At 44.5% G+C, this 230,686-nt stretch carries 220 protein-coding genes, 4 tRNA genes and 1 riboswitch (2 of these 225 running past the window's edge); of the genes, 122 read left to right on the top strand and 102 right to left on the bottom strand.

The window, feature by feature from the left end:
* Together QE357_RS13960 and QE357_RS13955 are read left to right on the top strand one after the other, a co-directional pair.
* Positions 1-88, top strand: partial view of a S9 family peptidase gene (locus QE357_RS13960; RefSeq protein ID WP_309708498.1) — the final stretch only. The gene continues 2,108 nt to the left of window position 1, outside the view; the window shows 88 of its 2,196 coding nt (coding positions 2,109-2,196); the start codon falls outside the window, past its left edge; it ends in the stop codon at positions 86-88.
* A 181-nt stretch (positions 89-269) separates the two neighbouring features.
* On the top strand, positions 270-1,181 hold the full coding sequence (locus QE357_RS13955) for a phosphodiester glycosidase family protein (protein ID WP_309708495.1): 912 nt from the start codon (positions 270-272) through the stop codon (positions 1,179-1,181).
* Between the two features lie 68 nt (positions 1,182-1,249).
* Here the strand turns inward: QE357_RS13955 and QE357_RS13950 are convergent, their stop codons facing one another.
* The 6 genes from QE357_RS13950 to QE357_RS13925 all read right to left on the bottom strand — a co-directional run bounded on the left by QE357_RS13950 (position 1,250) and on the right by QE357_RS13925 (position 9,615).
* The gene (locus QE357_RS13950; RefSeq protein WP_309708491.1) at positions 1,250-2,077 is read right to left on the bottom strand and encodes a tyrosine-protein phosphatase; all 828 of its coding nucleotides are present in this window, start codon (positions 2,075-2,077) and stop codon (positions 1,250-1,252) included.
* Positions 2,078-2,115: 38 nt separating this feature from the next.
* Positions 2,116-4,998, bottom strand: a complete 2,883-nt coding sequence (locus QE357_RS13945; RefSeq protein ID WP_309708488.1) for a TonB-dependent receptor — start codon at positions 4,996-4,998, stop codon at positions 2,116-2,118.
* Positions 4,999-5,152: 154 nt separating this feature from the next.
* A complete protein-coding gene (locus QE357_RS13940) occupies positions 5,153-6,229 on the bottom strand; it encodes a helix-turn-helix domain-containing protein (protein WP_309708484.1) in 1,077 nt (358 codons plus the stop codon).
* A gap of 154 nt (positions 6,230-6,383) precedes the next feature.
* Complete coding sequence (locus QE357_RS13935; RefSeq protein ID WP_106635835.1) at positions 6,384-8,090, bottom strand: FAD-dependent oxidoreductase; 1,707 nt, start codon at positions 8,088-8,090, stop codon at positions 6,384-6,386.
* A 7-nt stretch (positions 8,091-8,097) separates the two neighbouring features.
* Positions 8,098-8,637, bottom strand: a complete 540-nt coding sequence (locus QE357_RS13930; RefSeq protein ID WP_309708480.1) for a gluconate 2-dehydrogenase subunit 3 family protein — start codon at positions 8,635-8,637, stop codon at positions 8,098-8,100.
* A gap of 105 nt (positions 8,638-8,742) precedes the next feature.
* Positions 8,743-9,615 carry an AraC family transcriptional regulator gene (locus tag QE357_RS13925; protein ID WP_106635837.1) on the bottom strand — a complete coding sequence of 291 codons (873 nt, stop codon included), beginning with the start codon at positions 9,613-9,615 and terminating at the stop codon, positions 8,743-8,745.
* 258 nt (positions 9,616-9,873) lie between these two features.
* Here QE357_RS13925 and QE357_RS13920 point away from each other — a divergent pair, with 258 nt between their 5' ends.
* The 4 genes from QE357_RS13920 to QE357_RS13905 all read left to right on the top strand — a co-directional run bounded on the left by QE357_RS13920 (position 9,874) and on the right by QE357_RS13905 (position 18,037).
* On the top strand, positions 9,874-12,942 hold the full coding sequence (locus QE357_RS13920; protein WP_106635838.1) for a TonB-dependent receptor: 3,069 nt from the start codon (positions 9,874-9,876) through the stop codon (positions 12,940-12,942).
* A gap of 131 nt (positions 12,943-13,073) precedes the next feature.
* Entirely contained in the window at positions 13,074-14,675 is a 1,602-nt protein-coding gene (locus tag QE357_RS13915) for a RagB/SusD family nutrient uptake outer membrane protein (protein WP_309708477.1), read from the top strand.
* A gap of 193 nt (positions 14,676-14,868) precedes the next feature.
* Positions 14,869-15,972, top strand: a complete 1,104-nt coding sequence (locus tag QE357_RS13910; RefSeq protein ID WP_309708474.1) for a glycosyl hydrolase — start codon at positions 14,869-14,871, stop codon at positions 15,970-15,972.
* A gap of 181 nt (positions 15,973-16,153) precedes the next feature.
* The gene (locus QE357_RS13905; protein WP_309708472.1) at positions 16,154-18,037 is read left to right on the top strand and encodes a sodium:solute symporter family protein; all 1,884 of its coding nucleotides are present in this window, start codon (positions 16,154-16,156) and stop codon (positions 18,035-18,037) included.
* A gap of 340 nt (positions 18,038-18,377) precedes the next feature.
* Here the strand turns inward: QE357_RS13905 and QE357_RS13900 are convergent, their stop codons facing one another.
* Entirely contained in the window at positions 18,378-19,616 is a 1,239-nt protein-coding gene (locus QE357_RS13900) for an MFS transporter (protein ID WP_309708469.1), read from the bottom strand.
* Positions 19,617-19,730: 114 nt separating this feature from the next.
* Positions 19,731-20,111, bottom strand: a complete 381-nt coding sequence (locus QE357_RS13895; protein WP_106635841.1) for a VOC family protein — start codon at positions 20,109-20,111, stop codon at positions 19,731-19,733.
* 301 nt (positions 20,112-20,412) lie between these two features.
* Here QE357_RS13895 and QE357_RS13890 point away from each other — a divergent pair, with 301 nt between their 5' ends.
* Together QE357_RS13890 and QE357_RS13885 are read left to right on the top strand one after the other, a co-directional pair.
* On the top strand, positions 20,413-20,973 hold the full coding sequence (locus QE357_RS13890; RefSeq protein ID WP_106635842.1) for a type 1 glutamine amidotransferase domain-containing protein: 561 nt from the start codon (positions 20,413-20,415) through the stop codon (positions 20,971-20,973).
* Between the two features lie 139 nt (positions 20,974-21,112).
* Positions 21,113-21,388: a hypothetical protein gene (locus QE357_RS13885; protein ID WP_106635843.1), complete on the top strand. Its 276-nt coding sequence runs from the start codon at positions 21,113-21,115 to the stop codon at positions 21,386-21,388.
* A gap of 229 nt (positions 21,389-21,617) precedes the next feature.
* Here the strand turns inward: QE357_RS13885 and mog are convergent, their stop codons facing one another.
* The gene (mog, locus tag QE357_RS13880) at positions 21,618-22,151 is read right to left on the bottom strand and encodes a molybdopterin adenylyltransferase (protein WP_309711390.1); all 534 of its coding nucleotides are present in this window, start codon (positions 22,149-22,151) and stop codon (positions 21,618-21,620) included.
* Between the two features lie 111 nt (positions 22,152-22,262).
* Entirely contained in the window at positions 22,263-24,305 is a 2,043-nt protein-coding gene (gene metG, locus QE357_RS13875; RefSeq protein WP_309708462.1) for a methionine--tRNA ligase, read from the bottom strand.
* Between the two features lie 226 nt (positions 24,306-24,531).
* On the opposite strand from metG, the gene QE357_RS13870 reads away from it, so the two are divergent.
* The 3 genes from QE357_RS13870 (at position 24,532) to QE357_RS13860 (ending at position 27,401) form a co-directional block, all read left to right on the top strand.
* On the top strand, positions 24,532-25,536 hold the full coding sequence (locus QE357_RS13870) for an NAD-dependent epimerase/dehydratase family protein (protein WP_309708459.1): 1,005 nt from the start codon (positions 24,532-24,534) through the stop codon (positions 25,534-25,536).
* Positions 25,537-25,616: 80 nt separating this feature from the next.
* The gene (locus QE357_RS13865) at positions 25,617-26,117 is read left to right on the top strand and encodes a nuclear transport factor 2 family protein (protein ID WP_106635846.1); all 501 of its coding nucleotides are present in this window, start codon (positions 25,617-25,619) and stop codon (positions 26,115-26,117) included.
* A 30-nt stretch (positions 26,118-26,147) separates the two neighbouring features.
* Positions 26,148-27,401, top strand: a complete 1,254-nt coding sequence (locus tag QE357_RS13860; protein ID WP_106635847.1) for a DUF937 domain-containing protein — start codon at positions 26,148-26,150, stop codon at positions 27,399-27,401.
* Between the two features lie 52 nt (positions 27,402-27,453).
* Here the strand turns inward: QE357_RS13860 and QE357_RS13855 are convergent, their stop codons facing one another.
* From QE357_RS13855 to QE357_RS13845, 3 genes are all read right to left on the bottom strand, one after another.
* Positions 27,454-28,716 (bottom strand): HAMP domain-containing sensor histidine kinase, encoded by a 1,263-nt coding sequence (locus tag QE357_RS13855; RefSeq protein WP_309708451.1) that lies wholly within the window; start codon positions 28,714-28,716, stop codon positions 27,454-27,456.
* On the bottom strand, positions 28,713-29,390 hold the full coding sequence (locus QE357_RS13850) for a response regulator transcription factor (RefSeq protein ID WP_307143459.1): 678 nt from the start codon (positions 29,388-29,390) through the stop codon (positions 28,713-28,715). The genes QE357_RS13855 and QE357_RS13850 overlap by 4 nt, the downstream gene beginning before the upstream one ends.
* Before the next feature lie 630 nt (positions 29,391-30,020).
* A complete protein-coding gene (locus tag QE357_RS13845; RefSeq protein WP_106635849.1) occupies positions 30,021-30,656 on the bottom strand; it encodes an HAD-IA family hydrolase in 636 nt (211 codons plus the stop codon).
* A gap of 524 nt (positions 30,657-31,180) precedes the next feature.
* Between QE357_RS13845 and QE357_RS13840 the strand changes: the two genes are divergently transcribed.
* The 7 genes from QE357_RS13840 (at position 31,181) to QE357_RS13810 (ending at position 36,841) form a co-directional block, all read left to right on the top strand.
* The gene (locus QE357_RS13840) at positions 31,181-31,627 is read left to right on the top strand and encodes a hypothetical protein (protein WP_309708445.1); all 447 of its coding nucleotides are present in this window, start codon (positions 31,181-31,183) and stop codon (positions 31,625-31,627) included.
* A 100-nt stretch (positions 31,628-31,727) separates the two neighbouring features.
* Positions 31,728-32,774, top strand: coding sequence for a TonB-dependent receptor (locus QE357_RS13835; RefSeq protein WP_309708442.1), 1,047 nt, complete (start codon positions 31,728-31,730; stop codon positions 32,772-32,774).
* Entirely contained in the window at positions 32,758-33,948 is a 1,191-nt protein-coding gene (locus QE357_RS13830) for a TonB-dependent receptor (protein WP_309711387.1), read from the top strand. The genes QE357_RS13835 and QE357_RS13830 overlap by 17 nt, the downstream gene beginning before the upstream one ends.
* A 15-nt stretch (positions 33,949-33,963) precedes the next feature.
* On the top strand, positions 33,964-34,518 hold the full coding sequence (locus tag QE357_RS13825) for an AraC family transcriptional regulator (RefSeq protein WP_106635852.1): 555 nt from the start codon (positions 33,964-33,966) through the stop codon (positions 34,516-34,518).
* Positions 34,519-34,599: 81 nt separating this feature from the next.
* Positions 34,600-35,943 carry a hypothetical protein gene (locus QE357_RS13820; RefSeq protein WP_309708437.1) on the top strand — a complete coding sequence of 448 codons (1,344 nt, stop codon included), beginning with the start codon at positions 34,600-34,602 and terminating at the stop codon, positions 35,941-35,943.
* Between the two features lie 31 nt (positions 35,944-35,974).
* Positions 35,975-36,313, top strand: coding sequence for a four-helix bundle copper-binding protein (locus QE357_RS13815; RefSeq protein ID WP_307143453.1), 339 nt, complete (start codon positions 35,975-35,977; stop codon positions 36,311-36,313).
* Positions 36,314-36,496: 183 nt separating this feature from the next.
* Positions 36,497-36,841 carry a heavy-metal-associated domain-containing protein gene (locus QE357_RS13810; RefSeq protein ID WP_106635854.1) on the top strand — a complete coding sequence of 115 codons (345 nt, stop codon included), beginning with the start codon at positions 36,497-36,499 and terminating at the stop codon, positions 36,839-36,841.
* 253 nt (positions 36,842-37,094) lie between these two features.
* Here the strand turns inward: QE357_RS13810 and QE357_RS13805 are convergent, their stop codons facing one another.
* Both QE357_RS13805 and QE357_RS13800 read right to left on the bottom strand, forming a co-directional pair.
* Positions 37,095-38,267 carry a glutathionylspermidine synthase family protein gene (locus QE357_RS13805; protein WP_309708432.1) on the bottom strand — a complete coding sequence of 391 codons (1,173 nt, stop codon included), beginning with the start codon at positions 38,265-38,267 and terminating at the stop codon, positions 37,095-37,097.
* Between the two features lie 94 nt (positions 38,268-38,361).
* Positions 38,362-38,988 (bottom strand): hypothetical protein, encoded by a 627-nt coding sequence (locus tag QE357_RS13800; protein WP_309708428.1) that lies wholly within the window; start codon positions 38,986-38,988, stop codon positions 38,362-38,364.
* Positions 38,989-39,189: 201 nt separating this feature from the next.
* On the opposite strand from QE357_RS13800, the gene QE357_RS13795 reads away from it, so the two are divergent.
* Positions 39,190-40,254: a hypothetical protein gene (locus QE357_RS13795; protein WP_309708425.1), complete on the top strand. Its 1,065-nt coding sequence runs from the start codon at positions 39,190-39,192 to the stop codon at positions 40,252-40,254.
* A gap of 131 nt (positions 40,255-40,385) precedes the next feature.
* On the opposite strand, the gene QE357_RS13790 is transcribed toward QE357_RS13795, so the two are convergent.
* From QE357_RS13790 to QE357_RS13760, 7 genes are all read right to left on the bottom strand, one after another.
* Positions 40,386-41,306, bottom strand: a complete 921-nt coding sequence (locus QE357_RS13790) for a sugar phosphate isomerase/epimerase family protein (RefSeq protein ID WP_309708422.1) — start codon at positions 41,304-41,306, stop codon at positions 40,386-40,388.
* Between the two features lie 174 nt (positions 41,307-41,480).
* Positions 41,481-42,161, bottom strand: a complete 681-nt coding sequence (deoC, locus tag QE357_RS13785) for a deoxyribose-phosphate aldolase (protein ID WP_106635858.1) — start codon at positions 42,159-42,161, stop codon at positions 41,481-41,483.
* A 175-nt stretch (positions 42,162-42,336) separates the two neighbouring features.
* Positions 42,337-43,341 carry a YpdA family putative bacillithiol disulfide reductase gene (locus tag QE357_RS13780; RefSeq protein ID WP_309708416.1) on the bottom strand — a complete coding sequence of 335 codons (1,005 nt, stop codon included), beginning with the start codon at positions 43,339-43,341 and terminating at the stop codon, positions 42,337-42,339.
* Positions 43,342-43,405: 64 nt separating this feature from the next.
* Positions 43,406-44,020 (bottom strand): hypothetical protein, encoded by a 615-nt coding sequence (locus QE357_RS13775; protein ID WP_106635859.1) that lies wholly within the window; start codon positions 44,018-44,020, stop codon positions 43,406-43,408.
* Between the two features lie 106 nt (positions 44,021-44,126).
* Positions 44,127-44,663 carry a hypothetical protein gene (locus QE357_RS13770; RefSeq protein ID WP_309708410.1) on the bottom strand — a complete coding sequence of 179 codons (537 nt, stop codon included), beginning with the start codon at positions 44,661-44,663 and terminating at the stop codon, positions 44,127-44,129.
* A 308-nt stretch (positions 44,664-44,971) separates the two neighbouring features.
* Positions 44,972-45,640, bottom strand: a complete 669-nt coding sequence (locus tag QE357_RS13765; RefSeq protein ID WP_309708407.1) for a hypothetical protein — start codon at positions 45,638-45,640, stop codon at positions 44,972-44,974.
* A 490-nt stretch (positions 45,641-46,130) separates the two neighbouring features.
* On the bottom strand, positions 46,131-48,266 hold the full coding sequence (locus tag QE357_RS13760; RefSeq protein ID WP_369804093.1) for a M3 family metallopeptidase: 2,136 nt from the start codon (positions 48,264-48,266) through the stop codon (positions 46,131-46,133).
* A 188-nt stretch (positions 48,267-48,454) separates the two neighbouring features.
* On the opposite strand from QE357_RS13760, the gene QE357_RS13755 reads away from it, so the two are divergent.
* Complete coding sequence (locus QE357_RS13755) at positions 48,455-48,970, top strand: DUF1877 family protein (RefSeq protein ID WP_309708404.1); 516 nt, start codon at positions 48,455-48,457, stop codon at positions 48,968-48,970.
* 56 nt (positions 48,971-49,026) lie between these two features.
* On the opposite strand, the gene QE357_RS13750 is transcribed toward QE357_RS13755, so the two are convergent.
* On the bottom strand, positions 49,027-50,547 hold the full coding sequence (locus QE357_RS13750) for a DUF4394 domain-containing protein (protein ID WP_307143442.1): 1,521 nt from the start codon (positions 50,545-50,547) through the stop codon (positions 49,027-49,029).
* Positions 50,548-51,205: 658 nt separating this feature from the next.
* Here QE357_RS13750 and QE357_RS13745 point away from each other — a divergent pair.
* On the top strand, positions 51,206-52,942 hold the full coding sequence (locus QE357_RS13745) for an alpha-glucosidase (protein WP_309708400.1): 1,737 nt from the start codon (positions 51,206-51,208) through the stop codon (positions 52,940-52,942).
* Here QE357_RS13745 and QE357_RS13740 read toward each other — a convergent pair.
* Positions 52,934-53,128, bottom strand: a complete 195-nt coding sequence (locus tag QE357_RS13740; RefSeq protein WP_309708398.1) for a hypothetical protein — start codon at positions 53,126-53,128, stop codon at positions 52,934-52,936. The two genes, QE357_RS13745 and QE357_RS13740, sit on opposite strands and share 9 nt — an antisense overlap.
* A 119-nt stretch (positions 53,129-53,247) precedes the next feature.
* Between QE357_RS13740 and QE357_RS13735 the strand changes: the two genes are divergently transcribed.
* Positions 53,248-54,285, top strand: coding sequence for a hypothetical protein (locus tag QE357_RS13735; protein WP_309708395.1), 1,038 nt, complete (start codon positions 53,248-53,250; stop codon positions 54,283-54,285).
* Here QE357_RS13735 and QE357_RS13730 read toward each other — a convergent pair.
* Together QE357_RS13730 and pyrF are read right to left on the bottom strand one after the other, a co-directional pair.
* Positions 54,257-55,489, bottom strand: coding sequence for a glycosyltransferase family 39 protein (locus tag QE357_RS13730; protein ID WP_309708393.1), 1,233 nt, complete (start codon positions 55,487-55,489; stop codon positions 54,257-54,259). The two genes, QE357_RS13735 and QE357_RS13730, sit on opposite strands and share 29 nt — an antisense overlap.
* A 6-nt stretch (positions 55,490-55,495) precedes the next feature.
* Positions 55,496-56,341 carry an orotidine-5'-phosphate decarboxylase gene (gene pyrF, locus QE357_RS13725; RefSeq protein ID WP_309708390.1) on the bottom strand — a complete coding sequence of 282 codons (846 nt, stop codon included), beginning with the start codon at positions 56,339-56,341 and terminating at the stop codon, positions 55,496-55,498.
* 188 nt (positions 56,342-56,529) lie between these two features.
* On the opposite strand from pyrF, the gene rfbC reads away from it, so the two are divergent.
* The 3 genes from rfbC (at position 56,530) to QE357_RS13710 (ending at position 58,251) form a co-directional block, all read left to right on the top strand.
* Entirely contained in the window at positions 56,530-57,099 is a 570-nt protein-coding gene (gene rfbC, locus QE357_RS13720) for a dTDP-4-dehydrorhamnose 3,5-epimerase (protein WP_309708387.1), read from the top strand.
* A gap of 65 nt (positions 57,100-57,164) precedes the next feature.
* Positions 57,165-57,686, top strand: coding sequence for a hypothetical protein (locus QE357_RS13715; RefSeq protein WP_309708384.1), 522 nt, complete (start codon positions 57,165-57,167; stop codon positions 57,684-57,686).
* Position 57,687: 1 nt separating this feature from the next.
* Positions 57,688-58,251, top strand: a complete 564-nt coding sequence (locus QE357_RS13710) for a thiamine phosphate synthase (protein WP_309708381.1) — start codon at positions 57,688-57,690, stop codon at positions 58,249-58,251.
* On the opposite strand, the gene moeB is transcribed toward QE357_RS13710, so the two are convergent.
* The 7 genes from moeB to thiS are packed head-to-tail and all read right to left on the bottom strand — an operon-like array spanning position 58,240 to position 64,664.
* Positions 58,240-59,301, bottom strand: a complete 1,062-nt coding sequence (gene moeB / locus QE357_RS13705) for a molybdopterin-synthase adenylyltransferase MoeB (protein ID WP_309708378.1) — start codon at positions 59,299-59,301, stop codon at positions 58,240-58,242. The genes QE357_RS13710 and moeB overlap by 12 nt on opposite strands.
* Positions 59,298-60,416 carry a 2-iminoacetate synthase ThiH gene (gene thiH, locus QE357_RS13700; protein WP_309708375.1) on the bottom strand — a complete coding sequence of 373 codons (1,119 nt, stop codon included), beginning with the start codon at positions 60,414-60,416 and terminating at the stop codon, positions 59,298-59,300. Before thiH ends, moeB begins: the two co-directional genes overlap by 4 nt.
* A gap of 24 nt (positions 60,417-60,440) precedes the next feature.
* Positions 60,441-61,211: a thiazole synthase gene (locus tag QE357_RS13695; protein WP_309708373.1), complete on the bottom strand. Its 771-nt coding sequence runs from the start codon at positions 61,209-61,211 to the stop codon at positions 60,441-60,443.
* Positions 61,186-61,821 carry a thiamine phosphate synthase gene (locus QE357_RS13690; RefSeq protein ID WP_309708370.1) on the bottom strand — a complete coding sequence of 212 codons (636 nt, stop codon included), beginning with the start codon at positions 61,819-61,821 and terminating at the stop codon, positions 61,186-61,188. Before QE357_RS13690 ends, QE357_RS13695 begins: the two co-directional genes overlap by 26 nt.
* Positions 61,818-62,585 carry a hydroxymethylpyrimidine/phosphomethylpyrimidine kinase gene (locus QE357_RS13685; RefSeq protein WP_309708367.1) on the bottom strand — a complete coding sequence of 256 codons (768 nt, stop codon included), beginning with the start codon at positions 62,583-62,585 and terminating at the stop codon, positions 61,818-61,820. Before QE357_RS13685 ends, QE357_RS13690 begins: the two co-directional genes overlap by 4 nt.
* Positions 62,582-64,447: a phosphomethylpyrimidine synthase ThiC gene (gene thiC / locus QE357_RS13680; RefSeq protein ID WP_106635875.1), complete on the bottom strand. Its 1,866-nt coding sequence runs from the start codon at positions 64,445-64,447 to the stop codon at positions 62,582-62,584. The genes QE357_RS13685 and thiC overlap by 4 nt, the downstream gene beginning before the upstream one ends.
* A 1-nt stretch (position 64,448) precedes the next feature.
* On the bottom strand, positions 64,449-64,664 hold the full coding sequence (gene thiS / locus QE357_RS13675) for a sulfur carrier protein ThiS (RefSeq protein ID WP_232793604.1): 216 nt from the start codon (positions 64,662-64,664) through the stop codon (positions 64,449-64,451).
* Positions 64,665-64,755: 91 nt separating this feature from the next.
* A riboswitch (TPP riboswitch) is annotated at positions 64,756-64,850 on the bottom strand.
* A 144-nt stretch (positions 64,851-64,994) separates the two neighbouring features.
* Between thiS and QE357_RS13670 the strand changes: the two genes are divergently transcribed.
* On the top strand, positions 64,995-65,333 hold the full coding sequence (locus QE357_RS13670) for a hypothetical protein (RefSeq protein ID WP_106635877.1): 339 nt from the start codon (positions 64,995-64,997) through the stop codon (positions 65,331-65,333).
* Positions 65,334-65,415: 82 nt separating this feature from the next.
* On the opposite strand, the gene rplI is transcribed toward QE357_RS13670, so the two are convergent.
* The 4 genes from rplI to QE357_RS13650 form a co-directional block, all read right to left on the bottom strand.
* Positions 65,416-65,859, bottom strand: coding sequence for a 50S ribosomal protein L9 (gene rplI / locus QE357_RS13665; protein WP_307143426.1), 444 nt, complete (start codon positions 65,857-65,859; stop codon positions 65,416-65,418).
* Between the two features lie 87 nt (positions 65,860-65,946).
* A complete protein-coding gene (gene rpsR, locus QE357_RS13660; RefSeq protein ID WP_106635878.1) occupies positions 65,947-66,198 on the bottom strand; it encodes a 30S ribosomal protein S18 in 252 nt (83 codons plus the stop codon).
* Between the two features lie 84 nt (positions 66,199-66,282).
* The gene (rpsF, locus tag QE357_RS13655) at positions 66,283-66,645 is read right to left on the bottom strand and encodes a 30S ribosomal protein S6 (RefSeq protein WP_106635879.1); all 363 of its coding nucleotides are present in this window, start codon (positions 66,643-66,645) and stop codon (positions 66,283-66,285) included.
* A 212-nt stretch (positions 66,646-66,857) separates the two neighbouring features.
* Positions 66,858-67,832 (bottom strand): hypothetical protein, encoded by a 975-nt coding sequence (locus tag QE357_RS13650; protein WP_307143424.1) that lies wholly within the window; start codon positions 67,830-67,832, stop codon positions 66,858-66,860.
* Between the two features lie 161 nt (positions 67,833-67,993).
* Between QE357_RS13650 and QE357_RS13645 the strand changes: the two genes are divergently transcribed.
* From QE357_RS13645 to QE357_RS13630, 4 genes are all read left to right on the top strand, one after another.
* Entirely contained in the window at positions 67,994-68,674 is a 681-nt protein-coding gene (locus tag QE357_RS13645; RefSeq protein ID WP_106635881.1) for a YggS family pyridoxal phosphate-dependent enzyme, read from the top strand.
* Between the two features lie 53 nt (positions 68,675-68,727).
* Positions 68,728-69,708, top strand: a complete 981-nt coding sequence (locus tag QE357_RS13640) for a GSCFA domain-containing protein (RefSeq protein WP_309708352.1) — start codon at positions 68,728-68,730, stop codon at positions 69,706-69,708.
* A 123-nt stretch (positions 69,709-69,831) separates the two neighbouring features.
* Positions 69,832-70,941, top strand: coding sequence for an Mrp/NBP35 family ATP-binding protein (locus QE357_RS13635; protein ID WP_106635883.1), 1,110 nt, complete (start codon positions 69,832-69,834; stop codon positions 70,939-70,941).
* Between the two features lie 90 nt (positions 70,942-71,031).
* A complete protein-coding gene (locus QE357_RS13630; RefSeq protein ID WP_106635884.1) occupies positions 71,032-71,283 on the top strand; it encodes a NifU family protein in 252 nt (83 codons plus the stop codon).
* Positions 71,284-71,288: 5 nt separating this feature from the next.
* Here the strand turns inward: QE357_RS13630 and QE357_RS13625 are convergent, their stop codons facing one another.
* From QE357_RS13625 to atpA, 5 genes are all read right to left on the bottom strand, one after another.
* On the bottom strand, positions 71,289-72,140 hold the full coding sequence (locus QE357_RS13625) for a transglutaminase family protein (protein WP_106635885.1): 852 nt from the start codon (positions 72,138-72,140) through the stop codon (positions 71,289-71,291).
* Between the two features lie 222 nt (positions 72,141-72,362).
* Positions 72,363-73,109 carry a peptidase gene (locus QE357_RS13620; protein ID WP_307143421.1) on the bottom strand — a complete coding sequence of 249 codons (747 nt, stop codon included), beginning with the start codon at positions 73,107-73,109 and terminating at the stop codon, positions 72,363-72,365.
* A 141-nt stretch (positions 73,110-73,250) separates the two neighbouring features.
* Positions 73,251-74,213 (bottom strand): alpha-E domain-containing protein, encoded by a 963-nt coding sequence (locus QE357_RS13615; protein WP_106635886.1) that lies wholly within the window; start codon positions 74,211-74,213, stop codon positions 73,251-73,253.
* A 224-nt stretch (positions 74,214-74,437) separates the two neighbouring features.
* Positions 74,438-75,319: an ATP synthase F1 subunit gamma gene (gene atpG / locus QE357_RS13610; RefSeq protein ID WP_106635887.1), complete on the bottom strand. Its 882-nt coding sequence runs from the start codon at positions 75,317-75,319 to the stop codon at positions 74,438-74,440.
* An 80-nt stretch (positions 75,320-75,399) separates the two neighbouring features.
* A complete protein-coding gene (gene atpA, locus QE357_RS13605; protein ID WP_106635888.1) occupies positions 75,400-76,989 on the bottom strand; it encodes a F0F1 ATP synthase subunit alpha in 1,590 nt (529 codons plus the stop codon).
* A 457-nt stretch (positions 76,990-77,446) separates the two neighbouring features.
* Here atpA and QE357_RS13600 point away from each other — a divergent pair, with 457 nt between their 5' ends.
* The 5 genes from QE357_RS13600 to QE357_RS13580 all read left to right on the top strand — a co-directional run bounded on the left by QE357_RS13600 (position 77,447) and on the right by QE357_RS13580 (position 86,360).
* Entirely contained in the window at positions 77,447-80,428 is a 2,982-nt protein-coding gene (locus tag QE357_RS13600) for a DUF5689 domain-containing protein (RefSeq protein WP_309708343.1), read from the top strand.
* A 455-nt stretch (positions 80,429-80,883) separates the two neighbouring features.
* Positions 80,884-82,182: a sialate O-acetylesterase gene (locus QE357_RS13595; protein WP_198555160.1), complete on the top strand. Its 1,299-nt coding sequence runs from the start codon at positions 80,884-80,886 to the stop codon at positions 82,180-82,182.
* Between the two features lie 262 nt (positions 82,183-82,444).
* Positions 82,445-83,215, top strand: coding sequence for an FKBP-type peptidyl-prolyl cis-trans isomerase (locus tag QE357_RS13590; protein WP_106635891.1), 771 nt, complete (start codon positions 82,445-82,447; stop codon positions 83,213-83,215).
* 144 nt (positions 83,216-83,359) lie between these two features.
* The gene (locus QE357_RS13585) at positions 83,360-85,504 is read left to right on the top strand and encodes a carboxy terminal-processing peptidase (RefSeq protein ID WP_309708338.1); all 2,145 of its coding nucleotides are present in this window, start codon (positions 83,360-83,362) and stop codon (positions 85,502-85,504) included.
* Positions 85,505-85,613: 109 nt separating this feature from the next.
* The gene (locus tag QE357_RS13580) at positions 85,614-86,360 is read left to right on the top strand and encodes an NIPSNAP family protein (RefSeq protein ID WP_309708335.1); all 747 of its coding nucleotides are present in this window, start codon (positions 85,614-85,616) and stop codon (positions 86,358-86,360) included.
* A gap of 209 nt (positions 86,361-86,569) precedes the next feature.
* Here the strand turns inward: QE357_RS13580 and QE357_RS13575 are convergent, their stop codons facing one another.
* The 3 genes from QE357_RS13575 to QE357_RS13565 form a co-directional block, all read right to left on the bottom strand.
* Positions 86,570-87,544 (bottom strand): polysaccharide deacetylase family protein, encoded by a 975-nt coding sequence (locus QE357_RS13575; protein ID WP_309708332.1) that lies wholly within the window; start codon positions 87,542-87,544, stop codon positions 86,570-86,572.
* Between the two features lie 84 nt (positions 87,545-87,628).
* Positions 87,629-88,936 (bottom strand): UDP-N-acetylglucosamine 1-carboxyvinyltransferase, encoded by a 1,308-nt coding sequence (gene murA, locus QE357_RS13570; RefSeq protein ID WP_106635894.1) that lies wholly within the window; start codon positions 88,934-88,936, stop codon positions 87,629-87,631.
* A gap of 82 nt (positions 88,937-89,018) precedes the next feature.
* Positions 89,019-89,792, bottom strand: a complete 774-nt coding sequence (locus QE357_RS13565; RefSeq protein ID WP_307143557.1) for a DUF4290 domain-containing protein — start codon at positions 89,790-89,792, stop codon at positions 89,019-89,021.
* 1,489 nt (positions 89,793-91,281) lie between these two features.
* Here QE357_RS13565 and QE357_RS13560 point away from each other — a divergent pair.
* Both QE357_RS13560 and QE357_RS13555 read left to right on the top strand, forming a co-directional pair.
* Positions 91,282-92,130: an SPFH domain-containing protein gene (locus QE357_RS13560; RefSeq protein WP_106635896.1), complete on the top strand. Its 849-nt coding sequence runs from the start codon at positions 91,282-91,284 to the stop codon at positions 92,128-92,130.
* A 67-nt stretch (positions 92,131-92,197) separates the two neighbouring features.
* On the top strand, positions 92,198-92,371 hold the full coding sequence (locus QE357_RS13555) for an Arc family DNA-binding protein (RefSeq protein ID WP_106635897.1): 174 nt from the start codon (positions 92,198-92,200) through the stop codon (positions 92,369-92,371).
* A 72-nt stretch (positions 92,372-92,443) separates the two neighbouring features.
* Here QE357_RS13555 and QE357_RS13550 read toward each other — a convergent pair whose 3' ends face one another.
* Both QE357_RS13550 and QE357_RS13545 read right to left on the bottom strand, forming a co-directional pair.
* The gene (locus QE357_RS13550) at positions 92,444-94,081 is read right to left on the bottom strand and encodes a M1 family metallopeptidase (protein ID WP_309708324.1); all 1,638 of its coding nucleotides are present in this window, start codon (positions 94,079-94,081) and stop codon (positions 92,444-92,446) included.
* 171 nt (positions 94,082-94,252) lie between these two features.
* A complete protein-coding gene (locus QE357_RS13545) occupies positions 94,253-94,879 on the bottom strand; it encodes a DUF1080 domain-containing protein (RefSeq protein ID WP_106635899.1) in 627 nt (208 codons plus the stop codon).
* 341 nt (positions 94,880-95,220) lie between these two features.
* Between QE357_RS13545 and QE357_RS13540 the strand changes: the two genes are divergently transcribed.
* On the top strand, positions 95,221-95,652 hold the full coding sequence (locus tag QE357_RS13540; protein WP_309708319.1) for a hypothetical protein: 432 nt from the start codon (positions 95,221-95,223) through the stop codon (positions 95,650-95,652).
* Positions 95,653-95,656: 4 nt separating this feature from the next.
* Here the strand turns inward: QE357_RS13540 and QE357_RS13535 are convergent, their stop codons facing one another.
* Positions 95,657-96,181 carry a GNAT family N-acetyltransferase gene (locus QE357_RS13535; protein WP_309708316.1) on the bottom strand — a complete coding sequence of 175 codons (525 nt, stop codon included), beginning with the start codon at positions 96,179-96,181 and terminating at the stop codon, positions 95,657-95,659.
* A 233-nt stretch (positions 96,182-96,414) separates the two neighbouring features.
* Here QE357_RS13535 and QE357_RS13530 point away from each other — a divergent pair, with 233 nt between their 5' ends.
* Positions 96,415-96,801, top strand: coding sequence for a DoxX family protein (locus tag QE357_RS13530; RefSeq protein ID WP_307143413.1), 387 nt, complete (start codon positions 96,415-96,417; stop codon positions 96,799-96,801).
* A gap of 74 nt (positions 96,802-96,875) precedes the next feature.
* Positions 96,876-98,045 carry an MFS transporter gene (locus QE357_RS13525; protein WP_309708313.1) on the top strand — a complete coding sequence of 390 codons (1,170 nt, stop codon included), beginning with the start codon at positions 96,876-96,878 and terminating at the stop codon, positions 98,043-98,045.
* Between the two features lie 51 nt (positions 98,046-98,096).
* Here QE357_RS13525 and QE357_RS13520 read toward each other — a convergent pair whose 3' ends face one another.
* The 3 genes from QE357_RS13520 to QE357_RS13510 form a co-directional block, all read right to left on the bottom strand.
* Positions 98,097-98,561: a methylglyoxal synthase gene (locus QE357_RS13520; RefSeq protein ID WP_106635903.1), complete on the bottom strand. Its 465-nt coding sequence runs from the start codon at positions 98,559-98,561 to the stop codon at positions 98,097-98,099.
* Positions 98,562-98,570: 9 nt separating this feature from the next.
* Positions 98,571-99,068: an AAA family ATPase gene (locus tag QE357_RS13515; RefSeq protein WP_106635904.1), complete on the bottom strand. Its 498-nt coding sequence runs from the start codon at positions 99,066-99,068 to the stop codon at positions 98,571-98,573.
* 301 nt (positions 99,069-99,369) lie between these two features.
* Positions 99,370-100,407, bottom strand: a complete 1,038-nt coding sequence (locus QE357_RS13510) for a PmoA family protein (RefSeq protein ID WP_307143410.1) — start codon at positions 100,405-100,407, stop codon at positions 99,370-99,372.
* 1,242 nt (positions 100,408-101,649) lie between these two features.
* Between QE357_RS13510 and QE357_RS13505 the strand changes: the two genes are divergently transcribed.
* Both QE357_RS13505 and QE357_RS13500 read left to right on the top strand, forming a co-directional pair.
* Positions 101,650-102,423: a response regulator gene (locus QE357_RS13505; RefSeq protein ID WP_309708306.1), complete on the top strand. Its 774-nt coding sequence runs from the start codon at positions 101,650-101,652 to the stop codon at positions 102,421-102,423.
* Between the two features lie 30 nt (positions 102,424-102,453).
* A complete protein-coding gene (locus QE357_RS13500) occupies positions 102,454-104,265 on the top strand; it encodes a histidine kinase dimerization/phosphoacceptor domain -containing protein (RefSeq protein ID WP_309708303.1) in 1,812 nt (603 codons plus the stop codon).
* A 39-nt stretch (positions 104,266-104,304) separates the two neighbouring features.
* On the opposite strand, the gene QE357_RS13495 is transcribed toward QE357_RS13500, so the two are convergent.
* Positions 104,305-105,765 carry an MFS transporter gene (locus tag QE357_RS13495; protein ID WP_309708300.1) on the bottom strand — a complete coding sequence of 487 codons (1,461 nt, stop codon included), beginning with the start codon at positions 105,763-105,765 and terminating at the stop codon, positions 104,305-104,307.
* Between the two features lie 111 nt (positions 105,766-105,876).
* Between QE357_RS13495 and QE357_RS13490 the strand changes: the two genes are divergently transcribed.
* Positions 105,877-107,082, top strand: a complete 1,206-nt coding sequence (locus QE357_RS13490; RefSeq protein ID WP_106635909.1) for a class I SAM-dependent methyltransferase — start codon at positions 105,877-105,879, stop codon at positions 107,080-107,082.
* Positions 107,083-107,190: 108 nt separating this feature from the next.
* Positions 107,191-107,868: a hypothetical protein gene (locus QE357_RS13485; protein ID WP_309708297.1), complete on the top strand. Its 678-nt coding sequence runs from the start codon at positions 107,191-107,193 to the stop codon at positions 107,866-107,868.
* A gap of 294 nt (positions 107,869-108,162) precedes the next feature.
* Here the strand turns inward: QE357_RS13485 and QE357_RS13480 are convergent, their stop codons facing one another.
* From QE357_RS13480 to corA, 3 genes are all read right to left on the bottom strand, one after another.
* Entirely contained in the window at positions 108,163-109,089 is a 927-nt protein-coding gene (locus QE357_RS13480) for a fasciclin domain-containing protein (protein WP_309708292.1), read from the bottom strand.
* A 104-nt stretch (positions 109,090-109,193) separates the two neighbouring features.
* Positions 109,194-111,545 carry a bifunctional UDP-N-acetylmuramoyl-tripeptide:D-alanyl-D-alanine ligase/alanine racemase gene (locus QE357_RS13475; RefSeq protein WP_309708288.1) on the bottom strand — a complete coding sequence of 784 codons (2,352 nt, stop codon included), beginning with the start codon at positions 111,543-111,545 and terminating at the stop codon, positions 109,194-109,196.
* A gap of 175 nt (positions 111,546-111,720) precedes the next feature.
* On the bottom strand, positions 111,721-112,806 hold the full coding sequence (gene corA / locus QE357_RS13470) for a magnesium/cobalt transporter CorA (protein ID WP_309708286.1): 1,086 nt from the start codon (positions 112,804-112,806) through the stop codon (positions 111,721-111,723).
* Positions 112,807-112,998: 192 nt separating this feature from the next.
* Here corA and msrB point away from each other — a divergent pair, with 192 nt between their 5' ends.
* The gene (msrB, locus tag QE357_RS13465) at positions 112,999-113,547 is read left to right on the top strand and encodes a peptide-methionine (R)-S-oxide reductase MsrB (RefSeq protein WP_106635914.1); all 549 of its coding nucleotides are present in this window, start codon (positions 112,999-113,001) and stop codon (positions 113,545-113,547) included.
* Positions 113,548-113,632: 85 nt separating this feature from the next.
* Here the strand turns inward: msrB and QE357_RS13460 are convergent, their stop codons facing one another.
* Positions 113,633-114,349: a YebC/PmpR family DNA-binding transcriptional regulator gene (locus tag QE357_RS13460; RefSeq protein ID WP_106635915.1), complete on the bottom strand. Its 717-nt coding sequence runs from the start codon at positions 114,347-114,349 to the stop codon at positions 113,633-113,635.
* Between the two features lie 179 nt (positions 114,350-114,528).
* On the opposite strand from QE357_RS13460, the gene QE357_RS13455 reads away from it, so the two are divergent.
* Complete coding sequence (locus tag QE357_RS13455) at positions 114,529-114,894, top strand: hypothetical protein (RefSeq protein WP_106635916.1); 366 nt, start codon at positions 114,529-114,531, stop codon at positions 114,892-114,894.
* 419 nt (positions 114,895-115,313) lie between these two features.
* Here the strand turns inward: QE357_RS13455 and QE357_RS13450 are convergent, their stop codons facing one another.
* From QE357_RS13450 to QE357_RS13410, 9 genes are all read right to left on the bottom strand, one after another.
* On the bottom strand, positions 115,314-115,715 hold the full coding sequence (locus tag QE357_RS13450) for an Hsp20/alpha crystallin family protein (protein ID WP_106635917.1): 402 nt from the start codon (positions 115,713-115,715) through the stop codon (positions 115,314-115,316).
* Between the two features lie 193 nt (positions 115,716-115,908).
* A complete protein-coding gene (locus tag QE357_RS13445) occupies positions 115,909-116,697 on the bottom strand; it encodes a carboxypeptidase-like regulatory domain-containing protein (protein WP_309708277.1) in 789 nt (262 codons plus the stop codon).
* 220 nt (positions 116,698-116,917) lie between these two features.
* Positions 116,918-117,514, bottom strand: a complete 597-nt coding sequence (locus tag QE357_RS13440) for an outer membrane protein (protein WP_106635919.1) — start codon at positions 117,512-117,514, stop codon at positions 116,918-116,920.
* A gap of 322 nt (positions 117,515-117,836) precedes the next feature.
* Complete coding sequence (locus QE357_RS13435) at positions 117,837-118,016, bottom strand: hypothetical protein (RefSeq protein WP_309708273.1); 180 nt, start codon at positions 118,014-118,016, stop codon at positions 117,837-117,839.
* 165 nt (positions 118,017-118,181) lie between these two features.
* On the bottom strand, positions 118,182-118,844 hold the full coding sequence (locus QE357_RS13430; protein ID WP_309708270.1) for a hypothetical protein: 663 nt from the start codon (positions 118,842-118,844) through the stop codon (positions 118,182-118,184).
* 120 nt (positions 118,845-118,964) lie between these two features.
* Positions 118,965-119,462 carry a hypothetical protein gene (locus QE357_RS13425; protein ID WP_309708267.1) on the bottom strand — a complete coding sequence of 166 codons (498 nt, stop codon included), beginning with the start codon at positions 119,460-119,462 and terminating at the stop codon, positions 118,965-118,967.
* Between the two features lie 229 nt (positions 119,463-119,691).
* Complete coding sequence (locus QE357_RS13420; RefSeq protein WP_309708264.1) at positions 119,692-120,702, bottom strand: hypothetical protein; 1,011 nt, start codon at positions 120,700-120,702, stop codon at positions 119,692-119,694.
* Between the two features lie 61 nt (positions 120,703-120,763).
* On the bottom strand, positions 120,764-121,507 hold the full coding sequence (locus QE357_RS13415; protein ID WP_309711383.1) for a toll/interleukin-1 receptor domain-containing protein: 744 nt from the start codon (positions 121,505-121,507) through the stop codon (positions 120,764-120,766).
* On the bottom strand, positions 121,508-122,143 hold the full coding sequence (locus tag QE357_RS13410) for a hypothetical protein (RefSeq protein WP_309708261.1): 636 nt from the start codon (positions 122,141-122,143) through the stop codon (positions 121,508-121,510).
* A 746-nt stretch (positions 122,144-122,889) separates the two neighbouring features.
* Here QE357_RS13410 and QE357_RS13405 point away from each other — a divergent pair.
* From QE357_RS13405 to QE357_RS13390, 4 genes are all read left to right on the top strand, one after another.
* Positions 122,890-124,251 (top strand): FAD-binding domain-containing protein, encoded by a 1,362-nt coding sequence (locus QE357_RS13405; RefSeq protein ID WP_309708258.1) that lies wholly within the window; start codon positions 122,890-122,892, stop codon positions 124,249-124,251.
* A gap of 143 nt (positions 124,252-124,394) precedes the next feature.
* Positions 124,395-124,967, top strand: a complete 573-nt coding sequence (locus tag QE357_RS13400; protein ID WP_309708254.1) for a hypothetical protein — start codon at positions 124,395-124,397, stop codon at positions 124,965-124,967.
* A 21-nt stretch (positions 124,968-124,988) separates the two neighbouring features.
* Positions 124,989-125,309, top strand: coding sequence for a hypothetical protein (locus QE357_RS13395; protein ID WP_309708251.1), 321 nt, complete (start codon positions 124,989-124,991; stop codon positions 125,307-125,309).
* Positions 125,310-125,483: 174 nt separating this feature from the next.
* Positions 125,484-125,933 (top strand): response regulator, encoded by a 450-nt coding sequence (locus tag QE357_RS13390; RefSeq protein ID WP_198555167.1) that lies wholly within the window; start codon positions 125,484-125,486, stop codon positions 125,931-125,933.
* A 49-nt stretch (positions 125,934-125,982) separates the two neighbouring features.
* Here QE357_RS13390 and QE357_RS13385 read toward each other — a convergent pair whose 3' ends face one another.
* A complete protein-coding gene (locus tag QE357_RS13385; RefSeq protein WP_255400637.1) occupies positions 125,983-126,864 on the bottom strand; it encodes an SDR family oxidoreductase in 882 nt (293 codons plus the stop codon).
* A gap of 232 nt (positions 126,865-127,096) precedes the next feature.
* On the opposite strand from QE357_RS13385, the gene QE357_RS13380 reads away from it, so the two are divergent.
* From QE357_RS13380 to QE357_RS13345, 8 genes are all read left to right on the top strand, one after another.
* Positions 127,097-129,394, top strand: coding sequence for a glycosyltransferase family 4 protein (locus QE357_RS13380; RefSeq protein ID WP_307143396.1), 2,298 nt, complete (start codon positions 127,097-127,099; stop codon positions 129,392-129,394).
* Between the two features lie 105 nt (positions 129,395-129,499).
* Positions 129,500-130,999, top strand: a complete 1,500-nt coding sequence (locus tag QE357_RS13375) for a glycoside hydrolase family 130 protein (protein WP_198555168.1) — start codon at positions 129,500-129,502, stop codon at positions 130,997-130,999.
* Positions 131,000-131,108: 109 nt separating this feature from the next.
* Positions 131,109-131,549 (top strand): hypothetical protein, encoded by a 441-nt coding sequence (locus QE357_RS13370; protein ID WP_307143395.1) that lies wholly within the window; start codon positions 131,109-131,111, stop codon positions 131,547-131,549.
* A gap of 156 nt (positions 131,550-131,705) precedes the next feature.
* Positions 131,706-132,185, top strand: coding sequence for a MarR family winged helix-turn-helix transcriptional regulator (locus QE357_RS13365; protein ID WP_157830248.1), 480 nt, complete (start codon positions 131,706-131,708; stop codon positions 132,183-132,185).
* Between the two features lie 41 nt (positions 132,186-132,226).
* On the top strand, positions 132,227-133,567 hold the full coding sequence (locus QE357_RS13360; protein WP_309708238.1) for a TolC family protein: 1,341 nt from the start codon (positions 132,227-132,229) through the stop codon (positions 133,565-133,567).
* 18 nt (positions 133,568-133,585) lie between these two features.
* The gene (locus QE357_RS13355; RefSeq protein ID WP_106635936.1) at positions 133,586-134,641 is read left to right on the top strand and encodes an efflux RND transporter periplasmic adaptor subunit; all 1,056 of its coding nucleotides are present in this window, start codon (positions 133,586-133,588) and stop codon (positions 134,639-134,641) included.
* A gap of 102 nt (positions 134,642-134,743) precedes the next feature.
* Complete coding sequence (locus tag QE357_RS13350; RefSeq protein WP_309708232.1) at positions 134,744-137,878, top strand: efflux RND transporter permease subunit; 3,135 nt, start codon at positions 134,744-134,746, stop codon at positions 137,876-137,878.
* Between the two features lie 157 nt (positions 137,879-138,035).
* Complete coding sequence (locus tag QE357_RS13345; RefSeq protein WP_309708229.1) at positions 138,036-138,566, top strand: ferritin-like domain-containing protein; 531 nt, start codon at positions 138,036-138,038, stop codon at positions 138,564-138,566.
* 310 nt (positions 138,567-138,876) lie between these two features.
* Here the strand turns inward: QE357_RS13345 and QE357_RS13340 are convergent, their stop codons facing one another.
* Together QE357_RS13340 and QE357_RS13335 are read right to left on the bottom strand one after the other, a co-directional pair.
* Positions 138,877-139,911, bottom strand: coding sequence for a T9SS type A sorting domain-containing protein (locus QE357_RS13340; RefSeq protein ID WP_309708226.1), 1,035 nt, complete (start codon positions 139,909-139,911; stop codon positions 138,877-138,879).
* Between the two features lie 9 nt (positions 139,912-139,920).
* Positions 139,921-141,351, bottom strand: coding sequence for a hypothetical protein (locus tag QE357_RS13335; RefSeq protein ID WP_309708223.1), 1,431 nt, complete (start codon positions 141,349-141,351; stop codon positions 139,921-139,923).
* 111 nt (positions 141,352-141,462) lie between these two features.
* Here QE357_RS13335 and QE357_RS13330 point away from each other — a divergent pair, with 111 nt between their 5' ends.
* Positions 141,463-142,260 (top strand): hypothetical protein, encoded by a 798-nt coding sequence (locus QE357_RS13330; RefSeq protein WP_309708221.1) that lies wholly within the window; start codon positions 141,463-141,465, stop codon positions 142,258-142,260.
* A gap of 88 nt (positions 142,261-142,348) precedes the next feature.
* Here the strand turns inward: QE357_RS13330 and QE357_RS13325 are convergent, their stop codons facing one another.
* On the bottom strand, positions 142,349-145,447 hold the full coding sequence (locus QE357_RS13325) for an SIR2 family protein (RefSeq protein WP_309708217.1): 3,099 nt from the start codon (positions 145,445-145,447) through the stop codon (positions 142,349-142,351).
* A 188-nt stretch (positions 145,448-145,635) separates the two neighbouring features.
* Positions 145,636-146,163, bottom strand: a complete 528-nt coding sequence (locus tag QE357_RS13320; RefSeq protein ID WP_309708214.1) for a helix-turn-helix domain-containing protein — start codon at positions 146,161-146,163, stop codon at positions 145,636-145,638.
* Positions 146,164-146,276: 113 nt separating this feature from the next.
* On the opposite strand from QE357_RS13320, the gene QE357_RS13315 reads away from it, so the two are divergent.
* The 18 genes from QE357_RS13315 (at position 146,277) to QE357_RS13230 (ending at position 157,259) form a co-directional block, all read left to right on the top strand.
* The gene (locus QE357_RS13315; protein ID WP_309708211.1) at positions 146,277-146,564 is read left to right on the top strand and encodes a hypothetical protein; all 288 of its coding nucleotides are present in this window, start codon (positions 146,277-146,279) and stop codon (positions 146,562-146,564) included.
* Between the two features lie 469 nt (positions 146,565-147,033).
* A tRNA-Ala gene (locus QE357_RS13310) sits at positions 147,034-147,107 on the top strand.
* Positions 147,108-147,245: 138 nt separating this feature from the next.
* Positions 147,246-147,326: transfer RNA gene (locus QE357_RS13305), tRNA-OTHER, on the top strand.
* A 143-nt stretch (positions 147,327-147,469) separates the two neighbouring features.
* A complete protein-coding gene (locus QE357_RS13300; RefSeq protein ID WP_309708208.1) occupies positions 147,470-148,018 on the top strand; it encodes a hypothetical protein in 549 nt (182 codons plus the stop codon).
* Positions 148,019-148,021: 3 nt separating this feature from the next.
* Positions 148,022-149,389 carry a hypothetical protein gene (locus tag QE357_RS13295; RefSeq protein ID WP_309708205.1) on the top strand — a complete coding sequence of 456 codons (1,368 nt, stop codon included), beginning with the start codon at positions 148,022-148,024 and terminating at the stop codon, positions 149,387-149,389.
* A 12-nt stretch (positions 149,390-149,401) separates the two neighbouring features.
* The gene (locus QE357_RS13290) at positions 149,402-149,719 is read left to right on the top strand and encodes a hypothetical protein (RefSeq protein WP_309708202.1); all 318 of its coding nucleotides are present in this window, start codon (positions 149,402-149,404) and stop codon (positions 149,717-149,719) included.
* Positions 149,720-149,739: 20 nt separating this feature from the next.
* Positions 149,740-150,255: a hypothetical protein gene (locus QE357_RS13285; RefSeq protein ID WP_309708199.1), complete on the top strand. Its 516-nt coding sequence runs from the start codon at positions 149,740-149,742 to the stop codon at positions 150,253-150,255.
* A gap of 303 nt (positions 150,256-150,558) precedes the next feature.
* Positions 150,559-150,765, top strand: a complete 207-nt coding sequence (locus QE357_RS13280; RefSeq protein WP_309708196.1) for a hypothetical protein — start codon at positions 150,559-150,561, stop codon at positions 150,763-150,765.
* Positions 150,766-151,504: 739 nt separating this feature from the next.
* Positions 151,505-151,723, top strand: a complete 219-nt coding sequence (locus QE357_RS13275; RefSeq protein WP_309708193.1) for a hypothetical protein — start codon at positions 151,505-151,507, stop codon at positions 151,721-151,723.
* A 168-nt stretch (positions 151,724-151,891) separates the two neighbouring features.
* Positions 151,892-152,674, top strand: coding sequence for a phosphoadenosine phosphosulfate reductase family protein (locus QE357_RS13270; protein WP_309708190.1), 783 nt, complete (start codon positions 151,892-151,894; stop codon positions 152,672-152,674).
* A gap of 12 nt (positions 152,675-152,686) precedes the next feature.
* Positions 152,687-153,061, top strand: a complete 375-nt coding sequence (locus QE357_RS13265) for a hypothetical protein (RefSeq protein ID WP_309708187.1) — start codon at positions 152,687-152,689, stop codon at positions 153,059-153,061.
* A gap of 331 nt (positions 153,062-153,392) precedes the next feature.
* Positions 153,393-153,857 (top strand): translesion error-prone DNA polymerase V autoproteolytic subunit, encoded by a 465-nt coding sequence (locus tag QE357_RS13260; protein ID WP_309708185.1) that lies wholly within the window; start codon positions 153,393-153,395, stop codon positions 153,855-153,857.
* Position 153,858: 1 nt separating this feature from the next.
* Complete coding sequence (locus tag QE357_RS13255) at positions 153,859-155,130, top strand: Y-family DNA polymerase (protein WP_309708183.1); 1,272 nt, start codon at positions 153,859-153,861, stop codon at positions 155,128-155,130.
* A 51-nt stretch (positions 155,131-155,181) separates the two neighbouring features.
* Positions 155,182-155,397: a hypothetical protein gene (locus tag QE357_RS13250; RefSeq protein ID WP_309708181.1), complete on the top strand. Its 216-nt coding sequence runs from the start codon at positions 155,182-155,184 to the stop codon at positions 155,395-155,397.
* Between the two features lie 117 nt (positions 155,398-155,514).
* Entirely contained in the window at positions 155,515-155,676 is a 162-nt protein-coding gene (locus tag QE357_RS13245) for a hypothetical protein (RefSeq protein WP_309708178.1), read from the top strand.
* Between the two features lie 120 nt (positions 155,677-155,796).
* The gene (locus QE357_RS13240) at positions 155,797-156,717 is read left to right on the top strand and encodes an amidoligase family protein (RefSeq protein WP_309708175.1); all 921 of its coding nucleotides are present in this window, start codon (positions 155,797-155,799) and stop codon (positions 156,715-156,717) included.
* Positions 156,718-156,948 (top strand): hypothetical protein, encoded by a 231-nt coding sequence (locus QE357_RS13235; RefSeq protein WP_309708172.1) that lies wholly within the window; start codon positions 156,718-156,720, stop codon positions 156,946-156,948.
* 71 nt (positions 156,949-157,019) lie between these two features.
* On the top strand, positions 157,020-157,259 hold the full coding sequence (locus tag QE357_RS13230) for a hypothetical protein (protein WP_309708169.1): 240 nt from the start codon (positions 157,020-157,022) through the stop codon (positions 157,257-157,259).
* Here the strand turns inward: QE357_RS13230 and QE357_RS13225 are convergent.
* Positions 157,237-157,530 (bottom strand): hypothetical protein, encoded by a 294-nt coding sequence (locus tag QE357_RS13225; protein ID WP_309708166.1) that lies wholly within the window; start codon positions 157,528-157,530, stop codon positions 157,237-157,239. The genes QE357_RS13230 and QE357_RS13225 overlap by 23 nt on opposite strands.
* A 71-nt stretch (positions 157,531-157,601) precedes the next feature.
* Between QE357_RS13225 and QE357_RS13220 the strand changes: the two genes are divergently transcribed.
* From QE357_RS13220 to QE357_RS13085, 28 genes are all read left to right on the top strand, one after another.
* The gene (locus QE357_RS13220; RefSeq protein WP_309708163.1) at positions 157,602-158,063 is read left to right on the top strand and encodes a hypothetical protein; all 462 of its coding nucleotides are present in this window, start codon (positions 157,602-157,604) and stop codon (positions 158,061-158,063) included.
* Entirely contained in the window at positions 158,063-158,404 is a 342-nt protein-coding gene (locus QE357_RS13215; protein WP_309708160.1) for a hypothetical protein, read from the top strand. Before QE357_RS13220 ends, QE357_RS13215 begins: the two co-directional genes overlap by 1 nt.
* A gap of 22 nt (positions 158,405-158,426) precedes the next feature.
* Positions 158,427-158,726, top strand: a complete 300-nt coding sequence (locus tag QE357_RS13210) for a hypothetical protein (RefSeq protein ID WP_309708157.1) — start codon at positions 158,427-158,429, stop codon at positions 158,724-158,726.
* 6 nt (positions 158,727-158,732) lie between these two features.
* Positions 158,733-159,344 carry a hypothetical protein gene (locus tag QE357_RS13205; RefSeq protein WP_309708154.1) on the top strand — a complete coding sequence of 204 codons (612 nt, stop codon included), beginning with the start codon at positions 158,733-158,735 and terminating at the stop codon, positions 159,342-159,344.
* A complete protein-coding gene (locus tag QE357_RS13200) occupies positions 159,262-160,782 on the top strand; it encodes a hypothetical protein (RefSeq protein WP_309708151.1) in 1,521 nt (506 codons plus the stop codon). Before QE357_RS13205 ends, QE357_RS13200 begins: the two co-directional genes overlap by 83 nt.
* A gap of 121 nt (positions 160,783-160,903) precedes the next feature.
* Complete coding sequence (locus tag QE357_RS13195; RefSeq protein WP_309708148.1) at positions 160,904-161,110, top strand: hypothetical protein; 207 nt, start codon at positions 160,904-160,906, stop codon at positions 161,108-161,110.
* Positions 161,111-161,173: 63 nt separating this feature from the next.
* A complete protein-coding gene (locus QE357_RS13190; RefSeq protein WP_309708145.1) occupies positions 161,174-164,446 on the top strand; it encodes a hypothetical protein in 3,273 nt (1,090 codons plus the stop codon).
* A 103-nt stretch (positions 164,447-164,549) separates the two neighbouring features.
* Positions 164,550-164,915, top strand: coding sequence for a hypothetical protein (locus tag QE357_RS13185; RefSeq protein ID WP_309708142.1), 366 nt, complete (start codon positions 164,550-164,552; stop codon positions 164,913-164,915).
* Positions 164,915-166,219 (top strand): hypothetical protein, encoded by a 1,305-nt coding sequence (locus QE357_RS13180; protein WP_309708139.1) that lies wholly within the window; start codon positions 164,915-164,917, stop codon positions 166,217-166,219. Before QE357_RS13185 ends, QE357_RS13180 begins: the two co-directional genes overlap by 1 nt.
* Positions 166,219-167,193, top strand: coding sequence for a DUF6712 family protein (locus QE357_RS13175; RefSeq protein WP_309708136.1), 975 nt, complete (start codon positions 166,219-166,221; stop codon positions 167,191-167,193). Before QE357_RS13180 ends, QE357_RS13175 begins: the two co-directional genes overlap by 1 nt.
* Positions 167,194-167,198: 5 nt before the next feature.
* Positions 167,199-167,972: a hypothetical protein gene (locus QE357_RS13170; RefSeq protein WP_309708133.1), complete on the top strand. Its 774-nt coding sequence runs from the start codon at positions 167,199-167,201 to the stop codon at positions 167,970-167,972.
* Positions 167,930-168,553: a hypothetical protein gene (locus QE357_RS13165; protein WP_309708129.1), complete on the top strand. Its 624-nt coding sequence runs from the start codon at positions 167,930-167,932 to the stop codon at positions 168,551-168,553. Before QE357_RS13170 ends, QE357_RS13165 begins: the two co-directional genes overlap by 43 nt.
* Positions 168,516-168,947 (top strand): hypothetical protein, encoded by a 432-nt coding sequence (locus QE357_RS13160; RefSeq protein ID WP_309708127.1) that lies wholly within the window; start codon positions 168,516-168,518, stop codon positions 168,945-168,947. Before QE357_RS13165 ends, QE357_RS13160 begins: the two co-directional genes overlap by 38 nt.
* Before the next feature lie 66 nt (positions 168,948-169,013).
* Complete coding sequence (locus tag QE357_RS13155) at positions 169,014-169,865, top strand: hypothetical protein (protein WP_309708124.1); 852 nt, start codon at positions 169,014-169,016, stop codon at positions 169,863-169,865.
* Between the two features lie 41 nt (positions 169,866-169,906).
* Positions 169,907-170,359, top strand: coding sequence for a hypothetical protein (locus tag QE357_RS13150; RefSeq protein ID WP_309708121.1), 453 nt, complete (start codon positions 169,907-169,909; stop codon positions 170,357-170,359).
* Positions 170,360-170,361: 2 nt separating this feature from the next.
* Positions 170,362-172,443, top strand: a complete 2,082-nt coding sequence (locus tag QE357_RS13145) for a DUF5977 domain-containing protein (RefSeq protein ID WP_309708118.1) — start codon at positions 170,362-170,364, stop codon at positions 172,441-172,443.
* Positions 172,443-173,846, top strand: coding sequence for a hypothetical protein (locus QE357_RS13140; RefSeq protein ID WP_309708115.1), 1,404 nt, complete (start codon positions 172,443-172,445; stop codon positions 173,844-173,846). The genes QE357_RS13145 and QE357_RS13140 overlap by 1 nt, the downstream gene beginning before the upstream one ends.
* Positions 173,847-173,929: 83 nt before the next feature.
* Positions 173,930-174,244: a hypothetical protein gene (locus QE357_RS13135; RefSeq protein ID WP_309708112.1), complete on the top strand. Its 315-nt coding sequence runs from the start codon at positions 173,930-173,932 to the stop codon at positions 174,242-174,244.
* Between the two features lie 53 nt (positions 174,245-174,297).
* Positions 174,298-174,819 (top strand): hypothetical protein, encoded by a 522-nt coding sequence (locus QE357_RS13130; protein WP_309708109.1) that lies wholly within the window; start codon positions 174,298-174,300, stop codon positions 174,817-174,819.
* Positions 174,820-174,822: 3 nt separating this feature from the next.
* Entirely contained in the window at positions 174,823-179,802 is a 4,980-nt protein-coding gene (locus QE357_RS13125; RefSeq protein ID WP_309708106.1) for a hypothetical protein, read from the top strand.
* A 312-nt stretch (positions 179,803-180,114) separates the two neighbouring features.
* Positions 180,115-180,612, top strand: coding sequence for a hypothetical protein (locus QE357_RS13120; protein ID WP_309708104.1), 498 nt, complete (start codon positions 180,115-180,117; stop codon positions 180,610-180,612).
* Between the two features lie 188 nt (positions 180,613-180,800).
* Complete coding sequence (locus tag QE357_RS13115) at positions 180,801-181,352, top strand: hypothetical protein (protein ID WP_309708101.1); 552 nt, start codon at positions 180,801-180,803, stop codon at positions 181,350-181,352.
* A gap of 134 nt (positions 181,353-181,486) precedes the next feature.
* Entirely contained in the window at positions 181,487-182,317 is an 831-nt protein-coding gene (locus QE357_RS13110; protein WP_309708098.1) for a S49 family peptidase, read from the top strand.
* Positions 182,318-182,333: 16 nt separating this feature from the next.
* Positions 182,334-182,792, top strand: coding sequence for a hypothetical protein (locus QE357_RS13105; protein ID WP_309708095.1), 459 nt, complete (start codon positions 182,334-182,336; stop codon positions 182,790-182,792).
* Positions 182,793-182,898: 106 nt separating this feature from the next.
* Positions 182,899-183,876, top strand: a complete 978-nt coding sequence (locus QE357_RS13100) for a hypothetical protein (RefSeq protein ID WP_309708093.1) — start codon at positions 182,899-182,901, stop codon at positions 183,874-183,876.
* 90 nt (positions 183,877-183,966) lie between these two features.
* On the top strand, positions 183,967-184,629 hold the full coding sequence (locus tag QE357_RS13095) for a hypothetical protein (RefSeq protein WP_309708090.1): 663 nt from the start codon (positions 183,967-183,969) through the stop codon (positions 184,627-184,629).
* Between the two features lie 70 nt (positions 184,630-184,699).
* Complete coding sequence (locus QE357_RS13090) at positions 184,700-184,987, top strand: hypothetical protein (RefSeq protein WP_309708087.1); 288 nt, start codon at positions 184,700-184,702, stop codon at positions 184,985-184,987.
* A 92-nt stretch (positions 184,988-185,079) separates the two neighbouring features.
* Positions 185,080-185,529 carry a hypothetical protein gene (locus QE357_RS13085; RefSeq protein WP_309708084.1) on the top strand — a complete coding sequence of 150 codons (450 nt, stop codon included), beginning with the start codon at positions 185,080-185,082 and terminating at the stop codon, positions 185,527-185,529.
* 704 nt (positions 185,530-186,233) lie between these two features.
* Here QE357_RS13085 and QE357_RS13080 read toward each other — a convergent pair.
* Positions 186,234-186,473, bottom strand: coding sequence for a hypothetical protein (locus QE357_RS13080; protein ID WP_309708081.1), 240 nt, complete (start codon positions 186,471-186,473; stop codon positions 186,234-186,236).
* Positions 186,474-186,631: 158 nt separating this feature from the next.
* Here QE357_RS13080 and QE357_RS13075 point away from each other — a divergent pair, with 158 nt between their 5' ends.
* On the top strand, positions 186,632-187,432 hold the full coding sequence (locus QE357_RS13075) for a DNA adenine methylase (protein WP_309708078.1): 801 nt from the start codon (positions 186,632-186,634) through the stop codon (positions 187,430-187,432).
* A gap of 58 nt (positions 187,433-187,490) precedes the next feature.
* Positions 187,491-188,351, top strand: coding sequence for a hypothetical protein (locus QE357_RS13070; protein ID WP_309708075.1), 861 nt, complete (start codon positions 187,491-187,493; stop codon positions 188,349-188,351).
* A 32-nt stretch (positions 188,352-188,383) separates the two neighbouring features.
* On the opposite strand, the gene QE357_RS13065 is transcribed toward QE357_RS13070, so the two are convergent.
* The 3 genes from QE357_RS13065 to QE357_RS13055 all read right to left on the bottom strand — a co-directional run bounded on the left by QE357_RS13065 (position 188,384) and on the right by QE357_RS13055 (position 191,217).
* Positions 188,384-189,580: a phage integrase SAM-like domain-containing protein gene (locus QE357_RS13065; RefSeq protein ID WP_309708072.1), complete on the bottom strand. Its 1,197-nt coding sequence runs from the start codon at positions 189,578-189,580 to the stop codon at positions 188,384-188,386.
* A gap of 314 nt (positions 189,581-189,894) precedes the next feature.
* Positions 189,895-189,967, bottom strand: a tRNA-Thr gene (locus QE357_RS13060).
* Between the two features lie 65 nt (positions 189,968-190,032).
* Positions 190,033-191,217, bottom strand: a complete 1,185-nt coding sequence (locus QE357_RS13055; protein ID WP_309708069.1) for a PQQ-dependent sugar dehydrogenase — start codon at positions 191,215-191,217, stop codon at positions 190,033-190,035.
* Positions 191,218-191,383: 166 nt separating this feature from the next.
* On the opposite strand from QE357_RS13055, the gene QE357_RS13050 reads away from it, so the two are divergent.
* Complete coding sequence (locus QE357_RS13050; RefSeq protein ID WP_309708066.1) at positions 191,384-191,539, top strand: hypothetical protein; 156 nt, start codon at positions 191,384-191,386, stop codon at positions 191,537-191,539.
* A gap of 248 nt (positions 191,540-191,787) precedes the next feature.
* Positions 191,788-193,515 carry a diadenylate cyclase gene (locus QE357_RS13045; RefSeq protein WP_309708061.1) on the top strand — a complete coding sequence of 576 codons (1,728 nt, stop codon included), beginning with the start codon at positions 191,788-191,790 and terminating at the stop codon, positions 193,513-193,515.
* Positions 193,516-193,863: 348 nt separating this feature from the next.
* Here the strand turns inward: QE357_RS13045 and QE357_RS13040 are convergent, their stop codons facing one another.
* The 4 genes from QE357_RS13040 to QE357_RS13025 all read right to left on the bottom strand — a co-directional run bounded on the left by QE357_RS13040 (position 193,864) and on the right by QE357_RS13025 (position 196,979).
* The gene (locus tag QE357_RS13040) at positions 193,864-194,457 is read right to left on the bottom strand and encodes a site-specific integrase (protein ID WP_309711380.1); all 594 of its coding nucleotides are present in this window, start codon (positions 194,455-194,457) and stop codon (positions 193,864-193,866) included.
* Between the two features lie 72 nt (positions 194,458-194,529).
* Positions 194,530-195,090 (bottom strand): phage integrase SAM-like domain-containing protein, encoded by a 561-nt coding sequence (locus tag QE357_RS13035; RefSeq protein WP_309708057.1) that lies wholly within the window; start codon positions 195,088-195,090, stop codon positions 194,530-194,532.
* A gap of 13 nt (positions 195,091-195,103) precedes the next feature.
* Entirely contained in the window at positions 195,104-196,072 is a 969-nt protein-coding gene (locus QE357_RS13030) for a DUF2806 domain-containing protein (RefSeq protein ID WP_309708054.1), read from the bottom strand.
* Positions 196,073-196,085: 13 nt separating this feature from the next.
* Positions 196,086-196,979 carry a hypothetical protein gene (locus tag QE357_RS13025; RefSeq protein ID WP_309708051.1) on the bottom strand — a complete coding sequence of 298 codons (894 nt, stop codon included), beginning with the start codon at positions 196,977-196,979 and terminating at the stop codon, positions 196,086-196,088.
* 431 nt (positions 196,980-197,410) lie between these two features.
* Between QE357_RS13025 and QE357_RS13020 the strand changes: the two genes are divergently transcribed.
* Positions 197,411-197,614 carry a hypothetical protein gene (locus QE357_RS13020; protein ID WP_309708048.1) on the top strand — a complete coding sequence of 68 codons (204 nt, stop codon included), beginning with the start codon at positions 197,411-197,413 and terminating at the stop codon, positions 197,612-197,614.
* 35 nt (positions 197,615-197,649) lie between these two features.
* On the opposite strand, the gene QE357_RS13015 is transcribed toward QE357_RS13020, so the two are convergent.
* From QE357_RS13015 to hflX, 3 genes are all read right to left on the bottom strand, one after another.
* Positions 197,650-197,778: a hypothetical protein gene (locus QE357_RS13015; RefSeq protein WP_309708045.1), complete on the bottom strand. Its 129-nt coding sequence runs from the start codon at positions 197,776-197,778 to the stop codon at positions 197,650-197,652.
* Between the two features lie 677 nt (positions 197,779-198,455).
* A tRNA-Arg gene (locus QE357_RS13010) sits at positions 198,456-198,527 on the bottom strand.
* A gap of 60 nt (positions 198,528-198,587) precedes the next feature.
* Entirely contained in the window at positions 198,588-199,745 is a 1,158-nt protein-coding gene (hflX, locus tag QE357_RS13005) for a GTPase HflX (protein WP_409050242.1), read from the bottom strand.
* Positions 199,746-200,163: 418 nt separating this feature from the next.
* On the opposite strand from hflX, the gene metF reads away from it, so the two are divergent.
* Positions 200,164-201,117 (top strand): methylenetetrahydrofolate reductase [NAD(P)H], encoded by a 954-nt coding sequence (gene metF / locus QE357_RS13000; protein WP_106637803.1) that lies wholly within the window; start codon positions 200,164-200,166, stop codon positions 201,115-201,117.
* A gap of 114 nt (positions 201,118-201,231) precedes the next feature.
* Here the strand turns inward: metF and QE357_RS12995 are convergent, their stop codons facing one another.
* On the bottom strand, positions 201,232-201,759 hold the full coding sequence (locus tag QE357_RS12995; protein ID WP_307143374.1) for a hypothetical protein: 528 nt from the start codon (positions 201,757-201,759) through the stop codon (positions 201,232-201,234).
* Positions 201,760-201,957: 198 nt separating this feature from the next.
* On the opposite strand from QE357_RS12995, the gene QE357_RS12990 reads away from it, so the two are divergent.
* A complete protein-coding gene (locus QE357_RS12990; protein ID WP_309708037.1) occupies positions 201,958-202,254 on the top strand; it encodes an iron-sulfur cluster biosynthesis family protein in 297 nt (98 codons plus the stop codon).
* A 70-nt stretch (positions 202,255-202,324) separates the two neighbouring features.
* Here QE357_RS12990 and QE357_RS12985 read toward each other — a convergent pair whose 3' ends face one another.
* Positions 202,325-202,903: an NUMOD4 domain-containing protein gene (locus tag QE357_RS12985; protein ID WP_106637806.1), complete on the bottom strand. Its 579-nt coding sequence runs from the start codon at positions 202,901-202,903 to the stop codon at positions 202,325-202,327.
* A gap of 206 nt (positions 202,904-203,109) precedes the next feature.
* On the opposite strand from QE357_RS12985, the gene QE357_RS12980 reads away from it, so the two are divergent.
* The gene (locus tag QE357_RS12980) at positions 203,110-203,466 is read left to right on the top strand and encodes a CoA-binding protein (protein WP_106637807.1); all 357 of its coding nucleotides are present in this window, start codon (positions 203,110-203,112) and stop codon (positions 203,464-203,466) included.
* Between the two features lie 252 nt (positions 203,467-203,718).
* Here QE357_RS12980 and pssA read toward each other — a convergent pair whose 3' ends face one another.
* From pssA to QE357_RS12960, 4 genes are read right to left on the bottom strand one after another with little or no spacing between them, the layout of a single operon-like run.
* A complete protein-coding gene (gene pssA / locus QE357_RS12975) occupies positions 203,719-204,417 on the bottom strand; it encodes a CDP-diacylglycerol--serine O-phosphatidyltransferase (protein ID WP_307143370.1) in 699 nt (232 codons plus the stop codon).
* Between the two features lie 27 nt (positions 204,418-204,444).
* Complete coding sequence (locus tag QE357_RS12970; RefSeq protein ID WP_309708030.1) at positions 204,445-205,101, bottom strand: MBL fold metallo-hydrolase; 657 nt, start codon at positions 205,099-205,101, stop codon at positions 204,445-204,447.
* 28 nt (positions 205,102-205,129) lie between these two features.
* Complete coding sequence (locus tag QE357_RS12965; RefSeq protein WP_309708028.1) at positions 205,130-205,852, bottom strand: SAM-dependent methyltransferase; 723 nt, start codon at positions 205,850-205,852, stop codon at positions 205,130-205,132.
* Positions 205,852-206,622, bottom strand: a complete 771-nt coding sequence (locus QE357_RS12960) for an alpha/beta fold hydrolase (protein WP_309708025.1) — start codon at positions 206,620-206,622, stop codon at positions 205,852-205,854. The genes QE357_RS12965 and QE357_RS12960 overlap by 1 nt, the downstream gene beginning before the upstream one ends.
* Before the next feature lie 186 nt (positions 206,623-206,808).
* Between QE357_RS12960 and QE357_RS12955 the strand changes: the two genes are divergently transcribed.
* The gene (locus QE357_RS12955) at positions 206,809-207,783 is read left to right on the top strand and encodes a polyprenyl synthetase family protein (protein ID WP_106637811.1); all 975 of its coding nucleotides are present in this window, start codon (positions 206,809-206,811) and stop codon (positions 207,781-207,783) included.
* A gap of 51 nt (positions 207,784-207,834) precedes the next feature.
* Here the strand turns inward: QE357_RS12955 and QE357_RS12950 are convergent, their stop codons facing one another.
* Entirely contained in the window at positions 207,835-208,431 is a 597-nt protein-coding gene (locus tag QE357_RS12950) for a DUF4082 domain-containing protein (RefSeq protein ID WP_106637812.1), read from the bottom strand.
* A 187-nt stretch (positions 208,432-208,618) separates the two neighbouring features.
* Here QE357_RS12950 and QE357_RS12945 point away from each other — a divergent pair, with 187 nt between their 5' ends.
* Both QE357_RS12945 and QE357_RS12940 read left to right on the top strand, forming a co-directional pair.
* The gene (locus QE357_RS12945; RefSeq protein WP_309708021.1) at positions 208,619-209,038 is read left to right on the top strand and encodes an OsmC family protein; all 420 of its coding nucleotides are present in this window, start codon (positions 208,619-208,621) and stop codon (positions 209,036-209,038) included.
* 403 nt (positions 209,039-209,441) lie between these two features.
* Complete coding sequence (locus tag QE357_RS12940) at positions 209,442-209,996, top strand: hypothetical protein (RefSeq protein ID WP_106637813.1); 555 nt, start codon at positions 209,442-209,444, stop codon at positions 209,994-209,996.
* On the opposite strand, the gene QE357_RS12935 is transcribed toward QE357_RS12940, so the two are convergent.
* From QE357_RS12935 to dusB, 12 genes are all read right to left on the bottom strand, one after another.
* A complete protein-coding gene (locus QE357_RS12935) occupies positions 209,993-210,901 on the bottom strand; it encodes a Ppx/GppA phosphatase family protein (RefSeq protein ID WP_106637814.1) in 909 nt (302 codons plus the stop codon). The two genes, QE357_RS12940 and QE357_RS12935, sit on opposite strands and share 4 nt — an antisense overlap.
* Before the next feature lie 117 nt (positions 210,902-211,018).
* Positions 211,019-212,653 (bottom strand): glycosyltransferase family 39 protein, encoded by a 1,635-nt coding sequence (locus QE357_RS12930; RefSeq protein ID WP_309708015.1) that lies wholly within the window; start codon positions 212,651-212,653, stop codon positions 211,019-211,021.
* Between the two features lie 47 nt (positions 212,654-212,700).
* Positions 212,701-213,573, bottom strand: coding sequence for a lysylphosphatidylglycerol synthase transmembrane domain-containing protein (locus QE357_RS12925; protein WP_309708012.1), 873 nt, complete (start codon positions 213,571-213,573; stop codon positions 212,701-212,703).
* Positions 213,570-214,529 carry a glycosyltransferase family 2 protein gene (locus tag QE357_RS12920; protein WP_307143360.1) on the bottom strand — a complete coding sequence of 320 codons (960 nt, stop codon included), beginning with the start codon at positions 214,527-214,529 and terminating at the stop codon, positions 213,570-213,572. Before QE357_RS12920 ends, QE357_RS12925 begins: the two co-directional genes overlap by 4 nt.
* A gap of 114 nt (positions 214,530-214,643) precedes the next feature.
* Entirely contained in the window at positions 214,644-215,612 is a 969-nt protein-coding gene (locus tag QE357_RS12915; protein WP_309708008.1) for a GDP-mannose 4,6-dehydratase, read from the bottom strand.
* A gap of 204 nt (positions 215,613-215,816) precedes the next feature.
* Entirely contained in the window at positions 215,817-217,412 is a 1,596-nt protein-coding gene (locus QE357_RS12910) for a glycosyltransferase family 39 protein (RefSeq protein ID WP_309708005.1), read from the bottom strand.
* A 33-nt stretch (positions 217,413-217,445) separates the two neighbouring features.
* Positions 217,446-217,757: a hypothetical protein gene (locus QE357_RS12905; RefSeq protein ID WP_106637820.1), complete on the bottom strand. Its 312-nt coding sequence runs from the start codon at positions 217,755-217,757 to the stop codon at positions 217,446-217,448.
* 151 nt (positions 217,758-217,908) lie between these two features.
* Positions 217,909-218,505: a TetR/AcrR family transcriptional regulator gene (locus QE357_RS12900; RefSeq protein ID WP_106637821.1), complete on the bottom strand. Its 597-nt coding sequence runs from the start codon at positions 218,503-218,505 to the stop codon at positions 217,909-217,911.
* Between the two features lie 501 nt (positions 218,506-219,006).
* On the bottom strand, positions 219,007-219,567 hold the full coding sequence (gene frr / locus QE357_RS12895) for a ribosome recycling factor (RefSeq protein ID WP_106637823.1): 561 nt from the start codon (positions 219,565-219,567) through the stop codon (positions 219,007-219,009).
* Positions 219,568-219,639: 72 nt separating this feature from the next.
* Positions 219,640-220,359 carry a UMP kinase gene (gene pyrH, locus QE357_RS12890; RefSeq protein WP_106637824.1) on the bottom strand — a complete coding sequence of 240 codons (720 nt, stop codon included), beginning with the start codon at positions 220,357-220,359 and terminating at the stop codon, positions 219,640-219,642.
* Between the two features lie 131 nt (positions 220,360-220,490).
* Positions 220,491-221,381: a DMT family transporter gene (locus QE357_RS12885; RefSeq protein WP_309707998.1), complete on the bottom strand. Its 891-nt coding sequence runs from the start codon at positions 221,379-221,381 to the stop codon at positions 220,491-220,493.
* A gap of 262 nt (positions 221,382-221,643) precedes the next feature.
* Positions 221,644-222,636 carry a tRNA dihydrouridine synthase DusB gene (gene dusB / locus QE357_RS12880; RefSeq protein ID WP_106637826.1) on the bottom strand — a complete coding sequence of 331 codons (993 nt, stop codon included), beginning with the start codon at positions 222,634-222,636 and terminating at the stop codon, positions 221,644-221,646.
* 117 nt (positions 222,637-222,753) lie between these two features.
* On the opposite strand from dusB, the gene QE357_RS12875 reads away from it, so the two are divergent.
* The 6 genes from QE357_RS12875 (at position 222,754) to QE357_RS12850 (ending at position 228,193) form a co-directional block, all read left to right on the top strand.
* On the top strand, positions 222,754-223,671 hold the full coding sequence (locus QE357_RS12875; protein ID WP_309707991.1) for a CPBP family intramembrane glutamic endopeptidase: 918 nt from the start codon (positions 222,754-222,756) through the stop codon (positions 223,669-223,671).
* A gap of 158 nt (positions 223,672-223,829) precedes the next feature.
* The gene (locus tag QE357_RS12870; RefSeq protein WP_106637828.1) at positions 223,830-224,018 is read left to right on the top strand and encodes a hypothetical protein; all 189 of its coding nucleotides are present in this window, start codon (positions 223,830-223,832) and stop codon (positions 224,016-224,018) included.
* Entirely contained in the window at positions 223,987-224,832 is an 846-nt protein-coding gene (locus tag QE357_RS12865; protein ID WP_106637829.1) for a phosphatidate cytidylyltransferase, read from the top strand. The genes QE357_RS12870 and QE357_RS12865 overlap by 32 nt, the downstream gene beginning before the upstream one ends.
* A gap of 413 nt (positions 224,833-225,245) precedes the next feature.
* The gene (locus tag QE357_RS12860; protein ID WP_309707987.1) at positions 225,246-226,313 is read left to right on the top strand and encodes a histidine kinase; all 1,068 of its coding nucleotides are present in this window, start codon (positions 225,246-225,248) and stop codon (positions 226,311-226,313) included.
* A gap of 121 nt (positions 226,314-226,434) precedes the next feature.
* The gene (locus tag QE357_RS12855) at positions 226,435-227,184 is read left to right on the top strand and encodes a LytTR family DNA-binding domain-containing protein (RefSeq protein ID WP_307143352.1); all 750 of its coding nucleotides are present in this window, start codon (positions 226,435-226,437) and stop codon (positions 227,182-227,184) included.
* A 67-nt stretch (positions 227,185-227,251) separates the two neighbouring features.
* Positions 227,252-228,193 carry an aldose 1-epimerase gene (locus tag QE357_RS12850; RefSeq protein WP_309707985.1) on the top strand — a complete coding sequence of 314 codons (942 nt, stop codon included), beginning with the start codon at positions 227,252-227,254 and terminating at the stop codon, positions 228,191-228,193.
* A gap of 204 nt (positions 228,194-228,397) precedes the next feature.
* Here the strand turns inward: QE357_RS12850 and QE357_RS12845 are convergent, their stop codons facing one another.
* A protein-coding gene (locus QE357_RS12845) for a carboxypeptidase regulatory-like domain-containing protein (RefSeq protein ID WP_409050241.1) crosses the window boundary here: on the bottom strand, positions 228,398-230,686 show its 3' portion. The gene runs 1,059 nt beyond the window's last position; only the last 2,289 of its 3,348 coding nucleotides appear in the window; the start codon falls outside the window, past its right edge; its stop codon occupies positions 228,398-228,400.

Genomic DNA, 230,686 nt, shown 5'->3' with positions numbered 1-230,686 from the left:
ACTGAGCCGTTCGGGTAACGTTCGTCAACGCATCGACCGAATGCTGCGGATTTATGAATTCTTCGAACGTTACATCGGAGCCAAATAAGCAGGATGTTCTTGTAAGTAGTTAATAATAGACGGTTCGGTTGTAAAACGTTGACTATCCATCGATCGACGGACCACCCTTACTACCAATCTCCCGTGAGTTATCTTCCGGGAGATTGTTTGTTTGATAGGAATCCTGTCCTTTTTTGAGTTACTTATGGACATCAATAGCTAGTACTGCCATGAAATCTACCTCAATTCTTATTCTATGCTGGATCATGCTGACCTTACCGCCGGCAGTGGCTCAGCATCCTTTCTCCGCTGATTCTGTGGCCTTACTCAAAGCTACCTGGAATTTTCTGGATGTGGCTCCCGGAGTTACCTGGAAACAGGCTCATCTGAAAGAGAAAGAGTTATTTCATTCCAACCAGAACATCAATATTCTGGATACGAAGCTGAAAAATCGGCGAGTTAGTTTCGGTTTCGTGTCCGCGGATACGCCCGGTGATTCCGTGCGGAAGTTGATTCCGACGAGTGATTTACTGACGAAAGCCGGAGCAGTGGCCGCCGTCAATGGGACGTTCTTCTTCGTAAAACAGAAGGGTTCAGAAGATCAGATCAAGCTGGACGGGGTAGTGCTGGATAGCACTTTTTATACGCCCGGGAAACCATTAATGGAACATAAACAGGCGGCTATTACCATTCGGAAACGAAAGGTTACCATCGAGAGAGCACCTACGTCAGAGCCGGGTAGGCAGTATGGCTGGGACAAAAAATTGAATGCCCCTAACGTCATGGTAACGGGACCTTTATTAGTGTGGGATGGCGAAATAGTGCCCTTGCAGAAGAATGCATTCAATGATAACCGCCATCCCCGAACAGCAGCCTGTATTACCAGGGAAAAACATTTGATTTTATTAACTGCCGACGGTCGCAATGCCCAGGCAGAAGGGCTGTCTTTGCATGAACTCGCCTTTTTGTTGAAACAACTGCGTTGTGAGCGGGCCGTAAACCTCGACGGGGGCGGTTCCTCAACGATGGTGATTGCCGGTCAGCCGTATAAAGGGGTGGTGAATATGCCGTCGGATAATAAAATGTTCGATCACCTCGGTGAACGTCCAGTGAGTAATGCGATTTATATTCGGAAGAAATAAACAGTCATGGTAACGAAGCGGCCCGGTACCAATAGTACCGGGCCGCTTCGTTACAGAACGATCATCCATTACTTCAAAAACTGATCACGCAAGGCCTTCCGACTACGGGCCGTTAGCCCCATTTCTTTCTCCAGAAATCGATCCATGCTCCCGTATTTTTGGTCGATGGCCTGAAAGGTACTTTCCAGATAGGCCGGATTCGCATCCAGCAAAGAGCGGGCAGCCTCGGGGTTCAGCCCCTGCTGAGCCATGCCCTGAAGCATCCGTTCCCGGTCTGCTTTCCAGAACTGATTCGTTGCCTGATAATCCTTTAAAATCGTCTGTCGATCTACGTTCAGAGCGGAAAGAACCAAAGCTGCTCCAATACCCGTACGGTCTTTACCCGCGGTGCAGTGAAAGAGTAAGGATTCGTTCCCTTTCAGCGATAACAGGTGATCGAACAGCGGTTTGTACTTGGCTTTCAGGTGTTCAGTACTCCGGTACGTTTGCAACAGTAAAGTATCTTTCCGGGTGCTTTTCTGCATCGCCTCGTAAAACTTTGCCATCTGTATGTGTTCGCTACCCGCGGGCAAATGAACGTATTGCACGCCCGTCGGGATACGGTCGGGAGCCTTCTGCACTTCTTCGGGGCTCCGCAAATCGCAGTCGACGGCCAGGTGCACGGCTTCCAGTGTTTTCAAATCCTTATCACTAAGCTTGCTAATATCTGCCGAGCGATAAATCCGGCCCCATTGTACCCGACGCCCATCCCGCGTAGGATAGCCGCCCAGGTCACGAAAATTCGAGCTACCCTCCAGAGTTACGGCCCGGCGTGCGTTATACACAAGCGTATCTTGCTGAGCAGAAACGGTTCCCGAAACCAAGAGTGAAGCAAGGAGAATGAATGTCTTTTTCATACGTAAGAAAAAAGGAGTCAAAAAAGCGGATTAGGCGATTAGAAAATGTCCCAGCGAATACCCGCCTGCCCGCGTTGCGAATACCACTCGGTGCTGGTGGTTCGTCCGGGTTTGCCCATGTACATGCGAACGGGTTCGTTGGTGAGGTTATTGACTTCTACAAATACCCGGAGTTTTGGGTTGATCGTGTAGGCGGCTGAGCCGTCGAGTGTGAAGTTATCATCCGTCCAGGTATAGAAATCGGGTCCTAGCTGCTGGTTGATCGTTTCGACGGAACGGCCCCGGAAGTTCCCGGCCAGCCGAATGGTCAGGCCCTTGCGTTCGTAGAACAGAATGGAATTGAAGAGGAACTTCGACTGATTGGGTAACGAGGTTATTTCGTACTGCGTTTCATTATTCACCCGCCGGGGTACTCGTAACGACGATTGAATAGCTGTACCGTTCAGCTCAAGGCCCAGGCCACTTAGCAAGCCCGGCAGAAAGTTGAAGCGACGGAGAATACTCAATTCAATTCCTTTTAAAGAAGCATTTCCCAGATTTTGAGGCTGGGTAACCAAGGCCTGTACGCCGTTGTAGGTTTCTACCGTCTGGTTACTGAAACTATAGTCCTTGATTTTTTTGTAGAACAAGCCACCCGTTAGTAAGCCGATATTATCGAAGTAATATTCGCCCATCAGATCGAAATTACTGGCGAAGGTGGGTTTCAGGTTGATATTACCCCGCGTAATAGTAATCGGATTAGTAGTAGTATTAATATTTTCACCCGGATTCAGGTCCGAGAAGTTGGGACGAATGAAAGTACGCGTGAAGGCCGCCCGAATGACCGATTTCTGCGTCGGCGTGTACTTGAGGTGAAGCATCGGCAAAAAGGCATCGTAATTGTTCTTTACCGTAGTGGGAGTTACCGTTTCTACACTTTTCGACTGCCCGTTCGTTGTAACTGTTTCACGTTTGTACGAAGAGCCGTTCAGAGCGACTGCCGTATGTTCGTTACGCACGCCGCCAAACAGTTTTAGTTTGGGAGTAACGTTCCATTCACCCATCAGATACAGAGCCAGTACATTTTCGGTGCCATTGAAACGGCCGGTGGCATTGGAAACGGGGGTAACATCCCGGAATTGATTGGTCTGCTGAAACTGAGGGGAGAAAAGATCGAATAACTGATTTTTCGTCAGGCTATTGATGGCTAACGCATCGTAACCATTGCCCAGATTCTGGAAGAAATTCTGACGAACTGGAAATTCCGTACGCTCCAGCTGACTCAGTGAGACCAGGGGAGCGGCTCCGGGGATACCCAGTGCTGCATTGGGCAAGTACACCTGAGCTGCATTTTGCGATTCTTTGTACTTATGACGGAATTTACCACCCACCTTCAGCGAAAAACGTGACGAAAGGTCGTATTTCGCATTAACCTGAGCTATCTGATCTGCTTCTTTCGTTCCCAACTGATACAGCACTAACTGGCGTAAGGTCAGTTGATTGGGATTCATTAACTCGGTTGGATCGTTGAGACGGGGAAGAATATGCATAGGATCGTCGCCGACGCCGTTGGGAGAATCAAAAGACAGATACCGTTTTCCATCCGAAGCCAGACCGCCGAAGCCTTTGGTTAGTTTCTGTTTGAAAGTGGCAATGGGTAATCCGCGTTTATCTTTAGGCAACGTAGGAGGCGTATCCATGTAGTATTCGCTGACGTAATGGGAAGCCGACCAGTCCAGTTTCAAACGCGAAGCCAGTTGATGTTCGCCGCCGATTTCGCCCCCGTCAATTCGCGTTTGATAGTACGAGTAGCGATAGTTCAACTGATACTCATTAGTATTGAAAAGCAGATAGGATTCGTACACAGGGCGAATATCATTGAACTTGTCGTGCAAGGCCCGGCCAAAGAGGCGATGCTTTTCGTTGAAACGGTATTCCAGGCCAGCATTAAGGCCATACGTCTGGCGTTTGCCCATGTATCGTTTCAGCAATAAACTGTTGAGCGAATACCGTTGCTGCGGAACCGATAGAGCCGTATTGTAAGAAACCACATACTCATCCGTTCCCCATTGCCGATCCCAGATGGCCGCCGTCAGCATTACGCCCAGCTTGCCTTTCAGGAAGCGGTCGCCGTAGGTAATGGAGGCGTTATACGTCCCGTCTTTCGAGAAATGGTTATATCCACCCGCCGCACTTACACTCAGCTTACGAAACTCAGGAGCCACCCGTGTAACAAAATTGATCGAACCGCCAATGGCATCACCTTCCATGTCTGGCGTAAGAGCTTTGGCAACTTGTACGTACTGGATAATCTCGGAAGGAACGGCATCGAGTACCGCGTTTCGGCTACCACCCACGCTGGCACTCGGCATCCGGGTTCCATTGAGTAGGGTAGATGTCCAGCTAAAGGGCACGCCCCGTACGGTAGCCTGATCGGCCTCGCCGTGGTAGCGAGCAACCGCCACCCCGGGCATCCGCTGAACGGCTTCGGCGGCGTTACGGTCGGGTAATTTTCCGATGGCATCGGCGGCCATCACGTCCATCATGGCAAGGGAATTTCGTTTGATGCTGATCGCCTTGATTTGCGAAGCCGCCATCGTCCCCCGAACGACGACATCCGACAGGGCTTTTCCTTCGGGAGTCAGTTTAATGATGGGAACTACCACTTCGCCAGTAGTGGCCTGTACGGTTACTTCTACCGTTTTGTATCCGATATATCCGGCAGTCAGCGTAACAGAACCCGCAGGTATATTCGTTAGCCAGAAGGCCCCGCTTTGATCCGTTACGGTTCCCTGCGAAGTACCTTTTATACGAATGGCAGCTCCAGGTAAGGGACCGTTTTCGTCCTCAATACGTCCCGTCAATGAGCCTGAATGTTGCCCAAACGTGACAGATACGCTGAAGCATAGGAGCAGACTCAAGAGTAGTTGTTTCAATTTCATAGGGGTGTATGTGTGTTTCGACGGCGAAGCTAGGAACGTGCGAAAAGAAAAAAGTCCAAGCCGAACGGGCAGGTTCGCCCCGTTCGGCTTGGACTTTTGGTTCCTGTGATTTATTGAAAATCAGGAACTTGTGAATTTTAAGGAATTGTTAAATTTAGGATGCCTCTTGTACCGGATTACTCAGGAATTGCTGATACTGCGTGGGACTGTACCCAGTCACTTTTTTGAAGTAGGTATTTAGGGTAGTCTTCGATTGAAAGCCGACCTGATGAGCAAGCTCCGCAATTTTTTCTCCGGGATGCTTTTTTAACAAAACGATCATTTCCTGTACGCGGTAATCATTCACGTATGCGTAAAAATTTTTCTCGGCTTTCTGATTCAATACCTGTGATAATTGGTGGCGGGAAATTTTCAGAGCCTGGGATAAATCATCCAGAGAAAGTTCAGGATTACGAAAGGGTTTTTCCCGTCGCATGAACTGTTCCAGAGCTTCGAAATAGGCTTGTAGTTGCATCTCCGAAAGACCTGACTTTTCGTAGGTCTCACGAACAGACGCTACTGATTTGAAGCCTATCTGTGTAGCGGTGTGCTGTCTCAGAAAGAACCGCAGGCAGATCCAGCAAATGAAGCCAAAAGCGAGGTAAGGGAAAAAATGAGCATCCCACTGCGTACCCAGCCAGCTATTGAGAAACGACGTAATATACCCCATGAACACCGAGATCATGAAGAACGCACTGCATTGCAACAACAGACTGCGTTCGTGTGAGGGTAGGTGTGTATCCGGTATAAGTTTCCAGAGCAGATAGGCGGTATAGCTGGCTACGGAAAGCATCAACAGGTAAACAAATACCTCAAACACTTGATGAAACAGAGCTGGATTTTGGCTGGGAAGTTGTCCGATGAGACAGGACACGTACAGGAGAAAGGCCAGCAGGAAAGGAATCAGGTGCAGACCCTTGTGCATTCGGGACATCTTTTGACCCTTGAACTGCCTATACTGAAAGTACAGCAGCGGCCCGTAGGAAAAGGTCGTAAAGCTATTAAGCCGACCAAACAGATACGGGTCTTTCAGTACCGAGAGCAAAAACAGTTTAATGCCCAGGTGGATACTGATGAGAACAATTAAGGTTTTCAGGTATAAATAATGACGATTGAAGATGGTTTGCTTGGGTAGTACGTACAAACCAATCAGAGCCTGGGCAAAAGCGAACGTGGTAATGAGGGAAAGCATATCGCATGAATTTCCAGTAAATATATTGCGATACCCTGCTCAGCTTGAGGCCGTTCTCATTAAGAAATTATTATCATAACCAAGGCTGGATTAGTCAAAAAAAGGTCTGGCACGAACCGTACCAGACCTTAAAATCAGTGCTATCGTTGTAATATTACAGATTTTGCTTTTTCATTTCCTTCACTGCATAATCCACCGCACGAGCCGTCAGAGCCATATAGGTTAAGGAAGGATTTTGAGTCGATGTAGACGTCATGGCGGCTCCGTCCGTTACGAAGACGTTTTTACAGGCATGCAACTGGTTCCACTTGTTCAGCATCGACGTTTTAGGGTCTTTCCCCATGCGTGCTCCGCCCATTTCGTGAATATCCAGGCCGGGGGCCTGCTTCGAATCCCTGGTTTTGATGTTTTTAAAACCAGCAGCTTCGTACATTTCCGTAAACTGCTCGTAGAAATCCTTCATCATCTTCTCGTCATTATCATCATAGAACATGTTGATTTTGAGTTGAGGAATACCGAACGGATCTTTCAGGGTGCCATCCAGACTAACCGTGCTGTTTTCTTTTGGAATCGTTTCGCCCATCATGTGGGAACCTACGTGCCAGCCGCCCCAGGAAGGATTCAGCAGGCTTTTCTTCAGGTCCGCACCGATGCCTTCGTTATTGGTATAGGTACTGCGGCCCGCATTGAAACCAGCCGCGTATCCACGAAGGAAGTTGGTTTCCTGTTTGTGTAAATTCCGGAAACGGGGAATGTAAGGGCTGTTCGGACGGCGACCGGCAGTCGTCGAATCCAGATCGCCGTCGTATTGGGCCGAGATCGTAGCCCGGTAATTGTGGAAGGCGACGTATTTACCCAACACACCGCTGTCGTTACCCAAACCAGTAGGGAAACGATTGGAGGTAGAATTCAGCAGAATCAGGTTGGTATTCATCGCTGCGGCGTTCACGAAAATGATACGAGCATAATACTCTGTCATTTTCTTTGTGTTCGCATCCACCACCCGAACGCCCGTTGCTTTCCCTTTTTTCTCATCGTAAATGATGGAATGAACTACTGAATCAGGACGAAGCGTCATTTTCCCGGTTTTCATTGCCCAGGGAATAGTCGAAGCATTACTGCTGAAATAGCCTCCAAAGGGACAACCCCGCTCGCAAATCGTGCGGTGCTGGCACTGGGCACGACCCTGCTGGAAGTGAATGTCCTTGGGTTCGGTCAGGTGGGCACAACGACCCTGAATCACCTGACGATCTTTATATTTGCTGGCAATGGCTTTCTGAAAGTGAGTTTCCGCACAGTTCATTTCGTGTGGTTTCTGAAACTCACCATCCGGTAACTGGGCCAGGCCGTCTTTATTCCCGGAAATTCCGGCAAATTTTTCTACGTAACTATACCAGGGAGCCAGATCGGCATAACGAATGGGCCAGTCTACGGCAAAACCATCGCGGGCGGGCCCTTCAAAATCCAGGTCACTCCAGCGTTGCGTCTGCCGGGCCCAAAGTAAGGATTTTCCACCAACCTGATAGCCCCGAATCCAGTCAAAAGGTTTTTCCTGCACGTAAGGATGTTCGGCATCTTTCACGAAAAAATGCGTGGTTCCTTCGTAAAAAGCATAACACTTGCTCACCACCGGGTTGGCCTGTTTCACTTCCAGCGGAAGCTGATTGCGGTGTTCAAATTCCCAGGGGTTCATCACGCCCGTGGGATAATCGGTGACGTGCTTGACGTCGCGTCCACGTTCCAGCACTAAGGTTTTAAGCCCGTGTTTTGTTAACTCTTTCGCAGCCCAGCCACCGCTGATCCCCGAACCAATAACGATGGCATCGAACTGGTTACCCGCTGCTGTTTCCTGAATATACATACTGTCGTTATTTGCTAGTTGAAATGGGGACACATCCGTGGTAAAAGCCCGGAACAAGCTGGTAATGAGCTACATTGGTAAGGTAATATTCCGAAGTAGTAAAACCTTTGATCGTCAGCGTTTTCACGAGATTATAAAACGTTTTCGTCTCTTCGTCGGCACCCTGCGTGAGTAACTCATTGAGGAAAGCAGTCCGTTCGTCCTGATTCATAGCCACGAAGTCTTTGCCCTTACTTTTCTTGGAAATATCACCAACCGTATACAGGCCGTTTTCCAGAGCATCCTGAGCCTGCGTATCCATACAATCTTTTACGATTTTCTGAATGTAGGTGTGAACGCCCAGGCTTTTTGCTCCCGGAATATCGGTCTCGGGAATGATCGTTTCTGCAATCTCAGCCAGCAAGGCATCATCGGCAGCGGAGAGGTAGGAGCGGCTTGCCGTCTGTGCAGCAACAGACTCCGTCGTCCAGTTCTGAGCCCAGGAGGGGAGGCTCAGCAGACCGCCGAAGGCGACGGCCATGTTTTTAAGGGCAATTCTTCGTTCCACAAGTAAAGGAGTTAATAAATGTATATCGTGTTTAGAGGAAGCATTGAACTTTCGAATATAATCAAAGGAACTCGGGTGAGAGCTAACGTCATAAGCAGAATTCGCCTATACAAATACTCGTGAACCGGAATAATTACTTCTGAATTCCCGTGGCGTGCACCCATTCTTCTTTAGAAAGGTTCGATTGAAATAGGAGAGGTTATTGAACCCGCATTTGTAAGAGACTTCCGCAATGGTTTGAGAAGTATCAATCAACATGCGGGATGCGTGCCCCAGCCTGATTTCATTTAAACTATCTATAAACGTTTTACCAGTACTTCTTTTGATAAATCGGCTGAAGGAAACTTCCGGCATGTTGGCTACTTTGGCTACGTCGGCCAGGGTAATCTTCTTTTCGTAGTTTCCCTGCATGTATTCAAAGGCCTTTTCAATCCGGCGACTATTATAATGAATGGTATCGTTTGTGAACGATGCATTCGACAACGTACGCATATTCCGCGAGATGGACAGGTCGTGCAGAATAGACATTAAATCCAGCACGGAGTCAAATCCGCTCTTTTGCGTCAGGGCTTCCAGCCGGGGCCGAACCGCTTCAATGGTCTCGCGGGAAAAGAGCACGCCCTTCGAGGCCCGTTCGAGTAAGGCCCGGATGAAACTCAACTGGTTTCGGCGTAATAATCTCTCATCAAACAAATCCCGGTGAAACTGAATCGTTATTTCCCGAATTGCGGTATTAGGGCACTGATGATTGAACCACCCATGTGGCAAATTACTGCCTACCAGCACCAGCTCCAGGTTTTCAATCACGTCGGAATGATCCCCGATGATTCGCTTAATACCCTCACCATGAGCGATGAAATTCAATTCAAACTCATCATGGTAATGAAGTGGAAAGTCAAAATCTGACTTTACCCGGGCAAACAGTGTAAAACAGTCGTGCTGAGTAAGGGGCGTAATCTCCCGGTAAATGTTACTCATAAAGCAAAAGTAAAAGAAGTTTTAGGTAATAACAACAATCGATGATAACATAGTATTATAGCAAAGATAGATTTAATAGTGGATTTCATTAGAATAATCAAAGAAAAATACGCACTATAATCGTCAATTTAGTAATTAATCAATATTATATGATAATATATGGCTGATAAAAATATCAATCTGTTTTAAAAAATGATAAAATAGTATTATTCGGTTGATAAGATTGAAACATAATTTTGTTGCGAAAAAATTGACCTTATGAAACTATTGAAGCTTTATCTAATCTTCACCATATGCCTGCTTCTGGGGTGTATGGGTAACCTGTATGCTCAAACCAGGAGCATCTCCGGGACAGTCGCCGATGAAAAGGGCGAATTATTACCCGGCGTCAGTATTTCCGTGAAAGGCACGACGGTTGGGACCAATACCAATGCGGAGGGTCGTTTTACGTTAAATGTTCCCACCAATGGTACTACACTGCTGGTATCCTTCGTCGGAATGCAATCCAAAGAAATCCCATTAACCTCTGAATCTACCTATGCGATTGTACTGAACTCGGATACCAAAGCTTTAGATGAAGTAGTGGTAATCGGTTATGGTTCGGCTCGCAAGAGTGACCTGACCGGATCAGTGGCTTCGGTAAAGTCGGAACAGTTAACTCAGATCGCTACGCCTAACGTAACCCAGGCTTTGCAGGGCCGCGTAGCAGGGGTGGACGTAACGGCCAATTCGGGTGAGCCGGGTGGAGCCAGCCGGATTCGTATTCGGGGCGTGGGTACGATCAACAACTCCGATCCTCTGTACGTAGTAGATGGTTTCCAGACGGCTGATATCAGCTTCCTGGCTCCAACGGATATTTCGTCGATGGAAATTCTGAAGGACGCGTCGGCAACGGCTATTTATGGTTCTCGTGGAGCAAACGGGGTAGTATTGATCACTACGAAACGGGGTCGTTCAGGCCCGGCTAAATTTACGCTGGATGGTTATGCCGGGGTTCAGAATGCCTGGAGAAAACAAAGTCTGCTGAACGCCAGTCAGTACGCAACGCTGCGTCTGGAAGCGTATCGCAATGATGGAACCGTGCTGGACCCAACGGGCCAGGAATATCAGATACTGACCAACGCCGTTCAGTCCAACATGGTTGGTACCGATTGGCAGAAGGAAGTCATGCAATCGGGTTCGATCCAGAACTACACGCTGAACGTCATGGGTGGGTCGGATAAATCACGTTACAGCCTGACGGGAACGTATTTTGGTCAGGATGGTATCGTAAAAAACTCTTCATTGCGTAAGTATTTCCTGCGTTTCAACAACGATTATACGTTTACGAACTGGTTGACAGGTGGCGTTTCGGCAGCCTTCTCTCGCACGAACAAAACGTTCACCAATAATGACTTGTTTGCCGGGGTATTAACCACCGCTTTGCGGGCAGAACCTATTACTCCTGCCTGGAATAGCACGACGAATAACTGGGGCCGTACGATTGTTTCGCAGGAAAATAACCCTGCCCGTGCCGCCAGTGAAATGTCGGGTAACAAAGGTTACGAAAGTCTGCTGAACGCGAATGCCTACGCAGAAGCTTCATTCCTGAAGCACTTCAAACTTCGTTCGCAATTCGGGGTGAATTACAGGAACATTCACAACAAACAATATTTACCCGAATTCTTCCTGGATATTAAGGAGTTACGGGCCAATAGCCAGTTGACGGAATTACGTGGCGAGCAAACCCAGTGGGTTTCATCCACTTACCTGACTTACGATAACGATTTCGGTAAGCACCACGTAGGAGCGATGATCGGTACGGAGTCGCAACGGTTAACGTATGCTGATTTCGGAATCACGGCGTATGACGTGCCTTCGAATGCAGACTTACGTTACCTGTCTTCCAGCCGTAACGCCAATAGCTATAACGTAACCAGCACGCAGTCGGACGAATCCATTCTGTCTTTCTTTGGTCGGGCAAACTATAGTTACAATGATCGTTACATGTTAACGGCAACCTTGCGTTACGACGGTTCATCCCGCTTCCTGCCGAGCAATCGCTGGGGTTTGTTCCCTTCTTTCGCGGCGGGCTGGAACATCACGGATGAACCCTTTATGGCTAACCTTAATGCCATCAGCAACCTGAAATTACGGGCAGGCTGGGGCCAGGTGGGTAACCAGAACTCGGCTAATAACTACGGTTATGTAACGACGATTTCAGGGGGTAACCGTTACGTATTCGGAAACCAGATTGTGGAAGGCTTCGCTCCGACAATGGCGAGTAACCCCAATTTGAAATGGGAAACGACGACGAGCTCAAACATCGGTATCGACGCGGATTTCTTCAATCATAGCTTAAGTCTGACCGCTGATTACTTCGTGAAGACCACTACTGACATGATTGTGCGGGTTCCCGTTCCCGTATTCGTAGGGGTTGGACCTCCGTACGTGAACGCGGGTAGTATGCGTAACAACGGTATCGAGTTGGCTTTGAACTACCGCAATGAGGTAGGCGATTTCCGGTACGACTTGGGCGTGAACTTCACGAAAATCAAAAATGAAGTAACCAGCTTGGGCGGTGGAACGGGCATTGAATCGGCCAACGTGATTGGTAACTGGGGTAACATTACTCGTACATCAGTAGGTCGGGAGATTGCCTATTTCTACGGAATGAAAACGGATGGTATCCTCAGAACGCAGGAAGAAGCCAATGCCTATAATGCTCAGTACAAACCTGAAAATGCAGCACAGGCGGGCGATGTTCGTTTCGTGGATACGAACGGAGATGGGGTGATCAGCAGTGACGACCGGGTATACCTGGGAAGTGCCACGCCTAACTTCAGCTACGGGATCAATGCTAATTTCGGCTATAAAAACTTCGATCTGAAAATCTTCTTTCAGGGAGTTCAGGGCGTAGAAGTAGTGAATGCTCTGGATTACTTCACTCGAAACTCACAAGGTATCTGGAATTCCGTTCCTGATCGCCTCAACCGCTGGACGCCAGAAAATACGAATACAAACGAGCCCCGCATGACGGCAAAAGATGCGAATGCAAACTACCGTTTCAGCGATCGGTTCGTACAAAGCGGTGATTACCTCCGTCTGCGGAACGTAACGCTGGGGTATACCATTCCTAAAACGGTAACGGAACGCTGGAAAATGTCAACCGTTCGTGCGTATGTGTCAGTAGACAACCTCCTGACTGTAACGGGTTACAAAGGGCTGGATCCTGAAATTGGTGAGTACGGTTACAACCGCAGTTATAATCCGCTGGCCGTTGGCGTTGACGTAGGAACCTACCCCCAACCCCAAACCTGGCGTGCCGGATTGACGCTTAATTTCTAAGAATGTTTAGGGTTTAGAGTTTAAGGTTTTGGGTTTAGAGTAGGGAGTAATTTTAGAGTGGGTCATTCCAACTCCAAGCTCCAAACCCAAAACTCCAAACCCAAAACTCCAAACCGATTAACTCAACAAAAATGAAATTCAAATATATCATAGTTGCATTGTTGCTGGCTACGAGTGGCACGATGCAGAGCTGTAGCGATTTCCTTCAGAAAGATCCCCTCGGACAGGATACCGACGTTACCTATTATCAGGATGCCAACAATGCTATTCTGGCCATTAACGCCGCTTATGACGTGTTGGGTTATGACGAAGGAAACGACGGTTTAGGGAACTACGTCAATCATAATTACGAATGGATGTTTGGCGATGTACTTTCGGAAGATGCGGAGAAAGGCAGTACGCCGGGCGACATGCCTCCACTTCAGGAGCTGAAAGAATGGCGGGCCAATGGAAGCAATACCATCGCCCAGGCCGTTTGGCAGAACATGTTTCAGGGCGTGTACCGGGCTAACCTGGTTATTCAGAACTTGGCAAATTCACCGATTGAAGAAGCCCTGAAAAACCGTCTGTTGGGTGAAGCTTACTTCATCCGGGGGTATTGCTATTTCTACATGTTGCGTTTGTACGGCGGGCTTCCTCTGTTTGACAAGCCCGTGGAAACGTCTCAATATAGCACCAGCAAGAGAGCGACTTTAGGGGAAACGTATGCGTTCATTGAAGCGGATTTCAAACGGGCGTTGGATTTACTACCCGAGAAAAACGGATACGATGCCGCTGACGCTGGCCGTGCTACCAAAGGTGCGGCTCGCGGGTACCTGGCCCGTGCCATTATGTATCAGTTAGGAACGGATAATACCAATAACCACACCTGGCAGCAGGTATACGATTACGCGGATGCCATCGTAAAATCGGGTCAGTATAGTTTAACGACGAACTACGCGGCTATTCAGGAAGAGGAAAGCGAAAACAACGCGGAGTCGATCTTCGAAATTCAGTTTGCGGAGTCGAACGTAGGTTGGGGAATTCAACGCGTAGGAACGGAGAATAACATCATCCAGAACAACCGGAATACCTGGGGTTGGGGTTTTAATAATCCGACGCAAAGCCTGGTGGATGCCTTCGAAGCAAACGACCCTCGCAAGAATATAACGATTTATAAAACGGGTGATATTGTCACGGGCCTTTTGCAGGTGATTAATTATCCTTCCGAAAACTCAACGGGTTACCTGAACCGGAAAGCCGCCATTGTGAAGCCAACGACGCCTTCTCAGTCGCCGCAAAATATTCGTAAAATGCGTTATGCGGATGTGTTATTGATGAAAGCAGAAGCGGCAGCTCATCTGGGTATGGAAAGTGAAGCCCGCACCATTCTGAACCAGATTCGGACCCGGGCCCGTCAATCGACGTTAGGAAAAGGTTCGGTGTTGAATACCATGACTTACGAACCCGCGAATACACCTGCTTCGGCTTTACCCGCCATCGGTGCTTCGGTATCGGGAACTGCTCTGCTGAACGCGATTTACCATGAGCGTCGGGTCGAGCTGGGAATGGAATCTCTGCACTTCTGGGATCAGGTTCGTACCGGAACGTACATGAGTTCATTACCTACTTCCGTACGTGCCTCAGCCATGTCTCACAGCATTCAGGGATCAGTTAATCCGATTCCCGTACTGCCCATCCCACTGAACGAAGTACAATCCTGGGGACTGCAACAAAATCCTGGATACAACTAATAGTGGAGTTAGAGAAGTTTTGGGTTTAGGGTTTTGAGTTAAAGGTTCAGAGTTGATTACACAACTTGTTAACTCAAAACCCCAAACTCAAAACTCTTAATCCCAAACTCAATCGGGCTTCTATTCTAGATCATAGGATAGAAGCCCGTTTTTGTCTCTTTACTTCTTAGTTTTAGCAATTAATCAATGTTTTATGCTACGAACTGCTCTTATTTTGCTGGGGTTAACGACTGGAAGTCTGTTTGCTCAAAGCTTACCCATTGATCGTCAGGCCACCAAAGAAACCCGAAACCTGTACCGCAATCTTCAGAAGGCCTCGAAAAAAGGAACGATGTTCGGTCATCAGGATGATTTGGGGTATGGGGTAAACTGGCGGGCCGAGGCCGGTCGCTCGGATGTGAAAGACGTAACGGGTGAGTATCCTGCCGTTTTCGGTTGGGATTTGGGCCGAATTGAACTGGATAGCACGAAGGAAATTGACGGCATCCCGTTCGAAAGTCAGCGGAAAATGATTCAGCAGGTATATGCTCAGGGTGGGGTGAATACGTTTAGCTGGCATCTGAACAATCCGGTTGATCCCACTAAAACCAGTTGGGACGCCATGGATTTTAGCATTCGCAACATTTTCAGCGATAAGGAAATTCAAAATCGATATGATTCCTGGCTGGACCGGGTAGCCACCTATTTCCTCAGCCTGAAAGGCCCGAAAGGAGAGTTAATACCAGTCATTTTCCGGCCTTTTCACGAACATACCGGAAGCTGGTTCTGGTGGGGAAAAGACCACGCAACGGTGGACGAGTACGTGAAATTATGGCGTTATACCGTTGAATATCTGCGAGATAAAAAAGGTATTCATAACCTGTTATATGCGTATAGCACGGATCGTTTTACCTCGCGTGAAGAGTACCTGGAACGCTATCCCGGCGATGATGTGATTGATCTGGTAGGGTTTGACATTTACCACCGACCACAAACCGCCAAGCCGGATCGTTTTCTGGAGGATACCCGCAAAATGGTGGAGATCCTTAGAACGATTGGTAAAGAAAAAAAGAAAGTATACGCCATTACCGAAACCGGACTGGAGAAACTCCCCATGCCTGACTGGTGGTCGGAGGTATTAACCCCGATCATCAAAGACGCGGGATTGTCTTACGTCCTGGTGTGGCGAAATGGTAACCCCGGTCACTTTTATGCTCCGTATCCCGGGCAGGCAAGTGCCGAAGATTTTAAGAAGTTTGCCCGGCGTTCCGATGTCTTCCTGCAAAAGAAAGCCGCTGCCCAGAAGCTGTATAAGTGAGTTGGGAGTTTTGAGTTTAGGGTTAGGAGTTAATGAGAGCTGATGACTTGAACTGACGAAGAGAAGATGAATGCGTTTGCTCTTCTATTTTGAGTTGATGACAACCAACAACTTAAAACGCTAAACTCAAAACCCAAAACTTGTGGGTGGCAGGACGTTGGGCGGACGCAACGACGCACTCATGAAGTTATCAGTACTGGATATTTGCATTATTGTTTGTTACCTGCTAGCCGTTATTGTGTTGGGGCTGGTGCTCAAAAAAAGGGCCGCCAAAGACAAAGAAGCTTATATGTTGGGTGGTAAAACCTTGCCCTGGTATATGCTCGGCCTCTCGAATGCTTCGGATATGTTTGACATTTCCGGGACGATGTGGATGGTCTCGCTGGCCTTTGTTTATGGACTAAAAAGCCTCTGGATTCCCTGGCTCTGGCCGGTCTTCAATCAGGTTTTCATGATGATGTACCTGTCCGTCTGGTTGCGACGCTCGAACGTTACCACCGGGGCCGAATGGATCGGAACGCGATTCGGAAGAGGAAAGGGGGTCAAGGCTTCGCATACCATCGTGGTTGTTTTTGCCTTGTTGAGTTGTCTGGGTTTTTTGGCGTATGGCTTTGTGGGGCTGGGCAAATTTGTGGAGATATTCATTCCTTTTCAGAGTATCGCTCCCTATCTACCTTTCTCGGTTTCACCGGAATACGTAGCTCCTTTTTACGGAATCATTTTCACAGCCTTCGCGGTGTTTTATGCCATTCTGGGGGGGATGACTAGCATCGTCATCGGCGATGTTATGAAATACGTCATCATGACTATCTCGGCATTGGTAATCGCGGTCATTGCCATGGATAACCTTTCGGGAAAAACACTGGCGGTGCCGCAGGGATGGTATACCCCCTTTTTCAGTTGGCGGCTCGATGATTTGGACTGGACGGGAATGATGGAGGAAGTGAACGACAAAATTCAGTCAGACGGCTTTTCTTTGTTTGGGGTGTTTTTCATGATGATGCTGTTCAAGGGAGTGCTGGCCAGTCTGGCTGGGCCTGCCCCGAATTACGACATGCAGAAAATTCTTTCGACTAAGTCGCCCCAGGAAGCAGCCAGGATGAGTGGCTTCGTTTCAATCGTCCTGTTACCCGTTCGCTATGCCATGATTATGGGTTTGACAGTCCTGGCCTTGCTCAATTTCGATCACTTAAATCTGCATGGAACGCACGGAATTGATTTCGAGAAAATTCTTCCAGCGGCCATCTTGCACTTTGTTCCGGCAGGCCTGATGGGTTTGTTACTGGCGGGCTTACTGGCCGCCTTTATGGGCACTTTTGCCGGAACACTGAATGCCGCTCAGGCCTACATCGTCAATGACATCTACCTGAAATACGTTAATCCGGGAGCCTCCAACCATCGCATTTCCAGAATGAATTACCTCTCGGGTCTGACGGTGGCATTGATTGGCATTCTTTTGGGGTTATTTGCCAAAGACGTAAATAGTATTTTACAGTGGATTGTCTCGGCATTGTACGGCGGCTACATTGCGGCTAATGTGCTGAAATGGCACTGGTGGCGATTTAACGCCAGTGGTTTTTTCTGGGGAATGGTAGCCGGCATTATTCCAGCCCTGATTTTCCCGGTCGTTTTCCCGCACACGCTGAGTCTGTATTATTTCCCTTTGTTGTTCGTGATTTCACTCGCAGGCTGTGTGTATGGATCGTTGGTAACCCCTGCAACGAACATAGATACGCTGAAAACTTTTTACCGCACCGTTCGACCCTGGGGTTTCTGGAAACCCATTCAGGCATTAGTACAGCAGGAAGATCCTGATTTTCAGCCTAATCCCGATTTTAGAAAAGATGCTTTAAATGTCGTGGTTGGAATGATCGCTCAGTGTACTTTAACGCTCGCACCCATGTATTGGGTACTGAAAATGAATCTGGAACTGTCGGTTACGCTGCTGGCACTGGGGGTATGCATACTCATCCTAAAAAGAACCTGGTGGGATCATCTCTACGATGAACCACCACTGGTAAAGGGAAACCGTTTAACCAAAACCCTGGATGACTTTCCAAGATAAATACCAGATTCAGGAAGAATTGGCAACCTAGGCAACTAGATTCGTTAGTAGTCCAAATTAACATCCGAGTCAACTTCTCCAGCATTATTAATTCCATTAATAAATCTAAGAAGTCCAGCGGACTTCAATATGAATAGCCCCGGATGAAATCCGGGGAATGATGCCAGCTTACGAATGGCGTTCAGATCCCCGGATTAACATCCGGGGCTATCCGTATTCAACCCCTCCGGGGTTATGGAGTCAAACGATTATTCATAAAAATACCCCCCAAGTAGTATCTAACTTCTGGGGGGCACTCCACCTCGTTTGGGGGCTTTTTTATAGAAAACGCTGATCCTCATTAAACCGGCACGGCTGGATTGGTTACCTTTCGTTGTACCATCTTGTTCACCAGATACATCATTGCAATACCAACAATCATACCCAGGATAACGACGTAACTCAAAATATCGTAATGTTCAATGTATCCTGTCGGCGTTTCGGAAACGATCATTCCGGCGATGACTGCGGCGAGCCCACCGGCCATTTGTTGAACCGAAGAGTTAATACTCATAAACGCCCCCCGATCCTGCAAGGTAGGAATGGCCGTCATCAGGGCCGAAGAAGAAATAATGCGGGAAGTAATTCCCACGAACATGATAACATTAATAATAATGACTGTAGTCAGCGGAGTAGGGCCGAGGTTCCCATAAATTCCCGTCATAATCATCGCTAATACCGACCCTGCAAAGAACAAACGATATTTGCCAATACGGTCGCTGTATTTCCCAATTAAAGGTCCTGCAATCATAGAGCTGATACCCGTAATGACATATACCGTAGGTAAATCAGCAAACGGAATTTGCAGGTTATGCACACTATACGCACTGCCAAAGGGCATCAGCATGTAACCTCCCATGGCCAGTAACGTCGTGGTAGCAAAAGCGAGTAGGTAATTCGGTTTAGATAAGGTTTTCTGCAGGTGTACAAAGGCATTCTGTTTTTCCGTACTCTTCAAATGGGCATCAATCGGCTTTAGATACACCACAATTAAAATACCAATGATGATGCAAAAACCGACAATCATAGTAAAGGGCGAATGCCAACCGAAGTGGTTAGCCAGGTATAAGCCGATGGGAATTCCCAAAACCTGACTCGTAGCAAAGGCCATTTGCACAAAACCCATGACCCGACCGCGAACTTCCAGAGCAAATAAGTCGGTAATGATCGCCGCACAAATAGAGCCGATTACCCCGCCAAATAGTCCCGTGAAAATCCGGGCGAAAAGCAGAAAATGAAAATCAGTGGCGATGCTGCACAAGAACGTACCGATGGTAAAGCCAGTGTAAAAAAACAGAAGTAACTTCTTGCGGTCAAACTTATCAGCGAACCCCGCAGCTAATAAGCCCGATGCTCCGGCACTAAACGCATAGGCCGACACCACCCAGCCAAATTGAGCGGGAGAAATGTGCATGGTAGGCATAAGGATGGCTCCGAGGGGAGACAACACCATGAAATCCAGAATGATGGTAAATTGAAGAATCGCCAGAATGGCAATAACGAAGGTTTCGTATTTGGAAAACTTTTGGGAAGAATCCATGGGTATGATTAAGGAAAAATAGGTTAGCTCGTTGCAACGAGTAATAAATCAGCACCACTGATCAAGACACTCCTTGGAGTAGCTAGTCAAGTCCTGCTTCGTCAAATAATGCTTTTACTTGGATTGTAAACTATTGATCCACCAGACGTTACCGAAAGGGTCAATCACTCCACCACTGCGGCCATAAGACTGATCACTCACTTCCATCAAAATGGTACTACCTTGTTCTACGGCCTTGCGAACGGCTTCGTCGGCATTATCTACGTAGACAAATAAACTGCAGGATTGCGGTCGCCATTCTTCCGTGCTGTCGCAAAGCATAAGGGTACTTCGACCAATTTGATATTCAGCGTGCATAACCGTAGTGTCGTCCCGTTTCGCCAGATAGACTTCCTTGGCCTGAAACACATATTTAATGAAGTCAATGAACTGAAAAGCACCTTCCAGAATAAAGTACGGCATGACCGACTGGTGATGATGGGGAAATAGTTTCATTCGTGAGGACGTATTAAGCACGGAATTACTTCAAATGTAAAGAAAAAGAATGAGTGATAGCGGGTTTAATGAGGCATAGTTACCGCAAGGGTGCGGAGGCTTTTCTATAAAAAATCTATCTTTTGTTAGGACTGATTACGAGGATAGAATAGATCTAAGTATTACAAATGTCCTCTGTTAATCAGTGTTTTAAGAGAGTGTAAGTTGAATAATGGGCTTACTAAAGCACTAGAATAACTAGGTTGAAGGAATATGTTTTTCTACTTAAGAGGCATCACACAAGTATAAACTTACTTAAGTCATGGAACAGAAACTGCAAGGAAAAAAAGTAGCAATTTTACTTACCGATGGATTCGAACAAGTAGAATTAACCGAACCACAACAAGCATTAATAGATGCCGGTGCTGAAACAAAAATTATTTCTCCTAAAGAGGGTCAGGTAAAAGGTTGGGATCACACAGATTGGGGCGATTCATTCGCAGTAGATGTGCCTTTATCAGAGGCAAATCCCGAAGACTATGATGCCTTATTGTTGCCCGGTGGGGTAATGAATCCTGATAATCTACGGATGGATAAAGATGCCGTTGCTTTCGTAGAACACTTCTTTGAAGCTTCAAAACCCGTAGCAGCCATTTGCCACGCACCCATCATGCTGATTGAAGCAGATGTAGTGGAAGGTCGGAAATTGACTTCTTTTCCATCCTTACAGACGGATTTAAGAAATGCCGGAGCCGAATGGGTTGATGAAGAAGTAGTGACAGATAACGGTTTGGTAACCAGCCGCAAGCCCGATGATATTCCTGCATTTAATAAGAAAATGATCGAGGAAATTGCGGAAGGTCAACACGCAACGACTTATTAATAGTAGCATTTTCAATACGATAGTTCTTAACTGGTTTTGTAGAAAAAATTCTATAAAATATAATTGGAATACTATTTTATTTCATGTAATTTAGATAAGTCCGTCAGATGACGAGATAAAATGATAACCTGATAAATCTATGGAAAATAACCAGCAACAGGCAAATCAGCAGCAAGGCTCTGATACGCAAAATCAAGATCAACGCAACCAGAATCAAGGAAATCAACAAGCTCAGCAAGCGGGTCAACAACGCCAGCAACAGGGAGCAGAACCCAATCGGGGAGGTGGTAACCAAAACAGTCCTGGTAACGGGGGAGAAGGGTTAGGCACGGGTCGTTATGAAAACGAAGATCAGAATAACGAAACTCCACAGCAGGATCAATACGTAAAAGAAGAAAGAACCAGTCGATTATAAAATTGACAGAAATACATAAAAGAAGCCCAATCGTTAACCTGACGATTGGGCTTCTTTTATGTTCGGCATTCTAGCTTGCAACGAACTGGCTTGCTGCCAGCGAAAAAGCTGGCAGCATTAAGAAAACTAGTAAAAAGCTATCAGCAGTGTATTTCAGTAATGCTACTTTGACTAAAAGGATGCTAACAACCTGCTGCCAGCAATTGAAAAACTAATCGTAATCCCTTCCCTAACTCTGCTTAGGCCGAAAAGCTTTGATAACGGCTTCGTTCGTTTCCAGATAAGGCCCGCCGATTAAATCAATGCAGTAAGGAATAGCTGGAAATACAGCGTCCAGACATTGGCGAATGGCCGAAGGCTTGCCGGGTAGATTTACAATCAGACATTGCCCACGAATACCCGCGGTTTGCCGGGAAAGAATGGCCGTAGGCACGTATTCCAGACTTACCTTTCGCATCAATTCCCCAAAACCCGGCATCATTTTCTGACAAATCGCCTCGGTTGCTTCGGGAGTGACATCGCGGGGAGCGGGGCCCGTTCCACCCGAGGTTACTACCAGGCAGCAACCTTCCTGATCCACCAGTTCAATTAACGTCTGAGAAATGAGATCCTGCTCATCGGGGATAACCCGGTAGACGGGTTCCCACTGATTCACTAAATACTCGTTCAGGGTCGATACAATGGCTTTGCCCGGAATATCTTCATAAATACCCGCACTGGCCCGATCCGACACATTGATAATTCCAATCTTTACCCGGTTCATGAGGTTACTATTGAATGCGTGATTGATCAAAAGAGTGAATACATGGTACACTCATAACTGACAAAAAAGGCTGATGTTTCCACCAGCCTTCTTCCGCGTACTATTGAATACCTAAGAAACGGTTCCGCCGTTCCAGATGGGTTCGCCGGGGCGGATGAATTGCAGCTTGCCGTCGCGGTCTTCTGCCATCAAAATCATCCCTTGCGATTCGATGCCCATCATTTTTCGAGGGGCCAGATTCGCCAGTAAGGAAACCTGCTGACCAATAATAGCTTCGGGTGAAAAATGCTCAGCGATGCCACTAACTACCGTCCGGGTATCAATTCCTGTATTCAGCGTTAATTTCAATAATTTCTTAGATTTCGGAACGGCTTCAGCCGCCGTGATGGTGGCAATACGAATATCCAGTTTGCTGAAATCGTCGTAGGTAATGGCCTCTTTCTGAGGAGCTGGTGTTTTAGACGCCAGCTCGTTCATCTTTTTCGTATCCAGTAATTTCTGTACCTGAGCCTCGATGACTGCATCTTCAATTTTCTCAAATAATAAACCCTTATTCTGAATGGAATGACCTTCAGGCAGTAAAGACGCCGATCCGGCTTTACTCCAGTTAGTATCCGTCAGGTTCAGCATTTCACGCAGTTTGGTTGCCGTGAAAGGCAGGAAGGGTTCCGCCAGGATAGAAAGCGAAGCGGTAATTTGCAAACTCAGGTTCAGGATCGTAGCTGCACGCTCGGGGTTTTCCTTAATGACCTTCCAGGGTTCTGTAGAGGCCAGATACTGATTCCCCAGGCGAGCTACTTCTATAAATAGGCTCAGTCCTTCCCGGAAACGGAAATTATCGAGTGAGTCAGCAATTTTGGCGGGATACAGAGCCAGCTCTTCCAGCATTTTCTGATCGGCTTCGGTTAACTCGCTGAGAGCCGGAACTGCCGGGCCAAAGTTTTTCTCCGTTAATACAACAGCCCGGTTTACGAAGTTACCCAGAATTCCGACCAACTCGGAGTTGTTACGTGTTTGGTAATCTTTCCAGGTAAATTCCGAATCCTTAGTTTCGGGAGCGTTGGCAATCAGGGTATACCGAAGCACGTCCTGCTTACCGGGCATGTCTTCCAGATATTCGTGTAACCACACCGCCCAGTTCCGGGACGTGGAAATCTTGTCTCCTTCCAAATTCATGAATTCATTGGCCGGAACGTTATCCGCACCCGCGATGAAACGACCATCGGCCATCAGCATGGCGGGGAAAATCAGACAGTGAAAAACAATGTTATCCTTACCAATGAAGTGAATGAGACGGGTATCGTCGGCTTTCCACCATTTCTCCCAATCATCGCCTTTCAGTTCTTTCGTAAAGGTGATATAGCCAATCGGAGCGTCGAACCATACGTACATGACTTTACCTTCGGCGTTGGGCAAAGGTACTTTGATACCCCAATCCAGGTCGCGGGTCATGGCCCGTGGTTTCAGACCTTCGTTGAGCCAGGAACGAACCTGACCAGCCACGTTGGTTTTCCATTCGGGGTGGCTCGCTACGTATTTTTCCAGCTCTGGCTGCATCGCATCAAGCGGCAGGTTCCAGTTTTTGGTTTCTTTCAGAATCGGCGTTCCGCCGGATAGCATCGAGCGGGGGTTAATCAGCTCGCGAGGACTCAGGGTGCTGCCGCAACGCTCGCACTGATCGCCATACGCATTTTCGTTTCCACATACCGGACAGGTGCCTACGATGTAACGATCAGCCAGAAACTGACCCGCTTTTTCGTCGTAATACTGTTCGGTTACTTCTTCTACAAATTTTCCCTGGTTATATAACTGAAGGAAAATCTCCTGGGACATTTCGTGATGAATGGGCTTGGACGTCCGGGAATAAATGTCAAAATCGATTCCAAAATCCACAAACGACTGGTTGATTTGTGTGTAATACTTGTCAACCACCTCCTGCGGAGTGATGCCTTCTTTTTGAGCCCGGATGGTAATAGGGACACCGTGTTCATCGGTACCCGAAATAAAAGCGACGTCTTCTCCTTTCGCCCGGAGGTAACGTACATATACGTCTGCCGGAACGTAACATCCTGCCAGGTGACCAATGTGAATCGGACCGTTGGCATAAATGAGGGCTGCGGTGACGGTAGTGCGGTTGAATTTCTTCTCAGACATGAAAATCGGTAATTAAGGTCAGCAAAAGTAAGCATTTTTGGAGGATAGAGGGAAGAGTTTGCGGGATCGTTCGATCCGTTAAAAAATCCTTACTTTTGGCCTGTCAACGACGAAACGTAATTTTGTATCGTTTGGTCAAATTCAGAAGATCTGTTTGCAGAAGAGGCTGAATTAGATCGGAGAGAGGCGATCTTTCCGCAGAAAACAGGAAGCAAAGCGTAAAGAGATGGTATTTCTCACCGGGGCTAATGGCCTGATTGGTAGTGCGGTAGCAAGGAAATTTATTCTGGAAGGAGTACCGGTTCGGGCTCTTCGTCGAGCCAGTAGCGACCTCCGTTTAGTAAAAGATCTGGAAGATCTAATCGAGTGGATCGAAGGAGATGTGCTGGATGTAGCTATTCTGGAATCGGCCATTCGTGGCTGTACGTATGTCGTACATACGGCAGCGGTAGTCTCCTTTTCACCGAAAGAACGGGAAAAATTATACAAAATTAATGTAGAAGGGACGGCAAATGTCGTCAATATCTGCCTGAGCGAAGGCGTTCAGAAATTAGCCTACATTAGTTCCGTAGCGGCTTTAGGAAGACCTTCCCAGCAAAGTAAAAACCCAGAGGTACCGACGGTTGTGGATGAAAATCAGAAATGGGAAGAATCGCCGTTAAATTCACATTATGCCATCTCCAAGTATCAGGCCGAGCTGGAAGTCTGGCGGGGGGTATCGGAAGGGCTCAACAGCGTGATCGTAAATCCATCGGTAGTGATTGGGGAAGGCGACTGGGACAAAAGCAGCACGGCTTTGTTCAAGTATGTCCATGATGAAAAACCTTTTTATACCGACGGGACTTTCAATTACGTAGATGTTCAGGATGTGGCCGAAGCCATTTATCAGTTGCTCTACAGTACCATTAAAAACGAACGGTTCATTCTGAATGCCGGACGCACCACGTATCGTCAGTTTTTTGAGTTGATCGCTAAAGAAATGGGCAAGAAAGCTCCTTCCTATCGCGTTACTCCTTTAATTGCTGAAGTGGCCTGGCGATGGGAGGCATTTAAGAGTATTTTTACTAAAAAGCCGCCTTTGGTAACGAAGGAGACGGCCCAAAGCTCACAAACACACTTTACGTATCCGGGAACCAAGCTAGTATCAGCCTTACCTTTTAAATACCGCACACTAGAAGAAAGCACCCAGCGAATTGTTGCCTATTTAACAAATGCCTATTATAATAGTTGAAGTGTTTAGTGAAAGCTTTTTACTCTACTTAAAAAGATATTGTTTTGTCATTCAATCCAGCTTGTTTTAAGATTACTCACATGAAAAAGGTACTCCCCATTCTTTCGCTCGTGGTAGCCAGTTTTACTGCGGCTCAGGCTCAAAGTGAAGATGCTGCCATTAAAGAAACGTTACAGAATTACATTGACGGCGGAGCCACGGGTGATACTGCTAGTCTGAATCGGGCTTTTTACCCCACGGCTAACCTGAGAAGTTTGGCAAATGGACGGGTAACGAGTACGCCCGTAAAGGAATTTATTGGCAGAACGCCCAAGGGAGGAGCCAACTGGACTGGCCGTATCGTTTCTTACAGTTATTTAGGAACGGCAGGTTCGGCAGTGCTTGAAATGCAACTGGATGCTTTCAAATTTGTTGACTTTTTGTCGTTGATGAAAATCGGAAACGACTGGAAAATCGTAAGTAGAGTATTTACGCGGGCCGACAAAAATCAGCCCATTACCTCAGTTGGAGGAGGAAAAGCCGCTGTAACGCAGAAAAAATCTGCTGCGAAGCCTAAGCCAAAGTCAGATGATGGTTGGTGAGATTGAGAACTAACCTCCAAAGAACTACTAATGAATATTTTTTCGTATCTAAAAGATTCACTTTCTGTTGAGGTCGTAGAAGCCATTGCTTCGTATGTAAACGAAAATTCGGATCGGGTAAAGCAGGCGGCAGATCTGGCCGCTTTGTCCGTTGTTGCTGGATTTCTGAAACGATCATCAAGCGAAAGTGGAGCTAAAGCTTTATTTAAAGCGATTGAACGTGAGAACATTTCTCCGGAAAAATCAGCTCAGCTACCTCAATTGCTGAAAGACCGGGATCAGATCTCACAGATTGCTCAGAAGGGAAGTAATCTCTTTAGTCATTTGTTACCTGATAAACGGAGTGTGGTAATCACGATGATTACTGGTCAGGTTAAAATTCGGAATTCTTCGGCGACTAATGTGCTGGGGATCTTATCCTATTTGGGGGTCGATATCCTGGGTAAACAGATTAGGGATCAAAACCTGGATGCCGTTGGACTGGCGTTATTGCTTCGTAATCAGAAGGACAATTTAATTAAAGAAGTTGATCCTGAGTTATTTAATAGGGTAGCGGTTACGCTTTCCATTGAAGAGTTCGAACGGCTGGGTTACGTAACGCCCGCGGAAGAAGAAACCGTGGAAGTTCAGGAGCGTCCGCGTTCCAGAGGAAACGAAAATCCGTATGCGGATCTGACGGAAAGCTCCACTTTCCCCTGGAAAAGCGTCGTAGCTGGTTTGGGAATTCTGGCGGTTCTGGGCGGAGGTTATTATGCCTGGCAGAACTACGGAGACTCCATTAAAGCCAGCACCAGCCAGGATTCTACCTCGCTGGAAGAAGTAGCCGTTCCGGCTGATTCAACGGCTTTATATCCAGATACTTCGGCGGCAGCCAAGCCAGGGGTTACTCCCAATACAGCGACGTCGGCAACTTCGGCGGCGGGTGGTCTGGCGGATAAACTCACCAAACATCTGGCTGATCCGTTGGGTAAACCAGGAGCCTATTTCACGTTTGATGAGGTGAGCTTTGATCCGATTACAAATCAGCCTACGGCTCAGTCGACGCCGGCCCTGAACGCATTGGCAGAGGTTATGAAAAAGAATCCTAACCTGCAATTGAAGTTCACTGGAGTGACCAAGCAGTTGGGTAATAAGAAAAACGTTTTTAAGCAAGCCAATAGCATTAAATCCTTTTTAACCAACGCAGGTGTAGACATCATGCGACTGGATGCCGCAAGTTTCCTTTCTTCGGACTCAACCAAGCCTAACCGCAGCTACATTGCCGTGAAGGTGATACGTCAGTAATCCCTTATTGATAGAAGAACCTCCCGCAACGATACAATGGCGGGGGGGTCTTCTATGATTTTAAGCTCAAACAAAAGCTGTGGAGGCCGTTTACCTCGGTGTATTGAATCTGTAAGCCGTAGTTATCGCAGATTTCCTTCACGATGGCCAGGCCAAGTCCCAATGATTCGGAAGAACTGCCTTCTTTCTTGAACCGGGAAAAAAGCTCGTTCGGTGCGTGAAGAAGGACGTGCCCGGTATTGCTGAGACACAAACGATCTGAGGATGAATGCAAGCGGATTTCACCGCCGGCTACGTTGTGCCGTAATGCATTACTAACCAAATTGGTAATCAGACTTTCCGCCAGAACTGGGGGCAACACAACCATAAATGGAGATTCAATAGTAACGCTCAACTGAATCTTTTTATACTGCACCATTTCCTCCATATCCGCGAGTTTCTCGGTCAACTCTTCGCTCAGATCGATGGTCTGTTGATTCACAAATTGCCGATTTTCAATCTTCGCCAGTAATAATAAACCCTGATTCAGGCGTGACATTCGGAGCGAGGCTTCGTAAATCGTTTGAATCCAGTGCGTTTGGTTTTCCGTGAGTTGCTCGGCTTGAATCAATTGCTCGACTTTGGCATTAATCAGGGCTAGCGGCGTTTGTAACTCGTGGGAGGCATTCTCCGTAAACTCCTTGAGATTCAGATAATCATGCAAAATCTTATCCGACATCTTCTGAAGGACTTCGTTAAGTTCATTGAACTCGATAATCTCCGGCTGAGCGAGCTGAAGTTTCTGTTTTTGCGTTAAATCGAAATGTTTAATTCGGGAAAGGGTATCGTAAAAAGGCTGCCAAATGCGGCCTGAAAGCTGGTTTTGAAACCAATAGGTACCCAGCAATAATAACCCCAGCATCAGAGCCATGGTAAAAGTAATGGCCTCAATGAGCCGATACGACTGAATCATGGATTTGCGAATCGTTACCCGATGCTCAACGCGTTGAATGGGCACGTAAAAGGTAAGCTGCCGAAAAGGGATCATTTTCTGCGAATACCGATCCTGAATGAGCGTGTCCTTGAACGTTTCTTTGAAGTCAGTGGGTTCGTGGGCGGGTTCTACCTCAATTTTATTCTCGACGAAATACGAATCCTGCTTCCAGTTGTAATGATGGATGTAGACTAGAAAATCGCGTTTTTCAACCAGCAATCGGCTTTCCACTTCATCGTAAATCAGCCATTTGATAATGCCATACATGCTAAATGCCGCTATGACGTACAGACTTAGCGAAAAGAATAGATAAATGCGGTTGGTTTTTTCCAGTAATCTCATACTTCGCCGAATTTATAACCAATGCCGTAAATCGACCGAATGTAGTCGCGGCTGCCCTTTTCAATCAGTTTGCGACGCAGGTTTTTGATGTGCGAGTACACCATATCCAGCGAATCGGCGGAGTCCATGTGGTCACCCCAGAGGTGTTCGGCAATGGAAACTTTGGTTAATGCAACGTCAATATTAGAGAGAAAATAGAGTAATAAATCGTATTCTTTGCGGGATAATAGTGTTTCCTGTTCTTTCACGAATACTTTCCGGGAAAGCGATTGCACCACGATTTCGTGGTACTGAATTTCATTGTGCCCTCCAAAATTTCGGCGACGAATCAGGGATTTGACCCGGGCGTTGAGTTCTGATAAATGAAAAGGCTTGGTTAGGTAATCGTCCGAGCCCACTTCCAGTCCTTTGATCCGGTCTTCCAGAGCATTACGGGCTGAGATAATAATAATTCCCGTCGAAGCCGAGCGTTTTTTCAGGGTTTCAATCAATTGGAGTCCATCGCCGCCGGGTAGGGTTAAGTCAACAATGATACAATCGTATTCATAGAGATACAGTTTTTCGTCAGCCTCCTGATACGTAGCCGCCATCTCGCAACGGTACCCTTCTTTGCTCAGGTAAGCCGTTATACTCTCGGCTAAACCCTGCTCATCTTCAACCACTAACATTTTCATAATTCACCCATTTACTGATTTCGTCAGCGAAGATAAAGTACCAATTTGGGAAAGAAATGGGAGATTCTGCATTGAAATTCCAAAGCAGATACGCGGCTTCATCGCTTCTGGCCGGGAGATGAGTATAAATAAATGGGAAACAAAATTGCCTTTACCATCCGCCCTGGTTGGTGTCCTCACTAACCCCTACCTTTTAGTAATGGCTGGTGAAGACACCATCCAGGGTAGTAGAAAACCGCTTCTTATCCAGAAACATCCACCGTGGTTGGTGTCCTCACCAACCACTATACTTTTAGTAATGGCTGGTGAGACACCAGCCACGGCGGGAGGACTAGTTACAAAAGCCACCTCTTACCCAGACCCGATAAAGTCGCGTCTCCACACCGTGGTTGGTGTCCTCACCAACCACTATACTTTTAGTAATGGCTGGTGAGGCACCAGCCACGGCGGGAGGACTAGTTACAAAAGCCACCTCTTACCCAGACCCGATAAAGTCGCGTCTCCACACCCTGGTTGGTGTCCTCACCAACCACTATGCTTTTAGTAATGGCTGGTGAAGACACCAACCAGGGCGGGAGAATAAAAGGTAATAAAAACCAACTCATACCCTGACACAATGAATTCACATCCCTACAAAGGGGGATGCGTTAGTAAGGCCAGTAGTTCGTCCGTAGAATTTACGTAATAATCCGGCGGATTCTGATTGATTAATTCCATCGGATCATACCCCCAACTCACCCAGGCAATGGAAATCTGAGCGGCCCGGCAGGCGGTAATATCCCTTAATTCATCACCCACATAAAGAATCTCTTTTGGAGTTACCCGTAAATCTTTCATCAAGCGATTCATTACTTTATGTTTTCCGAACAAATTTCGAGACGTATAAATGTGTTGAATTGCGGTTATTTGATTGGATTGAAGGAAATTCTGAATGTTTGATTTAGCGTTGGAAGAAATAATGGCCAGCGTAAAACCCTGATTTTGGAGCTGATTTAACAGGGCTTTGATTCCTTCAAAACATTCCAGCCGATGCATGGCTCGTCCGTATTTTCTCAAAAAAAGAAAAGATATCCAGGGAATATGATACAGTGGAATTCGCATGATTTTAAAGCGTTCGCGAATGGAAAGCTTTCGTAGCTCATGGATGTTTTCGGAATCTAAGGAGAGGTAACCATATCTTCTGGCGATCTCGTTGTAGACCTCTACGAAAATGTATTTGGAATCAACTAAAGTGCCGTCGAAATCGAAAATGATGGTTTTATACATGAATGCATGGGTGGATAACAAAGAAAACTCAAGGTAATAAAATGCTTCGGCTGTTCATAAATCGCTCGATTATTATCCAGAAAATTAAGCCGAAGGGGTTTGAATAACTCAGTTCCAGAAATGAAAATACTAACCCAACAGACCACTGGCTTTCATCGCAATTATTCCCACCGGGTAAGAAAGCTACGCTTGATAAGTTCAGAACTGGTCAAGGGAATAAAAGAAACACTTTATTAAAAGTTGCCTAAAAGTTATAATCGAAGATATTATGGCGAATCAGGGCTTCTGAAATTTTAAGCGATGGGGTATGAGCTAACTTCCTCGCAGTGTCCCCGGAGGAAATCCGGGGAAGAAACGTGTGATAGATTGGAGCATAAACTTTTTCGCCAATGGTCATCTCAAAGAGGTGGAAGCCTATTTAACTCTTATTTTTAGACAGCCTCTTACATTTATATGGAAAAAATTTAAAAAGGTAGATTGGGGAAAAAATAGTAAATACCTTTGTGTCCAAACTTCTACGGTATATGAAACCGTCTATACTCTTTCGACTGTTTAACGTATTTATGGTATTGGTCGTCCTGACGACATCTACGGGTTTTGGACTCGTGGAGCACACTTGCCATATCCGTCACAAGAAGAAAGTTTCACTGGTTTCGTTTGATGAAAAGAAGTCTTGCCCCGCTTGCCTTCACAAGCAACATCCTAAATCCAGCCATCAGAGTCTTAAAAAACAGAGTTGCTGTCAGGAAGAAACCCGGTATGAACACGTTTCGTACACGTCTTCGATTACCAAGCTGGCGGCAAAGTTTGTTAAGATGGTCGTGGAATTCACGGCTCATGTGGCCTATTACTTCTTCCAGGTACTGCTCAGTGCCTTTCGCTCACTTCTTTCGAGTGCCTATGACGCACAGGCGGCCATTCCGCTTTCCGGGCGAAGTTTACTGGTTTTTGTGCAATCTTTCCTGATTTGATTGGCTCTGAATGATTCATTCTGAGGAAGTTACTGTCCTTGGATGGGCCTTGATGCTTGTGCATTAAGTCTTCATTCTGTATTCATTTAGCCATAATTTTATGCGTATTCAGCGATTCGTATTCACTGGAGCATTGCTTCTGTGGACCTGTTATACTTCCCTTGCTCAGACGTTAAACGGCCGTGTGGTCGAGAAGCAAAGTAATGGGAGCCTTGAACCTTTGGTAGGAGTAACCGTCTATTGGTTAGGAACTTCTATTAATACCCAGACCGACGGTCTGGGAAAATTTTCGATTACTAAACATTCGGATCAGCAAAAGCTGGTGTTTTCGCTGGTGGGGTATCGCTCGGATACCCTTCAGGTTAACTCACTGGATTCACTGACGGTTACTTTGGTAAATGCCAATCAGCTTCAGGAAGTAACCGTCACCAGTGCGGCCTCTTCCATTGACCGCATTAACCCGATTCATACGGAAATTATTACCTCAAAATCGCTGGCGAAAGCCGCCTGTTGTAATCTTTCCGAAAGCTTTGAGACCAATGCTTCGGTTTCGGTGAGTTACGGCGATGCCGTTACGGGAGCCAAACAGATTCAGTTGCTAGGTCTGGCCGGAACGTATGTACAGATCAATACCGAAAACATACCTAACATTCGGGGTTTGAATACGACGTTCGGACTGAACTATACACCGGGTACCTGGATCAGTTCGATTGATGTTTCCAAAGGCGTAGGCAGTGTAGTGAATGGCTACGAAGCCATGACCGGAGCGATTAATATCGAACTGGCTAAACCCGACGGTGACGACAAGCTTTTTCTGAACGGTTACGTGAATAGTTTTGGCCGGGCGGAGTTGAATCTGAATCTGGCTAAAAAACTGACCGATAAATGGTCGGTGGGGCTGTTAAGTCACGGGAGTACGCTGCAAACCCGGCTGGACAAAAACAAGGATGGATTTATAGATGTGCCGCTGTATTCGCAGGGCAATATCATTAACCGCTGGAAATACCAAAGTGACCGCTGGATGACGCAGTTTGGCGTAAAGGCTCTATACGAAGATCGTTTAGGCGGACAAATGGACGCGGGGCGGGACCGACCCAACGTGTACGAGTTTGGTAACGTAACCCGCGCGACTGGAATTCTTCAGTAAAACGGCCCAGCTTTTTCCTGAAAAGCCTTACAAGGGGTTAGCCTTAATCTTTAATGGCGTCTATCACGATGCTTCGGCTCGCTTTGGTTTTAAGCGTTATTCAGGAGTTGAGCAAACGCTTTATGGAAACCTGATTTACCAGAATATCATCGGTGATACCCGGCATACGTATAAGCTCGGAGCCAGTTTCATGCTGGATGATTTCAACGAGAAATTCCTGGATTCTGCTTTTGTAAGGAAAGAACTAGTTCCCGGAGCTTACGGAGAGTATACCTATACAATTCCCGAAAAAATGACGCTGGTCGCTGGTGGACGGGTAGATTTTCATAACCTCTATGGAACCCGCTTTACGCCTCGTTTACACGTATTAGTTCACTTGCCCGCCGAAATTGATGCCCGGTTGAGTGCCGGAAAAGGCTGGCGGGTGCCTAACCCAGTGGCCGAAAATTACGGGATGCTGGTTAACTCCCGGAATTGGACCATGCTCGATTCCCGCATTAATCCCGAACAAAGCTGGAACTATGGTTTGAGTCTGACGAAAGCCTTACCCTGGGGCGGTAAAAACAGCAGCTTCACGCTCGACTTTTATCGTACGGATTTCCAGAATCAACTGGTGGTAGATATGGAATCGGCGGATCGGATTGTGGTGTATAACCTGCGTGGCAAAAGCTATGCGAACAGTTTTCAGGCGGAATGGAACGTGCAACCCTTACCCCGTACGGAGATTAAGCTGGCCTATCGCTGGTTTGACGTGCAACAGACGGTTCGAACGCCGGGCGGCGACCAGACTTTGTTACCCAAAATGTTTGTGAACCGCGACCGGGTTCTCTTCAATATCGGCTGGGCTAGTGACCGATTTGAGAAATGGAAGTTTGACTTTACCTGGCAATGGAACGGTCGCCGACGCGTGCCTAATAGCGAAGCCGGGCATATTCATGACGTTACTTCACCACCCGTGTATGCTCCAGCCTTTTCGAATCTGAATGCTCAGGTAACCAAAAATTTCAGAACCTGGGCCTTGTACGTAGGAGGTGAAAACCTGGCCAACTTTACCCAGAAAAATCCAATCATCGGAGCAAATGATCCCTTCGGGAAAAACTTCGATGCCTCGATGGTATGGGGGCCGGTGATTGGCCGAATGATTTATGCTGGATTTAGATACAAGATTCAGTAAACGAAAACGCAAAGGATGACGACGGTATATATCAAAAATATGGTTTGCGACCGCTGTAAAATGGTGGTGCGGCAAACGTTCGAATCGCTGGGAATGAAACCCGAGCGGGTCGATTTAGGTGAAGTTGATCTTGCCAATGGCGTGTCTGATTGGGAGGTTCTTCAAACGCACTTAGAAAGCTTGGGCTTTGAGTTGCTGGAAGATCGGCGTCAGCAATTAGTAACCCAGATGAAGCGACTGATGCTCGAATACATCAGTCAGCCGGGACGGGCTAGGCTAAACATATCCAGTTATTTATCAGAAGAGCTAAACCGGGATTACAGTGCCTTAAGTAAGCTTTTCTCAGAGCTGGAAGGTCTGACTATCGAGCATTATCTGATACGGCTAAAGATTGAAAAGACCAAAGAGTTACTGACCTATAATGAACGTAACCTCAGTGAAATCGCGGATTTATTAGGGTACAGTAGCGTTGCTCATTTATCCAATCAATTCAAAAAAGTAACCGGGGTAACCCCCAGTCAGTTTCGGCAGGGTCATCAGTCTACCCGCCAGTCGCTGGATCAGATCTGAAATCGTAGGCACGCGATTGATTGCGTCTAGTACTAAGACAAGGTTAAAGAGAAACGAACCGAGTAACAAACAGTAAAAGCCATGAAAAACCTACTGATAACTGCCTTGCTATCTGGCTTATCCGTAACCTCGTATGCTCAGCATGAGCATCATCAAATGCAGGCGGATACGACCAAACCCGACCATGAAATGTCGCATGAAGGTATGAATCACGAACACCACGAAGGTCACCCTTCGATGACACATTCGTATTCGCTGAGTTTACCAATGAATCGAAATGGGTCAGGAACGGGCTGGCAGCCGGATGCTACGCCGTTGTATGCCTGGATGAAACATCAGTCGAAATGGATGTACATGGTTCACGGAAGTGTTTTTCTGAGGTATACGGGTCAGAATATAAACAATCCGGGCAAACGAGGGCAGGCGAGCCGATTATCAGCTCCGAACTGGGTAATGGGGATGGCCCAGCGGCCCGTAGGTAAGAATGGGTTATTCACGGCTTCTTTGATGGTATCGCTGGATCGTTTAACCGAAGGAGGTGGAGGTTACCCCTTGTTGTATCAAACCGGAGAAAGCTGGAAGGGAAGTCCTCTGATTGACCGTCAACACCCACACGATTTAATTTCGGGACTGACCGTCGGTTATACCCAGCGATTAAGTGCAAAAGTCGATATTTCGGGTTATGTGGGTTACCCGGGTGAACCAGCTTTGGGACCCGTGGCTTTCATGCACCGTTTTTCCTCCATGAATAACCCCGACGCCACCCTGAGTCACCACTGGCAGGATGCTACGCATATTACCTTTGGCGTAGCGACGCTGGGGGTTCGGATTGGTCAGGTAAAGCTGGAAGGATCCAGTTTTACGGGTCGGGAACCGAATGAAAATCGATACAATTTCGATAAGCCTCGTTTTGATTCGTATAGTTACCGTGTTTCCTGGAACCCATCTATGCATTGGTCTTTGCAGGCTTCCCGGGCTTACATTCATTCACCCGAAGGATTGCATCCTGAAGAAAACGTCAATCGAACCACGGCTTCGGTTCAGCACGTGATTCCAGCCGGAAAGAAAAGCTGGGTTGCTTCGACGGTTTCCTGGGGGTATAACCAGTCGGGAGATCATCATAACGAACATTCAGCTTTGGTGGAATCAAACTGGCAACATGAGACCTGGGCGGTCTATGGGCGTTATGAATTTGTTCAGAAATCAGCCGAGGAGTTAGTTTTGCCTACCCCTCTGATTTACAACGTCAATGCTCTGAGTTTAGGATATAATCATCAAGTAGCCCAGATGGGAAAATTATGGCTAGTAGCGGGTGTGCAAGGCACTGTTTTTTTGCAGGATAAGGCATTGAATTCGTTATACGGATCAACGCCCTTAGCCGGGCAGGTTTATCTGCGACTGATGCCGACCCGGTTAAAAATGTAAGATTCATTTTCCAACCAAATCCTTGATTGCTATGAATATGGAAGCCTGTATCGAGGCCTGTCTGGCCTGCGTAAAAACCTGTGAAGCCTGCGTTACCAATTGCGTAACCAAATCCGGGCACGAAATGGATCGTACGAAGTGTATTCAGTTATGCCGGGATTGTGCGGAAGTCTGTACCACCTGTGCTCGCTTGTGTGCCCGTGACTCAGACTTTGCTTTGGATATGTGTCGAATGTGTGCGGAAGTATGCAAAGCCTGTGCGGCAGAATGTGAAAAACACGCCACTCACGGCGATGAAGTATGTGCCCGTTGTGCCGAAGCTTGCCAATACTGTGCCGAAGTATGTGAAAATATGGCAGTTGCTGCTTAATTGATGGGTTTAAATAGGGTTTGATTGTTTGAGGTTTGAAAATATTGAATGACTAAACATTTTCAAACCTCAAACTTCTCAAACCTCATCTAACTATCAACCTCAAACGTATCAAACTTTTTCAACCCATTTTAAACTTTTAAAACTCCCTTTATTGTTTCATTACTAACCAATCAAAAAATCATGGTAAAATCTCTGGTATTAAGTTTCTGTTTGCTCCTTAGCGGAATGGTTTGGGCGAAGGACGAGCCTAAAACGGTGAAAATTAAAACTTCAGCCATTTGCGGCATGTGTAAAGCTCGAATCGAGAAAAATCTGGGATTTTCGAAAGGCGTGAAAGATGCCAACCTGGATTTGAAGGACAAAGTAGTAACCGTAACCTACGATGGTAAGAAGACCGACGAAGCTCAGATCATCGAAACCATTACAAAGACGGGTTACGACGCAAACGCAGTTCCTGCGGATCAGAAAGGCTACGATAAATTACCCGCCTGCTGCAAGAAGGACAGCAAAATGAAACATGAGTAATTAGTGTTCGGCGGCCGTCGCTACGGTTTGCCGTTTTCAGTTATACATGAAAAGAGGTTCGTTTGAAGAGTGAAACGAACCTCTTTTCGTGTAGAGACGCGACTTTATCGCGTCTGGGTAGAGGCGGTTTATGTTGCTGCTTGGGATTTGTAATCCAGAACCATTCTGTCAAGGATCTGTGATCATTGCGATTGTAAATTCCCGGCAGATGGCTTTCGGATTGCAAATCCGAAAGAGCGGTCACTGTAAAGTATTATTCGACCAAATGGCCGGAAAACTGGGCCGAGTTATCCAGAATTTTTCCGCCTCTTCTAAATCCTAGACCGCAGCCTTCTCCGGCAAAAAACACGCCAGCCTGGTAGCGATTCCCCTGAGCATCGGCGGGAAATTCGGTATATTCCTGATAAATAACCGCCTGCTCGCCGTATTCACCTTCCGCCTGTTCGGAGACGGCTCCGTTTGTATCCAGAATTTCAACATTTGCTCCTTCGCGGCCAAACAATACTTTCCGAACGGATGGTTTTCCAGTGGGAGCCTGATCAGTGGTGGGTAATAACAAAGGGTGATTCGGGTAAAGCTCCCATAACACTTTCAGGATTGCTTTCGACTGAAACAGTAAAGTATAAGCTGGGTTAATAATCACCGTTTTCCGATTCTTTACCATCTGAGTTAATAGATCGGCCAAATCGGGCTCGTCCCAGGCGATGTATTCCCAGGGAACGAGCTTGAACCAGAAGTCAAATTTCTCGAACGTACCATTTTGAGGATTTTGGCGGAATAACCCTTCGCTGGGGGAGAATTCCACTTCGTCTACATACGCATATTCAATGTCAAAGCCGGCTTCGCGGGCGGCTTCTCCGATGACCTGCACGTTCGCATCATCCTCGGGCGTATCTCGCATGGAAGAGATCAATAGGGTAGGCGTAAGGTCGGAGTTGAGGTTCCGAAGAATTTCGAAATTCTCAACCAGCGATTCGTACAAGGTATTAAACTGAGCCGCTTCATCCAAACCATTGGCCTTTAAATGGGCCCACTGCACAATGCCCGTTTCAGGAATGCAGGTAGCGGTGTCGGCGTTAAATTCAATGAGTTTAATGGGTAAACCACTAATTCCACCCGCCAGGTCAAATCGTCCGTACAGATGCAAATGACGGTCATCATTCCAGGACAATTTCACCAGATCAATCAGGTTTTCGGGAATGCCGAGTTCTGCAAAGCGATGCTGATCAATGACGGCCTGTCCGGCTTCGACGAACATTTCATAAAGATCATTCGCCGCGTCATAATAAGCCTGAGCTTCGGTCTGATTAACGCTGACTAGTTCGTGGGTAAGGTAAGGCAGGGTATCGGAACCAAGCATCCAGTCCCAGCCAATCTGACGAAGCTGCGTTTCTGGGGAGGTTGGTAACGTTTTTATTTTGATCATGAATTTTTAGTTTTCAGTTTACCATTTTCAGTTGTCAATTTTATGAGGCTCAGAATTTTAACTGAAAACAGTAAACTGACAACTGAAAACTAAATCATCCTCCATAGCTCCGGCTGCGGCTTCCGCCGAAGAAACCACTGCGACCACTGGATGGACGGGAGGTTTTGACGATTCTGGTACTGCGGGAGCTTTGTACTTCCTGACGAACATCGTTGGAACGGCGGAAGGCACTGCTATTACTGTAAAAACGCGAGCGTTGCTGTTCTTCATCGGGACGGCCGTAGTATTGCTGATAGCGGCGGTTGTTGAGTGAGTTGGCTAGAAAATAACCCATTCCCCCCCAAAGCAGGGCACTACCCAAGCCGCTATGTCCGGCGTGATACTGAGGGTTATTCACTACTTCCCGGTCAATTAAAGCCTTGGCCGACTGGGCATTTAAAGTATCCCGGTGCCCGTCGTAATACCGGACAATCGCCTGACTGCTGTCTGCCGCTACGGACACTTCGTCCGTAATTTTGAATTCTCCCGGACTTGTTTCAGTAATGTACGTACGTACGCCTTTACTAAACGTGGTTTCTCGTTTTTCCTCGTATTGTTGCTCATTAGAGCCGCCGCAACCCTGAAGGGCAACCGAGCCCGTTAGAAGAGCCAGAGCGATGGTACTGCCAATGGTAATGTCTTTGGTTTTCCTAACAAAACTTCCTTTTCGCGTGGGTGTCATGGATATAGATTTAGAATGATGGATGTAAAATTTTTCGATAGTTGTTCTTGAAAATGTGTTACAAAAATGGAGTTAATCCGCTCATAATTGGAAGAATGATTTAGTCCAGCGGTAAAAAATGACCCGCCTTACGGGCACTTTTCGTGATGAACTCCTGAAAAGTTAACGTATAAAACCGTTCTTTGTGTTCACATGAAAACCATGCTTGATTCACTTATTGAACGAATTGCAGTCCTACAATCAACGGGAGACGCTACTTATGTGGCAGGTCTTTTTCCTTCGCAGCGTCTCAAAAAAGAACTGAATTACCTTCGGGAAGATTCCAATATTTTCTTTACCGCCATTACCGTTTTTACACTTCAGGAAATCCGCTCTTCTTTGTCGGGGCGGAGCCAGCAAATCGTTGATGACATTACTGATAAGGCGGCTTCTACGTATCCCCTTTATCAGAATAAGCACGGTTTAGCGACGTATAACTTTTACCAGACCCAGCCTTCCCATCACTTCCCAAACGGTCGAATCATGCATCGGACGCAGCATTTTAAACTGCCTGATGATGTGGATGATACCGTCATGATTTACCTGATTACGCCGCGTTCGCAGGAAGAGCATCTGTGGCTAAAAGCGAAGTTAAGGGCTCATGCCAATACGATCAAAGGCTTATCCAAAACCGGGCCTTTGGCATTTCGGAAGCAAAAAATTTACTCCACCTGGTTTGGGGAAAAAATGCCAATTGATTTTGACGCCAGCACCCTGTCCAATGTGATGCTCTGGGTTTTTCGGAATCAGTTACCGCTGGACGAATTCGATCAAAATGTGCTGGAATTCATTGCGTACAGCATCCGTTCGGGTGACTATCGGGAGCGACCCCTGGAGGTTTCAGCGTATTATGCGACGACGCCCTTGATCATGTACCATGTCGGTCGATTACTGGCCGAAGTCCCAGTGCTAAGTGATTGTAAGCCCCTTTTAATCCGGGATATGAAAGCCTGGAAATCCGAGACGTTCATGGATCAGCTCATGCTGGCGACGACGCTTTTACGGCTAGGCGAAGATCCAGGTGAGGTAATTCCAGCCCACTGGACATTTGAGACCCTACTGGAACAATCCCGGCATCATTACTTTTCTATCGCCCCTATTCTGAATTATTACCCGCAAACCCGCTGGTTAACCCACTGGAAATTAAGCCATATTAACTGGGAGTGCCCCGCTCATTCGCTGGCTCTAGTGGCGGAGTATTTGGTTTTAAAACAGGGAATGGAGTAAGTTTTGAGTAGTTGATAGTTATTAGTTTAAAACACCGCTGCCAGCTTTTTCGCTGGCAGCGGTAGTATCCCCGACTCCTGAAAGTCTTAAGTCAAGACACTTAGTTTTCGGAAGTTGAATAGAAGAAATACTTACGCCAAAAATTGCTTCACATAATTTCTGGAAGTCAGAATGGCGGCCTGTACATCGCGAAGATTGCCTTCATAGGCTTTATCTTCCACTTCAATGACCACGGGGCCACGGTAACGAACGTCGGTAAGAGCAGCGAAGAAAGCCCGCCAGTTGACATCTCCCAGTCCGGGAAGTTTGGGTGAATGGTAGAGGGATGGATTTGCCATAATCCCCACTTCATTCAGCTTATCCCGATACACTTTTACGTCTTTCAGGTGAATATGATGCAGGCGATCCTTGAAGTCATAAATCGGACGAATCTCATCCATCATCTGCCAGATTAAATGGCTGGGATCGTAGTTCAGACCTAACGTCGGAGAGGGGATAATTTCAAACATTCGCTTCCAGATCGCGGGCGTAGTCGCCAGGTTTTTACCCCCGGGCCATTCGTCGTCCGTATACCACATCGGACAGTTTTCAATGCCGATTTTGATGTTATGCTCTTCCGCTTCTTTCACAATTGCGGGCCAGTGTTCGGCGTAGAGTTTTAAGTTTTCAGTAACCGTCAGCTTCGGATTCCGCCCAATAAACGTATTAACCACGGGCACTTTCAACTGAGCTGCCGCCCGGATGATTTTCTTGATGTGTTCGCGGTAATACTCCGCCTTCGCCGGATCAGGATCGAGGGGATTGGGATAATAACCCAAGCCTGAAATAGATACGCCGTACTCTTTCGTCCGGTTGTGAATATAGGCCACGGCCTGAGTATCCAGTTCATCCACGTCGATGTGCGTAACTCCGGCGTATCGGCGGGCTTCCGAGTTATCCTTGGGCCAGCACATCAGTTCTACGCACTTAAAATCGTGCTGAGAAGCAAACTTTAATACGTTTTCAAGATTATAGTCTGGCAAAATAGCCGAGACAAAGCCGAGGTCAAGCATGGTAATTTAATTTTTAATGAGGAAATCAATTTTGAATGTTTGAGTGAGAGAGCAATGTTGAAGGAGTGAATGAGAGAAGGAGTGAATAGTTGTAGGAATTTGATTTATCATTCAGTCATTATGGTAAAACGCAACTGATCTTTTGAGATTTAAATGATTCCTTCATTCTATCCTTCACTCATTCAAAATTGACTCCGTCGAGCTGGTACCGATGCGTTGGACTCCCATTGCTTTGAGTTTTAGGACCTGCTCCAGCGTACGGATGCCACCCGAAGCTTTAACTGCAACGGTAGGGCCGATGTGATCCAGCATGAGGCGTAAATCGTGTTCGGTAGCCCCTTGTGATTCAAACGCTCCCGTTGAGTTTTTAACGTATCCAAACCCTGTGGATGTTTTCACAAAGGCTACTCCAACTTCCGTACATATTTCGCAGAGTTTAATTTTATAGGAATCGCGGGGTAAGAAATCGTTCTCGAAAATAACTTTAAGAATGGCTCCGTGAATGACACAAACGTCCTGAATGGCCTGAATTTCAGACTTTACGTACGCCCAGTCTTCACTTAATACTTTGCCTATATTCACGACCATGTCAATCTCCGTAGCTCCTTCTTCGCAGGCTTGAATGGTTTCGGCAACTTTTACCTGAGTGCTAGGGCTGCCATGGGGAAAGCCAATGACTGTACAGACCAATACGCTGCTGCCGGATAACCATTCGGCGGCTTTTTTAACCGCATACGGCTTGATACACACCGAAGCTACATCATATTGAATCGCTAATCGACAGCCTGCTTCCAGTTCCGCATCCGTAAGCGTAGGGTGCAGTAAAGCATGGTCGATCATTTTAGAAACGGACATGATTTTAATTTTGGATGAGAGAAGGAGGGAGTCAATGTTGAAGGAGTGAATGAGCGAAGGAATGAATGAGTAAATAATTTAAATCTCAAAAGTTAAGTTGCGTTTTACCACAATGCCTAGACGATAAATCAAATTCCTATTCACTCCTTCCATCCTTCAACATTGATTCTCTCCTTCATGATTGCCTATCGGCACTGATTTTTTCGATGATCTTTTCGGCGTGAATGCGGGAGTTTTCGATGAACCAGACGTGCGTATCCATACCGCCGCAAACAACACCCGCCAGATAAACGCCGGGTTTATTACTCTCCTGATTTTCGGGATCGTAGGAGGGATAACGTTTTTCGTCATCCGACAAAGTAATTCCAGACCCGGTGAGGAAATCGAAATTGGGTTGATAACCCGTTGCTGCTACTACAAAGTCATTGGGGATGGTAACGAGGCCATCGGGTGTTTGAATATCAACTTCCGTTTCTCTAATTTCCATCAGGTTCGAATGGAAGTAGGCTTTGATTGAACCTTCCGCAATCCGGTTTTCGATGTCCGGTTTTACCCAATACTTCACCCGGCGACCAATTTCACCGTCTCGAATGACCATGGTTACCTCAGCTCCTTTGCGGTACGTTTCCAGAGCGGCGTCTACCGAAGAATTATTCGCACCGACCACCAGTACTTTCATTCCCGCATAAAAATGAGGCTCAGAATAGTAATGCGTTACCTTGGGCAAGTCTTCCCCCGGAATATGCATCAGGTTAGGTGTGTCATAAAAACCAATCGCAATGACTACGTTCGAAGTAAGATACGTTCCTTTGGAAGTTCGAACGATGTACTGGCGATTTTCAAGGCCGTCTATGCTTTGCGTATGATCCTCAATCGCATCTACTTTCTCAAATAACTTGATATGCAGTTGGTTGGACATCGCCACACGGCGATAATATTCCAGAGCTTCCGCCCGGGTTGGTTTGGCGTTATTGGAAACAAAGGGAACGCCACCGATTTCAAGGCGGTCACTGGTGGAGAAGAAGGTCATATTGGCTGGGTAATTGTAAATCGAATTAACCAGACAGCCTTTTTCCAGAATGACGTATCGCAGACCTTTTTGTTTGGCGTGCAGGCCGCAGGCTAAACCAATGGGGCCGCCGCCGATGATGATTACATCGTATAATTGATTATCTGCCATTTTCAAGAGAAGAACTAATGTAGTAAGTCAACAGAGCATTTTGTTGGAAAGGTTCAAACGAAAATTAATTCAAACGTTCAATTTCCCGACGGATGTTTGCTCTGGCCTGAGTTTCGTACTGATCCTGAAAAAGATGCGTCTTGTAAATATTAGCCATGGCCAGAAATACATTCAGAATTTTCTTACGGCCATCGGCGTAAATAGCCTCAGGGATAGCCTGAAATTCGGTTCTTATTTTCTGGGCATAGGCATCATAGGCTTCGGGAGATTCTCCCAGAATCGCCAGATCAAAGTCCAGCAAAAAATCCAGATCGCTGTCTTCTGTATGATTGGCGTGCGTCTTCGTCGAAAGAATGTACTCATAAATGGTACGAATGGATTCCGTACTTAAATCCGTTTTTGATAGCCATTCCTGAGCTCGTTCGGCACTCTGAAGTTCATTATTCGTGTAAAGAGGTTCGTAGATAACATCATGGAAGGCGATGCTCAGCAAAACAATATCCGGCTGGTGCAAATGTTCGCGGTGAGTTGAGAACAGGTCAAACATATGCTGGATATGCGTCCAGTTATGATACGGGCGAACGTCCGTATTGCTATAATATTGATCCAGAAAAGCCATTACCTTCTCGGCGTAGGACAGATCGGATACCGATTGCAAAAGTGCCTTCAATTCCTCCATAACTCAAACCTATAAAAAAGTATGCGTTTACAAAATGATATAGGTTATAAAAAGCAAACGACTCGCGGGTAGGCGAGTCGTCTGAAGGATAGGGTCAACGCATAAGCTACTTAGCTTTAAGGCCCAGAATAACGTCCATTTCTTTTGTCTTAACAGTGGTAAGATCAACATTCTTTTTTTCTAGAACTGCGAAACCTAAGACATAAGCAAGAAAATTTTCATTATCAAGTTCTAGATATTTTTCTGGACTTTTAGAAATATCCAATTTTTCTCCTAAGAATAGCTTTAAAGTTTGTCCATCAAGGCTAACAATTTTGAAACTGATATCTTCTTTATCGACAGTAACCTTTAAAATATTATCTGTAAGAGTCCATTTTCCTGTTTCTTTATCGCCGTTTTCGTCAGTACCTACATACTCGCCATTTTCTTTTAATAGCATCCCCGTAGAAGAGGCATCAGCATCACCATCTACCGAGTAAGTGTTACCGTCTACTTTTACATCAACGCTGTTTCCTACCCAATTTTTGTTAACCAGATCGGATTTTTTGATGGGATTAGAGGCATCTTTGTTATCTTTTGAACAACTAACTAAAGTGAAGATTGAAATAAATAAAAGGATGGTGGAAGATCGTAAAAAATTCATGGTTAGGATGAGTTTATAATGGTTGAGGTGGCAATATGCAATTTGTTTTAATGAGTGTGCAAGTCAATTTTAAAAATTCATGAAATTATAATATAAACCGATGTATGGCTATCTTTAGGTAAGAGCCTAGATGGTTGTTCAGGAATAAAGTAAAATATTGAGCTACCCTTACTTATCATTCATGATTATTATAGCGATTAAGCTATTTATATAAGTTAATAATTGTGTAGCTAACTATATAAATTAGTAGTCAATATATATTAGGTTAATTGTTTTATAAAAAATATCATAAGCGAACTAAAAACTAATTAAAAAATATTATCGCCAAATAGGATATCGTAAAAAGAAAATTTAATAGGCTCAAGTACTGTATCTAATCCTGTACCAAAAGGGATAACCCCTGTAATTGATTTTTGTAAAAAGCGATAATCAACGAAACTGTAATTTGGATAATAATAAGTAATATCTTTAATTATTTTAGATGTCCATGTGTGCTCCAGCTCCGAAATATTTTCTCGATGAAACGGCCCAAATGATTTCTTTCCATAATTATTTACTAAAGGTGCCTCATTAACAGTATATCTATAATCAGCTTCAGAAGTAAAGCTTTCAGTTATGAATACAGTAAAATAGGAAGACATTAGAGAAACAGAAATATTTATATAAGAATCTTGATATATTCTGTTATTTGATGATGAATAAAACTTTAAAGCCATTTTTAAACTTGGCTCTTGATAATAAGATAGATCTAAAAGCTCGAATTGGGGGAAGTCATTGTGAATAGCGTGCTTAAATAGGTTCCAATCCTTGGGGCCACTGTGACCATCTATAAGTGTATTGATTTTTTCCTCTACAATCTGCTCAAGTTTAGAATAGCCTATGTACCTATCTCTATAAAAGGGTAGACCGATTGGGTAATATTTACTTATAGCCTCTAATAAAAGAAATGCTAAGTTAGCTTGATTGGATGATCCCATGGTTACTAAATAATTGTTAACTTGGACATTCAATATATTGTAAAGGCTCAAGTTAATAATTATTTAGTAACCCTACTGAGCATTATTGATTTTTATACTTTCATTGTACAATATCATTTGCATGAATTAAATAGGGTGATAAAAATGAATACAAAAATTGAAAAAAGATTTATCTTAGAATTGATTTCATAACTTGTAAAGCTTATAAGCCAAGGTTTAAATATTTATCTAATGAGTGTAAAGTGGATATCTACATATTGTATATAATACTAAGAAAGAAAAGAAAGTATTTTACTGACTCTTTCTGTATGTTTATAGCTACTGTAGTATTAAAGATATTTGTCTTATTATCAATTAATTATATGTAGTTTGTTTTGTACAATGGGTAAAACAATTCTAATGGCAACAAAAAAGTGGTATTAATTAAGTGCATAAAAAAAGCCGCTTTCTTGCGACAAGAAAGCGGCTTTTTTTATGCACTTAATTAATCTTATTGAGCAATTAAACCAGCCCGGCGTAACATGGCATCGGGTTGAGGTTCGCGGCCCCGAAAACGTTTGTAGAGTTCCATGGGCTTTTCCGTACCTCCTTTCGATAAGATGTTATCGCGGAAAGATTTAGCGACTTGTTTGTTGAAAATACCTTTCTGTTTGAAGAGATCAAAAGCATCCGCATCCAGTACTTCACTCCACATGTACGAGTAATAACCGGCTGAATACCCCCCCGCAAAAATGTGAGCAAACGCTGGACTAAGGGCCGTACCTTCCACAATTGGGTATACTTCCGTCTGAGCAGCTACTTCTGCTTCTACCTGTGCCACCGTTTTTCCACTGGGAACTTGTCCGTGCCAGGCCATGTCGGTCAGGCCGAGGTTAATCTGACGAGCGGTACCTACGCCAGCCATGAAGTTGGAAGAAGCTTTCAGTTTCTCAATATATTCCTGCGGAATAACTTCTCCCGTTTGGTAGTGCTTGGCAAAGAGTTTCAGTACTTCTGGCTCAAGGCAGAAATTCTCCATGAACTGACTGGGTAACTCAACGAAATCCCAAGAGACACTGGTTCCGCTCAGGGCGTCATACTTCACGTGTGAGCTCATGGCGTGTAGGGCATGACCGAATTCGTGGAAAAGTGTTTCCACTTCCCGGAAAGTCAGTAAGGAAGGCGTCGTTTCGGTAGGACGGGTGAAGTTACACACGTTCAATACGTGCGGACGAACGTCTTTCCCATTGGCAAAATGCTGCGAACGCGTGCCCGAATTCCAAGCTCCAGCCCGTTTGCCGGGGCGGGGGAAGTAATCGCCGTACCAAATGGCTAATAACTGGCCTTTGTCGTCCAGAATTTCATAGGTTTTTACTTCTTCATTCCAGGTTGGAATATCTTTACGTTCCTTGAAAGTCAGGCCGTACAACTTATTCGTCAGCGTGAACAGACCCTCCAGAACGTTTTCAAGTTTGAAGTAAGGCTTCAGTAATTCGTCATTAATCGAGTACTTCTCTTTCTTCAGTTTTTCCGCGTAGTAACCCGCATCCCAACGTTGAAGAACGGGTTCAGCATATCCCTGTTTTCTGGCAAATTCAGTTAATTCCTTGATTTCCCGTTCGGCTGCGGGTTTGGCGTAGTTCAGCAGGTTTTTCTCAAACTCCATCACCTTCGCCGGATTTTCTGCCATGCGTTCTTCCAGCACGTAATCCGCCCAGGTTTTATAGCCTAGAAGCTTGGCTTTTTCGTAACGCAGCTTTACAATTTTCTGGATGATTTCCTGATTGTCGTTTTTGTCGCCTTTAAAACCGCGTTTATTATACGCTAACCAAAGTTCTTTCCGCAAAGCTGCGTCGTCGGCGTATTGCATGAACGGGCCGTAGCTGGGAGCCTGAAGCGTAAATACCCAACCTTCTTTATTCATCTTCTTCGCCGTTGCTTTGGCGGCTTCTTTTACGAAGTCAGGCAACCCAGAAAGACGTTTTTCGTCGGTTACCACAAGGCTGTATTCATTCGTTTCCGCGAGGTTATGCTCGTTAAACTCGATGGATAACTGCGATAACTCCTTATTAATTTCGCGAAGCTTGTTTTTGTCGGTTTCCGAAAGGTTCGCACCACTGCGGGCAAAACCCTTGTAGGTTTTCTCCAGCAACATCTGATCTTCCTTGTTGAGTTTCAGCTTGTCGCGTTCATCCCAGACGGCTTTCACCCGGGCAAAAAGCTTATCATTCAGAGAAATATCATTGCTGTAATCCGTTAACAGTGGCGAAGCTTCACGAACCGTTTTCTGGATTTCGGGTGTCGTTTCCGCACTGTTCAAGTGGAATAAAATGGGGGTTACGCGGCTTAGCAATTCTCCGGCATTTTCCAGAGCCACGATAGTGTTCTGAAAAGTGGGCTTTGCCGCGTTAGAAATGATGATATCAATGTCTTTCCGACCTTGCTTCATGCCTTCCTGAATGGCTGGGATGAAGTGTTCTACTTTGATTTTATCGTAAGCGGGCGTTTCAAAAGGAGTTTTAAACGCCTGTAAAAGAGGATTTTCTTCCATAGGTACAGACTTAACAGTAGCGTTAGGGCCCTGAGCGTGAATCAGCGAGGGACTAGCCGCCAGACTTAACAGCAGAGGGAGTTGTTTAAGTTTCATAGTCTATTGATGTTAGGTAAAACAAATAACGAATTTGCTAAGGAAACCGTGTTTTACCAAACCGCTCATGGAAAAAGCGGTAGACGGATTGACAAGTTATAGAGCTATGTTTGTATTCATTAATGAAAGAATAATCCCAAACACTCGTATCAGTTCATCTGATCTGATCGGTTAGTAACCTTATTATTATGAGCATGAATCTCTTTTTGCTTCGCGTCAGTGAAGCACGTTTAAAAGATTATCAGCTTAATGGCAAAGTTAGTGAACGTAATCCATTAGTAGAAGATCTGGATCATGCCAGTACCATTTTTACAAAAGGAGAATTTACGAGCATAAAAAAATCCTGGGAAGGAATTGTGTTTTTGATGACAGGAAAGCCCTTTGAAGAAGCTTTAACCGAGCCATTTACTACGGTCATTACAGGTAGAAAATCCTTGGAAGTAGCATTGCCGACTGCAACAGTTGCCCCACGTTACCTGACGAGCACAGAGGTTATTCGGGCCCATCAGATGTTAAGTTTAATCACGAATGAAATTCTGATGGATCGGTATAATGCAGGAGTAATGAATGATCTGGGTATTTATCCTGGAAACTGGGAAGCACCAGAAGCGAAAAGTTACCTTCTTCGGGGATTCGATCACCTGAAAGATTTTTACGCCGAAGCTGCCACTCAAAAGCAGGCAGTTATTATGTTTTTAGCCTAACAAAAAAGGTACGGCCCAAATGCACCGTACCTTTTTATCTATCAAAAACACAAAACTTAAAAACCAAGTCCTAAGGCAAAGCCGCGGGCAGATTTTAGCGGAGCAGAAACCTGCGTAGCTTTACCCGTTGTCAGATCAACTTTGTAAAGCAGCGTGCTGCCTCCTGACTGAAGAATGGCATAAGCCATACCCGTAGTGCCCCCAATGTCAAACCCATTATTACCTAAAGCGTCCACTCCAGAAGGACCTACAGGAACCAGCGTTCCATCATTAGGAGGAACCTGACGATAGAGTATATCCGTGTTGGTATCGAAGTTGTACAACGTTGTTGCGGTAGCTCCAGCGTAGTTATTAGTATAAGCAGAAGCCGTTACCGAAGGCGTACCAGGATTGATCGTACCATCAACTGTTGCTACCAGCGTAGAAGGTTCAACCCGTAAATTCTGACCCGTGTTACTAATGATTCGAATGCGGTCGGCTACCGGGTTGAAATCAAAACCGAAATCCGTTCCCTGTAAGGCAACACTTAACGCACCAGAACCTACGGGAGCTGCGGCTCCAGAAGACGTATTGATTACGTAAATCCGGCTGTTACTACCCAAAGCATATAACTGGCCCGTCGCTGGGCGGAAGTCGATGCCCAGCACACGTTCACCCGTTTGAAGACCTGTGATGGCTTTAGTTGTCACGGCACTGGCGTTGGCAGGATCAAAAATCAGCAATTCGTTGGTAACTGCATCGATAGAATACGCTACGGGTTGGGGTACTAAAGCAATACCGAGTAATTCACGGTCCAGATCGCCCAGCTTTTTCAGGCTGCCATTGCCCACATCCACCTGGGCAATTTCCCATTTCCCCTCCACTTTTACGGAAGCCAAGGTGAACGAGTTGTCGGGAGAAATATCGAAACCACCCACGGCTTCAACGTTTAAGCCCAGCGAACCCACGGGAACAAGCGTACCATTGTTCGGAGGGTCCTGCTTATACAAACGGTCGGTTACGGGATCAATGTCATACAGCGTGGTCGTGGTAACTCCGGCACGGCTGTTGGTATAAGCAGCAGCCGTAATCGTGGCTCCAGAAACACCGTTAATAGTACCGTCGATGGCCGCTACATCACCCGTCTCAGGGTGTAAACGTAAGTTCTGGCCGGTATTAGTAACCAGGCGAATTCGGTCTACTGTGGGATTGAAATCAAAAGCAACTTCAGTACCGTTAATGGCTGTAGATAAAGCCTTTACTAGCGTGGCTCTTCCCGCTGAACCGTCCGAAGCGAGGTTAATGGTATAAAGCTTGCTGGCATTGGTCACTGCATATAATTGACCCGTTGCCGGACGGAAGTCAATAGCTAATACTTTTTCACCGTCAGGCACTGCCACCTTGAAGGAGCGAAGCGGAGCATTGGGTGACAACGTGCTGATTTGCTGTAACTGGTTGTCGGTAGTTAAACCATAGAAAATCTGGTTGGGAAGTGGTGACGGAGGAGTCCGGTGGTCCATGCATGATTGCAGAGAAACCAAAGCGGCAAGTGTCACTACGGCACCCAACTGGCGGATGCCTCTGTACAGATGTACCATGAAACAGATAAGTTTATAGTGAAAATGAAAAAGGATTAGTAATGACAGCGTAATAAATTCGAACGAATTATTACCATCTGTTAACAGGGTAATAACTAATAATTTTGAATCTGGTTTTAATAAATATCAATTAACCTGATTTATGCAGGGAATTGAAAAGCTAAAGCCTTTAAAATCAGAATAATATCTAAATTGCTAAACAAAAAATATACTTGCCTTAAAGACTTTACCAGGGACATTTATTACCGCAATAGGTAGTCGGATTTCTGGATAATTGGGGGTTAAAAATAAACACGAATGCAGGGGCTGAACGCACTAAACGTACCGATACTCAGGTCATTAGTAAACTCATGCTGGCGACTAAGTTTTCCAGGGCAATCAAGCCGCCGCTTGTTGCTACCTCAAAAGTCATTAGAGCTTCAACCCGTTCTACAAGAGTAATTACATTTATCCTCAGCTGACAGCTTTAACTACTACGGAACTTGCCTTTTGTTCTAGGTTTACTTAGTAGGTTTGAACGGTAAAAATATGGATGAATATACCCATCTGATGTGTTTTTACGGTATTACACGATTTATGACTGTATATTGAAAAGCTGTATGTATATTTTCACTTTAGTGATATTTTTTTGCCTTTTAAATATACAATTACTTGCTGTATGATAAAGAAAACAATTCAACTAGTTACCATAATCTGGATGATGGGAATGCTGCATGCACAGGCTCAAGTGAACAAAAATTACAGTAAACAACGGAAATGGTGGAAAGAAGCGGTTGTCTATCAATTGTACCCCAGGAGTTTTAAGGATTCGGATGGTGATGGGGTCGGTGATTTGAAGGGAATTACCGAAAAACTGGATTACCTGAAAAGTCTAGGCGTTGACGTTGTATGGCTCAATCCCATCTACAGCTCCCCCAATGACGACAATGGCTATGACATCAGCGACTACCGCAACATCATGAAAGAGTTCGGTACCATGAAGGATTTTGATCAGATGTTAGAGGGAATGCATGAGCGTGGCATGCGGCTCGTTATGGACCTGGTCGTCAACCATAGCAGTGATGAGCACGAATGGTTTCGCCAGGCCCGAAGTTCAAGAGACAGCAAATATCGCAATTATTACCACTGGTGGCCGGAGGAAAAAGGTACGCCCCCTTACCGTTACAGCTTGTTTGACGTAAACCACGATGCCTGGAAATACGATACGCTGACCCGTTCCTATTACTTGCATTATTTCTCCCGCAAACAGCCCGATCTCAATTGGAGTAACCCGGATTTAAGAAAAGAGGTGTACGACATCATGAAATTCTGGGCCGATAAGGGGGTGGACGGTTTTCGTATGGATGCCTTTCAGTTCTGTGTGAAGGACACTTCGTTTCCCGTATTTGAAGGACTGAATGCTTCCAACTTCGTCCAGTTCTACGCTATGGTGCCTCCCATACACGATTATCTCCAAGAAATGCATAAGGAGGTGTACGCCAAATACAACTTGATGAGCGTGGCCGAGGGGGCGGGACGAAACATGCAGGACGCCCACGATCTGGTGGATACCCAACGAAAGGAATTGAATATGGCCTACGCATTCGATGCGGTAGACGTGTCTTCCAGTCCCGATTATAGTATGCTGAAGTTGAAGAAAACCTTCACCAAATGGGACAAAGAATTTCAAAATGACGGCTGGCTATCCATATTCATGGGCAACCACGACCAGTCCAGAGTCATTGACCGCATCGGCAATCCTTCGGAGCAATATCGGGAGGCATCCGCCAAGCTGATTTCTACATTTCTGCTCACTATGCGGGGCACGCCTTACATTTACAATGGCGACGAAATTGGTATGACGAATGCCGGATTTAAGGACATTTCGGAATTTAAAGACATCCAGACCATTAATGAATACAAATACCAACAAAGTCAAGGCGGTGACCTAGCGGCGTTCATGCAAAAAAACATTAAATACAGCCGGGACAATTCACGCACGCCTTTTCAGTGGAACGATGAAGACAATGCTGGATTTTCGACCAGCCAGCCCTGGATCAGGGTGGGTAACAGCTATAAGGAAATCAATTTGCAAAACCAGGAAAACAATCCGGAAAGTTGTGTCAATTATTTCAGGCAAATGGTAAAGTTCCGGAAAGACAACAAAGTTTTGGTGTATGGCGACTATACAGTTGTGGATGAAAACAATCCTAATATCTACGCCTATACCCGCATTGAAGGAAATCATAAACTCCTGGTTGTGTTAAACTTCAGCGACGTTACCTCCCAAGTGACCATCCCGAAAGCGATGCGGGTTTCAACCGTAGAAATCAATAACCTACTCACCAAACCGACCATTACAAACAATACCATTGCACTTCTCCCTTGGCAAGCCGTGATTTACAAACTAAACTAGGCAAGCGGGTATTTTTTTTTTAGCAAAGTCTTTGTATGGAATGGCAACCAAACCAGGCATAAAAGGCTTGGTTTGGTTAAAAGCCTGAGCTATGCTCTTACGTTTATTACATTCATTTGTAGCTAAGGTAGGAGCCAATGAGTAGTATACTATTTCTGAATGGTAGTTATTGATGTGGTTTTGCATAGGATTGCTGTTGTAAGTAGTCTATTGAATTAGATAAAAGAATACCTGAAATAAGCCTGAACGAAAGGTGAATTAAAAAAACCTAAGGCTTATTAGTGAGCGAATGATCAACAAAAATCATGAAGGAAGACGTTGTTATTCATAAAAAGAAACCCCTGTTTCCTATTAGTCAGGAGTTGCATAAGTACTTGCATACTTATCAGCGGGAGGCGAAGTTACCTTTGGGTTATGCGGATTTGATGAACTTTCAGGAGTCTATTCCACTGGTTGACAAACACGGAAAAGATACGCTGTGGGAGACACCCATTTATCCTTCGTATGACATTGATCGCATCCATAAGGGACTGAAGAAAATTTATGCGATGCTCAATACCTCGGGTAATCTTCACATTGTCGAACACAAGTACATCGACCGGATTGATTACTGTACGTTCGGTAATACGCATCCGTTTCGGGTTCGGATTGTGAATCGACTCAATGATGTTTATGATTATTTCTACGTCAAAAAGGCGGATGCCTCCCGGATTTACGGACTGGAACTGGAACATACGTTATCGCCCAATGACGTTAATTACCTGGTTGATCATACGACTCTCGTAGAAGAGCACATTGCGGGAATTCCCGGTGATGTATTCCCACAGAAATACATGCTCAAAATTGAGTATAACCCGATTCGAATTGCGAAGGAGTTTGTGAAGTTTAACGAACGCTGCCTGATTATGCTTTTGGGCGATATGCGTTCGTATAATTTCGTTTGGCAAATCACGCCCGATTTTGATGATTTTCAGTTTCGTATTCGTTGCATCGACTTTGACCAGCAGTTTTACGAAGGGAATCGGCGGGTGTATATGCCACAGTTTTTCAAGGAAAACTATCCTTACGTAAAGCTCGCGATGGAGCACCTTACCGACAAAACCGTCTGGCAGTACCAACAGGAAGAACGCTCCATGTTAATCCACCGCATACGAAGCGAAAGGTATCGATTGGCTCATCTACGCGATGTGGCCAATCGTCATCCCTTATCGACAGAGGCTAATATTGTGGAGCTAAAAAAGGGACTGGCGGATCATTACAAAAACAAGCTGTATCTGAAATGTAACAGCATGGTTGATATTGTAGAGCTCAATATTAAGAACGTGATTCGGCAGGTATTGTAGGTTTTTTAACGAAGAGAAAAGCGATGTAAAGCATTATGAAGGGCATGGCCGGAATCATGTATCGCAGCAGAGGAATAATGATAAGGGTAGTGCCCCAGTAATACAAAATCAGAAGCAGGGGAATGAAGAAAAACCAGGAAAAATAACGACGGGAGAAGCTTCGAATTATTCCTGCGGTGGCCGGAATCAGGTACAGAAACTGAAGAATCATCACTGATTTTTCATTCGGGTTATCCCAGAGGCCGTACCAGCTTCTCAAAAGTTTATACCCCAGTAACTGCAACAAAACCAGCGGTTGAGCTTCCGTTACTTTCTGGAAAAGAGAAGGTAAGGTAGGGGGATCAGAGGCAACTTTGTCCATGAAATCATACAAGTCTTTCGGAACCGAAATAGGCGAGCCGTGATACGCTCTATGCCCGAAAATTAAGCCTTCGTAAATGGCAAGAACGGATTTTCCCTGCACCATGATCCACTCGTGATTGTAATGATAGACATACAATTCCCAGGGTAATACGGTTAGACAAAATCCTGAAAGCCAAAGAGCTATGGCTGTTCCGAGAGAATGACGTCTGTTGACCTGCGGGTAGTTGTACCAAAGTACATAAATCACTAAAATGACAGCCAGATAGAGGGTGATCGGACGAAGCAGGCAGGAAATCCCTAACCAAAATCCGCCGATAGCCATTTGCGTTACCTGACCTTTTCTTAGATAAGTCAGGTAGTGGCTCAGGGCTGCGAGAAAGGTCAGCAGAAAAGGAATTTCGCTGTTAGGTTGCGTATACAGAAGGAGCTGAATGGGATAAGTCGCCCAGAGCAACGTTGCGATTTCAGCGGATACTTCTGGAAGAAAGTGACGGGCAATTTTTCGAAAATAAAGTAAGGAGAAAGCCCCTATCAGCAAATCGATGCCAATAACCGTTAGGGTACGTTCTAGCGAAAAAACATCCGCCAGAGCGTGAATTAACATGAGAAAGATTGGATAACCCGGAGGAAAAAAAGTAAAAGCCTGTCCCTGATCCAGGTACCCTTGCCCGCTGGCTAATACGTCAGCCATGCGGGCGTAAGTAATGTAATCGGGTGGGATGGGGCGTTTGCCCCACCACATGACAACGGTAAGTAACTCAATACCAGTAACAAAGAGAAACCAGAAACGGCGTTTTTGTTTTTCCGTTTGCTGGCTCCATTGTTTGAGTAAAGACCCCAACGTTTTCTAGTTAAGATATTCGTTTAGATACTTCGCCATTTCCTGCTGTACCAGACGAGCTTCGACGGCGGCCCGTTCAGCGAAGTCCGTACCTGAGGAGGCGTAAATAATGGCACGCGAGGAATTAACGAGCAGTCCGCACTGACGATTCATGCCGTACTTGGAAACCTCTTCCAGGCTGCCACCCTGAGCACCAACGCCGGGAACTAGCAGAAAATGCTCGGGTACTAATTCACGAATTCGCTGTAATTGATTAGCCTGGGTTGCCCCTACGACATACATCAACTGATCGCGGTTACCCCAGTTCTGGGAAGTCATCAAAACTTGTTCAAACAATGCTCTGGAATGAATTGCTTCGGCGTTTTTAACTTCCAGACGCTGGAAATCGCTGCTTCCGGCATTTGAAGTTAAGGCCAGCAGAATGACCCATTTGCCCGGAAAATTCAGAAAGGGCTTTACGGAATCTTCTCCCATGTAAGGAGCTACCGTTACGGAATCGAAATCCAGCCCCGATGCTTCTTTATCGAAAAACGCACGGGCATACAGTCCAGACGTATTTCCAATGTCTCCGCGTTTGGCATCGGCAATGGTAAAACATTCTTTGGGAATAATTTCCAGCGTTTTCTGCAAGCTCTCCCAGCCCCGAGGTCCCATGGCTTCGTAGAAAGCCAGATTGGGCTTATACGCAACAGCGTAGTGATGCGTCGCTTCAATAATGGCCCGGTTGAATGCAAAAATCGGATCCGACTCCGAGCGTAGGTGAGCCGGGATTTTTTGAATATCGGTATCTAAGCCTACGCACAAGTAAGAAGATTTAGATTTGATCTGGGCAAAAAGTTCGGAACGAGTCACGGGTAGTAGGGATAGTTAAATCGAAAGTTCAGTTAGGAAACCAGAGATATCGAGCTGGAACGGATGAATAATGAAAGCTAAAAAATAAACTTTCATCAACAAAAACCGATGGAGCATGAGGAAATCCCTATTTTTGTCCAGCAAAATTGTCTCGCTATTCTTTAACACGCAACCCTTTTATACTTTGCATGGAATTTCGTCCTGGCCAGCTAACCGGATTGGTTGAGTTATTTCCCCGAATTTTTGAAGATGAACGCGGCTTTTTTTGGGAGTCGTTCAATGAACCAGTTTTTCAACAGGCGGGCCTTCCTTCAGCCAGCCAATTTGTACAAGATAACCATTCTTGGTCTAAAAAAGGCGTTTTGCGTGGTCTTCACTGTCAGCATGAACCTTATGCTCAGGGTAAATTAGTGCGTTGTACGCAGGGGAAAGTGCTGGATGTTGTAGTTGACATTCGTCCGAATTCTCCAACGTTTGGACAGCACGAAAAATTTTTACTGGATTCGGCTGTTGGTAACATGCTTTGGGTTCCCGGCGGCTTTGCTCATGGGTTTATCGCTTTGGAAGAGGCGACGTTCATGTACAAGTGCACTAACCTCTATAACAAAGCAGCCGAATCAGGTTTGTTATGGAACGATCCCGAATTAGGCATTGACTGGGAATTTGAGAAATACGGCATCGAAGCCCCAATTGTTTCAGCCAAAGATCAGATTTTGCCTACCTGGAAAGAATTTCAGGAATCTTTAGCAGCGAAATAAGCTTCAAACCATACGTGAAAAGCCCGGCTTGTGTACCTGACAAGTCGGGCTTTTGTGTATAAAATATGGAATCGACGGCGATAGCAATAGCGGCGGTATTAAAAAAGTACCGTTTGCCCGCCTTATGGAATTACGCCCTGGCGACCCTTGAAATAAGTACGAAAGGGGGGGGCACTAGGGGCTTGCAATGGCGTAACTTCCCAAACCAGATGAAAGCGGCGGTTATTACCGAGTCGCTGACTCATGACCAATTAAAAGTAGTTTTATTACCCATCGTCCTCAAAGAACAAGATCCGATCCCGCACGCAGGAACGTATAGCTTTTCTGAAGAACAGGTTTTAAATTATCTGGAGGAAACGGGCGATGATAACCCTATTCATACAGGGAATCTGGCGATTGTACCGGGATTATTATTGCTTTCTTTTCTGGAAAAGAAAATCCTGCAGAAGCCTTTACAATCCGTTTCAGTTCGTTTTTATGAGGCTCTTTTAGTGAACGAAAATTTTGACGTAGAGCAACGAACTACGAGCGAATGGCGGGTAACGAAAGGATCGAAACAGATACTACTTACGTTGAAATTTAGCTGATATGGATTCTTTTTTATGCGTAGCCATCACTCCCGATTCAGTGACAGATCAGAACATAATTGAAGAATTGTGGGCGGAGGGGCTGGATTACCTGTATTGGCGAAAAACGGATGTACTAACGCAGCCACCGCCGATTCATCACCCGAATAAAATTCTACTGGCTTCTTCACAGCCAACGAGTTACCTCTGGCATTTGAAAGAAAAAGATCAACAGGTATTACCTGTAAATCAGCGGGCTTTTTCTACCAGCATTCATCAATTATCTGACTGGCCGTTGTGGACTAATAAAGTGGATCTGGTTTTTTACAGTCCCGTTTTCGAGAGTATCAGCAAACCCGGGTATGGACCGGTTCTTTCCTTAACGACAATTGAATATCAACTGAAAAAGCTTCGTTCCGAAGGTGAAAACCTGCCTAAGATTGTTGCTTTAGGAGGCGTTCATCAAGGTAATATCGCCGCCGTCCAACAGTCAGGATTTGATGGAGCCGCCTTGATGGGAAGTTTATGGAACAATGAAAATCCAGCGAATGCTTTGCGAGAATTACGTCAACAATTAAAGCTGTAATTGTCGAATGGCATGTAGTCCTCCACTGAGATGATGCACTTGGGTAAAGCCCTTTTCTTGTAATAACTGAACCGCTTTTTTGCTGCGTATTCCAGACTGGCAATGCACAATAATCGTTTGGTGAGCAGGAAGTTCGTGGTAACGAACCGCAAGTTCGGCTAGTGGAATTAACGCTCCTCCCAGATTATCCCGTTCGTATTCTTCTGCTTCGCGAACATCCAGTAAAAAAGGTTTATCATCCTGATTCATCCATTGCCAGAATTCTGAAACGGTTAATTCTGAAATAACTGCTTCGCAAGTTTGGGAAGCGTCTTGTAATGCAGTAATCCGAAGATTTTCAGGATTTAACTCGAATGAAAACGTTGAAAAACTGAACTGTAAGGTATTAAAACAGAGCAACGTGCCGCTTAAAGGTTCGCCTATATTCGTGATCAACTTAATGACTTCATTCGCCATTAGGCAGCCCGTGATACCCGGTAATACCCCCAGCACACCCACCACGCTACAGGCTTCAAGTTCGCTGGGTTCGGGGTATAGGCAGCGATACGTAGGGCCGCCCCGGTAATTAAACACACTGACTTGTCCTTCAAATTTAAAAATGGAGCCAAAAACCAGCGGGTTATTCAACAGGACACAGGCATCATTAACCAGGTAACGCGTCGCAAAATTGTCCGAACCATCGACGATAATATCATAGTTTCCGAGGAGGGTTAATGCATTCGCTGCGTTTAGAAATACGGGATGAGCAATCACCTCAATATGTGGATTCTGCTGACGTAATACATGAGCCGCCGTCTCAGCTTTTGACTGACCGATGTGTTCGGGTGAGAAAAGAATCTGACGTTGCAGGTTGCTCAGGGAAACCGTATCTCCATCAATAATCCCAATCGTGCCCACGCCCACGGCTGTTAAATACTGTAAAACAGGACAGCCTAAACCGCCCGCCCCTATAACCGCGACGTGGGCTTGTTTGAGTAGTTTTTGTCCTTGTAACCCAATCTCGGGCAGGCGGATGTGGCGATTGTATCGTTCTAATTCTTCCTGATTCATACGAATGAAGGGTCCCAGTCTTTCCAGACAGGTACGTACCCCTGATTTAAAATGACGGATGAAATCTGAGCGGGGGTACGTTCATCGGAGATTTCAAACTGCTCCAGCGATTCAGGTTCGACAACGTATCCACCGGGGTTCGTTTTCGATCCGGCACTCATGTGTGTAATGCCCAGCTTGACCAGGTGATCCCGAAAACGTGGTGTTTCGCGGGTTGACAACGATAACTCGACGTCTTCATTGAATAAGCGATAGGCACAGATTAACTGCACCAGTTCCTTGTCGCTCATGCAGGATTTAAACGTCTGAAAATGATCCGTCAACTGGATGGGACGGAGGCGGGGAAAAGAAATACTATACTTACTCTGCCAGTACGTTTTTTCGAGGTATTGTAAATGCAAAGCGGTAAAAAAACTATCCGTCCGCCAGTCTTCAAGGCCTAGTAATGCTCCCAGGCCAATCTTGTGAATTCCCGCCTGGCCCAACCGGTCGGGAGTTGCAAGCCGATAATGAAAGTTAGACTTTTTGCCTTTAGGATGGTGCGTTTTATACGTCTCCTCATGATACGTTTCCTGGTAAACCAGAACCGTGTGCAGCCCTTCGACTATTAACTCCTGATATTCTTCAAGATCAAGTGGCTGAACTTCCATCGAAATATTAGCAAAATGGGGCCGCAATAAACGGATGGCATTTTTAAGGTAGGGAACTCCAACCGCCTGATTAGCTTCGCCCGTTACCAGAAGCACATGCTCATAGCCCAGCTCTTTGATGGCTGCGGCTTCCCGTAGAATCTCCTCGTCCGTCAGCGTTTTGCGGCGGATTTTATTATCCAGACTAAAGGCACAATAGGTGCAGATGTTCTGACACTCGTTGGACAAATACAAGGGAGCATAAAGCTGAATGGTTTTGCCAAAACGCTTCTGGGTTAGCTGATGACTGAGCTGAGCCATCGGTTCCAGGTAGGCCAGAGCCGCCGGAGAAATCAGGGCTTTAAAATCCTCAACCGAACGTTTCTTAGCGGCTAAGGCTTGCTCCACGCGTCTCGGTGTCGTATCCTGAATTTCCTGAGTAACCGTATCCCAGTGATAATGATCAAACCAGGTTTTAAACATCATATTTCAATCGTTTAGAGCGTGGTTCTACAATTCATCCAGAAAAGCCGTTAGAGGACTGCTGGCATGAGCATAGACAGAAGTCGAGGCCAGTCGGGCTTCATAAGCCGTGCGTCCGGCTTCTACGGCCATTCTGAAAGCCTGAGCCATTCGCACGGGCTGTTCGGAGACGGCAATGGCCGTATTCACCAGTACAGCATCGGCACCCAATTCCATGGCGGCGGCAGCGTGGGAGGGAGCTCCCAAACCCGCATCCACTACCACCGGAACGTTGCTTTGTTCGATAATGATTTCCAGAAAATCGAGTGTGCGTAAGCCTTTATTGGTTCCGATGGGAGCCCCCAAAGGCATAACTGCGGCGACGCCTGCTTCTTCCAGCCGCTTGCATAAAACCGGGTCGGCGTGGATGTAAGGTAAGACGACAAAACCCAGCTTTACCAGTTCTTCGGCAGCCTTTAACGTTTCGATGGGGTCGGGTAATAAATATTTAGGATCGGGATGGATTTCCAGCTTTAACCAATTCGTTTCCAGAGCTTCACGAGCCATTTGAGCCGCGAAAACGGCTTCCCTTGCTGTGCGAACGCCGGAAGTGTTGGGCAACAAATGAGCATCGGGCAGGTGGGTTAACATTTCATCTTCAGCGTTACCCGCATCTACCCGTTTCAGAGCCACGGTAACCAGTTCTGTACCCGAGGCCGCCAGTGCTTCCTGCATGAGTTGAACCGAACCGAATTTTCCCGTTCCGGTAAAAAGCCGGGATTGAAACGTACGATCAGCGATAATCAGGGGTTGATTCATGAGATAGGCAACTTTGGATGAATAATCGGGTTTGTTCAGCAGGATTGGCAGCCTGAGTAATCGCCGAAGAAACAGCAATTCCATAAAGGCCCGTGTCCAGCAAGGCAGGAACGTCTGCCAGGGTAATCCCTCCGATGGCAATGACGGGGATGGTAATGGAACGCTGCTGCAACGCTTTCATAAGAGACTCATACCCAGCTAATCCAAGAATGGGACTTAGTTTTTCTTTGGTCTTTGTAAACCGGAAAGGTCCCAGACCAATGTAGTTGGCTCCCGCCTCGGCATGCATCAGAATATCTTCCAGCGTATTGGCTGTTCCGCCGATAATGATTTCCGTACCTAGTAATTGACGGGCTTCGGTAAGGGGCATATCCTCTTTGCCCAAATGCAATCCGTCAGAGCCAATTTCACCCGCCAGATGAGTATTATCGTTAATAATCAACCGGGATTGATGGGAATGGCAAACGGCCTGGGTTTCCAGAGCAATTGCTTTCCAATCTTCGTAACGTTTATTTTTCAGCCGAAGCTGAATCCAGTTCGCCCCCGCCGAACAGGCTTGCTCGGCCTGTTCGGGAGTGGTGACGATGTAATGTAATCGGCTTATAGTCATACGATTGTCTCGTGAAAACCTAATAAATAAGGCGTGCTGGCGAGGTAGCGATTCATGTATAATCGTGCTCTGGCACTGGCTTCTTTTTGCGAAAACCCTTTGGCTAAACCAGTTGCCAGAACCGCTGACAGGACACAACCGCTGCCGTGTTTCTCGCCGTTTGGAATAAAAGGAGCGGGATACGCGATTACCGTTTGATGGGTGTCAAATAGGTAATCGGTCACCTGCCCATTTTCGGAAGAACTATGCCCGCCTTTCAGGTAAACGTTACAGTAATTGCTCAAGGTTTGAGCCGCTTTCTGAGGGCTCTGTTCTCCAGTAATCTGCTGTATTTCGGGAATGTTGGGTGTAATTACCGTCAGCTTTTGCAGAATGGGTACCAGCTCATTCAGTGTTAACCGATGAAAATCAAATCCCGCCGAAGCCTTCAAAATGGGATCCCAGAGGAGGATAATCTTTGGGTTTTGAAGGACTAACCAATCCAGCAGTCCCGACAGAACCGACATCGATTCGATTAATCCAATCTTTACCACCTGAATCGGATAGCGTTCAAAAAGCGGCTCACATTGAGCAATGATTTCTTCCAGACTAACCCAATGAACCTTCCGAAACGAAGCATCGTGCTGAATCGTGAGAGCCGTAGCAACTGCGAGACCATAGGTTTGCTGAGCTTCAAAAACCTTGACATCCGCCAGAATTCCGGCCCCGGCACTGGGATCGAGCCCGGCTATGCTTAATACGTAAGGTCGTTCGGTCTGGATCATAAGTAAATTTCGCCGCCCTGCTGAACGAACTCTTCAGATTTGATCTTCATGGCTTTATCGAAAACCTCTTCCCCTTCAATCTCGTGCTGTTCGGCGAAGGCCCGTACTTCCTGCGTAATCTTCATTGAGCAGAAATGGGGTCCGCACATGGAGCAGAAGTGGGCGAGTTTAGCTCCTTCGGCGGGAAGCGTTTCATCGTGGAATTCGCGAGCAGTATCGGGGTCCAGTGAAAGATTGAACTGATCTTCCCAGCGGAACTCAAAGCGAGCTTTACTCAAGGCATTGTCCCGGTATTGAGCCCCCGGATGGCCCTTGGCTAAGTCGGCGGCGTGAGCGGCAATTTTATAGGTAATCACCCCATCTTTCACGTCCTTTTTATTGGGTAAGCCCAGGTGTTCTTTGGGGGTTACGTAACACAGCATGGCCGTACCAAACCAGCCAATCATGGCAGCACCAATACCCGAGGTAATGTGGTCATAACCCGGAGCAATATCCGTTGTCAGCGGGCCGAGGGTATAGAAAGGAGCTTCGTGACAATGTTCCAATTGTTTGTCCATGTTCTCTTTGATGAGATGCATGGGCACGTGACCAGGACCTTCAATCATCACCTGAACGTCGTGTTTCCAGGCAATTTTGGTTAATTCCCCGAGGGTTTCCAGTTCAGCAAACTGAGCCGCATCATTAGCATCGGCAATCGAACCGGGCCGTAAGCCGTCGCCGAGCGAAAAGCAAACGTCATACGCCTTCATAATCTCGCAGATTTCTTCAAAATGCGTGTAGAGAAAATTCTCTTTGTGGTGAGCCAGACACCATTTCGCCAGAATACTACCCCCACGGGATACAATACCCGTTACTCGCTTGGCAGTCAGGGGAATGTAGCGAAGTAATACACCCGCATGAATGGTAAAGTAATCCACGCCTTGCTCGGCTTGCTCGATGAGTGTATCCCGGAAAATCTCCCAGGTAAGGTCTTCAGCCTTTCCATTTACTTTTTCCAGAGCCTGATAAATGGGAACCGTTCCCACGGGTACGGGGCAGTTGCGAATAATCCATTCGCGGGTTTCGTGAATATTTTTTCCCGTCGATAAGTCCATGAGCGTATCACCACCCCACCGACAACTCCAGACTGCTTTTTCTACTTCTTCTTCAATGCTGGAGCTAACTACGGAGTTACCAATGTTGGTATTAATCTTCACCAGAAAATTGCGGCCAATAATCATCGGTTCGCTTTCCGGGTGGTTAATGTTGGACGGGATAACCGCCCGTCCGGCAGCAACTTCCTGACGGACAAATTCGGGAGTAATGAACTTTTGTGGCGTATTCGCTCCGAAACTGTTGCCCGGATGCTGGTGCTTCAGAGAGGCTTCCTGCTGTTCAATTCGCTGGTTTTCCCGAATGGCGATGTATTCCATTTCGGGAGTAATGATTCCCTGTTTGGCATAATGTAACTGGCTGACATTTAGCCCTTTTTTAGCCTTTAAAGGTAATCGGATATGCTCAAAACGCAGAGCATCCAGGCTACGGTTCGCTAATCGTTCGTTGCAGTATGCTGAAGAAAAAGAATCCAGTTGTTCAACGTCGGCCCGATCCTTAATCCATGCTTCCCGAAGTCGGGGTAGACCTTTTTGTAAATCAATAGTAGCATTGGGATCGGTGTATGGGCCGCTGGTATCATAGACCGTAACGGGAGCATTGGGTTGTCGGCTTTCTTTGCCGTTGAAATTCGTAACCGTATCCGAAAGGGTGATTTCCCGCATGGCTACCTGAATGTTATGCAGCGTACCGGGAACATAGACTTTCCGTGAACCTGTCAGTGGAGCACGGGTAATGGTTTGGGGCGATGGCAGTTTTTCGTTTTTCATGTTAACCTCCCTGAGTGGCTTGAAGAATGGTGATTTTCTCGTTCTCGGATACGATAAAATGTTCCCAGGCAAGACGGGGAACAATGGCATTGTTAACGGCAACGGCAATGCCTTTTTTTTCGGCGAGGGCCAGTTGCGTCAACAGCGAACGCAGAGACGTAGCCTCTGGCGTAAGAACGGCTTGGTTGTTGACAAATACGGTCATAATGCGTTTCATGTCGCATGAAAGCACAAGCCCAGGGGAGACAGAAAATTTGCGAGGAGAGCAACGAAAACACCCGTGCATACGGACGTGTTTCCAGAAAGAATGTAAGATCCTCACTTTTCCCTACGCAGGTCCTAACCTGGTCAGGTTCAAAGGGTATGTCTCAGCCCAATTCAACGGGCACCCCTAAAGTTTGGCTTTTCAGCGAGGCAAAGGTAGAAAGACTTATTAGCTTTCAAAGAATGAACGTAATTTTTTAACTAAAAAGGCCAGGTGTGTCTAGGGCTTAGCAATGCTACGGCCAGCGTGGTTCGATTAGTTTTTACTGGTAGTAATTAGGTTATGGGAAGCCGAGAAGATTTGAGATGGAAGGGGAGAAATGCTGCCAGCGGAAAAGCTGGCAGCGGCAACCGAGATGAAAGTGGGTTAAAAGCGGGCCGGATTACGTTGCTTAAAATGTCGCTGCCAGCTTTTTCGCTGGCAGCCAATAAGTCAATAGGAAGCCGAGAAGCTTTGGAATGGAAGGGGAGAAATGCTGCCAGCAGAAGAGCTGGCAGCGGCAACCGAGATGAAAGTGGGTTAAAAGCGGGCCGGACTACGTTGCTTAAAATGTCGCTGCCAGCTTTTTCGCTGGCAGCAATAAGTCATAGGAAGCCAAGAAAATCTGGAATGAAAGTATAAAAATACTGCCGGTAAAAATATAACGCAGAAAGCCCCCACCAGTATAAACCAGTGGGGGCTTTCATATATGAAGAGCTAAAGCTTATTCGCCTACGATAACGAAAGCTACTTTGTGCTTCACTTCTTTGTGAAGATCAAGCGTAGCAGAGTAATCGCCGAGTGACTTAACTTCAGAGTCAAGCGTGATTTTCTTACGATCTACTTCAAAACCTTTTGCTTTCAGAGCGTCAGAGATTTGAGTGTTCGTTACACGACCGAAGATACGTCCGCTTTCACCTACTTTAGCAGGAATTTCCAGCGTCAGATCACCGATAGAAGCTGCTAATTCTTCAGCATCTTTTTTCAGTTTCTCGGCTTTGTGAGCAGCTTGCTTAATGTTTTCAGCAAGGATTTTTTTGTTGGCTTCGCTGGCCATTACCGCGAATCCTTGGGGAATGAGGTAGTTACGACCGTAGCCAGCTTTCACTGCTACTAAATCGTTCTTATAACCCAATCCCGCGATATCGGTTTTGAGAATAACTTCCATTTCTTTAAATTAAATGAGTTTTATGAGTTTCCAGTTTTCGGTTGTCCGTGGTCAGTTTTTCTGAAAACTGTAGACAGACAACGGCAACTACTTCAGAGAATCGCCAACGTATGGTAATAACCCAATGTGACGGGCACGCTTCACAGCCTGAGCTACTTTGCGTTGGTTCTTCAGCGTAGTACCAGTAATACGACGGGGAAGAATCTTGCCTTGCTCATTCAATAACTTGAGAAGGAAGTTAGGATCCTTGTAATCAATGTATTTAATGCCGGCTTTCTTGAAGCGGTCATATTTTTTGCGGTTCTGGTTTTTATCCAGAGGTTCGTTTTGTAATGACATGGTCGTGAAATGATTTTAGTTGATGGTTATTAGTTGATAGTTGTTAGATCAAACAACCAGCAACGAATAACTACTAACGATTAACTATTCAGCGGAAGCTTCTTGTTTCTTACCTACCAGACCTTTACGCTTGCGTTCGTTGTAAGCAATCGCGTGTTTGTCCAGAGAGATAGTAAGGAAACGCATCACTCGCTCATCACGACGGTATTCTGTTTCGAGAGTAGCGATTACGTCTGGGTTCGCTTTGAATTCTACCAGGAAATAAAAGCCAGTTCCTTTTCCTTGAATAGGGTAAGCCAGTTTTTTCAGGCCCCAAGACTCTTCGTGGATCAGTTCTGAACCGTTATCCGTAAGAATTTTTTTGAATTTGTCGACAGCATCCTTCGTCTGGACGTCAGACAAAACGGGAGTAAGGATGAATACTGTCTCGTACTGTTTTTGTGACATGTGTTAGTACGGAAAATGTGAAAAAATTAATATTAATCGAAAATCGAGCCGCAAAAGTACATACTTTATCTATAATAATAAAACCCTCCCCTTAAATATTTTATAATTAATTGTAGGAGAGAAGATTAACGCAGATACACGGTATAACTTAAGTCAAAAAAAGCTTCAACCGGAAAGGTTGAAGCTTTGAGATTTCTGAATTGAACAAGACCTTAAAACAAACCGCTACGCACTTCAAACGTGCCTTCGCCAATTTTTACGCCTTCCGAGAACAGCTCAATCTGGTGTTTACCTTTTTTGAATGGAATGCCACGTTTATAAATGACATCCACCTGCTGCCCATTGCCCTGGTAGGTAATGTCTTTCTTGGTGGTAAAAATCATCTCCTTGTTCTGATACATAAAAGTGCCGGAGCCCGTCGCCATATCAGAAATAATAGCTCCCGAAGGATCCAGCACTCGTACGTAAATTTCCTTTTCGTTTTTCTCGGTCAGGGCATTATCGCCCAAACCAAAAGCAATTCGAATCTGATCAATCTTATCCGCTTTGATTTTTTCCCGCTGCTTGCCGTTCGAGTTAATGGCATACACCATCACGTTCTGAGCTTTCAGAGCGGCAGCAATGTTAATTTTATCAGTCAGTTCCTTATTGTTATTCTTCAAGGTGCTGAGCGAATCACCGTAAGACTGTTTGGTCTTTTCGATTTCCGTTTTCAGTCCTTCGTTATTGGTCGTCAGTTCCTGATTTTGAGTAGTGAGGAGTCCGTTTTCTTCTCGAAGTTTAACAATGTCTTTGTCCTTTTGGGCCAGAATTACGTTGTATTCCTTGATCTTCGCTTCGTACTTTTTGATATCGGCTTCAGTGGCGTTGATGATGTTTTGTTTATCGATTTCGAGTTTGGTTTTCAGTTGCATTAACTCGTCGATATTACCACCCAGCATACGGATTTCAGCAATTTTAGCATCCAGTTGCGTCGAGATGGAGTCGAGCTTGGTATTGGTCTTGATGATCTCGCGTTGTTGAGCTACTGTCCGGGACGAAAGCGTCTCCCGTTCATTCCTTTCGTTAAAGTACAGGAAGCCCAGAATGGCCACAAGTCCACCCATAACAACAAGGGCAGCAATGAAGTAATTTTTTTTGTCAGAGTCTTTCTGTGGTGTTGAGCGGGTATAATCGTAAGGTTCCATGCGTTTGTAATAAAATGGAGGTACGGGTAGACAAAACTACGGCTAAGACGGAACAAGTCAACAACTTATCCAGGAAAACCGAATTAGAAATTTAACGTTGTCCCCTAAAAGTGGTAGGCCGTTGACGAGTTTACCACTACTTTTGTGGAAACAATTATAGAATGAGCGTAGCTGAAAATCTGAATACAATTAAAAAAAACATGGCTGGTTATCCAGCTCGTTTGATTGCCGTTACCAAAACTCACCCCGTAGAAACGCTTCGTGAAGCTTACGAAGCTGGAGCCCGAATTTTTGGAGAAAACAAAGTGCAGGAGATGGTAGATAAGTGGAAGCAACTTCCCGAAGACATCCAGTGGCACATGATTGGCCACCTGCAAACAAATAAAGTCAAGCCGATTGCTCCCTTTGTATCCTTGATTCATTCCGTAGATAGTTTCAAATTATTGCTGGAGATTAACAAGCAGGCTGGAAAAGCTAAACGGGTGATTGACTGCTTATTGCAAATTCATATTGCCACCGAAGAAACAAAATTTGGATTCAGTTTTCAGGAGGCAGAGGCGGCCCTGCATTCAGAAGCTCTGAATGGTTTACAGAATGTGCGGATTGTAGGGTTAATGGGGATGGCTTCGAATACCGAAGATAACATTCAGGTACGAATGGAATTCCGGGGATTGAAGCAGTTTTTTGATCGTATGAAGGCAACGGTTCCGCAGACGGATCGTTGTCAGTTGCAGGAACTTTCCATGGGAATGAGCGGTGATTACGAAGCTGCCCTACAGGAAGGAAGCACGCTGATTCGCGTAGGTAGTGCCATTTTTGGAGCCCGCGAATACGCCGAATAATCAACCGGAAGGTTTTCAGAAAAAGGCTGGAGACCTTCCTTTTTTTCTTTCCCATGAACTTCAGAACCGAATTCACTATTCCTGCTTCTGACTGGAAAATCAACCTGGATTCGAGCGTCGTTTCGATGGGTTCCTGTTTCGCTGAAGTCGTCGGAACGCGTTTGCAACAGTATAAAATGGCAGGTTTGTATCAGCCGTTTGGTACGCTGTTTAGCCCAGTGGCCTTATTTAAAATCCTGTCCAATGCCTTGAAAGACCAGCCTGCGGATCCTCGGTTATTTTTGGAAAGGGAGGGACAGTGGTTGCATTATGATTTCCATTCCTCGATATCTGCTTCTAATCAGGAAGAGCTTAATCGGCTAATTACTAATCAGTTAGTGTCTTTAAAAGAATGTCTATCTAAAGCTCAGGTATTAATTCTGACTTTAGGTTCTTCGTGGGTGTATCAGCTCAATGATACGCCTGCTTACGTAGCCAACTGCCACAAACAGCCTGCCCGGATTTTTACGAAAGACTTGTTAAGCGTTAAAACGATTTGTAAGGAATTTGGTAACGTATATACCTTACTGAAGCAAATAAATCCGGGTTTACGTATTCTCTTAACCGTAAGTCCCGTACGTCATGCTAAAGACGGCATGATGGAGAATTCAGTGAGTAAGTCCATCCTGCGGGCGGCCTGTCATTACCTGATTACCGATTATCAAGACACCGCCTATTTCCCAGCCTATGAGTTACTACTGGACGATTTGCGGGATTACCGATTTTATGAAACCGATCTGGTTCATCCCAGCGAAATGGCTGAAGAGTATATCTTCGAAAAATTTCAGCAAACGTATTTTAGTAAAGAGCTAAGTCAGTTTGCAAAAGAGTGGCAACGGCTTACTAAAGCCCTGAACCACCGGCCTTTCCAACCAAACACGGGTACTTATCAAAGCTTTCTGGAAAAACTAAAAACCGATTTTCTTCAATTACCTGTAAATACGCAAATGGAAGTAAGCGAGATTGAGCGTCGCCTGAGCAATATCCGGCTATAAAATGCTTCTAAATAGGGGAAATACAGGAAGATAAACAAGGTGCTACGAAACTTACTGGTTACCTTTGTGGTTACGAATGGGCGGGTTTTAAAGGATTAAACCTCCATTGATGAATCTTACTTTATGGGCGAATTACGAATTAAGAAAGAAGATATTATTAAAGCTTTAGGGACCGTTGAAGAACCGGACTTAAAGAAGGATTTGGTTACCTTGAACATGATCAAGGATGTGGAGTTGGGCGTGGGTGAAGTACGTTTTACGGTGGTATTAACAACCCCGGCTTGTCCCCTGAAGGAGGTTATTCGTCAGCGTTGTGAAGATGCCATTCATGAGTTGGTTGACCCCGAATTACGGGTGGTAATTCATATGACGGCTGACGTAACAACGACAGCTTTCGGAAATAAAACAGTACTGTCAACGGTGAAGAACGTCATCGCCATTGCTTCCGGTAAAGGTGGGGTAGGAAAGTCGACCGTAACGGCAAACCTGGCGATTGCTCTGAAAAATTCAGGAGCTAAAGTCGGAATTCTGGACGCTGACATTTATGGTCCTTCGATTCCGGTGATGTTTGGTGCGGAAGATCTGCAACCAACCGTAACGGTACTAGAGGGTAAAAACATGATTAATCCCATTCTTCAGTATGGGATTAAAATGATTTCGATGGGATTTCTGGTTCCTGCCGACAGTCCGATGGTGTGGCGTGGTCCGATGGCCAGCCAGGCTCTGAAGCAGTTGATGGGGGACGTAAACTGGGGTGAACTGGATTATTTGTTAATCGACTTACCTCCCGGAACGGGCGATATTCACCTGACGCTGGTGCAGTCGGCTCCAATCACGGGTGCGGTCATTGTTACGACCCCTCAGAAAGTGGCTTTAGCTGATGCTAAAAAAGGACTGCAAATGTTCCTTCAGCCACAAATTAACGTTCCGGTTCTGGGAATCGTCGAAAATATGGCCTATTTTACGCCTGCTGAATTACCTGACAATCGGTATTATCTGTTTGGTAAAGGCGGTGGTAAATGGCTGGCTGAACATTATGAAATGCCCTTCTTAGGAGAAATTCCGTTGGTTCAGGGTATTCGTGAGGCTGGCGACGAAGGAAAACCCGCGGCTACTCAAATCGATAGTTTGACGGCGGTGGCTTTCCAGAAAACGGCTGAAAAATTAGCTCAGCAGGTAGCCATTCGAAACGCAACGCTTGAGAAGACCAAGCCCGTTGAAATGACAGTATAAGAAGCAAAAAACAGGAGTATTCATAAATTATTGGAACACTCTGCCTCTGAATATATAATTCAGACAGATCAAAAGCATTATCAGACTATAATGGAAACGAATCTCGAACATCCACTATCAGGGAAAGTAGAACAGGCCTTAAACAGTATTCGTCCGTATTTGGAAGCCGATGGTGGTAATGTCCGTATCATCGAAATTACGGATGATAACACCGTTAAGCTGGAGTTATTGGGAGCCTGTGGGTCCTGCTCTATGTCAGCTATGACCTTCCGCGGAGGCATTGAAGATGCCATCCGCCGTCAGGTTCCCGAAATATCAAGCATTGTTGCCGTGAACTTATAACGGTATTAGTATAATATTTCCGCTGGAGTAACCGTTACGGTAGCCTCCAGACTTGATTCTGCCTGTCCGGTATACTTCCCGTGTACCGGACTTATCATTTCCGGGGATGCTGAAACGGCCAGCACTAGATGTGATTCTGCTGCCAGACAGTTTTGCGTAGGATCAAAACCTCGCCAGCCCGCTCCGGGTAAATATACTTCTGCCCAGGCGTGAAGGTATTGCGGAGCATCTGAAGAGCCGATGTAGTAACCGCTTACAAACCGGGAAGCCAGCCCCAGACTCCGGCAACAGGCCATGTATAAACTAGCATAGTCGCGACAGGAACCTTTGCGGTTCTGAAGGGTATAGTCCGGCTCCTGAGGGAAGCCTGTTTCGCGAATTTCGTAGTTAAATTCTTCGTTGATAAATTCATTGAGTCGAATTAGGAATTGCAGGGTATCCCAGCGAGATTCCGTGGCAATGAGTTTAGTGAACTGCTCGACGGAGGGCGTAATGCCTTCTTTTTCCAGATACGGCGTTAATAATTTCCGTTCCTCTTGGGAGTACTTGATAGGTAACTTCTGAAATTCAAAGGGGTAAAGAATAAAATCGAAAGGATTGGATAAGCTCGTTTCTACTTCCGACTCAGCTATGAATTGAAGTTGATTGGTAGGTACGCTGAAGAATAACAAATGTTGAGTATTCCCTTCGGTATCAGAAATTTGAACCGTCTTGTCAGGCTCCGGTAAGATCTGAATTTTCGTGCTCTTTAATGACTGAAAGGCCGTTGATCGAGGCTGTAAATAAATCCGGTGGGGACTCAGAGTTACCGCCGAAGAATAGGTATAGTTCAGTTGATGACGTACACGATAAAGCATTGACGCTAAGAGGTTTTAAGGAAAACATAAGGAGAAAAACCAATCAGTCCCTTCGAGAGCAGTGAAAGAAAGGTAAAGGGCTTACATGCAAGATATGGTATATGGGTTATTTATCCAATGGATCTACCGCATTTTAGCAATCTCTTGAATGGATATTGCAGTAAAAATGAAAAAAGGATAATGAGTCCATTATCCTTTTTCTAGCCACAAAAGCTTCAGTAGTTAAGTCCGGTCGCTTACCAGGTTTTTCTGAGATTCGAATATGGGAGCCATCCAGTCACTGGGTAGTCGTTGGACAGACGATAGGAGTAATGCTCCCCACTGGTGAGCAATTTGTTCGACGTCTTCTTTTTCAAAACGATGCTCATGCATGTGAAAACTGTCTTTTTCGTAAACGGCCACATCAATTGGAAAATCTACATCGTTCGCACTAACCCGCGTAGAATCAAAGGACAAAAAGCCAATTTTTAAAGCGTCCTGAAGGGAAGTCTCAAAGCGTAGGCTCCGGCGTAGGATAGGGGTACCGTAGCCCGTATTGCCAATGATAAAAAAAGGAGTGTTGGGTCCCACCTCAATCCAGTTTCCTTCGGGATAAAGCATGTATAACTTATGCTCGTCGTCGTCCTGCAATTGTCCGCCCACGATGGCGTACAAATTGAAAGAAAGTCCCGCTTCGGCCAACGCTGATTTATCCTCCCGGGCTACTCGCCTGACCTGCTCACCAAAGGCATTAACGGCCTTGTATAGCTTATTGAAGTTCGCGTCTCTTTCGGCAATAACTTCCTGAAAATAGGTAATGGCCTTATCCCGCACGGAACGCAGGCCTGAAGTCATGATGAATAAGGAATGGTGCTCTACTTCGTGAATAGAAATCTTTTTATTGGTCGTTACTTCAGAACCAGACGTGAGGCGAGTATCCGCCAGAGCGACTAGCCCAGTTTTGGTTTTTATGCCCAGACAATACGTCATAAGTGGTAATGGGTGCTGCTAGCGTTAGGTTTTGATTTTGGTAATCAATGTCATGACTGATCTTTTACAGGAGAACAGAAACCCTAACAAAAGTAAATGTTTGTCGGAGCATAGATAAGGGATTGTCTTGCCTTTGCCAAACTAAATGACAGGTTTTAAATCAAAATAAGTTTCGAAAATCGCTTTTCCTACCTGATTGTTTTTTGACTGGAAGTTATCCAGAAATTCATGCAGGCCCGAGCTGAAAACGTCCTCGATCGTCATGAATTCAACCTCACTGCGAAGTTTACTTAACAAATGTTCGGCTGGGTTAGTGTAGCTGTTGCCGATATATCCTCCGGAGATTTCGTATAGTGAAAGTTCGGCCCGTTTCAGCGAGTGCATTACTGACCGGGGGAAGTTTTTTTCCAGAATCAGAAACTCTACAATGTGAGCGGGTGACATATTCTTGAATCGCTGGCGATACATGTTATAAGCCGAAACTGACTTTAATACCGAAGACCAGAGTAATAAATCGAGTGGCGAGCCTACCGCCGCTATTTCGGGCAGCAGCGTAAAGTATTTCACATCCAGGAAACGCGTGGTTTTATCGGCCCTTTCAAGCATTCGGCCAAGGCGGGCAAAATGCCATCCTTCGTTACGCGTGATGGTTGATTCAATGATCCCGTAAAACGTCTGGCAGCCCAGTTTGATATGCTCATAAAAATCCTGAAAATGAGTCATTTCCCAATTTTTAGATTGCGTGGCCGCTTCTTTAACCTTCCAGTACAAGGCATTAATCTGTTCCCACATTTCCCGTGAAATGGCCTCCCGAATGGTACGGGCATTCTCGCGGGCGTTTTGCAAACAGCTTAGAATGGAATTAGGGTTTTTGGGATCGAACGTCATGAAGAAAATAATATTCTCCCGACTGGTGGTTTCGTAATGCTTATAAAAAAGTTTATTGTCGGCGGTGGCAATGATCAGCGGCTCCCATTGTTCTTCTACATCTGGCGGTAAATCCAGCATCAGATTAAAATTAACATCTACAAATCGGGCATAATTATCCGCTCTTTCTACGTATCGATTTAACCAGTAAATAGAATTTGCAACGCGACTTAGCATAGCTTGAATGGGAATAATATTCGGTTAATTAATAATAATAAGGCTCAATATGGTTTAAATGATAGTCATTTCAAAATTATATTCTGAAATATTCCGTTTTATTTAAAACTATATTTTTTAGGTAATCCCTGAAGGGGATTAGATCAATCAGCAATATAGAGAAAGGTAACAAAAAACCCTCACTCGAAACGAATGAGGGTCTATGCTTATACCAGAACGGGAGATTATGCTCCGGCAAGTGCTTCCGCACCGGCCACAATCTCAAGGATTTCAGTAGTAATGGCAGCCTGGCGAGAACGGTTATACTCAATACGAAGGTTCTTTAAAAGTTCACCTGCGTTATCAGTAGCCTTGTCCATGGCCGTCATACGGGCACCGTGTTCAGAAGCATTGGATTCTAAAACGGCCCGGTATAATTGAATTTTGAGTGATTTCGGAATGAGTTCTTTAATGATTTCTTCTTCCGAAGGCTCAAAAATATAATCTCCTTTTACTGCATTATCGTCTGCTTCTTTTTCAACGATGGGTAAGAATTGCTCCACGCGAATGACCTGCGTAGCAACGTTCTTGAATTCGTTGAAAACGATTTCTACGATATCATACTGGCCTTTGACGAAAGCCGCCATGATGTCTTCTGCCGCCTGACGAACAACGGTAAAGCTCAATCGGGTAAAGGTATCTTCGTAGGCGTGGTTCACTTTGTAACCACGACGAGTAAAGAACTCGCCACCTTTTTTACCGATCGATAAAATATGTACGTTGCCTGCTTGCTGCTGAGCCGCGTATTTTTGATTAATAACCGTCTGGGCAGCCTTACTTACGTTCGCATTGAACGCACCGCAAAGACCGCGATCAGAGGTAATGACCACGATGAGAACTCGCTCGATGGGTCTTTCCTGTTTGTAGGGATTTTCCTGAGCACCTTCAGCCCCCGCCGAAACGGTTTGCAGCATTTCGCCCAGTTTATGAGCGTAAGGCCGCATCTGAATGATGCTGTCCTGGGCTCTACGCAGTTTAGCCGCCGCCACCATTTTCATGGCTTTGGTGATCTGCTGGGTAGAGTTTACGGAGGCAATCCGGTTACGAACTTCTTTTAAGTTAGCCATGGTGTTCGATGAAGAGACGTTCGATAGTGAGAGTAGATTAGCCCACTGTCTAATCAGACAATGGGCTACCGAACATCAGATCAGGCAACAGTCAGTTCGTACTTGAGTGATACTTCTTTCGCCACTTTTTCAAGGGTTGAAGTGATCGCATCATCGTACTTACCTGCTTTCAGTTGTTTTAATACGTCCGCGTTCTGATCACGGAGTAAGTTGATAAAATCAGCTTCAAATTGGCGAACCTGATTTACCGGAACTTTATCGATTAAGCCCTTGGTAGAAACGTGGATCATGGCCACTTGTTCTTCTACACGTTGAGGAGCTCCTTGTTTTTGAATCAGAATTTCGAGGTTACGACGACCGCGTTCGATGGTCAGTTTCGTAGCCGCATCGAGGTCAGAACCGAATTTCGCGAAAGCTTCGAGCTCACGGAATTGGGCCTGATCCAGTTTCAGCGTACCCGCTACTTTCTTCATCGACTTGATTTGAGCGTTACCACCTACGCGGCTTACCGAGATACCTACGTTGATTGCAGGGCGGATACCGGCGTTGAAGAGGTTAGACTCAAGGAAGATCTGTCCGTCAGTAATCGAAATTACGTTCGTTGGGATATACGCAGAAACGTCACCTGCCTGCGTTTCGATGATGGGGAGGGCCGTTAACGAACCGCCACCTTTCACGATGGGACGAATGCTTTCTGGTAAGTCGTTCATCTGAGCAGCGATCTCATCGTTAGCGATGATTTTCGCGGCACGCTCTAATAAACGGCTGTGCAGGTAGAATACGTCTCCGGGGTATGCTTCACGTCCGGGGGGACGACGAAGGAGCAGAGAAACCGTACGGTAAGCAACGGCCTGTTTCGATAAGTCGTCATAAACGACGAGAGCAGGACGGCCTGAGTCACGGAAGAATTCACCGATAGCAGCACCCGTAAAAGGAGCATAGAACTGCATAGGAGCAGAGTCAGACGCACCAGCGGCTACGATCACGGTGTAATCCATTGCACCAGCTTTACGAAGAGCTTGTTCTACCTGTTTGATGGTAGAGGCTTTCTGACCGCAGGCCACGTAGATACAATATACAGGCTGACCTGCTTCGTAGAATTCTTTCTGGTTAATGATGGTATCGATCGCTACGGTAGTTTTACCCGTTTGGCGGTCACCGATGATCAATTCCCGTTGGCCACGGCCTACAGGAATCATGGCGTCGATTGCTTTGATACCTGATTGCAGCGGTTCGGTTACAGGCTGGCGATAGATAACGCCGGGAGCTTTACGCTCGATAGGCATATCGTATAATTGACCAGCGATGGGGCCATTGCCGTCGATAGGCTCGCCCAGGGTATTAACCACACGACCAAGCATACCTTCACCCACGCGGATGGAGGCGATTTGACGAGTCCGTTTTACGGTGTCACCTTCTTTAATGTCAGAAGAATCACCTAATAACACGGCCCCGACATTGTCTTCTTCGAGGTTAAGAGCCAGAGCTTTAACGCCATTTTCAAAGGCGAGCAGCTCACCGGCTTGTACATTTGAAAGTCCGTAAATACGGGCCACACCGTCACCGATCTGGAGGACCGTACCCACTTCTTCGAGTTCGGCGGCAGACTTTGCTCCGGAAAGTTGCTCCCGTAATATCGCCGATACCTCGTCGGGTCTAACTGATGCCATACAGCAGTATTGGAAAGTTATATGAAACTCAGAGTTATTAATCTGTTTTCAGAGTGTGGAAAGAGTATGAACTCTGAAATCGCCCGCAAAATTAGCGACGAAATTTGATTTTCCGTAGGTAATCGAAACTTTTTCCTGTCTTTATTTTATACTTTTCTTAGAAAATGCGTTTGTAGGCAAACTTATAATTTGAATTTACAGATAAAGTGTTTAGTACAGTTCATCTCTTTGACGTATAGATAGATTCGTAAGAGTACAGTAGAACTTCATAAGTAATCTGAAACCATTATACAAGCCGCATACTAAAAGTTACAAGGCTATTAATAGGATTTAAGTATGAATTAATTGATGTTTATGAATAATTATTACTAATTAACGTTTTCTTAATTAGACATAGTATATAGTACTCTAGAGTGATTGATAAATTTGCTTAAGTTGGAACACTAATCAATCACTCATGAACAAACTTTTACAATTCTTTGTAACTGCCTTTTTCCTTAGCTGTTATTTTCAAAGCTTTGCCCAGGATTCCATTTTGTCGTATGATTTTACGACAAAATCGCCCGCAGCAGGTAGCTGGACTCCCAGTGGCTTATCAAGTATAGGGAAAAATGGCTGTACCGGTGACGGGTATTCTGCTCAAAGCTGGGACCCAGGCGATTATATTGAAATAGCCGCCAGTACTTCGGGCTTTACCGGTCCGTTCACGATCAGCTTCAATTCAAGAACATCTAATACCGGAACGAGTGACGTATTAGCCGTTCAAATCTCTTCAGGCAATACGGGGAGCAACTTTGTAGAATTAGGTACTTATAGTTTAACGACTACCTGCGGTAAAATATCTTTTAGCACGCCGGGAAATGCTACGGACTATGATAACAATGCTAATGTAAAAATTCGGATCATTAAAAAAAGTGGTAATTCTAATGGTGGTAACCACAGAATTGATGATTTCCTATTTACAGGGTATAGTGTTGCCCCTACCTTATTGACTTCAGCATCTTCCGTTTCTTCGCTGACGTACGAAGAAGGTAGTAGCGTATCAAATGCTAAAACATTCAATTTGTCGGGGCGTAATCTTAATCCGGCCAGCGGTTCTATTGCATTGACTGCTCCTGAAAATTTTGAGATTTCATTAGATAATACCACTTTCAGTAACACCCTCTCGGTATCTTACAGTAGTAATGCTTTAGCCAGCACACCCGTGTACGTTCGCCTGAAGACAGGACTGCCCGCGGGTGCCTATCCTTCTTCTGGAACAAGTGATCTTACTATTTCCGGTGGAACGGCTAACGTAGTAGTAAAAGTAAGTGGTTATGTCTCTCAAGTGCCTACGGGTACTGAGCCTTGTGCCGCCGCATCTGTCCCTATTTCTTCGGCTCGGGCTGGTTCAGTTGGGGCTACCTTCACGGTGACGGGTAGAATTACAGGAATTTTTTCCGGTACTAACATTTATATTCAGGATGCTACGGGCGGAATTTTAATTTACGATAACGCAGGCAAACAACCTGAAGAGCTTCGGGTTGGAGATGAAGTTCAAGTGACCGGAAACCTTACCGAATACAATACTGAAAAAGAACTGGCTTCTTTAACTTGTTTTCAAAAGACGACGGCAGCTAATAATCCAGTAACTCCGCTGGTCATTGCACCTGCTGATTTATGTAACCATCAGGGAGAATTGATTACTCTGAATGAAGATGTAACCGTTTCGAGTCCCGCAGGAACAACCTTTCTTGGCTCCAATACGAACTATACGTTAAGTAACGGGCTTATTATGCGAGTTTTAAGTTCGACGAATCTCTCGGGAGCGACTCGCCCTTCTTCCGCTTTCAAACCAACGGGTGTCGTAACAATCTTTAATAATGGCTGTCAAATCTTACCTCGTTCGGTAGAAGACGTTCCTGGCTCAACGCCTCTACAGGGGGGAAGCTGCGGAACGGCTACGGCTTCGACGAGTGAAACTAAACTGGAAGTAACCAACTGGAACGTGGAATGGCTAGGAAATACGCAGTATGGCCCCACCAACGAAACGCTTCAGTTGAACAACGTGAAAACCGTACTGAGTAACATTGGCTCGGACGTATTCATGTTGCAGGAGGTTTGTAGTTATAATGCGGCTAACCCTTCCGATCCTTCCACTTCATTCGGAGCGTTAATTCAGGGCCTGAATGCTACGTATCCTACTCGTCAGTATGCGGGTGAGTGTTCTTCACGTTATTCGTATTCAGAAGTTGCCAGCCCTGATCCAATGGGGCAGCGGGTTTGTATCATTTATCGTACGGATCAGATCACGAAAGTGGCTTCTCGTCCCTTACTGACGAACGCTCCCGTAACGAACTATCCTACGGGTAATAATTCACAATTCTGGGCTTCTGGTCGTTTACCCTTCCTGTTCCAGGCAGACGTAAAGCTAAATTCTGCGACCGAAGCGACCCGAATGAACTTCATCGTATTACACGCCAAGTCGGGTTCAGACGTGGCTTCGTATGACCGTCGTGTCTATGACTATAAAGTGCTGTATGATTCCTTGCAGGCACAATTTGCTTCGGAAAAAATCATCATGGCTGGTGACTTCAACGACGACGTAGATCAGTCCATCGCGGGAAGCAACCAAATCAGTAGTATAAAGGCTTTCCTGTATGCGAATCCCGCTACGACCAACATCGCCGATACGCGTCCAAATGCCAACTGGAGCTGTCTGTCGCGGATTTTCAGTACTGCTGGCTGTGCCAGTACGGTTAGCTATTCTGATTATATCGATCACGCTTTCGTTTCAAATGAAATCGTTTCTACAAATTCAGGGGGGCGTACGCTGGCAAGTGTTGTTTCGGTAGATGGCATTTACTCGCTGCGTCCTAGCGTGAGTAACTATGCTAATACGACTACAGATCACTATCCTACGTTTACACAAGTATCAATCACCGCTGATAATCCAACTCCGGTAACCTGGCTGGACTTCAAAGGAAAGTTAAACGAAGCGGAGCAGGTGGAATTAACCTGGGCTACGGCGAGCGAAAAGAACAACAGCCATTTCGAAATTCAGCGGAGTAAGGACGGACAGAACTTTGAAACATTAGCCAATGTAGCAGGTAAAGGAAACAGCACTTCGGTAATTCGCTATCAGTACCTAGACGAAACCCCCGGAAGTGGCCTGAATTATTACCGCCTGAAGCAAATGGATGTGAATGGTAATGCTGAAGTTTCACGAGCAATCTCCGTTGAAGTAGACGCCCTGCGGGTAGGTCCAAACCCGACTGCTAATGTCATCAGAGTAGATAGCAAGGGCCTGGTTGAAGTTCAGTTGTACAGCTTATCAGGAGTATTGCTGAAAAAGTCTTCGACGAATGAAATACAAATGACGGAGTTGGCTTCGGGTTCATACCTACTGAAGATTAGTACAGCCCATTCAACGACTTACAGAAAAGTAGTTAAACAATAAGTAACTCGTAATTTTCAGTAGTTTCTGGGAAGATTGAGAAACGTAAGTTTAGTCTTTGATTAGTAATTGTTTGACTAATAATTTGTTGATTTTTAATGAAGAGGAAGCTTGCTTAAGGGCTTCCTCTTTACTTTCTTTTGAGATTAAAAAATACATTTATGCTAGAATAGCTTTTGATAATTTACTATTGTTGTACCGATGAAACGATTTTTTGCCACTTATTTTACTACAAAAAGCTGAGTTTGCCCTCTTGCTCTAGTATTATTTGGGTAGCCGTTGTTTCCGCCAAAAAAACACTACTTAAACTAATGAAGAACATTTATTCGTTTTTCAGGGGTTGCCTCTTTGCCTGGGCAATCGGATCTTCATTCTTGGCTAAAGCCCAGATTTCTGTTACTTACCCCGTTTCTCGTATGGTTATTCAGAGAAACAATGCAAACCAAGCTGCCCTTTACATGTCTGGAAAAATCGCACAATCAGTGGATCGTGTGCAGGCTCGTTTACTAAAAAGAACAGGTGAGGGAGGAACTGCTGTTGATTGGCAAACCATTCAGACTAATCCCGAGAACGGTGTCTTTTATGGGTTTATTCAGGCTACCGGCGGTCGATATGATCTTGAAATTCGGGGCATGAAAGGTCAAAATCAGGTAGGGTCTGTCGCTCGAGTAGAAAAGGTAGGTATCGGTGAAGTGTTCTTGATTGTGGGCCATTCAAATGCACAGGGAGGCGATGGCTATAGTCCCAGTATTCCCTATGAAGAGTCCAATACAGTTTATCAGGATCAGGTAAACAGCATTGATTTTCGCGAGTCTTCACCGACGTATATTCCTTACTGGTATGAAACAGCTAGTCCGGATGATTTACCGGCTCTGGTTCCTTCGCAGCTTTGTCTCGAATGTGGCATGGCTCCGGGAGCTCCCCGCTGGTTCTGGGGCCGAATGGGAGAGGCACTCGTGCAAAAGTTAAATGTTCCCGTGTTGTTCTACAACGCGGCTTTTGGAGGAACTAACATTGAAATGACGTATAAGGCTGCTTACGACATTCCTTTTGATCATGGTTTTGTGCGGTATAGCCTGCGGCACCCTTACGTAAATATTAGGAACGTCTTAAAGAAATACGCTCCACAGTCTGGAATTAGGGGCATCCTTTCTGGGCATGGTTCAAATGACCGCCTGAATGTTGGTAAAGATTTTGAAGATCAATACATCAAGGTTATTGAGAAAACGCGTCAGGAATTGGGTTACCAGTCTCTGGCCTGGCTTGTAGCCCAGGATTGCTGGAGTGCGGGAAGATGTTATGGAAAATATGAACAATCGGATGCTAACAATACTGAACACATTACGAAAGCCCAGCTAAACTTAGTGGCTAAAGTAAGTGATGTTTTTGCGGGAGCAGATTTAAATACTATTGAAAGTGACGGTCGAATGGATATCATTCACTTCAATCAGACGGGGCAGAAAAAAGCCGCCGCCGCATGGGTGAAGGCTATCACTGAACCTCAGAATAACATTTCATTTTTATCAAAGTCGCAGCCTATGATTGCCAAAACGCCTGCTCCGGTGACGGCTAATCCAACAGCAGTCACTTCGGTAAAAACGGGTGCATGGTCTGATCCCTCCACCTGGAATTGCAATTGTGTGCCTAATTACTCGACGGAAGTAACGATTCAGGCGGCTCACGAAGTGACCATTAAAGGCGTGTTCTTTGCGAAAAAGCTGGTAAACAGGGGTAAACTCACGTATCAAACCAACTGAAAAGTTAAGCGAGGAAGCAAAAGCCGGAAATTCAGCAATGGATTTCCGGCTTTTTTGTTAAAATTTGGCAATACAGGCACGTTATTAAGATTTATTAGGAAGAAGGGAAGCCAAATTTCCTTTTTACGCTATAATTTTCATCAATTGCTAACGTTTTAGATAGGTATTAAAAGTAATTTCTATCTTCGTTCGTTTAATTTATTTCACTACCAACTATCCCTTTCTGAGAAGGCCTGTACTTCAAAATCAGTAAGTTTGCTTCATGAAAAAAAGTAGTATTGCTATTATTCTGGTGTCCTGTTCGTTAACGGCCCTTGCACAAACGAAGAAACCCGCTCCTAAACCCGTAGCTAAAAAACCAGTAGCTGCAAAGACGGCTGTGTCCCCCGCGTCTGCTTTGAAAACGTCGATGGATTCCGTGAGTTATGCCATTGGTATGGACATTGCCCGTAGCCTGAAAAACCCTTCGCTGACTAATCTGAACCTGGATCTGGTGGCTAAAGCCGTTCGGGATTCCAAGGATGAAAAATACGCTCTGACCCAGGAGCAATACCAAAGCACCCTTGCCAATTTCAGTGCCAAAATGCGTTCTTCGCAGGAGGCAGAGCAGGCTAAAGCTCAGGCTGAAAACGCAAAGAAATTTGAGCCTAATCGTTTGGCTGGAGAAAAATTCCTGGCAGAGAACAAAACGAAAGATAGTGTTGTTACTACGTCTAGTGGACTGGAATACAAGATTTTGAAACAGGGTAATGGAGCAAAACCAACCCTGGCTGATAAAGTAAAAACGCATTACCACGGTACTTTAATTGACGGAACCGTATTTGATAGCTCCGTGGAACGTGGCGAACCGATTAGCTTCCCACTGAACGGGGTGATTCAGGGCTGGCAGGAAGGCTTACAGTTAATGCCAGTGGGTTCTAAATTCCGTTTTTACATACCTTATCAGTTGGCGTACGGCGAACGTGCCGCTGGTCAGATTCCCCCGTATTCAGCTCTGATTTTTGATGTTGAATTATTAGAAATTGAAAAGTAAAGAGTCGTTGGTTTGAACCCCCGATCCCTATAGCAAAGATTAAATAGAAGCAACGGGGTAAATGTCGGGTATTGTTTTTTTAGATACTCTTTGCCGATTAATACCCACATTTTCCGACGATTAATGCCTCAAGATAACATGTCTATGAAAAGCTATTTGCTCGCCTTTGTGCCGCTGGTGTTATTGGGGTTTCAACGAGAACATCCCTCTGAATCCCAGCACTTCAGCTCGGATCAACCCACTGTTTTAGTACCTACGGCTTCTCAGAAAGAAGTTGAAAAAGTAGTCACCACCATTCTTTCTTCATACCACTACCGCCGAATGCCACTGGATGATTCGCTCTCCTCTAAAGTTTGGACGAATTACCTGAAGGAAGTGGATAATGGTAAAGCCTACTTGCTGGCTTCTGACGTACAGGCCTTTGAAAAGTATCGCTACCAGATTGATGATTACCTTCAGGCTGGTAATCTTACCCCGGCGTATGATCTGTTCAATCTGTTCATGAAACGTTTTCACGAACGTATGGCCTACGTTAGTAAGCTGACAGATAAGCCTTTTGATTTCAGCAAAGACGAGTCTTACGAAACCAATCGTGACAAAGCTCAGTGGGCTAATAGCACAGCCGAGCTGGATGATTTGTGGCGTAAAATTGTGAAGAGTCAGGCTCTGGATTATAAACTTCAGGGTAAGAAAGACACCGCTATTTACCGACTGATTAAGGATCGTTACGTGAACCTTGACAAGCAAACCAGTAAGGTAAAGAGTGATTACGTTTTTCAGTCCTTCATGAATTCCTTTGCTGAAGTGATTGATCCGCACACGAGTTACATGGCTCCGCCGGATGCCTCTCGTTTCAAGGATGAAATGGCTCAGTCATTTGAAGGAATCGGGGCTACTTTAACGCCTGAAAATGATTACACGAAAATCCGTGAATTAGTACCCGGTGGTCCGGCTATGAAAAGTGGTCAGGTTCGTGAGAACGACCGCATCGTAGGGGTAGCTCAGGGCACAAATGGCCAGATGGTTGACGTAGTTGGCTGGGCATTGGATGATGTAGTGAAACTGATTCGTGGCCCTAAAGGCACAACGGTTCGGCTGAATATTCTGAAGCCAGATGCTCTTCCCGGAAGTCAGCCTCATGAAATCAAAATTGTTCGCGATAAAGTGAAGCTGGAGGACGGTGTAGCGAAAGCAGAAATCGTTCCGATGACTTACGGTAACAAGGAATATCGCATGGGAGTCATTACGCTGCCCGGTTTCTATCAAAACTTTGATGAAATGCGGAAAGGCGATAAGGATTATACTTCCACCAGCCGTGATGTTCAGCGTTTCCTGGAACAGTTTAAGCAGGCTAAAGTAGACGGAGTTGTGCTGGATTTACGCTATAATGGCGGTGGTTCACTGGATGAAGCGATCAAACTGACGGGCTTGTTCATTAAAGACGGTCCGGTTGTTCAGGTGAAAGATGCCATGGGTCGTATCGATGCCGATGATGATCCAGATCCACAACAGGTATATGCAGGTCCGCTGGCGGTTATCGTAAACCGTTTTAGTGCCTCCGCTTCCGAGATTTTTGCTGGAGCTATTCAGGATTACAAACGTGGTTTGGTGATTGGAGGAACGACTTACGGTAAAGGAACTGTTCAGCAGTTACTTGATCTGAACCAATTCCTGCCCAAGGAAACGGAAAAAGTAGGGTTACTGAAAATGACGCGTGCCAAATTCTACCGGATTACGGGTAGCAGTACGCAGCATAAAGGAGTTACGCCAGATATTGAGTTACCTTCTCGTTTCAGTGCCGAAGAATTCGGTGAAAGCTCTCAACCAACGGCTTTGCCCTGGGATCAGATCAAACCAAGTGTGTTTACGGAATACACCAATGTAGATCCAAAGACCCTTGAAAAACTGCGGACGAAGTACAACGAACGTTATAAGGCGGATCCCGATCTATTACGCCTGACGGCTGAAGTTTCGGACTTCCAGAAAAATAAAGACAAGACCTTGCTTTCGTTGAACGAAGCGAATCGTCGGAAGGAAATGGAAGAGGCGAAAAAGCGGAAAGACGAGCTGGCTAAACTCGGAGAAGGTAAACCTAATCCTTATGAAGTAGTGTTGCTGGGCGATAAGTTAACCCAACTCGGCACTGCCGGTGGAGGAATGCCTGGACAGGACGTTGCTTCGGCTGATATTCGTCAGAAGATGAAAGAGAATTTCATTTCTAAATTCAAGGAAGACGCCGAGCTAAAAGAGTCCATTCGGATTTTAGCAGACTGGATTTCTCTGAAATAATACCGATAGTCGATTAAAAGGGAGCTGGACATGAATGTTCAGCTCCCTTTTTTTGTGGATTTCAAAATTTACCTGACTTTTGCAGCGATCATAAATAACCTCTAATTCCATGCGTATTGTCCTAGTTCTATTACTTTGTCTGAATCTTACCTCATCGTTCAGCCAGTCTTCCCCAGCCAAAGATTCCCGTTTGTACGAAATGCGGGTATATTATTCACCCGAGGGAAAGCAACCTGATTTAATGAACCGTTTCCGAAATCACACCATGCGTATTTTTGCCAAACATGGGATGACTAACGTAGGTTACTTTGTTCCCCAACACAAACCCGATAGCTGTCTGATTTATTTCCTGTCGTACCCCAATCGAGCGGCTCGCGATTCGAGCTGGAAAGCGTTTAGTAATGACCCGGAGTGGAAGAAAGTAGCCAGCGAATCTGAAAAAAATGGTAGGATCGTTTCTAAGGTTATCAGCCAGTTCTTTCACACCACCGACTTTTCTCCAGCCCTAGATATGAGTCCTAAGGGGAACCGAGTGTTTCAGCTTCGTACCTATAAAACGACTCCTTACAACTTGCCTTTATTACTAGCTCGGTTTCGGAACCATACTACGAAGCTATTCGAAAAACACGGCATGAATAATTTCATTTATTGGACGCAGGACGACGCAGATAACATTCTCATGTATCTATTGACCCAGCCTAGTAAAGAAGCAGGAGAGAAGGCCTTCAAAGCTTTCCGCGAAGACCCGGAATGGATCTCGGTTCGGACAGCTTCGGAGAAATTAGCCAACGGCTCATTAACCGAATGGGTAACCAATCTTTATTTAGTACCAACGGATTTTTCTCCTCTGAAATAAATTCAGCAAAAAAGGCTTCCGATCGGAAGCCTTTTTTGCTACTAAGTTTTTGCAGTCATTGTAATGATAAGTAGTTGATTGTTTTTGGTTGATAGTCAATTTTTTACAACAAAAAAGTGTATTATTAAATTGTTATAAGAACTTGGATGGTTCGGTTGTAAAACGTAGACTATCAATCTATCAACTGATAACCAAAAACGAACAACTATTTACTTAACCTGTTTACAGCGTTCTTTGATGTCCCGCCAGTTGGTTAAAATAATGTCATTCTGTTCGATGTATTTTCTTAATTCGGGATCAAGCATGGCTAATAGATCGCCCTTGCGGGTAGGGCCTGAATCCGAAATGATTGAAAACTGAGGCGTAGGGTCTGTGCAATGCACAATGATCATCGTTAGTCCGGGCTTACATTCTTTTAATAACGCAAGAAACTTCTGAGTTTTATAAGCTCGTAAATTCTGATCAGTAAGGGGTTGTCCAGCGGGAGACTTCCAGCTATAGGTTTCGGTAAAAAGATCATCCAGCACGGGTAAACGGGCCGCCCAAAGTTTTTCTCCAATCATTTTAGTCGCTTTCACATCAATCGGGCTTTCCTTTTGAATCAAGGTATTATGACCACCCGGAAACATCACGGGAATCTTCTCTTCGATCCCTACTTTAACGTAGCGTTCTATAAACTTAGGCTGGAAAAGCGTTCCCATATGTGAATCGATATGTGAAGGTTCTAGCCCAAACTGACGAAATTGGGCAATCTGAGCTCTAATCTCACTTTCCACTTCGTCGGGCGAGGCATGGGAGACAACCTCCGCAACGCCTCGCCAGTAGTAACCCTGTGGATCATAAAGACCAGGAGTTTTTTCCCTACCAGTTAAGGGCTGCCAGCGATAATCTTTCCATTCGGAGGTTAAAGTGAGATGAACACCTAAATCCCAGGTTGGGTTTTGTTGAGCCAGGTTCATGAAATGAGGTACCCAGGGACAGGGCATCATCACACTCGTCGAGGTCGCCACGCCACTACTTAGGGCTTTGCGGGTGCCTTCGTTAGAGTCGTAACTCATTCCGGCGTCGTCAACGTGAAAAATGATGACTTTCTTCCCTTTCGGAAACCCCAGCTTTTCGGCGTACGTCTGAGCGGAAACCACTTGGGTTAACGCAAGGCAAAAAATCGTGAGGATTAATTTCATGCTAGTAAAGTAGTAAAAGAGGGAATGCAAAAAGCCAGTACCTTAAAGATACTGGCTTTTAAAATAAGGGAGATTACCTAACGGTTATAAACGCACAATTTCGGCTCCAATGGCATTGAGGCGGGTGTCAATGTTTTGGTACCCACGGTCAATCTGCTCGATGTTATCAATGATGGAAACGCCGTTGGCCGACATGGCAGCAATGAGCAAGGAAACGCCCGCACGAATGTCAGGAGAAGTCATGCGAATGCCGCGTAACTGCAACTGGCGATTCAGCCCGACTACCGTGGCCCGGTGCGGATCGCAAAGGATGATTTGGGCACCCATTTCGATGAGTTTATCAACGAAGAACAGGCGGCTTTCGAACATCTTCTGATGAATCAGTACCGTTCCTTTAGCCTGAATGGCCGTTACTAGCACGATACTCAGCAAGTCAGGCGTAAAGCCGGGCCAGGGAGCATCTGCTACAGTTAGCATTGAGCCGTCAATGAAAGTTTCCAACTCGTAATGATCCTGTGCGGGAACGAAAATGTCATCACCCCGGAATTCCAGTTTAATACCTAATTTCTGGAAAACGCTTGGGATAACACCCAGATCAGGAATGGAGCAGTTTTTGATGGTGATCTCAGACTGCGTCATGGCGGCTAAGCCAATGAATGAACCGATTTCGATCATGTCAGGTAACATGGTATGATCGGTCCCTTTCAGTTCGCTGACGCCATCAATTGTAAGTAAGTTAGAGCCGATACCGCTGATGCTGGCACCCATTCGAACCAGCATTTTGCAAAGTTGCTGGAGGTAAGGTTCGCAGGCGGCGTTGTAAATGGTGGTTGTTCCTTCCGCTAAAACTGCGGCCATTAATACGTTAGCCGTTCCGGTTACGGACGCTTCATCAAGAAGCATATAGGTGCCTTTCAGATTGGAAGCATCTACTTTATAGAAACCACCATCTTGAGGATCAAAGTCAAAACGGGCCCCGAGGCGTTCAAAACCCAGGAAGTGAGTGTCCAGACGACGGCGACCAATTTTGTCACCACCGGGGCGGGGAATCCGGCCTTTTTTGAAGCGGGCTAACAGGGGGCCCAGCGTCATTACTGACCCACGTAAAGAGGCTGCTTTATGCTTGTAGGCTTCCGTTTCGAGGTAACCCATGTTAATGTCATCCGCCTGAAAACGAACGGAAGATTCACTCAGCCAGGTTACTTTTACACCCATTTCCCCTAATAAATCAATCAGGGCAATGACATCACGGATGCCGGGGATATTATGAATCGTAACGGGTTCTTTCGTTAAAAGTACCGCACAGATAATTTGAAGTGCTTCGTTTTTAGCACCTTGAGGGACAATTTCGCCCTTCAGTTTTCTTCCTCCTGTTACTTTGAATGAAGCCATCTTTACAGTGAATAATGTATAGAAAAACGAGATCAGGCGGAAAGCCACGTACGGCTCTTGCTGAGTCCTTAAAACCTATAAATTATTTTTTTCGGTTGTTACGATTGAAATGATTATTCGGATTATTCCGATTGTTATTATTGTTGTTGTTCCGACGCTGGAAATTATTCGGTTGGCCCCCACGTTCGCTCCGGTCGCTGCGATCATTTCGGTCATTGTTCCGATAGTTATTATTCGGACGGCTATGCGTGTGCGAATGGTGATGACCACTGCTGCCACCTGCATTGCTAGAATAACGGTCCCGGGGAGCAATGTCTAAATACCCTTCATTACGGATACGGTCAATTTCCGTATTCAGGCCGCCTTTCGAAATAATTTTCAGGTGCTCTAAAACGGTCGAATCATCGGCGTTATCCTTATTCCAGGCGGTGTAAAAGCTCTTCATCATCTTGGCAATGTAACTGGCGAAAGCCCATCGCTCGTACTCGTTAGTTAATGAAATCGCTTTTTCCACCATAACTTCCAGATTTCGACCGTAGTGACGAAACTGTAGATGATGGGTATTGTAAGGAACAGGATTAGGTTTTTTCCCAATGGCCTCTGGCGATGGAGGAGGGAATGGGCTGTCCACATCGAGGCGGAACCGCGACATAATGTATAAATCATCCCAAAGCTTATTAGTATAATCCTGACCCTCCTTCATGGATGGGTGGATTTGTCGCATCAGCTCAATCAGTACGTAGGCCTGCTTCGTGCGTTTCTCGCGGTCTGAAATCGTAACGAGATAATCCACGAGTTTTTGGATATTACTTCCGTATTCTTTCAATCGAATGTATTTGTTTTCAGTGGACGAGATTGTGGATTGTTGGTCACATAAGGATAAGCCCTGACAAAGCGTCCGGCGTAACCGGGAGAAGATATAAACCCATCATACTCGTGAAGTTTTGCAAATGTATAAAGAAGCCCCTAAGTTCCAAACGGTAAGAGCTTCCAGAAATAGAAAATTATTGATAAAATCCGTAAAATAATGGATTAAAATCGACTAGACTGGTCTCATCGCTAGAAGACTAAAATGTAATACCAGCCATTTGCTTATTATTCACTTAGAAACCTCCAGCTGTATAAAGTTTAACGACTTTTGTACGGATAATCATATGCTTCCTGTAGGTCTTAAACGTTTCATCGTTTGCGATCCAAGCAATCTGGAAATGCCTAGCGTTTAGTGACAAGGTTAGTAAGCATGATGCTTATCCGTGATCCTAAATAAGGTTTCCTACCTGCCGTTATTTTCCAAAGACCTTCTAGCAGTCGCTCGGCTCTGTCCGAGATTAGCAAGCCTTTTTTTGTTGAGGAAAGAAAAGATGTTGGCTGACCAGTTACTGGTTCGCATCCTACTGGCCAAAGGCGAGCGACTGCAAGAAAATGCTAGTAAGGAATCTCCCTCCATAGGTAACCTAACTCCTCGAACTGTCATCTCGAACGAAGGAAGAGACCTTATGTAGGAATGGGGCAGTGTTAAGGTTAGTATAAATTACCTCGCAATTGCTTTGCTACAGCCGAGCAACTGCGGGATTAACTTCCAGTCAGAAAGTGTTGCTAAATCCTAAATAGGGTCCTTCGCTTCGCTCTGGATGACAGTAGAAAAGACAACCTCAACTACTTCAGCCCAACCGATGCCAGCTTTTTCGCTGGCATCATTCGTCTAACGCTTCATATCCACCTCCGCACGCAGTCGCTCGGCTAGAAAGTGTTACTCAATCCTAAGTAAGGTCCTTCACTTCACTCTGGATGATAGCAGGGAGCTTTTTCGCTGTTATCCCTCGTTAGGGAATTTCTTCGCAGTCGCTCGGTTCTGGCCGAGTGACGCTATGATTTGGCAGGCCTCTGGCCGGTGTTAGCAAGCCTGTTTTGGTTGGGGAAAAATTGTTGGCTGATCTCCTACTGGTTCGCCCTCTACCGGCCAGAGGCCTAGAGCTAGGTAGTCACTCGGCTAGAGCCGAGCGACTGCGGGAGTTAATCTAAATCCTTCAACTGTGATCTCGAATGCAGGGAGAGACCTTACTTAGGATTGCGGGTAGCTTGATGGTAACCAAGTCAATAAGTCCGAAAAGATAATGACGTCCTTCGCTTCACTCTAGATGATAATATGGAGTATAAGCTCTTCCTGCAACGGACCTCTTGAACCAAGAGAAGCAAACTCACCTTACAATCACAAAAAAACTGCTAGTTAACCACCTGACAACCAAATAATCAGATGATCCTCTTTTAAAGCCACTTATCCAGTTTCACCGAGGCAGTTCTAAATAGGTTAGTATTATTGTAATATCATTTTAATATCAACTACTATGAGAGACAAAATCGTTCATCCTCCTTCAGGTTATTTAATGCTGGCGTTGACTTTGCTGGCTTTTCCGGTCGGGATTGGGTTATTCTTTTACTCGCCGATTGTGGCGGTTGTAGTCCTTTTGGCCGCCCTCATTGCTTCGTTTGGCTTTTTCATTGTAAACCCCAACGAAGCTAAAATTCTGGTGTTATTTGGAAATTACGCGGGTACAGTTAAAGATTCCGGTTTTAAATGGTCGAATCCGTTTTACATGAAATCAACGATTTCACTGCGGGCTCGAAATCTGGAAGGGGATAAAATCAAGGTCAACGATTCACTCGGTAACCCAATCGTGATTGGTGCGGTGGTCGTTTGGCAGGTGAATGATACCGCCCAGGCTAAATTCGAGGTAGATAATTATGTTCAGTACGTGAAACTTCAGAGTGATGCCGCCCTGCGTCACATGGCGGGTACCTACGCTTATGATCATTTTGACGATGATCAGCAGGAAATAACGCTCCGTTCGGGGGGAGATTTGATTAATGAAAAGCTTGAAAGTGAATTAAGTGAACGTCTGGCTCGGGCTGGGGTAACCATTCTTGAAGCCCGGATTACGCACTTAGCTTACGCGGAAGAAATTGCACACGCCATGTTGCAGCGTCAGCAGGCAACGGCCATGGTTGCCGCCCGAACTAAAATTGTAGAAGGAGCGGTGGGTATGGTAGACCTGGCTTTAAAACGATTGACCGAGAACGCCATAGTTGAGCTGGATGAGGAGAAAAAAGCCGCTATGGTGAGTAACCTCTTAGTGGTACTTTGTTCGGACAAAGCGGCTAACCCCGTAGTCAATACGGGCACTTTATATCATTAACAGATCGATGGACAGGAATAGATTGAAGGGAGTATAGAAACTCTTGTTAAAGGTCCAATTACAAGTTATGGCGAAAGAGAAAGAAGCAAAAAAAGCCTTTGTTTTACGAATGGCTCCTGAACAACTGGAAGCTTTGCAAAAATGGGCAGATGATGAATTCCGTAGTTTGAATGGACAAATTGAATTTCTATTACATGAAGCATTAAAAAGTAAAAATCGCCTCCCCAAAGAGCGTTCCTAAGGAGTATTAGTCATAAAAAAGGACAGATACGCTTCGTATCTGTCCTTTTTTATGACTTCTAGAATTAAACTACTAACTCTTAGTAATATTTTTGCTGTTAACGTAGTAATTAATATCTACAGTAACGGTAGAGTTGGGCTTGATTTTATTTAATTTTTGCCACTGATCCGTTGGCTTTAAAACTATTTCTTGATCGTCAATTTTGACTTTAACGGGCATGTCAAATTTAGATACACAGTTTTCCCAGCGATAAACGAGTTCATTATTTTTAAACTCATAGGTAAATACTGGGATACGAATGTCATGTAAATATTGCTCGAAAACTTTAGCAAGCTTTAAGTTTAAAGATTGACTTATGAAATTTTCAACCTGCGTTCCGGTGACTGTTTTATGGTAGAAAGTTTTATTGATACCTAATAACATCTGGTGCCAGCGTTCGTCATTATTAACAATCTGACGGATCATGTGAAGCAGGTTTCCACCTTTATAATACATATCTCCTGATCCTGAATAGTTAAGATTATGTATACCAACCACAGGCCGATCATTCTTAATCAGTTTTCGACACCCAATTACATACGCTGCTCCCGCTTCTTTTCCGAAGTAATACTCAGTAAATAAAGACTCAGAGTAGTTCGTAAAACTTTCGTGAATCCACATATCGGCCACGTCATAATTGGTAATGCTATTAGCAAACCATTCATGGCCGGATTCATGAACAATGATAAAATCCCACTTTAAACCCCAGCCAGTAGTCGATAAATCCCGGCCTAAATACCCGTTTCGGAAGCCATTGCCGTAGGTAACAGAACTCTGGTGTTCCATGCCCAGGTAGGGCACTTCTACGAGTTTATATCCGTCTTCGTAAAAAGGATAGGGACCAAACCAGTATTCAAAAGCTTTCAGCATCATCGGAACCTGTTGAAACTGTTTTTTCGCAAGCTCCAGGTGTTCCGGTAATACGTAATAATTCAACGCCAGTGGCCCTTTTAATCCTTGGTACGTTTCCGACCAATGCGTATAATTGGCAATATTTAAATTAACGCCGTAGTTGTTAATGGGATTAACTACTTTCCATTGAAAAGTCCGGGTTCCGTCGGTGTTTTCGGTAGTTTTTATTAACCGGCCATTGGATACATCCATCAACGGCTGCGGAACCGTCACGGTTATATTCATGCTGTCCGGCTCGTCGTAAGGATGGTCTTTATTCGGCCACCAGGAACTAGCTCCCAGACCCTGACAGGCCGTTGCAATGTAGGGCTGTCCGGCTTTATCCTTAGAAAAAACAAAACCCCCATCCCAGGGAGCCCGCCGGGCTACGTGGGGTTTACCTTCGTAATAAACCGTTAATGATTCCTGGTGATTGGGAACCTGCGATTTCTGAAGCTGAACAAAGTACGCATCGCCATCCTGAGTATAGGTAAGTGACCGACCATCCTGTTCGATTCGATTGATTTGCATGGGTCTTTGTAAATCAATCTGTAAGACCTGAGCGGATTTTAGGACTTTGTAGTAAACCTGATTGCTGCCCTTAAGCGTACTGTCTTTAGGATTAAAACGAACATTGAGATCATAAAAAGCCAGGTCCCACCAGGCCCTTTCGGGGGTTATGGTGCCGCGTAAAGTATCAAGCCTGGAGAATTCATACGTTTGAGCGAAGGTTGGAAAAACAATACCAATGGTAATAAAAATACTTAAATAGAATTTCATGGGTTATACATTCATTTGAGCAATGAGCTGCTGGAAAAGTGTAGTGAATTTTTGGTAAGGGAAAGTAAAACTAACTAAATATATCTAAAAATGAGTATGTGAAATACCCATTTTTAGATAACGACGAGCCGTCCTGCGACAACTAACCCTTGTTGGCTGATTTCTATACATTTAATCAGCTAACTTTCGAACTTTAATATCTTTAAAATACACAACACTTTTGGGATCATGGCCTTGTAAAGCAAAGGTTCCAGAACTAATCAGGCGTTGCTTCATGTCAGTCGGACGCTCTGCATTAGCGGGTTCGGTGTAGTCTACCACAGTTTTATCATTAATCTTGATAACCACGTGTTTGTCCTGCACGGTAATCTGTTCAGTATACCATTCATTATCTTTAACATAAACCTCTTTTACATCCTGAATATTGTAAAGGCTGCCGGTGCGTTTCCAGTCGGTATGAGAATTGTTTACCTGAACTTCATAACCCTTCGCTGGCCAGCCGTCTTCCTGATAGGCAGTATGAAAGTAAATCCCTGAATTAGAGCCTGGTGTAGTTTTAACTTTAGCCTGAAATTCAAAGTTTTTGAAAGGCTGTTCGGAGCCTTCGTAGAACAAGTGAGCCACGGGACCGGCTACCTTAATGCAGCCATCTTCAACACTGAAGGTGTCGGCGTTTTTACCGACCTTCCAGCCCTTCAAGGTCTTGCCATCAAAAAGAGAAATCCACTGGTCTTTGGGAGGAATAAAACTCAAGGAGCAAGTGGTAAGAGCAATGAGTAATGCTACGTGTTTTTTCATCTTTCAATAAAAATGTAGAGGTTAATAAAAATTAGAAGAAGTAATGACAAAGTAAATTTTAAACATAAATGATAAGAATGCTAATAGTTATTAGCAATAAAGAGTGATTTTGAATGTAAGATCGCTCCTAAATACCCTCATTCAAATTAACTTACGTTAAAAAGGTAGGTTAGGGAGTTGTTTGCTATGAAAAAAAATAATCATGATTATTGAGCATCATTTTAGGATAATGAAGCATTGTTTTTTGATACTTGAAACAAGTTTAGAAATGCTATATTAAAAATAAAATAGGCTGGCATACATTATTTATAAGTTTACGGATAAAAAAATAGATATACTGTATGGATTCTTTTGCAGCAACTGCCAGTGGAGTCGTTGGAGCTACTACGCTGACACTCTTGCATGAAACGGCTCGTAAAACCGTTGATGATGCTCCCCGAATTGATTTGTTAGGCAAACGGGCTATTTCTAAATTACTACCCGATTACCTGTCACCTTCAGAAGACACGCTACACAAAGCTTCTCTGGTAGGCGATATCATGTCGAATGCCGCTTATTATGGATTGGTAAGCATGGATAAGCCCAAAAACGGCCTTAGAAATGGGGCTATTTTAGGACTGGCTGCCGGTATTGGAGCTGTACTGTTGCCGGGACCGCTAGGCTTGGGAGAGGCTCCGAGCAATCGTACTACAGCTACTAAGCTGATGACTATTGGCTGGTACCTGGCGGGTGGGTTAGCAGCAGGGCTGACTTTCAAATTGCTAAAACGTTAGGTAATTATAGATACCATTTTTCATAGACTTCCTGCTTAACTATAGTCGTATAGTTTTCGAATTGTTCGGAAGTTAATAACTGAGGCGAAGACATGATCCGTAAGGGAAAGGTCTCGCCTCTTTTTTGATAGGGAGGCTGGTAATAGGAGTAGTCATTGAGGCATAAACCCAGCCGTTCGTAAAACCTGATTCTGGATTCATTAATAGCATCCGTAGGAGGTTGCACTTCAAGTAATAGGGGTTGATCCGTCAGCAGTTGCTGCATGATGGTCGTTCCCGTTCCTTTGCCCCGGGCGTTGGCATGGACGGCCAGGTATTCCAGAAAATGGAACGTTTTGAAGTCCCAGCAGACGGCCATTCCTAAAAACTCATGGTTTTCTTCCCAAACCAGTAATTGCATTTGTTCGTCTGCCAACGTTCTTTTTAAAGTTTCCAGGTCGCGTCTTTCGCCTGTGTGGAAAGCGGATTGTAACAAATTCCAAACCTCAGGGAAGTAGGGGTGATGTTCGTTCTGAATACGTATGAACATAAAACGCCAATGTGATGAAGTGAAGAGCAATCATTGTCATAAAGACTGAATTGGATTGCCAAACCAATAAGTTAGAATATTTATAGATTGTGGAATGTTTCTTGTACTTTTTTTATTTAACTCAAAGGATTTGATGAACTTTGTTTACCTAGTGTCTGCAAGCATAGGGTTGCTTGTTTAGTGGCCACTCGTAGACGATCAGAACTTTACCTAGCAGTCAGATGAATAATGGAATGTCATTTTTTCTAGCCCGCTTAGCGGTCGGCACTAGTTTGTTAGGGCATGGACTGGTTCGGATGCCGAAATTAAGTGGCTTTAGTGCCTGGATGGTAGACAAATTCAAAGATTCTTTGTTGCCTGAATCCCTGGTCACGCCATTTAGTTATGCTTTGCCGATTGCCGAGTTAATGGTAGGCGTTCTGATTGTGCTGGGTTTGTTTACTCGATTGGCCTTGACTGCGGGAAGCTGGATTATGATTAGTCTCATTTTTGGTTCGTCAATGGTAGAAGACTGGGGAGCCATTCCGTCACAGCTCATTCATGTTGCTTTTCTGACTGTATTACTTGTATTTGAACATTCCCATAATTCGTATTCACTGGATAAAATGACCCGGAAATAGCTGACCAAGCATGTCACCAGGCATTTATGATCCAGCACTTTTGAGCAAACAGCGTTTTTCCCTTTGAAAATTATATGAAAAAGAGTCTTATTTCCTTAACTGTGGGCGGCTTCGGCATTGGTATGACGGAGTTTGTCATGATGGGTATTTTGCCGGATATTGCCAGAGATCTGCAAATCACCATTCCCGAAGCAGGGCACCTGATTTCGGCTTATGCTCTGGGGGTAGTTTTAGGAGCACCTCTGCTGGTTGGTATCGCTGGCAATTACCCTCCGAAGAAAATTCTGCTGGGCCTAATGGCCTTGTTTACCTTCTGTAATGCTCTGTCTTCTTTTGCTCCGAACTACCAACTCATGATGTTAACCCGATTGCTGTCGGGCTTACCTCACGGGGCATTCTTTGGTGTGGGTGCGGTAGTGGCCAGCCGTTTGGCAACGCCGGGTAAAGAAGCTCAGGCAATTTCGGTCATGTTTGCGGGTTTAACCATTGCCAATATCATTGGTGTTCCACTGGGAACGTATATCGGGCATAACATGAGCTGGCGAATTACTTTCCTGATCATTTCAGGGGTTGGCTTGCTAACGATGTTTAGTATCCAGCAGTTATTACCCAATTTACCTACGGTGGGGGATTCTAATATTATCAAAGATCTGAAGATTTTTACCCGCGTAGAACCTTGGCTGATTCTAGGAATTACCGCCATTGGAACGGGTGGACTGTTTGCCTGGTTTAGTTACATTGCTCCTTTACTAACCGAAGTAGGAGGATTTAGAAGCGACCAGATTACCTGGATTTTGGTGCTGGCAGGTGTGGGTATGGCCGTTGGAAATGCCATCGCGGGCTTCACGGCTGATCGACTCTCTCCCATCAAAGCCACGGCTTTATTCCTCTTATTAATGGCGGTTTCGTTGACGGTTGTATCATTCATCGCTCCTTTCAAAATACCGCTTCTGGTAATGACTTTCGTAACCGGAGCCATTTCCTTCACGCTTGGAGCACCCATTCAGATCCTGATGATTCGGGCTGCCAATGGTTCAGAAATGCTGGCGTCTTCTGTAAGTCAGGCTGGTTTTAATATGGGCAACGCCCTCGGAGCTTACCTGGGCGGCTTACCGATTGCCGCAGGTTTGGGTTATACTTCGCCCCAGTGGGTAGGAGCCATGCTGGCGTTAACCGGTTTTCTGATGTCTGTGGTGGTCTACTATCGTCAGAAAAATGCGGTTAGAGAACGGGTATTAGCTTAATAATTGCTACTCAAAGGGGCCGTGCAAATCATTTGCACGGCCCCTTTTTCATTAATCGAAGTTTTCGACTACCTGGCGTTTCAGGTAGGTGCTGTAATCGGTCAACTGTGATTCGTAGTCCTGATGCATGAAGGGCGAGCTGAGCAGAAAGTCGGCAGTGGCCCGATTACAGGCCATCGGAATATTCCAAACTACTGCCAGTCGTAATAGAGCTTTCACGTCCGGATCGTGCGGCTGAGATTCCATCGGATCCCAAAAGAAAATGATGGCATCAATCTTCGATTCGGCAATCATGGCTCCAATTTGCTGATCGCCGCCAAGTGGCCCTGAGAGTAGTTTAGTAACTGGGAGTTTCAACGCTTCTTCCAGCAATCGGCCCGTTGTGCCGGTAGCAAATAACTGGTGCTTACTCAAGAATTCCTGATTCGCCAAAGCCCATTCCAGAATCTCGGCTTTTTTATGATCGTGAGCCACGAGGGCGATGCGTTTATGAGCGTTTAAGTGTCTGCTTGCCATAAGGGTAATTTATGAATTGGTTTCAGAAGGCCATGTAAAAGGTTGAAAATCAAATTTGCTTTTTAATTCCTGCAATTGCGAGTACTGATACGCTACGGCATTAGCACCCACTGAATCAGCCCGAAGATGGTCTCTTTCCTGACAAATTTCAAGAGGTGTATCAAACAATCGGTATTGAATATGGAAAGAAGGGAAATTTCGCAGCATTAAGGTAATGTATTCTTCAAAATACGTCTTTTTCAGATGCGTGTTATCCATCATTACGTTCCAGCCTAACCGTAAGGCATCAATCAATAGTTTGGTATGCATTCGATCAACCAGATTTTCAATTCGGCTCTGATCTTCCTTAGGCCAGTGCCAGTAGGTGCCAAGTGAAACGGGCAACAGACTCCGCCTTAATTCATCCCGACTGATTCGCAACCAGTTCGGCTGATTCAGACAAAATTCTTTCGCCCAGGTTGATTTTCCGCTTCCACTAACGCCAATCAAAACGACCATTTGTTTCATAATTGGCAAGGTCTAAAAATTCCGTGAAAGTAAACCCATCAGCTTCGCGAGTGTTTAAAATTTATAATCGCTGGGCCTTGATGTGAGTTATGGCCTGGGCAATCTTTACCGATTGAGAATCGAGAGACCATACATACCTTCAGAGTCCCTGGGTGAAATTCGGGGAAGCAACATGCTTCGCTCGGAATGAAAGGGGAGGATTACCAGTAAGGATCAGTCATTAGGTAACGCACCACGCTATTCATAGAAAAGTCCGCAAATCAGGACATTTGCGGACTTTTCAGGAGTTAGTTAACCACGATTATTTAGCAAAAGCATCGGCTAGTTTGTTTAATTCCGCATCCGTAGCTCCGCCGGAAGTAATCACGACCCGATACCGGAAAACAACAGACTGTCCCTTCTTCAATTGATAGTTAAGCTCTTTTTTACCTTCTGTAAAAACCTTCTCACCTAATGGATTCAGGGCAAACAATCCGTAATCGCGGGCGTGCCAGAAAGTAGGATAGTTCACATTTTTAGGATGATCAATCATCGCAATGGAAACCGTTTCCTTCCCAATTTTTCCCGTCAGATTCATCCATCGACCCCGCGTACTCCACACTTTAGCACCTTCAATGCCCTCACTGGAACGATAGTTACCCGTTACGCCCGTATTGTCCAGTTTAGGAACTGCCGTTTCTACGCCATTGGCATCCGTATATTTTTCTGCTTTCGTAGAAGGTAACTCCAACTGACGGGCTACGCGAATGGCAAACATGCCATCTTTAACATCCTTAAAATGAGCATCTTCGGTTGCTTTAAGAACGGTCATCCGATCAATGATGCGTTGCTTGTCTGTAGCGGTAAAGAAATAGGTGGTACGCTCTTCCAGTACTTTCCGACCTTTACCGTTGTCTTCCAGCCAATCGGCAGTAACGGTTAACTCGGCTCGTTTTCCGTCCTTTTTAGCCTTGATTCCCGTGTGCCGAATGGTACCGTATTTGGCTTTGGGATTAGGTGGTGTGTTGGAGTTATTCCAGTAGTCATATCCATTTACATCTTCATAATTAAACCAGATGCCTACGTGGTGAGGATGGTCTACTCGTTCGCCAGGACGTGGATCAATAGGCCAGCCGCGAGTAATAAGGTTACCCTGAGGTGAATAAACGGGATAAAGCACGGCTTTTTTCAGTACCTGCTCTCCCGGATAGAAGTAACTGGTGAAGGGCTTTCCGTCCACGAGAACATTCACCTTTTTAGCTTTTTCGTCAGATTTCAGCTCAATCATTTTTTGCCCCATTACCTGAACACTGAGGAAAAAGGCTGAGCTACATAATAGAAGTTTAGAGAGAGAAGTCATAGAGTAGTAGTGTTAAATCCATGCGAAACTACCAATGATATGACCCTTAACCATGATGCTAACCCCACAAAGCATTCATTATTTATTACTGAGAGAAAATTAAGGACAAGCGAAATGGAAGATTACAGGAGAATAGAAATCTCTAATTTAAATGTAGATACAGTTAATTTGAAAACTATTCTAATTTAATAAAAACTTATATAATAAGTGTAAATATAATAGCTTTACAGGCTATTAAAATCCGGTAATAAAAAAGAATGATAGTGTATCTAAATTTGCATGGATAATGTTTTCATAAGTTGTTCATCCTGAATAGAATAAAATTTTAAAATTGTACATATTATCTTTTGGTAATATATGTACAAATGTAAATTATAATTTAAGTATTTGATAGTCAATAGTTTCTGTATAAGGAAGAGTGGGATGAATAAATTTATTTACTGGATTATTTTAAGAAATAATTATCAAAATAAATTTTAAAAAATAGCTTTTTAGCGTGTTTACTCACTAAAATAAGTCATTGACTACCCTTCAAGTTTAGTTTACCTACATTTATAAAATTCAGGTACCTAAATACGCTATATTTGTAGTACTTATAAGAAACCGAATTACCCGCCATAAGGAATTGCATCTTTTCTTAAACTTATTCAGAGCTCTGTTAAGAGATGCATTGCAAGAACTTAAATCCGGTTTGGATTAACCTATGAATACTCAAGAGGAAGAGAGGCTTTTTACAAGAGGGCAAACGACTAAGGAGTCTTCTCTTTCTCGAGAGTAGTTTTGTATCGCTACTACTGTTCTGTCCGTGCAACTGTTCAAAAGCACCAGAAACACCATATAGGGAACGCTAGTCTCCTGACGAATACAACCCACCACGCCTAAATCATTACTACGAACATGGCTACTACGAAGTGTTGCCCTTTTTGCAAAGCTTCAGAGATAGAACGCCGCCGCCGTCCTGCAGCGATTCGTACCTTTCTCTTTTTTATTCCTTTGAAGTGGTTTATCTGTCTAAGATGTAGAAGATTTTTTGCTAAACTTTAAAAAACAACATTTAATACGGAGAATACATAAATAAACGGAGCATTATTGCTCCGTTTATTATTTTTATAGGGTCATATAAATGGTATTGGTTAATTCTAATTAAAATTAATATCAAGTGATAATAATTTAATTGTTAGTAATTAGGTAATACAAGATAAGTTAATCAATCGGTGTTGAAATCAGGTAAACGTTAATCCAATGCAGGAAAATCGTGTGCGAGTATTAATCATTGAAGATGAAGCCGTTTTGGCAATGGATTTATGTGATACCCTCGAAACCGAAGGTTATTATGTAGTTGGAATTGCAAACAATGGAAAAAGAGCTTTAGAAATCTACCAGCAAAACCAGGTTGACCTGGTGCTTTGTGATATTAATATTAAAGGGGAATGGGATGGGATCGAAACCATAAATCAGTTGCAGAACATTAAAAATGTTCCAGTTATTTATATTACTGCATTGGCCGACAAGGAAACCAAAGACCGGGCTAAACTTACCTATCCAGCTGCCTATTTATTCAAGCCTATTAATAATGCTAATCTGAATATTTCTATTGAATTGGCTATTCAGAACTTTTTAGCCCGGGATGCTTCTGGTTATACGAAAGATCAGAATAAGATTACGGATAAAGATGTTCAATCTAAAGAAGTCATATTGAAAATTGAACAATCTATCTTCATCAAACATAATTATCAGTTCGTGCGAATTGATATGCAGGATATCATTTACCTGGAAGCTGATAATACGTATACAACGATTGTAACCAGCGATAAAAAATATTCGATTCGTTTAACCCTGAATTTGACATTACTGCGACTTGGGGTCGAAAAATTAATGCGGGTACATCGCTCGTATGCGGTTAATGTTCGTAAGATAAAGAGTTTCAGTGAAAAAGAAATTGTCGCTGATCAGTACACCATTCCCATGGGACGGCAGTATAAAGATGAGTTCATGCGTATTTTCCAGATTAATTGATGGGTTTTGTATTCTCCAATATTGAATCGAATGAGAAGTATTTTATTAACCCTTATCCTAAATCTGGGATTGTTTTTACCTACACAGGCTCAAACCTCTAAAATTCAGCCTTTTAATGCCTACCTAGAAAGTATTGAAAATTTACCGGAAAAGGCAAAGTTTGATTCGATCTCCAGATATGAAGCAAACATGTCGAACCATGCCCGATACATTGATTCAAAACAGGCTATTGATGAGTTATTGAAAATCGCTACGCATCTAAAGGATACCATCCTCCTGGGGAGAACCTATTTCTCGTATGGGCTTCTGGCAAGGGATAAAAGTAACCTGCCAGAAGCTCTATTGCATTACGAAAAAGCATTACATTTTTTCACTGTCACGAAAGAAGTAAAGCGTCAAGCCAAAATACTGGACTTCATTGGGTTCTCGTATATTTCGCTAAATGATTTTGCCTCGGCAGAGCCTTATTTTAAAAAGGGGATGGTACTAGCTAATTCCATACAGGATAAAGACCTGATTATCCAGTTTAATATGGAATTGGCTACAATGGAGGATATGCGTAAAAATTATGCAAAAGCTCTTACATACAATAGCAAAGCCATGAAATACGCTGGTAACCAGAAAGAAGAATATTTAATGATCTGGTTTAACCGGGGCATTATTTATAAAAATGCCGGTATGTATAAAGAGTCTGAAGCTATGTATAAAGAATGCTTGGCCATAGCCAATCGAAAAAATGACAATTACATAAAAGGATATATTTACATGAATTACCCTAATACGTTGATTGCCTTGAATCGATTAGACGAAGCTGAGAAGTATGCTAAAATGGCTCTTCAATGGTGCGAAATTCAGCCTGAAAAATACCGATATGAACAGGAAATATACGGTACCTTAACGAAAATATCGGAACGAAAAGAGGATTTTAAAAGTGCATTTCAGTACCAGAAAAAATGGATTGCCTCCAACGATACGGTCAATAGAACGGACAAAAATAAGCAACTAGCAGAGGCAGAAACCCGCTTCAAAACGCAGGAAAAAGAACAGGAAATTATTCGTTTGGACGAAGAAAATACCTCTAAAAGCAGACAATTCTGGTGGCTATTTTGCGGGGCAGGTGCCTTACTAATTATGTTCACTGTAGCCTTGTGGCAATACAGACGTATTCGACAGGTGAATAAGGAGTTGGAGTCGACAAATGCTCTAATATGGAGTCGCAATAAACAGATAAGTGAACAGTCTGATCAGTTGAAAAATCTGATGAAAGAACTGCATCACCGGGTTAAAAATAACCTGGCCATTATTTCCAGTTTATTACGATTGCAATCCACCCGACTGGAAGACGAGGGAGCCGTAAAAGCTGTAAAAGAAGGCCAGCAACGGGTAGAAGCCATGTCTCTGATTCACCAGAAACTTTACGAAAGTGAGAATATAACGAAGGTGAATATGAAAGAATATATTAGTGATCTGGCCCAAGGATTGTTATACGCTTACGGCTATAAAATTGAAGATTTCGATTTACGAGTGGATATTGCTGAAATAGAGCTTGACGTAGAAGTAGCCGTTCCTTTAGGATTAATACTCAACGAGATTATTACTAATTCATTTAAACATGCGTTCGCACATATTGATAACCCCCAATTGAGTATCATCCTAAATGAAAATAAACCTTTTCATTTGGAAATTAAAGATAATGGTCCCGGAATAGATATGAATAAATGGCAACAGCCAACGGGCTCTTTTGGAAAACGTTTGATCGTTATACTAAGTGAACAAATTGGGGCAATTCTGAAGGTTAATAATGAAAATGGAACACGATTTGATTTAGTGATGACTGTATAAAGGATATGAATAAAAAAAGGCTGCACAGGCAGCCTTTTTTTATTCGTCTTCCAGCTTACTGCCGGCGGTTTCCTTAATGAAAATCATCCCTACAATGAAAGAAATGGACGTTAATAAAATAGGGTAATAAAGACCGGCAAATTTTGAGCCTGTTAAACTCCCCAACCACGTAGCTACGAATGGTGAGCAACCACCAAATATTCCATTAGCAACATTGTAAGGGATGGAAAGTGACGTATATCGAATTTTTGTAGGAAATAATTCCACTAAAAAAGCAGCAATGGGGCCATAGGCCATCGTTGCAAATAAGACCTGAATAAAGACTAATAATCCAACGATAAAAAGAGTAGTTGTAGGAAGTATGATTTCAGTTTTTATTTCTGTTTTCCCGTTAGGAAGCTTAACATACGTTTGCGTTAATTTTTTGCCATCCGTGTAAGTAGAAACCTGAGCTTCGGGAGTGATTTTAGTTTCCAGGATAGTGCCGCTATTGACTGCGTGATCTAATCCTTTGTAGAGTGGATATAAAAACAAACTAGCTCCCAATAAACCCGCCATCATTACCTTTTTACGGCCAATTCGATCGGATAAGGTTCCGAAAATAACGAAGAATGGCGTGGCACAGGTAACGGCAACAGCCATTACTGTTTGGGCCGAACTATATTCAACATTCAGAATTTTAGTGATGAAAATCTGGGCGTAAAACTGGCTGGTGTGCCAGATGGCTCCCTGACCAATAATGGCTCCAAACATTGCAATTAACATAAGCCGAACATTGGCTTTACTCTTAAAAGCATCCCGTAAAGGAGTTTTGGTAATGTTACCTTCTTTCTTAAGCTTGGTGAACGCGGGGGATTCATCCATATTTCTGCGAATGAAATAGGAGAGGACAACCAGAAAACCAGACAAAGCAAAGGGTAATCGCCAGCCCCATTCGTTAAATACTGATTTTCCTAACGTAAACTGACAGCCGAGAATAACGATAATGGAGATGAAAAAGCCAATGGAAGCCGTCGTTTGGATATAACTGGTAAACTTACCTCTCTGATTATCAGGAGAATGTTCAGCCACATAAGTAGCCGCACCACCATATTCGCCCCCAAGAGCCAACCCCTGCAAAACCCGCAGTACTAAAAGAATAATTGGGGCCAAAATGCCAATAGAAGCGTACTGTGGGATAAATGCGATGGCGAATGTACTGCCGCCCATCAGCATAAGTGTAACCAGAAAAGTATATTTTCGCCCGATCATATCACCTAACCTGCCAAAGACAATGGCCCCGAAAGGACGAGCCACAAATCCGGCTCCGTGGGTGGCGAGGGTACTTAAGAACGCTGCGGCAGGGTTTTCTGGGGGGAAAAACTTGGTAGAAATAATGGCTGCCAGGCTGCCAAAAATGTAGAAATCATACCATTCAATTACGGTTCCGGCGGAAGATGCGAATATTACTTCCCAAAGACGTTTTTTTGAAGTAATCAGGGGAGACGTTTTACTTTGCATGTGTAGAGGTTTGACTGCTTGCCCGATGGAGCATTTGGTCGAAAAATAAGGTTATTTTGTTAATTTATTCTAGTATTGGAAGAAACTTTTCCGTACGCTTACCTGTCAAATATGTCCTTGATTTCAATCCTGACCCAGCCCGAAGTCCGTTCGTTTATTGCTCAACATCAGGATGAAGACTGGCAACGGTTGCTGCTCTCCGCACACCGTTTTCCGGGGTTACCCATTAAAGAGATTGCTCTGCAAATTCAGTGTAGACAGAAAGCAAAAGGAAAACTGCCTTCCTGGCTGGCGGCTTCTGACGTACTTTTTCCCGGAATCATTCCGCTGGAACAGTGCTCTTCCGAGCGGACCGCACGCTGGAAATCTTCCCTGATGCGTGGCGATACTTATGCCGACCTGACGGGCGGAATGGGCGTAGATTTCTGGGCGGCTTCCGCTAATTTTCGAAAGGCGACGTATTGCGAGCAACAAGCTGATTTATTTGAATTGACGAAATGGAATCTTCCTCAGGTTGGGCTTACCGCAGAAGTAAACTGGGTACCGGGCAATGGCGTGGAATGGTTAAAGGAAAGTACTGAAAAACTGGACTGGCTTTACTTGGACCCCGCTCGCCGGAATCAAAGCAATCAGAAAATGGTTTACTTGTCAGACTGTGAGCCTAATGTGCTGGAAATTAGAGATCTATTACTTGAAAAGGCCAATAATGTATTGATAAAACTTTCGCCCATGCTGGATATTGACCTGGCGGTGAAACAGTTACAATGCGTGCAGAAAGTATATGTGATTGCAGTGGAAGATGAGGTGAAGGAGTTACTTTTTCAGGTTAGTAATCAACGGACCGAAACGGAAATAGTCGCAGTAAATCTTTTAAAGAACAATCAGGAACAGAAGTTTACTTTTACCAGAGCGGAAGAGCAGTCGGCAAGCCCCCCATTTTCGCAACCCTTAACCTATTTATATGAGCCTAATGCAGCCCTTTTAAAAGCCGGAGCTTTCAAAAGTATTGCCGGAGATTCCTTATACAAACTGGCGGTAAGTAGTCATTTATATACATCGGATAGTTACAAGCCTGAATTTCCCGGACGGATTTTTAAAATCAATGCGGTAACTAAGGCTGATAAAAAGGAAATTCATCGATTAATACCCTCAGGAAAAGCTCATATTACGGTGCGTAACTTTCCAATGGGAGTGGCAGATTTAAGGAAAAAACTGAGTTTAAACGATGGAGGAGAGGTGTATGTATTTGCTACTTCGGATGAAAATCAGAAGAAATTAATCCTGGTTACCGAAAAAGTAAATCCAGAAAAGTTATAGTGAGTCTTTGTACTTATAAATTTAATTTTTCGTTATTAATTAGCCCTTAAATTACTTATTCCGTTAGAGGTATCAACACATCAAATTTACCTTCAAATTAATCCTTTTATGAAAACGAAATTTTTGACTCTTGTCCTTTTGTTAATGAGTAGTGCAGGAGTGTTCGCTCAGGCAGATATTAAACCCGTTCAACAGGACGTAGCTAAAGTGAAGCGAGTAGGTTATTTAATGACTACCAGCGTTGATAGCCGAATTGTAGAACAGGCCTGGAAAAAAAAGCTGGCTCAATACGGACGGGTATTATCGGAACGGGGTGGCGTTTACAAAGTGGAATATGCAAAGGTGCCTTTTTCCGATAAAAACGTACTGATCGTGAGTCAGATCGATTCCAGATCGAAAGGCACAACGCTTTTTCTTTCGGTAGATATGGGGAGTTACGAATATGCTTCCAGCACTAACAATTACGGTCGTGAAGTAGAGGCCATTCTTCAGGATTTTCACAAAGAAGTGGATTACGAATCACAGGTAAGTGATGCAGATAAGACGCTGAAAGAAGCGACGGATAAACAGAAAGATGTGGTTCGTAAGTCAGAACGAAATCTGCGGAATTTAAAGGATAATCGAGCCGAAAAAATCAAGTTGTTCAAACGTCTGGAAGAGAACGAGAAGGAATTAGCTCAATTACAGGCAGACAGTGTCAGGCTGAGAAGCGAAGTAGAACAGGCTTCGAATTTGCTGGAAGATCAGAAGAAAAATAATGAATCGGTAAAAAGCCGCAAACCCTAATGACTACCTAAGATTTATTCAAGCAAGTTCGTCCGCGACAGTATCGCGGATGCCTGAGAAAAGCGTCTGTGACACTCCATATTACAATCGCTTTTTCACTAAGCTTGCCTGTAAACGTCCAATCCTCTGTCATCTCGAACGCAGGGAGAGACCTTCTGGAGAATGCGGAGGTATCGGGGTTAATAAAGACTTCCTAGATCAAGTCAGTTCGCCTATAAACGGCAAGTATTTTCAATAACAGAGAGGGCCCGGTTATTAGAACCGGGCCCTCTCTGTTATTGAAAAATTCAAATGTTATTTAATTACGGCATCAATCCGATGAACGACTCCATTGGTAGTAGAAACATTAGATCCTGTAGTAAGGATCTTAGCTTTAGTAGCCGTTGAATCTGCTCCGGCATACAGCGTAATAATACCCGAAGCGTCCCGGCTTACGTTAATTGGGTGATTTCTCCACAAAGTGTTTACCGTATTACTCTTAAAGTTACTGGTAAAAACGCGGTTACCAATGACATGACGGGCAACGATATTTCTTGGGTAATCGCTGCTTAACGTATCTTTAAAATTGCGGAATGCCTCGTTGGTGGGAGCCAGTAATGTATAAGTCCCTTTGGCAATGGAGTCTGTCAGGGTTCTTAACGCGGGCCTTTTCAGTAAGCTATAGAGCGTAGAAAATTCGGGCGTATATCGGATATACTGAACGATATTATGCTGAGAGGTAGAGATAAGATGATCTACTTTATGCAAAATACCATTGGAAGCCTCAAGATCACCACTGACGATTTTAGAACCTCCGTTGACGTAAAGAACGGCATCTACGCTCGAAAAATAAACGGGTCGGTTAATAGCCGTAACATGGGAAGAAGAATCCAGGTTTTCAATTTTATATTCTGATACCACAATATGAGGCAGAAGAATAGCTCTGAGTGAGTCCGAAGAAAGGGCGTTAATATCAATGCCACTGCTGGAAAAAGCCGCATTAGTGGGGGCTAGCACGGTGTATTTTCCGTGTTCCAGTGTAGTAACCAACTGGGCTTTAGTAAGGGCCGAAACGAAGGTTGATAATTCAGGATCAGCTTTGGCAATCACCATGATGTTGTCGCCGGCTTCTTCATCAATTAACTCGTCCGTGCTTTTTTTGCAACTTACGAGGGCTAATCCTGCTAGTAGGGTAATAGATAATAATCGAAGGGTTGGTACAATACTCAGATTCATTTTCATAGGTTGTACTGTCTGTTTAATCAGTCCTAAAGGTAACGCTTAGAATGGGTTGTAGGTTATGATTTTCCGAATAAGTGGTCGTTAGCAGGAGCTGTGCAAGCCGTTTAATTACCTTCCCGATAAAACACGCGGCTTACTCGTTCGCCCACGCTGGTCAGGATTTCATAGGGAATGGTCCCGATCCAGGAAGCCAAATCGCGGATGGTAGGGAAGTCGCCGAAGATAATCACTTCATCGCCTTCCGAACACTGAATATCCGTCACATCCACCATACACATATCCATACAAATGTTTCCGACGATGGGGCACAGTTGTCCCTGAATCAGTACTTTACCCGTTCCCCGGCTAAATTTACGGTCATACCCATCCGCATACCCAATGGCAATCGTCGCAATTCGGGAATCACGCGATAAAACGCCTTTACGACCATACCCGACCGTTTCGGTTTGGGGGACATTTTTGATCTGAGAAATGATGGTTTTCAGGGTTCCGACGGTTTTCAGATTAAGCTGATCGTCTTCTTTCACAGCGGTTCCGTAGAGCCCTTTCCCTAACCGAACCATATCAAAGCGAGCTTCAGGAAAACGGGCCAGACCGGGTGAATTAGCCAGGTGCCGGATGGGTTGATAGGCAATGAAAGAGGAAATCCGATCCGCCATGTACGTATACCGTGCGATTTGCGTTCGGGTGAAATCGTCAAACTGGGCTTCGTCGGCAGCCGCTAAGTGGCTGAAAATACTGGCTACTTTGATCTCTGGATGTTGCTGTAATTCAGAACCTAACCAATCCAGATGAGCTTCTTCAAATCCCAGTCGATGCATGCCCGTTTCGACTTTCAGGTGAATAGAAACAGGTTCCGTGCGGTTTTTTCGGGTACTTAAATATTCTATAAACTCATTCCAGATGCGGGGACTGAAAATCTCTGGTTCGAGGTTGTAGTCTAGAACCTGCTGAAAGTTATCGGGCGAAGTATTTAGCACCAGGATGGGTAACTGAATACCAGCCTGCCGTAAGCGAACCCCCTCGTCGGGATAGGCAACAGCCAGGTAATTGACCCGGTGAAATTGCAGCAAATTAGCTACTTCTTCAATGCCACTTCCGTAGGCAAAAGCCTTCACCATCACCATTAGCTTGGTTTGGCGACCAATTTTTTCCCGGAAATAATTCAAATTATGGGATAAGGAATCCAGGTTTACCTCCAGAACGGTACCGTGCGTTTTCAGGGAAAGTTTACGGATGATATCCTCAAAATGATAGGTTCTGGCTCCTTTGACCAGCACCACACTTTCGGTAAAATCAGTGGTGCGGAATCTGCTCAGAAAGTCTTCTGTGCTTTCAAAAAACTTGGCCGGTAAAGCAAAAACCATCTGGTTGCGTTGCAAAGCGGGTCCGATGGCAATGAGCTGATTAACGCCTTTATCTTTCAGTAATCGGGCAATTTGTTCGTACAATTCCGCTTCGGGCATGCCAGATTGCAATACGTCCGACAGAATGACAAACTTATGCGGACGTTCGTGCTGGTTTGACAGGAAGTCCAGAGCCATTTTTAGTCCCGCCCAATCATTGTTGTAGCTGTCGTCAATCAGGTAACAGTCGTTAATACCCTCCTTGAGTTCCAGACGCATGGAAACCGGACGAAGGGCGTAAATTCGACGCTGAATTTCTTCATCTGAAACGCCGAATAACCGTAGAATGGCAATGCAGTGGTTCAGGTTCTCCCACCACGCCGAACTAATGTTACTCTGGGTAGTAAAGGAATGCCAGGAATCCTTGGTTGACCAGCCAATGATTTGGCAATCAGCGGGAAGAAAGTCGGCTAATTCGGCAGTGATTTCCTCGAAATCCCGGCAATAGACAAACGTTTTTACGTGACGGAACAACTCCAGCTTTTCCCGGATCTTCTGTTTACGATCCGTAAAAGCTTCATCGTGAGCCGTACCAATGTTGGTAAAAATCCCGATCGTGGGTTGAATAACGGCCTCCAGTCGGGCCATTTCGCCGGGCTGGGAAATGCCCGCTTCAAAAATGCCCAGTGTATCATGTGAATCAAGCGGCCAAACCGAGAGGGGAACTCCTAACTGGGAATTATAACTCTTGGGACTACGACAAATAGTAAACTCGGGGCTCAGAAGCTGAGCCAGCCATTCCTTAACAATGGTTTTCCCGTTAGAACCCGTAATGCCAATAACCGGAATATCGAATTGTTTTCGGTGCTCGGCTACTAATTCCTGTAAGGCATGGATCGAATTAGCTACCCGATAAAAGGTAGCTTGAGGAAATAAATCAGTCTGAAAATCAGGCGATTCAACTACAAATTCCCGAACGCCTTTGGTATATAATTCGGCGATGAACTTATGCCCATCGTGATGCGGCCCGCGTATCGCAAAAAAAACAGATTCAGAAGGACTGGTTAACTGACGGCTGTCAGTAAGTATATAACGAGCGGAAGTATTCATGGCAATCAAAAGACGTACGAAGAAAGGGCAAAGGTAATAGAGTTTTCAGTTTTCGGTTGACAGTTTTCAGGTTTGCCCCAAAGTCTCAACCACAGAGTTGCACTGAGTTTAGCACAGAGTAACTCCGAGTTTTCTTTTGGGAAACTCTGTGGTTAAAATCTAAACCGAAAACTACTCAAATCCACTTTTTGACCCGGAACCAGGCTAGCATGGCTATGACCATGACAGCCATTAGTCCTAAGGCGAAAGGGTAGCCGTATTTCCAGTGTAACTCAGGCATGAACTCGAAATTCATTCCGTAGATACCCGCAATAAACGTTAAAGGCATGAAAATCACGGAAATGATGGTAAGCACTTTCATGATGTTGTTCAACCGGTTACTGATGGTAGAGTTATACAATTCCATGAGGCCCGTCATCTGATCTCGGTAGATTTCAATGGTTTCATTCACCTGATTAATGTGGTCGTATAAATCGCGGAGGTATAACTCGGTATTGCTGGAAATAAGTGACTTATCCGTTGAAGGGACTTCCCGGGTCAGGGCGAGCACAATTTCCCGCAATGGAGCCACCACTTTCCGCATCACGCCTAATTCGCGTTTAACCGTGTACACTTCCTGAATGTGCTTTTGCTGAGCTTTTTGAAAAAGAGCTTCTTCGAGGTTCGCCAGATTCTCTTCTACGCAGTCCAGCACCCGAAAATACTGATCGACTATCACATCGGCCAAGGCATACAGCAGGTAGTCGGGCCCGTTTTGACGGGTTTTCCCAGCTCCGGCTTTGATTCGTTGGCGAATGGTTTCGAAAATATCGCGGGTTCGTTCTTCCTGAAAGGAAATGACCCAATTCGGACCAAGTACGAAGGAAACATGTTCGGGTTCTACTTCACGAGTGACAGGATTGTATTCAATCCATTTCATCACCAGAAATAGGGTATTATCTCCATAAAAGTCGAATTTGGGTTTTTGCAGGGTATTCAGAATATCCTCCAACATCAGCGGGTGCAGGTCATAAATCCGTCCGACTTGTTCAATGAGATCGGGCTTGTGAATACCATCAATGCTGAGCCAGGTAATAAAATCGGGATTAGGTGAGGGACCGACATCAGCCATGTTTTTAACCGATACGATTTGCTGTTCAGCCTTATTGAATACCGTTCGGATGATTTGAATATGATCGTCCAGGGGAGGACCAATGTATTCGAGTGTACCGGGGGAAGTACCTAAATTTTTACGTTCAAATTTATGTTTGCGAGAGGACATAAGTGCCAATTGAAATGCTCTGGAGCGATAGAAATCGAAAGTCGGTTAACGCTTGAAGACTTAGAAAAACATGTACCATTTTTATAAAGCAGCAGGCGTTTTTGTAAGTAGAAAAACTTTGTTTACTAACGAACGTTAGGGGTTGATTTCATGTTTTATCTGGAAAGGCATAACATTTTTCTAAATCCATCTATGAAAGCATCATTGCTAAGTTTACTACTGGTTATCTCCACAGTGATGATGGGAAGCTGCCAGTCACAATCAAAGGATAAGCCTAAAAATATGGAAGTGAAAACGAAAAACCCTTATTATTCCCGGACGGATACTACGAAACTTCATGTATCGAATGCGGAGTGGAAGAAAGTTCTGGAACCTGAAGTGTATGTAGTGGCTCGTGAGGCTGCCACGGAATGGGCTTTCCGTGGAAAGTACTGGAACTTCACGGGTGTAGGTACTTATTACTGTCGGGCTTGTGGCAACGCTTTATTCAAGTCAGACGCCAAATTTGCCAGTAGCTGTGGCTGGCCCAGTTTCTTTGAAACGATACGACCTCACAGCGTTTTATACAAAGAAGATCATTCGCACGGCATGCACCGCATTGAAGTGTTATGTGGACGTTGCGATGGGCACCTGGGACACTTGTTTGATGATGGTCCGGCTCCCACTCACAAACGTTATTGCATGAACTCGGTAGTGCTTGATTTTGAACCTGACGATGCTTCGCAGCAAGCGGCTAAATAATGGTTGCCAGATTTGGTAAGTTATGAATAACAGAAGGCCTGAAAGTAAATCTTTCAGGCCTTTATGATTTAGTAACGAAGCGGAATTACTTCATGTTGTGATACACGTTCTGAACGTCATCGTCTTCTTCAAGTCGCTCAATGAGTTTTTCAACTTCCAGGGCTTCTTCTTCCGAAAGTTCTTTCGAGTCGTTCGGGATTCTTTCGAATTCTGCTCCCTGAATTTCGTAACCGTTTTCTTCCAGGTATTTCTGTAAGCCGCCGAAAGCAGTGAATTCTCCGTAGATAATAACCTGATCGGTCTCTTGATCAAGGAATAACTCTTCGGCACCAAAATCGATTAACTCTAACTCCAGTTCTTCAATATCCAAACCGGGTTTATTGGCAATTTTAAATACCGATTTACGGTCGAAGATAAAATCAAGCATGCCGGAAGTACCCATGCTACCACCCAGCTTGTTGAAGTAACTGCGTACGTTTGCCACGGTACGGTTGGTGTTATCAGTGGTGCATTCCACCAGAACTGCTACGCCGTGAGGGCCGTATCCTTCGTATACTACTTCTTTGTAATCTTCCTGATCCTTAGCTGTAGCCCGCTTGATGGCACGATCTACGTTCTCTTTAGGCATGTTCGCCGCTTTCGCATTCTGAATCATCGCCCGCAAACGCGAGTTAGCGGTTGGATCTGAGCCACCACTTTTTACTGCCAGCGTAATATCCTTTCCAATTCGGGTAAAGGTTTTGGCCATTTGGCCCCATCGTTTGAACTTACGGGCTTTTCGAAATTCAAAAGCTCTTCCCATACTAAGTAGTGAATCGTTAGTGATTTTGTCAGATTTGATGAATCCGGGTTTTAGAGGAGTTACCCAAATCTGATTTTCTGCAAAAATACATGATGAGAGCTGACTTATGAAATGGGATTTTTATTCACTGGAATAGTCTTTTCTTTTTCATAACCAGAATCAACATAAATCTGTGTATCATGAATCCGGATAAAGAAAAAGAACAGGATCCTTATCATGTCCCTCAGCATGATCTGGAGTGGCAGGAAGATAATCAGCATAAGCATCATTACGAGCACCTGGAAAAACGCGACCCCGAGAAGGGTTACAGCACTGATCCGGGCCAGGGAGATCCGGGTGTAAGTTACCCGTTACGCGACGAAGACACCGACCGCATTACGCAGGACCCGGTAGCCGATGCAGAAAACCTGAAAGAAAGTTACGAAATGGCTCACAACGAGGGAGAATCCCAGGAACAGGAAAAAACGGTTCAGGAGCCAATCGATCAATCCGAAACCGTTCAGTCTGATAAGAGCGAAACTGACGAAGAGACGAAAGGACTGTAAGTCATCAAGAGGGCTGGTAAATTACCAGTCCTTTTTTGTGTTCTAAATAAATAGAGACGCGATTAATCACGTCTGGGAGTCTACGGTTCGTTCGAGACGCTAAGCGTTGGAAACGCGGATTAATAGAGAAAAGTACATTACATTATTGCTACCAGCTTTTTTGCTGGCAGCCCTTTAGTGAAATTGAATACCCGCAGTCGCTCGGTTCTAGCCTAGTGACGCTATAATTTGGTAAGCCTCTGGCCGATGATAACCAGGGTATTTTGTGTAGGAAAGCGTTTGCACCCTGTTGGCTAGAGCCGAGCGACTACACAAGAAACGAGCCTCGAATGGATCATGAAAAAAGGGGCTGACACCTGTGCCAGCCCCTTCGCTAATATGTTAGAAAATCTCCTGCCGAAAGAATAGATCAACAAAAATTATTCCCAGTCTAAATCAATGTGACGTTGGTAACCCTCATCATTGCCTTCGTGAAAGGGAAGAAACACCCGCCAACGACCATTGCGGTATCGAGCAGAGATATGTTCCACGTCAACGTCACTGGGAATAATCAAGTCTCCTAAGGTAAAGGGTAAAAAGCTTTCTACCTCTTCATCTTTTTCTATTTTCAAAACAGGATGCAACGTATATAACCAAAGGTGTCCGTCTTCAACGTCAACCTGTAAGTCATCGGGATCAACTCCCGGCATCTTTACGAATACTTCATAACCACTCTCTCCACGGTTAACCCAGACTAATGATTCAGCCCGCCCTCCGTTGAGTGTATTCGCAAAGTCAATATTAGCAAGAATTTCTTTCGGTATTGAGATTTGAGATTTCATGGCTTTAATGAATTTTAGTGGGTAAAGTTAAAATACCCTACCAGAACCCTAGAGAAGCCATAATGACATTGGAATGGGGAATATAATCTACGTATTTTTTGAAAGAATGTAATTATGACAGGCTGAGGTTGAGCTAGATAACAAAAACGTCCGCTTTTTAGGGCGGACGTTCTGTTTTGTAGATTTCAGGAGACTAGTTACCTCGTTGCTGCCGTATGTAAGAATCACGATTCGTGTTCAAAAGCGGAGCATCGTTGTAAAGCGATTTCCAGGAATTATCTTTCAAGGCCCCATTCTTGATGTCCTTAATCATACTTGCCCAGGCAAATGGATTAAAGAAAGGAATGGTGTTGGCAAAACCTTTATTGGCATTATAACTGGTAATCTGTCGCTGAGATTCCTGGAAAGAAGCACTAGGACCGTCTCCCTGCATTACCGCCATGCGACGAAGGTAATCAGGGTCAGTATTACGAGCTAAGGCTTCACGTTCGCGAGCATCGGGAAGATTCATCGCGAGAAACTCCTTTTTAAACTCTTCATAGTTCCGAAACGGATAAATCTTTACTTCCCGCAGGGTAATAGCATCTTCCCGCAGCACGATTTTGGCTGAGTAAGAAGCTTCATGATAGTTCTTAGGAATGATCAGGTATTGGCGGCGGTAACCGGTATAACTGAAAATGATACTATCACCGGGAAAAACGGGTAAGCTAAAATAACCGTTGTTAGTGGTGGCGGTACTCCCGCCAGACTTAGGAATCCAGATGGTAGCTCCGGGCAAAATTTCGGATTGCTTTCCACCCACAACAACTCCAGAGAACTGAATGGTTTTCACTTGACCCTGAGCAAAGCCTGACTCGTTGGATAAGAACACGAGTAAGAACGCTGAGAGTACTATAAATAATCGGTTAGTCATTCGGTATAGGTGATTACCTTTGGCAGACATATCTATAAACAAATGTATTGATTTTCGACGAGTATTCATGGCTGTTATGAGATTTTAGGAAATGAATTCCCATAAAGATCAGGCAATCTACGAAGCTTGCTGTACGAAAGCTGTGCCAGGCCCTAACGCTCTGTTTAAACCAATACAGAGGCATGATGCAAAAAAACGCCCGAAGGATGCATAGCTTCGGGCGTTTTTTATGACTTTTTACTAAACCGACTTTAGCCCGTTCTGTAAACAGTCCAACCTCAATGGTCTACTATTCTTTATAGAAGTTGTAAATCAGTGAAACCTGAACCGTTTGGTTGGTAAAGGTAATGCCGGGTTCACTGGTGATGAGGTTATTAAATCCGCGACTATACCGAAGCCCCAGGCTTACTTTGTCAGCAGCATCCATGAAATCGTAGCGTAAACCCGCCGTGAATCCGTAATCTGTACGATTGTCAGGACCGCGAGGCGTGCTATTGGGTCCGTTCAGAGCATAGGCGTATTCTGGGCCTGCTTCGATGGTTAATCCTTCCGTGATGATATACCCCAAAACGGCGGCTGCCGAGGCATAATAAAAAGTATTACGCGTGATGGACGTACCTGTCTTGAAGGAACCACCTCGCTGGGTAAGTACTACTTCGGGCTGAATCACGAATTTGTTGAAGCGTTGGCGATAGAATCCACCCAGGTGCAAGCCCGAATTAAAACGAGAAACTACGTCACTTTGAGGCGTACGAATGGTATTACCAGAACTCAAACCGGCTTTCAGACCAAAATGGGGTTTTAAATGTAACACCTGAGCTGAGCCATTAGTTGATACTAAGCTAATGAAAATCAGGGACAATAGGAGGGGGAGTTGTCGAAGCATCTGCCGATGGAATTCTAAATTTTAATCACAAAACAAAAGCAAAACGCTCAGATGGTCAAATTCTATATAAGAAAGCTGCTGAACCGTTCGGGTTTTCTGTCCACCATCCCCGCGTTTTGAATTAAAAGGTAGATGCAAATGGGACCTTTTTCGTTGCATGGCCCGATGAAAGAACGAACGCCGCCGCTAATTAAAATACCCTACGGGTTTTTATGTAGAGACGCGACTTTATCGCGTCTGGGTACAGGCGGCCTTTGTTACTATCCCAATGATTCACACCTCCCGGCTAGACGCGATGAAGTCGCTTCTCTACTGGAAATGCTTAATTGCTATGGGTTTGGGGAATTGGTAATAATCCGCCCTGGTTGGTGTCCTCACCAACTACTAGGCTATGAATGGCTGGTGAATACACCAGCCAGGGCAGAAACGTTTTCGGACTTTGCGTTCGGGCGGGTTTCAGAGCACAAAGTTTCAATTTATTACTAAAGTTCATTAGAAGCACAAAACTTCAAGTTTACATGTCAGTCCGCCTGACGCAAAACCAGTGTTATGTGCTGTTATTCTATTTCCCATTTATAATTGCTTCAATGCTTTCAAGTTGTCCGTCAATGATAACAAATTTGTCTGGGTCGGGATAATTTATACTTCCTATTAAGTCCCGTTTCTGTTATGCTGTTATTTTTCTGTTAGGTCGTATCTTCTTACCGTAATTGTATGTTTCTAATAAAACAACTTCGCCTTTTTGACCATTACAAATTGCTATTTCAAAATTGTCAGAAGGAAAGTTTTTTGTTGGATAAAAATCCTGTCCACCAAAAGAAAGTATTTTGTTGTCACTAATTTGAAACAAGTAATTTACTCCTTCGTCTTCAACTTCTGATAATTCAATATAGTCAGTCCCAATTACTTTTATTGACTTTACCTTGTTTGTCGCAAACACGAAATTAATATTCTTTCGCAATTTCTTCTGTTTTAAGTAAGCCTCTAAAAAAGTCCATACACCAATCAATATGTAAATCACTACTGTCCCAATTAATAAATATAATTCAGTTGTTGTATCAAGTCTGAAGTAAACGAAAGTCCCAACAATAATTGCTAACAGTGTCCAGCCAACAAGAAATTTAATTTGAAATAACTTTTGCTTGTCAAGGCGTTTTAGGTCTTGTCTTAGAATTTTGATTTCCTTGTCAGATAATGGTCTTTCTGTTTGCACTGTGTCGTCAATTATATATAATAGAACATAACGGAGAGGACTTGCTGCAGGTGTGGCATTAGTATTCCGTCTGCCCGGTGCCGCTGCTGATTGAAAAACTGAAGTTGAAGTTAACAAAAAAAAGCTAAATAGTAATTCATCAGCCGGATATTAGCTGATAGCGATATGCAGCTCATTGTTACTACGTCTGCCAGCATAGCATAAAACCCCCTGTTAGCGGTTTGTTTTTTTGTCTTTTCACTCTTTCATTTGGTCTTCAATTCGCAATTTGTCAATTGTTAGTCGCTGTCTAAATATTTCAAGCATTGTCAAATAGTCCTGCTTTGAAAAATGGAGTTCTTTTACTTTGTCAAACCATTCTACTGTTGAGCCAACTTTTTCGGCTTCATATTCTTTTGTTTTGTCAATACCAATTTGTTTCCATTGTATTAAGTCTCCACAATTTCTGATTTCAGCAACTATTAAAGTGCAAGAAAAATCATTATCGTCTGGACACATAAGAATTGGACAAATTGTCGTCTCATTTTCGTCAGGTAATATCCTTTTCCAAACAATTGCTTTTTCGTCCTCTCGTTCCATCCAATAAACAAGTGTCGGAATAAGTCCTTTATACATATTCTCTGGATATATCTCTTCAAGTTTTTCGTCTAACCAATACCCGTCAATACGATAGTTTATGAAGTCCAAATAATCTTCATAATCACTTTTGTCTTGTATACCTTCTATCTTGTTCATCGGGTTCTCTTAAAATGACCGCCAACGTTCGAGTATTTGCGAAGGCAGGGTATTCATTGATTGTCCAGCCCGGTACAAATGCCCATTTTAAAATATGTTGTTGAAGTTAAGAACTATAGCTGAACAATAAACGTCGAGCCCGAACCGCTGCCGATGCCTGCACATAGCTGATGTTACATTATCCAGTCCTGCTTTTGCAAATACTTTTGTTGGTGGCAGTACTTGCAAATTATTGCTTGTTAGTAACCATATCAACATATTTATCAATAATTGACTGATATTGTGGTTGCACTTTTTGCTTTGTATCGTTTAAAGCATTCAAAAGCATACTAATTGGAGGTGCATGACTTAAGTAAGTAAAAGGAATCCCAACTTGGTTGTACATTTCATTTAAAATAATAATTGCTGAGTCTTTTTGATTTGTCAAAAAGTAATCTCCAGCGAAATAAGGGTAGTTAGACATCCAGACCTTACTACTTTGAACTAATTTACATTGTTTAAAAAAATTTTTGCTCCATTCATAATCACCTTGTTCAAAAGCTTCTTTTCCCAAATCACTTAATTCTAATTCATTGGTTTTTGATTTATTAAACCTAGTAAGATAATTTTTTGAATCGTAAATGGTTAAATTGGGTTTATCCTTTGGAAAAATGCTTGGATAATTTAAAAACGGATTTATCTCAGTCTGTTGAGTGTCATGACTATTAACTTTAGATGTTTGATAGTTAGGAATTGATGAATTATTACTGTTGGTTTGGTTAGTCAAATTAAAAAAATTATTTAGGTTAGAAGGATGTCCAGTAAAAACAAAAACACCTAATATGATTACCGATGCACAAACACTTAAGACTATTGTATAAACCAAAACTAAAAATGGAATTCTAATTAGTGGGTCAGAATTTTTCGTTGCAATTATTGAAAATACAAAAATCAATACCATTACCCCGAGTACTGTTAAAATACTAATGATTGGTACATTAATAGAACTGAGATGAAGTCCTCCAATTATTGCTATCACTGCAACAATACCAATAACACCCCATGCATATTTCAATAAGGGAAATTCTTTTGTGGCTTCTCTCAATAGTTGTAAAGGGTTCATATGAAATTTTGTTATAAAGTTAGTTTTTGATTGTGACTTCGCACGTCCGTTCGTATTGCCATCAACGTTTCGGGGCTTGCCGAAGGCGGGGGGGGTAGCATAAAAGTTCAATAGAAATACTACTGTTGAACCTTGCATAAATGCTCAATAGAAGAACTTCAGCCCCGCTTTTGGCAAACCCTTGTTACCAGCTGCCTTTCTATTTCTGTCCTGCTGCAAACTCCTCATAAGTTGAATAGTTTTTGTGTCCTCGTCCTTTGACTTTTGCAAGTTTTGTTCCGTCAATTCTTGACTGAATGTAGTCAACTAGTTCGTCAAACTTGTCAATGTGTAGATTATACAAAGTTCGTGTCGGTGCTATTTTAAACTGTTTTTTTAAGTGTCCTGCAAAAACAGCATACTTCACTTGTCCTTTACCAACTTCATATTCTTTGTACTCATTGTAACGGTTTATTAAGTGTCCGATGTAGTTCGCCTTAATTGTCTCATAGCCGATACAGTCAGGTGGATATTTTTCTTTAACTGTTTTCTTTGTCTGCTTAATTGTGATTTTATTATTGTCGCCAACAATGGCGTTCTCAACTTTGCTGTTGTTGAAGTTTACAGTTTTGTTTTCAATTTGAATGCCAATGCCTGCACCTGTCAATGCTCGCTTGATTGCTAAAATGTTTTTGTCCCAATTATTGTTGTCAGAGAAGTCGAGATATTTTAGTCGCCTGATAAGATTGTCAATAGGTTCAGAGAATTTTTGTCCTTTAGAAACTACAATCGGAATAATGTTTTTGCCGTCAGCAAAACCCATAAATTGGGAAACCTCAAAGTTTACCCAACTTGATTTAGTTGAGTTGTCCGAAATGATAAGCAATAGGTAATCACTTTTACTTAACGACTTTGAAATTGATTTTTGAATGTCATCACCCGCCAAGATTTCGTTTTCGTCTATCTAAAACTTTAGCGACTTGTCTTTGGAAAGTTCTGCCTCTAATTTTTTCACGAAAGATTTGTCAACGCTTGAATGACTAATGAAAATTTTTGCTTGAGGTAATTGCTGTGCTATCGTTTCTTTCAGTTGATGATTTACGCTATCAAACGGAATGATGTTTCTGCTGAGAAAAATCTCAGAAAGTTTATCGGCTAAATGTCTTGTGTCGCTGACTTCAATGGACTTGTCAATTGCGTTTTTGAGTTTTCTTGGGAAATCGTTGAAAGTGTTACACTCAAAACCAGCAAAGAAAGTTGGCTCGTATCTGTCGTGGCGATATTTGTCAAGGTTGAAGAAAACAAATGTCGGCTCGGTTTTGATTGGAATACCTAAAGAATTGAACTCACTCCGCATATAACGCCAATGCTCGTCAGGAATTACTTTGTCCTCGTAAATGAGTGGAGTGAAAATGTGAAAGTTGTATCCGCTAAATGAGGAAATCTGATTTTTGCTTCTTTGGAAATATTCAACAAACTCTGTATCCATTGAAGAAAAGAAAGCCATCATAAACTTTGAGTTCTCTGGCTTTAGTTGATTGTCGTTGATGAATTTTACGACTCCGTCAATCCATTTTTCTGTTGGTAAAACATGCCACATAGTTTGTCTTATCTGTCTGTTAGTTTAAAGTTAGCACTGTCGTCATAATGTTGCCGGTAACTCTCAAATAAACGAAAGTTTTGTCGTACTTTTTATATTGTTTGGTGTTAAAACGATATTTTGTTGTTCTATTCTTGTCGTACTTTTGTATTGTTCAAGTTTGTACACCTAAGGATAAGATTTTTTTAACATTAATCCAACTTATTTTTAGTTCATCAAAAGGCTCTTTATTTCTCAAGCGTTCTGTTACTTACGTGGGTATGTCGTGGAGTGGTTTTTATGTGGTTATGCCCTAGCAACTCTTGAATAAGTTTAACCTGTTGTGCGGATTAAAAGCTACCGCATGTTTTAAAAGATTTAAAGGCTTATTTTTATTAAAATTGATCCAATTAAGTATAGTAATACCACTAATTTTAGAACAAAGCCCATCGAAGGATTTAGCGTACGAGCGTCTCATGCTCTGGTTGGTGTCCCCACCAACCACAAGGCTATGAATGGCTGGTGAAGACACCAGCCAGGGCAGAAGATCTGTCCAGTCTGCGGCTATTCTTGTTGAACCCCTCTGGTTTTATATGATCTGCTTCAAAGCTAAAAACCGCTTTCTAGCGTTGGCAAACTAGTTGAGGATGAACATAGCCACCGGCTCTAACCCTGCAAGGGTTAGAAAACTCAAAACTCAAAACCGCAGCGGCGGCCGCTCAAAACTGGTACAATTCTTTCGCCCATTTAAGACTTAATCTTCAGCTATGAATATTCTATGGTTTCAACGAGATCTTCGACTAGCAGATCATGCCCCATTGCAGGCTGCCATTGAAGCGGGGCAACCATTGTTGCTGTTGTACTGCTACGAACCCGCTTTGTTAAGTGAAGGTCACTTTAACCCCCGGCATGGACGATTCATTATGGAATCGTTACAAAACCTGAACAGCATACTGAAAAACTCGGGTATTGTGCTACACGTCTTCCGAAACGATTTTCTGGCCGTTCTAAAGAAGATTCATCGTCGCTACGGCGTAGGTTGTGTGTTTTCTTATCGGGAAAGGGGGCTTAACGTTCTTGAGCATCGAAATGCAGCAATTGAGGCTTTCTGTGATGAAAACGAAATTCAGTGGCACGCTTCTGAACCGCTGGAAGGGTTACCACCAGCGGCTGACTGGAAAAAATTCTGGCAAAAAGAAATGAAAAAGCCAGTGACTGCCCCTGATCTATCCAAACTAAAGCCTGCTTCGGTTAGTATTGGGTTTATTGAGGAACTAGCCGTTATTGATACACCCGACCATTATCACATTCCAGATTTTCATTTTCAGCGAGGAGGGCCCGAACAGGCAGAAGACTGGTTAAACAGCTTTCTGAAAATCAGGGCTGTGCAGTACCTTGAAGCCGATAACAACCCTTATTTAAGTCGCTATAATGCGAGCCGTTTGTCTCCGTATATTTCCTGGGGAAATATTTCGGTTCGACAAGTGTTTCAGGCGAGCCAACAGGCCATGAAGGAAGGGTTTTACCCCAAGGCTTTAAAAGAATTCCTTACGCACTTATACAAGCGAGATTACATCCTGTTCACTACTCATCAAGGGTATGCCTGCGATAGTGAAGACTCAGGGGCTGTTGCCGATGAAAATCAGCAAAGGTTATTCGATCGCTGGAAAACGGGGACGTTGGGTTTCCCGCTGGTAGATGCCGCCATGCGATGTCTGCTGGAAACGGGTTACCTCATCCCTCGTTTACGATTCCTATTACTCTCGGTTTTAAAACAAAGGTTACCTGAGTTTGAAGCCAAGGGTTTATGCTGGCTGGCTCAGCATTCACTCGACTTTGAACCTCGACTCTTTTATTATTACGCTTCGCAGCCGCTCGGTTCCAGAACGTTTTTGAACCCCGTCAAAGAATCACATACCATGCCTTCCAGCATTCACTTTATGCGAATTTGGTTACCTGAGCTGGTGGCATTACCTCCCCGATTTTTACATGAACCCTGGTTACTCAAACGAGCCGATCAAAACAGATACTCGGTTTGGTTGGGAAGTTCCTACCCAGTGCCGCCTAAAGAATGGATTCCTCGAAGAATGCGTAAGAAAAAGTTACAAAGCAGATTGTTAAGCAGTTAATAACGTTTATTGGTAATGAATTGGAAAACAGATTCTTATCATTAGTTTATAAAAGAGGCTTTATCTAATCAGTTGAATTAGAGGGTACAGAAAGGAATAGTTGGAACGGCTTTTTCTTTCAATTGAAAAAAACAACTATTACAATGGGAGAGGGAACAGCAGTTTTTCTAGAACAGGCCGCTCAACGTTTTGATTTCAGTGCTAGTGCCGTAGATCAAATCTGGCACGGTTTGTTACGTTCAAAAGGTCGGCAAGTACAATTCAATTCGCCCGAGCTGGGTGGTCAGGGACAATGGCAAAATGGAATGCTCATGATCACTGACTGGAATAATCATAGTCTTAAAACCCGTTTGCTGGGATTGATTAACGAGCTCGCTCCGAGAGCCGTTTCACAGGAGATGGCTTATGAGACATTACACACAGGTGAGACGATTTCCCGACAGGAGCAGTCTTCTACTGGGTTAGGTACTCAGGAGGCAACCACCGCCGAGCCTGAAAAAACACCAATGGGGGGCTGGCAGGGCACGCAAAATGGCGTTTCCTATGTGTTTTATCCCGAGCAATCTTTATTGGTTCTTAACTCCGGCAAACGTTACAGTACGGCCCCTTACTTTGTACTGGGACTGGGTCAGAACCTGCAACAGGGAAAGAACACCTTGGTATTATTAACGGATCAGGGGGAGATACCCGTTGACGAGTTAACACAGATCGATTAATCACTAAACTTTATAAATGATATGTACCAGGCTAATGAATTAACACAAGAAGACGAATTAGTAAGAGCCTCCTTATCTCCAGAAGAAGATGAGGTAGACGAGGAGTTAGATGAAGATCTGGACGATGAAGAAGATCTAACCGTTTATGACGACGAAGAAGACCCAGAGCTAACAGACGATGAAGCCGTTATTGAGGAAGACTTCCCCGATGATTCCAACATTGTGATTGGCGATGATGAAATCGACGAAATTGAGCAGATGGATACCCGCGATCAGGGGGTCTCAAAGCCTCATCCCTCGCAGGAATATTACGGAGACAACACGCTGACCAATACCAATTAGAAACTACGTTTGCAGACAAACGTCAGGTAGCCTCATCAATGCAGTTGATGAGGCTTTCTTTTTACCCATCAAAAAAGTAGAAATAAAATCTATTTTAAACATTTATTCACACCTTTAGGTTAGTTATGCACTTATTTTAGCTCAGGTGTTTGCTCTATTCTAGAAACTTATCAGATGAAAAAGGTGCTGGATTTCGTCCTGTTGATGGCAGAAGACGATTCCGATGATCGGGATTTATTCCGGGAGGCTCTCGAACAGTATTATCAGGTCAACGACATTCGTTTTGTGTCAGACGGACAGGAGTGTTGCGATTACCTGAAACGAAAGGGTCGTTACGAAAATCCTGAAGACAGTCCTCGCCCGGGCTTCATTCTACTAGACTTGAATATGCCCCGCAAAAATGGCAAAGAGGTATTGAAAGAGCTGAAGAATGATCCTGATTTAAAGAAAATTCCGGTGGTGGTATTAACCACATCGCATGCTCCCAAAGACATTCAGGACACGTACGACATGGGCACTAATTCTTATCTGGTTAAGCCGAGCTCATACACTGAGACACTGAGTATGGTTGAACATTTGGGGAAATTCTGGTTTAATACCGTTAAACTTCCTCCCTGCGGATAAAGCAAAAGGACGATGCCTAGAAGTGAAGAGAGGCATCGTCCTTTTTTTATTAGGCATTTACCACGTCACCCCCGTTTGGATGTAGCGTTTGCCCCGTCATATAACTGGCATCTTCGGAAGCCAGAAAAACGTAACACGGACCCACTTCACAGGGTTGCCCGGCTCGGCCCAGAGCGGTATCTTTTCCAAATTTTTCAACTTTATCAGCCGTAAACGTGGCCGGAATCAAAGGCGTCCAGATCGGACCGGGAGCAACGGCATTAACTCGAATGCTCTTCTCTGCCAGTTGCTGCGAGAGCGAACGAGTAAAGGAAGTAATGGCTCCTTTGGTAGAAGAGTAATCCACTAAGCCTCCGCTGCCCCGAAAAGCCGTTACCGAAGTGGTATTAATAATGCTGCTACCGGTCTTCAAGTAGGGCAAAGCGGCCCAGCTAAAGTGGAAGAAAGAGAAAATGTTCGTCCGAAAAGTACTTTCCATTTCTTCGGGGCTCAACTCCTGGAAAGATGTATGAGGGTGTTGTTCGGCGGCGTTATTGATCAGAATATCCAGTTGCCCTAACGTCTGAACGGTCGTCTGGACGGCTGCTTTGCAAAACTCCGGTTGCTGGACATTCCCCTGAATCAATAAACAACGGCCACCTTCCGCTTCCACGAGTTCGCGAGTATCGTAAGCGTCTTCGTTCTCTTCCAGGTAAACAATAGCTACGTCAGCTCCCTCGCGGGCATAATGAACCGCCACGGAGCGACCAATGCCACTATCACCACCCGTAATCAGGGCTACTTTTCCTTTTAATTTTTCTGACCCTCGATAGGAAGCCCGGATGAAAATCGGCTTAGGGTTCATTTCCGTTTCCAGACCCGGTTGATGACTTTGCGTTTGAGCGGGTGTTTGCGTTTCCATATGCGTTTTATTTTTGGTTGGAACCGCCAAGAGCTAAAAAACAGTACCCAATCGCTCTATGAAAATCTGGAATTGTACCCTAATCATACGGGGAAATGTTACCACAATTTGAAAAAAACGCTGAATAGTGGCCTTATTAATGAATTGGTATCGATTTTTTAGTTCATCAAGCAACCTGTCTGCCTAAGAAAATATTGTCTTTTATTAAGATAAAAGCCTATACGTGCTAGCAACCCAACATGAGTCATAAATCGTCTTTACTATGAATAGTAACAAGCTCTTTTCTGATTTGATTGATACTCTACCTGTTCGTCGAATTGCTTTTCTGGGAGATTACTTCCCTCGTCAGTGTGGAATCGCCACCTTTACGCATGATCTGAGAACGTATTTTCAAAAACGTTACGAAGATCTGGACACGTTTGTAGTGGCCGTTGAGGATCATCCCGGAACCTATGATTATCCCGCTGAAGTAAAGTATACCTTCGACCAGAACAGTAGGTCAGCTTATTTGGAAACAGCTAAATATTTAAATGAGTCGGGTGTAGAAGCCCTTTGCTTACAGCATGAGTACGGTATTTACGGTGGGGAATCGGGTGAGTACATCATTGATTTGCTCAATCGGGTAAAAATGCCCGTCATTACCACCTTGCATACCGTTCTTCAGGACCCTTCGCCCTCACAGGACCGCGTGTTGCGTCAAATTGCCGAACGCTCTTCGTTTCTGGTGGTAATGTCCGAAAAAGGACGTCAGTTTCTGGAAACGATTTATGAAATCAGCCCTGAAAAAATTGCGGTTATACCTCATGGCATCCCCGACGTTCCCTTCTCTAATCCCGATGATTTTAAAAACAAATTCGGGCTGGAAAATAAAAAGGTAGTATTAACCTTCGGGTTAATCTCTCCTAATAAAGGTATCGAAACGGCTATTGCCGCTTTACCTGCCGTAGTAGCTAAACACCCGGAGTTAACGTACGTAGTGCTGGGAGCTACGCACCCCAACTTGATTCGGGAGCGTGGTGAAGAATATAGAAACAGCCTTATTAAACTGGCTGAAGATTTAGGAGTAGCCGAACACGTTCAGTTTCATAACCGCTTCGCCGAGCTTGAAGATTTACTTCAGTATCTGGAAATGGCGGATGTATACTTAACCCCTTACCTGAATGCTGCCCAGATTACCTCGGGAACGTTGGCATATTCGGTAGGCTGTGGTAAAGCCGTGGTGTCCACGCCTTACTGGCATGCCGAAGAATTATTGGCTAATAACCGTGGCATATTGGTACCCTTTGGTTCGTCTGAAGCCATCGCTGAAGCTCTGATTCATATGTTTGATGATCCACAATATCGTCAGGAAATGCGGGAGCGGGCTTATGAATTCAGCCGTCCGATGGTATGGCGGGAAGTGGTAGGCAATTACCGACAATTATTTGGATACAGTGTTTCGTCTCGGATCAACCTGAATTATACGGTAATGCCGAGTCTTAAACTGGATCATTTATACCGATTAACCGATTCTACCGGAATCATTCAGCACGCCCGTTATACCTTGCCTCACCGCGAAGAAGGGTATTGTACGGACGACAACGCCCGGGCCTTATTGCTGGCTTCGTATCTGGATGCCGACGGAGAAATCGTTGATGCCCGTATTCCCTGGATGATCGATGTATTTTCATCGTTTTTAAATCATGCTTTTGATCCCGAAAAGGGACGTTTCCGTAACTTTATGTCTTACGGAAGGGAGTGGCTGGAAAGCTACGGTTCGGATGACAGTCATGGCCGGGCTATCTGGGCTTTAGGTGGGATGATTGCCCGAATTCGACGTCCTGATCTTCGGAACTGGGCTCGTGATTTGTTCGACCGTTCTATCGATAAAGTTCTGGAAATGACCTCACCCCGAAGCTGGGCTTTCACCATGCTGGGTCTGAGCGAATACCTGCATCGTTATCCCGGTGAACGTCATAAACGAGAATTAAGAAAACAGTTAGGCGATCGTTTGTGTGGTCTTCTGCGTCAGGCCGCTCGTCCACACTGGTATTGGTTCGAACCTATCCTGAGTTATGATAACGCTCGTTTATCACAGGCTCTGTTATGTTCGGATGTTCCTGAACATCAGTTGGTTGGTCTGCATACGCTGGAATGGTTACGCGATGTGCAAACTGCTCCGGCAGGCCACTTCAGACCCATTGGCTCCGAAGGTTTCTATCCTATGGGTAGTGAACCTGCTCTGTTTGATCAGCAGCCTCTGGAGGCAGCAGCGTCCATTGGAGCGTACTTGGCAGCTCACGCTTATACGGGACTGGATGTTTGGCACGATGCGGCTAATACTGCTTTTGAATGGTATTTAGGCAAGAATGATACCGGTTTACCGTTATATGACGAGACGTCTGGTGGTTGCTATGATGGATTACAGCCGCATTCGGTGAACTGTAATCAGGGAGCTGAATCGTGCCTGGCCTTTTTAATGGCCAGAGCTGAAATCCGGGCCGCCCAGTCGCAGCAACAATCTGCTATCATGCAGAAAAAAGCCCGGAAGCAGGCTGAATCCAAGTCTCTGAATAACTAAAGTAAACGTAGGTTTAGTATACTATTTATTGTTGTTCTCAATTTTGATTATCATTATCTAATGGTAATTAGGGTTGAGAACAATTCACTTCTATCGCACTGAAAGATGACCAAATCTCTGTTGAATGTAGAACGTTACCCACTAATTATTAACCCAGACCCCCGCCGGGTTTTGTTTCGGCCTTTTCATTTGGGCAACGAGCGAATGGTGTTAATTGTGAACCGTTTGCTAGCTCTGACAGCAGAGGAAGTCGAAGCAGAGCTCTCTCAGGTATTTCAGGAGTTTCGCCACCGCCACCAGGCCGTTGAAACGTATCTGGACCGGCGGGCCAAAGAAATTCTTTCCTATTTTGATCTGGAGGAAGAATTGAGCCCCTTACACCAGTTATTGATTGGGGCTTACTTTACTAACGAGTACGCCCTGGAAGCTGCGGCTCTCTTTAATCCTTCCATCGTCTGGCATCCCGACCAATCCAATCTACCCGAAGGTTGCCGTCGATTCATTATTAGTCTGCGGGCTACGGGTGAGGGGCACATTTCGTCCATTGTTTTCCGCTCCGGCTTTGTCGATCAGAATGCAGGCATTTGGCTTGATGGGTATTCCCGGTATGTAACGCCGCCTGACTCTTACGAAGAAGCGTATCTTTCAAGAGACGTTTTTCAGCGAAAACTCCATGAGTTGGGCCTGGATGATGGATTTGCGAATAGCATTGTCAGTAAGTTGCCCGAAGAAGTTTGTTATTCAGATGTTTATCCGGTCGTGAAGGAAGCCCCGGCCTACCAGACGCATCGGGTGGCAGGCGATGGAATTCTGGCTTTAATGAAGGCGAATTACATCATTAACTACAGCGATGATCGGGCGTTGAGCGAACGCATCCTGTTCCCTTATTCTCCCAATGAAATGAATGGCATGGAAGATGCCCGTTTCGTAGAATTCACGGAGGAAGATGGAAAAACCACCTATTACGCCACTTACACGGCTTATAACGGACGTGTTATTTTTCCGCAGTTACTCGAAACCAGGGATTTCATTGATTTCCGGGTAAAAACCATGGCTGGGGATGTCGTCAAGAACAAGGGCATGGCTTTGTTTCCACGAAAAGTAAATGGGAAATACGTCATGCTGGGTCGGCAGGATGGTGAGAACATCTTCCTGATGGAATCGGATAACCTGTTTTTCTGGGAAACCAGCAAGCTATTATTAGCTCCCAAGTATCCCTGGGAGTTTGTGCAGTTAGGAAACTGTGGTTCTCCCATCGAAACGCCGGAAGGCTGGCTGGTATTAAGTCACGGGGTGGGAGCAATGCGGAAGTATTGCATTGGTGTGTTCCTGCTGGACCTTAATAATCCAGAGGTAGTATTAGCCCGCTTGCCTTACCCCATTCTAACCCCGCAGGGGGAAGAGCGGGAGGGGTATGTACCTAACGTGGTTTATACCTGTGGAGCAGTTATTCACGCTGACAAGCTGTTAATTCCCTATGCCATGTCTGATTATTCGACGGGCTTTGCAACAGTTCCCATGGATGAGCTGATGCAGGCCTTATTACAGGAGCGGGACAATGCAGTGGGGAAAAATGCGGAAACGGTTGAGACTGAATCCAGATAATGGGGATTTTATTGCCTTAATTCATTGATTGATAGTAATTTAATCGTACGGCATGGTTTTGATACTAAATAGGTAATCCGTAATCCGTCAGACTAACATACTATATATCATGGGAACTACTGCACCTAACGAACTCCGCGTATTGGTACAATCTCTAAGCCAGCTCGTTCGGGCGGCCCGGGAATGTCAATCCAAGTATGCACACCTGAGTCATGAAGCTAAAATGCCTCGACTCAGACAACGTTTATCACGGATGAATGTTGAAAACGAATGCCTAGCAGATGAACTCCATCGGTATACACGTCAATATGGAATACAGGAAGAAGAGGAAACGGAAGTAGTAGCTGCTTCTCCTGCCATGGATTGGGATGAAGAACTGGATGGTTGTGAGAGCGGTACCGTCTCTATTCTGAACGCTTTTGAATCAGTAATGGAGCACCGTTGTCTGACCGCTTTCCCTGAGTTATACAAAACCCTGACCAAGCGTCGGGAATACATGTCTGAAAATTTAAGCTGGTTACGAAACATTCGTACTACAGCTCTTGCATAAACAGCCCTATTTATAGCTGAGTACATAAAAAATCCCGTCTGTGTGTAATCGCAGACGGGATTTTTTATGCCCTAAATTAATGATGATCGGTGGAAACATTTTTTGAACGGTATTGGTTGATATGTAAACGAATGTTAGTTTTGCAGCATGAATCCCATGAAAGAAAATTATGAATTAAAAGATGAGGCTTCCGTTGAACGAATTAAGAAGCTTTTTATCGTAAACATCTTGGGGCTTTCTCATTTAATTGTACGGGATACCAATCGTTGGCTGAACAAGCTGGGATATGCTCTTCAAATTGAGCAGATTCGAATTTTGATGACGATCAATTATTTGAAAAATCCACCTTCTCAACAGGATATTGCAAATATTCTTCAAAAGAATAAAGCTGGTATTCAGCGGTCTATCCAGACCTTACAGCGAGATGGTTACTTGAGAAGTACGACTGATGGTCAGGATAAGCGAAAGAATGTAGTAGTTCTGACACCAGCAGGTAAGCTCTTTGTGGAGAAGGCTACTGAGGCTCTGGAAGGCATGAATACTGAAATTGAAAAGTATTTTGAAGAGGATGAAATCGCCGTCTTGCGAAGAATCCGAAGCAAAATAGAAGCCATTGCCCAAAATGCAGAAAAGTAATCTTCCTATTTGATTTATTATTGATATATCAACAGTTTCCCATGAAAACGAACACTTTTTTGATTGCAATGTTGATGGCGGTGCTACCCTCACTCAGCGAAGCTCAAAATACGCAGCAGGGATGGACCTTAAAACAATGCTTGGAATATGGTCTGAAAAACTTTGGAGGCGTAAGACTCGCCCAGTATAAAGTTGAAACGGCCAACCAGCAGGCCCGTGAAGCAATCTCTCAATATTTACCACAGGTAACGGGTACGGGTACGTTTACGGATAACATCAAGTTGCAGCGAAGCGTCATTCCCGCCGGAACCTTCGGTAACCCCGAACCGCTGACCGTTGCTTTTGGTCAGAAGTACCAAAATACAGTATCGGCTCAGGCTACGCAGACGATTTACGACAAAACGCTTATTCTGGGTATCAAGGCAAATGAGCCCAACCAGAAATTAGCCGAGCTAAATACTCGCCAGACGCAGGAAGATGTGATTTATAACATCACCAAAAACTATTACCAGGTTTTTGTCTCCCAGCAACAGATTGCTCTGTTGAAAGATAACATGACCCGTACCGAACAGGTACTAGGGGTTCTGAAATTGCAACGGGACAACGGCGTGATTCAGCCCGTGGATTATACTAATACGGAAGTGAGTTACAACAACACTCGCTCACAGTTGGTATTAGCCGAGAATTCGCTGGAATTAGCCATCAATCAATTGAAGTACCAAATGGGATTGTCTCAGGATCAGCCCTTAATGTTAACGGACTCGAGTATTCTGAAACAACTACCTAAAGCACAAAAGCAGGAATTTGATCCCCGAAACCTGGTTAGTTTCCAACAGGGCGAACGGAATCTGGACCTGCAACGTATTCAGATGGCCCGTACAAAAGCTGGGTATCTTCCCACATTAACGGCCAATGCGAGTTACGGTACGCTTTCTTTTTCGAATCAGTTCGGGGGAGCTTTTCAGAACTTCCTGGGTTTTGGTACGGTTGGCCTGCGTTTGAATCTGCCCATTTTTGATGGATTTAAAAGAGACGCTCAGTATCAGCAGAATCGGTTGACGGTAATGACGCAGGAAGAACAGCAGCGTTTGAATACGGAGGCATACAAGTTGCAGTATAACAACGCTGAGTCTCAACTGATACGGGCCAGAACCAATACGGAAAATGACGACCGGACGGTGAAACTGGCTCAGCAGGTGTATGAGATCACGACGCTTCAATACAAGCAGGGGGTTAAAAACCTGACGGACTTACTGAATGCGGATAAGTCTTACCGTGAGGCTCAATCGAATTATATCAACTCACTCATTAACTATTACCAGGCTCAGCTCAATCTGGAGCAGTCGCAGGGTACACTTCTGAATTTCTATAATCAACTTTAGACGTCTTTCCCTATAACCATGAAACGTACAACCATAATCGTCATCATCGCAATCGTTGCCATTATTGGGTTAATTGGCTTCCAGCTTGCGTCGAACAAGAAAAAACTTGACGAGAAAAATCAAATTCCGACCAACACAAACGTCCAGATTCCGGTAACCGTTGCAACGGTGCAGGAAGGCGAAGTTTCCCAGCAGCTCATCAAAACGGGTAACCTCATTCCGTTCCGGGAAGCCGAAATCATGGCTACGGCGGCAGGTAAGGTAATGAAGGTTAATTTCGAGTTAGGCTCGTCGGTTCGCCAGGGGGCTACGATGGTACAGGTAGATAACCAGCTGAAAGAGTTATCCCTGGAAGCAACTCAACTGAACATCGAAAAGCTGAAAAAGGATGTAAGCCGTTACAACACGCTTTACGCGGGCAACGCTACAACCGAATTACAGGTAAACGACACCAAGTATAACTACGATAACGCTGTTAATCAGGCTCAGCAAATCAAAAAACAGATTTCGGATGCTACGATCAAAGCTCCCATTAGCGGTCGTGTCGTAAAGAAAAACATCGAACCCGGCGAATACGTAAACGTGGGAACTTCTCTGGGTACTGTTCTGGATATCAGCCGTTTGAAAGTACAGGTGTTAGTGAACGAAAGTGATGTGTATTCACTGAAAGAAGGACACAGCGTTAAGTTAACCACCAGCGTATTTCCTGATCGCGTGTTCAACGGCTCCATCAGTTATATCGCTCCTCAGGGAGATGAGCAGCACAATTATCCCGTAGAGATCACGATTCAAAACGGTAATACACTCAAGGCAGGAACGTTCGTGAACGTTGATTTCTCACAAAAATCAAATCAGAGAGCCTTGCAAATTCCACGTTCGGCTTTGGTAGAGAGTGTGAAAAATCCTTACGTGTATGTAGTAGAAGGTCAGGTAGTGAAGCAGCGGAAGATTCAGGTAGGTCGTGAATTAGGCGATAACATTGAAGTATTATCGGGCCTCAACGCCGGAGAAAAAGTAGTAACCACAGGTCAGATCAACCTAAGCGAAGGCTCTGCCGTGCAAATTACGAAGTAGTTGATAGTTGTTTGTTACTAGTTGTTTGATTGACAGTTTGTTGGAGGTGTTATTACCCCTTTCTAACAACTTACAACCATCAACGAAAAACTAAATAAAAATATGTCGATAACCGAAGTAGCCATAAAAAGACCCTTGCTGGTGACTACCATTTTTACGGTACTCATTCTGTTTGGAGTCATTAGTTATCAGCAGCTTTCGTATAACCTGCTGCCCAAATTTGAGGCGAACGTAATCAGTGTTTCTACGGTTTATCGGGGGGCTGCCGCCGATGAGGTGGAGACCAACGTTACCAAAAAAATAGAAGATGCCCTTTCGTCTCTGGAAGGTCTGGATCGTTTGAAATCTACTTCTCAGGAAGGTGTTTCTTCCGTTATCATTCAGTTGAAAAACGGCGTTGATGTGAATCAGGCCCAGCAGGATGCTCAGCGGAAAATCGATCAGATTCTTTCGCAGTTACCCGACGACGTAGACGATCCGATTCTCAATAAATTCTCAACGGATGAGTTACCCGTTCTGCGGATGGGCGTAACGGCCAAACTGGCCCCAACGCAACTCTACGATTTGATCGATGAAAAACTGAAACCACAGTTATCAAATGTAGCTGGGGTAGGTCAGGTAAACTTAGTCGGTGGAACCGAGCGGGAAATTCAGGTGAACATTGACCCTGCTAAATTACGGGCCTATGGTATTTCCATCGGTCAGGTTTCTCAGGCCGTATATAATGCCAATGCCAGTTACCCGGCGGGTCAAATTGAAACGCAACAGTCCCAGTATTCCATTCACTTTGATGCGACGGTGCAATCCGTTGCCAAAATGCGGGAGCTGATCGTAGCTCGTAAACCCGGTGGTGGTGATGTGTTACTGAAAGATTTGGGGGAAGTAGTGGATGGTACGGCTAAGGTTACCGCCATCAACCACATCAACGGTATTCCTTCGGTGGGTCTTCAGGTATTGAAGCAAAGTGATGCCAATGCCGTTGACGTAAGTAAGCTGGTAAAAGAACGGATCGCTACGCTTGAAAAACAGTACTCGTCCATTGGACTGAGATTCAATATCGCGGCGGATCAGTCTATTTATACCTTGGCTTCAGCCACTGCCGTAGTAGACGATTTATTTCTGGCGGTGGTGATTGTGTCGGTTGTAATGCTCTTATTCCTGCACAGTTTCCGGTCTTCTTTATTCGTTCTTGTCGCGGTACCTTCGTCGATTCTGCCGACGTTTATGCTGATGTATCTATCAGGCTTCTCGTTGAACCTGATGACGCTGATGGCCCTTTCGCTGGTGGTAGGGATCCTCGTCGATGACTCCATTGTAATTCTGGAGAATATTACCCGCCACATGGAAATGGGTAAGGATCGTCGTCAGGCCGCTATCGACGGACGGAGTGAAATTGGGTTTACCGCTCTGGCTATTACCCTGGTTGACGTTGTAGTATTCGTGCCACTAGCCATGACGGGCGGTTTGATTGGAAATATCCTCCGGGAATTTGCCCTCGTGGTAGTATTCTCTACCTTGATGAGTTTGATGGTTTCCTTTACCATCACGCCTTTGCTGGTATCTCGTTTCGGTAAGCTGGAGCATTTGAATCCAAAATCACTTTGGGGAAAAATCAACATAGGGTTCGAACGGTTCATTGATCGCCTCATTGCTTATTACGGTAGCGTACTGAAGACGGCTCTGAGCCATAAACGCTGGGTGTTCCTGGTGGTGATTCTACTTTTTGTAGGCTCCATTGCTCTGGTTCCCGCCGGATTCATTGGAGGTGCTTTCATGCCTGCCTCTGATCAGGGCGAGATTGCCATTCAATTGGAGTTAGCTCCAACGGCTTCGGTATACCAAACCAACGAAGCCGTTCAGAAAGCAGAACAAATTCTGCTCAAGCACCCCGGCGTAACAAACGTGTTCTCAAACGTAGGGTATACCAGTACAGCTATCGCTTCGACTTCCAACAGTAACATTGCGGATATTAACGTGAAACTGGTGGATAAGAAAGAACGAACCTATTCAACCGATGAGTTCGGGATGGAGGTTAAGAAAGAAATCAGTAAAATTCCTGGAGTGAAAGTAACGGCAAGCCCGGTAGGTATTGTAGGGGCATCCGAAGCACCCATTCAAATTGCCGTAAAAGGTACCGACATGAACTCCATCCGCAAAGCAGCGGCGGAAGTGCTGAAGATAACAAAATCGACCCCCGGTACACAGGACGTAAAATACTCGGTAAAAGATCCGAAGCCCGAGGTTTCCATCAAGCTGGATCGTGAGAAAATGGCTCAGTTGGGCATTAGTGCCGCTGACGTTGGGGTAGCCCTGCAAACGGCTTTCCGTGGCGACGACCGGGCTAAATTCAAGCAGAATGGTAATGAATATGACATTCTGGTGAACCTGGATCAATTTAACCGATCCAGTGCCAATGACGTAGGACACCTCTTATTTGTGAACAACCAGGGACGTTCTTTTGAGTTATCGCAGTTTGCTCAGGTAGACGAACGCGTGGGAGAAAGCGTGCTGGAGCGTAATGATCGATTATCTTCGATTACTGTTAACGCTCAGGTAGTGGGCCGTCCGGTAGGAACAGTAGGGGACGACATCAAGGAAAAGATGAAGTCTGTGAATTTAGGCGAAGGTGTTTCTGTGCAGTACTTAGGTCAGTTACAGCAACAGTCGGATGCCTTTGGTAGCCTGGGTCTGGCCTTAATCATGGCTATCCTGCTGGTTTACTTTATCATGGTGGCCCTGTACGAAAGTGTGGTATATCCATTCGTAGTACTTTTCTCCATCCCCGTGGCCCTGATTGGAGCTTTATTAGCTCTGGCTCTGACGATGGAAAGCTTAACGGTATTCTCCATTGTAGGTATGATCATGCTGATGGGTCTGGTAGCGAAAAACGCCATTCTGATTGTAGACTTTGCCAACCACCTCAAGGCTGAAGGCAAAGAAGTAGTAGCCGCTCTGGTAGAAGCAGGTAAAGAACGTCTTCGTCCGATCCTGATGACTACGCTGGCGATGATCTTCGGGATGTTACCTATCGCTCTGGCTAGTGGGGCAGGGGCCGAAACCAAAAATGGAATGGCCTGGGTAATCATTGGTGGCTTGACGAGTTCGTTAGTCTTAACCTTGTTTGTGGTACCTTCAGTGTACCTGGTTGTGGATCGTATTCTGGCTCGTTTCCAGAAAAAAGAACCTCAACCCCAAAAGCCTGAAGAGTTGACGGCTTCCCGATTAATGAATGAGTAACACTTCATTTGCAAACGACGGCTCCTTTTCAAAAGGGAGCCGTTTTTTTTTGCCCTCTTTGGGGTAACTCTTCGCCTCTGTCGTGGTTGGATCACCCCTTTTTAGCAGTGGAATATCCTTTTCGGAATGATTGATACAAACCAACCTATGTACAATCATGGCAAGTATTGCAGATTTATTTAAAACGGATAAGGCTGAGGGCCTTTCCGAATTATTCATCGCTCAATTAAAAGACATTTACTGGGCAGAAAATAAACTGACCGAAGCCCTACCCGAAATGGAAGCGGCGGCTACCTCGGATGAATTGAAAAACGGCATACGCAAACACCTGGCAGAAACGGAAGGACAGATTGCCCGCCTGGAGCAAATTTTTACTTCTATCGGCGTAGAAGCCGAAGGCGTCAAGTGTGAAGCCATGGCTGGATTGGTAGAAGAAGGTCAGGATATTGTTGCTGAAACACAATCGGGTACGCTGACGCGAGACGCGGGTATTATTGCTGCTTGTCAGAAAGTAGAGCACTACGAAATTGCTTCGTATGGTACCTTAACCGCATGGGCAAAAATTCTGGGTTACGAAGAAGCGGCCCGGCTGTTGCATGCCACTTTACAGGAAGAAGAAGCAACGGATGTAAAGCTTACTAATCTGGCCGAAACGTTTATTAACGCTTCGGCATTGATAGAAAACTAGTTTTCTGTGGGTAAGAACAAGAAACTTTTGAAAGAAAAAAATCCATACTACCAGTATGGATTTTTTTGATGGGTTGGTGCTATAAACCACTCGGTTTTACCCGAACGCTACGACGTCCGCCAACGTCTCCAACCATGGGATTACTACCACGCTATTTACGGCTCCAGGTGAAGTTTGGTTGCGTAAAATAGCTAAGCAATGTTAATTATAAATTGATATTATTAACAAATGTTTAGGTTGTTTTTGAGGGAACGGTCAGCCTATGGACGATTAAAATACAATTCTTTAAGTCTATACGTAAAGCCTTAACTTAAGGCAGAGCTACTTTGACGGCCTGGTTTTTGCTGGGGTTTTCCAGTCGGATGAGGTACAGACCTGAACCCAGCGAAGACGTCTGGAATTCGACGGCATTGAGCCCTTTCACCAGCTCAAGCTGTTGGGTACTCAGCGTGCGACCCGATAAGTCCAGCAGACTCACCCGGGCGGCTTTGGCCAGCTCCTCATCGCCATAATTTACCACCGCTTTGACGGTCCGATCACTCTGGGTAGCCGCCCACAAACTAATGCCCTGATAGCCTTCGAGTTGCAGCGAACGCACCACACTCAGTTCTGATTGACCGTTGAAGTCTACCTGCTTGAGGCGGTAGTAATGCGTCAGAGCGGGGTTGAGTTCGGCATGCGTAAAGTGGTACTGCTGCCGCTGGGCAGTGGTACCCTTGCCAGCGACCTGTCCCACGGTCTCAAAGCTACGACCATTGGTGGAGTGCTGTACCTCAAAGAAGGCATTGTTTCGCTCCTGAGCCGTGCTCCAGCTCAACTCGGCGTTATGCCCCTGAGCTCGCAGGGTAAAGGCTGCCAGCGAGACGGGGGTACTGGCCGTGACGTTGAGGGTGAGGGTCGCGTTATCGTTGGTCGCATCGTTTTCGATGGGGGGAGCTCCCTGCCAGGCAGTATTGGCGGTAGCTGATTGGCTGCCGGCCTGAGTTCCCTCATAGTAAAGGCGGAGGTTGACGCAGGTGCCTCCGGCGATGGGTGAGGTATTGATCAGACGAACGACGTTGGTCGAGAGGCGGGTTTCTTCACTGAAACCCGTCAGGGGCGATCCATCGGCGTTAGTGACAGTAGTGGGCGTGGTGATCTCCGAGGGAAAGCTGACGCGGGGGCGAATGCGGTTGGCGGCCAGGGGAATGCTGGAGCTGTTGTTACAGAGTCGGAGGGTGATGAAATCGGTTCCACCCTGCACCACGGCAGGGGAGTTAGCCGCGAGCTCGACGCTCATATCCTGAGCCCGCAGCCCCAAAGCTGAGCCAAGCAGGGCCAGGGTAAGAAAATAGTTTTTTTTCACGAATGATAGTTAGTTGAAAGTCAGGGCGGTGACTGCGAGGTTATTGGAGGAGGGCGTTTCCCCGCCGCCAGTACCGGCGTTAATGTTGATGGTTACGTTCTGGGTGGTGTTTTCAGCCAGAGCGGTAGGTACGAAGAAATTGATACCGATTCTGACGGAGCCATTGGCCGGAATGCTCACGCCCGGTTTGGAAGTGACGGTGAGAAAGCGACCTGAGGCAGAGAGGGTCCAGTTGGCATTATCGACCGTGGTACCGCCGTTGACATTGATGGTGGTGGCGTTGGCGGGGTAGTCAAAGCTCCAGTTGGCGGGCCGCTGGATGATAAAAGTGATCACGTCAGAAGTGGCTACGCCTTTGATTTCGTAGAGGGTGACGAGGTAGCCGTGGCCGTTAGCCTGGCCCGCTTGCTTGAACTCGCTGTTATCAATCTCTGCACTTACCGTTAAATCGGGCAGAGCAGCAGCGGCTTTGCCAATGGCCAGAGCCGTAATGGTAGTGCCTGCAGGAATCGTGCCTGAGAGCGTACTGTTTTCAGTATTGCCGCTTGCTCCGGTGGAACCGCTTAAGTTAATCCAGGATGAGCCATTCCAGCCCACCAGTCGTAGTGAGGCAGCCGTACCAAAACTGGTAACATCGGGGATGGAGACGGTTACATTGACAGCTCCTGATCCAGCTACGCGGATATAATCCCAGAAGCCCACAGTAGAAACACCCGTGATAGGACCAGTTAAAGAAGTCACCGAGTGGGTAGCATTATCGGAAGGATCCGTCACCGTAGCGGGACTACCGGCAAACCAAGCCGCACTGATGTGATTACTGGCATCCGTGGAAGCGGCCAGAGCCAGCGTCCGCAGGTCGGTAGCAGAACCTATAGGAAAAGTAAAAGCCGTGTTGCCGATTTTGGAAACATAGCCGTCCACGTGCTGAGCATCGGTAGTGCCGCCTGAGTAGGTAGCCCCGGCTTGGAAGCGAAGGGCTCCCGCCTGATGCAAATTGCGGAGGGTAGTCGTTAAGGCGTTTTGAAAGGTAACGGCAGTGTAAACGTTGGCCCCAGCAGTATTGGTAAAGGCAAACAGACTGGTACTGCCATTTTGAAGCAGCAGGGTAGAAAAGTTAGGAGCTACAGACCCTGACACGCCCTGCGTACCAGCGGTTCCGTTGGGACCACTAAAGGCATCGGTACTTCCGCCAGTTCCGTTGGCATTGTAGGCACTATTCACTCTGAAAGCATCAGCAGAGGTTTCGTAATGCTGGAAAACGGCTCCACCCGAAGCCGAGTAAGCGGAACCAGAGGCATTGGTAATGAGGGTATAGGCATCGCGGTTGGTGACTGTACCCATATTAGTGAAATTAGTGCCATCTATAACTAGCTGAGCCTGAGCAGACCCACCCACTAATAGGCAACCTAACAATAGCCCACTAAGGTAATGCTGTTTCATAAATAAGTTTGGTAGATAGGGGGTTATGGCTATTCCATAGTTTGAATATTCGGCAATATACGTACATAAAGACAGCAAGAGTTAGAAATATAGGCTCAAAAGTTATTTTTGATGGATAACAAGTTCAAAACTTACACGACTCAGGTATTCCTAACTCAAAACTATCTTCTCGAATATATTCTAAAAGTAGACTTTGGGATTGACCAAGTAGGAGGGCTTCCTGCCGTCGGTAAATTCCCTCGAGGTTCTCAAGGAAAACAGGTCTTCATATTAGAAAGTCCTCAAGCGGCGAATACCGCTCTACAAGCCTTCTACAGCTATGGTCAATCGGTCATTATTCAAGAGTTCATTGAAGCCGGAGGGAAGGACATACGAGCCATTGTTGTAGGAAATAAGGTAGTTTCGGCAATGGAGCGAACGGGCAAAAAAGATTTCAGAGCAAACCTTTCTCAAGGTGGATCAGGTAGAAACGTATTAGCCGAGTTAACGCTACAAGAAAAAGCCTTTTGTGTAGAAGCAGCGAAAGCATGCGGGCTTGAATTTGCAGGGATTGACTTCATTCGTAATAAAGAAGGTCAACCCTTATTAATTGAGGCGAACGGAAATCCTGGTGAAAAGATTATCGACGTTACAGGGCATGACCACTATGAAGATCTATTAGATCTCATTGAAAGAAAGATAAAGCCAGGGAACGGTGCAATGCCAACACCAGCCGTAGTACAACCGTCAGCGGCGGCAATGGCGAAAATAGAAAGTTCTGGATTAGTGATGACGACTTCTTCTGTTTCAGCGGCTAAACCAAATCCTTTTGCTGGATATGATTCCCAAATTCAAGTAAAGTTGGAAGGTATTCAAAAAAAATTAAATGCTAAAGAATCTTTGAAGCCAGACGAAACAGTTCTTTGGTAAATATATCAGAATAATGAAAGAATAAGGTTAGTATATTAATATCAAAAAATCTTCCCGGTTAAATATATTTAACCGGGAAGATTTTTATTCAAATAAACCTATCAACTAGTGGGCCATAAGAGTTAAATGCAACTGTAAACTTAATGTCTTGATTTAGTTTTAAATTCAGAGTCATCTGATTTGTTCTCCAAAAAAATACTTCAAAGTTTTCTGGAATTGCAATTATAGTGCCGGTATAGCTTGATAGATTAATTACTTTTCCATTGAAAATTTTACTTTCATCGCCTTCTAACCATTTATCTTTAATTCTCTTTTTCTGTTCTGCAGGTTTATTTGATTCAATTAACTCTTTGAATATTTTATTTGCCTTCTTATATTCATTTCTTTTGAAGAGAAATGAAGCATATTCTACAGATAACGATAAATCACCTTTATTATGCCTTATTGCAGCTTCATAGTAGCCATTTATACTATCGAAATCTCCTTTTGTAATAATCTGAAGTCTGGCCATATCTCTTTGCAATCTCCAAGAAGTAGTATCTTGTCTAATGCCCTCTTGAGCAATAGATATAGCTTTATGTATATTTTCTTCTAATTGTGGTTTTTGTTCTAGAATAGATTTGATTAATAAGTTTCTGATCCTGTTATCAAAAGGCTTTTCGGTTAATGCGTTAGTTAACGTAAGAACTGCTTCATCAGTATCTCCAAAGTTAATATGAAATTCTCCAAGAGAGGCCGCAATTATCGTTGAATCATTAGTCGCTTCTAATGCTTCCTCAAGTAGTGAAAGAGCATTGATCTGAAAAGCCTTTTTTTCTCTCTCTGATGAAGAATTTTCTATTTTGTTTTTTAGTATATAATATTTGCCTATGTATGAATATGGATCAGAAGGGTCTTTTTTAAGCCCATCATTAAATATTTTCTCAGCTTCGTGTATTAATTTACTTTTGGCTAATTCATCTCTAGTGTTTCTTGCTGAAAATTCTAAGGCTAAGCCTAAAGTATTTTTAAACAAAGGTTTGTTTCCGCCTATTTCTATACTTCGTGTGGCATAAGCTATTGCAGCTTCTGCATATCCTAAGTCTTTCTCTAGTATTGACCTATGTTGTAGAACATAAGGATTATTAGGTAAAATAATTTCAAGTTTATCATAGATAGCCCGCTTTTTGTCAGAGTCTAATAGTGTATTTACTAACTCTTTCCTTTTAATAATTTGTTCTAATATCCTATTGTCATCTTGAAAACCGGGATCAAGCTGTTCAATAATATTATTAATTATACTATGTTTTTCATCATCATTTGAAGCAGCATAGCTAAAAATTACTGAAGCTATAACTGGATGTCTAGTTGTAAGTTTGTAACCTATATCATGACGCGAACTACCTACATCTTCACCAGATATTAAAACACTATCTGTAGGCTGAAATACTTGTGATTTTAATTGTGCTAGATCAATCCCTAGGATGCGAGCCAGATTGGTATAGCGTAAAGACAAGCCCATTTGCCCTAAAGCAGATACATACACGTAAGCTGATTTCCCTAAAGAAGAAGGAATATTATCATACTCATTCTTAATTATTTCATCAAATGAAGTGCCAGTCGTTATTTCTCTCAAAGCTACTAATAAATCCTTGTGAGCAACTTTAGCAAAATGTTTTTCCTGATACTCTTTGTCTAAACCTGTAAGTTTACCTAAAGAATGATATTTTCTAAGTGCCTCTAAGATCAAACTTATTTCATTTGGCGATAGCCTACCTAATTCAAACTCAGCGGGTGACAAATCCTTAATATTGTTATTTATCAAGCCGACATTCCATTGGTTTCTTCTTTCTTCTAATAATAAAGTAATTGGAAGTTTCTTTCTTCTTATCTCATTGTGAGCAATCTCTATTCTTTTTACATATAAACCTGCATTTTTAATTACTAGTATAATTCTTTTAGGATTTTCATAATCTAAGGTGCTTTCTAATATATTAATATCTATAGGCGTATTTGGAATGTGAAAATATATAGGTACTTCTAAATAATTATTTAATTCAAAAACAATAGATTTAATTAAGGTTGTTTTACCTGTGCCTGCACTTCCTGTAACTAAATATAGGCTAGATGGGTTATTTATATTTAATACATCTTGAAATAAGCTTTCTGATAGAGGGTCATGTTTGTCCCTATGAGGAGCTATTTTTTCTTTAATATCAGCCCAATTAGGTTCGGCTCCTTTGAAGAAAGCCAATGGGTCACTTTTGCCAGTTATATTATCTATATTGAGTTGGTAGTAAGAGTCTCCAATTTTAGGAAACCTAGTTGAGCTGTCAATAGTAGTGTAATTTCTAGCTTGTATTTCTTCGAAACTTGAAACTATTCTGTTTTCCGATAGCCAACTTGTTTTTAAGCTATCTAAGAAAGTAGCTCCATCTATATCTATTAATTGTATATTGTACTTGTCTTTCCAAAATATTTCTTCACTTCTTTTAAAGCCTTTTTTTATAGCATAACTTAGAGGAAAGGTCTTTGTTCCTAACTGATTTCGACAATCATCTAGTATCTCTCTAAAATTACTGTCTTCTAATGAATAACCAATAAATACAAATGTTCTGTTCAATAAATCTCTTTCTAATCTTTTAAAAAGAGGTTTCCTATGTATTTCGTAATGTCTATAATCTTCTCTTGTAAGAATTAATCTGCCTTCTTCTTTATTGGCAAAATCCATAGTTCCATGAATTTTATAATAAAGAATATCTCTTTCACTAAATGCACTTAAATCAGCAGATTTATCATATATAGACCTAATTGTTCCTGCTACGTTTATAGAAGTATTGACTGAAGCTTCTTCAACTAAAAGATCGTAGTTAGTAGTATAGATAATATCCCAAGGGAGCTGTACTAAAGCTAAATGTGCTGTATTAGGTTTAAAAGTTTTGAACTTACTATAAATATAATCGTTAACCGTTTTTCTGCCTTCTCTGTGATCAGCTATTTCCACAGCATCTACGAGTGGTAATGTCAGCCCTTCTTCTTGGATTAAATCTCTACAAATCCAATTACCCAGAGTTGCTCCTAAGGGGAAAGATTCTCCTTCGTCATTAAGCGTTCCATAATTAATTCCGGCTCCTAAAAATAATACAGCATTTCTATCAGATAAATGCCCACATATGGCTTCAATAACTTCATGTATGAACTCTTCCATAGTTTACAATAGGTTTAACATTTGGTGTAGTTAATTCGACTATGGCAATTAAACATAATAATTTTAGTGTTATTAAATTGGTATCAAAAAAAGTACATAAAAAAAGTAAAGGGCTAGAAATCATTTGATTTCTAGCCCTTTACAGGTTTTGTTGAGCCTCCTACAAGAACTGAATCTTTGGGCATAACTTATTGGTTTATAGCCGTCTTATCGCAAAGATAAGCAGGGGTGTACCCGAATTTGTACCCGCGATCCAAAAAAAAGGGACTTTTTACAAGGCCTTTTTTAGATAAAACCCGCAATTGATACAAAGTGGCTACACTAGGACACCCCTTAGGCTTTCCCAGTAAACCGAGAAGCTTCTCGATCTGTAAGTCCTTTGCTCTTAGCTGCTCATGGTAGAACTCTTCCATTTTTTTAAAGTGTTCTTCAAATCTTTCCACGACCTCAGTGCCAAAATTTACACTATCATCAGATTTGGTCTTATCTGAACTGACTTTTCCGTTAGCTCTATCAAGTATGACTTGAACAGGGACTCCCAAAATTTCAGCCCATTTGTCCAATTCCTCAGTTGTCATAGATAATCTCTTCCCAAAAGTATCGTAAATCCCTTGACGTGTAAGATTAAGTCCACTGGCTAAGGTAGCTACGGATACTTTCTTTTCTTTAGACAAAGCTTTGAGTGCCAGGCCTATAGATATTTTTTGGTTATCCATATTAAAAAAAATAAGGTGATACTTGTTGTTTGTATAAGAAATGATCTTACATTTGAAACATAAATCGTTACAAATCTTGTTACAATATACGGAACAAGTCAAGTTAAAGACACTTGAAAACAGGAATTTTAGGTATGAACGGTGTAAAAACAACCCTCAAAGATCACTACGAACATTTGAAGGAAACAAATAAGGAATCATGGAATGAGCTAAATGCTGATCTGGCCCGTCATGATTTTCTTAAAAATTTTACCCGCTCAATATTGCCTAACGAAGATTATAACCTTCGTAAGACACCGTCTTGGATTCGAAGCTGTATGATCAAGTACATGGGTTTTACCCATGACGACTTTGATAATAACGTAATACCGTCATTTTCGTTAGAAACGCAAGCCGCTTAAATGTTTGAAATCATCATAGTGCTTTTGTCGCTAACGGCCCTATGCCGGATCATTAAAGTTTTCATTGCTCTGAATTAACCACTTAAAACCACCGCTATGGTAATGCTCCACATCGCTTCGGCTCTCGCACAAGCACTCTTTGCTTCTGCTGTGATGGCCTACATGATGAAAACTGACCCCAACGTATTTGAAGAATGAAAGTTGAGTGGGTTCAATTCACTGGTGAGGATGGGATGCGTCGCTGGAGGCTTATTAGACTCGCAGAAGAGTCACGCTTAGATGGTATACCTAAACGGGTGATCAGTGTGCTGGGTGGAATTGATCAAGTCTCGAAAAGTCGATTCCAGGCCTATTTACAAGGGGGGAATACTTGTCCTTTCCACGACTATAGTTGTGCGTTTCTTTGGATTTTGATGGAATCAGATATTACCTGACGAGTGTAAAAGCAGCACATGAAGCTTGTTAGGGGTACGGTGTAGCTCAGTTGGTAGAGCATCTCTCTAGCCAAGAGAAGGTCACAGGGTTCGAATCCCGTCATCGTAACGATAAGGATTGGACTCCTTATCCCGATAATGTTAAGGCGATTTCATACGCTTTAAGGTTAAAGGTGTGGGTTAATTCATTTCCGGTATGGCCCTCCGGTTTCTGGAGGGCCATCTTTTAAAAACTTGTAAAATACATGGATGGATGGCCGAGTAGGTAAGGCCTCTGATTTTTGGCGGGATCAGTGTTCGCGGGTTCGAACCCCGCTCCATCGCACCACCGAAGTAGGCACAATAGCCGTGGGACCAAATCCCACTTCCAACCAGCCAGATGGCCCAAAGCCTGAAAGCTAATCCTTACGTTTCACGTATACCCCCAAGCGTTCGGGCTTGGGGGTTTGGGGGGCCTTTAATTTTTAAGCCATGAATTATCCAGAATGGATTGAAGTTCGCCAGGTTATCAAGCTCATAAGCACGAGAGGAGTTGAGTTACCTGTTCCAGAAGGTTTCTACCTTCGACTTGATCAGGATCGATATTACCTCACGAACGGAGACGGGTTTGATTTACAAGACGTAACCTTTAAGTTGGAAGCTGTTGAAAATGGCCTGAATGATGGATCACTGTTTGATTGTTCATCGGCTACTTTCGAGGCCTTTAAGACCCAATTGAAAAAGACCAGGGAGGCTCAAAAGATGTATTTCAGTCGGCGAACAGCCCCCCTGTTAAGTTACGCGAAAGCTTCTGAAGCCAGGCTTGATGATCTCCTTAGTCAGGTAAAGCATTCACATCCGAAAGAAAACTTAGTAACGCTTGCCACTACAATGCGAGATAGCCAAATCCAGTACTTTAATACCCGATCCAGTCACGCTAAGAATATAGCCATTGCCCTCGAAAAAGCTATCGATAAGTTATTGATGCCTGATTCTTCCCACAAAACTGACACATCTATTCAATCAAGTCTATTTCAGTAAGTTATGTACGCGTTTCCTGATCCGCTGGCCGCCAGAAGCCGATGGAAAACTACCGCCGATACGATTAACGCTCAGCAACCGAGTGTAGAAGTAATCCAGAATTTTGTTGATGGAAGAAGCCGCGTGCGAAAGGTCCAGCACAAAGCTGTATCCGGGAGTGTTCGTAAAACCGGGCGTGATTTAATCTCTTTGTATATAGGTCATTTACACCGGACTCACCGCAAGTTAGGAGATAGGGGCTTTGAAAAAGGTGAGCCTGGATTTTTAACCAACCGAGTAGAATTGGCGGATTTATGGGGCTGTTCTGAGCGAACTGCGTATGCTCATTTGGTCAAACTCCAAGAGGCTGGATTGATTGCTAAACGTAAATTCCGTGGCACTAAAGCTGACTTCGAAATCTTCCTTTCCCCTGAAATTTTATATGGCCGGGCGGATGTTGAAAAAGTTGTGGAAACGCCTGTTTTTCAAATGCCTTCCAGCGGGATTGCCCCCCTGATTTGCCAAAACTTGCCGCTTAGTAATGCCAGTATAAATCAAAGTAACATAGAAACAGAAACAATAAAAGGATGTGGATTAGGGGATAACAAGGCAACAAATCAGGGTAACATCCAACAAGGCAACAAAAATCAGGGCAACACCGAACGGCAACAGCCTCCCCTAAAGCCCGAAACGGGCTCTCAATACCAACTTGTCACAGTGACAATGGGGGCCGGGGGGGCGGCGGCCAGCGATGTGGATAACTCCAAACCCACGAAAGGCCAGCGAACCCCTGCTCAGCGTCAAGCGATCTTTGAAGGTTACGTGACCAGCTTCTGGATATATGCAAAGCAGCTGCTTTACTCAGGACGCAATTTTACCAGCATCGAAGAGAATCAAGCCCTTCAGGAAATTGCACAAGGGGTGTATCTGAATTTCAAAGTCGATTTCTCCGAGAAAGAGTGGGATGAGTATCAAACCGAGCTTTTCAAACGACTTGAGCTGGCCAGTGCTTACTACCAACGCCACGCCGATCGATACCCGCCGGATCCTTACTCGAAATTCCGTCCAGGATCTGGATACTTCTGCCAAGAAAACCAACGCGGCTTTAAAAATACTGATACCTGGTTAGCTGCCAACCGGACGGCTTATCGGACGGCCTATGTAAACCAACGTTTAAACCTGGCCATTCGACACCTCCAGCAACACTCGCAGGGCCGTGCACCCAAACGCCTGCAAGCAAAGACCTACCTTGAGGCTTTCCGTTACCTCGAGGGTCAGATGAAAAAGTACGGACAAAACATTTATGAGAAGTTTCTCGCTGGAGTGTCAGCGGTTAGCCAGGCACCGACGCAATCAGAGGGCTTCACCAAACGAATCTTGACAAAAAAGTAAAACCCAAACCCAATGAGTACTAATCAAAAATCGGCATTTGATGCCACTGCACTTAAAGCTGAAGCCAGCGTTGTCGCAATCGTCCATTTTGTTGACGGAAACAAGCGTCCCTTTTATTCCGGGGACGTCCGGTACCGAGGTAAATGGCAGCACAAAAACTTACCCTACTGGCTTCAGTACTGGAAATATCGAATTGAATACGAGGCCTGTGAGGGATGGAAGGGGCGAGTGTTAGAAGGGGCCATCTTCGAAAACTTTAACGGCACCCGGGGCAAAAGAATTGCCCAATTCGTAAAAGGTAAAGGTTGGATTGCAATCGAAAATAATTAATTCTTAGAAGAATAGACCAGATGATTAATATATCAAACCTCGGATTTGGCGAAGTAGAATTACCTAGCCAGGTGGCTATAAAGGAACAAGTAACTGAATTTTTTAAGAAGGAGTCTAAAGCGAAAAAGAAAACAAAAAAGGTCTTGGTAAACCGATACAGATCACTTTCTAAAAGTGAATTGACAGTAGCTGTAGAACTGACCTTTTTATCTACCTGCGTTCTTAATCGGATTGATGAGCTCAAGCATACTTCACTCTATAGCAAAGAGGTTAAAGCAGCCACTAACCTTTTAGAGACTGAATTAGAGCAGTATACAGATGCGAATATGTGGAGTGAGATTGAGGGCAAATCCGCTCATAATGCTATGGAACAGCTAGATATGGGTTCTCAATTTGTCGATCGATTCTTAAGACTCAGTACCCAGGCTCTTGATTTCGAACAGGAGAAGTATGAAGCCTATGTTAACGCAATCGAGACTGTCAATCAACAATTCGGTTTAACCTTACTCTGGAAACCCAATGACCCCAAAGCTTGATTTCAAACTAACTCTGAGTGAGTTTGCCAGCCTCTATCAGATTTGCTTTAACAGTCATGAGGCCGTCGAGAACAGGCTAACCTTTCGCCCTGAAGAGTTGATCCTATCTGAGTATTGCGATGAACTTGAAAAACGAATTCCTACCTGGAAAGATCGGAAGGATCAGAAGGAGTACAAGTTCAGGCTTCGGCTCAGCGTGGCCATGACGATATGGCAAGATCGATCTTACTACCGGCCAGTCAACACCCTCCTGGCTAAAATTGATAAAGCCCTAGTCGACAATCAATTTAAACCTATCACTATATGAAAACCTATAGTAACAATCGTCAGGAAGTACTTTCTACTGTGAACGCGGTACTTCCATCAATCATGGGAAATCCTGAAAAGTATGGGATATCGGATAGCCGTCTTGCCAATTACCCAACTTATGGTAATGAAAAAATTGTAAGTAAGGCCTTCGAAATAGCATTTAAGGTTCAGGAAGAACTGGATAAGCGAACTATCGAATGACCCCCGGGCTTCAAATTTTCGTCAATGCGATCTTACCCATGATCCTGACATTGTGCGAGAAATACGTTCAAAACCACAATGATCCCACTAGCGATGAATTCTCAAAGCATGAGATAATAGCCATGGCCATGAAGGTTTACATCGCTATTATTCATCAGACAAATCACCTGCAGTAACTTCTCCAGCTACCCACTGGAGTCATTTCAAAACCCAAACTCGATTCTGACAACCATGATTAACCTACTCATCGCAGGAGGTTTCCTGCTCCTTATTGCCTTAGCTATTGTCCTGATAGCTTTAATAATCGAAAAACTCCTCAATATCAATCCATTTCAGGTATGGTAGTGGCAATCGTTCAAACCAAGCGGAAGCGTAAGAATGTAGCTTTTTACAATAGCCTGGTATTTGACTATTCTGATACACATCAAATTGTAGTTGTAGCTACTGACAAGTTCCCACCTAAGCCTTACCGGCTTAAAATACTAGATATGAAACAGATACAGTTGGTAGGGAATCTCATGGATTTGGATCAGGAACTGCATCTAAAGCTCATGGCTTCTTTAGCATACAGTGAAAGGTGGAATTGGGAAGCATGCAAGAATCCTATAGTAGTTATAGGATTAAAATAAAAAAAGCCTTCGGACCCCTCCGAAGGCTTAAACCCAAACGTTTAGTTCGAATTCTTGACAGTGCAAATGTACGATTATTCCATTCTCCATCAATTCCCCCCTTAAAGAAAATGAATCGTTTTTTCAGGATTTTATTAGTGATCATCGTATGGATCCCGATCGCTGTTTTCTATTCACTTTTTGTGATAGTTGAAATGTTCTTCAAACTCATTATCAACGCAGTCATTTCGACTATCGCTCTTTTTAGGGTGATGTTCCCTAAAAAATCAAACACTGAAAATGTTAATCATGGAAATCCAAAAGAAGAGTATATGGAGGCACAGGAATAATCAAAACCTGTATATAGTTGAAGACATCATCGAGCATAAAACTCCTGAAGGTGATAGCAATCATGTATTGTACAGTCCGTTGAACCCTAAGCTTTGTGGCGTAGAAGACAAGAGGTATAGTCGTACTGAAGAATTCTTTTTATGGAGCTTCAAGCTTACTGATTTTATATGACATCGAGCAGGTTAACAGTGATTTCATTTTCTGGAGGTCGTAGTTCAGCTATGATGACGAAGCGAATGATTGATAGCGGGAAGTATGAAAATCGGGTAATTGTTTTTGCCAACACTGGAAAGGAGCGGCATGAAACCCTTGATTTTGTCCATGAGTGTGACATCCGGTGGAATTTAGGAGTTGTCTGGCTGGAGTATGATCCAGCGACAAAGTTCCGGATCACATCGTATGAAAATGCTTCCAGGAATGGCGAACCTTTCACTACGCTACTTTCTACGAAGGTTTACCTGCCTAATCGAGTAAAGCGATATTGTACTGGTGAGTTGAAAGTCAAACCTATTAAAAGGTATATCCAATCCTTAGGAGTTAAAAATTGGGATAACGCCATGGGGATTAGGTACGACGAACCGCTACGATGGGGAAAGATGATTCAAAATACTCAGCATGAACCTTGGTTTAACGTATTGCCCCTTTACGAAGATGAAATTGTCAAAGCAGATGTATCAGCGTTTTGGAGATCACAGGATTTTGATCTGCAGCTGGAGTCCTACCAGGGAAATTGCGATTTATGCTTCATGAAAGGTAAAAAGAAGTTAACCAGGTTGATACGTGAAAATCCGGATTCAGCGACTTGGTGGCTTAATCAAGAAAGCCAGGTAGGAGGGACGTTCAGACAAAGAGAATCATATAGTAGACTCGTCGAGTATTCAAACCAGCCTCTTGAGCCATCACTATTTGACTTCGAACCTGATTACCCTTGTCATTGCAATATCGATTGAAACTACTTGAATATGAAATATCTATTTACCCCTATTTTCGCAAGCCTTTTTATTTGTACCCGGTTGTTTTTGTACTTATATACCTTAATTGCCAATGTCGTGTTATGCTTATGGTTTCTGGATACCGAGCACTGTATCCCTTATAGTAGGGTAAAATGGCAGTGGGATTTTCCTTGGACTTTACTTGATCGAGAAATCACTTATTATGCCAGGGTAATGGACATCGTCAAAGACAAACGATCCAGACGCTATAATGCTGATAATATAGAAAACCAGTCTGAAGAGCGATTGAGAGAAGATATGGAAAGACTGCAATTATATGCTGCAGCTATTAAACCAGCAAAATTGCAAGAAGAAGCAAAGCTTGATTCAGAGATTAATAAGTAACTTAGAGGCATGATAGGCTTGATACTTTTGCCCTAGAAAGATCCTGTTTACAGGTTGGGCGGTTTTATATAGATCGAAAGCGGTAATCCCTTGGCAATAGTGCTAGGGGATTTTTTTTGTAAGTACAGTTACAAATGTAAATAGTTTAAAATGAGCACTTTAGCAAAAAGATCAATTGAGTTTTATCAGATATCAACGATTGACATTCAATGTGTTATAAAATAAATGAATAAAATTAATAATCAATATTTGGTTATTTCATTCTCTTTTGTCAACTTTTTACTAGAAATGGGTGTGAATTTACAAAAGTGAACATGAAATTTATGCAAACATGGTAGCGGGGACATATGATTTTTTTTGCCTAAATACGCAGACTAAGGAGTTTTACCCCTTAAGTCCGCTCAGAATACCTGCTGGTTTTCCTTCCCCTGCTGATGATCATCGGGAAGAAGTCTTATCGCTAAGTAAGTTATTAATCGATCATCCCGCTTCTACGGTTTTCGCTTGGGCTGAAGGCAGAAGCATGGAAGGAGCAGGAATTTACGACGGGGATTTGTTAGTTATAGATAAGGCAAAGAGTCCTCAAGATGGCGATATCGTAATTGCTTACATTAACGGTGACTGGACCTGCAAATTCTACAAAAAGCAGGGTAAAGCAGTAGCTTTGGTTTCGGCTTCTCAGTATTATGAACCTATTCATCCGAGACCTGAAGACGAGTGGTTATTGTTTGGGGTTGTAACCTTTTCAGTGCGTGATTTAGGTAATCGACTAGCACATCAAAGAAAGGGAGCATGATATGTTTGGGATCATTGACTGCAACAACTTCTACGCTAGTTGCGAACGAGTTTTTAACCCCTCTCTTGAAGATAAACCTATCGTGGTTCTCAGCAACAACGACGGCTGCGTGATTGCCAGGTCTAATGAAGCGAAGGCTTTGGGTATTGATATGGGAACGCCTGCCTTCCAGATTGCGACTTTGATAAAAAGTCAGGGCCTAGTAGCCTTTTCTAGTAATTATACCTTGTATGGTGATATGAGCGAGCGAGTGGTTGCGGCCATAGCTAGTATGGTCGAACGCTATGAGGTATACAGCATCGACGAGTGCTTTGTCGACCTTAGCGGGTATGAAAAAATAACCAGTGATATCTATGAATATGCCTGGATGATCCAACAACGAATCAGACGCTGGACCGGCATTCCGGTCAGCATTGGAGTGGCCCCTACCAAAACGCTCGCAAAGGTGGCGAATCGTAGAGCCAAAAAGAGCCCTATGTATGGGGGCATTGTGGTACTTCAGCATGAAAGCGAGATTAAGAAAGCTCTGGACGGCTTCGATATTGGGGACCTTTGGGGTATCGGTAGGAAGTATGTTAATAAGCTGAAAGCTCTAGGTTGTGAGGACGCCCTTCACCTTTCGCAACAGAAAGAAGAATGGGTACGAAAGATCATGACCGTTCAGGGCGTCAGGCTTTTGAAGGAGATACAGGGTTTTTCTTGTATTGAATTGGAGTTAGTGCCTGATCGAAAGAAAGCAATCTGTTGTGCGAAGTCGTTTGGCGAATACACAGATAATCGGGAAACAGTCACCGAAGCCCTAGCTAACTACGCCGCCACCTGTGCCCGGAAGCTTCGAAAGGAAGGATCAATCGCTAACCTACTGACTGTCTTTATAACGACGAACTACTATTCCTTAGTTGATGCTCAGTATTCAGCCACAAAGACCATTCACCTAGATAAAGCTAGCAATTATACGCCGGACCTGATTCATCAAGCTCTCAAAGGGTTGGAACTGATCTGGAAGGACGGCTTCAAGTATAAGAAGGTGGGTTGTATCGTATCCGGATTGCAACCCGAGGAATTCAGACAGGTTCAGTTGTTTCGAGATATTGAGTGGGAGAAAGAGCAGGCTGCCATGAAGGCACTCGATACCGTGAATAGTTGGTATGGCCGGGATAAAGTAAAAGTAGCCGCTCAAGGTTACAAGCGTGATTGGAAAATGATTCAGGAAAAGCTTAGCCCTTGTTATACAACCCGCTGGAAAGATCTTATTCAGGTCAAATGCAAATAACTTTAAGACTACCCAGCGGTTTAGGTAGATAGATCCTTTCTATAACCACCCATGGACGAACTCCTGATAATTCTCAGGTCACTTAACCACTTACAGGGCTTCCGTATCATTGATAACGAACTAGTGTTTCAGTGGCAGGGAGCTGAAGTACTTTTCTGGATAACCCAAGACGAAGGATGTTTTCAAGTTTACGCTGGTGGAGAGAAGCAGTTTAAAGATGCAAATCCTTATAAAGTTGCTCAATTTCTAAGTATCCTAGGTTTGTAAAAAAGAAATAAATTGTCTTGCATGTTCAAACACATTGTTCGTCGTTTGTCCTGTTAATCAAGGTCGATGCAGATGAATCCTGAAAACCCCGATCGTCAAATTTTGCTCCTGCAGGAAATGAGGCACAAGTCCGGTAATACCATCCTTTTCTACGAAATCCGGGAAGGTAAAAAGTACACCTATACCTATAAAATCAATGAGAAGGAATCCACTTCCTTTAAGAATCCGGTGGTTTGCCGAATTGAAGCTTATAACAAAGCCTGGAGTTTAGTGGCTTAATGTAAACGCCAGAAAACCAGACATTTATCTGAAAATAAAGTGTCGCAACGACTTGCATGTTGCGGCACAAAGTGCGTGCTTTACATCATCAAACAAACAATATAACACGCAGTAAATCAGATGAATACGCAAGTAATTTTAGGCGACGCAACCTTAACGAAAACCGAAAAAATTCGCCAGCTGCTGGCCCTCGGATTAACCCGCTCAGAAGTAGCAGCTTTAACAGGAGGTAATTACGGATTTGTACAAAACGTTTTTGCTAAGTACTGGCCCGAACGAGTAACCAGCAAAAAGGCTTTCACCTTTACCACCTTCAACCGGAAGTTTGGAATTGAAATTGAAGCACACGGCGTAAACCCGGTACAACTGGCGGCCGCTTTGAGAAACGCCGGAATTGAGTGCCGGACCGAAGGATATAACCACACCACCCGAAACCACTGGAAAACGGTATCAGACGGAAGCGTACAGGGAACGGATACTTTCGAATTAGTAAGCCCGATTTTAGAAGGTCTTCAAGGCCTTGAACAAGTAAAGACGGTTTGCAGGGTGTTAAGCCAGCTTAGAGCAAAAATTAATAAGACTTGCGGCCTTCACATTCACTTCGACGCGGAAGGCTTCGGGTTAGACCAAATGAAAAACATGGTAGTTAATTACGCTCATTATGAAGGTATTATTGACAGCTTCATGCCAACCAGCCGCCGGGCCGATAATAACACCTACTGTAAGTCAATAACGAACTTAGCCAGATTAGTTAGGGTAACCCACACGATCAGAGACTTAGTAGGCCTGCAAAGTAGCCGCTTCTACAAAATGAACCTTCAGGCTTACCTTCGCCACCAAACCATCGAATTTAGACAACACAGCGGAACGGTAGAATTTGAAAAGATATCGAACTGGATCCTGTTTTTACATAACCTAGTAGAGTACTCCAAAAAGAAGCAAGTAACTCAGGAAGAAGCAAGCTTTGAAAGCTTAAGCAAATTTCAACAGCCCGAAATTATTAACTACCTTCAAACCCGCATAAATCAATTAGCGGCCTAAATGATCTACGAAACTCAAGACGGGGAATTACTCAAGGGTAATTCCCCAACCGAAATACTAAAAGACCTTCGGGATGGTAGCCGGTTTGCGGCTGATCAGGAGCTGGAGGCGTTCCTGGATAAGTTCATCATCCGGATTAATGAATTTTACGGCTTTCTCATCACCAGTCGTGATCACGCTGAAATTGTCAGGGACTTGGTACAGATTGGCTATTTAAGCCGGAAGGAATAGCGTTTTATATTTTTGTTTGATACTAGAAGACCTGGCCACGCTGTAGCCAGGTCTTTTTGTTATTTTTAGCTGTGAAAGTATTGCGAGATATCCTGAAGGCCATGTGGTTCTTAGTAGAACCCTTCTTCGAAGACGACCGTGCCTTGGTAACTAAAGAACACCGGATGATTATGTCGAACCCGGACGATCGTAAAAAATATCTGGAGGCCTTGGAGCTTTTGAATACCGGCTTAGTGAAAGAAGTGACGATCGACTTTTCCTTCGGCCCGATGACAATCTGGCAATTCACTATGGCTGGCCGTCCATCTTAGTGATGAATGGTTGGTAAGGAAACTGAAATTGCATTTTAAATTCTAATGTGAATGGACTCTTCCTACCTTCATTTTGTTTAAGAAAAGCTTCCTTTTTCTTCTCAATCAATAGCCGCCTTCTTTCCGGTGTTTCCTCATAGTACACTCCATCGATTTCAATTAGATCGACTACCAGTCCATTATTCAATTCTTTCTCTTCTTCAAACGAAGGAAAGTGTAAATCGGATAAATCGACGTAGATCCTTTGACCATTTTGAATGTTGATTACCATACCCTAAAGTTACAATTTCCCGTCCTTTCTACCCAATTAATAAGGTAGGAATATTGGCCTAAAAAACACCCATGGCCGATAATCCGCAAAACCTAACAACGCTGGAAGAAATCGATACCCATATCGAGTTACTTTTTCCAGACAATGATCAGCAGTACATCACTCCTCAAGATGCCAGGGAAGTCTGCAAAACGATCGCCCGTCGAATTTTCCTTCAGGATCATAAGCCTCTATCCGTCGGTAATGACGGCAATGGCTTAAAGGTCGATGCCTTAACGCAGCGTATTAGCCTTGCCATCGCTTCAGCGGATTCAGCTGGAGCTATTTCCGCTATTAAAGCGGCCATGCTTGAGGAACTTGCTACTTACATGCCTTACCTAACCGAAACGGTAAGCACCTATGCTGAAGCCCTGGCTAAAGCAAAAGGCACTCGTAGGAAGCTATTTGTAGTGCTTGTTGATGAAACCGATGACGGTGCAAAAAATCGCTACTTCTACGAAGGCATTCCCGGTGAACTTGAATTTTCCCTCTGATGCTCAGCTATAGAAGACTTCTGTTTTGGGGCTGCATCATTGCCTTCGTGCTTGGAATTGCCGGTGGATCACTCATCACCCACAACATTACGAGCAGCACACTCGAACGCCGTCATGAAAAAGCACTGCAGTCAGCCCGGGATTCAGCCCGAACCCTTCAGGCTCAATTCGATAAAATTCAGTTTGCTGGTAGCCTGGCAGCGAAGGAACTCCAGATCACTCAACAAAAGGATGAAAATCTCACTCTACAAGCTCGTATTAGGTCTGATAGTATTAAGCACCTGTCTGATCTCCAAGCCGTGCGTGGCATCAACGCCTATATCAAATCGGGCCGCAAGTGATTCCGTTTTGGACGTCCGCGTAATGATTTCCAACGCAAAGTCGATCCTGGATAGCCTGATGCGTTTCGAGATCGCTAAAAAGCGTATCGAAAATCTCAACAATCAGCGGACACTGCTCACCAATGAAAAGCTCGGTTTGCAGGTTGAAAACGTCCAGCTGAAGGAAACCGCTGCCAGGCAAGCGGGCCAGATCCAAGTGCTCAGCGATGATCAGAAAAAAACCAGAAAGAAGCTCTTCTGGTCACGAGTTGAAAATTGGGGATACCGGCTCATTATCGGCGGGGTTACCATCTACGCCATTCATCGAACCTTTAGTCCCTAAGCCACTATGAAACGAATAGGCAATAAAGATAAGCTCCAGAAGTACCGCCAATACTACACTGGAGACTACCAGCTTTCAGAGGAAGAAGAAGATTACCTGGCTCGCTATGAGGATATCCAGGACAAACTTTCCGACGATGATTACACTCGATCTGACATCGTCAAGTACGTCATGAGACGCTACGGAGTGAGCAAGCAAATGGCAAATCGCACGGTCAATGAGGCCTCTGATCTGTACGGGGATATGGTCGAAGTTCACAAGAAAGCATCCCGGGCCTTCCAGATTGAAAAGCTTCAACGGGCCGCTAACCTGTGTTTGAATCCACCGGCCAGCGTCACATTAGATCATGATGACGACGGAGAAGGGGGTAGGGCCGTCATCGAGTTTGAACCCAACATGAACGCTTATGAGCGGATCATGAATCAGATCAACAAACTCCAGGGCTTATACACCGAGGACCCTGATCAGGTCGATGATCCAGAAGCCTACGAAGTAACCACGAATTTCCATTACGAAGCCGTCGAAGATATCGCTTATGAAGACGTTACCCCCAAACAGCAAGAAAATCAGAGTCAGCAGGGCACAATTGGCCTTCCTGAGAGCACGTCAGAAGAATAAGGCTCTGATTGCGGGACGTGCTTCGGGTAAAACCAATACACTTCTTCGATCGATTGCTGAATCGGCTCGGCAATTACCCCGGGCCAAATCAGTTTTTGCAGCGGTTTCCTTTGCCACTTGTCTAGAGATTCTCTTGGAGCAGTCCGATCTGGTCTGGAGTGAGTATGGCTTCCGACCTTTCGATCCCAAAACCGGCAAGGGTAACTTTGTTATGTTTCGAAGGCCTCCAGATAACTGGCCTAAACCTCACTTTGCTCCGAAGAAGTACGATAACCTGATCAGTTTTATCACTGGCTACGCACTCCAGCTGCAGTCCTACGATCGGCCTAATACCAACCGGGGAAGTAACAACAACCAGGCATTTATCGATGAAGCAGCCTGGTTTAAAGAGGAGTGGGTTAATAAGATCTTGGTACCATCGGTAGGCCGTACCCCCTTGGTTTACGAAAGCCATCTGAATAACTCTTTTCAATATTTTTCCTCCAATCCCTGGCATGCTGAAGGCCAGTGGGTGTATCGCTTTGAAGAACTCGCTAAACAGTTCCCAGATAAGTATTACTTCCAGGAGACCACCGCGTTCGAAAATCCATTCCTTCCTGAAGGGTATCTGGAGAACGCTCAGCGAACCACCCCGGCTTTAGAATTCGAGGTGGAGTATATGAATAAGCGTTTGACCGAAGTGCCAAATGGATATTATCCATCGCTCCACACCGATAAGCACATGAACCTGGCTGCTCAGAAGTATGATTTCGATGATGAAGCCGGAATTTATATCATATCCGAAGCTGATTACCGACGGGATCAACTGGTGGCTATTAGTCTAGATGCGAACGCGGGCTTTACCAGTTGCACCATCTGGCAGGAATCACCGGCCCTGCAGGAAAACTGCATCGATGCTGTGTTTGTGAAACCCGACGTAAAAGAGAAAATCAACCTGGTGCAGAAGCTGGCTTTTAAAGTGCTCGATACTCTGAAGGATCATAAATACAAGGTGCTGCATCTGTACGGGGATCGGAACGCAAAAAACAAGGCTGCTCACAGCACCACGACCCAATTTGAAGAATTCGCTTCCGTCTTTAAAAAAGCTGGTTGGAAGATCATTCTTAAGGCAACCAGCTTCAACTGGGCTCATAAAGATCGCCACTTTTTTATGGATCAGGTCCTGTCTGAAATCAAACCGAGCATGCCTAAAGCCCGATTCCATCCGAAGAAGGGTAGGGTAGTAGTGACTTCGATGCAGCGTACTCCTATTAATGCTGACTTCTCGAAAGACAAGGGAGCGGAAGGCAGGTCTGGTCCTCAGGAGCTGGCTCCACACTTTGGCGATACCGTCGATTACTACTTCACCCAGAAGCATGGCCATCGTTACCGGCGTACTGGTAGCCTAGGTGGTGGCTCCGGGATCCCACTCATTTCTGGTCTAAGTGAATGGTCCTGATGAAGCATTTTCTACAACGTCTGTTTCCGCTCCTTTTCGCTCTCATGGCTAAGAAACGTAGACTTAGAGAACAACGGAAATTAATAATGCGTAAAAAATACACTAAATAAAATCCGCCGATATGCAAGAATTACTCAATGGAGTAGCCAATCAAGTACCCTACGTGATCATGTTAGGGTATTTTTTAAACATGTATCTCAAGCGTCTGGACCGCTACATTGAGAAAACCGACGAATTACACGACCGGCTTTTGAAGGTTGAAATCCTTCTCAAAACGGAGATCAAGAACATGCATCGCCGGATTGACGACGACGAAGACGACGATTGATTTAGTCCTTTCCTCACCTATTGAATTATCTCAGATTTGAGATAAAAGATTTCCCCCAAAGCCATGACAAAAACTGAACAAACTATTAAAAAAAAGACGGGTAAAAACTTAGTCACAGATGAACAGGTCAACAACTGGGATACTAAAAACTTAGCAGAAACCCCCGTAGGGTCTTGGAACCCTAGTACGAATACTCCTGAGTTGTCTACTCTATTACAGGCCATTGGCGAGTATGTTGACATGGCAGCTGAAGGTAAATCCAGTATTCCTACAGGTGTACAAGAAGACTACTTTTTCGGTGATCAGGTCATCAAGACAAAAACGGGTATAAAGCATCGAAAAAAAGCGTCTGTTCCCAGTTCCAATACGGTCGATTATGATAAGTTTAGTATTAGTGTACTGACCAAAAACTTACCCTTTCATCCTACCAGTAATCCGAATTCGATCTTAAAAGCATCAATTAAGAACATCCGGTTATTTGGGGCTGATCCAAACAAACAGTATGTATTAACGACGTTACGAAGAAACGTTACGATTTCAGGAACGTCGGGGTACTGGCAATTTTTTGTGTTTGAATGGAATCCTTCTACCAATGCCTTAGGAGCCGCTTTTTTACAGTGGACTTCCATGAATTATGTGCCTTCAAATACAATAGAGGCTATTGAGTACGCCGTAGGAAATAAGGGATTCCAGATCATTGTAGACTGGAGTGCAGTACCCGACAATACCAACCTGCAAAGTCTAAACTTCAACCAGTCCGGCATTGGTCTGTTAGCTTTTCAGGCTCTAAATGGAAGTTTCTTCGCTAACAATTCAATTCCAGCCGCCAAGATTTCAGACGAAATCGCCTATAAAAACTACCCTTGGGGTACGGATGTATCCCCTAGCTCAGTCTATCGATCTGCGATCAAAAAAGTAACGGTCGTTGGATTTCCTGATACGTCCAAGCAATTAACGCTCAGTGTGGTTCGAAGAAATATCACACTAAACGGTGTCGCGGGAACTTGGGAAATTACGCTACATGAGTGGGTAAATGGAGCGTTTGGGAACGCAGTGTACCGCTTTTCAGCAGTCAATTACGTACCTTCCAAAACAGTAGAAACAATCACGTTACAGGGTATCTCAGGAGCAACAGGAAGCAATACCTTAGGTACAACGACGACGATGATTGTGGATTGGTCGGCTGTACCTGATAACTACAACGGCCAAGGGGTTACCTACGCAAATGGAGGGCTTTCCTATCTGGTTCACACGACCAAACAGGCGGCTGACATTGCGGACGCATCGCTTGCCAGGGTCAAACTGGGAAGCGATATACCCACGAAAAACTATCCATTCGATGCCACGGCCACGGTACCGGCCCTTTTTCAAGCCGCGATCAAGAACATCCAAATCGTAGGAACGATCGATCAGACCAAGAAATTAAGTCTAACGATCCTTCGTAGAAACGTTACCATTTCCGGCACCACAGGTGTTTGGCAAGTTTCTGCATACGACGTAACCAACGGGTTTGGGGCTACGATTTATTCGTTCAACCGTACGAATTACTTACCCACGGCAAGTGTCGAAACGATAGAACTTACGGGGGCTGGGTTTGCCGCTGGTACGTCAATGTACATCACCATCGACTGGGATCAAGTTCCAGACGGCACGGATCGTAACAGTCTTAACTTCGCTCAGACGGGGATTTCGCCCTTAGTTATGCGATCTGGGAAGGCCGCAATCGGTGATTTGGATGTCACTATACCCAAAATTGCCAACGAGGTTAAACTGAAGAATTACCCTTTCCATCCCACGGCAACCCCTAGTACAGCAGTGAGAGCGGGAATTTTAGATGCGAAAATCGTGGGTTCTACTGTTGACCCAACTAAAAATCTTACAGTTGGTGTAATACGTAAGAACGCCTTATTGGGGTCAACGCCGGGATACTGGCAGATCATCGTTTTCGATCATACGGAAGGAGTTTTTACCTCCTATTATCAGTTTTCACAGCTCAATTACGTTCCCACACGTACAGTAGAATGGATTACGCTAACCAGTACGCATCCTTCAACAGCAGGAACAACCATGTTCATTCTGGTCAACTGGGATGCCTTTGTTTCCGGCACTAATGCCTCTAGTATACCTTATTCGTCTGCTGGCTTAGCGGCCTCCATTTTCTATCCTGTTGTTCAGCAGGCTCAGCAGTACGACATTATTTTACCTCCGAAAATCTACATGTTTCCGGGCGGTATGCAGTATTGGTTTTACGACGATACGATAGTCTACAATCACCACATTTTCGAAAAACGCCCGGTTCGCCTAAGCCTCGAATCGCGTAAAATTTCTGATAATACCCTCATTGCCCCTGTCTATTATCCGAACCCTAGCACGCTTTCAGACTCTCAAGCCCCCTATATGCTCATGCAGGGAATGGGGAAATTAACAGGTTATACGGTCGATCATAACCTTACCGTTAAGATTGATGACTATTCCCGCGTCGATGCTATCAATACTACGCCTGCAACCCTGTTTTCAAAAACGTTCCAGGTAATTCATAAAGTAAAACCCGCCGCTCGACCAGTTGATGTAATTATGATCGGGGACTCTTACATCAATAATAGTGCTGAAGCTAATGGTGGGGTCTATTACTTTATGGATCAGTTCGCTCAAGCGGATGGCTTCACGCTGAATTTCAAGGGAACAAGAAACCAGTACACCCGGGGAAACAAGACCTACGTGGGTGAAGGCCGGGGAAGCTGGGCGGAACCTCGGTTTTTAACCTATGTGCCTGTTTCAGCCGGACGTGAACCCGTGAACGGCGATCCTACGAAAGCTAACATGACTTCGCCTTTCATGTTTTCGGCGGATGACACCGTGGCGAACGCGAAGTTTGATTTCGGGCAATACCGATCGGTTAACAATATCGGGAATGTAGACCTCATTTACATTTTCCTCGGAATGAACGGAGGTAATGGGAATCAGATCAATCAGACGATGATCCCCGGCATTAAGGCCGATGTACCCGATGCAAAAATTGTCATTACGACCGTACCCGGTGCAGAACGGATGAGACTGAATTTCGATAGCACAACGCGGCAACTAGGCAGACTTAACCAAAACAAGAGCTATATCAATCTCTTCGCTGGAAGAGAAGCTGAAGGCATCTACCTATGTCCGGTTCACATGAATTTTCACCGCGTTTATTCGCTAAGAAATGCTGGACAAGAGCAAATTCAGTTTAACATGAACTCCGTTCCTCAAATCCCAGTAAACATCGACCACCATGCCAATTTAAGCGGGGATAAGGGTATCGCATACATGATGTATCAATATGGTCTTGTTTCTCTTGCTTAAGGAGAGATTCATGATTTACCAGTGCTCAATGTCCGTTTAGCTGCCTAATTCAGCGTTATAATTCGTCCTTTCTCAAGCCTCGAAAGTAGTCCAATTTCGAAGCATGGGAAAGGACGAACCTATTATACAGCGGCGAAGTGTGATGAACGCGTTTAATAATGATCTGGACGATGAAGGCCAGCTAAAGAAGCATGATTTCAAGTACATCAAAACCAATAATCAGGAAGGTAAGAAAATTGGCGTAACCAAGTGGACTTCAGAATTGGCCGATATCGTCCAGAAGGAAAGAGAAGTAAAGCCTGGTCAGAAGCCTAAAAAGCAGTTCTACAGCGTCAAGGAAAACCGCGTCATCCTGATTAAGGAAAATAAGGATTCCAAAAAACCCAAAGCACTTAAGTACAGTCTACTCACGCACTACCGTCCACACGGAACGGAGACCTGGTTGCGTATTATTCACCCAACCGACTAATGGTACAATCACTTTCATCCACCACCGGCTACGTCGGTAATAGCAAAAACGCGGCCATCCTTACGCTGGTAGGCCGTAGCGATCAGGCCAATTCCCCTAAAAGCTCCTTTTACCAGGCATCAGCTGCTCTCTACCCGGATTATTACCCTTGGGGTGCTAATGATGCCAGGCCTAACGAAATGCACCGGCTGATGGCGGCTAACGATAAAGCCCTTCAGTTCATGGCCACGAAGGTGAAGTTTCTGGCCGGTGCAGGAATCGGTGTATTTGAAAAGCAGGTTATTGAGGGAAAGCTGGAGTCGATTCCCTTCTATGATCCGGAACTCGAAGACTGGCTGGAAGGGGAAATGTCAACGTACATGAAAGCAGTGGCTTGGCAGTGGGTGTTTTCGTGGGGTACGTTCGTTGAGCAGCACTTAAAAATTACCAACTCCACCGGCGGCTTACGAACCAAAGCCAAACTTCAGGTTCGGGATCTATTTGAATGCCGGATTGCCCGGGGTAAAAATAATCTTCCCAGCGGTTTTGCCCTTTGTGATTCCTTCGGAACCTATCAGGCCCGGGGGGCTAGTAAGGCCAATGTGGCTGAATTTGATCCAGCCAATCCTGAAGCATTACCCTTCACTATGCAGTACATCCGGGAGCCGATCCCGGGCCAGCCCTTCTATTCATTCGCCGGTTGGTGGGGTGGGGATAAGGTGATGGAGCTGGCTAACCTGATTCCTGAATACCACATCAATGGCATCAAAAACGGCTACAATATCAAGTACATCATCAAAGTGCCTCAGGACTATTTCGCTCACATCGAAGGCGAAGACGAGCAGGAGCAAGCGTTCAAGGCTCTACAGGCCGAATTTGATAAATGGCTTTCCGGGGTTGAGAACGTAAACAAAGCCCTGGTTACTCGCTACTTCATGGATCATCAAACGGGCAAGCCTATTCCCGGGGTAATCATCGAGCCACTCGATAACATCAAGAACGATGAAGCTTATGAGAAAATCGCTCAATATGCCGACCGCTCAGCAGCTGCTTCTCAGGGTCTCTTACCCGTCATGGCTGGGATCGAGATGGGTTCAAGTTCCGGTGGATCCGGGAGCCAGATTCGCCTGGCTTACGATTATGAAATCATCAAAAACGCTCCAGATCGCGGCCCTTTGCTTCGCCCCTTGAAAACCGCTGCGAGAATCAACTTCCCAGAAAAATTCAAAGCTCGTAACCTAGACTTCCAGATTATCGATACTCAAATGACCACGCTCGATCAGCAGCATGGTGGTACTAAAAAAGTTTCAGCCCCCGTCGAATAATGGCACTCATCACGTCCACCGAAATCCTGAAAAAGTACGTCAGCGGATTCAATAAGCAAACCAACATTGATAAGATGATGGCTTGGCTGGATAAAGCTGAACGTAAATACCTGATCCCCGTCATTGGTCAGGAAATGTACGAGTATCTGCTCACCGCCGGTGATGATACGGAGCTTTGTGTGATAGCTCAGCGAGTAGTGGCTTGGTACGGCTACTACATGAGTTTGCCACACCTGGATATAACGCCTGGTGATTTAGGCCTTAAAATCATCAATACGGCCAATACCACTGAAATTCCGAAGTGGAAATACATCGAGTTACTTCGCTCAGCTGCTGACATGGCAGATGATGAAATGGAGTATTTGCTGCAGTATTTGTTTGGTGGATCCGGATCGGATATCCCACAGTGGGAAAACTCAGAAGCGTCTAAACAATGTAAGAGCACTTTCTTCACTTCAGCTGTACGATTAACCATGGTTGTTCCAATCGTGAAGAATCGATATCGGACTTTTCTGGAATTAACTCCCTACCTCCTGAAAGCTCAAGAGAAGCTGGAACCTATTCTGACCTCGGAAGTACTCGAGCAGATTCGTGCTGCCAACCTGGCTGATCCATTGCAGCTTCTTACCACTGAATCTAAGCTGTTAGACTATTGTCGAAAGTTTATTGCACCCATGGCAGCGTTGGATGCCTTGGTTGATTCAAAGCTTCGACTCTATCCGGATGGTCTCAAAACAACCACTTACGAGGATTCTTTCGGCCAGCAACCCACCGGCACGCAGGAGCGAATCATTGAAGAGCAGCAGGAGAAACTTCGAAAACAGATGGTCGAAGCTCAGGCTGCACTAAAGGCTTACATCGATCGAACGGCTAGTGAAACGGTCTTTCCTTCCTATTACCAGCGTAAGATTTCCAATCCCAAACCAGACCCCTTATTTCTAACCAATGCAAACCAAAAATCATTTTTTCTGTAACTGCCATGAAAACCCCCGTACTTAAGCAAACTACTCCTAAAACGCTGGCTTTAAATGTTGTAGAGCCAGATGTCTCAAGCGAACCCGCCCCTGACTTTTCACAGGCTGAAGCTGATCTCCAAGCTGAAGCTGATGCCTTGGCTGAAAAGTCTCGCAAACTCGAAGAGCAAAAAAAAGCAGCAGCAGACGCTGAACACACTCGTAAACTCGATGAACACTACAATCTCACCGAAGAAGCTGAAGGGTATCGAGCCGAAGCCGCCCGGGCAAAAGATGACGAGACCAAGGTGCTTATGCTGCGTAAGGCCTCCGAAGTACAAGACCGGGCTGATATTTTAGGCCGGAAACTGGGACTCTTCTTCGATGATCCAGAACCCATCCAAAAGGTAGTCGAATCCAAACGCTGGGTGATTCCCTCGCTCCAGGTTAGCGGCCTGCTGTTCTTTATCTGGTACTGTTACAGCCGCTTTTTTGCGATTCGTGCTGAAATCATTCTTCAGAATAAAACGCAGGAAATCCAGTCAAATCCCTACGGCCTGGACTCGATTCAAAAGTTGTTCTTCGAGAAGCTCGCTTTAGGTTATAACCTGCTGGCCGTCGTGGCGATCCTAGCAATCCTGTTCCCCCGGGTGCTTTTGTATCTGCTTCCCTTCTGTAAGTCGAAAAAGGATTTCTCCACCGAATTTGATCAAAATATAACCTCATGGCAGCGTATTCTCGTTACAGTCTTATTGGTTTGCTCACTCTTGCTTTCCTTGGCGTTTTCGCCCAAACCCTGAGTAATACTAAGTTAAAAGGTTCGCTTGAAACCCTCGAGCAAAAGGAGGATCGTTTAAGGGAGGCCTGGCTGGATTCAGCGAAGGCAGAAAATTGGGTTCGTGAAAAAACGAATCGCAATGATCACCCCCGAATCTATCTGTACAATAAGGTGGCTGGTTCTCCTAAGAACGCCCCTTATTGTGCTGCAGGCCTGTACTTCACCGCCACCCGGGCGGGTCTAAAGCTACCCATCCAAACTCCAGCTGCAGTCAGGTCCTGGTTTGCTGATCCTAAAAAGGTGATTTACTCTAAAACCCAACCAGGCCGGTTTCTTCAGATGCCTAAGAAAATGGACGTCGTCTGGATATTCCAAAGTCACATCGAAGGCCTGGCTGAACCCATCCGGCGGGATATTGAAGACGACGATTACATCACTACAGTAGCCTTTAATTCTCAAGGCAATAACCCGAAACAGGGAGTTTATTTTCCGATGAGACGCCGTTGGCGGGATGTTCGAAAAGTGGCAAATCATGTTACTCCTTACCTTAAAAAGCTATCTAAAGATGAATCAAGTACTATCCTGGCTAAAGAAACGCGTTGATCTATTTAACGAAGAATGGCTAATCTATGTGATAGCCTTCGTAGTCATCCTGATCATTTGGTTTGCTGCCTATGCTATAGCTGACTTTTCGGGTGGTAGAACGATAATAATTCAAGGTGAAGTGATCGGCCATCGATTCGAACCTGCCTATGACGAACCGTTGGTAAATGTTATCAATGAGGAAATAAATGGAGTATCCACTCAGCGTATCGAGTATACGGTTATTCATCACTATGATAATTACATATTGACGGTATTAACTCCAGATGGCCCTCGTGATTTTTCAGTGGATCCACCCGTATACACCTACTATCGAGATAATGATTTAGTACCCATACATCGCCGAATAGGTAAATATTCCAATACGTGTCTGGCTTCGTGGATCTCCCAATAACTAAAACTAGAAAGGGCGTTTGCAGGCTGTAAACGCCCTTTTTTTATTCCCTAGATCTTCTCTTTTATGAAGCATTTTCATATCGATCGTACCCCTTATGAGCTCCCTTCGGAGTGGACGGAAGTTCCCACTGACTGCGTTTTACCCATACTGCTGCTGATTTATTCGAAAGGCAGAACGGCTCAAGGAAGACTTCAAATCCTAAGCCTTTTGAATCCCGTTCCAGCCAAGACCTACAAAAAACTCGTAGCCTGGCAGATTAACGAGTTGTGCCGCTTGCTGGATTGGGTGTATGAAACCCCTTTGGAGTCAAAGCCCTTTGACAGCTTCATTCACGAGGGGGTGGTGTATTACCTGCCAGCGGATGGATTGTCCTCCGTTTCCTTTCTGGAGTTTCAGACGGCGGTTGCTTACCTATACCGTTTCTATTACGATACTGAAGAAAAAGCGACCTATCTCACCCGCTTGGTGGCTACGCTTTGCCGTCCGGGCGTACCCGGTCAAAGTCCCTTATCATTGGACTTTACTGGCGATTTAAGAGAGCCTTTTAACGAAAATGTGGTCGAGCACCGGGCGAAGCTTTTTCTGAATCTGGAAGCCGGTATTGCAGCTGGAGTGCTGCAGTATTTTGTTAGTCAGTTTCGAGGCCTGTATGAAACCTATCAGGTATTTGAAAAAGACGAAACATCGGATACAGAGGATCCTGAAGAAACGCAATTCGAATGGGTTGAACAACTGCTCTCTTTGCGAAAATTATCCTTCGAAGTAGCTGAAGTGAAATTAATCGGTAATGTGCGTGAAGTAGAAAAAGCTCCAGTCAACCTGGTGTTTGAAACCCTCGAGCACATGACTGAAAAAGAAAACAAGAAACCGGCGGCTGCACCTTCAAAAGCAGATGACGACGAAGAAGAAAACTAAGCCTAAAAGGTGAGGTAACCATACCTTTTTTTTGTACATCCATGAATGAAACTCAAGACTTACTGACCCAATTTGAAGCATACCTGGATCGGTTTAAGCCCGAATTCGGGTCAGTCTATAACTGCGATATTGAGGAAATTATCAGTGCTGCTCAAAACGATCCTGCTTTTGCTTACCCACTCCTTCATGTGGATTTACCAGCTGTTCGTCTGCTGGACCGGGATGAAGGAGCCTTTGCTCGCTATAAAGGATCCGGCGTAGTGATGGTGAACGTAAAAGGCTTTACAACTCGAAAGCAGGTCTGGAAAGCAGCCATGGTACTGGTTCAGAAAGTGCTGAATCAGTTCAGCGAAGACTCGCATGAGAAAGAAGATCTCTACGATTTCAAGTATTCAGAAGTAGAAATCGAGGCAGTTCAAGCCCTTTGGGCGGACGATGCTTTGGGATGGGAGTTTAAATTTTCACTTGTAATGCCTGCTGACGGCCTTTCTTAATCATGATTGACTTCTTAGACGCTGATATAACCTTTCGTGCCTTACAGCTAACGAGAAACCGAATTGAGCATAATATCCCTCCAGCTAGTCCGGAAGACTTCCCTAATCGAGCTGGTTTGAAGTATTACCTCGAAATCCGGACACCGGACTTTCCAGGATCCAGCATCTACGACACTTTCCTGACTTTGCCTGGTCGAGAACGGCCAGCGATTCTGATGAACGGGCAACCTTCTTACGAAGGAGCCTACTTCCCTTTCCATACCGAGATCGATTCAATGCTGGCACGAAAGAAACCCTCGTTTGCTCAGAAAGGACTTTTCGTCATTAGCTCGCTGACGACTCCCTACATTCTCAAGGAATACGTTGAAAATGAAGATAATGAAGTTTCTACGGTAACCAAAACCCCTGAGTGGGCGATAAAAGCAGGCCTGCTCGAAGAAGATTTTCAAACGTGGGGAACGCGTTTCTTTTCTGATTATCAGCAGAAAAACCGCAAGTTTCTCACCTGGCAATCCGATAGGGGAGTGGTTTGTGATACCAGCGAAAACTACCTGTTTTTCCTGATGAACTGCTCACCCATGCCAGACCAGGTTAAACTCAAAGTTCAGATCAACTTCAGCGATGGCCATACTCAAACCCGGACAATCGATACGCTGGTGGGTGTGCAATACTGCCAAATCGTGGGTGCAGCCGTAGGGCCAGTTGCTTTAGATATTCCGGTAGATGAAGTGGATGATTATCAGGTCTGGTTATCGACGAATCACGACCGGCGAATTTCTGAAGTACGCACCTTCCGACTCGATCATCAATACCGGTCACAGGTCAAGTGTTTACTATTTTCGAATTCATTCCACGTCTTCGACACGATTCGCCTGGTGGGTAAATCTAGTGAGCAGTTGAAGGTAACCAGGTCACTGGCCAGCCGCGAACGTCCGCAAAGTGCTCCCATCGACTACTCCGAAATGTACGTGATCGAAAAGACCGGCGAACGTCAGCTAATCATTTCAACCGGCTACTTCGAAGGCGTGGATAAACTTCGATACCTAGATGAATTACTGCTGGCTGAAGAATGGTACCTGGTTACTCAGAAAGGACACCAGCCACTTGAATTGGTAACGAATGCCATCCTGGATATCGAGGAAAGCCCGGGGCTATTTGCTCGAAGTTTTACCTTTCGCTATACCTCGGATCAGAACAATTATTCGTCGCTTCCGGTGGCTCCAGAAGCCCCTGAAAGAGAGACCTATTGGCGGGGTGTAGGAAGTCAGCAAATCCTGGGCCCTACCGGACTTCGGACTGGAAAGGTTCGACCTGTAAAGCTGGAGAAAAGATACCGGGATGATGATACGCTCGTGGTTCCCACAATTGTCAAAGCAAACGTGCCTGGTGATCCGGACTACATCGCAGCCGTGGAAATGCCTGGCATCGTTCCCGGAACGTCTCCCTATCCAAGCAAAGCGATTAACAGAACCGGCTCCTACGTCCGTAAAAACTGTTCGGTTGGGCAAGTAGGTGGTCCGGCTCAAATAATCATCCCTGCAGGCACATATGGCGGTGAAAACGAGGGGGAATCCGATGCTTTAGCAGAAGCCCGGTTTACAGCACTGGATACCCAGGCTACAGCGGATCAGTTAGGATCCTGCGTTATGGGTGGGCCGCAATATTACATGCTTACGGTTCCGCCTTCAGCGGGCTTCTGGAACCTTCGTCTGGTACGACCTAAAGGTAATGATTCAGGAATAGCCGGTGGCGAAGGATTCATGACTGGTAATCTTAATCAGCCTGGTCACGGAAATCGTTGGTACATGGCCGATTGGGCCGGTAAGCCTGGTAGTTACGTGTATTTGAATTCGCCGCTGGATATGCTATTCCCGATCGGAACGCCGTATCGATTCGACGTTTCGGGCTGGAATTCACCACTTACGATCCGGGTTTTTGTGAACGGTGGTGCTAATCCAGTGTTCAGTCGAACCATTACTCCAACTGAATTCCAGTCAGCATCGACGGCTTCGATTGTTCGGGTGGATCCTTTCGCGGGTCTTACTATTCCTTCACAAGCCCTGGTTTATATCGACATCAGCTAATGCTAGAAGTTCGCATCAATGGCCAGACGATCGATCTGGCTTCTGGAGGGACTACCTCCTTTGAAAAGCTTAATCCTTTTTTCACTTACGAAGATATCTACACGGACCAGGTGCAGATTCCGGCGATTCCCCTAAGCCAGAAGAATCGCCGGATCCTGGGATTTCCGGATCTGGTACGTTTAGGATCTGACTTGCCTCGATTCCTGCTGCAGAAGTTCTATAAAGGCCAGTTAATTTACGAAGGGCTGGCCCTGATCACAGAGGTTTCGCCTACTGCGATCCAGATGACGGCCATTCAGCCGCTGGGTGAGTTTTTCGGGGATGATCAGTTCACCAAGCTTCGAGATATCAACCTGGGTTTCACTCCACTTCCTGAGGTGTTAACGCCGGTCATCGAGGTGGATGGCCAGCCTGCGTATTGTTTTCCTACCATCCAAAATTCAGAATACTATGGAACCAACGGTTCAATCATTTCCTACCAGGGAAGAGTCAACGGCTACCAAGAGGGTGATTATTTTGGGCCACTCGTCCCGATGCCATTTGTCTCGTTTGTGCTACAGAGAATCGCAGATCATACCGGTACTCGTCTCACCGGAACCTTCTTCACAGACGCCCGATGGAGGCAACTTATCCTTTACAACACCCGATCGTTGGATCAAGCGAGTGAAATAACGCTCAGCAAGCATCTGCCTGAACTTACCCTGATTCAGCTGCTCATCGAGCTTCGCAAGTATTTGAATTTGGCTTTTGAATTTGATACGGTGGCCCGGGTGCTTCGAATCGATGCAACGGACGATATCCTTTCAACGCCGCCGGTTCAGGACTGGAGTAAAAAACTTGAAAAAGGGGGAAGAAAGATCATTGAACGCAACCGGCGATTACAACTTTCCATGACGATCGATAGCGGTGATCAGTTGCAGAAGGATAAACCTGTAGAATTGGCTGATTACCTAACGCCTGAATTTGCACCTGATTTGGGGATTGCCAAACTCACTACGGCTTTCAGTACCCTGCTGATTGATCAGAGCACCGGCCTAGCTGCAGTGAAGCAGGTCGGATGCACCGAACAGTTCAGCCAACTGGCCTCCAGCTGGATTCCACGACTCCTGTTTTGGAACGGATTGAAAGATGGTTTGCCCCGGGCCTTACCCACCCTGGACGGAAAGAGTCTATACTGGAATGGATCAGGAGGGGTATTTGAAACCTGCTGGCAGAAAACGGAAGCCCTAAGACGTCAGATGTGCTATTTCGATGCTACCATGATCATGACTGAAACTGACATTGCCAGGCTCAATTTCCGCCAGCCCGTACATGTGCAAGGGATGAATTATAGAGTAATACGTGCTTCGGGATCGTTGCCTTTAGCCAGTCCCGTTCAGGTACTATTGGTACAGGATGTATGATAACGTTAAAGAAAAAACACTATTGAATTTTCAAATCAATGGTTTATTATTGAATTAATATCTCACATCTAAATATTAATTCTATGAGTCTATTTCCTAAGGCTTTTTTTATTAAAGGTAGTTTAGCACACGATCCCAAATTATGGGAATTGATCCAAAAAGAGAAACCTAATCCCCTTGAATGTTCAGCCGTTCGAGCATACCTTGAAGAAAGGGTTGAAGTAGAAAATCATAGTCAACAGGAAATGTTTTTTGATGATGATTCAAAGGCAGAAAACTTTTTGCTCGTTCATTTTCACGGTCCTCACCACTACTCTTTTGGCTTTCATTCGATAGAAGCTGGAGGGAAAATCAAAGATTTTTTTGACGGAAATATTCCGAAAAAGATTGAGGAATAATCGTCCTTTCTAGTGCCTTGAAAGCCCCATAGTTTGCTCGGAAAAAGCAAATTATGGGGCTTTCCATTTCCAATCAAAAATTCGTCTACCTGCTGGAACGATACGTCAGGGAGGCCGTAGAAGAATTCCAGCGGCGAATTCGCTCGAACGGTTTAGTGCTATCGGGTGAAATGCTCGATAGCTTCCGGGTCAGAGCCATGCAAACAGCACCTGGCTACATCTCGCAGATGATTGAGACAGCCAGTTACTTTAGAATCAAAGATTTACGATCCATGCACTACGCCCGGATGCCGCCCCTGGCTGCCATGGAGTACTTCGTTGAAAAGGTAGGTCTTCAGTACTTCTCTTACGTGCCTGGCTATGATGGCAAAGAGCCAGCTTCCGATACAATTGCCATCGAGCGAATTGCTTGGGGGATTCGCAAATCATACCTGAGAAAACCCGACCGCAAACGCGGGTATCGAGGCATCTACAATGATGTCCTGAAAGGCACGATGAGTGCTCTCAACAGCGAAGTCGCTCAAGCCGGTGCTCGCTTTGCTATTTCTGAAATCACCTCAATTCTCGAAAACTAGAAGATGGAATTAAACGAAAAAGCCACCGTCGAACTTGGTATCGAGGCTAAAAAGGGGATGGCGGAACTGGAGAAAATGGAGGATAAAGCCAAGTCCCTCCGAAAAGAACTCAAGGAAATCGAAAAAGACGATGCCTTGGGTAAATCTTCTGAACGATGGAAACAAATCAGACAGGAGTTAAATCAAACCGAAACGGCCATTCGTGCTGTAAAGAAGGAATTTGATCTAACGACGGCCACGTATGGCCAGATGGAAAAGCAGGTTCGCGTTCTGACTAAAGAGCTTAAAACGCTTGCTCCTGGATCCGCTGAATTCATCGCCAAAACAGCAGAACTGGCAAAAGTAAAGGCTCGGTTTGAGGAAGTAAAAAAGGAGGTGGATGGAACCTCTAAATCCCTGGAAGAAAGTGCCAAAAAAGTTGAAGCCTTCCAGAAAAAATTACTGGAAAGTAAGGATCAGAGCCTTACCTACGCTGAACTAGGTCAGAAGGTCGATTTACTAAAAAAGAAACTGGCTGATCTTCCTATTGAAAGTCAGGAGTTTATCGATACGACTAAAAAGCTCCAGCAGACCAAAGCGGTTTACGACGAAGTTTCTAAGAATGTAAGTGGTACTACCGAGGCCTTGACGAAGAGTGCCAAGGCGGCTGCTGATTTTGAGAAAAAGCTACTGGAGACGGAAGATTCGAAACTCACCTTCGAACAGATTGGTCAGAAGGTTGAATTACTGCAGAAGAAATTAGGTGGATTAGCCCCCGAATCTCAGGAGTTCATCGACACCAGCAAAAAGCTCCAACAAACAAAGACCTATTACGATAACGTCAAAAAGTCCGTCGACGACGTGACGAAGGAGATCAACGATCAGATCAAAGCAGCTAAGAATTCGGAACTTTCTTACGGTGAGTTGAAAAAAAAAGTAGAACTCCTCAATGCTGAATTGAAGGACTTGAAGCCTGGTACCGAACAGTTCATTGCAGCGACTAAAAAACTGGCTCAAACGCAGGCTGATTTAGGAAAAGTAGAAGATGATGTTAAGAAGATATCCAAGGAATTTAAGAATGGTGAATCTGGAGTAATCGGATACATTAAAACCTTTACCACTGGTTTTAAAGGTATTCTGGCTGCATCCGGGATTCTTTGGTTACTCGACACGATTATCTCGATCGGGAAAGTCATTTTCGAGGATACGGCTAAGTTCGAAAAATACGAGGCTGTTCTTACCAATGCCTTTACCAAACCAACGAAAACGGCTGCTGAAGCGAAGGTGGCTGCTCAGCAGGCATCAGCTGCTGCCAAGGAAAGTATGCTTGCCCTACAGGACATGGCAGCCAAGACCATTTACGGGGTTGAAGAACTTACCGACGGTTACGTAAAAATGGTCAATCGGGGGATTTATCCTACGAAAAAGGAAATGATGGCCATGGCTGATTTAGCGGCCAGCCAAGGCAAAACCTTTGATCAGTACGTAGAAGCTTTACTCGATGCTCAAACCGGCGAAATGGAACGGTTGAAGGAATTCGGGATCCGGGGCAAAAAAGCCGGTGATGATCTGAGTTTTTCCTTCAAGGGAGCCACTACAGAGGTGAAAAAGATGGGCGATGGATTCGACGTGGTCATTAATGGCAAGGTCGTTAAATCCTTCAAATCCCAGGAAGAAGCCGTAAAGGCCGCAATGGTATCAATGGGCCAAATGAACGGAGTGGCTAACTCCAACGCGGCCATGATGGGGACGTTGTCTGGTAAAGTTTCCAACATGTCAGATGGTATGCAGGCTCTCAGAGTTACGATCGGAGAAGGCCTCAAGCCGGTATTTGATTTCTTCCTGAATCTGATTTTAAAAGGAATCAATTTTTTCATTGAAATGACCGAAAAGGCCGGTCCCTTCAATTCCATTCTTAGTCAGATGGGCGTGTGGTTTGGCAAGCTGGGTGATCTGCTGGGATCGCTGATGCAGCTCGTTTATACGCTTTTCCCGGGCCTACAAAATCAGACGGCTTCGGCGGGGAATACGATGAAAGTGCTAAGCGGGGTCGTGGCTATCCTTCAAACCGCGTTGGTGGCTATCGTAGTTACGGTGGGTACGCTGACCAATGCATTTCAACTGCTTGTGTCCGGTGGTGAAGCCCTGAAGAAATTCTTCAGCGGGGACTTTGCTGGAGCTACAGCTGCCTGGGAGCAGGTGAAACAGCGGGGTACAAACATCGTAAAGGGCTTCACCGATGGGTTTGATTCCGTGAAAAAAGCCTGGACTGGAGCGTTCGTTGATGCTCCAAAAAAGGTGACCAAGGAAGCCGAACTAGCCGCTGGCCAGCTTTCTGATAAAACGCAGAATGTCATTTCTGAATCTGAGAAAAAAGCTGCTGAAAAACGGGCTAAACAGGCACTGAAGGCTACTCAGGATTCTATCAAGCGTACAGATGATCTGAAGGTAAAAGCGATCGAAAATGATCTGGAGCGTGAAAAGCAAGCCGAAGAGATCCGGCATAAAAGGGAGCTGGAGCGAATCAAGAATTCCAAGGCCTCCAAGGCTCAACTCTCTAAGGAGTTAGAAGCTGAAGAAACGCTCCATAATCAAAATATTGAGAAGATTAAAACTGATGCTCAGAAGCGTCAGGATCAACTTAACGAACGCTGGCTAGAGGATGATTTCGTTAAGAAAATCAAGAAGGCTCAATCCTTCGCGGATGGAGAACTGGCTATTGCCCGGAAGTCTATTGCTGACAAGGAGCAACTAGCTCAGATGGAAAAAAAGATCCAGGACTGGCTCAAGAATGAAATCGATGGCATCCGCAAGGCTCAGGGCGAAGATGAAGCAAAAACGGCCATTAACCGCCAGAAAGCCCTCAATGAGTACACCCGTCTCACCATCGAGATGGAAACCGACGAGTTGAAGCGTAAGGAAAAGAAAGCCGAACTCGAAGCCAGCTACGAGAAAATTCGGATTGAAAAAACCATTACCGACGAAACTCAGAAGGCCGCTGCTCTTAAAATACTCGAGGCAAATACCAAGCGTGAAATCGAGCAGATTCAAACCGAATACGCTACTCGGAAGCGGGATCAGGATGCTAATATCCGTAAACTCGAATACGATGCTCAGGTGGCTCAGTTAAACGGGATGGAGGCCTTAGCCGGGAATAATGCCAATAAGCTTCTGGCCATCAAAAAACAGCGTCTGGATCTGGATTTCCAATACACGAAGAAAAGCTTGGATGACGAGCAGGCTGCTGAAGAAGAGAAAGCCCGTAAGTCGATTTCGGATAAGGAAGTACTCGAGCAAACGCTCACAGCAATCCAGTCCAAATACGATGCTTTACGGAAAGCAAATCAGGACCAAAGCAACAGTGAAGTTGCAGCCTTGGAAGCTGAAAAACTGGAACAACGCCGGTCTCGATTTGCTGCCTTTACCGAGGCTATCAACGACCTGGATCAGGGTAACTACACCGCTGCCATTGGGCGAATCTCCTCGCTCTTTCAGAAGGATTCGGCATCCCTTTCGGCCCGGGCCAAGGCCACCATGGAGTATGCTGATCAGGTAGGGGCCATTGCCACTGCAGCCACTAGTTTCCTCAATAACCTGGCTCAAAAGCGGGCGGATCGGGAAATTGCCGAATCCGAGCGGGTCAAGAAGCAACGTCTGGAGGATATGGATGTCGAGCAGAAGGCCCGGCTTCAACAGATCGAAACGGAGAAGGCTGCTGAAATGGAGCGTCTGGAGCAGGAACTATTAGCTCAGAAACTATCCAAAGCCGAATTAACCGACTTAAATACCCAGTTCACCAGGGAGAAGGAACGTCTGGAACTCGAATATCAGGCTCGCATCAAAGCCGCCCGGGATCAGGGTAATAAAGAAGAAGCCGAACGCTTGCAAAAAGAGCGGGATGATAAGATTCTTACGGTCAAGGAGAATCTGTTTCAGACCAAATTAGGAGCGGACGAATCAAAGAAAATAGAGCAGGAGTTAGCCGATAAAAAGACCGCTATCAATAAAAAGTACGATACTCAGACAATTGATGCGAAACAGAAATTTGAGGCTAGCAAGAAGTCTATTGAAGACAAGGCAGCCGAAGAGCAGCGTGCCGCAAAACTTAAGGCCTGGAAGGCTCAGCAGAAGGCCGATATTGCCACGGCGGCCATCAACGGGGCCGTAGCTGCCATCAAAGCCCTGGCATCGGGTATTTTCCCGTTGAACCTGGTGTTCATGGCCGCGACGATCGCGGCCACTGCCATCCAGATCGGGATGATCAAAGCTCAACCTACGCCAACCTTCGCCGGTGGTGGTAAAGTTCGAAATGCTGGAGTGTTGGAGGGAAGTCGTCATGGATCACGCCCGGGTGAAGCTGGTATTGCCATGGTTGACCGGGTCACTGGCCGCGAAGTGGGTGAAGCTGAAGGCGGTGAATATATGTACATTCTTTCCCGGGATGCTACCAAATACCACCAGCCCCTGCTGGATCAGCTAACCTGGCAAAGTCAAAACCGAAAGCTTCAACCCATTAATTATTCTAATCAGAAAGCGTCGTATCGGGATGGAGCGAAGCTTAATAGTGATGGTGGATCCTACTCCAACTACGTACCGATAGCTCCGTTCTGGGAGAAAACCTATGCGTTGTTTGGCTCGAAAAAACGCAAGGAAGCTGAACGCATGCAGGCTCAAGCTCAAGAAGAAGCTAAACAAGCCCAAGCTGAAGCTGATTCTATGATGGCTGATATTGGAGCCGGTGGTGATGGTGGGAGTCTGGCTAATTCAGCAGAAGCCCAAGCGATGGCCGCTCAGGCAAAAGAACAGGGTGAATTGCAGCTCAAATACCTCAATCAGATTGCTACGGGTACCGAGGCCAATACCAGGCTTTTAGAGCAAATTTCTGGAAACACCGGGGCTAACGTTGCCGCCACTCGTGGCGTAGAAGGAGCTGTCTACAATACGAACCAGGCTGGCCGGCTGGATGCCATCATTGGTGGGATTTCATCACTATCTGGAAAATAAACTTTTATCAATTATATTTAAACACTTATTCCCCTATGCACTTCAAATTACTCGTTAAACGACTTTTTTTCGAGCTTATCTTTTGGACACTCTGTCCATTACCGTTCTTTTTTTACTTCCTGCGATCCATTCGAACCAACCGATGGAGCGGGAACTACCTGGCTCAATTATTACTTCTTCGCCGCCAGTCCTACGACCGGGTTTTTAACAAATGGAAATTTGATCGAAAGCCCTAATTCTCCCTAAGTAGAACCGGATTGAATTACCCGCAAAACCGCCCCCAATCAAAAAATAACTATTTCGCTGTCCGCTATGCGTCGTTACAAGTTTCACATCCCCGTTCCTACTTATGTAGAAAAGTATTTGCTGCAGACTCATTTACTGCAAGATGGTGTCATCCATTTGCGTCGTGATGAACATTTAGGACGACTCCTGGAATCCTTTCTGGAGAAGAACTATACAACTATTCCGGTTAGCAAGCCAAAAGAATGCCATATCACAGTTTCAATTTATCAGGAAGCTAAGCTGCTCCACATTACGCCAGCCCGGGCCAAAGTGCTGGGTTTGCTTTTAAAAGAGCAGTTCGAGCAGGCCGTGATTAACTTTTGCTTGTCTGGCTGTTATTATACCCGAACGTATGAGCCACACGTTCGCCGGTTCTTTGATCTGTACGGTATTACGGAAGAAGAAATCTCCATCAACTCCACTGCTAAAATTGTCAAGGACTGGGAGACCAAATTAGCCTCCAATCAGCAGAAGTTTAAGGGAGAATTGGTCTTCTTTAAGCCGCAATTAGAGGCTGCAGTGTAAGAAAAAAAACAAAAAAATTTCACGGTGTTTCGTCAGCGATTTCGGTGAGTTGTCAGCAAATACGGCGTTTCGTCAGCGAATACGGCGTTTCGTCAGTTCCCTTTTTTTTGTAATGCTGCTGTAAATCAGTGAAATAAGAAAAATAAAAATTTGAAAACCCTATAAAAACCCGTCCGCTGGAAATCAGTATGGGATTAACAAATCAAAGCGTCGGGGGCTGGCTTGGTAGGCCAGCCCCCGGCCATTTAGCCAGGCTCGTTCTGGTAGATGTCAATGACGTCGTTCGCATCCGGATGCCGAAAGGAGCGATCAGCAATCACACCTTAGAACCAAACGCAATCCTCTATAAGCCTGATACTATCTTTCACGTCATCCGCTTTCCTTCGAAGGAATGCACACTTGCTGAAGAGCAGGCTGAAACAGGGGATGGAATACGATATAGTACGGCTATATCTGCCAAGGTTCCCAAAAATACCCGGGAGATGGCCAGTTGGATAGCTGAACACCAGGGAAAGCGATGGCTTGCCGTGTGGAAAGAACGATCGGGCTTAATAGGAACTGCTGGCTCGCCGGACAATGGCCTGGCTTTATCTATATCCAGAAGCCTTACCGATCAAAATACAACTTTAATTACCCTGGCTGGTCTACATGATCATCCGTACTATTACTTGCCTGAAATCCCTCGTATTGAATTGAGATCAGGCTTTTCAGCAGGCTTTAGCTCAGGATTTGGGAAGTAATATCGTCCTTTAGTTCAGGTCAATCATGCCGGAAGTTCGTATCCACTTATTACGAAACTCCTATCAGCGACGGCAGCATGACCGGACTATCTTTTTCAGGACTATGGTATATTAACGCAGATTTCGCCTCACACATGAGCGGGATCATCTTTCCCCGTCTTCAGGCGGGGAAAGACCCGTTCCCTTCCTACCTAATCCAAGCCTCAAATTCTAATACAGCCTTACCTTCACTTACTGGCACGCGAGATGAATTCGGTGAGTTCAGCGAAGATCGTTATTATCTTAAACAGTTCCAGAAGGCAGGCGGTGGTGATGTAGCCGTTTTTCCCATCGAAGGAAGCATGAGCCGCAATGGCTACTGTAATATGGGTAACGAGCAACTAGCTCGGATCGTAGCCTTAGCTAAAAAAGAACCATCCATTCGAGCAGCCGTTGTTCGCCCCAACACACCTGGTGGTACCGTTGATTCTACACGGATGCTCACCGAAGCTTTCAACGACTTTCAAAGTAGCAAACCTCTTATTGCTCAAACTCCTTTCTGCTGCTCAGCAGGTTACTTCTCCGTTAGTGGTGCTCAGGAAATTTGGGCCGAAGATCAAACCGAAACCCGCGTGGGTTCGATCGGAGTATTAGCAGTGTACATGGATCAATCAAAAGCTATTGAAAAGCAGGGATTGAGTGTGCAAATCATCCGGGCGGATGGTAGTGAGCAAAAAAGCTTAATCAACGGTATTGAGCCTTTAACGGATGAATTGAAAGCTGAGATGAAAGCAGAAATGAATGAAGCCCGTCAAGAATTCATCGGCTTCGTTCGCAGGGGCCGGGCCGGTAAAATTACTTCAGATGAAGTGTTTACCGGGGCCGTATTCAAAAATAAAAAGGCATTGGAACTGGGTTTGATTGATCGCATTGGATCGCTTCAGCAGGCCATTGCCCGGGCTAGACAACTAGGTAAATCAGCTTAATACCCCAAAACTTAATATGGCACAACCAACCAAAACCGTCGCTCAGTTCATGAGTGAGAACTTTTCAAAGTCAGCCAAGGCCATCTCGGAACGACTTAATACTGAAGAGTACAACGACTTTACCTCGGAAGCGAAAGAAGCTTCCGACCGTATCGAGGCACTGCAAGATGGTAACGCGAAAGTAAAAGCAGATTATGAAGCTCAACTTACCCGGGCCAATACAGCCGAAGCCAGCCTTACTGAACTGCAGGGCAAATACACTGCTCTTGAAAAAGAAAAGAATGATCTGCAGGCGACCAATACCAAACTTCAGGGCTGGTACGATCAACAAGAATCAACTATTAAGAACTCGAAAAGCAAGGAAGAAGCCGGTAACCAGGCTGGTATGCCAGAACACCTTTCAAAACTTGCTGCCAATCATCCAGACCGCGTTGCTTACGAAATGGTCTTAGCTAATCAAGCGAAAAGAAAGTAAGAAAATTAAAGTAAAAGCCTGATAAACAACAGATAAAAATCGGCCCCGCGTGCTCCCCGTCCGTGTCAATTGACCGGACATGGGAGCCAGGGCAAATCAAAAACGTATGCCACAAACTTATTCTACCCCCGATGTTAGCTCACTTCCTCAGGACGTGATGCGATTGGTTGAAGAGAACCCTGCTTTGATTACCGATATTGTTCAGCTGGGTTTCGAATCTCTTCAAAATGATTTCACTGTAACCTATCTCCAAGACGAAGCGTACCTGTATTCGCTGACTGCTTTCGACGTGGCCCGAGTTGCTGATGATGATTTCAAACCTCAAAAAGCTTCGGCGTTAAACCTTCGCAAAGCTAAGCTGCAGGACGTCGATTACGATTTCTTCATTCCCCGTTCTCAGGTAATGAGCATTGCTCTTTCGCACGTTCGCAAGTTTACGGGTGTGACGGATTTGAACGAAGCCTTGGATAATCCACTGGCCCTCATGTTCTTACAGGAAGTGCTTAAAGCTCAGGGAAGTTTCATGCGTCAGAATGGCTCGTTTAAAGGTAGCCGTAACGCAGCAGGTACAGGAGCCATCAATGCCATCGATGGTCTTCTCAAGAAACTAGCTGCAGGCGTTACTACCGATGAAGACATCCCTGAAACGCACGTGGTTACGCCGACATCCGCTTTGGATGATAGCAACACTTACAAACACGTTCAAGATTTGTGTGATGCCATTGTGAAATACAAGGAAGATCTTCTGGATTATGACTTAGAATTCCGTCTTTCTCGAGCAACCAAGCAGAAATACGATCGTGGCCGCCGGGCGAAGTATCCCGATCACGTTAAGCCAGGTGAAGAAGCCACGAGTCCTGATGAATACTCAGGAATCAAGTTCGTAACGGATCCTGGTCTGGCCAATAAAGAAACGACGCTAATCACTCCTAAAACGAACCTGATTTTCGGGATGGATGCCAACATTGGGGTCAATAAGATCACCGTTAAGGATGATATGAAAGGCTTGAAAGTAAACGTATTCTTCCGTGGGTTATTTGATTATGGTTACGGACCATTCATTTTCCACAACGGTAAATACTAGGGTTTAGCCGCCACTATTTTCCCCCTACCTACCAAATAGAGAATTCCGGTAGCCAATCCGGAATTCTTCTTTTCAATCTCAATTTAAGCCATGAAGAAAATTAAAGATTTACGTTTGCTGGCCAGCTTTGTAGCGATTGGCATTTACCTGTTTATTAAAGAATTTGTACAGGATCTTTTCACGCCCGGCGATGCCGTACTAGGCTTAACCGCCCTTACAGGGTTACGCCGGAAAGTGGGTGGTGCAAAGCCTGGTGGTAATAAGCGTTTATACATTGCTCCAGTCGACTGGTTCCAGGATCAGGAGTTCCCTACCTACGAAGATGGTAAATTGGGTGAGATCACGGGAACCATCCCCCTGATCTTATTACCCACACCGATGAAGTTTATCGAGTTGCAATGTGCCTATGACAGTACCAAATTTAGTTTTGCATCGAAGGGTAAAGTAGGTAGCCAGTCATTTGAACAAAACATTACGTTTAAAATTAACCGGATGGACAAGCAGGCAATTGCTTTAGTTACCAGCCTTTTAAACGTGCCGTGCGTGATCATCGCTCGTGGTATGGACAATATCAACTACGTGATCGGTAACACCGAAGTGCCTCTGGAGCTGGAAATCAGTGCTGACTCAGGAGCTAAAGGTTCCGATGAGAAGTTTACCAGCTTCACCTGCAAAAATGACGGTTACATGCACCCCGTAGTTCCACTAGGAGCTGATGTGGTGTTCCCCGTTGAAGCACTGCCTGCTGCATAGCAGGATCCCGGGCGGACCGCCAGCCGCCCGGCTTTAAATTACTTCCATACTCATAACTTCAAAAAAGCTCATGCTTAGTAAATACGAAATTCCCTCAGATCAATTAGAAGCAGCACAAGCAGAACATTGGTGCGTGAAAGGCCGCACGGTCAACGCTACTCAAATCACAGAAGACGCAGTAGCTGCTAAGTGCATCGAAGCAGGCTCTAAAGTCTTTAAAGAAAAAAGTGAATCATCCACAACGTCCCTGGCTGCTACTGAACCAGCACCAGCATTGAAAGAAGTCGAGCCTGAAGAACCTGCAGGTGAAACGGAAGTAAAGGCGGGAGCAGCCGCTAAAAAAAACAAACAATCCTAACAAACAATCTACCAGGTTAGGAACTAACGATTAATTCAGCAGCGAAGAAATAGCCCGTTTAATTCGGGTTATTTTTTTAACTAAACTTTCCAATGGCATCACTCGTAAAACTCAATGCACAGCTGCACCTGGCTCAGTTGGCTTTTTCTAAAAATCCGTCTGAAGGTAATCAAGCAAAAATTGACGAACTGCTTGCACAAATCAGCGAAGTTGCTGTAATTGCTGATGATTCAACTCAATCACAACAAACGCAAACTGCTGGGTCAACTGAAGAAAAAAAAAACGAGGTGAAGGCACCCGCCAAACCTCAAACTCCCAAGGCACCGGCAGCACCCAAAGCGAAAGCACCGGCAAAGCCAAAAGCACCGGAATCACCCAAAGCACCGGCAAAGAATCAGCCAGTACAAACGCCTCTAGTAACGGCTCCCAGCCAAGAGGAATTGACGAAATTATCTCTGATCTCTCAAGAGTCAACAGAGAAGCAGGATCCCGAAGTAACCGACTCGCAGACACCACTAGTGCAGAACGAGCAAAACTCGTAAAAGAGATCCTCAAACTAGACGAAGAACACGGAAACCTTCAGCAAGAGCTTGAAAACGCTCAAAAAAGGCTCCAAAAAAAGTAAACAGCAGTTTTTCGTATCTCGCTCAAAATCAAAAAATTGAAATTTTCAGGTTCATCAAAAGTAAACAGAGACGCTCATCCGATTGTTCGCCCTTTAGCATTCGCCGGAAGTTGAGCGGCATTAAAAAAACTATAGCTGATAGGGGGTGCCGGGGTCGGCGGTCGATCGCTTCAAGGTCAATAATCGATTGTTCAATAATCGATTATTGACCTTTTGAGTTATTAATCTTCTTCATCATTACTTCTCAATCCTTCAACCTGAGTTCGATAGTACCAATTCGACATCTTATCGATGATTCTTATGAGCTTATCTCGATGCAAGTCTTGGCTGGGATTAATGACATGCACCAGCTGGAGCACGTAGGCTGAAGGTGATAGTGCAGGGCTAGTGCCTGTACTGGATAGATGATGGCCATAGCCTAACTCATCTCTTATGTAGGATAGTACGTGGATGGAGTCACTTGGTAGTGCATCCACATAGTCCCTAGCTTCAGACCGGGACGTGTACAATTGAAGGCTGGCCACTAAGCCAGGCTTACCTGTAAAAACAATAAAGGCTGCACCGGGTCGTGCAGCCTCATTACTTGATAGTAAAAAGCGTGGTGCTCCACGCCGGTAATACTTATCCATGAATACCCTGCTTGATGAAGGGGACGAAGTGCACCTTCTCAGTAGGGGTTAAGGGATATTGAATGATAAACAATTGATCAACGCCGTCCACATTAGTTACATAATAAGGAACTAACATATAGTCTCTTATCCATTGCGGAATGTGCCTCGAGTGCCAACGCTTCCCTTGCTCCATGATCCGAGCATGAGCCTTCCTCCCAAGCTCTTTGCCTGTGTGAAATAGTTCTTCCATGATGAATTATCGTTTTAACCAGCTGAATCCGCTGAGCTCTTTGTATAAGCACTCCAAAGATATGACAAAATATTGACGGTTTAGCGTCAAAATGTTGTCCTTTCAGCATGGGTGTATTGATTGATTTTTGTGTTCAATTACACTTCTTCAATATAGCCATGACAAAGACAATAACCTTAAAAACCCCTATCTCATATTATGGAGGTAAGCAAAGCATGCTCTCTGAGATACTTCCCAGGATCCCGGATCATCACACGTACATCGAACCCTTTTTTGGCGGGGGTGCTGTCTTTTTTGCCAAGCCTCCATCGAAGGCCGAAGTAGTCAACGATATCAATAATCGTCTGATCACTTTTTACAGGGTACTTAAATATGATTTTGACGATTTAAAGGATAAAGTAGATGAAACTTTTCATAGTCGTGCTCAGCATAAGGCAGCTGATCAGGAATACGACTCAGGTGCGATCGAGATTAATGACCAGCTGGCCATGGCCTGGTCGATTTGGGTTCAAACGAACATGAGCTTCAGCTGCGTAATTGGAGGTGGATTTGGCTACGATCGCAAAGGAGGGGTGGCTAAAAAAATTGCGAATAAAAAGTTAGGCTTTACCCAGGCTTACCAGGATCGGTTACGGACGGTTACGATCGAAAGTTACGACGTACTGAAGGTCATGAAAGCCTACGATGGCCCGGACGCTTTCTTCTACTTGGATCCGCCTTACGTTTCTTCAGACAAGGGTCACTACAAAGGGTACTCAATGGAAGACTTCACTAGGCTGCTCGACTTTTGCTCCACCATGCAGGGCAAGTTTTTACTTTCGAGTTATCCGGAAGATATTTTGATAGAGTATCGAGACAAGTTTGCCTGGTCTCATCACGATACCGAAAAGACCCTTGCCGTCGATGGCCGTCGCAAAGAAAAGAAGACGAAAGTGGAGTGTTTAACTTGGAATTATTGATAAAGAACTCTTTAAGGTATTCAATATCTACTAAATTAGCGATGATATTAATGCTACCATGAAGGAAGGAAATAATAAAGGCATTGTTGATTTCTTAGATAAGCTACCTATAATAGGTTCTTTCTTATTAGTGACTGGGATTATAAATACTTTCTTAACTTATGGAGTATTAGGTATAAATATTGTTTCATTTATATCAGCTTCAGATTTAATATTTAGTCTTCCTAATTCGTTTTTTCAGGATACAGTTGCATTTTTTAATTTGCTAACATCTGTAGCTGGGAGCTTGGTTTTCAGCATATTTATAAATAGTCTTCTTTATAAATATGCTGACTTAAAGTTAGAATATTTTACTTGGAACAAAGTATTTATGACTATATGTGTGGTTTTATTATGTATAGCTATTTATATGGTAGTAATATATCCCAAAGTAGAAAAAGTTATTAAATCTGGAGGAAATTCATTCGAAGTATTTTACGTGTTTACTAGCCAAATACTTTTATTTGGTTTATTTCCTCTTACTATATATTTATCATTCTTTACATTTTTAGACGCTTATGAAAAAGAATTAAATAATAGATTGAATGATGATTATCAGAAACTTACGCTGAGTGATTTTCTAATTACAATTCAGTACAATACAATTTTTGAAACATTATTTATGATAGTTGTAGTTTCCATACTGTTTTCAACATTTGGTAAATCATATACCATCAAAAACTATAAACATAACTTATATGATTTTGAGATAATTACAGAAGATCAAAATTATAATAATAAAAAGTATATTTTTATTGGAAATTTAGAAAACTATTATATTATAAGTGACACAAACATTGTAAATATAGAATATATACCTAAAGACAAAATAAAAGTATTTAAAAAACAAATTTCAGATAAAGACAGATTTATTAGATAAAGTTACTATCTAAGTAACTTTATCTAATTTGCTTATTTGCTTCTTAAATGAGCAGTATCTCTCATTATTCTAGTTTCTAAAACCTTAGCATAATGCTTCTGAGTAGTTGAAATGGAGCTGTGGCCTAAAATTCTGCTCACGGTCTCTATGGGTACATTGTTGTTGAGCAAATACATCCCAGCGGTTTTTCTTCCAATGTGGCTGGTAATCGGAAAATTCGCCTTCAGTATAGGTTCCAAAACGTGCAGATGTCGGTTCATTGTGTGAACGTCTGGTACCGGAAGTACTCCGTTATGCTTTTTTAGAAGTGCTTCTGCTTCAGGAAGTAGGGGAATCAAGCATGCTTCAGGGTTCTTTTTACGTTGCTTGAATCGAAAGATCCGGATGATGGGTTCGCCCCTAAAGTCGGTTAGATGCTTTGCCTGGTCGAATTGACTCAACTCCGCATAAGCCATACCGGTATAGCACTGAAAGAGGAAACAGTCGACTACTTCAGCTAATGTTCCGGTAAATTCCTTTTTACCTAATATCATTAATTGAGTTTCATCTAAGTAAAATATTGGCTTTGGAGGGTCTTGTTTTAATTCCATATAATCCACTGGATTTGCAGTGGTCCAAGACTTACTCTTTGCAAAATTGTACACTCGGCTTAAATTTTGAAGGTTTTTAACTGCGTGGTTAGTGCCGTGCTTTTTAGTACTCATTAAATATCTATAATACTTTTCAGCTAAGTGCTGAGTAAATTCGCTTAAAGCTATATCCTTCCTTTTTAGAGAGTTTTCAATAAAGTCTTGGACATGCTTTTTGTAACTATACCACTTATCAATTGTCTTCTGTTCAAGGCCATCTATGGAGCCTTGATTTTCTTCTAATTTATCCAGGAAACGTTGGTAAGTGGTTAAAAGAGTAGGTACGGCTTCATTGCCCTTTAAATACTTCAATCTTACGATATTAGCATTGCAAGGTTGGTTTAATAAACGCAGTGAATTAAAGATTTCTTTAATATCTGTTCTGACGTTTTCTAAGGTTGAATTATCCTGTTGAATTTCCCTGGATGAGCCTTTTATTTTTTGAGATTTAGAATCCCATCGATCCGGGATGACATCTACGCCAGTGGTGAAATCTGAGGCAACTTGACCATCTACCCGTATACGTGCATAGATTTTTACGGGGCGGGTTTTGTCAGTGTTCGAATTTAATCGAAGCTTGAAATTGACGCTGAGAAGCATTCTTTTTTAGGCATAATCGATTTAATTAAGCGTTCGTAAATCTTAGCCCTGATAAAAGGCAATACTCGCACTTAATAAGAATCTATCAAATGGTAAGAAAATATAGGTGTACCCTCGGTTTGAAATTGTACCCTTGGGAGTATCGTTTGCCGATATAATAGTACCCCTATTCAAAAAAGGTACCCCTGGCTGTGCCTTCAAACAACTCGCTGATTAAACGGTAACTAAATAAGGTACACATCTTGAACAAATTGCCTGAAATAAAAAAAACCGCTGAAAAATCAGCGGTAAGAAGGATATAAATCAATATGTTGAGCCTCCTACAAGACTTGAACTTGCGACCTACGCATTACGAATGCGTCGCTCTACCAACTGAGCTAAGGAGGCTTTTGGTCGCACAAAGATAGAGCCTGAATAGGTTGCTTGTCAAGCTCTAGGGTAATATTTCTAGGCTAGGGTGTTAATTTGTAGAGAAAACCTTTGTTATTTTCCGTGTTTACCCCGAGAATGTACAGTTCCTTTTCTTCATCTTCTCCAAAACTATAGACCTGCCAGTTGGCCGGGCGATTCCGTAATTGCAATGATCCGCGGGGCCAGGTTTTCCCTTGAGATTCAGATAAGTACCAGGTGGGGCCTGACCAGTCGGCAAAGATGTATTTGCCCTTCAAGGCTGCAATTTTATTGCCCCGATACACAAAACCGCCCGTAATGCTAATGCCCTCGCTGTGGGAGTACTCGGTAATAGGGTCGATGTAGTTTTTAGGGTCTGGATCTTTTTCGTTGTAGGCGTGATAGCCTTCCCGCACCCGCCAGCCATAATTGCCGCCCTTGGTAATAATATCCACTTCTTCGTACTGATTCTGTCCGACGTCCCCCGCAAAGAGTTTGCCCGTGCCCTGATCGAAACTGATTCGCCAGGGGTTACGTAGGCCATACGCGAAAATCTCTGGTCGAACATCCGGTTTATTTTTGAAAGGATTATCCTGCGGAATGCCGTAAGGCGATTGGTTGACGTCAATTCGCAGAATTTTTCCTAATAGGGTATTCATATTCTGACCGTTACCATGTTCGCCATGCTTGTCTCCGGCTCCTCCGCCGTCGCCTACGGCAATGTATAGCATTCCATCAGGACCGAATTTGAGATCACCGCCATTATGGTTGGACTCGGGTTCGTCAAATTCCAGCACCACTTTTCCACTTTTAGGGTCAGCGGTTTTCTGATTGCTGGTGAATTCCTCAATGACGCTCTTATGATTACCCCGACCGCTGGTTTTGGCACTGTAATAGACGTAGAACTTCCCATTTTTTGAAAACTGGGGATGGAAGGCCAGTCCCAGTAAACCGCGTTCATCGTAACCATCACGTTTGATGACCATCGAACTAATGTCGAGAAAAGGCGTGGGGTTGAGTTTATTTTTTTCGATGACCCGAATGCGACCGACTTGTTCGGTCACGAATAAACGTCCAGATCCATCACCCGGCACGGCAAAGGCAGTGGGGTAGAGGAGTTGATCAGAAATTAACTGAATATGAACCGGAAGAGGCTTCTCCGTGAGGGCTCCGTCGGTAGACTGGCAGGCGACGTACCCACAACTCAGACTCAGACAAAGCCCCAGGGTAACAAAAGATCGAAGCATAGGAATAGAATTGGTTAATACCGTTTCGGTTCTGAAATAACTTAAAATTGAATACCAGAGTCCATGACTAATAGTAATGTTACGAAAAATGACGTTACGTCGTTAGCCTGGAAGAGCTTTTTTAGGAATATCCAGAATCAAGTAATACCTTAAAATACTCATAAGCATGGAAGATCAGAAACCAACGCAGACCGATCAGGAAGCCCTGATGCAACGGGCCCAGGAACAGTTAACAGCCCAGGAACTGGAAGAAATTCAGAGTCAGGGACAACCTCTGACGGAATCGTTGATTGAAGAATTCATTCGAAGAAGAAGCCAGTAGTAGCGAATAAAAGCGTCATCCTTTTTCGATTCATTCTAACGTCGTATCATCCGAAAAGTAACTCAGACAATCTGGAGTCGAAACAGGATTAGTAATGGGGTAAAGCTTTCGGATGATTTAGAAGTAATAAAAGTGCCTTTACATACTGAAGAAAAATCCCTAAAGTTAATTAGCGTTGAGACGGTCTGTGTTAGCCGTATTAAAGTTGAATAGAGTCCTAGCATTTCATTGAAACAGAACCCTCGTTTATGATACCTGCCCCTGAACAAACTTTCCAGGTTTTATTTGAATTGTATGCAAAAAGGTTATTTGCACTGCTGGATGTACAATTCGAGCCCTTGGTATCGATCATTTGTATTCCTGAGGAAGAGGGAAAGGCCGTATCCATCATTACCTCAGGAGAAAAAGTAAATCCTGAAGCTTTTGACGAGGTAAAATTATTAGCTTCCGCCTTAGAAAAAGTAGATATTGAAAGCAGACTTAATTATTCAAATAAGTCCTACGCGAAAACCCATAAAGACTATATAAAAAGTAAATCGTTGGGCGAGGCGGTCCATAAAATATTAAATAGAGAGCTATACGACAGTAATATTGAAAGATTCATCTCGGGGGCTTCTTTGCTGAAAGGCTACCAGTTATTTGTGGTGCTGGAGCTGAATAAAAACACATTAGATAAGTTTTATTCCTTAAAAAAGGACACGTATCTCGACTACGTAGTAAAATCTAAATCCTTTATCCATAGCGTGATCACGCTTTTTTTGAAAGAGTGTATTCATACCATTAACAGTTCTAAAGTAAATACGCCTCATTCAATCATCAGAGCCGAAAAAGAATTAATGATCAACGCGGCAAAAGATTTCATGCATTCGGTAGCCATGTCCGTCGAAATGCACGAAGCTCTGGTAGATCTTTATGAGGTCTGTAATTCCATTTCCTCGCTTAAATACGAAGGAAGTGAAAGCATCGGGAAGATGGTTATTGCCAAGCAGCATCACATGAATGTTAGTCTGGTCCTTGAACTGGAAGAGCCCATCAGTATATACGATTACAGGAAAGTAAGGAAGTTTCTGGAAGTATGTAATGACGAGACACTAATTGTCTCTGACTCCTACCGAATATACGGATTAGGAAAGATAACGGGAACCTATAACGCCAATCAGGAATCGCTGTTTGTAATCAACTTTAAAAGCCATTACGTCTGGGAAGTGCTTCACGACGATAAGGTCATGATGATTGTCGATTACCAGATTCCTGCCCTCCCTAAAGAGAGAATAGACCGGGAAGATTTCCATGTTCGCATCAGTCGTATTTTTAAAGACATTTCCGAAGGCGATCTGAATTCGCTTTGGGAGATATGTACCGTGGCATCCGAACAGAAGCACGGCACTATGCTGGTAATTTCAGACCAGGCCGAAAGCGAAGCGAAAAGACTCAGTAATCAATGTTTCTGTATCAAGCCCAGGAAACTGGAAGCGTCTTTAATGAAACAAATTACCTCCATTGACGGCTCCGTTTTATTAGACAAAGATTCCGTCTGTTACGCCATTGGGGTAATTCTGGATGGTATGGCTACCAAAAATGGTGACTCGTCCAGAGGGGCCCGATTCAATTCCGCCATCCGCTATTATGACTACGTGGCTAAAGAAATTCCCACGGTTATTGTGATTGTTTCAGAAGATGGCATGATTGACTTGATTCCGAATCTAATGCCTAAAATTCACCACAAGGATATAGAAGAAGCCATTAAGAAACTGAGAGAAATGGAGACAATTCACGGAAACAGAAGGCATAGCTACAATAAACTGATGAATTATTTCCGAGAACATTCTTTCTACTTAACGGAAGAAGAATGTAACATCATCAATACCCTCAGCGAAAAACTGGGAAATGAATTGACGGAAGAAGGACTAGCGAACATTGACTACGGTAAATTCCAGCCTAATAGTGATATGAATGATTCTTATTATTTGGATTAGTTGATAGTGTTTTGTTGAATATTTATACTTATTATTTGGTAGTAATTGTCTATATTGATGGCTATAATAAGCGGTTTTAATCGGTTTATTTCTGATTGATAACTGCTTATATTATGTTTTTTAGCAGTTACCCTATAGCACAAAGCAATGCAACTTATTTTGCGATCTTTTACGAATAAAGCCCTGAAATTCAGGGCTTTATTCGTGGAAAGTGTCTCCGGCGGGAACCCCGTTATGGTTGAGTATGAAAATCCTGTCATTGTAAAACACACAAGATCAGAATTTTATACTTTTGATTGTACTAGTCAGAATACCAGAAAAGGGCACCCTAAAACTAAAAATGGTGACCTATTTCGTGACCTCATTTTCTGGCCTTTTCCATGCCTCTAAGGTTGCTTTATAGCGTTCCAGGTCGTTTACTTTTGTATACACCTGCGTAGAGGATAGGCTTCCGTGGCCAAAGTTATCTTGTAAAAGCCGGGTATGCAAACCACGCTCAATACTCAGTACTCCGTGGGTGTGCCGACCTACGTGGCTGCTAACCGTTTGCCATTTGGGTTTTTGCTCCTGAACTCGTTGACCTCCCTTATACGTAGTAACGTTTACGAGCTCTTTAATACCGGCCTCTTTACAGACATCTTTTATTTTTGAATTAAAGGCCTGTTCAGACATCGGGTTAAATAAGTCTGGCCAGCGGTCGATAATTTCTTCAGCGTAATCAGAGAGAGCAATAGTAACAACCTCTTTTGTTTTTACCTGTGTGTAACGCAGAAGTCTAAATTCACCCATCTGTACTATATTCCCATCGCCCATTCGCTGTAGGTCAGAAAATCGCATTCCGTTGAAAATTAAGAATAAGAACTTGCCTCTTACGTTTTCCATGAAGTTCTCCTGCTGAGGCATGTGCAGCAGTCGGTTCACTTCTAGCTGAGTTAGCGTAATCTTTTGGGTAGCGACGGAAGAAATCTTGATAAGTTCAAAATCCCTACTTATCGGATACTCCAGCCGGAGGGCTTACCGACACATGGATTTAATAAACTTATAGTACGCTTCAATACCACCAGGGCTCATGCCTTTAGAGTAGAGGTAGGAGGTAAGCCCGTTCCAGAAATCAATCCGAAGATCCTGCCACTTGACATTCGGCTTGTAAGCTTTCAGGTGGTCAGATGTGCTTTTGGCTTTTCGGATGAAGCTTTCAGACAACTGAGATTTATGATCATCGGCAAACTTGAAGATGAACTCCAGAGGGGGAAGGTACTTGGTACTATGCTTATCAGGAAACCTTCTTTTGTCGATAGCCAGCTTCAGTTCTTTAGGATCGGGGGTAGGGTGCTCCTGGATGGTTTCATACCACACTTCTTTAATCAGATTCTCCAGGTTATCGAGTTGCCGGTTCATGTACACAGCCATACCGCCCTGCTTAAAGACTCGACGCTTGTTATCCCAGTTTTTGGCGGTGGCATACTCCCCCGAAAACAATTCGAATTGCGTACCGGCGTACGCAATTCGAATGTTAACCGGGATACTATCGTTATTTAAGGATTTTGTCGGCCTAACTATACGAGTAACACGCATTAAAATATTGACTTTAAAAAATTATAGCTTTTTTTACTTGAGGTTTTAAATAATTCAAAAAGTCATTTAAATACTTCTCGTTAATTGGTACATTATTTAAACTGAATAATTCTTTGCCTGCTGAACTTAATCCATAAATTCTAAATTCGATTTCCTCCCCATTAGGATTTACTGTAACTGACAGTTTTTTGTTTCTACAATCAAATACAAACTCGGTTTCAACGCTGCACTTAGGGATAGATGATCTTAGATAAGCACCATCTATCAAAATACCTGCTTCAATTAATTTACTGATCTTGTCGAATGAAAAACCATAATTATCTAAGTGTAAATTATATTCGTTTAGTATAAATGATCTATGCTTATGGGTAATGAAAAATGCTGAAAGTTCTAAGAAGATATTTGCATCATCTTGAGATAAGTTTCTAATAATATCAAGAGTTCTTAATGAAAATGATTTAGGTTCTCTTATTTCTCCGGCTAGTATTCGACCCCATAAAGTTTGCATTTCCTCGGATGATATACTCTCTGCATATTTAAAAAATCTAGTTAACCAATCTTCATCGACAGGTTCATCTGATATAGGTTCTTCGTTTAATAATGTAGATGCAGCAATACCTACTACATTCTCTAAATTCATCTGACTTTTTATCTTTTGATATTCTTCCCTGGAATTAGCTCGCTCTAATAAGCTGCCAGTAGGAAGCTGATCTATGGCTTTTTCTTGTAATACACGTACAAATTTTATAGTTGGTTTTCCATCTATCACTTCAAAGCTTTGTAAATCCGTTGTTTCATTGATGATTTGCTTATAAGCTGTTGTTGAGGCCACGGCGATTTCTTTGATACGTTTAGCTTCAATCTGTGTTTCAATATTACCTTCTATAGGCCTATAAAGCTTCCCAGTTACTTTGCTTAAAATATTCAGAAGTTTATCTACCGGAAAAACTTTGCCAAATCCTAATAAATCTTTTCCTGCCATGGTTAATGAGTTTTTAGTCTTTTTTCGAAAGAAGATTTCCAAACCATTCATTCAAGGTTTGGAGCTGACTTTTTGTGGCGTCGTTCTCAATTTTCATTCTCTCTAATTCGACAGTAGTGGAATCAATTGGAAGAATATTATTTCTATCAGTTTTTAAAAGGTCATCAATTATAGATTGCGTGTTTGATAAGTTTTCAACCGATATTTTAAATGCTATCTTTTTTAAAGTAATATTAGTCAACTCGTTTTGATAATATTTAACATCAATTATGTTAGCTTTATAAAGTTTAGTGAAATATACAAATAGAGTTGAAAATGTAATGCATATGGTAAGCTTAGGTAAATAATATATTAAATAGTTGTCCCATTTTATTTTTACTGAAAAATCATTTTGTATAGCTGAATATCCTAAATAAGCTATAAGAGAAAAAGCGAGAAAAAAAGAACACAGTATGTTTATAGTGGCCTGAGTATTTAATCTATTTATCTCTTTTTCTAACTTTGATTCTAAAGATCTATAAGCTCTATTTATTTCATTTTGTGGTACGATAGGCTGCCTGACTGTTATGCTTATAGGTCTTTCAGAGGGCGAATTTTGAGATAGCATAGTGCTATTAGAACTTGTAGGATACAGATTGCTAAAGGAAGTGCCTATGGTATATGCTACTATTATTAACGCCATAAAGGCTAAAGTATAATATATAATAGAAGGGCCTTTATTAATATTATTATTTTGGTAGATTTGTAGTGATGATTTTAATCTATCCTTATTAATGTTTACTAAGTTTATTTTCAATTTTGTTCTTATTTTTTTTTGATAATCGTCTTGATATATATATTCTTTTTCATATTTATATAATGAATCGTTAAGGATCTGTAATTCCTTTTCAAAAAATTTTATTTTCATTTTTCTTATCTCTAAAATAATGTTGAGTTAAGTTTATAGTAGATATTATTGATATGATACCAAATAATATAAGTGCCACTATACCCTTTAGTCCATAGTTTTCCTTAAGCTTGAAATAAAAATTCCTTGAAGCTTGCTCCATAATACAAATAAATTTCCTAAATCCAGTATAGTCTGCAAAATGAAGATCACCTCTCCAAAATGGAGACAGACCGCTTAGGTTTTTGAGTCAGATTAACAATTGTTGATCTACAAAATGTGTCCAAGTTCTACAAAATGGACACTAAATGTACGAAATAGATATACTTTAAATAAAAATAGTAATCAAAAAACTGTTAAAAATATTGACATGCATCAAGGCAAGGTCTATGTTTACACCACAATTCGGGTCAAAACGAGCCAATTATACCACTATAACCACCCTTTTCACTATGTCCGTCTCTAATCAGAAACTCTTTGAAGAATTATTAAGAATGCAATCACCTGAGCAGTGGGCTAACGACTTTAATTCTATTGGGGCCAGGGGTATGTCTATTCGAGACCGAGCTATGACCTATGAACAGCAGGTAGAACAGAATAAAAGGTTTCTGAATTTTATTCGGGCCCTATACCTGGCCGAGGCCTCTCAGGCTTGAAGGCATTGAAACAGGGCCGCCACCCTGTTAGTAGATTATTTACTGATTGTGTCTGCAATGTACTTTTCAAAAACGCCAGTCGATTTGGCTTCCAAATCAAGACGGCCCGTTGAGCCATAAGCACCGGTAGTAACAACGAATGCCTCAATATTGACGAGATTCACGTTAATGGTTGCTTTACCGTCTCCGGCATCTTTGATTCGTACATTCTAATCACCTCTGATCGTATTAGGAATGTAAGGCATACCCATGTACTCCCTTTTTTCTACTACAACATAAGCTTTAGGATTTTGAAGTTGTCCTGAGGAGTTCTCAGTCGTGTGAGTGTTTTTGAAATTTGTCTTATCAGATACAATCAAGCCACTTTGACGATCCAGAGTTTTAATAGAAATGCCATTCTGTGCAAAGAAATCAATCACATTATCCCAGACCTGGTCTTTGGTCTTCTCTATAGTGACTTCAAAAGGTTTATCTTGATAATTTTCTTTTATAGGGACAGATTTACTCCACAGCTTGATAGAGTAATCGCGGCGGCGAAAACGGTCAGGTAAAATAATTTTCTCATACTCGGGACGGTGTTGGGTTAAGGGGGCGGCCCTGGTACTCTACTATATCAATTACCTCTGAAAGGTTATCAATACTATGACTGTTTTTTCAACTAAACCTGTATATAACTCTATTAATCGTTTCTGATCCTCTAAATATCTTTCCGGTAATGCTATACGCTAATCTTTCTGATCAATGATTTTTATAAAATTCCTTTGATCCAAGCCACTGACTGACCAATGCATAATAAAAACGGCCCTTAATCAGCAGATTAACTGATTAAGGGCCATTTACGTGGCTCCGGCGGGAATCGAACCCGCATCTAGCGTTTAGGAAACGCCTATTCTATCCGTTGAACTACAGTGCCAGAAGCGTTGGTTTTTGCAAAATTCTAAGGAATCTTCACAAAAACCAACTCTGTTTTCATTTAATATGCATTCGGCAGGTCGAGCCAGTTCGGGAAAATCTGGAAGTGCTTGTCTTTGACCAGATTTAACAGCGACTGACGCAGTTCGTCGATGTTTTCTTTTTTCTCCGCCGAAATGAAAATCGCTTTGGGCTTCTCGGTGTCGAGGTAGCTGTTTTTCAGAAACTCGATGGGCGAGAAATTCCCTTCCTGAGCCTCAAATTCCAGTTCCGGGCTGGGCTTATAAAGATCAATCTTGTTAAAGACCAGGATGACGGGCTTGTCCGCCGCTCCAATTTCCGACAGAATCTGATTGACCACTTCAATGTGCTCTTCGTAACTAGAGTGCGAAACATCCACTACGTGCAGCAGAATGTCCGCTTCCCTTACCTCATCCAGTGTTGATTTGAAGGATTCAATCAGCATGGTAGGCAGCTTACGAATGAACCCAACCGTGTCCGTCAGCAGGAAAGGAATGTTTTCGATGGTTACTTTTCGCACGGTCGAATCTACCGTGGCAAAGAGTTTATTTTCGGCGAATACCTCCGCTTTGGCCAAACGCCGCATCAAGGTAGATTTCCCAACGTTGGTGTAGCCCACCAGAGCCACCCGAACCATCTGTTCACGGTTTTTCCGCTGGTTTACAGCCTGACGGTCAATCTTAGCCAGTTTGTCCTTTAAAAAGGAAATGCGGTCGTTGGCAATCCGTTTATCCGTTTCCAGCTCTTTCTCCCCGGGTCCACGCATCCCCACACCGCCGCGTTGCCGCGATAAGTGCGTCCACATCCGGGTCAGGCGGGGTAATACGTATTGTTGCTGGGCCAGCTCCACCTGCGTACGAGACTGAACGCTCTGGGCACGCATCGCGAATATGTTGAGAATAAGCAGGCTTCGGTCGATGATCTTCACCTCCTTATTGCGAGCCTGAAACGCCGTTTCCATGTTGCGGATTTGTCGGCCACTCAGGTCGTCATCACAGATGATGAGATCCACTGCGTTGTCGATGACATAAGCCACGACGTCTTCGAAACGTCCTTTGCCCAGAAACGTATTCAGATCGGGGCGTTCGAGGCGTTGTACGAAGGTTTTAACAGTTTTTACGCCCGCCGTTTCAGCCAGAAACTCCAGCTCGGCCAGATATTCCGTGGTCTGTTCTTCGGATTGCTTAGGCGTAATCATGGCGATCAAAACCGCCGTTTCTATATCTTTTTCGGTGCTAAACAAAACTATATAAGGTCTTTTAAGGTAGCAAGACAGGGTAATCAGGTTGCAAAATCAGGTGTTTACCGCAGAACGGCCGCCTGGTCCCGTCACCACTACTTGTGAATAATAGAAGAAAATGATTCAGGAATGAATCATGAACGTACTTAGAAGAAAAAATTAATCCACATGATGGTAGAATCGTCGAATAATAGGGTTGATAAGGCAACAGCAGAACCTTGATATTCGGTTCAAAATCAGTGCAAAAATAATTAAAATTCCAGAAAAAACTGAACTGTTCGCGGAAATTGACGCTTAGAAAAGTAAAACTATGAAGCCCAATCAGCACAAAGCCTGAAGTTTTTCCGTACTTTGCCAGACTTATCCTAGTTTCCCCATGAAAGTTACCGAACACATAGAGCAGGCGAACGGAAAGTCGCTTTTTTCTATCGAAATCATCCCTCCAATTAAAGGACAGAGTGTCACTGAATTATTCGATTCCATTGAGCCTCTGATGGAGTTTAAACCTCCCTTCGTAGACGTTACTTATCACCGCGAAGAACTCATTGAAAAAAAGCATCCGAGTGGCCTGATTCAGAAGGTTCCCGTGCGTCGTCGCCCCGGAACGGTTGGGATTTGTGCGAAGTTAATGGAACGTTTCAAGGTCGATCCCGTGCCGCACGTGATATGCGGTGGCTTTACGAAGGACGAGACCGAAGATTTTCTTTACGATTTACATTACCTCGGCATTGATAATACGCTGGTTCTGAGAGGCGACCCTGAGAAATCTGCGGGTGTGTTCAAACCCAAAGAAGGCGGACACGCGTACGCTACGGATCTGATTTCGCAGGTTGTAGATATGAATAGTGGTCGGCTGCTGCATGAAGAAACGGAGGCTCAGCCTACGAATTTCTGCATTGGGGTGGCGGGTTACCCAGAGAAGCACTTTGAAGCTCCCAATCACGCCAATGATTTGCGTTACCTCAAAAAGAAGGTAGAGTTGGGAGCCGACTATATCGTGACTCAAATGTTTTTCGATAATCAGAAATACTTTGATTTCGTAAAACGCTGCCGGGCTGAAGGCATTAACGTCCCCATCATTCCGGGACTGAAACCCATTTCCACGAAGAAACAACTGACGGTGTTACCCCGCATTTTCCACCTCGATTTTCCCGAGGAATTGGTGAAGGCCGTGGAAGACTGTAAGAATGATCAGCAGGTACGGGAAGTAGGTGTGGAGTTCGGTATCAAGCAGTGCAAGGAGTTGCTAGACTTCGGTGTGCCGGTATTGCACTTCTACACCATGGGTAAATCCGATTCCGTAAAGCGAATCGCGGAAGCCGTATTTTAAGTTAATCTTTAGCGTTTTGGGTTTAGTGTTTTGAGTTATTGATCTCATAAAATAAATGATAAAGCTATTTGCTGAACATTTTAACTCTAAACCCAAAACGCTAAACCCATCAACTCATTGCCAGATTTTCTGGGCTTCCTGTTTGATTGCGTTTAGGGTTTCCTGCCATACTTCCATGGGGCGGCCTACGGATAACTCGCTAATCTTGCGGGCGAGGTCGAGAGCTGGGGCTTCGGCGGGAACTTCTGAGGCCGAACGATTGATTAAGGAAGTAACCTCCTGTACGGTTAAACGCAGGCGTTCCCAATTTTCATGGCTGATGTAAATCTGCTGGGCTACGTTATGCTGAAATTCCTGCCGGATTTCAGCGAGTAATAGCTGTTGTAGTTCAACGGCGGTAATGGCTTGTCCAGCGTTACGAATAAGCAGACTATTGGGACTAATGCGTTCAAGTAGGAGTGTGAGGCGTTCGTAAGCCTGCAAACGTAAGGGTAATACCTGCTTCAGAGCTTCTCCCTGGGCGTTCTGCTGCTGTTCAATAAGCTGTTTGTTCAGGAAAGCTTTTATGGTCAGGTAAAAAGCATATAAAACGAATCCGGCGGGTAAGGCTACTTTAATAAGATCACTGATAAGGTCTTGCATAGGAGTTTAGTTTGCGGTTTGCGGTTTGCAGTTTGCGGTTTGCAGTTTGCAGTTTGCAGTTTGCAGTTTGCAGTTTGCAGTTTGCAGTTTGCAGTTTGCAGTTTGCAGGAAAATATAAATCGGTAAATATAGAGGATATTGTTTGAAGTCAAGAGCACCTAACTCTAAACTGAAAACAGTAGACGGAAAACTGAAAAAATGATTACGCAGAAGATAATACCCATCACTCTAACTTCGGAGGCCCAGGAGCAGATCCGTGCGATCATCGAGAGCAAGAGCCTGCCTGAGTTTTATGGCTTGCGGGTAGGGCTGAAAGGGGCGGCTTGTGGGGCTTCGTTTCTGTTAGGGTTCGATACCAAGTCGCCTGACGATGATGAGTATACTCTGGAAGGAATTACGATTTACGTAGATCGCCGGCATTTGATGTACGTGATTGGTCTGACCATTGATTTTGATGAAGACGGCGAAGGGTTTGTTTTCCAGCCCAGATCTTAAATCAACGCCCACAAGAAAAGCCCGACAGATTAGATAGCTATCGGGCTTTTCTTATGAAGGAATCAAAGGTCTATTTCACACCTTCAGTATCGTCCTCAACTTTCACGTGTCCCCAGTTCTCACCGGAACGTATGCGGTTTAGTTGAGTATGAGTAATGCCGAATTGCTTGGCAATCATCTTCAGACGATTCTTATCGCTCTTCAGCATCTTTTTAATCATCAGAACTTTACTCTCAGTTAGTTTGTAGTTTTTCGTGCGTTTTGGGCGTGGTTTTTCCTGGGGGTTGGTTCGGTGGTGCTCGGTCATTTCATCACGAGTAACCCACTTCAGGTTTTCCCAGTGGTTGTTCAGCTTATCGTGGTCACGGTGAATGATAAATTTACGGTCGGCGTCGGAACGCTCCACAAAAAAATCAGCAACCAGCCGATGCAGGTAGCGGTTAATGACTTTACCTCCTCGGATACGGATATTCAGAGAACGATATCCCTGAATGATAGATCCCTTAATAATTTCCCCCTCAGGATCGTTCTGGAAACTACGAAGCCTTCCATAGTTTGATACTTCGTAATGGGGGGGATTTTCGATGCCTTCAAAAGGAATCTTAATCCATTTCTCATTCCAAAAACTACTAGATTTCTTCTCGCTCATGGTTAATTAATTAACATCCGTTCAAGTCAGGTTGACGGGTTAACTTACTTTAAATGTAGATTGGTTTTGGGCGGGCGGAGATGAAAGAAGATATAGTTGTTCAGAGCAGATGGTAAACTTTTTTTATTCATCACGACAAAACCAGTGCCGAATATCGTAAGAAATTTTCACGATTCACATGATTTATCCTATTAAATAAAAAAAATATGAAAACTTTAATTGTTGGAGCCTCTACCTATCCCGGCCGATACTCATATCTGGCAGCTAATAGCCTGTTAGGGCACGGACATGAAATCGTATTAATTGGAAAAGAAAACGGACAAGTATCTGGTAATCAGATCTTACATGGACAACCCGAGCTCGAAGGCATTGATACTATTACTCTATATATCAACCCGACGCGGCAGCCCGAATTGTACGATTATTTGCTTAGTTTAAAACCTCGTAGAATCATCTTTAATCCCGGTACAGAGAATCCTGAGTTCGAGCAAATGGCAGAGGATCAGGGAGTTGAAGCGATTGAGGGATGCACGCTGGTCATGTTGAGTACTAGGCAGTATTAAGTATTAACCAAGGCAGGTTAGATTCTATTAATGAGTGATTTTTCCTAAATACTATCGAATATGAACTGGGTATAATTGGCCCTACGTTTGTTATAATTGAGATTTCTTAATAGATCCTTATATGTTAAGTGTACTGATTTAAATAGTGCCTAGTAAACGTTGGTGTTAGTCAATTATTGTTTCAATTACCTGAATAATAAAAAGAAAAGAAGCCCCTTAGCTAAGGGGCTTCTTTTCTTTTTATTGCTGAATTTAATAGCTAGTCTTTCGGGTATTATTAAAAAGCGAAAGCAAAATGTATAAGGCAATGATTAAAGGAACAGATGTGAAGTTTAGCAGGATAACCAGTAAGGCCGAGACGAGGAGGAAAATGAATTTAATTTCATTGCCCTTCCAGCCAAACCCTTTAAACTTCAAAGCAAAAAGGGGCACTTCCATCACCAGCAAAAAGGACATGATGAAGCTAAATGCAATTAGGTAATTGGCATTGAGAATGATAGGACCCCACTCTTCGTGCTGACGCAGAATAACCGGAATGGAAGCAATCAGGAAGGCATTGGCGGGCGTAGGCAGGCCGATGAATCCAGAGGTTTGTCGTTCGTCGATATTAAACTTGGCTAGTCGCAGGGCCGAGAATACAGCAATGACAAAGGCGAAGTAACACTTCCAAGTACTGACTAAATCAGGAACACTTTCCAGAATCAGATGATAAATGATAATGGATGGTAAAACGCCAAAAGTGACCATGTCGGCCAGCGAATCAAGTTCTTTACCAATGGCCGATTGAGCTTTGACTAACCGGGCTACAAAGCCATCGAAGAAATCCAGAATTCCGGCGATGACGATCAGGTACGAACACAGCAAAAGGTCATTATTAAAAGCCGCAACAATGCCGACGCAACCGCACAGCAGGTTACCGCAGGTCATGGCATTAGGAAGGTGCTTGAGCATACATTTCAGAAAAATAAAGTTTGTTAATCAGGCGTATTGCCCATTAGCCCCCACATAAGGATTGTATTGTTTCTCGCGACCAATGGTGGTCGAAGGACCATGTCCGGGAAAGACCTGTACTTCGTCGTTCAATTTAAAAAGCTTGTTTTTAATGCTGCTGATCAGGTCATCAAAGTTACAGCCGGGAAAATCCCAGCGGCCAATGCTTCCCTGAAACAGAACATCCCCGCCGATGCAGAGATTGTATTCCCGGTTCACAAAAGCCACATGACCCGGAGCATGGCCCGGCACGTGCAATACTTCAAGGATAGTGTTCCCAAAGGTTACATTCGTACCTTCTTCCAGCCAGGCATCGGGTTCGGCCTCTTCGTAATTAAAGAATCGGTAGGAGGGTGCCCGAACAACTACGGATTTTAAAATCGGCAAGTCAAGCGGATGCAGGAAATAGGGAACATGATAGGTCCGCTTCACGAAAGCATTACCCAGCACGTGATCCACGTGAGCGTGCGTGTTCAGGAGCTTCACCACAATCAAACCCTGATCTTCAATAAAATCCTTTAACTCCTCCTGTTCTTCTTTGGTATAACAACCAGGATCAATAATCACGGCCTCTTTCGTATCATCCCAAAGCACGTAGGTATTTTCCTGAAGGGCGTTGAATGTAAAAACCTGTAAATTCAGCATAGATTCAGTAGATGATTGGGTAAAGGGATTAGTAAGTGCCCAGGGCAAACATCGTTGGTTTTTTATGTAAATCGGGCTTTTGCTGTTGCCACTGTTTAATGGTTAGCGTTCGGAGTAACTCATCTTCCGCCGTGAGGTTACTGCCGAGGCATAACAGCGTATGGGGCTGGCAAGTCCGTAACAGATCGTCAAATAAGGCTCCATTTCGATAAGGCGTTTCCATAAAAAGCTGGGTCTGGCCGCTTTGGGCTTTCTTTTCCAGCTCCCTGATTCGTTTCGAACGTTCGCCTTTATCAATCGGTAAATAACCGTGAAAGGTGAACGACTGCCCATTGAAACCCGAACCCATCAGCGTTAATAAAATGGACGACGGCCCTACCAGTGAAGTAACCCGAAGGCCATTCTCGTGAGCTAGTCCAACAGCTACCGCTCCCGGATCGGCAATGCCGGGGCAACCCGCTTCCGAGAGAATGCCCGCATCTTTCCCCAACTTGAGTAAGTCTTTTACCTGTTGCTGCGTTTGTGCTCGCGGTGTGTCCTTGTGTAACTCAAAAAAAGTAAGCTCGTCTATTTTTCGTCCGGTTTTCAGTTCAGAGATAAATCGACGGGCTGTTCGCAGGTTTTCAACGAAGAAAATATCCGTGCGGCTAATTACTTCCCGAATCTGTGGACTCAATACCGTCTCTGCCGTTTCGGGAGCTAGTACGGTGGGTAATAAAAACAAAGTTGGTTGCGTTTCTTCTGCCATCATTAACCCCGGATAAATTTCATCACTGCTTCAATAAACGCCTGCGGTTGCTCGGCCTGTACCCAGTGGCCCGCTCCGGCTATGGTTTCAATGCGAACGTCCGTGAAAATGCGGCGAATTTCCTTCTCATCTTCGTCGGTAATGTAAGACGATAGAGCCCCTTTCAGGAACAGAACGGGTTTGGTAATCGTCCGAATGCCGCTCAATTCACCGCCCACGGTTTCAATTTCCCGGGTTAATACGGGCAGATTCAGCCGCCAGCTAAAGCCGCCATTTTCTCCACGAGCGAGGTTTTTCAGAATAAAATTCCGGGTGCCGGGGTGATCTTCGTATTGCGTAAAGAACATCTCCGCTTCCTGCCGACTTTTCATGGCCGCCAGCGGCATCAGATTCATGCCTTTGAGAATGCTGGTGTGATGAACGGGGTAGAAGCGGGGAGCAATATCCACCACCACCATTTTCTGCCAGGTATCGGGGTAGTTCATGGCGTACTGCATAACGGTTTTGCCACCCATCGAATGCCCAATCAGGATAGGATTGGTAATCTGCTGGTCGTTGAGAAACTCCTGTAGATCTTCGGCCATTTCTTGGTAACCGAAGTCATCACTCCAGGGCGAGCGGCCATGATTTCGCTGATCCAGCATAAAAACCCGGAAACCCAGGTCGGCTATTTGTTTGCCCACGGTCAGCCAGTTATCAGCCGAGCCAAAAACTCCATGCAATATCACGATGGCGGGGCCAGTCTCGCCCGCTTGCCGAAAGAACAATTTCATAGGTACTGAAGTCTGTTTCTGGAATTTTCTGAAAAAATTCCGGGTTAACTATACAACTTTTGCGGACAAAGTTATCCACGCGAAGCCAATCCTTCGTAAACTTGCCGAGGATTACCGTATTCATAGAGAAAATTTCGAGGTCTTAGCGAGTGAAGAACGGTCTTCTCTGAATACTGATCACCACACATGAGTCTTTCCATTCAACAAATACAAGCCCCCATCGATGCCGAAATGAAGGCATTCGAGGGAAAATTTCGTGATTTCATGAAAAGCGACGTCATGTTGCTGGATCAAATCATGAATTATATCGTTCGGCGGAAGGGGAAGCAGATCAGGCCCATGTTCGTTTTTCTGGCGGCCGGCGTTTGCGGAACTATTAACGATTCAAGCTATCGCGGAGCCGCTTTAATTGAGCTGGTTCACACGGCCACGCTCGTACACGATGACGTAGTCGACGATTCGAATTACCGTCGGGGTTTCTTTTCCGTGAAAGCTCTCTGGAAAAATAAAATCGCCGTTCTGGTCGGGGATTACCTGCTGTCCAGAAGTTTGATGCTGGCGGTCGATCACGAGGACTTCGATTTTCTAAAACTCATTAATCAGACGGTGAAGGAAATGGCTGAAGGGGAGTTAATGCAGATAGAGAAAGCCCGTCGCCTGGACATTTCAGAAGATATTTACTTTGAAATCATTCGTCAGAAAACGGCTACTTTAATTGCTTCCTGTTGTGCCGTCGGAGCCCGTTCAGTGGGAATGACGATGGACATTGTGAACCGGATGCGTCTCTTCGGAGAAAAAGTAGGCATTGCGTTTCAGATCAAGGATGATTTATTCGATTATGGCGATGCTGAAATCGGGAAACCCGTGGGAATTGATATCAAGGAAAAGAAAATGACCTTACCGCTCATTTTTGCCTTGAATCAGGCCGACTGGTTTACCAAACGCCGGATTATAAACATGATCAAGAACGATTCTGAGAATCCGAAGAAAGTGGCCGAAGTGATTGATTTTGTGAAGAAATCGGGGGGCATCGAATACGCCACGCAGGTAATGAAACGCTATGTAGATGAAGCTCTTGAAATTTTAAAGGAATTTCCGGTTAATCCTTTTAGTGAATCCCTGAAAAATCTGGTTCAATTCACAATTGAGCGGACGAAATAATAAAAAAGCTCCCGGACCAATCTAGCCGGGAGCTTTTTTAATGAAGGAGAATTAGTCGGGAATAAAGGTAAAATCAGCAACTCCAGTAAATAGATCCGTAGCTATATTATCCGTAGGAAATACCGATTCTGTTGTCGTCGATGTAATGGATTTGGATTGCTTTTGCAGGATGGTTACGTTACCCATAGTGAAAGGCATAAAACTTTCTCCTCCGGTTTTTTTAATGATATAGTAAGGTTTGTTTACGTTTCCGCTTAGCGTATTGACGCTGATAAGGTATTTTTTAGTGGCATCCGTAATTTCAAGCGGATCAATGGAGGCCATTACCATCTTTTCCGGAGTAGAAATTTCAATGCTCTTCTGACGTAAGGATGTTTTTGTAGCCACATCCCACACCGTTACGACATAGGTACCCGTTTGAGGCAATTTACATCCGATTTCAGTAATTTTCCCCGGCACATTCCCCGTAAACACATACCCTACTTCCCAGCGGCCTGTAGTGAAATTTGTAGTCGTGAGATCCGTTCGTTTCAGGAACGTTTCCATGGGCCTTTCGGCTGGTTTGCTAGGTTTAGCGTCTTCTCCTTTTTTGCAACCTGTAGCCAGTACAACCAGTACCAGACCTACAATGGTAATCATAGCTTTCATCTTATGTTGAAGGTTTTTTGAATGAACAGGTACAAAGGTCAGACTTCGGCAGATCGTTGGAAATCCCCTATTTTAGGGACAAAGACTAAGGAGTTGCAGAAATTACCGGGGAGCTATAAAGGAGGTATACTTATTTTGAATGTATCTTTCGAAGATTTCTAATCTATCTTCATTATCTATCACAACCATGATCAAACGTAACGCAACAGCCGTCTGGAAAGGCACCGGCAAAGAAGGTTCAGGAGTAGTATCTACCGCAAGTACGGTATTAAACGAAACCCAATATTCATTTAATACGCGTTTTGAAGACGGAGTGGGAACGAATCCTGAAGAACTCATTGCAGCCGCTCACGCGGGTTGTTTTGCCATGAAACTCAGCTTCGACCTGAACGCAGCCGGTTTCACCGCTGACGAGATCAACGCGAAGGCTACCGTTGTGCTGGACCCCTCTAAAGGAGAAGTAACGGAAAGTAATATCGTATTGACGGCTAAAATTCCGAATATCAGTGAAGAACAGTTTCAGGAAATTGCGGCTGGAGCCAAAGCTAACTGCCCGATTTCTAAGTTATTGAACGCTTCTATCTCACTTGACGCTACGCTGGCATAAGCTGCCTGACTCTTTAGTTTGCGGAATAACGGCTCTGAAAAAGAGAATCGTTATTCCGCATTTTTTTAATAGTATTTTTGTGTTTAGGGAGATTGTATAAAGGAAAGTTTAGAGTAGAGTCTCCGCTGCCAGCTTTTCTGCTGGCAGCCAAACTAAGGGGCATGGAGTAGGTGCTGCCAGCGAAAAAAGCTGGCAGCGGCATGGCGATGATTTTCTTGTGGAGAGAAACAGAAAGGAAAGTTTGAAGTCTCCGCTATCGGAGTAGCCCTTTGTGTGGTTAAAAAATGAAAAGCAGGTATCGGTTGGCTGCTGCCAGCGTGGCCCGGCCAGCTTTTCCCTTAGAAGAACAATGGGTTTGGTTCTCGAACTGAAAACTGCAAACTAAAAACAGTAAACGGATAAAATGGCGATTAGTAAAGAATTGAAAGCGGCGGTGTTAAGTATGACGCGGGAGGAAAAAGACAAGCTGTTGGTGCGTTTGATTAACAAACACAAAGACTTGCAGGAACAGCTACAGTTTCAGTTGATTGAAGGGGGAGAAACCGTGCAGGAACGTCGCGATGCCATTCAGAATACGATTGATCGTCTCTACAAATTAGAACCCGATTCATCGGGTTGGTTAATGATGGATATGCGGAAAATACATTCCATGATTACCTATCACGTGAAGATTACGAAGGATAAATACGGCGAAATAGAACTGGTGTTGTATCTTTTGAATCAATGCTTTGAAAAACAGCTACCTTACGTTCAGAAATACACATCCAAAACGGATGGCATTGCTGAATACATCGCTAAAAGGACCGAAGCCGTTTTGAAGAAAATTCCCAAACTGCACGAAGATATTCAGTTTGAGTTCATGGAAGAGGCGAATGCTTTACTCGAACGGGTCCATACATACGCTCCGGCAACTTATGCCAGGCAATTGGGGTTACCGAAGCGTATAGAAGTCAGTTAAAGATCCGTTTCTTTTTTGCGTTTGCGATGGAGGTAACGATCATAAACGTACTGAATAATGCCGTCCTTTAAACCCAGATCCGGCACCATAATTTCTTTGGCACCTGACCAACGCATGGCTGACAGGTAAATCTCTGAAGCGGGGACAATAACGTCCGCCCGGTCGGGGTTGAGTTGCAGTTTATTGATCCGGTCTTCCAGCGTATACGACGCAATGTGCGTTTTAATCCGCTCCAATTCTTTAATGTCCATGCTTACCGGAGAAAGCCGGGTTTCAGAAAGATTAAAGAGCTTATTGATGTTTCCACCCGTTCCGATGGCGATCAATTCGCTTTGGTTGGGATCGATATTATCCAGAATCCAGCGTTTCATTTTATCCCAATCCGATTTCTGTTCTTTGCCTTCCAGCAAACGAACCGACCCAATTTTGAACGAACGGCTGGTCACTTTCGCCCGATTAACGTATAAATTAAGCTCGCTGGAACCACCCCCCACATCGACGTGGAGGTAGTTTTTATCCGAAGCCAGCGACTGTACCACTACATTATTAATTAGCTCGGCCTCTTTTGTACCGTCAATAATCTGGATTTTCATGTCTAACTGACCTTCAATCCGCGTAACAATATCCAGCGAGTTACTGGCTTCCCGCATGGCTGAGGTGGCACAGATCATGTAATCTTTGCACTCGTGCAGTTCCATCAGCAACTTGAACGAATGCAGCATTTTATAGAGGCGTACTTCGCCTTCGGCACTGATCGAGCCGGTATTAAACACATCCATTCCCAAACGCAGGGGGAAACGCACGTATTCTACTTTCTTAAAGGTTAAAACGCCTTCATTATCAAGGACTTTTGAAATCTGTAGTCGAGCGGCGTTCGAGCCAATATCAATGGCTGCTATTTTCATGCGTAATCGTTTTCAGTGATAGGAATTATATAGGTTAACCTGGAGATTCGGCTTAGTGTTTTTAAGCAAAAAGGCTTTCCTCAAACCTAATCAAACATTAATCGTTCTCCAACCTTTTTAGTATCGTTCAATCAAATATCGGCGTTCACAAACCTGGAACCTTGTTTTAGGGTCGAGAAATTTTCCCGAAAACTTCGATAGATGGTAATGTTGGTTCGTCCGAATCTGGGCGATTTTTACCCCTGCTTTCCGAAGCTGAGCTAAGCCTTCAGCATCGGTCATGACCCATCGGCTGGTTGGTAACTGGCCTGGTGGAAGGGGTGGGTGAATCTTCTGCGTATAAAAATCGAAGGTATAACTATAGATGTTATAGAACTCAAACGAATCCAGAATGGCGGGTTCTTTACGAGTAGACTGGGCAAACTGATAGCCCGCATCGTAATTGAATAACTGCGGGTAACCATTCGCATTCAGAGCCATAAAGGTAATGGTTGCTCCCGCGACGCAAACGCTGATGAGCCGTAAAAACAGAGGCGATTGCCGGAGACTCAAAAACAAAATCACTCCGGCGACCGTAGCTGCTACCACCTGGTTTATCACGCCCGGAATGGGAAAGTAATAGGTGTTGATGTAAGTGACCATGCCGAGCATGAGCACTACGACCAGACACTGAAAGTAAAACACCCAGCGAATGTGTTTGCTGGGCAGGTCGAACAACTGTCCGCTGAGCTGAAGAGCTAGGTAAGGAAACAGCAGGTTAAGGTAATGCGGAAGTTTGTATTGAGCCATCGATAGGATGATCATCATCAGAATGATGATACCCGGTGTCAGAACTTCTTTGAGATTTTTATAAGCAATTAGACTGCGAATCAGGCTCCAATAATTTAGAAAAGCCCAGGGCAGTCCGGCCCATAATAAGGTGTGCAGAAAAAAGTAAGGATCGTTACTGCCCGTGCCGCCCCAAGCTTCGCCCTGAAAACGCTCAATGCTCTGCCCCAGCAGTATGAATTTAATTCCTGAAATACCTGTCATTCCCCGGATTACTTTCTCAGGATGCAGGTCAAATTGCTGGTAAAAAGCGTATAATACCGGGCTGATGAAGATCAGAAAGAAAACCCCCATTAGTAACCATTTCCATTGCAAAAGGGCTTTCCAGTTTTTTTCAAAGAGTAACTGCATTCCTACGGCCATTAGTGGCATCGCTACGCCAATGCCGCCTTTGGTGGAAAAGCCCAGAGCCATGCCAAAGGCCGCTGCCATGGCAAATCCCAGGCTTTGGGTTCGTACAAAAGCCATCAGTGTCCAGATCGAAAAGACGATGTAGGCCGTTAGCATGGCATCCATCCGTACATCCTGATTAGCCAGAAACTGAGCAAAGTAAGTCGCGTAAATCAAAGCGGCCAGTTTTCCGACGTTCTCGCTGTAAAGCAGCTTTCCTAAGCGGTAAGTGGAATAAAATCCGAGAATGGAAGCGAGTAAAGAAGGGAATTTATAAGCAAAGGTACTGACGCCAAACAATTTAAACGAAGCAGCTGATAACCAGAATAATAAATGCGGCTTGTCCAGGTAATCTTTCCCCCGGTCGATTAGACTGATAAAGTCGTCAGTTTCGAGCATATGCAGGGCAATCAGGGCGTGGTGAGCGGGGTCGGCATCATAGATCGGGACGAAAAGTCCGATGATATAAACGGCCGCGATGGCCAGCCACATAATGCCGTAAATGGGTCCCGAAAGCAGGCGGTCGGTATTCATAGAGGATCAATCAGAGAGGAAACTTCAAAAATAGGGCTAGAACCTCATTAGTCAAGCGTCGCGTTAGCGGGTTGATTGGGCAGGGATACCAAAGCTCCGGCTAAAGAACTCAAGGCGTTAATCAGAAAAAAGAGCAAACTGGCTAATACCGCCTGATCAGATTCGATGGGTAAATAATTCGCTGCTTCCAGAAAAACAAACTCCCGAACGCCGATGCCTCCGACGGTTAAGGGCAACACCGAAGCTAGCGAAGAGCCTAGAAAGATCAGTCCATATTCGATCCGGGCGTTCTGCACACCCATGGATTCAAGCAAGCATAACAGGACGATCATCTGTAAAGACTGAAGTAAAATGGATAACAGGAAAGTCCGTAAGTAGACCCCGGTAAACTTTTTGAAAAATAGCCAGTAAATCATCCAGCCTCCCATAAAGACGACTAACGCAAATCCCGCTAGAAAAAGCGATGGAAAGGGTAAGACTGCGGCTACCCAGGGACTGAATCCGGCTAGGGTAAGGGCAAGAAAGGTAATAGCGACCAATCCACTTCCCCGATCCAGTAATAAAGCCGAGAGTAATAATCGGTAATCGGACTGATGGCGTTTGCGGAGTAACCAGACTTTATACCCATCACCGCCAATCCCTCCCGGCAAAAACAGATTAAAGAACATGCAACGGTAATAAAGCTGAATCAGAAAGGAAAAAGGTTCTTGGATGGGTACTACTTTCAGATGTTCTCCCATGCGAAGCGTACTAGTAAGCTGGGAGGCATTATAAATCAGAAAAGCCAGCAGAATCCAGCCCCAGTGAGCCCGCTGGAGCAACGGTAGGGTCTTGTCCCAGTCGATCTGGTACGCGAGCCATCCTAAAGCCGCCGTTGTGAGGACGAGCTTCAGGATGGTAGTAAGTGTAGTTTTTTTCAAAGGGAAACAACTTCAGAAGAACGGGAATAGATTTCGCGGACGAGGTAAGTCGATTTATTACCCGTTTCGTAATAGGTTCGCATCATCATTTCAGCCATAAATCCAAAGGTAATAATCTGTAAACCACCTAATATCATAACCACGGCAACGGTTAGCAAAGGACGATTGCCAATGTTTTCGCCACTAATTTTTACTCCAGCTAAATAAAGGCTGATTAAAGCTCCCGCGAAGAAAGTCAGGATTCCAACCGGACCAAACAGGTGCATGGGTTTGCGGAAGTATTTCTGGAAGAAGACCATCAGTAATAAATCCGACATGACCTTAAAGGTGCGACCTAAGCCGTATTTAGATTTCCCAAATTGCCGGGCGTGGTGCCGAACGGGCATTTCCTGCATCCGGGCTCCCTGCATGGCGGCCAGCACGGGAATGAAGCGATGTAACTCACCGTATAAGCCCAGGTTCTGGGCAATCTGGCGTTTGTAAATCTTTAACGTGCAACCGTAATCATGCAGGTAGACACCCGTCATGCGACGAATGAGAGCATTGGCGATTTTACTGGGAATTTTACGTAAGACCATCCCGTCCTGCCGATTGGCCCGCAGTCCGGCAACTACGTCCAGATTTTCTTTTTGCAGTTTTTCCAGCATGAGGGGAATGTCAGCGGGATCATTCTGTAAATCACCGTCGAGGGTAACCACATAGGGTCCCAGAGCCTGAGCGATACCCGCCGCCATGGCGGTGGTCTGTCCGTAATTTTTATTAAGCACAACCAGCTTCACCTGTTCATCCGCGTATTGCTTGATCCGGGCAACGGTAGCATCGGTTGATCCATCGTCCACCAGAATTAGCTCATAGGAAAGACCCGTCATGGCTTCGCGAACGCGGCTCAGCAGGGGCTGAACATTATCTTCTTCGTTTAATAAGGTGATTACCAGCGAAAGTAAAGGACTAGACATGTAGAGTATAGAGTTTCGAGTTGGTTAGTTTTGAGTTAATGAAGGATTACCAGGACAAAGGGACTTCCCTGTGGAAGCGTAACCCTAAACTCAAAACCCACAACTCCAAGACGCTTATATTGTTAAATGGGGCAAAGCCGTTTTCCATTGAACGAATTCCCGGAGACCATCTTCGAGGCTTACCGTCGGTTCATAACCCAGGAGTTGCCGTGATTTGGTTAAGTCTGCGTAGGTTTGGGAAACGTCGCCGGGTTGTTCTTCTTTATGTTCGTAAATCGCTTCCCGACCAAGGGCTATCTCCAGTGAAGAAACGAGTTTTCGTAGCGTAACGGGCTTTCCAGAAGCTAAATTAAAAGATTCAAAACCAGATCCTTCGTACTGAAGAGCCCGTTCAATACCAGTAATAATGTCGCTGATGTGGGTGTAATCCCGCTGGGAGCTGCCGTCGCCGTAGAGTACAATGGGCTGAGCGTTGAGAATCAGATCGGTAAATTTATGAATGGCCAGGTCGGGCCGCTGACGGGAGCCATATACGGTGAAAAACCGTAGGGCTAAAAACTGAATTCCGTGTAAGTGAGCGTAGGTGCGTCCCAGCATTTCTCCTGAAATTTTAGAAGAAGCATAAGGACTAATGGGTTGTAAATCCGTATCCGTTTCTTTCCAGGGTACATTTGGATTCTCCCCATAAATGCTTGAAGAGGAGGCGTATATGAATTTCTTAACCGACAAGGTTCGAGCAATCTCCAGCATGGAAAGGGTACCCATGACGTTGGTATCGTAATACTCTTTTGTCGAGTGAATGCTATTCCGAACGCCCGCTTTGGCTGCTAGGTGAATGATGGCTTCAAACCGCTGACTCTGAAGGATTTTAGTAAGGTAATTTTGATGCGTAACAGGAGCCTCAATTAATTGAAAATGAGGGTGCTGGCTAATAGCCTGGAGGTTAGCCTGCTTTTGAGAAGAGCTATAGAAATCGTCGAAGTTATCAATAATAGTAACGGCGGTATCTGGCGTAGACAGTAGTCGCTCGGCAAGGTGACTACCTATAAATCCTGCTCCTCCCGTAATCAGAAAATGTTTCATGGTTTTCTGGGATTTGAGACCAATCGATTCGGATTAGCTTCGTCTCAGCATGGAAGGCTAAAGAAACGGTAAGTTACAATTCTTTACGACGTTTTCAGCCTTTTCTGCGGACGAATGAATAAGGTCCGGGTACGTTCATCGGTTCAGTCCAATGGTGAAGGGCATGAGTACCCCTTCAAACAGTAGGATTAAACGATTTATGAACTAGTATTCCGGAGATTTCTTTAATAAAATCGTGGTGGGGGTTTCGAAAAGGTCACGCTTTCGGATGACTTCCTGTAACTGTTCGAACTCATCCAGTTCGGATAGAAATTCAGTTCGGGAAATAACCATGACGGACGGATGTACTTGCAACGCATTTTGCAAAGCCTCGGGCGTTTGCATCACTTCAACCGGGCGATTGAGATAAAACACATACGCCGGATTGAATTGTTTATAAGCAATGACTTTTTGCTCGGGCCCGATGAGCTGAATGGTCTGACTCACCGGATTTTCCCGATCAATAATAGGATAAGCCAGCTGGAAAAACAGAATGGCTGTAACAATGAATGAACCCGTTAGAGCCATGATTGTTCGATTCAACTGATGATGCCGGAAGCGATACCAGGCGGCGGCGGCTCCCAGGGGGAACGTCAGAAAAATGAATGCCCAGCCCGCCAGATGCGATACCACCGGATCGAGTCGAAGTCCCAGATAAAAAGCAATGGGTAATAAAGCCGCGAGTACGATGTATACGATCAGCGAAGGGCGAAGTGATTTCCAGAGTGATTCCTGCTCCAGAACTGTATCCAGAAAAGCCCCGATCAGGAAGGCAACAAAGGGATAACTCGGCACCGTGTAATTGAAAAGTTTGGTACCGGAAAAGCTGAAAAACCCAACCACTACCATAGCCACACTCAGGGCAAATGCCAGCACCTCCTGCTGTCTTCGCTGCTTCCAGGCCGAGTAAATGGCCTGTGGAAGAAAGACGGAAAAAGGTAACAATCCAATCAATACATACAGGGGTGTAACCAGAAAAAATCCGCCGTGCCCTTCCATGGGTGCCTGAAAACGGCTGAGGTTATGTTTCAGAAAAAAGCCTTCTGTCCAGGCTCCGCCGGTTGCCTGATGCACGCTTAAATACCAAGGTAAAGTAAGGACTAAAATGAGTATAATGCCCGGTAAAAGCTTCATTTGCAGGAGGTAGCCGAGTTCTTTTCGCATGAAGAGAAACAGGCCTCCGGAAAGTCCTACGAGTACCAACGCAATTGGACCTTTGGTTAACACGCCCAAACCCAAGGCCAGATACATAAGCCAGATCCAGCGGGAAGATTGAAAAGACTGATCAAGCTTTCGATACCATTCAAAAAAAGAAACCCAGGCTAAGGTCAGGAAAAAAATCAGGTAAGGATCGGGAACGGCCATTCGAAATTGAACGCCAATGTGCAGGGAGGCCAGTAGGACCAGAGCAGTAATCCAGGCCGTTCGCGGATTTCGGTTTCGCCAGGCGAAGAAAAAGGTTAATAGAATGGTACCGACCCCGGCAAGAATAGACCCCAACCGGGCAGAGAATTCGCTTACGCCGAAGAGGTGGTAGCTGCTCATCATCACCCAGTAATGCAGAGGCGGCTTATCCGTGCGAAGTTCGTCATTAAAGGTCGGGACAATCCAGTTATGATGCTCAAACATTTCGCGGGCACATTCGGCGTTTTTGGCCTCATCGAGCGAATAGAGCATGAGTTTATTGGTTCCCAGTGAAAGCAATAGGAAGCTGAAAATCCCCAGTACAACCAGAGATTTTGATAAAGTAAAGGTTTTCATGGCAAGGGACGCTAGGTCCGAAAATCCTCAGTATTAACTCATTAAAGCTGAATAAGAGGAGGGTGAGGACGTGAAACTAGAAACAGACTGATTCTGGCGGAATTCATTTACCAGGTCACCAACGGTAATGATGTGACGGAGAGAAGGATTCGCCAGCTCAACGCCCAAAACGTGTTCTACTTCGTTCGTTAACTCTCGTAATTCGGCATCAGTCAGTCCAAAATCCTGCTGAAAAGAATGTTGGAGACGGATGGTGCGGGGGGCGTACACGTAGAAACTTTTGCGAAACAGCGTACGCAGAACAGAGATGATCTGTCCCTGGAGGGGGTCAATAATAGTTTTCATGGCATAGCCCGTTCGGGCATCATTAAGGTACTACGGATAATAAAACTAATTCATAAGGTGCATAAGTATAGATCGGGGTTGCATTAACATAGGTTTAGATTTTTCGACTGATTTTGTATTTTGGTCGAAAATGAGGTAAAAAAAAGGAACGCTATTCAAGCCCTTTTCCGAGGATGTCGATCATTAAATCCAGTTTAGTATCTAAATCAGGATTCTCATCAAACATCAGAATATCAATTTCGATCCCGCGTAAGGCACTTAAAATCACGTGGGATAATAAGCTTAAATCCGCCCGGTGACGTTCGTGGATCTCCTTTCTTTCAATACCGAAAGTAATGATTCCTTCAAATAAATTGATTTCCCGGCTACTGAATAAATTCCGGCAGGAATCAATAACCGAGCGATTGCACTGCACTTCCGCGGACAGCGTCCGGTAAAGATTCATCTTTTTGTGAAGGGCAATAATCTTGGTCTGCGTAACGGCTTTGAATTTTTCCCGGGTAGTAGTGGCCTGTTCGCAGGCTTTTTCCATCAGGGTAAAGACATCACTCATTTCTTTGAATAATACAGCTTCAAAGATTTCTTCCTTGCTGGCAAAGTAATAATACAGTGTACTCTTTCCCTTGCCCATTGCCTTGGCAATGTCTTCCATCGTGGTTTTGTTCAAACCATATTGTTGAAAGATTTTCTGAGCGGCTTCCATAATGGAAGCTTTAATCTGCTCATCTTTAAGGAGGAGTGCAGTCATTTCGACTAAAAACGTTTTACGGTCTAAAAGTGGGACTTAGTTTTTAATTGACCTAATTTTTTTGCACTTTTTTGGAGACTGTCTAAAAATAAGTAAGCTCTCCACTTCGGGAGAACCGTTGGGGGAAGAAATTATGCTAAAATCTGTCGTAGAGAGCGAAGCGGAGGAGCTTATTGGGTTGCTTCCCCGGATGAAATCCGGGGACAACCCGAGGACACGGTTGGTAATTGAGACCATTTCATACCTGAAGGATATTTATCATGAATCAGCGTCTGTCATTCAGAGCGAAGCGAAGAATCTTATGATCTTTTTCGAGCTCGTTAGGTCAGGCGTTAACTTAACTAAGCTAGACCCGTTCTACAGCAGCACTCTCTCTTCGTTCGAGAGGTCAGTTAAGGGATAATGACTGGTGCGAAATTCCATCTCGTTACTGCTCTAGGGTGTGAAAATAAAAAAACCGGTCTCTGTGCAGAAACCGGTTTTTAAGGGAATCATTCCTATCTAGACAGACATAATATCCACCTCTTTGGCCAGAAATACCTGATCAATTTTGGCTACGTATTTATCCGTTAATTTCTGCACGCGATCTTCGCCTTCCTTCACGGCATCTTCAGCAACACCATCTTTCGTCAGTTTTTTGATGCTGTTATTGGCATCCTGACGGGCGTTACGAATATTAACCTTCGCCGTTTCGATTTCCGCTTTTACGCGTTTAACCAGATCACGACGACGTTCTTCCGTTACGGGAGGAATACTGATGCGAAGAACTTCTCCGTCATTGGCGGGAGAAAAACCAAGGTTCGAGTTGCGGATAGCCCGATCAATGTCGTTCACCATCTTCTTTTCGAAGGGCTTAACTGTGATCGTCCGGGCATCGGGGGTAGTAATGGAAGCCACGTTTTGCAGCGGGCTGGGAACACCGTAGTATTCTACCATAACGCCTTCGAGCATCGCTGGTGACGCCTTTCCTGCCCGTATTTTACTTAATTCAATGTTCAGGTGCTTCATAGCCCCTTCCATTGTTTCTGTCGCAGCTTCGAGATAAAACTCTATTTCGTCCATTGCGGAGATAGTATGATGTTACGTGTAATACCGTTTCAGGAGAAATTGATCCTCCAGAAAATCTGAAATCAATTATGAAATAAGCGTTCCTACTTCCTGACCCATGATGAGGTTATGCAGGTTGCCAGGCTTATTCATATCAAAAACGACGATTGGAAGTTTGTTTTCGCGGCATAAAGCAAACGCTGCTAAGTCCATTACTTTCAGATCTTTCGCGATTACTTCGTCGAAACTTACACTGTTGTAACGCGTTGCCGTAGTGTCTTTCTCGGGATCAGCCGTATACACGCCATCCACACGAGTTCCTTTCAGAACGACATCGGCTTTAATTTCGATGGCCCGGAGGCTGGCCGCTGAATCCGTAGTGAAATAGGGGTTACCCGTTCCCGCACCGAAGATGACGATACGACCTTTTTCAAGGTGACGCATGGCCCGGCGGCGAATCAGAGGCTCGCAGATTTGCTCCATTTTCACGGCTGACATCAGACGCGTGAACAAACCTACTTTCTCCAGAGCAGCCTGCACGGCCATTCCGTTGATGACGGTGGCCAGCATACCCATGTAATCACCCTGCACACGATCCAGACCAGTGGCTTCGAGTTCTTTTCCGCGGAAGATGTTTCCTCCTCCTACGACAATAGCTACTTGAACACCGAGATCAGCGATACGTTTTACTTCCTGGGCGTATTGTTCAAGAATGGATGAATCAATGATTTTGTCCGACTTCTTTTCGCCGCTGAGGGCTTCTCCACTTAGTTTGAGTAAAATTCGCTTGTACTTCGGCGTTTCCATAAAGGCAGTTTTTGGGTCGCTAAGTTAAGGCGTAGGCTGCCAGAAAGGCAAAGCTCTATTCAATTTTCTTTACGACGTGCTAAAAAATGTGAGGATAGTTAAGTTAGGTATTGGCGGGTTCCTAATGAGGGTTAAACGCTTTTAATTTTCGGGGTGGAATTCACCAGATAAACCCCAAACAAGATGATAGCCATGCCCACAAAATGCTGAGCCTGAATCTGTTCATGGTCGATTACACCCCAGGCTACGGCAATGATGGGCATTAAGTACGTGACTGAACTCACAAAAACGGGCCCGGTAAGCTGAAGTAACTGATTGTAAAAAATCATCGCTATACCCGAGCCAACGAGTCCTAACGTGACTGCCGCCGCAAAAGACCAGCCCGCATGGGCTTCCTCGAAACGATGAACAAAATCAGTCTGAAATAAAAAGGCTGCCGCCAGCGGAGCAACGGTAACGAAGGTAATGCCGGTTAATATAAAGGGTTTTAAATCAGATAAATACGTCTTTAATAAGTGCGGATTAATCCCATAAAGAACCGTCGCCAGTATCACCAGTAGCGAATAATAATTGAACGTAATGGCTCCCTTATTTCCGCTTAGGGTTATTAAAATACAGCCTATTAATCCTAATGCTAAGCCAATGACTTGCCGGGAAGTCATTTTCTGTTTGAAAAACAGGAAGCCAATGATCAGTACGAAAAGGGGGGTAAAGGCGTTCAAAATTCCGACGAGTGAGCTATTCATGTGCATAACCGCAAACGAGAACAGATACGCCGGGATAAAGCTACCGACCATTCCGCACACGAAACCCCAGAACCATTGCTTCGCCGTAGGCAGGTTATTGACCTGAGTAAGCAGAATAGGCACAAAAAAAGCTCCGGCTGCCAGTAAGCGAAACGAAGCAATTTGAATACCTGAAAATGTGTGAAGGGCCTGTTTCATCAAAATAAACGAGCTGCCCCAGGTCAGAGCGAGTCCCATTAAGATAACCCAGGCAATAGGAGGAGTAGATTTTTGCATAAATTTTTCAGTTAGGTTAATGACGGAATTGTACTCTTGTTCTGGATTCATAATCCAGTGGTAAATTTTAGGTGGCAGTCATTCGGCTTTGCCGAACGACTGCCACCTAAAATTTAAAAGTAGATCGGATGCTGCCGCTGCCAGCGTGGCCCGGCCAGCTTTTTCGCTGGCAGCATTAATTAGGTGATCCACACTAATCTTGTTATTAGCTAGTCTTTACGGATAACCAATCCAAAAGAGCAGCAAAACAGCTAATGGTAAACTAGTAACTAACTTCAACCGCGTGAGCAGCGGAGATTTCGTGTAAAATCTCATCTACTTCAGCGAAAGTCTCTACTAATACCAGACGGCTGCGGAATGATTTTGCTCCCTCGATGCCTTTGAAATAACTGGCGTAATGTCTCCGCATTTCCAGAATGCCCAGCCGCTCGCCTTTCCAGCGAACCGAAAACTCTACGTGCTGACGACATACTGCTACCCGGTCGGCAATGGTTGGTGGAGCAAGCATTTCACCCGTTTTCAGGTAATGCTTGATTTCGTTAAAAATCCAGGGGTAACCAATACTGGCCCGGCCCACCATAATTCCGTCTACGCCGTAACGGTTTTTATACTCCAATGCTTTTTCAGGACTGGAAATATCACCATTCCCGAAGATCGGAATTTTAATACGGGAGTTATCCTTAATCTTGCCAATCAGTGTCCAGTCGGCATCACCTTTGTACATTTGCACGCGGGTACGACCGTGAATGGTAAGAGCCTGAATGCCAATGTCTTGTAGGCGTTCCGCTACCTCTTCAATGTTCTTGGTGGAGTCATCCCAGCCCAGACGGGTTTTTACCGTTACGGGTAAATGCGTGGCCTTCACCACCGCCTCCGTCATGCGAACCATTTTGGGAATATCCTGTAATAAAGCGGCTCCGGCTCCGCGACAGGCGACCTGTTTTACGGGGCAACCGTAGTTAATGTCGATGAGGTCGGGAGAAACTTCGGTAGTAATTTTCGCACATTCGGCCATCGTATCTACGTCCGAACCGAACAACTGAATCCCGATGGGGCGTTCGTATTCGAAAATATCGAGCTTCTGACGGCTCTTGGCTGCGTCGCGAATCAGTCCTTCGCTGGAAACGAATTCCGTATACATTAGATCGGCACCACCGGACTTACATACGGCCCGAAATGGAGGGTCACTCACGTCTTCCATCGGAGCCAATAGTATCGGAAATTCGCCTAATTCAATATCTTTGATCTTTACCATTCGAGTGGAGGAAATAACCGGAGCTACGGTTTATGAAATAAGAGTAAAAGAAAAGACCTTATTTCGTATCCGCTCCGTCTTATTGGATGCGTCTTGATTTTACAAAATTACATGGAAATGCTTGAATCCCCTGATCGTCCAGCCAGACGATTTTCACCTGTGGCCAGTTTATTGATACTTTTTGGCTTGATGGTGGTATTAAGTGCCGTTTCACAAATCGCCCTAATTTACCCGCTGGTCAAATGGCTAACGGGAGCAGACTTATCCGCGGCGGGCACGTCCTTATTTACCAATCCTACCGCTTACCCGCACAGCTGGGCCGCCATGATGCTTATGCAGGGCATCAATTCATTATTCAGTTTCACTTTAACGGCTCTTATTTATTGGTATCTGATTGAGAAACGCAACATCGTTTTTATAGAAAAAGGTTCGCCGGACCCTTTGATTTGGGCGGCAGTTTTGGTGCTGGTCATTAGTTACATTCCTTTCAATAGCCTGATTTTCGAATGGAACCAGAAACTTCCCTTACCCGAATGGATGGTCAATAGCGAAAAACAGCTCGAAACATTAACGAAGTTTTTAACCCAGTTTCCTGATTTTCTACACTTTATAGTGGGGCTTTTTGTCATTGCGGTATTGCCCGCTTTAGGAGAAGAATTACTATTTCGGGCTACGTTACAGAAACTCTTCCAACGCTGGTGGGGAAGTCCACACCTGGCCGTTTGGCTGGCAGCGGCTATTTTTAGTGCCTATCATATGCAGTTCATGGGATTTTTTCCCCGTATGATTCTCGGAGCCATGTTTGGTTACCTGTACCTCTGGTCGCGAAACCTCTGGATTCCTGTGTTTGCCCATTTTGTTAATAATGGTTTTGTGGTATTGATGATCTACCTGCGGGGGCAAAAGCTGGTAGATATTGACGTAGAAAACAACGAATCCATTCCGCTGACTTCGGCACTGGTTTCGGGAGTGATTGCTCTGTCGTTAATGCGAATCATTTATACCCGATTGAAACCCCAAATCCCGGAAGCCTGAGAAAGTATTTCACCCGGAAACCACCAAAGGCATTCGCCCTGCGCTACTTTTGTCAGAATTAAGGAAATGGAATCCCATAAACAAAGCTGATTACTCGTCCGTTTTACCTGTAAATCTTTTATCATTTGGAAGGCTGGGTTAAAATATATGAGTCCTTTATGCCCTGGCGAGTAGAGCTCGTCAAGGGTTGGTTATTGGATGAATATCAAATCGATGGGGTAGTTTTAAGCAAGCAGGATAGTTCCTACTTATGGGGACATTGCGAGCTTCACGTTCCGGTACAGGATGCGGCTTTTGCCGAATTTATCATTAAGCATGAGGAAAAAAATACAGACACGACTGAGTAGTTATTCAAACCTTGGTCAACGGGTTATTACCGCCATCATCGGGGCTGCCCTGATGATTTTTGGCATTTACTGGAGCGAGTGGTCTTACCTGGTTTTATTCGTGCTCATCGGTGGGTTAAGTCAACTGGAGTTCTATCGGCTGGTCGGTCTGGACGACATCGCACCGCTGAAGTATTACGGCACAGGTGTGGGCGTATTCATGAATATTCTGACGTTCCTGATTGAAAAGCATTACCTGCATTTTGAGTTATACTTCCTGCTTTCGCCGCTTTTTACGCTTATTTTCTTTATTAAGCTGTACAAGAAAAACGAAATCAAGCCTTTTACTAATATTGCCTATACATTCCTGGGAATCATCTACGTAGCCATCCCTTTCGCCTTGATTACGGTTATTGCCCTGCTAGGAGGAACGTACAGTTACGAGCGGGTTTTGGGTTGTCTATTCCTGTTATGGGCGAGTGATTCAGGAGCGTATTTCGCCGGAACTAAGTTTGGCCGGACGAAGCTTTTTGAACGGGTGTCTCCTAAAAAATCCTGGGAAGGGAGTTTCGGTGGAGCCGTTACCGCAATGGTTGTCGCCTATATTCTTTCACAGACCTACGCGGATTTGAATCCCTGGCAATGGTACTGGATAGCCGCCGTTATTGTAGTGGCCGGAACGTATGGCGATCTGGTTGAATCGCTTTTCAAACGCAGCATTCAGATCAAGGATTCAGGATCAGTAATACCCGGTCACGGTGGTTTTCTGGATCGCTTCGATGGCTTGTTACTTTCCGCTCCGTTCATTGTTACGTTTCTGAAAGTTTTTGAATAGCATCCGAGTATTTCTCTATAAAGACGCCAGATTTGGCGTCTTTTTTATTTAGTGGCTAAATTCGCCTTTTTGAGATGGTTTAGCATCCGAAGTGGGAGACGCCATACAGGAACGTCTTTACGTTTGAAATCAAAATAGGAATCTTCATGGCAAGGGACGGCCTTAGGAAAATTCGGCTTTTCGGTGGCGAGTGGTGAGAATTCTCAGGCAGCTTTCGAACGGATTTACCTTTGGTCTCCTCTGTGTTCCGTTCATCACGCACACTTGAACTTCGGCCTTTAAATTTCCGGTTTCATCTACGTATTTCCCCGTTAGTCCCAAAAAGCAGAAGCCTCACGTAGGATCGGACTATCTTTCCTAAACGTCACAGCCCCTGAATGAATCTTCGAGCTTACGACTAGTTGTTCGTACTTATGAATAATAAAGAAAAGGTATATTGGATTTGCCAATTGGTAGCGTGGCCGCTCTGGTTGTCGAATGATTTGCTAACCTATTCGCTGGAGTTTAAGGAAACCGAAAATTGGGTTCTTGTCCTTAACTATTTTATTAACATCGTTCTGAGTATTTTCCTGACCCATCAGTACCGCCGGTATGTTAAAAAATTTAATCGGGATGTGTCAGATTACCGAAAAGTAGTTCCGCAGGTGTTATTAACGGCCTGTGTTCTGGCTTGCGTAATGACCGCTCTGAATATTCCTTTTGATGTCTTTACGACCGAAATGGAATACCCCGGCGGACATTTGTTCAGTTTCCTTTTCTTCTGGGGAAAACCAATGCTGATCTGGTTAATCCTGTATCACATGTTCCAGTATCTGGAAACGACGCGGGAAATCGCCGTTGAAAAGGTAAAGCTGGAGTCTTTAGCGAAGGAAACCGAAGCGAAAGTATTACGGGCTCAGCTAAACCCGCACTTCATGTTTAATGCTTTGAACAGCATTCGGGCTTTAATTCTGGAAGACCCGGATCGGGCTCAGAAGGGCATTACTCAAATGTCTAATATCCTCAGAAGTAGCCTGTTAGCGGATCGTCGGCAAACGGTAACCTTGGGCGAAGAAATGCGAACGGTAGATGATTACCTGGCTCTGGAGAAAATTCGCTACGAGGAACGGCTGGAAGTGCGGCGGAATGTGTATCCTGAAACAACGAATTGTTTGGTACCACCCATGATGTTGCAAACCTTAGTGGAAAATGCCATCAAGCACGGGGTATCCAAACCCATCAAAGGTGGTTTTGTCAGCATTGAATCGAAACTGAATCAGAACCGACTGGAAATCCGCATTTCAAATACGGGTATTTTACAGGATACCGACTCGGGTGGTTTCGGACTAAAAAACACCGAACGCCGACTGAAATTATTATTCGGAGAAGATGCCGAATTCAAGATTTACCAATCTGCGAAAGATGTCGTTTGTGCCGAAGTATTAATCCCGATGGAAAACCCAAAACCGAAGGAAGCTCCGGTCGTAGTAAACGTCGAGTAAAGACGCGATTGAATGCATTAAGGGCGAAAATAATACAACCAACCCTTTCAAGTAAAGCATCAGACGCGGTTAATAGCGTCTTTATAACCTATCTAACACTAAACCCGAAACTCATAAAAGGATGAAAGCCTTAATTGTTGATGATGAACGTCTGGCTCGTAATGAATTAAAACGATTACTGGAAAACTTTCCGAAGGTTCATATTGTAGGTGAAGCGGCCAATGCCGACGAAGCCATTCAACTGATCGATGAATTAAAACCTGATCTGTTATTTCTGGATATTCAAATGCCGGGTAAAAACGGGTTTGAGTTGCTGCAAAGCCTCGAAGGCGATGTGCCGGAAGTAATCTTCACGACGGCTTACGATGAATACGCCATCAAAGCTTTTGAACAAAACGCTCTGGATTATCTGCTAAAACCCGTCGAGCTTTCGCGTTTAACCGAAGCCGTTCAACGGGCCGAAGAGGAGATCCATCACCAGGAACTGGAACATCAGGGTAAGGTTGATGGAACGACCAAAGCCTTATCTGAAAACGACCAGATCTTTATTAAAGACGGAGAAAAATGCTGGTTTGTGAAGTTGGGTAAAGTGCGTTTGTTTGAAAGCATGGGTAACTACGTGCGTCTGCACTTTGACGATCAGAAACCGCTGGTCCTGAAGTCACTGAATGCTTTGGAAGACCGTCTTGATAGTAAAATTTATTTCCGGGCGAACCGCAAACATATCATTAACCTCAATTACATTGATAAAATTGAGCCCTGGTTTTCGGGAGGCTTACTGGCAACGTTACGCAGCCCCAACGATAAACCCGAGAAAATTGAAATATCCCGTCGTCAGGCTATTCGCTTCAAAGAATTATTAAGTTTGTAAGCCAAGTCGCAAGTTTTCTTACTTTTCTCTATGTATGAGCAGGGTGGCTAACCGACCCGTTTGATTCATGAAAATTATCAAGTCAACGTACGGCTCGTATGAGTCGTACATCCTTCAAAATCCAGTTACGGGTGATGAAGTACATATTTTGCCTGGCCTGGGTGGGATCATCCGTCAGCTAAAACTTAGCAAAGAAAATCAGTCTTTCGCGGTCATTGATACTCCTGAAGACCCGGCTGTTTTCGGAGACAATCCTAAGTATGGCAGTACATTCCTTTTTCCCTGGCCCAGCCGGATTAAGGATGGCGTGTATGCCTATCAGGGGAACACGTATCAGTTACCCATTAACGAACCTGAAAAGCAGGCGGCGATTCACGGCATTGTGCACCACGAAACTTTTGAAGTAGTGGAGGAGTGGTCTACTATTGCTTCGGCAGGTATTCGTTTGAGATATCAGCACGATGGCTCTTATCCTGGCTATCCCTTTCCGTTTCAATTTGAAATCCGGTATGATTTACTGAGTTCAGGAAAGCTGGATATTAGTCCCCAAGCCCTAAACACTGGAACCGAACCCATGCCTGTTGCTTTAGGCTGGCACCCGTACTTTCAGTTACCGGGCGGTACAGTGGATGACTGGACGATCTACTTCCCCGCCAAAAACCAAATCCTGCTGGATGATGAACTCATGATGCCCGCTGGAGTGGAGCCTTTCGAGGCCAGTGAAGGCTATAAGCTGAAAGGACGCTCTTTAGATGCGATTTATGAGTTGAATGAAGGTGGTTATCTTACGCAGTTGGTTTCAGCAAAACAGGGCGTAACCCTTAATCTGGAATACCAAAGAGGGGAGGGGAACGTGAATTATCAGGTAGTCTATACCTTCCCGGATCGGGAACGGGTAGCGATGGAGCCTTTAACGGCCAACGTCGACGCTTTTAACAACGGCGAAGGGTTATTTATTCTTAAGCCCGAAGAAGTATACCAGACGACTTATCAGGTTTACCTGAGTTAGAGTGGTTTGGTGAAGTTTGATATAATTAGATGAGGGTTGAGTTGTTTGAAGTATGAACGCGTTTATCTAAACCGTGAGTTCTTCGATCAATGCAGACCTCAAACTTTCAAACCTTCTCAAACTAAATCAAACCTACTCAGACTATTAAACAAAAATCCCCCGACTGAAGCCAGCCGGGGGATTTTCGTATACGTAAGTTTCTTCTTAGTTGAAAATATAACGTAAGCCAATCTGTGCCTGCCAAACGTTGTCAAGCGTAATTGATTTTACGAAAGAATCCTTCAACAGAACGGTTTGTCCATCGATGTTCTGAGTGCCTAAACGATACGAAGGAACACCTTCAGAGCTGGTAGAAACGTAAGACAGCGGGTTAGCTGAAGTAGATACGTAACCCACACCCCATTTGTTATTTAAAAGGTTACCAACGTTCAGGATATCAGCCCGTAACTGAATCGTATTTTTCTTACCCTTATCGCCTACTTTAACGTAGAACTCCTGAATAACGGTAAAGTCAAAACGAGTCAACCAGGGGAATTGTCCACCGTTACGCTCAGCATAAGAACCACGACGAGTCTTCAGGTAGCTGTTGCCATTGATATACGCTTCATAAGCCGCTTGCTGCTCTGCTACGGTATATACGCGGGCACTAGAGCCTGATCCAACCGTCAGGGGAACAAACGTGATGTCTGAAGCAGAGTTAGGTACGTAAATTAAGTCGTTACCATTTTGGCCATCTCCGTTGAGGTCACCGTTATAGGTGTAGGAAATTTTGCCTCCGCTGGCAGAGGTCATACCTAAGGTGAAGGTAGTAGATCCACCAAATTGACCACCATAGTTAAGACGGTAATTTACGTAACCAATGATGCGGTGACGCAGGTCATTGTCAGCATAGGAAACGCCCAGATAATTCTGACCATATACCGTTGGAATGTTGGCTTGAACCGTACTTCCTACGGATTGTAAATCCCGAGCCTGACCGAAGGTATACGCTAACATTCCTCCTAAACCTTTCGAGACAGGTTTTTCTAATTTAGCAGTCAAGGTATAGGCCTGACCTTTGTTCGTGTTTTTGATAACGAATGTGCTCGTAACCGCCGAATTAGCGAAACGTGACGAAGGATAACGGTCGCGAGAATCAGGACCCGTAAACTTACGGTCAGCCGTTTTCAAGTTAGCATCAATGTAACGTAAGCCCTGAAGTGTTCGGTTATAAATCACCTCCAAAGTACCGATGAATCCACCCGGTAAACGCTGATCGACTGCTAAGTTGGTTTTCCATACCAAGGGGTACTTCAGGTTAGGATCGGTGGCATTCACGGTATAAGGTTTTAACTTTCTAATATCCGTTTCGCTAGGAATGAACCGGCTTGGGTTTAGCGTGAAAGGAATATTAGTAGTATTTTCCTCCGTAATCAAGGCCGTGTTGATACCATTGTTACCTAACTGGTTAGATACCAATACTTCAGGAATACGAGATACGAAGAAACCGCTACCACCGCGAATCTGCGTCATTTTGTCGCCCTTTACGTCCCAGTTAAAACCGATACGGGGAGAAATCAACAGACGTGGTTTAGGGAATACGCCAGTATTAACCGTATAAGGGTTATTGTTCTCGTCGTGGAATTTACCTGCTAAATCCTCCGTAAGAACGGGGTTATAGAAGGACTCGGCTGTTTTCTTATCGTAAGCAAAAATATCTGCACGAACGCCAGCCGTCAGCTTGAAGTTAGGATTGATTTGGAATTCATCCTGCACATAAGCACTATATGTGGCTCTTTTCAGCGTTTGTAAAGGCTCGGCTCCACCTGGTAATAATGAATATCGGTAATTGAAACGTCTTACAGATACGGGTGAAGTAGTGGCATTAGGATTCGCTAAGTAAGCCAAAGCTGCTGTCTTGAAGTCATCTATAGAGTTATAGACGTATACGCCGTTCGAAGCTGGGAAGAAAACGTTATTAGAAGTAAAGTGCTCGTATGACAGACCGAAAGTCAGCGTATGCTTACCCGCAAAATAACTGAAGTTATTCGTGACGTTAAATGTCGAATAGTTCAGTTTGTTGTTAGGAGTAAAAGGATCAAATCCAACGGAAGTATAAGTAGAACCATCTTTCAGGATGTCAACAGTAGGGAAAAGACCAGTTCTGTAAGTTCGGTCCTCAATCTGCTTGTTATACGTAACAATTAAACGGTTCGCAAACTGGCCGTTGAAAGTAGAGTTTAATTCAGCAGCTAAGGAACGCGTGTTATCAGCAATTTTATAACCTGTATTCTGAGCCGAGAGAGCCAGACCTCCGTTGTAGCTACCCGTAGCATAACCCGTACGGTTACCAAAACCGGCAGTTGAACTACTGTTACTGTTGCTGATGGCCTGCTCAGATTGAGAGTCGTGGTGAGAGTAACGTACCGAAAGCTTATGGTTATCGTTAATGTTGTAATCCAGACGAAGTAAGCCTTTTGTACTACTAACCTGGTTATTAAAGTTATCAATGGC

The organism is Siphonobacter sp. SORGH_AS_0500, from assembly GCF_031453245.1.
Classification (GTDB): Bacteria; Bacteroidota; Bacteroidia; order Cytophagales; family Spirosomataceae; genus Siphonobacter.
This window is presented reverse-complemented; position numbering and strand designations above follow the sequence as displayed.

Coding starts and splice junctions, on each gene's coding strand:
- QE357_RS13955 (WP_309708495.1), top strand. CDS start 270: ATGAAATCTACCTCAATTCTTATTCTATGCTGGATCATGCTGACCTTA.
- QE357_RS13950 (WP_309708491.1), bottom strand. CDS start 2,077: ATGAAAAAGACATTCATTCTCCTTGCTTCACTCTTGGTTTCGGGAACC.
- QE357_RS13945 (WP_309708488.1), bottom strand. CDS start 4,998: ATGAAATTGAAACAACTACTCTTGAGTCTGCTCCTATGCTTCAGCGTA.
- QE357_RS13940 (WP_309708484.1), bottom strand. CDS start 6,229: ATGCTTTCCCTCATTACCACGTTCGCTTTTGCCCAGGCTCTGATTGGT.
- QE357_RS13935 (WP_106635835.1), bottom strand. CDS start 8,090: ATGTATATTCAGGAAACAGCAGCGGGTAACCAGTTCGATGCCATCGTT.
- QE357_RS13925 (WP_106635837.1), bottom strand. CDS start 9,615: ATGAGTAACATTTACCGGGAGATTACGCCCCTTACTCAGCACGACTGT.
- QE357_RS13920 (WP_106635838.1), top strand. CDS start 9,874: ATGAAACTATTGAAGCTTTATCTAATCTTCACCATATGCCTGCTTCTG.
- QE357_RS13915 (WP_309708477.1), top strand. CDS start 13,074: ATGAAATTCAAATATATCATAGTTGCATTGTTGCTGGCTACGAGTGGC.
- QE357_RS13910 (WP_309708474.1), top strand. CDS start 14,869: ATGCTACGAACTGCTCTTATTTTGCTGGGGTTAACGACTGGAAGTCTG.
- QE357_RS13905 (WP_309708472.1), top strand. CDS start 16,154: ATGAAGTTATCAGTACTGGATATTTGCATTATTGTTTGTTACCTGCTA.
- QE357_RS13900 (WP_309708469.1), bottom strand. CDS start 19,616: ATGGATTCTTCCCAAAAGTTTTCCAAATACGAAACCTTCGTTATTGCC.
- QE357_RS13895 (WP_106635841.1), bottom strand. CDS start 20,111: ATGAAACTATTTCCCCATCATCACCAGTCGGTCATGCCGTACTTTATT.
- QE357_RS13890 (WP_106635842.1), top strand. CDS start 20,413: ATGGAACAGAAACTGCAAGGAAAAAAAGTAGCAATTTTACTTACCGAT.
- QE357_RS13885 (WP_106635843.1), top strand. CDS start 21,113: ATGGAAAATAACCAGCAACAGGCAAATCAGCAGCAAGGCTCTGATACG.
- mog (WP_309711390.1), bottom strand. CDS start 22,151: ATGAACCGGGTAAAGATTGGAATTATCAATGTGTCGGATCGGGCCAGT.
- metG (WP_309708462.1), bottom strand. CDS start 24,305: ATGTCTGAGAAGAAATTCAACCGCACTACCGTCACCGCAGCCCTCATT.
- QE357_RS13870 (WP_309708459.1), top strand. CDS start 24,532: ATGGTATTTCTCACCGGGGCTAATGGCCTGATTGGTAGTGCGGTAGCA.
- QE357_RS13865 (WP_106635846.1), top strand. CDS start 25,617: ATGAAAAAGGTACTCCCCATTCTTTCGCTCGTGGTAGCCAGTTTTACT.
- QE357_RS13860 (WP_106635847.1), top strand. CDS start 26,148: ATGAATATTTTTTCGTATCTAAAAGATTCACTTTCTGTTGAGGTCGTA.
- QE357_RS13855 (WP_309708451.1), bottom strand. CDS start 28,716: ATGAGATTACTGGAAAAAACCAACCGCATTTATCTATTCTTTTCGCTA.
- QE357_RS13850 (WP_307143459.1), bottom strand. CDS start 29,390: ATGAAAATGTTAGTGGTTGAAGATGAGCAGGGTTTAGCCGAGAGTATA.
- QE357_RS13845 (WP_106635849.1), bottom strand. CDS start 30,656: ATGTATAAAACCATCATTTTCGATTTCGACGGCACTTTAGTTGATTCC.
- QE357_RS13840 (WP_309708445.1), top strand. CDS start 31,181: ATGAAACCGTCTATACTCTTTCGACTGTTTAACGTATTTATGGTATTG.
- QE357_RS13835 (WP_309708442.1), top strand. CDS start 31,728: ATGCGTATTCAGCGATTCGTATTCACTGGAGCATTGCTTCTGTGGACC.
- QE357_RS13825 (WP_106635852.1), top strand. CDS start 33,964: ATGACGACGGTATATATCAAAAATATGGTTTGCGACCGCTGTAAAATG.
- QE357_RS13820 (WP_309708437.1), top strand. CDS start 34,600: ATGAAAAACCTACTGATAACTGCCTTGCTATCTGGCTTATCCGTAACC.
- QE357_RS13815 (WP_307143453.1), top strand. CDS start 35,975: ATGAATATGGAAGCCTGTATCGAGGCCTGTCTGGCCTGCGTAAAAACC.
- QE357_RS13810 (WP_106635854.1), top strand. CDS start 36,497: ATGGTAAAATCTCTGGTATTAAGTTTCTGTTTGCTCCTTAGCGGAATG.
- QE357_RS13805 (WP_309708432.1), bottom strand. CDS start 38,267: ATGATCAAAATAAAAACGTTACCAACCTCCCCAGAAACGCAGCTTCGT.
- QE357_RS13800 (WP_309708428.1), bottom strand. CDS start 38,988: ATGACACCCACGCGAAAAGGAAGTTTTGTTAGGAAAACCAAAGACATT.
- QE357_RS13795 (WP_309708425.1), top strand. CDS start 39,190: ATGCTTGATTCACTTATTGAACGAATTGCAGTCCTACAATCAACGGGA.
- QE357_RS13790 (WP_309708422.1), bottom strand. CDS start 41,306: ATGCTTGACCTCGGCTTTGTCTCGGCTATTTTGCCAGACTATAATCTT.
- deoC (WP_106635858.1), bottom strand. CDS start 42,161: ATGTCCGTTTCTAAAATGATCGACCATGCTTTACTGCACCCTACGCTT.
- QE357_RS13780 (WP_309708416.1), bottom strand. CDS start 43,341: ATGGCAGATAATCAATTATACGATGTAATCATCATCGGCGGCGGCCCC.
- QE357_RS13775 (WP_106635859.1), bottom strand. CDS start 44,020: ATGGAGGAATTGAAGGCACTTTTGCAATCGGTATCCGATCTGTCCTAC.
- QE357_RS13770 (WP_309708410.1), bottom strand. CDS start 44,663: ATGAATTTTTTACGATCTTCCACCATCCTTTTATTTATTTCAATCTTC.
- QE357_RS13765 (WP_309708407.1), bottom strand. CDS start 45,640: ATGGGATCATCCAATCAAGCTAACTTAGCATTTCTTTTATTAGAGGCT.
- QE357_RS13760 (WP_369804093.1), bottom strand. CDS start 48,266: ATGAAACTTAAACAACTCCCTCTGCTGTTAAGTCTGGCGGCTAGTCCC.
- QE357_RS13755 (WP_309708404.1), top strand. CDS start 48,455: ATGAGCATGAATCTCTTTTTGCTTCGCGTCAGTGAAGCACGTTTAAAA.
- QE357_RS13750 (WP_307143442.1), bottom strand. CDS start 50,547: ATGGTACATCTGTACAGAGGCATCCGCCAGTTGGGTGCCGTAGTGACA.
- QE357_RS13745 (WP_309708400.1), top strand. CDS start 51,206: ATGATAAAGAAAACAATTCAACTAGTTACCATAATCTGGATGATGGGA.
- QE357_RS13740 (WP_309708398.1), bottom strand. CDS start 53,128: ATGCAAAACCACATCAATAACTACCATTCAGAAATAGTATACTACTCA.
- QE357_RS13735 (WP_309708395.1), top strand. CDS start 53,248: ATGAAGGAAGACGTTGTTATTCATAAAAAGAAACCCCTGTTTCCTATT.
- rfbC (WP_309708387.1), top strand. CDS start 56,530: ATGGAATTTCGTCCTGGCCAGCTAACCGGATTGGTTGAGTTATTTCCC.
- QE357_RS13715 (WP_309708384.1), top strand. CDS start 57,165: ATGGAATCGACGGCGATAGCAATAGCGGCGGTATTAAAAAAGTACCGT.
- QE357_RS13710 (WP_309708381.1), top strand. CDS start 57,688: ATGGATTCTTTTTTATGCGTAGCCATCACTCCCGATTCAGTGACAGAT.
- moeB (WP_309708378.1), bottom strand. CDS start 59,301: ATGAATCAGGAAGAATTAGAACGATACAATCGCCACATCCGCCTGCCC.
- thiH (WP_309708375.1), bottom strand. CDS start 60,416: ATGATGTTTAAAACCTGGTTTGATCATTATCACTGGGATACGGTTACT.
- QE357_RS13695 (WP_309708373.1), bottom strand. CDS start 61,211: ATGAATCAACCCCTGATTATCGCTGATCGTACGTTTCAATCCCGGCTT.
- QE357_RS13690 (WP_309708370.1), bottom strand. CDS start 61,821: ATGACTATAAGCCGATTACATTACATCGTCACCACTCCCGAACAGGCC.
- QE357_RS13685 (WP_309708367.1), bottom strand. CDS start 62,585: ATGATCCAGACCGAACGACCTTACGTATTAAGCATAGCCGGGCTCGAT.
- thiC (WP_106635875.1), bottom strand. CDS start 64,447: ATGAAAAACGAAAAACTGCCATCGCCCCAAACCATTACCCGTGCTCCA.
- thiS (WP_232793604.1), bottom strand. CDS start 64,664: ATGAAACGCATTATGACCGTATTTGTCAACAACCAAGCCGTTCTTACG.
- QE357_RS13670 (WP_106635877.1), top strand. CDS start 64,995: ATGGGAAGCCGAGAAGATTTGAGATGGAAGGGGAGAAATGCTGCCAGC.
- rplI (WP_307143426.1), bottom strand. CDS start 65,859: ATGGAAGTTATTCTCAAAACCGATATCGCGGGATTGGGTTATAAGAAC.
- rpsR (WP_106635878.1), bottom strand. CDS start 66,198: ATGTCATTACAAAACGAACCTCTGGATAAAAACCAGAACCGCAAAAAA.
- rpsF (WP_106635879.1), bottom strand. CDS start 66,645: ATGTCACAAAAACAGTACGAGACAGTATTCATCCTTACTCCCGTTTTG.
- QE357_RS13650 (WP_307143424.1), bottom strand. CDS start 67,832: ATGGAACCTTACGATTATACCCGCTCAACACCACAGAAAGACTCTGAC.
- QE357_RS13645 (WP_106635881.1), top strand. CDS start 67,994: ATGAGCGTAGCTGAAAATCTGAATACAATTAAAAAAAACATGGCTGGT.
- QE357_RS13640 (WP_309708352.1), top strand. CDS start 68,728: ATGAACTTCAGAACCGAATTCACTATTCCTGCTTCTGACTGGAAAATC.
- QE357_RS13635 (WP_106635883.1), top strand. CDS start 69,832: ATGGGCGAATTACGAATTAAGAAAGAAGATATTATTAAAGCTTTAGGG.
- QE357_RS13630 (WP_106635884.1), top strand. CDS start 71,032: ATGGAAACGAATCTCGAACATCCACTATCAGGGAAAGTAGAACAGGCC.
- QE357_RS13625 (WP_106635885.1), bottom strand. CDS start 72,140: ATGCTTTATCGTGTACGTCATCAACTGAACTATACCTATTCTTCGGCG.
- QE357_RS13620 (WP_307143421.1), bottom strand. CDS start 73,109: ATGACGTATTGTCTGGGCATAAAAACCAAAACTGGGCTAGTCGCTCTG.
- QE357_RS13615 (WP_106635886.1), bottom strand. CDS start 74,213: ATGCTAAGTCGCGTTGCAAATTCTATTTACTGGTTAAATCGATACGTA.
- atpG (WP_106635887.1), bottom strand. CDS start 75,319: ATGGCTAACTTAAAAGAAGTTCGTAACCGGATTGCCTCCGTAAACTCT.
- atpA (WP_106635888.1), bottom strand. CDS start 76,989: ATGGCATCAGTTAGACCCGACGAGGTATCGGCGATATTACGGGAGCAA.
- QE357_RS13600 (WP_309708343.1), top strand. CDS start 77,447: ATGAACAAACTTTTACAATTCTTTGTAACTGCCTTTTTCCTTAGCTGT.
- QE357_RS13595 (WP_198555160.1), top strand. CDS start 80,884: ATGTCTGGAAAAATCGCACAATCAGTGGATCGTGTGCAGGCTCGTTTA.
- QE357_RS13590 (WP_106635891.1), top strand. CDS start 82,445: ATGAAAAAAAGTAGTATTGCTATTATTCTGGTGTCCTGTTCGTTAACG.
- QE357_RS13585 (WP_309708338.1), top strand. CDS start 83,360: ATGAAAAGCTATTTGCTCGCCTTTGTGCCGCTGGTGTTATTGGGGTTT.
- QE357_RS13580 (WP_309708335.1), top strand. CDS start 85,614: ATGCGTATTGTCCTAGTTCTATTACTTTGTCTGAATCTTACCTCATCG.
- QE357_RS13575 (WP_309708332.1), bottom strand. CDS start 87,544: ATGAAATTAATCCTCACGATTTTTTGCCTTGCGTTAACCCAAGTGGTT.
- murA (WP_106635894.1), bottom strand. CDS start 88,936: ATGGCTTCATTCAAAGTAACAGGAGGAAGAAAACTGAAGGGCGAAATT.
- QE357_RS13560 (WP_106635896.1), top strand. CDS start 91,282: ATGAGAGACAAAATCGTTCATCCTCCTTCAGGTTATTTAATGCTGGCG.
- QE357_RS13555 (WP_106635897.1), top strand. CDS start 92,198: ATGGCGAAAGAGAAAGAAGCAAAAAAAGCCTTTGTTTTACGAATGGCT.
- QE357_RS13550 (WP_309708324.1), bottom strand. CDS start 94,081: ATGAAATTCTATTTAAGTATTTTTATTACCATTGGTATTGTTTTTCCA.
- QE357_RS13545 (WP_106635899.1), bottom strand. CDS start 94,879: ATGAAAAAACACGTAGCATTACTCATTGCTCTTACCACTTGCTCCTTG.
- QE357_RS13540 (WP_309708319.1), top strand. CDS start 95,221: ATGGATTCTTTTGCAGCAACTGCCAGTGGAGTCGTTGGAGCTACTACG.
- QE357_RS13535 (WP_309708316.1), bottom strand. CDS start 96,181: ATGTTCATACGTATTCAGAACGAACATCACCCCTACTTCCCTGAGGTT.
- QE357_RS13530 (WP_307143413.1), top strand. CDS start 96,415: ATGTCATTTTTTCTAGCCCGCTTAGCGGTCGGCACTAGTTTGTTAGGG.
- QE357_RS13525 (WP_309708313.1), top strand. CDS start 96,876: ATGAAAAAGAGTCTTATTTCCTTAACTGTGGGCGGCTTCGGCATTGGT.
- QE357_RS13520 (WP_106635903.1), bottom strand. CDS start 98,561: ATGGCAAGCAGACACTTAAACGCTCATAAACGCATCGCCCTCGTGGCT.
- QE357_RS13515 (WP_106635904.1), bottom strand. CDS start 99,068: ATGAAACAAATGGTCGTTTTGATTGGCGTTAGTGGAAGCGGAAAATCA.
- QE357_RS13510 (WP_307143410.1), bottom strand. CDS start 100,407: ATGACTTCTCTCTCTAAACTTCTATTATGTAGCTCAGCCTTTTTCCTC.
- QE357_RS13505 (WP_309708306.1), top strand. CDS start 101,650: ATGCAGGAAAATCGTGTGCGAGTATTAATCATTGAAGATGAAGCCGTT.
- QE357_RS13500 (WP_309708303.1), top strand. CDS start 102,454: ATGAGAAGTATTTTATTAACCCTTATCCTAAATCTGGGATTGTTTTTA.
- QE357_RS13495 (WP_309708300.1), bottom strand. CDS start 105,765: ATGCAAAGTAAAACGTCTCCCCTGATTACTTCAAAAAAACGTCTTTGG.
- QE357_RS13490 (WP_106635909.1), top strand. CDS start 105,877: ATGTCCTTGATTTCAATCCTGACCCAGCCCGAAGTCCGTTCGTTTATT.
- QE357_RS13485 (WP_309708297.1), top strand. CDS start 107,191: ATGAAAACGAAATTTTTGACTCTTGTCCTTTTGTTAATGAGTAGTGCA.
- QE357_RS13480 (WP_309708292.1), bottom strand. CDS start 109,089: ATGAAAATGAATCTGAGTATTGTACCAACCCTTCGATTATTATCTATT.
- QE357_RS13475 (WP_309708288.1), bottom strand. CDS start 111,545: ATGAATACTTCCGCTCGTTATATACTTACTGACAGCCGTCAGTTAACC.
- corA (WP_309708286.1), bottom strand. CDS start 112,806: ATGTCCTCTCGCAAACATAAATTTGAACGTAAAAATTTAGGTACTTCC.
- msrB (WP_106635914.1), top strand. CDS start 112,999: ATGAAAGCATCATTGCTAAGTTTACTACTGGTTATCTCCACAGTGATG.
- QE357_RS13460 (WP_106635915.1), bottom strand. CDS start 114,349: ATGGGAAGAGCTTTTGAATTTCGAAAAGCCCGTAAGTTCAAACGATGG.
- QE357_RS13455 (WP_106635916.1), top strand. CDS start 114,529: ATGAATCCGGATAAAGAAAAAGAACAGGATCCTTATCATGTCCCTCAG.
- QE357_RS13450 (WP_106635917.1), bottom strand. CDS start 115,715: ATGAAATCTCAAATCTCAATACCGAAAGAAATTCTTGCTAATATTGAC.
- QE357_RS13445 (WP_309708277.1), bottom strand. CDS start 116,697: ATGAATACTCGTCGAAAATCAATACATTTGTTTATAGATATGTCTGCC.
- QE357_RS13440 (WP_106635919.1), bottom strand. CDS start 117,514: ATGCTTCGACAACTCCCCCTCCTATTGTCCCTGATTTTCATTAGCTTA.
- QE357_RS13425 (WP_309708267.1), bottom strand. CDS start 119,462: ATGAACAAGATAGAAGGTATACAAGACAAAAGTGATTATGAAGATTAT.
- QE357_RS13420 (WP_309708264.1), bottom strand. CDS start 120,702: ATGCAAGGTTCAACAGTAGTATTTCTATTGAACTTTTATGCTACCCCC.
- QE357_RS13410 (WP_309708261.1), bottom strand. CDS start 122,143: ATGTGGCATGTTTTACCAACAGAAAAATGGATTGACGGAGTCGTAAAA.
- QE357_RS13405 (WP_309708258.1), top strand. CDS start 122,890: ATGAATATTCTATGGTTTCAACGAGATCTTCGACTAGCAGATCATGCC.
- QE357_RS13400 (WP_309708254.1), top strand. CDS start 124,395: ATGGGAGAGGGAACAGCAGTTTTTCTAGAACAGGCCGCTCAACGTTTT.
- QE357_RS13395 (WP_309708251.1), top strand. CDS start 124,989: ATGTACCAGGCTAATGAATTAACACAAGAAGACGAATTAGTAAGAGCC.
- QE357_RS13390 (WP_198555167.1), top strand. CDS start 125,484: ATGAAAAAGGTGCTGGATTTCGTCCTGTTGATGGCAGAAGACGATTCC.
- QE357_RS13380 (WP_307143396.1), top strand. CDS start 127,097: ATGAATAGTAACAAGCTCTTTTCTGATTTGATTGATACTCTACCTGTT.
- QE357_RS13375 (WP_198555168.1), top strand. CDS start 129,500: ATGACCAAATCTCTGTTGAATGTAGAACGTTACCCACTAATTATTAAC.
- QE357_RS13370 (WP_307143395.1), top strand. CDS start 131,109: ATGGGAACTACTGCACCTAACGAACTCCGCGTATTGGTACAATCTCTA.
- QE357_RS13365 (WP_157830248.1), top strand. CDS start 131,706: ATGAAAGAAAATTATGAATTAAAAGATGAGGCTTCCGTTGAACGAATT.
- QE357_RS13360 (WP_309708238.1), top strand. CDS start 132,227: ATGAAAACGAACACTTTTTTGATTGCAATGTTGATGGCGGTGCTACCC.
- QE357_RS13355 (WP_106635936.1), top strand. CDS start 133,586: ATGAAACGTACAACCATAATCGTCATCATCGCAATCGTTGCCATTATT.
- QE357_RS13350 (WP_309708232.1), top strand. CDS start 134,744: ATGTCGATAACCGAAGTAGCCATAAAAAGACCCTTGCTGGTGACTACC.
- QE357_RS13345 (WP_309708229.1), top strand. CDS start 138,036: ATGGCAAGTATTGCAGATTTATTTAAAACGGATAAGGCTGAGGGCCTT.
- QE357_RS13335 (WP_309708223.1), bottom strand. CDS start 141,351: ATGAAACAGCATTACCTTAGTGGGCTATTGTTAGGTTGCCTATTAGTG.
- QE357_RS13330 (WP_309708221.1), top strand. CDS start 141,463: ATGGATAACAAGTTCAAAACTTACACGACTCAGGTATTCCTAACTCAA.
- QE357_RS13325 (WP_309708217.1), bottom strand. CDS start 145,447: ATGGAAGAGTTCATACATGAAGTTATTGAAGCCATATGTGGGCATTTA.
- QE357_RS13320 (WP_309708214.1), bottom strand. CDS start 146,163: ATGGATAACCAAAAAATATCTATAGGCCTGGCACTCAAAGCTTTGTCT.
- QE357_RS13300 (WP_309708208.1), top strand. CDS start 147,470: ATGAATTATCCAGAATGGATTGAAGTTCGCCAGGTTATCAAGCTCATA.
- QE357_RS13295 (WP_309708205.1), top strand. CDS start 148,022: ATGTACGCGTTTCCTGATCCGCTGGCCGCCAGAAGCCGATGGAAAACT.
- QE357_RS13290 (WP_309708202.1), top strand. CDS start 149,402: ATGAGTACTAATCAAAAATCGGCATTTGATGCCACTGCACTTAAAGCT.
- QE357_RS13285 (WP_309708199.1), top strand. CDS start 149,740: ATGATTAATATATCAAACCTCGGATTTGGCGAAGTAGAATTACCTAGC.
- QE357_RS13280 (WP_309708196.1), top strand. CDS start 150,559: ATGAAAACCTATAGTAACAATCGTCAGGAAGTACTTTCTACTGTGAAC.
- QE357_RS13275 (WP_309708193.1), top strand. CDS start 151,505: ATGAATCGTTTTTTCAGGATTTTATTAGTGATCATCGTATGGATCCCG.
- QE357_RS13270 (WP_309708190.1), top strand. CDS start 151,892: ATGACATCGAGCAGGTTAACAGTGATTTCATTTTCTGGAGGTCGTAGT.
- QE357_RS13265 (WP_309708187.1), top strand. CDS start 152,687: ATGAAATATCTATTTACCCCTATTTTCGCAAGCCTTTTTATTTGTACC.
- QE357_RS13260 (WP_309708185.1), top strand. CDS start 153,393: ATGGTAGCGGGGACATATGATTTTTTTTGCCTAAATACGCAGACTAAG.
- QE357_RS13255 (WP_309708183.1), top strand. CDS start 153,859: ATGTTTGGGATCATTGACTGCAACAACTTCTACGCTAGTTGCGAACGA.
- QE357_RS13250 (WP_309708181.1), top strand. CDS start 155,182: ATGGACGAACTCCTGATAATTCTCAGGTCACTTAACCACTTACAGGGC.
- QE357_RS13245 (WP_309708178.1), top strand. CDS start 155,515: ATGAGGCACAAGTCCGGTAATACCATCCTTTTCTACGAAATCCGGGAA.
- QE357_RS13240 (WP_309708175.1), top strand. CDS start 155,797: ATGAATACGCAAGTAATTTTAGGCGACGCAACCTTAACGAAAACCGAA.
- QE357_RS13235 (WP_309708172.1), top strand. CDS start 156,718: ATGATCTACGAAACTCAAGACGGGGAATTACTCAAGGGTAATTCCCCA.
- QE357_RS13225 (WP_309708166.1), bottom strand. CDS start 157,530: ATGGTAATCAACATTCAAAATGGTCAAAGGATCTACGTCGATTTATCC.
- QE357_RS13220 (WP_309708163.1), top strand. CDS start 157,602: ATGGCCGATAATCCGCAAAACCTAACAACGCTGGAAGAAATCGATACC.
- QE357_RS13215 (WP_309708160.1), top strand. CDS start 158,063: ATGCTCAGCTATAGAAGACTTCTGTTTTGGGGCTGCATCATTGCCTTC.
- QE357_RS13210 (WP_309708157.1), top strand. CDS start 158,427: ATGATTTCCAACGCAAAGTCGATCCTGGATAGCCTGATGCGTTTCGAG.
- QE357_RS13205 (WP_309708154.1), top strand. CDS start 158,733: ATGAAACGAATAGGCAATAAAGATAAGCTCCAGAAGTACCGCCAATAC.
- QE357_RS13200 (WP_309708151.1), top strand. CDS start 159,262: ATGAAGACGTTACCCCCAAACAGCAAGAAAATCAGAGTCAGCAGGGCA.
- QE357_RS13195 (WP_309708148.1), top strand. CDS start 160,904: ATGCAAGAATTACTCAATGGAGTAGCCAATCAAGTACCCTACGTGATC.
- QE357_RS13190 (WP_309708145.1), top strand. CDS start 161,174: ATGACAAAAACTGAACAAACTATTAAAAAAAAGACGGGTAAAAACTTA.
- QE357_RS13185 (WP_309708142.1), top strand. CDS start 164,550: ATGGGAAAGGACGAACCTATTATACAGCGGCGAAGTGTGATGAACGCG.
- QE357_RS13180 (WP_309708139.1), top strand. CDS start 164,915: ATGGTACAATCACTTTCATCCACCACCGGCTACGTCGGTAATAGCAAA.
- QE357_RS13175 (WP_309708136.1), top strand. CDS start 166,219: ATGGCACTCATCACGTCCACCGAAATCCTGAAAAAGTACGTCAGCGGA.
- QE357_RS13170 (WP_309708133.1), top strand. CDS start 167,199: ATGAAAACCCCCGTACTTAAGCAAACTACTCCTAAAACGCTGGCTTTA.
- QE357_RS13160 (WP_309708127.1), top strand. CDS start 168,516: ATGAATCAAGTACTATCCTGGCTAAAGAAACGCGTTGATCTATTTAAC.
- QE357_RS13155 (WP_309708124.1), top strand. CDS start 169,014: ATGAAGCATTTTCATATCGATCGTACCCCTTATGAGCTCCCTTCGGAG.
- QE357_RS13150 (WP_309708121.1), top strand. CDS start 169,907: ATGAATGAAACTCAAGACTTACTGACCCAATTTGAAGCATACCTGGAT.
- QE357_RS13145 (WP_309708118.1), top strand. CDS start 170,362: ATGATTGACTTCTTAGACGCTGATATAACCTTTCGTGCCTTACAGCTA.
- QE357_RS13140 (WP_309708115.1), top strand. CDS start 172,443: ATGCTAGAAGTTCGCATCAATGGCCAGACGATCGATCTGGCTTCTGGA.
- QE357_RS13135 (WP_309708112.1), top strand. CDS start 173,930: ATGAGTCTATTTCCTAAGGCTTTTTTTATTAAAGGTAGTTTAGCACAC.
- QE357_RS13130 (WP_309708109.1), top strand. CDS start 174,298: ATGGGGCTTTCCATTTCCAATCAAAAATTCGTCTACCTGCTGGAACGA.
- QE357_RS13125 (WP_309708106.1), top strand. CDS start 174,823: ATGGAATTAAACGAAAAAGCCACCGTCGAACTTGGTATCGAGGCTAAA.
- QE357_RS13120 (WP_309708104.1), top strand. CDS start 180,115: ATGCGTCGTTACAAGTTTCACATCCCCGTTCCTACTTATGTAGAAAAG.
- QE357_RS13115 (WP_309708101.1), top strand. CDS start 180,801: ATGGGATTAACAAATCAAAGCGTCGGGGGCTGGCTTGGTAGGCCAGCC.
- QE357_RS13110 (WP_309708098.1), top strand. CDS start 181,487: ATGAGCGGGATCATCTTTCCCCGTCTTCAGGCGGGGAAAGACCCGTTC.
- QE357_RS13105 (WP_309708095.1), top strand. CDS start 182,334: ATGGCACAACCAACCAAAACCGTCGCTCAGTTCATGAGTGAGAACTTT.
- QE357_RS13100 (WP_309708093.1), top strand. CDS start 182,899: ATGCCACAAACTTATTCTACCCCCGATGTTAGCTCACTTCCTCAGGAC.
- QE357_RS13095 (WP_309708090.1), top strand. CDS start 183,967: ATGAAGAAAATTAAAGATTTACGTTTGCTGGCCAGCTTTGTAGCGATT.
- QE357_RS13090 (WP_309708087.1), top strand. CDS start 184,700: ATGCTTAGTAAATACGAAATTCCCTCAGATCAATTAGAAGCAGCACAA.
- QE357_RS13085 (WP_309708084.1), top strand. CDS start 185,080: ATGGCATCACTCGTAAAACTCAATGCACAGCTGCACCTGGCTCAGTTG.
- QE357_RS13080 (WP_309708081.1), bottom strand. CDS start 186,473: ATGGAAGAACTATTTCACACAGGCAAAGAGCTTGGGAGGAAGGCTCAT.
- QE357_RS13075 (WP_309708078.1), top strand. CDS start 186,632: ATGACAAAGACAATAACCTTAAAAACCCCTATCTCATATTATGGAGGT.
- QE357_RS13070 (WP_309708075.1), top strand. CDS start 187,491: ATGAAGGAAGGAAATAATAAAGGCATTGTTGATTTCTTAGATAAGCTA.
- QE357_RS13065 (WP_309708072.1), bottom strand. CDS start 189,580: ATGCTTCTCAGCGTCAATTTCAAGCTTCGATTAAATTCGAACACTGAC.
- QE357_RS13055 (WP_309708069.1), bottom strand. CDS start 191,217: ATGCTTCGATCTTTTGTTACCCTGGGGCTTTGTCTGAGTCTGAGTTGT.
- QE357_RS13050 (WP_309708066.1), top strand. CDS start 191,384: ATGGAAGATCAGAAACCAACGCAGACCGATCAGGAAGCCCTGATGCAA.
- QE357_RS13045 (WP_309708061.1), top strand. CDS start 191,788: ATGATACCTGCCCCTGAACAAACTTTCCAGGTTTTATTTGAATTGTAT.
- QE357_RS13035 (WP_309708057.1), bottom strand. CDS start 195,090: ATGCGTGTTACTCGTATAGTTAGGCCGACAAAATCCTTAAATAACGAT.
- QE357_RS13030 (WP_309708054.1), bottom strand. CDS start 196,072: ATGGCAGGAAAAGATTTATTAGGATTTGGCAAAGTTTTTCCGGTAGAT.
- QE357_RS13025 (WP_309708051.1), bottom strand. CDS start 196,979: ATGAAAATAAAATTTTTTGAAAAGGAATTACAGATCCTTAACGATTCA.
- QE357_RS13020 (WP_309708048.1), top strand. CDS start 197,411: ATGTCCGTCTCTAATCAGAAACTCTTTGAAGAATTATTAAGAATGCAA.
- hflX (WP_409050242.1), bottom strand. CDS start 199,745: ATGATTACGCCTAAGCAATCCGAAGAACAGACCACGGAATATCTGGCC.
- metF (WP_106637803.1), top strand. CDS start 200,164: ATGAAAGTTACCGAACACATAGAGCAGGCGAACGGAAAGTCGCTTTTT.
- QE357_RS12995 (WP_307143374.1), bottom strand. CDS start 201,759: ATGCAAGACCTTATCAGTGATCTTATTAAAGTAGCCTTACCCGCCGGA.
- QE357_RS12990 (WP_309708037.1), top strand. CDS start 201,958: ATGATTACGCAGAAGATAATACCCATCACTCTAACTTCGGAGGCCCAG.
- QE357_RS12985 (WP_106637806.1), bottom strand. CDS start 202,903: ATGAGCGAGAAGAAATCTAGTAGTTTTTGGAATGAGAAATGGATTAAG.
- QE357_RS12980 (WP_106637807.1), top strand. CDS start 203,110: ATGAAAACTTTAATTGTTGGAGCCTCTACCTATCCCGGCCGATACTCA.
- pssA (WP_307143370.1), bottom strand. CDS start 204,417: ATGCTCAAGCACCTTCCTAATGCCATGACCTGCGGTAACCTGCTGTGC.
- QE357_RS12970 (WP_309708030.1), bottom strand. CDS start 205,101: ATGCTGAATTTACAGGTTTTTACATTCAACGCCCTTCAGGAAAATACC.
- QE357_RS12965 (WP_309708028.1), bottom strand. CDS start 205,852: ATGATGGCAGAAGAAACGCAACCAACTTTGTTTTTATTACCCACCGTA.
- QE357_RS12960 (WP_309708025.1), bottom strand. CDS start 206,622: ATGAAATTGTTCTTTCGGCAAGCGGGCGAGACTGGCCCCGCCATCGTG.
- QE357_RS12955 (WP_106637811.1), top strand. CDS start 206,809: ATGAGTCTTTCCATTCAACAAATACAAGCCCCCATCGATGCCGAAATG.
- QE357_RS12950 (WP_106637812.1), bottom strand. CDS start 208,431: ATGAAAGCTATGATTACCATTGTAGGTCTGGTACTGGTTGTACTGGCT.
- QE357_RS12945 (WP_309708021.1), top strand. CDS start 208,619: ATGATCAAACGTAACGCAACAGCCGTCTGGAAAGGCACCGGCAAAGAA.
- QE357_RS12940 (WP_106637813.1), top strand. CDS start 209,442: ATGGCGATTAGTAAAGAATTGAAAGCGGCGGTGTTAAGTATGACGCGG.
- QE357_RS12935 (WP_106637814.1), bottom strand. CDS start 210,901: ATGAAAATAGCAGCCATTGATATTGGCTCGAACGCCGCTCGACTACAG.
- QE357_RS12930 (WP_309708015.1), bottom strand. CDS start 212,653: ATGAATACCGACCGCCTGCTTTCGGGACCCATTTACGGCATTATGTGG.
- QE357_RS12920 (WP_307143360.1), bottom strand. CDS start 214,529: ATGTCTAGTCCTTTACTTTCGCTGGTAATCACCTTATTAAACGAAGAA.
- QE357_RS12915 (WP_309708008.1), bottom strand. CDS start 215,612: ATGAAACATTTTCTGATTACGGGAGGAGCAGGATTTATAGGTAGTCAC.
- QE357_RS12910 (WP_309708005.1), bottom strand. CDS start 217,412: ATGAAAACCTTTACTTTATCAAAATCTCTGGTTGTACTGGGGATTTTC.
- QE357_RS12905 (WP_106637820.1), bottom strand. CDS start 217,757: ATGAAAACTATTATTGACCCCCTCCAGGGACAGATCATCTCTGTTCTG.
- QE357_RS12900 (WP_106637821.1), bottom strand. CDS start 218,505: ATGACTGCACTCCTCCTTAAAGATGAGCAGATTAAAGCTTCCATTATG.
- frr (WP_106637823.1), bottom strand. CDS start 219,567: ATGGACGAAATAGAGTTTTATCTCGAAGCTGCGACAGAAACAATGGAA.
- pyrH (WP_106637824.1), bottom strand. CDS start 220,359: ATGGAAACGCCGAAGTACAAGCGAATTTTACTCAAACTAAGTGGAGAA.
- QE357_RS12885 (WP_309707998.1), bottom strand. CDS start 221,381: ATGCAAAAATCTACTCCTCCTATTGCCTGGGTTATCTTAATGGGACTC.
- dusB (WP_106637826.1), bottom strand. CDS start 222,636: ATGGTAAAGATCAAAGATATTGAATTAGGCGAATTTCCGATACTATTG.
- QE357_RS12875 (WP_309707991.1), top strand. CDS start 222,754: ATGCTTGAATCCCCTGATCGTCCAGCCAGACGATTTTCACCTGTGGCC.
- QE357_RS12870 (WP_106637828.1), top strand. CDS start 223,830: ATGCCCTGGCGAGTAGAGCTCGTCAAGGGTTGGTTATTGGATGAATAT.
- QE357_RS12865 (WP_106637829.1), top strand. CDS start 223,987: ATGAGGAAAAAAATACAGACACGACTGAGTAGTTATTCAAACCTTGGT.
- QE357_RS12860 (WP_309707987.1), top strand. CDS start 225,246: ATGAATAATAAAGAAAAGGTATATTGGATTTGCCAATTGGTAGCGTGG.
- QE357_RS12855 (WP_307143352.1), top strand. CDS start 226,435: ATGAAAGCCTTAATTGTTGATGATGAACGTCTGGCTCGTAATGAATTA.
- QE357_RS12850 (WP_309707985.1), top strand. CDS start 227,252: ATGAAAATTATCAAGTCAACGTACGGCTCGTATGAGTCGTACATCCTT.